We start from the raw sequence: 227698 nt of genomic DNA on the forward strand, positions 1-227698 counted from the left end.
CACGCGCTACGATAAGCGAGACGACAACTTCCTCGCCTCAGTCCAACTCGCTTCAATCCGCATCTGGTTGCGAAGTTATGAGTCGGTCACCTAGATTGACGAAGTCACCCGGCGGGTGGATCACGCCCTCCTCGTCCATCCAACGCAGCAGCACCTCGACACCGACAATTTCGTTCGAACGGAAATCGATCTTCGGTTGATAGGCGCAGCGGAGGCGTCGGTCTCGCACGGCCAGCCGAAGCCGCTGCTCGATCTTCGTCCGTTCGCTCGCGGCGTGATCAACGCCGGGGCTGAAGAACTGCACGCTGCCTTTGGTGGTGCCCTTGATCCGGTACATCGCTCGGTCGGCGTTGGAGCAGAGCGCGTCATAGGAGCGGCCGTCGGCAGGGTAGAGGCTGACGCCGACCGAAGCGGAGGTGAGGATCTCGCTGCCCTCGATGAAGTAGGGCTCCTTCAGCCTGGAGAGGAAATGCTCGACCCTGGCGGCGATCTCTTCCATCGGCCCGGAGGGCGAGAGCAGCAATACGAACTCGTCACCCCCCACACGCGCCATCAGATCGAAGGGGCGCAGTTCGCCGCTGAGGCGCTGGGCGACCTTGACCAGCAGCGCGTCGCCGACGGCGTGTCCGTAGTAGTCGTTGATATTCTTGAAGCCATCGAGATCGAGAAAGGCGAGGGCGAAGGTCTGTTCGGGATCCGATGCCGTCAGCGCTGCCACGCTGCGCTCAAGCAGGCTTCTGTTGGGTAAACCGGTGAGATCGTCGAAATAGGCACGCCGGAAGAGCTCGTCCTCGAGCGCGCGCTGTTCGGTGACGTCAAGGGAAAGCCGGACCTGATGTAGCACCCCACCGATGGACAGCGAGAATTGCTGCACATTGATGGTGCGACCGGTCAGCGCGGCATCCCGCTGGCCCGCCGGCAAGGCGGCATGAGCTAAGCCCTGGCGGTTCGCATAGATGGGTATGTTCTGGCTTGTGGCGGCAATTCCCACCGGAAGACCGTCAAGCACGTCCAGCAGCGTTTCGAAGTCGATCGATGTGGCCATCTGCAATCTGTCGCGGCTAGCGCTTGAGAATCTGCAGGCGTGCATCTTCCAGCAGCCGCGAGACGCCGGAGCCCGGCACTTCGCTGGAGCTGTTGGGTGCCGGAGCCTCCCGGACGGGGCCGGCACTTGCCTCCTCGTCCTTCACCGTGCCGCGCCACCGCGCAACGACCGTTGCAATGAACTCGCGCTGCGTCGCCACCTCGGCGTCACCGGCCGAAGGGGCGGTGGATTCGCTGCGCGGCACCGCCGCGTCGTCCAGCCGCCGAAAGGTCAGGCGGGCCGGCATCGGCATGCCCTCGCCGAAGCCGACCACCTCGCCGGTGCCGAGAGAGGGAACGAAATCGAGCAAGTTTGCTCCAGCATCGGCCACGGCCGAGCGGAGCAGCGCCTGATCGTGGTCGTTGGCCATGCGCATCGCCAACAGGGTGGAGCATTGCGAGATGATGGTGGGATCGAGCTCGGCCGGCCGCTGGGTGACGAGGCCGAGGAAGACCCCGTATTTGCGGCCCTCTTTGGCGATGCGGGCTAGGGCGCGGCGGGTTGGGCCAAACCCCAGGCTGTGATCGGCTGCGGCGTAGCGGTGTGCTTCCTCGCAGACGAAGAGCAGCGGCATTGCGCCATCGCTCCATAGACCGAAATCAAAGGCTAGCCGGCATAGCACGCAGACCACCGCGTCAACGACTTCCACCGGCAAGCCGGCGAGCTGCATGACGCTGATGGGCTTACCGTCGGGCTCGAGGCGGAAAAGATGAGTGAGCAGGCCAACCATGGTGTCGCCGCCGACGCTGGCATTCTCAAACATGAAGGCGTAGCGCGGATCGTTCTTGATGGTCTCGATGCGCGTCATCAAGCGATGATAATTCATGCGCGAGGATCGGTTCTCGAGCTTGCCCATGCGATCATCGATGAGCGCCAGCAGATCCTGCAGCAGATAGGGTACCGGCGTATCCACGGTATAGCCGGTACGCTTGGGATTGCTTTTCTTGAAGCCGAGCCGATCGGTGGCGGGCTTGTACTGGAGGTAGTTACTCTTGGCGATTGGGATCAGCTCGGAGAGGATTTCCAATTCCTCGGCCACGGCGGGACGGCCGCCATAGATGACGTCGGTCAGTTCCTCGAAGCTGAACAGCCAGAAAGGCAGCTTCAGATTGCGCGGGCTGATGACATTGGCCCGTTCGCCGAAACTACGGCCATACTCATTGTGACCATCGAGCAGGAAAATCCGCACATCCGGTCGTGCCTTGAGGATTTCCTGAAGGATGACGGTGACGCCGCTGGATTTACCCACGCCGGTGGAGCCCAAAATCGCGAAGTGCTTGGAGATCAGGCTATCGACGTCGATATGGGCCGAGATCGAACTGTCGTGGTTGAGATGACCGATATTGATCGTGCGTAGGCCTGCCGGGGTGTAGATCAATCGAAGATGCTCGCGACTGATGAGATGGGCCGCGTCGCCGATCGCGGGGTAGTCGGAAACACCGCGGCGAAAGGACTGCGATCCGTCGGCATTGCTGACGATTTCGCCCATCAGCGCGACCCGCGCCACCGCACGATGCGCGTTGGCGGCTTCGGGAGCGGAAGGCCGCATCGAAACCTCGGTGACCATGCCGATGAGGGACAGGGGACCGGCATCGATAGCCAGGAATCGGCCGACAGTCGCCCTCGCGCTTTTGTCGGGCCAGGGCGCAGGCAGGTCGATCTGAGCCTCGGAGCCGCGCACGGAAAGAACGTGGCCGACGGGACCGGCCGTCCTGGCGGACTCCGGGCCTCCATGGTGGTCGCCGAGCTGATTCAAGAGACGCCCCCGTCAGGCCGAAAACAGCCTGCACAGAAACTAAGCATGAAAGGGCTTACGAAGAGGTTGATCTGATCCTCGGAAACAAGACTGTTTAAAATTTGAGTTTCCGCGCCATTAAGCCCGCATCCCCTCGCTCGCTGTTCTTGCTGACTTTAGGTCATGCCCTCCTTCTGGGCGACGTCGCCGACGAACGGGCAACCAGCAGGGGCTTTCTCAAGGAATGCGAGAAGGCCTTCGTCGAGGAGAGCGGAGTGCATGGGCACGGTTGAGCGACATTGGTCTTCATCTGATGGTGTGCGGCGCGATCTGGTCAACGTATCGGCGATGGTGCCTGCTGAGCTTCGCGGATGGAGAACGCTCCTGCCGAGCTGCCTAGCCCGGTCACGGATGGCGACGCTGCGCCCTTCGACGGAAGCCAGCCGCCTCCGGAAATTCTCTCGGACCTGCCCTTCCCCGAGAAGCGCGGGCCAAACCGGCTTGTCCTCTCCTGCCGAAATCGGAACGGCCCTCGAGCGGGATCACTTTTCGCGCTCGCCAGTTCCCGGTCTTGGGGTCTTTCGACAGCACGACGAGATGCGAGGCCATGTGCGCCGCCCATTCGCAGGAAGGGGCGGCCCAAGGCCGAAACTCGCGTAACATCAACAATATTCGGGAAATCCAGTGGTCGGAGTGGCAGGATTTGAACCTGCGACCCCCTCGTCCCGAACGAGGTGCTCTACCAGGCTGAGCCACACTCCGATCAACTGGTGCCGGGCTTATAGCCAGCGTGGAGCGCGGGCGCAACAGCATCCGGGGCATTGTGACGCCGATTTCTGAAAAGAGATATTCTGCGGCGGCGCGAACGGTTGCACACGGCTGCGCCGCGTTCTAGAAGGCGCGGCACGTTGGGGCGTCGCCAAGTGGTAAGGCAGCGGTTTTTGGTACCGCCATTCGGAGGTTCGAATCCTCCCGCCCCAGCCAGTTCCCCGCAAAAACCTCCAAATCGGCCGCTGAAGTCAGACAGGCCGCTGTTCAGCGGCAGTTCCTGATTGTGCAGGGCGGTCCTGCGCCACATCAGCCGGCTGACGCGCGGAAAGTTCCAGTTTCGGCAGGGTGATCGTCACGCGCAGGCCGCCCTCGCGGCGATTCGCCAGCGCGATCTCCCCGCCATGGGAAGCGATGACGGCCCGCGCGATCGTCAGGCCCAGCCCCGAGCCACCGGTTTCGCGGCCGCGCGATTCCTCCAATCGGACGAAGGGCTGGAAGACGCGCTCCATCTGCGCCTCGGGAATGCCGGGGCCGTCATCCTCGACCGTGATTGCGAACTGCGTCGGCGTCTCCGCGATCGCGACGATGGCGCTGTCGCCATATTTCACCGCATTGCCGACGATGTTCCAGAACGCGCGCTTGAGGGCGAGCAAGCGGCCGAGCACGCGGCCATGGGCGCGTGCGTCGAGCGTGATCCGGCGGCCCTGATCGGCCTCGTCATCGACGATGGTTTCCAGCACCGAGACGATGTCGATCGGGCGAACAGCTTCGCTGGAGTCACCGCCGCGGAGGAATTCCAGCGTCGAATCGATCATCCCCTCCATCTCGGAGAGGTCGGCGTCGACGAGATCGCGCGTCGCCTCGTCCTCGAGCAATTCGGAGCGCAGGCGCAAACGCGTGATCGGGGTGCGCAGATCATGCGAGACGGCGGCGAGCGCCTGGGTGCGCTCGGCAACGAGACGCTGGATGCGCTCGCGCATGGTGTTGAAGGCGCGCGCGGCGCGGCGGACCTCGGCCGGGCCGGATTCATCGAGCGGCTGGGGTGTCTGGTCGAGGCTGAAGCGCTCGGCCGCGATGGCGAGATCGCGCAAGGGCCGCGTCGCCCAGCGCAGCAGCAGCACGGCGACGACGATGATGCCGATGCCGAGGCAGATCATGACGGTCATCAGCCCGTCATCGCCATGCTGCGGCGCGCCCGCCGTCGACGAGAAATTCACCCAGGAGCCATCCTCGAGCCGGACCGAGACCAGCATCATGTGGCGATAGGCATCGGCCTCGCCCGAGCGGAGCGCGCCGTCATCGGCGAAGCCGAGGCGGAAGGATTCGGCTGCCAGATCAGGCACGAGTTCCTTGAGCCGTGCTTCCATCGCCTTTGTGCGCTCGGTCGCCGGCGCCGTGCCCAGAACGAGGCTGACCTTGCTCCAATGCACCTCGAGGCTCGCACTCGACAGGTCATGGGCGACACGGTCGCGCTCGGGCTCCTGCGGAATGCTGGCAATGGCGCGCTTGATCGAAACGATGCGCTCGGCGAGGCCGCGAGCGCTCTGCTGCGTCGCGTGGCTCTCGACGCCGATATGGTAGGCCCAGTAGCCGGCGAGGTGGAAAGCCAGCAGCGCCACGACGAGGACCAGGATGGCCCGGCTCGCCACCGTGTCGGGCAGGCCCCGTTTCAGCGTGCTCCTCACGCCGGCTGCCCTTCGCGCGACCTGACATCGGGCGTGAAAATATAGCCCGCGCCCCTGACGGTCTTGATCAATTGGCCGCCCTGGGCGTCGGCTTCCAGCTTGCGGCGCAGCCGGCTGATCTGGACATCGATCGTTCGGTCGAAAGGATCGTCGCTGGTCCTGGCCTTGGCGTATTGCATCAGCGCCTCGCGCGACAGCACGCGGTTGGCATGCTCGACGAAGACGACGAGCAAGTCGAATTCGCCTGTGGAGAGATCGACCAGCGTGCCCGAAGGCGAGACCAGTTCGCGCCGGCGCAGATCGACGCTCCAGCCGTCGAAAGCCACGGACTGATTGACCTGGCCGGCATCCGCCTTGCGCGTCGCCCGGGCGCGCCGCAGCACGGCGCGTACCCGCGCCAGCAATTCGCGTGGGCTGAACGGCTTGGTGACGTAGTCGTCCGCGCCGACCTCCAGGCCGAGGATGCGGTCGCTCTCCTCGCTGCGGGCGGTCAGCATCACGATCGGCACCTGCGAGGTGGCGCGGATATCGCCGCATAATTCGATGCCGGAACGGCCCGGCAGCATCAGATCGAGGATGACAAGGTCGATCGCCGTATGCGCCAGGATCTCGAGCATCACGCGGCCATCCGGCGCGCCCGTCACCTGATAGCCGTGACGCTGCAGGAAGCGCGCGACCAGCAGGCGGATCTGCGGGTCGTCATCCACCACCAGGACATGGCCGTGGTCGTCGGCCGCTGCTGTGACGGGTGTCTGATCCAAATCCGGCTATCCCTGCCCTGGCGTCCGCTTCGCACGGTGTCTGCGGGAGCGAGGAGCCCCCAGCCTGATACGCAGGATAGCGCTACTCGGCCCGTCATGCGCGGCCGGCATCGCAACAATTTGTAACGGACACGGGCCGGCACCGGTTGCTACCCAGATGCCATCGACGCTCAGGACATGCCACCCCGCGATGCGCCCAGGACTGCTTCTCATTAGCTCACTCGGACTGGCGCTCGGCGCCTGCGCGGCGGCGCCTGTTCCGGGCTATCTGGCGCGACCGGCCGATCCCGACATCCGCGTTCCGGCATTGGCCTATCAGAGCATCAGTGCTGGCTCGGCCACCCTGCGCCCGGCAGAGCCCAAGGACTGGCGCGAGCTCAATCGCCAAGTCGGTCCGCGCCAGGTCGGCCCACGCCAAGACGGTCCGCGACCATGACGAGAACCGCATCATCCATCCATGCGAGCCGGATCTTCCGCCTCGCCTTACTGGCCGGCATCGCCGCCCTGCTCGGCGGCTGCGCCAGCTTCTCGGCCGATGGCGGCGTCGGCACGGCGCAAACGATCGCCTATTCCGAGTTGAACAAGGATGTCGTCAAGATCGGCGACGACGCCTCCGCCGGCACAGCCAAGGCGCGGGTCGACAAGCTGCTGAAGGCGCCATTGACGGCCGACAGCGCCGTCCAGATCGCGCTGCTCAATAATCGCGGCCTGCAAGCCGCCTTCAACGAACTCGGCATCGCCGAGGCGCAAATGGTCGCGGCCAGCCTGCCGCCCAATCCGCGCTTCGGCATCTCCAAGCTTTCGGGCCGGTTCGAGATCGAGATCGAGCGCCAGGTCGCGGCAAGCCTGCTCGCGCTTGCCACCTTGCCGGCACGGGCGGAGATCGCGCGCGATCGCTTTGGCGCGGCCCAATTGCGCGCGGCCGAGGCCGTGCTGAAGCTCGCAGCCGAGACGCGGCGGCAATATTATCGCACTGTGGCGGCCAATGCCCAGGCCACCTTCTTCCAGCAGGCCAAGGCGTCATCCGACGCGGCGTCCGAGCTGTTCAAGCGGCTCGGCGAATCCGGTGGTATCAACAAGCTCAACCAGGCGCGCGAATTCGCCTTCGACGCCGAACTCGGCGCGCAGCTCGCGCAAGCCAGGCTGCAGCAGCGCCAGGAGCGCGAGCGGCTGGTGCGCCAGCTCGGCCTCTGGGGCGACGACCTGAAGTTCAAGCTGCCCGGCACCTTGCCGCCCTTGCCGCCGCTGAAGACCGTCAAGGCTGTCGAGGCCGAGGCGCTGCGCAAGCGCATCGACGTACAGATTGCGCGCTCCGAGCTCGATCTCCTCGCCAAGTCGCTCGGCCTGACGCAGGCGACCCGTTTCGTGAACGACATCGATCTCCTGGGTCGACGCACCTATGATCGCGGCCGTACCATCCTCGCGGATGGCGATATCGAGCGCGAGGCCAAGCGCAGCCGCACGCTGGAGCTCGAAATCGAGATCCCGCTCTATGATTTTGGCCAGTCGCGCGTCGTCCAGGCCGAGCAGACCTATATGCAAGCCGCCAACAAGCTCGCCGAGAAGGCGGTCAATGTCCGCTCCGAGGCGCGCGAGGCCTATACCGCCTATCGCGGCTCCCACGAGATCGCCCGGCAGTACCAGAGCAACGTGCTGCCCTTGCGCAAGATCATCCAGGACGAGGCGCTGCTGCAGTATAACGGCATGCTGATCGACGTGACCCAGCTCATCGTCGATGCGCGCGGCCGCATCCTCTCCAATGTCGCCGCGATCAATGCCCGGCGCGATGTCTGGATCGCCCATACCGACTTCAAGCACGCGATCATCGGCGGCGGGGTCGGCGCAGGCGGTGGTGGAGCCGTCGTCGCTTCGGCCGGCGGCGGCGATGCGCCGGCTCATTGACCCCAGCGAGAGAACATCGACATGACCGCATTGTCACGCAGGGGGTTCATCGGCTCGTCGGGCCTCGTGCTCGCGGGCGCGGCCGCCGTCTCCGGCCGAACCGCCTTCGCCGCGCTGCCGGAAGCGCCGACCATGGCGGAGGCGACGACGCAGGCGCCGCTCGCGCCGACATCGGGGCCCGATTACCAGCCGGTCGCGACGCTGAACGGCTGGACCCTGCCCTGGCGGATGAAGGAGGGCTGGAAGGAGTTCCATCTCGTCGCCGAGCCGGTCGAGCGCGAGCTCGCGCCCGGCATGAAGGCCTTCCTCTGGGGCTATAACGGCCAGTCGCCGGGACCGACGATCGAGGCGGTCGAGGGCGACAAGGTCCGCATCTTCGTCACCAACAAGCTGCCGGAGAACACCACCGTCCATTGGCACGGCCAGCGCCTGCCCAATGGCATGGACGGCGTCGGCGGCTTGACGCAGCCGCATATCCCGCCCGGCAAGACCTTCGTCTACGAGTTCGAGCTCAGGCGCTCGGGCACCTATATGTACCATCCCCATTCCGACGAGATGGTGCAGATGGCGATGGGCATGATGGGCTTCTTCGTGGTGCATCCAAAGGACCCGGCCTTCCGCCGCGTCGACCGCGACTTCGTCTTCCTGCTCAACGCCTTCGACATCGAGCCCGGCTCCTATGTGCCGAAGGTCAACACCATGCTCGATTTCAACCTGTGGTGCTGGAACAGCCGGGTCTTCCCCGGCATCGACCCTTTCGTGGTCGGCCTCAACGACAAGGTCCGCATCCGTTTCGGCAACCTGACCATGACCAACCACCCGGTCCATATGCATGGCTACGAGTTCAAGGTCTCCTGCACCGATGGCGGCTGGGTCGACCCTGCCGCCGCCTGGCCGGAGGTTTCGGTCGATTGCGCGGTCGGCCAGATGCGGGCCTTTGATTTCGTTGCCGACGAGCCCGGCGACTGGGCCATCCATTGCCACAAATCGCATCATACGATGAACGCCATGGGCCATTCGGTGAAGACCTATATCGGCGTCGGCAAGAAGGACCTCGCCAAGCGGATCGCCAAGATCGCGCCCGGCTACATGCCGATGGGCTCGAACGGCATGGGCGAGATGGGTGGCATGGAGATGCCGCTGCCCGACAACACCCTGCCGATGATGACCGGCTTCGCCCAGTTCGGCCCGGTCGAGATGGGCGGCATGTTCTCGGTGGTGAAGGTGCGCGAGGGGCTGGCGAAGGGCGACTACAAGGATCCCGGCTCGTACAAGAATCCGCAAGGCACCGTCGCCTATGAATATAAGGGCGCAGGCCTGACCGAGGCACCGCGCGCGCAGCCGCTCAACGACAAGGCCGCACCCGGCGCCAAGCAAACACCTGGCGCCAAGCAAACACCTGGCGCCAAGATCGAGCCGACGGAATGGCGGGTCAAGGATCCGCGCAAGCCCAGGCTGGGGCCGGACGGCAAGCCGCTGCCCGCCGCCAAGAACCCGCATTCCAACCACTGACCCCCACCGGACAGGAGCGAACGCATGAAGCGGATGATGTCGATACCAAAACTGGCCGCTCTGGCCCTGCTGCTCTCGACCGGAGCAGCCTACGCCGCGCCGGGCGCGGCCGGCCACAGCCATGGCGACGAGACCGCCTATGGCAAGCCTGGCGACCCGAAGAAGCCGGCCCGCCTCATCCAGATCTCGATGGGCGAGCGCGACGGCAAGATGCAGTTCATTCCCGACAGGATCGAGGTGCGGCGCGGCGAGCAGGTCAAGTTCCAGCTGCGCAACAATGGCGAGCTCGACCATGAACTCGTGCTGGCGACGCTCGAGGAGAACCTGAAGCACGCCATCGAGATGCAGAAGAACCCCGACATGGAGCATGACGACCCCAACGCCAAGCGCCTCGCACCGAAGAAGACCGGCGAAATCGTCTGGCAGTTCACTAAGGCCGGCGAGTTCGATTTCTCCTGCCTGATCCCCGGCCACCGCGAGGCGGGCATGACCGGCAAGGTCGTCGTCAAGTGACGGCCCTTGTCCCCAAACCAACGATGGAGACCATGATGCGCAAACTTCTCACGATCGCCTTCGTCAGCCTCGGCCTTGCCGGAGCAGCCCTGGCGCAGGACGCTCCGCTGGTGAGCGCGACAGTCAAGAAAGTCGATGAGGCCCAGGGCAAGATCACCCTCGATCACGGCCCGATCAAGAACCTCGACATGGACGGCATGACGATGGTGTTCAAGGCCGCCGACCCCGCCATGCTCAAGGATGTGAAAGCCGGCCAGAAGGTGATGTTCACCGCCGACCGGGTCAATGGCCAGATCACGGTCACGAAGCTGCAAAAGGCGAAGTAAGACCCGCGGCTTTTGGCGGGGGCTCCGCCGTCATTCCGGGGCGATCCGAAGGATCGAAGAGGCGTCGCGGCTGTGGCGAAAGGCGCGGGGAACCCTTCTCCTGCATCGAAGTCGGGTCTACCCGACTTCGACACTCTGAGTGCCGAACTCGGGCAAGCCCGAGTTCAGTGAGAAGGGCAGGGATGAGGTGTCGGCCCCTGGACCAGGAGAGCGCAAAGCCAACCGCACGCGGCGGTGAGGCCGCGCCCCAGCGGATAGCGGCCTACACCTCACCCTGCCCTCTCCTTGCAGGAGAGTGTTCTCTGTCGAGGCTCCATCGCCATTCAAAATGGGAGAGGGGTTCCCCGCGCCCGGTCGAAACACCGCAGCGCACAGGCGCGCGCGGGCAAGGGCTCGCGGAGATTGCCGAACAGTCGCTAAGCAGGCAGCGCCGCATCCTCGTGGCAGGCGCAGTCGGCTTCCTGCCGCGCCTTGCGCTTGGGCTTGCCGGGCACTGGCGCGAGCGACGCGGCCGGGTCGGCGAGATCAGCCAGGATCGGGCAATCCGGGCGCCCATCGCCGTGGCAGGTCCGGGCGAGATGCGAGAGCGTGCGCGCCATCGCCTGGAGTTCCGAGATCTTGGTTTCGAGATCCTGGACATGCTTCATCGCGACGCTTTTCACATCGGCGCTGGCGCGGCTCTTGTCGCGCCAGAGCGCCAGCAGCTCGCGCACCTCCTCGACCGAGAAGCCCAGATTCCGCGCCCGCTTGACGAAGCGCAGCGCATGAACATCGTCATTGGCATAGACGCGGTAATTGGCCTGGGTGCGGATCGGCGCGGTGATCAGCCCGATGCTCTCGTAATAGCGGATCATCTTGGCGGTCACGTTCGAGGCCTTGGCGGCTTGTCCGATGTTCATGGCCCGTCTCCTTGAAATCGCTTCACTCGGCCGGTGCGAGCTTTGCTGCGGGGTTTTGCAGCGGCGCCGTGGCTGCGGCACCGCCGAAGCGCCTGAGCCGCAGCGCATTGGTCAATACGCTGACGCTCGACAGCGCCATGGCGAGGCCTGCAAACATCGGCGACATCAGGATGCCGAAGGCCGGATAGAGCGCACCTGCCGCGACCGGGATCAGCACGATGTTGTAGCCGAAGGCCCAGGCCAGATTCTGGCGGATATTGGCGATTGTCGCCTGCGACAGCGCGATCGCCTTGGCGACGCCGTTGAGATCGCCCGACATCAAGACGACATCGGCGCTCTCGATGGCGATGTCGGTGCCCGTGCCGATGGCGAGGCCGACATCGGCCTGGGCCAAGGCAGGCGCGTCATTGATGCCGTCACCGACGAAGGCGACCTTGACGCCGCCGGCCTGGAGGCTCTTGACGACCTCGGACTTGCCGGTCGGCAAAACCTCCGCCACGACCTCGTCGATGCCGAGCCGCGCGGCGATGGCGTTGGCCGTGCCCTTGTTGTCACCGGTGATCATCACGACGCGCAGGCCGAGCGCGTGCAGCGCGGCGATGGCCGCGGGCGTGGTCTCCTTGATCGGGTCGGCAACGGCGATGATCGCGGCGAGCTTGCCGTCGATCGCGGCATAGAGCGGCGTCTTGCCGGCGGCGGCCAAGCGCCCGGCCTGATCGGCGAAGGCTGCGAGATCCAGGCCCAGGCGGCGCATCAGGCGGTCGGCGCCGACCTCGATCGCCCGGCCCTCGACCTTGGCCTTGACGCCGAAGCCGGGTTCGGCGGCGAATTCCACCGGCTCCGCCAGCGCAAACCCGCGCAAGCGGGCGGCCGCGACGATCGCCTCGGCGACCGGATGCTCGGAGCGCGCCTCGACCGAGGCGACCAGACGCAGCACCTCGTCCTCCGCGAAGCCCGGCGCGGCCGAAAGGTCGGTCAATTCGGGCCGCCCCTTGGTCAGCGTGCCGGTCTTGTCCAGCGCCACGATCCTGGCGTCCTTCAGCGATTGCAGCGCCTCGCCCTGGCGCAACAGGATGCCGAGTTCGGCGCCCTTGCCGGTGCCGACCATGATCGAGGTCGGCGTCGCCAGCCCCATCGCGCAGGGACAGGCGATGATCAGAACCGCGACCGCGTTGACCAGCGCGAAGGCGAAGGCGGGGCTTGGACCGAAAACCAGCCAGGCGGCGAAGGTCAGCAGCGCCAATGCGATGACGGCGGGCACGAACCACATCGTCACCTTGTCGACGAGCGCCTGGATCGGCAGCTTCGAGCCCTGCGCGGCCTCGACCGTGCGCACGATCTGGGCGAGCAGCGTGTCGGCGCCGACCTTGCGCGCAGTGAAGCGGAACGCGCCGGTTCCGTTCACGGTGCCGCCGGTCACAGTCGCGCCCGGCTCCTTGCGGGCCGGGATCGGCTCGCCGGTGATCATCGCCTCATCGACATAGGAGAGGCCTTCGAGGACCTCGCCATCAACCGGGATACGCTCGCCGGGCCGCACGATGACGATGTCGCCGGGCACCACGGTCTCGATCGCGACATCGATCTCGGCGCCATCGCGCAGCACGCGGGCGGATTTCGCCTGCAGCGACATCAGGCGGCGAATGGCCTCGCTGGTCTGGCCCTTGGCGCGCGCCTCGAACCAGCGCCCGGTCAGGATCAGCGTGACGATGACCGCGCCTGCCTCGAAATAGGTGTAGTCCGTGCCGTCAGGCAGCCAGTCCGGCGCGAAGGTCGCCACGGTCGAGTAGAGATAGGCCGCGCTGGTGCCCAGCATCACCAGCGAATTCATGTCGGGCGCACCGCGCAGCAGCGCCGGCCAGCCCTTGCGCAGGAAGCGCAGGCCCGGGCCGAACTGCACGAAGCTCGCGAGCAGGAACGAGATCACCTTGATGTTGAACTCGCCGACCTTCCCCGCCAGAAAATGATGCAGCGTCTCCGAGAGATGCATCCCCATTTCAAAGACGAGCAATGGGACGGTGGCGATCGCCGCCGCAATGACGGCACGACGCAAGCCCGTCTGTTCGATCTCGCGCGCCTGGCGCTCGCGATCAGCCATATCGATGCCGGCCTGGATCGGCTCGGCGGCATAGCCGGCGGCCGTCGCCGCAGCCGCGAGCCGGGACGCGATGTCCGCTCCTCCCAGAACGCGCACCGAGGCCCGTTCGGTCGCCAGATTGACATTCGCCTCGAGAACGCCGGGCACCGCCTTCAGCGCCTTCTCGACCCGGCCGACGCAGGAGGCGCAGCTCATGCCGGCGACGCTCAGTTCGACCGTGCTCTCGGACGGCTCGTAGCCGGCCTTGCGAATGGCCGCGCCGATGGCCGCTGGATCGACCTTGGCCGAGGACAGGACGACATGGGCGCGTTCGGTCGCGAGATTGACCGCGACCGACTCCACACCCTCCACGGCCGCGACCGCGCGCTCGACCCGGCCGACGCAGGAGGCGCAGCTCATGCCGCCGACAGGAATGTCGAGCTGCGTGCTGCGCCCGGCCGTCGTTTTCAGAACCGTGTCAGTCGACATGACGTCACTCCAGACTCATCTGGCGAGAGATATGCTCCTTCCCATTATGGGAAGGTCAAGAGCCTCTCGCCAGTCTTGAGCAGGATGCCGCAGGTGAATGCGCGATCGTGGTTTCGCCACCTCAGGCGGCGCTGACGATCGGGAAGCCGCGGACCTGCTCGCCGACCTCGCTCTTGATGGTCAGGCGCGCATGTGTCGCGTCCTTGATCTTGCCGCCGGCGATCAGGGTCGAGGGCATTTCGCCCGGCTCGGTCGCGAGGTTGCGGATTTGGTAGTCCTCGGCGCGCGGGCCGATCGCCTGCACGACCACGCTCTCAGCCGGAGGCGGAGCGACCACGGCCCCGCCTTTCAGGAAGCTGATCTCCCAGCGCGTCTCGTCCAGGCGCTTGACCTCGGCCTCGAGCCCGCCGTCGAGCGCAACCAGCGCGCCTCCGCGCGAGCCAAGTTTCGGCGGCAGCGCTGCTGCGCCCGGCAGGAGCGACTCGCGGGTATGGAAATGCGTGCCATGAACGACGCGCATGCGGACGCGATAGGCGCCTTCGACTTGGCCGCTGGCGAGCACGGAGGAGACGTTTCCGCTGGCCGAGATGGCGAGGGGATGAATGCGGCCCTGGGTGTCGATTGCATCGACCTCGACCTCGTTCAGCGGCGGCGCCTTGTAATCGGGCACGCCGGCCTCGCTGAAGACGATTTCCCACTGCCCGGCATCGCGCGCGACGATGTCCACCATCTGACCGTGGCCCATATGGATCGATGCTGGCTGCGACATGTTCGGCCTCCGCTTCATTCGCGCCGGCAGGCCCATCCCGCCGGCTTGGCTATCGCTCCGCGCCTTGGGCGTCAGAGGAATTTGGGGCCTCGGAGGGATCCGGGGCGTCAGAGGAATTTCGTGACCGCCTTGAACTCCTTCAGGAGCTCACGCGCATCTGTGGGGATGTGGCCGGCCGCCTCTTCCAGGCAGTGGTCAATATGCTCCTGGATCAGGATCTTGCGCGCATTGGCGACGGCGTTTTCGACCGCCTGCAATTGCTGCGCGATCTCCAGGCATGAGCGCACATTCACCACCATCTCGATCGTCGAGCGCAGATGGCCCTCGGCCCGCTTCAACCGGGTGATGATCTCCGGATGGCGGTGATGGTGGATTTTTTCGTGCGGTTCGTTTTTCATGTTGATCCTATCCCCCTGGAGGGGTTATAGCCAATTGCGACGGCTGGCAAGTAGAAGCTGAATTCAAGCTCTCGCGAGCCTTAGCGGAAAGGCCAGCGTAGCTGGCATGGCTTGAGCTGGATTGATGTCGATGACCGATGCTCCTCATGGCTTGACGCTCGCGTTGCTGCCCGACGATTCCGGCGAGCAGCATAAGGCCGCGCGCCAGTTCTGCCTCGACGTGATCAAGGAATTCTATGGCTCCGATTATCGGGCCGATTGGCATGCCGACCTCGACTCGCTGACGCAGGGGCCGGAGCAATCCTGGTTCAGTGCGCGCAACCGTGGCGCATTCTGGACATTGAGCGCCCCGGACGGGTCGCTGGTTGCGGCGGCCGGCCTGTATTGCCTGACATGGAAGCCGAAGCTGGCGGCAGTTTTCGCCACACGCTATCCTGACCCGGAACAGGTCACGCAGCTCGTCCGCGTCTATATCCGCAAGGACCAGCGCGGCCGCCAGATCGGACGCTGGCTCAACGCCTACGCCGAAGCCGAAGCCAGGCGCCTGGGCTTTGCGACCCTCTATTTGCATGCCAACGCCGACACTGCGGCGACGATCGGCTTCTGGCGGGGACGCGGCTATGCCGAGATCGCCAGCGACGAGGCCACAACCCATTTCGACAAGAGCTTGTCGAACACACCAGCTTGATCGGGCAAGCGCCGGCACAAGTCCAGGCGCCTCCCCGGGATCGAGAAGACGAGGACTGGAGGCAAAGCGCCCTCGACCAGAGCCGGTTGGACCGGCCGGTGCGGCGGCTCAGCGTCATGTCCGGATCTGAGGAGCACTGTCGTGCCGTCATTCACCGAACTGCTGGCCCAGGGGGCCGGCAATGCCTGGCTGTTCATCCCGAGCGCGATCCTGCTCGGCGCGCTTCACGGCCTCGAGCCCGGTCATTCCAAGACGATGATGGCCGCCTTCATCGTCGCCGTGCGCGGCACCGTGTTCCAGGCCGTGCTGCTCGGGCTCGCCGCGACCTTCTCGCACACGCTCGTCGTCTGGGCGGTGGCTCTGGGAGGCATGTACATCTTCAAGGGCCTCGATCCCGAGACTACGGAGCCCTATTTCCAGCTCGCCTCGGCGGTCATCATCATCGGCATCGCCTCCTGGATGTTCTGGCGAACCTGGCAGGACCAGCAGCGCGCCAAGCAATATGCGCGCGAGGTCGAGGCCTATGAGAAGAACAAGGCCAAGACCGCGCTGTCGCATCGCGTCGATACCGGCCACGGCTTCATGTCGCTGGAGATTCCGCCGGAAAAGCCGGCGCATTTCCGCCTGACCGTCATCAGCGGCGACAAATGGGCTGGCGAATACGTCAAGATCACCACCGAGCGCCCTGACGGCACCAGCCAGGTCTTCAGCTTCCTCGACCGCGACGGCTACATGGAATCGGCCGAGACGATCGCCGAACCCTATGATTTCATGGTGCGGCTCAGCCTCGACCATGGCGACCACGAGCATGATTACGACGTCTCGTTCCTCCAGGGCATAGCGGGCACCGATTCCCTGCACAGCCAGGAGAAGGGCCTCGCCATCGCGACCGACGGCTATATGGACGCGCATGAGCTCTCCCATGCCAACGACATCCGCAAGCGGTTCACCAATCGCGAGGTGACAACCTGGCAAATCGTGATGTTCGGCCTGACCGGGGGCCTGATCCCCTGCCCGGCCGCGATCACGGTCCTGCTGCTCTGCGTCCAGATCAAGCAGTTCACGCTCGGCGCGGTTCTCGTGCTGTGCTTCTCGATCGGGCTCGCGATCACGCTGGTCACGGTTGGAGCGGTCGCCGCCATCAGCATCCGGCAGGCGACGAAGCGGGTGAGCTGGCTCTCGGCGGTGGCCGGACGCGCGCCGTATTTCTCCAGCGCGCTGATCGTCCTCGTCGGGCTCTATACCGGCTATCACGGCTGGACCGGGCTGCAGGCGCAGCATAACGCTCCGGCCGCGCAGAGCGCCCCGGCCACACAGCCAAAGGCAGGCTGAGCGACACGCCAGGTTGAGCGACATAACGCATCAGGGGGGCGTCCAAGACGCTCCCCCTGATGCGTTTTAGGGTGAGAGCGTTTTCGAGCGAAGTGGCACCGGGTCGCGTGAAGAAAACGCGTCAAAACAAAGAGCTAGAGCAATTCCCGGTCAGGAAGCGAACGCACCCTCGCGCTGTGCGATATGGCAGCGCACCAGGGACCCGTCCCCGAGCGGAGCCAGCTCCGGCGGCTGCGCATGGCACAGCGGCTCGGCCTGGGGGCAGCGCCCATGGAAGCGGCAGCCATGCGGCGGGTTGATCGGGCTCGGCGGCTCGCCACCCAAAGCGGCGGCGCCGTAAAGCCCGTTCTCCTCCAGCATCGAGGCCGCGATCAGGGCCTTGGTGTAGGGGTGGCGGGGCCGCTCGAAGAGCTCGTCGCGCGGCGCCATCTCGACGATCTGGCCGAGATACATCACCGCGATCCGGTCGCAGAGATAACGCACGACCCGCAGGTCATGCGAGATCATCAGCAGGGTCAGCGAGAAGCGTTTCCTGAGATCGAGCAGCAGGTTCAGGATCTGCGTCCGCATCGAGGCGTCGAGCGCCGAGGTCGGCTCGTCGCAGACCAGGAAGCGTGGTTTCAGGATCAGCGCGCGCGCGATCACGACGCGCTGGAGCTGCCCGCCGGAACACTCGCCGGGCACGCGGTCGTAGAAGCTCTCATCGAGCCCGACTTCGCGCAGCATCTCCAGCACCATGGCGCGGCGTTGGCCGCGATCGCCCATGCCATGCGCGCTCAGGGGGGCATCGAGGCTGAGACCGAGCCGCATGCGCGGATCAAGCGCGCCGAACGGATCCTGGAAGACGAGCTGCGCCAGCTTCCTGAAATCGAGCAGGTCATGGCCGCGCAGCTGCGACACATCCTTGCCGGCGATCCTGATCGAGCCGCTGTCGGCGCTGGTCATCCGGACCAGCAGCCGGGCGATCGTGCTCTTGCCGCAACCGGATTCGCCGACGAGGCCGAGCACCTCGCCCTCGGGAATCGACAGCGAGACATGATCAACCGAATTGACCACGCGCCGGCCGCCCGGCCCCCAGCCGGCGACGGGGTAGGTCTTCACGAGATCATCCACGACCACGAAGGGCGGCGGCTCCCGCCGCGGAACCTCGATCCCTTTCGGTGAGGTGGGGGCAAGCGATGTCGCAATCATGCGCTGTGCTCCACGGCGGGCATCGTCGGAGCGGCATTGACGCTCCAGCAGCGCGCCTTGTGCTGGCCGCTGCAGCATTCCAGGCTCGGCTCGGCACTGCAGCAGGCATGGGCGTGCTCGGACGTCGCCGCGACGCTGCAGCGCGGCTGGAAGCGGCAGCCGGCGGCAATGTCGCGCGCTGAAGCCGCGCCACCGGGAATCGAGATCAGCGCGCCGGTCTCGTCCCGCTGCAGCAGGGAGCAGCGGATCAACGCCTTGGTGTAAGGGTGGCGCGGGGCGTTCAGGACCTCACGTGTCGGTCCTTCCTCGACGAGGCGGCCGGCATACATCACCGCGACCCGCTCCGAGAGCGCAGCCACCACGGCAAGATCATGCGTGATCAGCAGCACCGCCATGTTGCGCTTCCGGCGCTGCTCGTCGAGCAGGCGCAGGATCTGGGCCTGGACGGTGACATCGAGCGCCGTCGTCGGCTCGTCGGCGATGAGCAGATCGGGATCGGCGCTGAGCGCGGCCGCGATCATCACGCGCTGCGCCATGCCGCCCGAGAGCTCATGCGCATAGCAGCGCAGCCGCGTCTCCGGCGCGGGAATGCCGACCTCGCGAAAGAGCGCGACGACCCGCTCCATCGCGGCCTCGCGACTAAGGCCACGATGGATACGCAGGCTTTCGGCGACCTGGTCGCCGACGCGGCAGGTCGGGTCGAGCATGGCGAGCGGTTGCTGGAAGATCATGCCGATGCGGCCGCCGCGCAGCGCATTGAGGGCGGCAGGCCGCATCGCGCCGACATCGTCGCCACCGAAGCAGACCGAGCCGCTCGTGATCGAAACCGAGGGCGGCAGCAGCCGCAGCACCGATAGGGCGGTGAGGCTCTTGCCCGAACCGGATTCGCCGACGAGGGCGACGACCTCACCGCGCCTGATCTCGAGGTCGAGGCCGTCGATGACCGGACGGGCCCCCGTTCCGATCCTGACCTTCAGCCCCTCGATCGCCAGCAACGGCTCCGCGCCGGGCGCAGCCACTGGCTGAAGGTTCACGGCTGGACGCATCTCGGTCCCGATGGCGGCTGGTGCGATCATGCCTGGTCTCCTGCCGTCTTGCGCTTGGTCTCCAGGCCCTGGCCGATCCAGGTCACGCTGAGCGCGGTCAGGAAGATCGCGAGGCCGGGGCAGATGACGAGCAGCGGAGCGCGTTCGAGATAGGGCTGGGAACTCGCCATCATCGCCGCCCAGTCGGCATGGGGCGGTTGGACGCCGAGCCCGATGAAGGACAGGCCGCCGACGGTGATGAGCTTGTGGCCGAAGCGCAGGAACCCCATCGCCGCCAAGGGCCGGATCGCGTTGGGGATGATGTGGCGCAGGATGATGAAGCGGCGCGAGCAGCCCAGGATCTCGGCGGCCCGGATATAGGATTTGGCATTGATCTCGATGGCGAGCCCGCGCGCCAGCCGGGCGAAGGGCGTCCAGCTCACCACCGTCAGCGCCACGATCAGCGTGCCATAGCCCGGCCCCATCAGCGCAATCAGGAAGATCGCCACAACGACGTCGGGAAAGGAGATCAGCAGATCGACGATCCGCATCGTGATCTCGTCGACCATGCCGCCCTGGCGCGCGCTGATCACCCCGATCACCGTGCCGATCACCGCCGACAGGACCAGGGTCACGGCTGCGATGATGATGGCGAAATGGCCGCCGACGAGGAGGCGGCTGAGCTGGTCGCGGCCGAGATGGTCGGTGCCCAGCCAATGCCGGCTGCTCGGCCCCTGCAAGCGCTGCAGCAGACTCTGCGAGGCAGGATCATAGGGCGTCAGCCAATGCGCGCAGCAGAGCAGCAGCAGGACAATGGCGAACATCACGACGCCGGCGGAGAAGACCCAGTGCCGCTGGCGCGCGAACGCCAGGGTGCGGCGCAGGATGGAGGGGCGCGAGGCAGCCCTGTTCGCGACATCGAAGAGCGGTGCGGCCATGGCGTCAGGCATGTGCATGGGCCATCCTCACCATCGGATTGAGCACCGCGTACAGAATGTCGGCAAGCGTATTGATCAGCACCGACAGGGCGACGATCGCGACGAAGCTCGCCTGCAGCACCGGAATATCCTTGTTGATCACCGCCTCGTAGATCAACCGGCCCATGCCGGGGATGGCGAAGATGACCTCGACTACGACCGAGCCGCCGAGCAGGCCGGCGAGCCAGAGCGCAAACAATGTGACCACGGGAATGGCGCCGTTGCGCACGCCATGGCGCAGCACCGTCTGCGTCATGCCCAGGCCACGGCTGCGCGCCGCGGTGATGTAGGGAGCCTGCAGCACGTCGATCATCGCCGCACGCGTCACCCTGGTGAAATAGGCCAAAGGCCGCAGCGCCAGCACCATCGCCGGAAGCACCAGCGACGACATGCCGTCCCAGCCGGCCGAAGGCAGCCAGCCGAGATAGAGCGCGAACACCAGGATGCCCATCGGCGCCATCCAGTATTCGGGGATCGCGACCAGCGTCTGGGTGATGAAGGTCGCGGCGGTGTCAATGGGGCCGCCCGGCCTTGTCGCCGCCGCCGTGCCCAGCGGCACCGCGATGACGATGGCGATGCCGAGCGCCGACATTGCGAGCGTGATCGAGACGAGCAGGGCCCGGCCGATCTGGTCGATCACCGGAGCGCGGCTGGTGTAGGAATAGCCGAAATCGCCGTGCAGCGCCGCGTTGAGCCAGCCGAGATATTGCGCGAGCAAGGAGCGATCGAGCCCAAGCTGCTGGCGCAGCGCCTCGACGGCAGCCTGATCGACCTGGAAATCGGCCACGCGGGAGCGCAGGACCAGCAGGGCCGGGTCACCGTCGCTGAGATAGGGGATCAGAAAGGCGAAGACCGACACCACCAGCAAGGTCAGCAGGAGAACGGCCAGTCGGCGGGTAACGAAGAGCCACATGGCAGGTTCCTCTCCGCAGCGATGCTAAAAGTTTGGAGCAGTGCTCTTGGCTTTGCAGTGGAGGCGTCCGCAGGAATCGCAGACGCCTCCGATGTTGGCGAAGCGACCGCTCACTCGAGCGCGAGTTCGGGCGTCAGCGTATATTGATACAGCGGATGGATCTTGTAGTTGCGGACTTTCGCACTGTAGGCGTCGTTGCCGGCCTCGTGGATGACGAAGATGTTGACCGCGTCATTTTGCAAATCCTGCGCCAGTTCCGAATAGACGGCGTAGCGCTTGGCGGGGTCGGCCTCGCCGGCGACCTTGGCGAGTTTCTCGTCGAATTTGGCGTTGCAGTAGTGCGACAGGTTGTATCCGCCGCCGCAACCATAGTCCGATTGCAGATATCCCGCGGGATCGGCGACATCGACCAAGTGGCTGCGCGAGAGCAGCGCCAGATCATATTTCCCCGCGATAATATCAGGCTCCAGCGCCTTGTATTCGGCGACGCGGATATTGGCCTTGACGCCGATCGCGTTGAACTGGTCCTGGAGGATCGCCGCGAGATCCTTGAACTCGATCTTCTCGACATAGGCGAAGAGATCGAGCGTCAGCGAACCCGGCTTGATGCCGGCCTCAGCCAGGAGGGCCTGCGCCTTCTTGGGATCATAGGCCGCGGGCTTGGCGCCCTTGGGAGCCCAGGGCTCAGCCGGCGCGAAGGGGCCGATAGCGGGCTGCACCGAGCCTTCATAGACGCTGGCCGCGATGCCCTGGAGATCGAGCGCCATCTGCAGGGCCTGGCGGACCTTGGGATTGTCGAGCGGCGCCTTCTTGGTGTTGATCAGCAAAGTGCTGGTGCGCGGCGTGGCGATGCTCTCGATCTTGAGGCCAGCGGTCGATTTCAGCGTGGCCAGCGTCGAGGCCGGGACCGCCGCGCCGACATGGGCCTCGCCGGTGCGCACCTGCGTGGCGCGGACATTGGCGTCGGGGATGAACTTGATCTCGACCTCCGCCAGCTTGACCGCCCCGCCCCAGTATTTGTCGTTGCGCTTCAGCGACATGCCCTGCTGGCCGTTGACGCGGGTGATGACGAAGGGGCCGGTGCAGGTGCCGACGGGGTCGATCTTGCCGTCCTTATAGGCAGCCGGCGACAGGATGCCGGTATTGGCCGCAGCCAAGCGCAGCGGCGTCAGCACGGAGGCGACGGGCGTGGTCACGCGCACCGTATCCTCATTGATCGCCTCGACCGACTTGATCAGCTTGGGCGAAAAGGCGCGCGCCGGCGCGGTGACCTTGAGCACCGCATTGAGCGCGGCAACGGCGTTTGCCGCCGTCAGCGCCTGGCCGTCCTGAAAGCTGACGCCCTTGCGCAAGGTGAAATCCCAGGCATCGGGCGCGGTTTGCGTCCATGAGGTCGCGAGTGCAGGTTTCAGCTTGCCGTCGAAATCGATGCGCGTCAGCATTTCGAGACAGCCCGCCTTGGACAGCACGTTGGCGTCGTCGGTTTCGAGCGCGAAGCCGGCGCGCGGCGGGAAATTCTCGGCGATGACGAATTTACCGCCCTGCGCGGAAGCCGCCCCCGCAACGCCGAGAGTGGAGAGGAAGGCTGCAACAAACCCTGCTCGCGTGATCATGCTGACGACTCCGTTGTTGTTCGCTGTTCCCGTCTCGCCGACTTGCTCCCGCGATATCGGCAAGGAGCGCCCGCGAAGGCGGCCCCGCCGAGTTCATGATGCCGTCGATCTGATATGTTATAACATTAGGCTACAATAGCTCTCCCGCATGCCTTGCCGGGCCGGCCCGCTCGTTTTTGTGGATGGCTCAGTCGTGGGAGCCATCCACCTTGTCGCAATTCGAAGCCCAGCCAGGGGCCCCGTATTGTATGGAATTTCTCGCCGACGCCCGAGATTCAGGCAGCATCTGGCGGATTTCAGGCAGAAGCGCCTGCCAGCAGCGGCGTATAGCCGGCCTTGGTCACGATCGCCTGGATCGCGGCGCTGTCGCTGGCGCCGGTGATGGTGACACGCTTGGAGGCCGGGTCGGCGGTGACGGAGGAACCCGGCAGCGCCTGCTCAATCGCGCCCTTGATCGTGCCGGCGCAGTGGCCGCAGGTCATGTCGTCGACGAGGAGGATCACCGCCTGATCCGGCGTCGCGCCGGTCTCTGTCGTGGTGGGGGCCGCATGTTGGCTGCATGAACACATGAGAAGCGTCCTTTGTGGTTTGGCTGATGGTGAGATCAGGCTGCGCCTTGCCCTGATGGGAAGGTCAAGCGTGTTCCGGCGAAAAATTTCGATTGGCGGGAGCAGTAGCCTGCGGGCTGTCCTCACCCTTGAAGAAACCCAGCAGCCTCAGCGCGTTGAGCGTGACCAGAACCGTCGCCCCCGTATCCGCCAGGACCGCGATCCAGAGCCCGGTCGCGCCGATGATCGTGGTGACGAGGAAGAGCAGCTTCAGCCCGAGCGCGATGACGATGTTCTGGCGGATATTGGCCATGGTGGCGCGCGACAGCCGGATCAGCCTGACGACATCGCCGACGCGGCTCTTCAGCAAGGCAGCGTCGGCGGCCTCGATGGCGACATCCGTGCCCGAACCCATGGCGATGCCGGCATCGGCCGCAGCGAGCGCCGGCGCATCGTTGATGCCGTCGCCGACCATCACGACATGACCCGCCTGCCGCAAGGCGCGCACCGCCTCGACCTTGGCCTCGGGCATCATCTCGGCCTTGACCTCGATGCCGAGCTGGCCGCCGATGGCCTCGCCGGTGCGGCGGTTGTCGCCCGTCAGCATGACCGCGCGCAGGCCGAGCGCCTTGAGCTCCGCGATCGCGGCGCGGGCGTCCGGGCGCGGCTCGTCGCGCAGGGCGATCACCCCGGCGACGATCTCGCCCTCGAGCACGACCACGACGGTCTTGCCCTGTGCCTCCAGCGCCGCGATCCGCTCATTCATCTCAGCCGGCAGCGCCGCCCGCTCAGCCGCGAAGCGCGGCGCGCCGATGAAGATCGGGGTTTCACCCAGGAGCGCTTCCATGCCCTTGCCTGGAATGGCGCGCGTGGCCGAGACCACGAGCTTGGCAGCCCGGTCGTCCTGCGCCCGCGCCACGATGGCCTCCGCCAGCGGGTGGCTGGATTCGCGCTCGACTGCGCCAGCCAGTGCCAGCAGGCGGCCGGCATTGGCAGCGCCTGGCACGATGTCGGTCACGACCGGCCGGCCCCAGGTCAAGGTGCCCGTCTTGTCGAAAGCGACGATCTGGGTGCGGGCCAGCATCTCGACCACCGCGCCGCCCTTGACCAGCAGGCCGCGCCTGGCCGCCATCGACAGGCTGGAGGCTATCGCAGCCGGCACCGAGATGACCAGCGCGCAGGGGCAGCCGATCAGCAGCAGCGTCAGGCCGCGATAGATCCAGACCGACCATTCCGCACCGGCAAACAGCGGCGGCAGCACCGCCACGAGCAGCGACAGGCCGACGATGCAAGGCATGTAGATGCGCGAGAAGCGATCGATGAAGCGCTCGGTCGGGGCCTTGGCGTCCTGCGCCTCCTCGACCAGCGCCACGATGCGGGCAATGGTGTTGTCCTCCGGCGCGCGCTCGACCTTGATGCGCAGCGCCGCTTCCTGGTTGATCGAGCCGGCGAAGATCGCAGCGCCCGGCTCCTTGCCCTTGGGCATGGATTCGCCGGTGATCGGCGATTCATCGACGCTGGAGAAACCGGCGACCACGCTGCCATCGGCCGGGACGCGATCACCCGGCCGCACCAGCGCGATCTGTCCGATCCGCAGCGAGGCGGCGGCGACTTCGCGCACGCTGCCACTCTCATCGAGCAAAGCCGTCTTGGGCACGAGCGCCGCAAGCGCGCGAATGCCGGAGCGCGCCTTGTTGGCGGCAACGCCTTCGAGCACCTCGCCGACGGCGAAGAGGAAGACGACGACGGCCGCCTCCTCGATCGCCCCGATGAAGAGCGCGCCGGCGGCAGCGATCGTCATCAGCATCTCGATGGTGAAGGGCGCACCTGCAAGCGCGGCCATCACGGCCCGTTTTGCGATCGGCGCGACGGCAATCACCGTCGCAAGCGCGAAGACCGCGAAGGAGGCCTGCGGGAACACCAGACCGACGGCATAGGCGGCGGCGAGAAGAAGACCGGCCGTGATCGCCACCCTGCCCTTCGACGTCGTCCACCAGCGGCGCGGCGCCTCGGGAGCCGCAACCGGGGCGGCCTCGCTCACGGTCGAGGGCATGGTGAGCAGCGTCGGCTTGTAGCCGAGCCGGCTGAGCTGAGTATCGATCGCTGCGACCCCGGCGCTGCCCGCGCCGAGGCGCAAGGACAAGGTCTCGTTGGTGATCGAGATCCTGAGATCGCTGACGCCGGGCATCTTCTCCAGAGCCGTCCGGATGGTCGCGGCGCAGCTGCCGCAATCAATGCCGGCGACTTTCCAGCTCAGAGCATCGGCCGCGACAACCTCGGCAGCCCGGTTTGCAGAGGAATGGGCATGGGCATTCGCGTGATCGTGACCGTGGTGATCATGGCCGTGATCATGCCCGCAAGCGGAATGGTCGTGCGCGTGCTGTTCGGCAGGCTTGGGAGCCGGCGCAGCATGGTCATGGCCGCAGCCGCACTCATCCACGGCAGCTTGCGCCGGCGCATGGGCATGAGCCTTGTGGTCATGAGCGTGGTGATCATGCCCGCAAGCGGAGTGGTCGTGCGCATGCTGTTCGGCAGGCTTGGGAGCCGGCGCAGCATGGTCATGGCCGCAGCCACATTCATCCGCGGCAGCTTGCACGGGCGCATGGTCATGAGCCTTGTGATCATGAGCGTCGTGGTCATGTCCACAAGCAGAGTGGTCATGCGCATGCTTTTCGGCCTGCTTCTGAACCGGCGCAGCGTGGTCATGAGCGTGATGGTCATGCCCGCAGGCCGAGTGGTCATGCTCGGCCCCGGCGCGCGCCACAGCCGCGTGGCCATGATGGTCGTGGCTGCGGGCCTCCGCCGGCTTTGCCTTGGCGGCCTGCAATGTCGGACCGAAGCCCAGCCGCTTCACGCGCGCCTCGATCGCGTCCGCAGTCGTGGTTCCCTCGGCCAAGGCCAGGCTCAGCGTCTCCTTGGTCACGGAAATCTTGATGTCGGAGACGCCCGGCAGCTTTTCGAGCGCGGTTCGGATGGTCGAGGCACAGCTGCCGCAATCCATGCCATCGACCTTCCAGGTGATGGATTTCGACTGCGATTCCAGTCCCTTGAGGGCTTCCGCGGGCAACGTCATCAGAAATCTCCTTGACCAGTGATGACGAGCTTAATTGCTCTAGTCACTAGAGGTTCAAGGGATATTTTGCAGGCTATGCGGGATTTTCTTCGATCGGCAGAAGGCGCGATCGCAGGCCCGATTCATGGCCAGCGATCGCAGCGTCCCGGAATTGGAGGTTGAGCCCGTTGGGAATTCCCTCAGCCCTCATCCTGAGGAGCCATTCCCTTGGGAATGGCGTCTCGAAGGATGCCTTCAGGAGGCTCCCGAACCATCTGGAGCATCCTTCGAGACGCCGCTTCGCGGCTCCTCAGGATGAGGGCTGGAGGTTCCAAACGGTGTCTCAGAACGCCAGCTGCACCTTCATCGCGCGCGAGCGGTCCGCGGCGAGTTCGAAGGCCTCGACCGCACGCTCGAACGGCAAGGTAGCGCTGACCAGCGGCTTCAGATCGACGAGGCCATTGCTCATCAGATCGACGGCAAGCTGGAATTCGGCATCGAAGCGGAAGGTGCCGTGCAGGCGCAGTTCCTTGGCGACGATGAGGTTCATGGGCAGTGTCATGTCGCCGCCGAGACCGACCTGCACGATGACGCCGCCAGGACGCATGGCATCGAGTGCGCCAGCCAATGCGCGGCCATTGCCCGAGGCTTCGAACAGGACATCGAAGGTGCCCTTGTCGGCGGTATAGGCCGCGAGCGCCTCAGGCTGCGTCGCGATGTTGACGATCTGCGTGGCGCCGAGAGCCCGGGCCGTCACTAGGGGCGCATCCGCGACATCGGTCGCGACGATCTGCGCCGCTCCGCCCAGGCGCGCGACCACGACGGAGAGCGCGCCGATCGGCCCGCAGCCGGTCACCAGCACGCGCTTGCCGAGCAGCGATCCAGCCTGCTTGCCGGCATGCAGGCAGACGGCGAAGGGCTCGGCCATCGCGGCTTCGCCCATGCTGACATCATCGCCGACCGGCACCGCCTGATAGGCATTGACGGTCAGGCTTTGCCGGAAGCCGCCCTGGGCATGGGGAAAGCGCATCGCGCTGCCGATGAACTGCATGTTGAGGCATTCATGGCGCATGCCTTCATGACAATAGCGGCAGGCATTGCAGGGCTGGCTCGGATTGACCGCGACGCGCATGCCGGGAACGAGGTGCGAGACGCCCTCGCCGATCTCCTCGATGACGCCGGCGATCTCGTGCCCGAGCGCCATGGGCTGCTTGATCCGCACCGTGCCGAAGCCGCCATGCTGGTAGTAATGCAGATCCGAGCCGCAGATGCCGCCGGCAGCGATGCGGATGCGCACCTGGCCGGCTTGGGGCGCAACGACGGCGATATCCTCGATCCTGAGATCGCGAGGGGCGTGAATGATGACGCCTTTCATCGGGATGGCCTCCTTCAAGCCGCCAGAGCGAGACCGGCGCGCAGCTGCTCGCCCGTGCTGCGGGAGAACAGCACCGCCTCGGAAAGGTCCGGCACGACCGAGACCGGATCGCCGGGTTTGAGCTCGCTATAGCCCTGGGTGGTGATCATGATCTCGCCCGCCACCGCGCCTTCCTCGTCATGGGCGGTCGCCGCATGGCTTAGCTTGACGGCGACGACCGATTCCGCGCCGACATGTTCGACGAGGCTGACGGTGCCGGCGAGCTGGCCCTGTCCGCCGGGCGCAGCGAGCGTCAGCGCGTTGGGCCGGATGCCGAGCAGGACCGGGGCACGCCCAGTGCTGCGACCGGCCGCCGCCAGCGCCTGCGGCAAAGCCAGGGTCGCCTCGCCGAACTTGATCATGCCGGCATCGATGCTGCCCTCGATCAGGTTCATCGGCGGGGTGCCGATGAAGCGCGCGACATAGGTGTTGGCGGGCGAGGTGTAGATCTCGCGCGGCGTGCCGAATTGCTGGACCACGCCATCGCGCATCAAGGCGATGCGCGTGCCCATGGTCATGGCCTCGACCTGGTCATGCGTCACATAGACGAAGGTGCCGCCGACGCGCTGGTGCAGGCGCGTGATTTCGGCGCGCATCGCAGTGCGCAGCTTGGCGTCGAGATTGGAGAGCGGCTCGTCCATCAGGAAGACCTCGGGCTTACGCACCATGGCGCGGCCGAGCGCGACGCGCTGGCGCTGTCCGCCCGACAAGGTGCGCGGGTAGCGGTCGAGCATCTCCGTCAGCGACAATGTCTTGGCGGTCTTCTCGACGAGGTCCGCCACCTCCGGCGAGCGCTCGATCCGGCGCTTGGCCCAGCCGCCGATGAGTGGAATATGGAACCACCATTTGAACTGCCGCATGATCAAGGGGAAGGCGATGTTCCGGCGCACGCTCATATGCGGATAGAGCGCATAGGACTGGAAGACGAAGGCCATGTCGCGCGCGCTCGGCGGCAACTGGTCGACGCGGCGATCGCCTAGATGGATCTCGCCGCTGCTGACGGTTTCGAGGCCCGCGAGCATCCGCAGCAAGGTCGACTTGCCGCAGCCGGAAGGGCCGAGCAGGACGAGGAATTCGCCATCGGTGACGTCGAGATCGACATCGGAGATCGCGACCTTGGTGCCGAAATGCTTGGCGACGTGGTTGAGCTTGATCGAAGCCATTTTTGTTCGCTTTCTCAGCCCTTGACGCTGCCGGCAGTCATGCCGGCCACGACATAGCGCTGGACCATGAGGTAGAAGAGGACGGCCGGCAGCGTGTACATCACGCCGATGGCCATGACGGTGTGGATCGGGGTGGAGAGCTCCCCGACGAAGCTGGCGAGGCCGACGGAGGCCGTGCGCAGATCCTGGCTCGAGACGAGGGTCTGGGCGAAGACGTACTCGTTCCAGCCATGGAAAAAGGCGATGACCGAGGCTGCCGCCAATGTCGGCGCGACGACCGGCACCACGACCTGGAGCACGATGCCGATCCGGCTGCAGCCATCGACGCGGGCCGCCTCCTCGATCTCCATCGGCACGCCGTCGATGGCGCCCTTGAGGATCCAGGTGATGACCGGGACGGTGAAGGCGGTGTTGGCGAGGATCAGCCCGCCCAGCGTGTCGAGCAAGGCGAGATTGGCGAAGATCGCATAGAGCGGCACCACCAGCATCGCCTCGGGCAGCATCTGCGTCGCGAAGAGCAGGAAGCCGAGCGCGCCCTTGCCGCGGAAGCGGAAGCGCGACAGCGCATAGGCCGGCAGGATCGCCAGCAGGATCGAGAGCACCATCGTGCCGATGGCGACGATCGCGCTGTTGCGCAGCCAGACCAGCACGCCGGTATGGCTGAAGGTGTCGGCGTAGTTGAAGGCCTGCGCCGGGTCGGGAAGCAGCTGTGGCGTGTCGGCGAAGAGGTTCGCCGAGGAGGTCAGCGAGGTGACGACCATCCAGTAGATCGGAAACACCGAGACGCTGAGCAGGATCAGGATCAGCGCCATGCGGATGGCCTGGGAGGTTGGGCTACGCATCAGCGGCGGCCCTCCGCCCGTTCGGCGCGCTGCGTCGCCCAGAAATAGACCACCGTGACCACGAGCGCGATCGAGAGCCCGACCATGCCGACGGCGGCGGCTTCGCCGAGCTCGCGCGCAACGAAGGCGCGGGTGTAGAGTTCGATGACGAGCGTCTTGGTCGCGCCGATCGGCCCGCCCTGCGTCATCACCCAGATCAGGTCGAAGCGGCGCAGCGACCAGATGGTGACGAAGAGCACGAGCAGAGCGACCGTCGGCCGGATCGTCGGCCAGACCGCGACCTTGAAGATGCTGAGCTTGTCGGCTCCATCGATCTGCGCGGCCTCGCGGACCTCTTCCGAGACCCCCTGGAGCGCGGCAAGCAGCACGACCGAGGAGAAGGGGAAGATCTGCCAGATCGTGGTGAAGAGGATCGCCGGCAATGCGAGCCTGGGATTGTCGAGCCAGCTCTCATAGCCGATCTCGAGATCCAGCAGCTTCAGCCAGTGATTGAAGATGCCGTATTGCGCATTGAGCATCCAGGCGAAGACCGTCGCGACCGCGACCGGTGGCGCCGCCCAGGGAATGGTGACGAGCGCACGCGCGATGCCGCGCCCCCGAAACGGCCGGTCGAGCAAGAGCGCAGCGCCCAGGCCCAGCGCAATCGCAAGCACGACGCAAATCGCGGTGTAGAGCGCCGTCACGCCGATCACGCGCCAGAAATCGGGCCGCGCGGCCAATTCGGCATAATTGCGCATGCCGACGAAATGCGAGGTCTGCGGCGTCAGCAGCGAGGTCTGCGTAAAGCTCAGCATGAGCTCGCGCAGCAGCGGATAACCCTGGAACAGCAGGAGATAGAGCACCACGGGTGCAGCGAAGAGATAGGGCGTCCACGGATTGCCGTCGAGCCGCGCGGTCCTTTCGGACCGCGCGATCGGTGAACGCGACAGCTGCGGCTGCCTCAGGGCGGCGTCCGTCATGTCAGCGCCGGAGAATGCGGCTGAGCGCCTGGGCCTGAGCGTCGGCCATCACCTGCTTGGGCGATTCTCCGCCGATCAGGCAGCGCAGCACGTTCTCGCAGACGACCTGCTGGAAATCGAGCGTCTTGCTCTCCAGCGAGCGCACCAGGAAGGGCTGGCCATTGGGCGTGTTCTGGTCGAAGGCCGTGACCCAGGGGTACTTCTTGAGTTCCTCCTCGGCGCGCGGGATCTGCGTCGCGACATTGGAAGCGCCCAGAAGGAGCTGGAGTTCGGCCTGCGGCTCGGGCTGCAGCATCCATTCGATGAAGGCGGCGGCTGCGGCCTTCTTCTTCGAATTGGCGTTGAAGGCCAGCATGGTCAGCGTGATGCCCTGCGTCTTGTTGGGGAACGGCGAGGGTGCAGCATCGAACTTGAAGTCCGGGGCCTGGGCCGAGAAGATGCCGCCGACGCCGCCATTGTCGACGTTCATCGCGATCTTGCCTTCCCAGAACATGCGCCGGTAGGTCGCGGCGTCCGCGCCCTTCGGGATCACGCCGAGATCGTAGACGCGCTTGTATTGGGTGATCGCCTCGATGACCTCGGGGCTGTTCAGCGTGGGCTCGCCATTGCCGCCCCACTGGCCGCCGAAGCCGTAGACATAGTTCGACAGGTCGAACCAGAAGCCGGCCCGCTCCGGCATGGTCGCGCGATAGGCATAGCCGAACTTGCCCTTGCCCGTCGCCTCCTTGGCGGCCGCGACGAAGGCGTCGAAATCCTTCGGCGGCGTGCCGTCCTTGAGCAAGGCCGGGTTGTAGAGCATCGCGTAGTTGGCGGTCTCGAAGGCGATGCCGATGCGCTTGCCGTCGACCTTCACGAATTTGTCGGCGGCCTGGAACTTGTACTTGGACAGGTCGAGCAGATCATCGACCGGGAAGAGGCGCCCGGCAGGCACCGCGGCGAAGAAATCGGTCTGGTCGAAGCGGATCAGGTCGGGGCCGCCGCCGCCGCCCATCTGCGTGAAGACGGTGTCGGCGAGCTTCGAGAACGAGATCGCCACGGGCTCGATGGCATAGCGATCCTGGCTCTTGTTGAACTTGTCGACCCAGGCGCGCGTCTTGTCGCCGCGTCCCGCCTCGGCGAAGAGACCGGCCGCAAAAGTCAGGGTCTCCTTGGTCTGCGCGAAGCTGCGCGTCACGTTCATGGCTGCGGCGCCCGATGCGGCCTGCAGCAATGTGCGTCTCGAAATCCCAGTCTTCGAAATCCCAGTCATGGCGTTCCTCCGATTATGCCCCGTGAGGCGAAAGCGCCCGGTTTTCCGGGTCGCCGATGGTTGAAGCGGCTCGCTCTGCCGCGGATTGTCGTGTCTTTCTCCACGTCAAACGGCTGGGACAGCGAGCGAAGCCGCAGCTCGCTCGATCCCTGAATTCCAGCCCGGATAACGGGCCGCATCTCTAGCTAGCGAAGGTGGGACGGAGCCCTCGCTCCGCTTCGGCAGCCCCGGATCATCTCCGGCGCCTGCCGCCTGACTTTCCTCCGCTGCGGAACTTCTTGAGCTCGGTTCCGTCACAAAAACGAGCATAGACATGTTGTGATATTTTACAAGACAGATCGCCTCGCCCGGCAATCAGCCCGACGCCGCCAGCCGTTTCGCCTCGTTCTGCTGCTCCAGCGCATCGATCAGGACGTTGCCCCAGCGGATATCCTCCTGGATCGCCGTCCGGGCAGCCTGCGCATCGCCTCGGCGCAGGGCCTCCAGGACATCGTGATGCAGATGCTCCTCGCCGGTCATCTGGCGCTTGGGGATATGGACGTGGAACAGCCGCAGGAACGGCCCCATCAGCACCCAGGCGTTCTCGACGATGCTTTCCAGGATCGGCAATTCGGCGACACGCAGCAGGGCGAAATGGAAGTCGCGGTTGCGGATGCTCGCCTCCGCCGGATCGACCGCCGCGGCCTTGAGGAAGCGCTGATGGATCGCGGTCAATTCGGCCAGTTGCTTGGCCGTGATCTTCTGTGCCGCCCGCTCGGCCGCCGCCCCTTCGAGCTCAAGGCGGATCAACTGCACCTCACGCAAGCGGGCCGGGTCGAGGCGCGGGACATGAACCGCCGTCGCCGCACGCATCTCGAGCGCATGCTCGCTGACGAGGCGGAAGATCGTCTCGCGAACCGGCGTGATGCTGGTGCCGAACTGCGTGGCGAGCGCCGCGATCGTCACGCGTTCGCCGGGCTCGAACTGACCTTCCATCAGGGCTCCACGCATCTGCGCATAGATCCTGGCAGACAGATTGTCCTTGCTGACCTGTTTGATCGGTGACCTCGTCTCGGGCATCGCTCTACTCCTCGGGAACTTCGACGAGCTCTATCAGGATGCCGTGAGGATCGCGCATGAAGAGACCACGCAATCCCTTGGCGATGCCTTCGGTGATTTCGCTGATCTCGCCCTGAAGCGCGCCGCCGGCGTCGAGGATCTCCTGCCGCAACGCCGCAAGCCGGGTCACGCGCAGGCAAATATGTGCGGCACCAGGCTGGTTGGCTGCCGGGCGGATCGCCTCGCCCTGCGGCGAGACGAATTCGATGAACTCGATATGCGCGCCATGACCGAAGAGATGGACGAGGCGCATATGCGCGCCGGGAACGCCGATGAAGCTCTGAAGCCAGGGCGCGCTGCGCTCGCCGATCGGATCGGCGCGGAAGCCCAGGACCTTCGTCCAGAAAGCGACGGAGCGCTCGATATCGGGCGTGATGAAGCCGGTATGGCCAAAGCTGATCGAACGCGGCGTCACGGCAGCGCCCTGCGGGGTGGCGGTCATGCTCATGCTCCCACCCGCTCGGTGCGCAGCGCAAAGCCCGCTGCGCGATCCCAGTCGAAGGCGATCGCCGCGCCAGGGGCCTCCGAGATCAGCAGATCGCCATCCTCGATGCGCGCCTCCTCGCTGAGCAGGCGGTCCATCGGGTCGGCGCCGACCTCGGGCAGGATCATCTCGACGCAGCGGATCGCCGGGAAGGCAGCCGCGAGCTGGCCATGCAGCGTCGGGAAGACATGGGGAATGACCTCGCGATCCATGATCGTCGCCAGATGCAGCGCCTCGATCGCGCCGGTGACGCCACCGCTGACGGAGGCGTCGATGCGCAGGATGCGGGCGGACTCGGCAAGATCGCGGAAGCCATAACGGTCGATGACATCCTCACCGACGGCGATCGGCACGCCGATCTGCGCCTGCAGATCGCCGACATTGCGCCATTGCTGCGGCAGGAAGGGATCCTCGATGAAGGCCGCGCCGAGATCCTGCGCCAGGAGGCAGGTCGGCAGCGCATCCTCGATCGTCTTCCAGGACCAGTGCGCGTCGATGCCGAAGGCGACATCGTCCGGCATCGCGCCGCGCACGGCTTCCAGCAAGACACGGTCGGCGGCCGTATCGGTGCCGTTGATCATGACCTTGATCGTGCGGAATCCTCGTCCCGCCAAATCGGCGCATTGGCCGGTCACCGCCTCGATCGAGGCGCCATAGCCGATAACGGGCATGACCGGGACGCGCATCCGCGCCCCGCCGAGCAATGCCCAGAGCGGCAGTTCGCGGGCGCGGCCGAGCGCATCCCACATGGCGATGTCGAGCAGGCTGATGCCGCGCATCAGCACGGCGCGTGCCGGCGGCGTCGCGGCCTCGGCCGCCTGGCGCGCGGCGGCGCGCATCTCCGGCGAGCGGCCGACATAGAAGGGCGCTACCCGCGTCACCAGATCGAGCAGCGGCATGCCGCGCTCGAAGCCGACAGCATAGCCGGTTCCGCCATCGGCGAGACGGATGCGGACCAGGACATAGTCGCGATGCGTCATATGCACCTTGCCGAGCTGGAGCGGGCTCGGAAAGGGAATGCGGCAATGCATCGCCTCGACCGCGGTCACGGCCGGCATTGCAGCCGTCCCGGCTGCAGCGGAGAGAGCGGGCGAGCCCGTCATGCCGCGAGCCCTAGATCGGTCACTTCCGGCTGGAACAGGGTCGCCGACATGCCGCCATCGACCATCAGCACATGGCCGGAGACGAAGCCCGCCGCAGCCGAGGCGAGGAAGACGGCAGGCCCGGCCAATTCGTCGGGCGAGGCCCAGCGCGCCAGCGGCGTGCGGTCAACGACCTGCTTGTGGAAGCGGCCATCGGCCAAGGTCGCCTTGTTGATCTCGGTCTCGATATAGCCGGGACCGATGGCGTTGACGGTGATGCCGTAGGCGCCGAGTTCGGCGGCCAGCGCGCGGGTGATGCCGACGACGCCATGCTTGGCGGCGACATAGGAGATCACGCCCGGCCGCGACGAGATGCCCATCAGCGAGGCGGTGTTGATGATGCGGCCATAGCCGGCCTTGCGCATATGCCGCGTCGCCTCGCGGGCAAGCGCATAAAGCGAGGTCAGGTTGATCGCGATGACCTTGTCCCAATCGGACATGTCATGCGTCTCGACCGGTTTGCGGATCAGGATGCCGGCATTGTTCATCAGGATGTCGAGCTTGCCATGACGCGCGACGATGGCGTCGATCGCAGCGGCACCCGCCGGATGGTCGGTGACGTCAAAAGCCTGCGGCTCGGCCTTGTAGCCATCCGCGCACAAGGCATCGCTGGCGGCTTGCGCTGCCGCCGGGTTGACGTCGTTGATGATGACCGTCGCGCCGGCCTCGGCGAAGCCGCGGGCAATAGAGAAGCCGATACCGCGTCCAGCCCCTGTGACGAGCGCGATGCGACCGTCGAGCGAGAAATCGGCGATGCGTTTTGTTGGCAGGGAAGGCGAGCTCATCAGGCGGCATCCTTCTTGACGCGAACGGCAGCCTTGGCAGGAGCGGCAGCCTCGACAGCCTCGATGGCCGCAACAAGGTCCTGAGCGGAGACCGGCCGCTCGAAATGCCTCATATGCGCTGCCTGCGCGGTCAATTCCGCGATCGTCGCGATCTCGGCTGCGCCACCTGTGAAACCGAGATCGGCAAGCGATAGCGGCAGGCCGACCTGCGCGAAAAAGCCCCGGATATCGGCGACGAAATCGGCCGCGCGCCCCTCCAAAGCGAGCTGGACAAGCAAGCCATAGGCAACCTGGTGGCCATGCAGCGCCGAGGCCGGCCCGGGCACGGCCGAGAGGCCGCGCGTCATGGCATGGCAGACCGACAAGCCCCCGCTCTCGAAGGCAAGCCCGCTCATCAGCACGCTCGCCTCGACCAGTCGCTCCAGCGCCTCGTCAGGCTCGCCGCGCCCGACCGCCGCCAGGGCTGCGACGGAATCGGCTCGCACCGTGTCGTAGCAGGCATGGGCCAGCGCCAGCGCCGTCAGCGGCGAGCGCCCACCGAAAACATTGTTGCCGCGCACGCCGACGCATTGCTCGACCTCGAAGCGCTTGACGATGGCGTCGCCGATGCCGGCCGACAGCAGCGCCGCCGGGGCCCTGGCGATGACCGCAGTGTCGACCAGCACGAGGTCGGGATTGCCGGCAAGCTTCTCGACGCCGGTGAGCTTATGGTTCTCGTCATAGACGACGATGATGTGGCTGGTCGGGGAATCGTTCGAGGCCACGGTCGGCATGGTCGCGAGCTTCGCCTTGATCTTGCCGGAGAGGAATTTGCCGGCATCGATGGTCTTGCCGCCACCGGCCGCGATCACGACCTCGGGCGGATTCGCGCCGCAGAGGCCCGCCATGCGCTCGACCTCTGCATGGGTGATCTCGCCGCCGAAGGTGATCGGCGTGAGCGCAATGCCGGCCGCCTCGCAGCTCGCCTGAGCCTTGGCGCCGACAAGACCGAGCACATGGGCGTCGGCAACCAGCACCGCCGTCTTGCCGAGCCTGGCGACCTCCTCGCCGAGCCGCGCGATCGCGTCGGGACCCTGAAGGTAGCGCCGTGGTGAGCCGAAGATGATCATAGGTCGAGGTCTCGTTCCGTTTGGTTCGATGGGTCAGGCGAGGCGAAGCGCAGGGCGCCGCGTGTCCTGCGCGACCGCGGCATCGCCGAGAAGGAAATCGATGAAAAGGTCGACCTGGGCGGCAAGCATGTGTTCGCCCTGATGGATCTGGGCGCCGCGCGTGAGCGCGCCGATCAGCAACGGCGTCATCGCCGGCTTCATGACGATGTCGGCGACCATGCTGCCGCGCTCGATCGTGGCGATGTCGACTGGAGTTGACGGGTCGCCATCAAGGCCGACGGAGGTGCCGTTGACGAGGAGATCGAATCCGGTCGCGTCGGCCGCACCTGTCGTGACCTTGCTGTCGGGGTTGAGCAGGCGTAGCCGGGCGGCGAGCGCCTCGCCGCGCGCGGCATTGCGGTTGGCGATGACGAGTTCGCAGACGCCGGCATCGAGCAGGGCCTGGGCGAGCGCGGTCGCCGCCCCGCCGGCACCGAGCAGCAATGTCCGGCGGCCTTTCGGCTCATAGCCATGCTGGCGCAGCCCGGCGACGAAGCCGAGCCCGTCATAGAGCCGCCCGGTCATCGTGCCGTCCACGTCGCGGCGCACGATATTGGCGACGCCGAGCTCGGCCGCCACGCCCTCCAGCTTGTCGCAATGGGTCGCCGCGGTCTCCTTATGGGGGATCGTGACGATAGCGCCGGCCAAGCTGCGCGCCGCGCGCAACGCAGCCCAGGTCGCGGCGAGATCGCCGGGCGCAACCTCCCAGGGCACGAGCACGGCATTGACGCCGCGCTCGACGCAGCGGGCGTTGAACAGCGCCGGCGTCCGCAGATGCGCGGACGGATAGGCGAGATGGACGATGACGCGGGTGCGTCCGTCGACAGTCATGTCCGCCTCCCTAAAAAGCGTCGCCGCGAGTTGTCGCCTTATCAGCTTGGCGCCTCGCCAGCCTTGTTATCATATATGATGCATGATACGAGACTGCCGTCAACCGGCGACGGATGGCGAGCCGGAAGCCCCCTGCGGGGCGCGCCGGCGCCCATTCTTCACGAAGAAAAGCTTCGCTTCAGGCTGGGCCCGCAGGTCCCGACCTCTCGCGAAGCCGGCTCGCCGGGGTGCGAACGAGGATTTCAGGGAAACGCCCAGCATGTCAGCCATCACCGCCACACAGAGACGGGCCGGCAATGATTACGAGCCGTCCGCCGCCGAAATCGCCCGCCTGCGGGAGAAAGCGCGCTTCGTGCGCCTGGAGACGATCCGGCTGATCGAGATCGCCAAGGTCGGCCACTATTCCTCGGTCTTCTCGGCCGCCGAGATCTTCTCCGCGCTGTATTACGACGTCATGGAACTGAAGCAGGGCGAGCCGGACTGGCCCGATCGCGACCGCTTCCTGATGGGCAAGGGCCACGCGGCTGTCGGCCTGTTCCCGATCCTGGCCGATCTCGGCTACATCGAGAAAGAGGTGCTCGACGGCTATACGCGGCTGGGCAACCCGCTCGGCGACCATCCCGACATGCGCAAGGTCCCGGGCATCGATTTCTCCTCCGGCTCCATCGGCCATGCGCTCTCGGCGGGCGCCGGCATGGCCTGGGGCGGCCGCGCCTCCAACCGCGACTTCAACGTCTTCGTCATGCTCGGCGATGGCGAGATGCAGGAGGGCCAAGTCTGGGAGGCTGCGCTCTTCGGCGCGCATCACAAGCTCTCGAAGCTGATCGCGATCGTCGACCGCAACGGCTTCCAGCTCGACGGCGCCGTCGACGACGTCATCGGCGTCGAGCCGCTCGACGCGAAATGGCGCGCCTTCGGCTGGGAGACCCATGTCGTCGACGGCCACAATCTCGCAGAGCTTACCTCGCTGCTGCGCCGGCTCAAGAGGGACGAGACCCGCACCACGCCCGCCTGCATCATCGCCAGGACGCTCAAGGGCAAGGGCGTCTCCTATATGGAGACCGAGGCCGGCTGGCATCTCGGCTATCTCGCGCCCGAGGATGCAGAGCGCGCCGTCGCCGAAATCATGAGCCGGGAGATCTGAGCATGAACGCCCACCAATCCCCGAACTCTCCCCAATCCCCGAACTCCTGGCAGTATCGCGCGCTGAACTCGGCCAATCCCGGGCTGAACTTCCTCTCCGACGCGCTGCTCGAGCTTGTCGCGGAAGGCCATCCCGTCCTCGCCGGCGCGGCCGATCTGCAATATTCCAACGGCCTCAACAAATTCGCCGCGCAGCATCCCGAGCGCTACATCCAGTTCGGCATCTCCGAACAGAACATGGTGACGGCGGCGGCCGGCCTCGCCACCACCGGCCACATGCCCTTCGTCGCGACCTTCGCCTCGTTCCTCGGCCTGCTCTGCTGCGAGCAGATCCGCATGGATGTCGCCTATTGCGCCCAGCCGGTCCGGCTGATCGGCCACCATACGGGCATCTCGCTGGGCTTCTACGGCACCTCGCATCACGCGACCGAGGACATCGCGACGATGCGCGCCATCGCCGACCTGACCGTAATCTCGCCCGCCGACGGCCCCCAGCTCGCCGCCGCGATCAAGGCCTCCGCGACCTGGCCGGAACCGATCTATTTCCGCATCGGCCGCGGCCGCGAGCCCGACGTCTATGCCCCCGATACGCCCTTCACCATCGGCAAGGCGATCGAGCACATGCAAGGCAATGAGCTCACCATCATCGCCTGCGGCCTGCCGGTTCACCCGGCGCTGGAGGCGGCCCGCAAGCTCAATGCGGAGGGGCGCTCAGTCGGCGTCATCGACATGGCGACGGTGAAGCCGCTCGACCGCGAGGCAGTGCTGCGCGCAGCTGGCCGCAGCAAGATCCTGATGACGGCAGAAGAGCACAATGTGCTCGGCGGCCTCGGCTCGGCGGTGGCGGAGGTGCTGGCCGACGAAGGCTGCGGCATCAAGCTTGTGCGCCACGGCATCCATGACGAATACAGCCTGATCGCTCCGCCGACGCATCTCTACGCGCACTACAAGCTCGATGCGGCGGGGATGGAAGAGGTGGCGCGGGGAGCGCTCGCCAGGATCTGAGCCCAGGCTCGAACCTTGGCCGTCATTGCGAGGAGCATAGCGACGAAGCAATCCAGGGGGCCGTGCCTCACGTCTCCCTGGATTGCTTCACGTCGTTCGCAATGACGGTCTACTTCGCTCGAAGACGCTCTAATGCGCGCCGGCGCTGACGAAATTGCGCAGTTCCGGCGTCTGCGGATCGGCGAACAACGTCTGCGACGGGCCGCTTTCCCAGATCTTGCCCTGGTGCATGAACACCGTCGTGCTCGCCACGGTGCGGGCGAAATTCATTTCATGCGTCACCAGCAGCATGGTCATGCCGCCCTTGGCGAGCTTCTCCATCACCAGCAGCACCTCGCCCGTCAGTTCCGGATCGAGCGCGGAGGTGACCTCGTCGAACAGCATCACCTTGGGACGCATCGCCAGCGAACGGGCGATGGCGACGCGCTGCTGCTGCCCCCCCGAGAGATTATCGGGATAGCTGTCGAATTTCTCGGAGAGGCCGACCTGCGCCAGCACGTCGCGCGCCAGCGTCATCGCCTCGGCCGTCGAGACGCCCTGGGTGATGCGCGGCGAGAGCATGATGTTCTGCCCGACAGTCAGATGCGGGAAGAGGTTGTAGCTCTGGAAGACGATGCCGACATCCTTGCGCAATTCGCGCAGGCGCTTGGGGTCCTGGTCGACGTTATGGCCGGCGACCTCGATGCGGCCGGCCTGGAAGACCTCGAGCCCGTTGATGCAGCGCAGCAGCGTGCTCTTGCCCGAGCCGGAGCGGCCGATGATCGCAACGACCTGACCTGTGTCGACGCTGAGCGAGACGCCTTTCAGGACCTCGAGCGCGCCGAATTTCTTGTAGACGTCGTCAATGACTACGGCTGGCATTCATCACCTTTTCGAGATGTCGGCTGAGCCTGGAAAGCGGGAAGCAGATGGCGAAATAGATCGCTCCCACCAGGGTGAAGATCTGGAAGGCTTGATAGGTCGCGTTGTTGACCAGCATGCCGGCGCGCATCAGGTCGACGAAGCCCACGACCTGGACGATCGAGGTGTTCTTCACGAGCTGGACGAGGAAGCCGACCGTCGGTGGCAGCGAGATGCGCGCGGCCTGCGGCAGGATGATGTAGCGGTATTGCTGGCCGCGCGTCAGCGCCAGCGAGGCCGAGGCCTCCCATTGCTGGCGCGGCACGGATTCGATCGAGCCGCGCCAGATCTCGGCGAGATAGGCCGAGACGTAGATCGCAAGCGAAGCGGAAGCCGCGAAGAAGGGCGGCAATTCGATGCCGACTGCCGAGAGCCCGTAATAGCTCATGAACAGCACCATGAGCACCGGAATGGACTGGATCACCAGGATGTAGCCGGCAGCAAAACGGCGCAGCAGCTTCACCCGCGACAGCCGCATGATGGCGAGAACGCCGCCGATGAGGCCGCCGATGACGAAGGCGATGGCGGTGAGCGCGATTGTCCAGCTCGCGGCGCGGAGAATGAAATAGGCCTCGGGCCAACCGAAGGTCTGCATCAGGCGGCCTCCCCATGCGCTTCGGTGACACGGGCGAGCCCGGAGACCTGGGGGAAGATCCTGCGGCCGAGCCAGTTCAGGAAGAGCTTCAGCGAGAGCGCCAGCACGAGATAGATCACGGTGACGATGATGTAGGTCTCGAAGCTGCGGAAGGTGTCCTGCTCGATGATCGCGGCCGTGCCCGAAAGCTCCTGCACCGAGACGAAGGAGCAGATGCTGGAGGCGAGCATCATCAGCACGAACTGGCTCGACAGCGCCGGCCAGACGCGGGCGAAGGCGGGCTGCAGCACGACATATTGGAAGACCTGGCGCCGGCTCATCGCCAGCGCCAACCCGGCCTCGATCTGCGATTTGTGGATCGAGTCGACGCCGGCGCGGATGATCTCGGTCGCGTAGGCGGCAAGATTGAGCGTCATCGCCAGCATGGAGGCCTCGAGGCCGTTCATGCGGATGCCGATCTGGGGCAAACCGAAGAAGATCATGAAGAGCTGCACCAGGAAGGGCGTGTTGCGCATCAATTCGACATAGGCGTCGACGATGTAGCCGGCCCAGCTGCCCGCGAGGCTGCGCAGCGCACTCATCAGCGTCGCCAGCACGAGGCCGAGCGCGATCGCGACGAAGGACAGCGCGATGGTGAGCATGACCCCGTTCAGGATCATGGGCCATTTGGAAATGACGTCTTGGAAGAGCAACCGCGCGCTCCTTCGGCAGCGATCACGCCGCAACCGGACAAAATTATCCGATGGCGACAAGCGTGACCGTCAGGAAAAACAGAGCATGGCCTGTGCGAAAACCGGTTTCCGCTTTTCGCGCCATGCTCCCGAGGTCGAAGATTGCCAGCGCGCTATACGAGGCAGCGCGCCGGCATTCGGATCGAGCGGATCAGAAGGTTGGGAGCGCCGGCAGCGGGCCGCCGACCCACTTCTGCGAGATCGCGTCGAGCTCGCCGTTCTGCTTGACGTAGTAGATGAAGTTGTTGAGCCACTGGCGCAGCTCATAGGCGTCCTTGCGCATGGTCATCGAGTTGGGCTGCATGCCGAAGACGAATTTGAGCTCGGTCTCGGTCTCGCCGCGCGCCTTCATGGCGGCATTGGCCTGGGCATCGGGGCCGGCAATCGCCTCGACCTGGCCGGAGAACAGCGCCTGCATGGTGGTGGCGTCGTCCTCGAAGCGCAGGATGGTGAGGTTCAGCTCCTTCTCGCGGCTGGTGAATTCCCGCTCGACGCTGGAGCCGCGATTGACGCCGACCTTCTTGCCCTTGAGATCGTCCCAGGTTTTGATGGCGACGTTCTTCTTGGCGTAGATGCCGGTCTGGAAGGCGCTATAGGGGATCGAGAACATCACCGCCTTGGCGCGCTCGGGCGTGGGCGCCAGCGTGGCGACGAGGAAGTCGACCTTGTTGGCTTCCAGCGCCGGAATGCGGGCCGGCGGGGTGAGCTGCACCATCTCGACCTTGACGCCGAGATATTTGCCGATCAGCGCGATGACATCGGCATCGTAGCCGACCGCATTGCCCTGCGAGTCGACGGAGCCATAGGGCGGGGCGCCGATCAGCACGCCGATCTTGACCGAGCCGCGCTTGATGATGTCGGTGATAGACTGGGCCGAGGCCTGGCTTGCGGCCAGCATGCCGGCGCCGAGCGCGAGCAGCGTCCCGGCGACCTTGAGATGTTTCATCAGGTTCATTGGTTGCGTTTCCTTGGGCTTCGCGGATGGGTTCGTTTTGGGCCCCGGCTTCGTTCGGCCGGTTGCTTGATCGTCAGGTCGCGGAACGTCCTTCTCTCACGACATTCTCGAGCGAAGAGCCGGAGAAGCACCGCTTGATGTTGTCGGCCATGGTCTGCTGGCGGCGGCGGATGGTTCCGCTGGTCCAACCGGACATGTGCGGCGTCATTAAAACGTTTGAAAGCTCGTGGAAAGGTTGTTTCGACGGCAAGGTTTCGGCCTGGTCCGGGCCTGGATACTGATACCATGTGTCGATGATCGCGCCGCCGATCCGGCCGGCCTTGAGCGCGTCGAACAGCGCCGTCTCATCGATGGTCGGGCCCCGCCCGACATTGACGACCACGGCGTCCGGCTTCATCGCGGCGAAGGCTGCGGCCCCGACGATGCCCTTGGTCTCCTCAGTCAACGGCACCGAGACGATGATGGCGTCGGCCGAGCCCCAGAACGCGTCGAGCCGGTCGAGCGTGAAGGCGCGATCGACGAGATCCGAGACCGGCACGGCGCTGCGATTGGCGACATGGACGTTCATCTCGAAAGCCTTGGCGCGCCTTGCGATCGCCTTGCCGATATGGCCGAAGCCGAGCAGGCCGATGGTCTTGCCCGCGATCTCGCCATGGACCCGCTCGGGAGAGCCGGCCCAATAGGCCCAGTCGCCCCGGCGCAGACGCTGGTCGGCATCCGCGAGCGGAATGCTCCGGGCAAGCAGCGCGCTCATCACATATTCGGCGATCGCCTGCTCATGGCCGAAGCAGTTGCAGACGCTCGCCGAGGCCGGGAGCAGGCCGAGATCGACCGCATCATAGCCGGCGCCAGGCACATGGAAGAGCTTCAGCCGCGACGGAACCGGCAGGCTGGCACCGAACTTCGTGCCGATGATGACATCGGCATCGGCATAAGCACGCTCATCGGCGCCGACGCCGAGGACATCCGGCAGGATGCGGATATCGGCCTGCGGGCCGACGAGATCGGCGAAACCGGCGCTGAAGGAGGCGGCGTTCTCGCCGTGGAAGATGATGCGCATGGGCGGTTAGGGCTTCTCGAGTTTCAGGGGCTTCTTGCGGTTCAGGCGCCGAGCAGGGGCTCGATGCTGCAATCCAGGAGAGAAGGGTCGATACGGCTCTCCATCTCGTCGAACATGCCGTCGACGAAGGCGATCAGCGCATCCGAGGCCGCGACCGCGCGGTCGACATGCTTGGTGGCGACGGCGTTGAGCACGGCAAGATGATGGTCGACCGTGCGGTCGAGATTCGTCTTCTCGGCCATATAGCTGTGATGGATGAAGCCGATGCGGCGGAAGATGGTGTGGAGCGGCCGCAGCGTGTGCTCCAGAAAGGGCTCGCCGGCGGCGGCCAGCACCATCTGGTCGATGCGGCGGTCGAGCGTGTTGAACTCGGCAAGTGTCAAGCCATCGCGCTTTTCGCGCAGCAAACGCTCCATATGCAGCATCTGGTTGCGATGCGAGGGTCCGGCGCGTTCGGCGGCGAGCCTGATGACGAAGCGCTCGATATCGCGGCGCAGATGTAAAAGCACGCGCTCGCGGGCGAGGTCGATCGGCGCGATCTGCAGGCCGTGACGCGGGCGGATGATGATCAGTGTGTCGGCGGCGAGACGGTTCACCGCATGATGGACCGGCGTCCGGCCGAAACCGGTCATGTCCTGGAGGTCCTGCATGGCGAGGAAGCGCCCTGGCGCGAGCTCACACTTCACCAGCAAGTCCTCGATGCGGTGATAGGCCAGCTCGAACAGATTGACGCGGTTGCGGCGCGGCGGGACACTCGCCTCACCCACTTCGATCAGGGCCGGCCGGCTCGCGCGCTTGGCCATACTCGCATCTCCTCCGCCGTGGAGCTCATTCGCGTGGCTCCATCTTGGCATCGACCATAAACATGTTGTGATATTTTACAAGCACTCCTATGGTCGCCCTGCTTTGACCTGATGCCTCCGCCTGGAGCTATGGTCGACACGACAATCAACCAAGGCGTTCCCCTGCGCAAGCCGGCGAAGAACGCCCGCCGCCATGGGAGGCAGGCCTTGAAGATCACCGCCATCGAAACGCTGCGGACGGAAGAGTTCGCCAATGTCCTGTGGGTGCGCGTACATACCGATGCCGGTGTGATCGGGCTCGGCGAGACCTTCTACGGCGCCGGCGCGGTCGAATCCCACCTGCACGACACGCTCGCCATGCGCTTGCTCGGCAAGAACCCGCTGCATATCGAGGCGCTGCACAAGGAGATGTCGAACCTGCCGATGGCGCAGGCCTCGACCGGCGTCGAATCCCGCGCGACCTCGGCCGTCGACATTGCGCTCTGGGATGTCTTCGGCAAGGTCTGCGGCCAGCCTGTGCACCAGATGCTCGGCGGCCTCTGCCGCGACAAGCAGCGCATCTACAACACCTGCGCCGGCTACAACTATGTCCGCTCGCACAACATCAAGCCGGTCTCGACCTGGAATCTCGGCGCAACGGAAGGTCCTTATGAGGATCTCGACGGTTTCATGAACCGGGCCGACGCGGTGGCCGAGAGCCTGCTCGAAAGCGGCATCACGGCGATGAAGATCTGGCCGTTCGACCCGCCCGCGATCGAGAACCAGGGCCTCTACATCACGCCCGCGCAGATGCGGAAGGCGGTCGAGCCCTTCGAGAAGATCCGCAAGGCCGTCGGCGACAAGATCGAGATCATGGTCGAGTTCCACTCGCTCTGGAACCTGCCGACCGCGATCAAGATCGCCCGCGAGCTCGAGCAATACAGCCCGACCTGGTACGAGGATCCCATCCGGATGAACTCGCCGCAGGCGCTGGCCGAATACGCCCGCTCGACCACGGTCTCAGTCTGCGCCAGCGAAACCCTGGGCTCGCGCTTCCCCTATAAGGACATGCTCGACCGCGACGCCATGCACATCGTCATGGCCGACCTGTGCTGGACCGGCGGCCTGACCGAAGGCCGCAAGATCGCGGCGATGGCGGAAACCTATCACCGCCCCTTCGCCCCGCATGACTGCATCGGCCCGGTCGGCTTCATCGCCGCCATCCACGCTTCCTTCAGCCAGCCCAACACGCTGATCCAGGAATCGGTGCGCGCCTTCTACACCGGCTGGTACAATGAGCTCGTCACCACCATGCCGGTGATCAAGGACGGCTATGTGCTGCCGATGGAAGGGCCGGGGCTGGGGGTCGAACTCCTGCCCGCCGTCTTCGAGCGCTCGGACCTCACCGTCCGTCGCTCGAGCCTTTGACAGGTGCAGGGATGAGCAACCCCCTCTTCGACCTCACCGGTAAGACCGCGCTCGTCACCGGCTCGTCGCGCGGGCTCGGCCGCGCCATGGCGGAAGGACTGGCCGTCGCCGGCGCCCGCATCCTGATCAACGGCACGGACCCGGCGCGTGTCGCCGAGACCGTGGCGGAATTCCGGGCCGCCGGCCATCAGGCCGAACCCGCCCCCTTCAATGTCACCGACGAGGCCGAGATCCTGCGCGCCTTTGAAGGCTTCGACACGGCGGGCATCGCGGTCGACATCCTGGTCAACAATGCCGGCATCCAGTTCCGCAAGCCGATGGTCGAGCTCGCCACGGCCGACTGGCAGCGCGTCATCGACACCAACCTGACCTCGGCCTTCATGATCGGGCGCGAGGCCGCCAAGCGCATGATCGCGCGCGGCCACGGCAAGGTCATCAATATCGGCTCGCTGACCAGCGAGCTCGCCCGCGCCACGGTCGCGCCCTACACGGTCGCCAAGGGCGGCATCAAGATGCTGACGCGGGCCATGGCGGCGGAATGGGCCGAGCACGGCATCCAGGCCAATGCGATCGGGCCCGGCTACATGATCACCGACATGAACCAGGCGCTGATCGACAATCCGAGCTTCGACGCCTGGGTCAAGGGCCGCACCCCGGCCAAGCGCTGGGGCAAGCCCGGAGAACTCGTCGGCACCGCCGTCTTCCTGGCTTCCGAAGCCTCGAACTACGTCAACGGCCAGATCATCTATGTCGATGGCGGGATGTCGTCGGTCCTTTAGGCTCGAACACCGGCCGTCATTGCGAGGAGCGTAGCGACGAAGCAATCCAGAGGGCTGCGCCCCACGTCTCCCTGGATTGCTTCACTTCGTTCGCAATGACGGGCCAGAGGAGGCGACCGACCGCCCTATGGCGCACCGAGCATCATTTGCCCCAGCGCGCGGGCGGTCGTGCTCTGCTCCTCCGCCGAGAGCGCGCTGAGCAATCGGCGCTCCGTCTCGGCATGATCGCGCATTGCCGGCTCGACCAGGCGGCGGCCAGCTTCGGTCAATTCGACGATGACGCCGCGCCCATCCGTCTCGTCGGCCATGCGGCGGATATGGCCGGCCTTCTCCAGCTTGCGCAGCAGGTTCGACAGGCCGCCCGAGGTCAGGATCAGCGAGTCGAGCAGGGCCTTGGGCGACATCCGGTAGGGCGCTCCCTCGACACGCAAGGTCGCGAGCACGGCGAAGGCAGGATATTTCAGGCGGTGCTTTGCCAGCGTGCGGTTGACCGCGGTCAGGAAGACCTCGTGCAGATGCAGCAGGCGACCGACCACGGCCTTGCCGGAACAGTCGATCCCGGGGAACTCGCGGCGCCAACGCTGCATGCCCGCGCCGACGCGATCGTTCTCCCAGAGCGCAACCGGCTCTTCGGTCTCGATGCGTCGCTGGGCGTCGTTGCGCATGCAATCCTCCTGATCCTGCCTCCTGATCCGCCCTTCCGACCATGATGCGCGCCGCGCCGCAAGGGCGATTGCAAGGGCTCGAGGCGCCCAAACTATCTTTTATTTATCTTTCTTGAAAGATAAATTGAGCCATGCCATGCTCCCCTGGAATGGCGGGCGAAAGGCCCTGCCCTTCGCGCCGAGAAGCCGCGGAACAGCGGTTGGCGCCACGCAACAGACGGGGACCAGCAACCATGCGCCACAAGCTCTGCTTCGCGACCGCCACCGCCATCCTCTGCGCCGGCTTCTCGCTCTCGGCCGGGGCCGAGGAGCTCGTCGTCGGCTCCTTCGGCGGCTCCTTCGCCGACAACGTCAAGGCCTGCCATGTCGCCGCCTTCGAGAAGGCGACGGGGGCCACCGTCTCGCTCAAGCTCGGCAACTCATCGCAATTCGCCGCCGCGATCCGCGCCACCGCCGGCAAGCCCGACATGGACATCGTCTATATCGACAACTCGCTGGCCGCCCAGACCCAGGGCGAGAAGCTCAACGAGATCATCGACCGCAAGAAGCTCAAGAACGCCGGCGACGTCATCGCCTCGGCCTGGGGCAAGGACGACGCCTATGTCGTCGCGATGGTGAGCGCGACCGCGCTCGTCTACAATCCAAAGCTGGTCAAGACGCCACCAACCTCCTGGCTCGACCTCGCCGACCCGGCTTACGCCGGCAAATACGCGATCGGCGACATCAGCGGGACCTCCGGCCTGCACTACCTGCTGGCGCTGAACAAGCTCAAGGGCGGCACGCTGGAGAACATCGACCCCGGCATCGAGGCGATCAAGCCGATCGCGAAGGGCTCGGCCGTGCTCTACACCCAGGCCGACCAGCTGCTCTCGCTGTTCGAGCGTGAGGAGATCGCGATCGCGCCCTGGTATCCCGACCGCGCCGGCGTCGCCATCGACAAGGGGCTGTCGCTCGCCGTCGCTTATCCCAAGGAGGGCGCCGTCGGCATCCTGCCGGCCGTGATCATCCCCAAGGGCACGGCCAAATCGGAGCTGGCGCATAAATTCCTCGACCAGATCCTCTCGGCCGAAGGCCAGGGCTGCTTCTCGGAACGGGCCTATATCGGCGCGGTCAACACCAAGGTGAAGCTCTCCGACAAGCTCCAGAAGATCGTCCCCAATGGCGAGAGCCTGGAGAAAGCCTGGTTCGTCGATCCCGAGATCATCGCCAAGAACAGCGCCAACTGGACGCGCCGCTGGCAGCGCGAGGTGGCGCGCTGAGCTTGGCGCGGACAGAGGAGAGCAGCCGGTGAGCGCGCTGAGCTTCGAGCGGCTGGGCAAGTCCTATGGCGAGGCCGAGGTCGTCAGGGAGGTCTCGCTGACGATCGCGGAAGGCGAGTTCGTCTCGCTGCTGGGACCTTCCGGCTGCGGCAAGACGACGATCCTGCGCATGGTCGCAGGGCTCGTCGCGCCGAGCCGCGGCCGCATCCTCATCGGCTCCGATGACGTCACCTCGCTGCCGCCCAACAAGCGCGGCCTCGGACTCGTCTTCCAGTCCTACGCGCTGTTTCCCCATCTCACCGTCTTCGAGAACGTCGCTTTCGGCCTGCGCCGGCGCAAGGTCTCCGGCGCGGAGCTCGACCTGAGGGTCAAGGAGGCGCTCGCTCGCGTCAGGCTGGACGCCTATGGCGAGCGTTTTCCGCGCCAGCTCTCGGGCGGCCAGCAGCAGCGCGTCGCGATCGCACGCGCCATCGCGCCGCAGCCGCGCGTGCTGCTCTTCGACGAGCCGCTCTCCAATCTCGACGCGCAGTTGCGCGACGAGATGCAGATCGAACTGAAGCGCCTGCAGCGCGGGCTCGGCATCACCACTCTCTTCGTCACCCACGACCAGGGCGAAGCGCTTTCCATGTCGGACCGCGTCTGCGTGATGGCCAAGGGCGTGATGCAGCAATTCGCGACGCCGGAGGACATCTACCACCGGCCCGCCACCGGCTTCGTCGCAAGCTTCATCGGCAGGCCGAACCGGCTTTCGGGTGTTGTCGCAACGCGCGACGGCCAGGGCGGCAGCCTGCGGCTCGGCTCCGGCCTTACCCTGCAGGCGGCCCATATCGACGCAGCCGCGGGCGCCAAGGTCGATGTGGTCATTCGCCAGGAGGCGATCCGGCTGAGACGCGGCCAGCCCGAGCCCGATGCGATTGCCGGCACGGTCGCGCTGCGCTCCTTCAGCGGCGCGCGCGTGCAATATGTCGTCAAGCTCACCGACGGCGTCGAGCTGATCGCCGAGACTCCATCCAGCGGTCCGGATTCGGCGCTCGACCCCGGCACTCCGGTGTCGCTTGTGATCGATGCGGGCTCCATCTTCGCGATGGCCTCAGAGGGAGCGGCCGCGTGATCGCGCCCCGGCACGGGCTGATGCTGCTGGCGCCGCTCGCGCTGGTGCTGGCGGGCTTCTTCCTGCTGCCCGTGCTGATGATGCTGCCGACGAGCTTCCGGGAATACGCGCCGGGAACAGGCATCGCGCCGGGCGTCTGGACGCTTGAGAATTACACCCGCATCGTCACCGATGATTACTATCGCGAGGTGATCTGGCGCACGCTGGGGCTCGGGCTCTTCGTCACGCTCGCTTGCCTGCTGCTCGGCTACCCCCTCGCCTTCCTGATCGCGCGTGGGCCGGAGCGCTGGCGCGTGCCGCTGATCCTGCTCGTGATCTTCCCGATGATGCTCAACCTCGTGGTGCGCTCCTTCGGCTGGATCGCGCTGCTGTCCAATCGAGGGCTCGTCAACAACCTGCTGATCCAGCTCGGGCTGATCGCCACGCCGTTGAAGCTAATGTTCAACCTGACCGGGTTGATGATCGGGCTGACCCATATCTACCTGCCCTTCATGGTGCTGATGCTGGTCGCGGCGATCCGCAACGTGCCCCGCGATGTCGAGGCCGCCGCCGCGACGCTGGGCTCAAGCCGCCTGCACGTCTTCGCCGCGGTGACGCTGCCGCTCTCGGCCCCGGGCATCCTCGCCGGCTCGATCCTGGTCTTCGTGCTGACGATCAGCGCCTTGGTGACGCCGCGCATGCTGGGCGGGCCGACCTACAAGGTCATGGCGACGCTGATCTATGACGAGTACATGCAGCTTCTCGACTGGCCGAGCGGCTCGGCGCTCTCCTTCGCGCTGACCGCGATGGCGATCGGCGTGATCTGGCTGTCGAGCCGGCTGACCAAGCGCTGGGCGGGCATGGCATGACGAGCGCGAGCGACAGCGACGATCGGCCGGGCTCGGGCGTGACCATGGCGGCCTTCGCCGTCATCGTCTTCCTGCAGATTCCGGTGATCGTCGTCGTGCTGGCCGCTTTCAGCACGACCTCCTATCTCACCATCCCGCCGCAAGGGCTGACGCTCGCCTGGTTCGGCAAGGTGCTGAGCGACCCGAGCTATCTCTCGGCGATCCGGATGAGCCTGATCCTGGCTTGCGGCTCCACGGTGATCTCGCTCCTGCTCGGGGTCGCTGCCGCCTATGCGCTGTTCCGCAAGGCGCTGCCGGGATCGGAGGCGATCACCTCCGTGCTGATGGCCCCGCTCGTCCTGCCGGCGGTCGTGATCGGCGTCGCGCTGCTGCAATATTACAGCCTGACCGGCCTGCGCGGCAGCCTGTTCGGCCTGCTGATGGCCCATGTCGTCATCACCGTGCCCTATATCGTGCGCTCGGCACTGGCGAGCCTTTCGGGCCTCGACCTCGCCGTCGAGGAGGCCGCGCGCGTGCTCGGCGCGAATGGCTTCGAGGCCTTCCGGCTCGTGACCTTGCCGCTGATCCTGCCCGGCCTCGTGGCCGGCGCGCTCTTCGCCTTCATCACCTCGCTCGACAATGTTCCGGTGACGATCTTCCTGATCAGCGCCAACCAGACGACGCTGCCGGTGCTGATCTTCTCCTCGGTCGAGATGGGGATCGATCCCAGTGTCGCCGCCGTCTCGACCCTGCTCATCGCCGCCACCGGCATCATCCTGCTCATCGCCGAGCGCCGCTTCGGCTTCCACCGCTTCGTCTGAACACGGGTTGAAAAGACCATGCCTCTCACCAGCAAGGGTTTCCCGCTCTTCCTGACCTTCGATCTCGATGCCGAGACGATGTGGACCGGGCGCGACCCGGCCTATGCCAGCCGCCCGATCCTGATGTCGCAGGGCGCCTATGGCTGGAAGGTCGGCACCGGCCGCGTGCTCGACCTGCTCGACCGCTACGGCGTCAAGGCGACCTTCTTCGTGCCCGGCCTGATCATCGATCAGCGTGAAGGGTTGATCGAGGAGATCCTGAAGCGCGGCCATGAGCTCGCCCATCACAGCTACAGCCACAAATGGATTTTGAGCCTCACGCCCGACGAAGAGCGCGAGGAGATGGAGAAGGCGTTCCAGTCGATCCTGCGCGTCAGCGGCAAGCCTCCGCGCGGCTGGCGCTCGCCGGCGGCCGAGATCAGCCCGATCACCATGCCGATGCTGGTCGAATACGGCTTCGACTACTCCTCCAACTTCTTCGACGACGACTCGCCCTATCTGCATGAGGTCGAGGGCCGGGAGACCAAGATCGTCGAACTGCCCTTCCGCTGGGTGCTCGATGACGCACCCTTCTTCCAGTACTCGATCGTGCTGCCCGGCCGCACCATGCAGGCCCCTTCCGCGCTGCTCGAAGCCTGGAAGAGCGAGTTCGACGTGCTCTACGCCGAGGACCGGATGATGATGATCGGCATGCATCCCGAGATGATCGGCCAGCCCTCGCGCATCAAGGTGCTGGAAGGGCTGATCGAACACGCGCTGAAGCACAGGGATGTCTGGATCGGGCGCTGCGACGAGATGGTCGACGATATGCGGCCCGGTCTCGAGACGGCGCGGGCGGAGGCCAGGCGATGAGCGGCGCGCTCACCGGCCGGCGCATCCTGATCACCGGCGCCGCCAAGGGCATCGGGCTTGCGACGACGGAGCGCTTCATCAAGGAGGGCGCGCGCATTGCGGCGCTCGACCGGGACGAGGCGGCACTCGTGGCTCTGGCCGGGCGCTTCGACCGCAGCCAGCTCCATCCTGCCAAGGCCGATGTCGCTGACCCGGCTTCCGTGGCGGCCGCCGTGGCTGAGAGCGCCGCTGCTCTCGGCGGGCTCGACGGCATCGTCAATGCCGCCGGCATCGATCTCGTCGCCGATATCCAGGCGATGGCGCTCGCCGACTGGGGCCGCGTGCTCGCCGTCAACCTGACCGGGCCGATGCTGGTGATGCAGGCGGCCTTCGCGCATCTCAAGGCGGCCGGCGGCGGCACCATCGTCAACGTCTCCTCGGGCGCCGGCCTCTCGCCATTGAAGCACCGCACCGCCTATTGCGCCTCGAAAGCCGGTCTGCAGATGGCATCCAAGGCACTCGCCATGGAGGCAGCGGAATTCGGCATCCGGGTCAACACGGTCTGCCCTGGCGCCGTCGAGACCGAACTCTTCCGCTCCGGCATCGATGCATCCCCCGATCCGCAGGCGGCCTATGAGGCCGTGCGCGCCCGCTACGCGCTCCAGCGCGTCGCTGCGCCCGAGGAGATCGCCGCCGCGATCCTGTGGCTGACCTCAGCCGAATCCTCCTACGTCACCGGCACCGCGATCGCCGTCGATGGCGGCCGCACGTTTCATTGAGGACCAGACCATGACCGCCAGCGCAGGTCGCTTTTCCGGCAAGGTCGTGGCGATCACCGGCGCCGCCCATGGCATCGGCGCGGCCACCGCCCGGCGCTTCCTTGTCGAAGGCGCGCGCGTCGCCGTGATCGACCGCGAAAGCGAGGGTTTCGCGGAGAGCTTCAAGGACGTCCCGGCCGAGCGGTTGCTGACGGTAGCGGGCGACTGCACCGATGCTGCCGTGCTAGCCGATTTCCATGCCCGCGCTGTCTCAGGCTTCGGTCCGGTCGACATCCTGTTCAACAATGTCGGCCAGAGCGGGCGCGAACGCGCGGCGCAATTCCATGAATCGGAGGAGGAGGTCTGGCGCTTCGTGCTGGAGGTCTCGCTTTTCACCGCGATGCGGATGTCCCGCCTCGTCGTGCCGGCGATGCGTGAGCGCGGCGGGCGCATCGTCAACATGTCGAGCGATGCGGCCTTCGTCGGCGATGCCGGCCTGACCGATTATGCCGCCGCCAAGATGGGCATCATCGGTTTCACCCGGGCCTTGGCGCGGGAACTCGCGGCCCATCGCGTCACCGTCAATGCGGTGGCGCCCGGCGCGATCCGCACCCGCGCGCATGACCGGCTGACTCCGGCCGTGATCGAAAAGATCAAGGCGACGACGCCGGCCGGCTTCATCGCCGAGCCCGAGGATGTCGCGGGCTGCGTTGCATTCCTCGCCAGCGAGGACGCCCGCTATGTCACCGGCCAGACGCTGCTGATCGATGGCGGGCGCTGGATGATCTAGGGGGAGAACGAGCATGACCGCCATCGCCGAACTGTCTGCCATCACGCTCGCCACCGCGATCCGTGCGCGCGAGGTGTCGCCCGTGGAGGCTGTCGATGCGGCGCTCGCCCGGATCGAGGAGCGCCGTGAGCTCAACGCCTTCATGGCTGTTTGTGCCGAGCGGGCACGCAGCGAGGCGAAGGCGGCCGAGGCCGCGATCATGAACGGCACGCCGCTCGGCGCGCTCCACGGCATTCCCTTCTCGGTCAAGGACCTGACCAATACGGAGGGCGTCGCCACCACGCAGGGCTCCGCGCTCTTCGCCGGCGCGCTGCCCGCCTCTGATGCCGTCGCGGTCGCCCGGGCGCGGGCTGCGGGCGCGATCCTGATCGGCAAGACGACGACGCCGGAATTCGGGCACAAGCCCTTCACCGAAGGACCGCTCTTCGGGCGCACGCTCAACCCCTGGAGCCATGCGCATAGCTGCGGCGGCTCTTCGGGCGGCGCAGCGGTTGCGGTTGCGGCCGGCATGGGGCCGCTGGCGCTCGGCTCCGATGGCGGCGGCTCGATCCGGATTCCTGCCGCCTGCTGCGGCGTCGTCGGCCTCAAGGCGACGCTCGGCGCGATCCCGAACCTGCAGGCGCCCGATCTGTTCGGGGCCAATTCCTATGTCGGGCCGATGGCACGCGACATCGCGGATACCCGGCTCATGTTCGAGGTGCTGGTCGGGCCCGACCGGCGCGATCCTTACGGCCAGGTCGAAGCCCTGCCGCGCCGCGTGCTGGGCGAGGCCGAGCGCCCGCGCATCGGCTTCCTGCTGCGCTGCGGCAATGTGCTCGATCCGGAGGTCGAGGCCTCCGTACTCGCTGCGATGAAGCAGGCCGAGGCGCTCGGCATGATCGTCGAGCCGATCGAGCTCGACCTCGTCTCGCTGGAGCCGCATTTCCTGGTGCTGCTGCGCTCGCTGCTGCTGGCGCGCCTGGGCGGCCATGCCGCGCGCTCACCCGAAAAGCTCGATCCGACGCTCATCGCCACGATCGAGGCCGGGCGCGCCTACAGCGCCGCCGATCTTTGCGAGGCGCAATTCGCTCGAACGAGCTGTTTCTCACAAATCCAGGAGATTCTTGCCCGCTTCGACCTCATCGCCTCACCGACGCTGTCGGCTCCGGCCTTGCCGGTCGGGCTCGATCCGCTCGGCCGCATCGCAATCGCGGGGCGCGACGCCGGCACAATCCGCGGCGCCTGGTATCCCTACACCTTCCCCTTCAACCTGACCGGACATCCAGCCCTGTCGATGCCCTGCGGACTATCTCGTGGTGGGCTTCCGATCGGGCTGCAACTCGTCGGGCGCTGGCATGACGACGGCTATCTGCTCGCTATCGCCGCGCGCCTGGAGGCGGCGCTCGGCTTCACAGCGCGCGCGCCCGGCTAGAGCAGGATGCGTAAAAGTGGGAGCCAGTCTTTCGCAAAAGCGATGCACCAGGGAGTGATTTTAGCCTGAACCACACCGTCATTGCGAGGAGCGAAGCGACGAAGCAATCCAGGGGCGGCAGAGCTCGACGTCCCCCTGGATTGCTTCGCTGCGCTCGCAATGACGGCCTGGATGGTATTGATACCAGCCTAAATCATCCCCTTGCCGGCATCCGAGCCGCGCCGCGCCTGGCGCGCCCGCAGGCTCAGGATCGTGGCGAGCGCCAGGCCGATCACCAGGAAAGAGACGCCGGTGGTGACGGTGCCGAGCGCATAGATCTCCGGCGTGGTCACGGTCGAGGTCAGCGCCTGGAGTTCAAGCGGCAGCGTGTTCTTCTCGCCGATCGCCTGCGAGGAGCGCGCGATCTCGTCCCAGGACAGGGTGAAGCCGAAGAGCCCGACGCCGATCAGCGAGGGCAGGATCACCGGCAGGATGACATGGCGGAAGGTCTGCCAGGGCGTCGCCCCCTGGTCGCGCGCCGCTTCCTCCAGCCGGCCGTCGAAGCGGTTGAAGATCGCGAACATGATCAAGAGGCCGAAAGGCAAGGCCCAGGTCAGATGCGCGCCGAGCCCTGAGGTGAAGATGCCCATGGCGGTGCTGTAGCTTTCGGCGATGAAGCCCGGCGCATAGGCCTTCACCACCTCGTCGAAGAGGCGGAATTGCAAGGCGATGCCGAGCGAGGTCACGATCGAGGGCACGATCAGGCTGGCGATGGTGACGTAGAACAGCAGGTTCTGACCCTTGAAGCGCTTGCGGAAGGCCAGCCCCGCTAGCACCGAGAAGACCATGGTGATCAGCATCACCGTCAAACCGAGCTGGAGCGAGCGCCAGAAGGCCGATTTGATGTCGACGATGCCACCGCCGCTCCAGAGCTTGCCGAACCAGTGCAGCGAGACCCCGTTCATCGGGAAGGTCATGCCGCCGGTCGGCCCCTGGAAGGACAGGACGAAGATTGCGATCATCGGGCCGTAGAGGAACAGCACGAACAACCCGAAGAAGGCGGCGAGCCAGTAGAAGGAAGCGGGACGGCCCTCGCGCATCAGGATTCACAGCTCCTTGCGGATGTCGACGAAGCGGTTCAGCGCCGTGATGATCAGGAGCGTGATCGCGAGCAGGATCACGGCATTGGCCGCCGCCGGCGGGAATTGCAGCGCATTCAATCGCGTCTCGATGATCTTGCCGGCCGAGGCGATCTGCTGGCCGCCCATCACGCCGACCGTGATGAAATCACCCATCACGATGGTGACGACGAAGATCGAGCCGATGACGATGCCGGGCTTGGCAAGCGGGATGACCACGTTCCAGAGCGTCTGCCAGCCGCTGGCGCCAGCGTCATAGGCAGCCTCGAGCAGGCGCTTGTCGATGCGCGCCATCGAATTGAAGATCGGGATCACCATGAAGAAGGTGAACAGGTGCACGAAGGCGAGCACCACGGAGAATTGCGAAAACAGGAGCCATTCGATGGGCTGATTGATCAGGCCGACATTGATCAGCGCGCTGTTGACCAGCCCGTTGCGGCCGAGCAGCGGCACCCAAGAAATCATCCGGATGACGTTCGAGGTCCAGAACGGAATCGTGCAGACGAGCGCGAGCGTCATCTGCATCGTCACGGACTGGACGTGGAAGGCGAGGAAATAGGCGATGGTGAAGCCGATCACCAGCGTGATCGCCCAGACGATCAGGCAGAACTTCACCGTCGAGAGATAGGTCTTCAGGATGGTGCAGAGTTCCGGCAGCTGGTCGTAGCAGCCCTCGAAGGTCTCGACATAGGAGCGCGTCGTGAAGCTCGGGATGATCGAATAGTCGTTGTAATCCCAGAACGAGACCATCACGACGAAGAGCAAGGGAATGACGAAGAACAGCGCGAAGACGCCGGCAAAGGGCAAGGCCTGGAGCCAGGCCGGCGGCGCGTAGGCGGTTTTCGTCGCTGGCATTTCGGTCCGTTTCGCCCTGGCTTTACAAGCCCTCATCCTGAGGAGCCGCGAAGCGGCGTCTCGAAGGATGTTCCAGTTTGCGGTGACAACGCCCTCTCGAGCATCCTTCGAGACGCAGGCTACGCCTGCTCCTCAGGATGAGGGCTGAGGAAGAGAGCGCCCCGCCAGATGCGGGGCGCAGCAGCGTTCACCTCACGCCGCGATGAACTCGTTCCATTTGCGGACCATGTAGTCGTTCTCGTCCATCACCGCGTTCCAGCAGGCGACATTGCCCATGCGGTCGTCATAGGAGCCGCCGTCGCGGCTCGAGCCGGCTTTCTCCAGCAATGAGCCATCGGGCGCCTTGATGTCCTTCTCGGCAGCCTTGCCCTCCATCCAATAGGCCCATTCATAGGGCTCCATATTGGCCTTGGCGGTGGAGAGGACAGCGGAATAATAGCCCTGCCGGTTGAGATAGGCGCCGGCCCAGCCCGACAGGAACCAGTTGACGAACTCATAGGCGAGCTCGGCCTTGCGGCCCGTGACCGATTTCGACAGGCAGAAGCCCGAGGCCCAGGAGCGATAGCCCTCCTTCAGCGGCTGGAAGGTGCAGGCGATGCCCTTGGTGCGCACCGCCGTGACGGCCGGCGACCACATCGACTGGATCACCGTCTCGCCCGAAGCCATCAGGTTGACGCTCTCGTTGAAGTCCTTCCAGAAGGCGCGGAACTGGCCGCTCTTCTTCGCCTCGGTCAGGACCTTCATGGTCAGGTCGATCTCGGCGCGGGTCATGTTGCCCTTGTCGGGATATTTGTAGAGCCCGGCCGCCTCGACCACCATCGCCGCATCCATGATGCCGATCGAGGGGATGTTGAGGATCGAGGCCTTGCCCTTGAATTCCGGGTTCAGGAGTTCCTTCCAGCTCTCGATCGGGCGCTTGATCAGGTCGGGGCGGATGCCGAGCGTATCGGCGTTGTAGACGGTCGGGATCAGCGTCACCCATTGCGTCACGCCAGAGGCGAACTTGGTCGAGTTCGCGCCCTCGACGAACATCACCTTCTTGGGCGCCGTGCCCTGATCGCCGATGACCTTGCCATTGGGCAACTGGCCCTTGGTGAAGACCGGCGTGATGTTGTCGAACTCCTTGATCTTGCGGGCATCCATGCCGAGGATGTTGCCGGACGGCACGAGCTTCTTCAGGCTGAAATACTCGGTGTCGAGCACGTCGAAGGAGTTCGGCTGGGTGATGACGCGCTTGGTCACGTCGTCGGTCGTCGCCGAGATGTATTCGATGGTGATCCCGGTGTCGGCCTTGACCTTCCTAGTGATGTCGTCGGCCTGGTTCACGGCCGTGCCGAGATAGCGCAGCACTTTGGGCTCCTGCGACCAGACGGCGGGGAAGCCGGTGATCGCGCCCGAACCGGCGGCCATACCTGCGGCAGCCCCGGCACCCTTCAGCAGCGTGCGCCGCGAGACGCCTTTCGTATCCTTCGTCGTCCTACCCATCACTCTCTCCTCCTCATCGATCTTGCTCATCGATCTTGCTCGTCGGTCTTGTTGTCAGGTGGCGGCGCCCAGCCGGTGAATGTCGGCCTCGTTCCAGCTCACGGCGACGGTGTCGCCGGGGTTGAATGGCTCGGCGTCGAAGGCGGCTTCGCTCAGATTGGCGGTCAGCTCGGCGGCAAAATCCGCCGCCAGGCCGATCTGGACATAGGAGCCCTGATATTCGACATCGCTGACCAACGCGGTACGGACTGCGCCGTTCACGGCCTTGGTCAGGCGCAGCTTGTCGGTGCGGACCGCGATCGCGCCTGATGCATCGGAGACGATGTTGTGGCCGCCGATGAAGCGGGCGATGAAGGCAGTTGCCGGCGCATTGAAGACCTCGCGCGGCGTGCCGGCCTGCTCGATCAGGCCCTGGTTCATCACCACCATCAGATCGGCCAGCGCCATCGCCTCGTCCTCGCCATGGGTGACGTGGATGAAGGTGATGCCGAGCTCCTTCTGCAGCTTCTTCAGTTCAGCACGCATCTTGATGCGCAGGAACGGATCGAGCGCCGAAAGCGGCTCGTCGAGCAGCAGGATCTGCGGCTTGGTGATCAGGGCGCGGGCCAGCGCGACGCGCTGCTGCTGGCCGCCAGAGAGCTGCGCCGGCAGGCGCTCGGCATAGCGTTCCATCGCGACGAGTTCGAGCAGGCGCATCGCCTCCGCCCGGCGCTCTGCCTTCGCAACGCCACGCATCTTCAGGGAGAAAGCGACATTGTCGACGCAGGAAAGATGCGGGAACAGCGCGTAGCTCTGGAACATCATCGCCGTGCCACGCCGGGCCGGCGGCAGATCGGTGACGTTGGTCGGGCCCAGGATGATGTCGCCTTCGCTCACCGCCTCATGGCCGGCGATCATCCGCAAGGTCGAGGATTTGCCGCAACCGGACGGGCCGAGCAGGCAGCAATAGGTGCCGGCCTTGACGCGCAGATTGATCGCGTCGACGGCAACCGTCGCGCCATAGCGCTTGGTGACCTGAACGAGTTCGAGATCGGAACCGCGCAATCCTGCCTCCTGGTTGGGCGCGGGCCCTACAAGGGGCGTGCCAAAGCCAGGCCGATGATAGGACGCGGTCCGAATTGTCCGCCGCTGCGCAAAAGCGACCTAAAATGCCCGCAAATTAGGCATTTGCCTATGAAATGGCGGGCCGCGTTTGATTCAGCCGAGCGGCCCGTCTGTTCAACCCGCTCGGCCGTCGCGGCGAGCCATCGTCGGCAGGATCAGGCGGCGGCCGCCGCCCCCAAGACCGTTTTCGGCTCAAGATAGCCTTCAAGGCCGAAGGCGCCGTGCTCGCGCCCGATCCCGGACTGCTTGAACCCACCAAATGGCGCCAGCGGTTCGTGGTGCAGGCCATTGATCAGGATACGCCCGGCCTGGAGCCGCGAGGCGACGGCACGCGCTCGCGCGACGTCGGCGGAGATGACGCAGGCCTGGAGTCCGTAAACCGTGTCGTTGGCGATCGCCACCGCCTCCTCCTCGTCGCGATAGGTGATGATCGAGAGCACAGGCCCGAAGATCTCCTCGCGTGCGATCGTCATGCCGTTATGGACGCCGCTGAACACGGTCGGTTTGACGAAATAGCCGGCCTCGAGCCCTTCGGGCTTGCCTTCGCCACCGATCAGCAGGCGCGCGCCCTCTTCCAACCCGATGCGGATATAGCGCTGCACCCGCTCCCATTGCCGCTGGCTCACCATCGGGCCGATCGCGGTCGCCGGGTCGCGCGGATCTCCGGCCTTGGTCGCGTCGACCGCCTTCCGGGCCAACGCCTCCACCTCCTGAAGCCTGGTTTGCGGCACGAGAATGCGCGTACCGGCGAGGCAGGCCTGCCCGCTATTGATGAAGCCTGCGGCGATCGCGAGCGGCACGGCGGTGGCAAGATCGGCATCGTCGAGGATCAGCGTCGGCGACTTCCCGCCGAGTTCCAGCGTCACGCGCTTCATCGTCTCGGCCCCGGCGCGCATGATCGCCTTGCCCACGGCGGTCGAGCCGGTGAAGGAGATCTTGGCGATATCGGGATGGGCGCTGAGTTCCGCGCCGACGACGTCGCCGCGCCCATTGACGATATTGAAGACGCCGGGCGGCAGTCCCGCCGCGTGCAGAGCCTCGCAAACGACCTGCGTCTGGATCGCGCTCATCTCGCTCGGTTTGATCACGGCGGTGCAGCCTGCGGCGATCGCGGTTGCGAGCTTGTTGCAGATGAAGCCCGCATTGGCGTTCCAGGGCGTGATCAATCCGACGACGCCGACGGGCTCCATCACCACCTCGGCTGTGCCGATCCGGCGGAGCAGCGAGATATCCTCCAGCGTGCTCGCGGCATCGAGAAAGGCCTGCGCGGCGTATTTCGCGCCCCAGGAGGCCCGCGCAACCGGCGCACCATATTCCTCGATCGTTGCCTGCGTGATCGCGTCGAGTCTGGCCATGACCGCCTCGTGCAGGCGCTTCAGCATGGCGATCCGCTCAGCCTTGCCGGTGCGGGACATCGCCGGAAAGGCTCGCCTGGCTGCGGCGATGGCGCGCTGCGTGTCCTCGACATCGCCAAGGCGGACGCGGCCGATGACCTTGCCGGTCGCGGGATTGAACAGGTCGAACAGCTCCTCGCCATGCGGAGCGACAAAGGCGCCGTCGATATAGACCGTGTCGATGATGCGCATGGAGCTCTCCAGGGTTCGGCGATGACCGCCTGGAGATAGGAGACTAGGATTGATCGGATAAGCCGCATAAACTTGCACGACATCATGAGAGAATCGAAACAATGTCGCGAAGCGCCCTCAGCGATTTCGAGGCCGTCATCGCCCTGGCGCGGCATGGCCGCTTTCGCGCCGCCGCAACCGAGCTCGGCATGTCGCCTTCCGCCCTCAGCCATGCCATCTCCGCGGTCGAGGCGCGCCTGGCCTTGCGGCTTTTCAACCGCACGACACGCAGCGTCTCGCTGACGGCGGCAGGCGAACAGCTGGTCAATCGGATCTCGCCCGCCTTGGCCGAGATCCGCGACGCCGTCGACGCCGCCAACAGCCATCGCGAGACGCCGATAGGCACGCTGCGCCTCAACAGCTCGGTCGGTGCGGCGCGCCAGATCATGCAGCCGATCGTGTTCGAGTATCTGCGCCGGTATCCGCAGATGAAGATCGACCTCGTCACCGAGGACAAGCTCATCGACATCGTGGTCGACGGCTTCGACGCCGGCATCCGCCTGGTCGAGACGCTGCCGCGGGACATGATCGCCGTGCCCTTGGGTCCGGAGCAGCGCATGGTCGTGGTCGCCTCGCCGGCCTATCTCGCTGAGAACCCGCCGCCGCGCTCGCCAGCCGATCTCCTCGCGCATCGCTGCATCCGCAGCCGCATGGGAAGCGGCGCAATCTGGCGCTGGGAGTTCGAACGTCGCGGCGAACGGGTCGTTGTCGACGTGCAGGGGCCGCTCACGCTCGATGAAACGGGCCTGATGCTGGAGGCAGCGCGCGCCGGATTCGGCCTGAGCTATCTCGGCGAGTGGAGCGTCGCCGCCGATCTCGCCTCCGGGCGGCTTCTGCGCGTGCTCGACGACTGGACGCCGCCCTTCCCCGGCCTGTGCCTGTATTATCCGGGGCGTCGCCATGTTCCGGCGGGGCTTCGTGCGCTGATCGATCTCATCAAGGAGAGGCGCGCACATCCTCCTGGTTGAAAAGCCGCAATGTGGCCGCGCGGCAGGAGCTGGCGACCATCTTCAGCCCCGGACTGGCCGCCATTTTGCTAAGCCGGCTGCAGCCGAGGTTTCGCCTCGCTTTGCAAAATGCCGCTTGATCATGACGGTCTTCCGGCGGACTAAAGCGGACGCTGCGGCGAGCAAGCCGTAAGCGACCGAATTATCTGGAAGAGGGGATCACCATGGTTTCGCGCAGGGATATCGCCACGGCCATCGGCGCCGCGGCTGTCGGGATAGCGGCTGCCGGCATCGTTTCGCCAGCTGCGGCCCAGGCGCCGGCAGCCGGAGGCGAGACCGCCTTCGAGCGCATCCGCCGGACCAAGAAGCTGCGCATCGGTGCGGTGGCGGGAGCGGCCCCCTATTACAACAAGGATATCGCGACCGGTCAGTGGGGCGGCTTCTATATCGACCTGTCGAAGGCGCTGGCCGAGGAGCTCGAAGTCGAGCTCGAGATCCTCGAGACGACCTGGGGCAATTCCGTCCTCGACCTGCAGGCGAACAAGATCGACATCTTCTTCGGCCTCAACCCGACGCCGAAGCGCGCCCTGGTGGTCGATTTCTCGGTGCCGGTGTTCAACAACGCCTTCACGATGATCACCAAGAAGGGCCTGGGCAAGAAGACCTGGGACGATTTCAACAACCCCGCCCTCAAGATCACCGTCGATGCCGGCTCCTCTCAGGACCAGGTCGCGACACGGCTGTGCTCAAAGGCGCAGATCTCGCGCTTCAAGAGCGTCGACGATGCCGCCGCCGCCATCATGACCGGCCGCGCCGACGCGCAATGCATCGTGATGATGCTCTCGCTCACCATGCTCAAGAAGAACCCGGCGCTCGGCGAGCTCGTGGTGCCGACTCCGGTCTTCGCCACGACCTCGAATGCAGGCTTCCGCCGCGAGGCCGACCAGACCTGGCCGAAATATGTCAACACCTGGCTCGAGTTCAATCGCGGGCTCGGCCTGATCCGCAGCGTGATCATCAAGAACATGGAGTCGGTCGGCGTCACCGAAGCCGACATGCCCGCCGGCGTCCAGCTCTGAGGGCCTAGCGCCCGCCAGCCAATGGCCCCGCCTGTCCCATGCGGACCGGCGGGGTTGCCCGGCATCGTTCCGTGGCGATCCTGCCCGGAGCAATGCGCTCGGGCCCTCTCTTGGATGCCTCACCATGTATCAATGGGATTTCGGCTCGCTCTGGAGCTATCGCTGGCTGTTCCTCAACGGCTTGTGGGTCACGGTCGGCTTCACCGTCGCCATCGTCGTGCTCGGGTTGCTCATCGGGCTTGTGGGAGCGCTTGCGAAACTCTCTCCCTTCGCCCCGCTGCGCTGGCTCGCGCTCGCCTATATCGAGGTCTTCCGCTGCACGCCCGTGCTGGTGCAATTGGTCTGGTTCTACTACGCCCTGCCGATCCTCAGCGGCATCGAGATCTCGCCTGTCACGGCATCGATCCTGGCGCTCTCGCTCTATGGCGGCTCGTTCTATGCCGAGATCATCCGGGGCGGCATCGTCTCGATCGATCCCGGCCAACCGGAGGCCGCGGCCGCGCTCGGCATGACCCCGTTCCAGTCGATGCGCCGGATCATCCTGCCACAGGCGCTGAAGCGCATGATCCCGCCGCTGATGAACCAGTCGATTATCCAGTTCAAGAACACCTCGCTGGTCTCGGTGCTGGCGGTGCCGGACCTGCTCTATCAGGGCCAGATCGCGGCGCATGACAGCTATCGGCCGCTGGAGGTCTACAGCGCCGTAGCGATCGCCTATTTCGTGCTTCTCTTCCCGCTCACGATCATCGTGCGGCAAGGCGAGAAGAAGCTGTCCACGAGCGATTGAGGCGAGGCGATGGACACAAAACCCAAAATCGAGGTCGCCGCGCTGCGCAAGCAATTCGGCGACCTCGTCGTCCTCAAGGACATCAACCTGAAGGTCGCGGCCGGGAGCGTGGTGGCGCTGATCGGCCCCTCCGGCTCCGGCAAATCGACCCTGCTGCGCTGCATCAACCTGCTGGTGACGCCCGATGGCGGACGCGTGCGGGTCGGAGAGGACAGCTTCGCCTTCGGTGCGGGCAGCAAGCCACCCAGGACCAAGGAACTCGCCCGCTTCCGCACCAATACCGGCATGGTGTTCCAGCACTTCAACCTGTTCCCGCATATGACGGCGCTCGGCAACGTCATGGAAGCGCCGATCACCGTTCGCGGGAAGCCCAAGGCGCAGGCGCGCGAGCAGGCGCTGGCGCTGCTCGCCAAGGTCGGCCTCGCCGACAAGGTCGATGAATATCCCAGCCGCCTGTCGGGCGGGCAGAAGCAGCGCGTCGCCATTGCCCGCGCGCTCGCCATGGAGCCGGAGGTGATGCTGTTCGACGAGGCGACCTCGGCGCTCGACCCCGAGCTCGTCGGCGAGGTTTTGGGCGTGATGCAGAAGCTGGCTTCGGAAGGCATGACGATGGTGATCGTCACCCATGAGATCGCCTTCGCACGCGAGGTCGCAGATCGCGTCATCTTCATGCGCGACGGCGTGGTCGTCGAGGAAGGGCCGGCGCGGCAAGTGATCGACGCGCCGCGCGAACCGGCGACGCAGGCCTTCCTCGGCCATTTCCATCGCGGCGGCGCGGCTCAAACCCCGGCCGAAAAGGCGCTGTGATGCCCAGCCTCGATCGTGTCTATCTCGTCACCGGTGCGGCGAGCGGAATCGGCCGGGCGACCGCGCAGCTGCTGGCCGGACCCGGTGTCGGCCTCATCATACATACCGGCACCAATCGCAGCGGGCTCGACGCAGTCGCCGAGACGGCTCGCACGGCCGGAGCCAAGGTCGAGACCATCCTTGGCGACATGGCTGCGAAGGCGACCTGCGACCAGATCGTGGCGCTCGCCACTGAGGGCTTCGGTAAGCTCGACGGCCTGATCGCGGTGGCTGGTCATGCCCGCAGAGCCGGTATCATGGATCTGCCCGAGAGCGAGATCGGGCAGGCAATGGACGAATCCGTCGCCGCCCTCATGCGGATGGCCCGCACAGCACGCCCGCTGCTGAAGGCCAGTGGCAGCGGCCGGATCGTCGCCACCTCGTCCTTCGTCGCCCACGCCCTGCGCACCGATCTCCAGCCCTTCGCCGCGACGGCTGTGAGCCGCGCCGCGCTGGAGACGGTGGTGAAGCTGATGGCGCATGAACTCGCCGCTGATGCCATCACCGTCAACGCCGTCGCGCCCGGGCTGATCCGCAAGGACGAAGGCAGGGGCAGCAAGCTCAGCCTCGAGGCGATCGCCCGCATGGAAGCGATCATTCCGCTCGGGCGGCGCGGCCTGCCCGAGGAGGTCGCGAGCATGATCGCCTTCCTTGCCTCGCCGGCTGCGTCCTACGTCACCGGCCAGATCATACACGTCAATGGAGGGCTCGCATGAGCGGAGCTGTCATCGAGCGCATCAGGCTCTTCTTCATCGAAAGCCCGATCAAGATGGCCCGGCTCCAGGGCGTCGGGAACGTCAAGGGCACGGTCAAGCGCGTCCTCGTCGAGTTGACCGCGAGCGACGGCGTGGTGGGCTGGGGCGAAGCCGCCCCCTGGGAGGTCTTCACGGGCACGGCGGAAGCCGCGCTGGCGGCGATCGACGTCTATCTGCGTCCGGTGCTGATGGGCCGCCCCGTCAAGCGCGTGCGCGAGACGATGGCCCTGCTCGACCGCGCGCTCGTCGGCCATGCCGAAGCCAAGGTCGCGATCGAGATGGCGCTGCTGGACATCGTCGGCAAGGCCTCCGGCCTTTCGGTCGCCGACCTGCTCGGCGGGCGGGTGCGCGACACGATCCCGCTCTCCTTCTCGATCGCCGATCCGGATTTCGCCGCCGATCTCGAGCGGATGCGCGCCATGGTCCCGGCCGGCAACGTAATCTACAAGGTCAAGACCGGCGTGAAGCCGCACAAGGAGGATCTCGCTCATCTCGAAGCGATGCGCTCCGAATTCGGCGACGCGATCGATCTCAGGCTCGACTATAATCAGGCGCTGCAGCCTTTCGGCGCGATCAAGATCCTGCGCGATGTCGACGCGTTCGCACCGACCTTCATCGAGCAGCCGGTTCCGCGCGACAATCTCGACGCGATGGCCGCCTTCGTGGCCGCGTTGGACACGCCGATCCTGGCCGATGAAAGCTGTTTCGACGCCCGCGATCTCAACGAAGTGATCCGCCTCAAGGCCGCGAACGCGATCTCGGTCAAGCTGATGAAGGCAGGCGGCCTCCTCAAGGCGCAGGCCATCATGGCGATCGCAGATCAGGCCGGGCTGCCGGGCTATGGCGGCACGCTCTGGGAGGGCGGCATCGGGCTTGCCGCCGGCACGCAGCTCATCGCCGCGACGCCGGGCATCTCGCTCGGCTGCGAATTCTACATGCCCCACCATGTCCTGACCGAGGACGTGCTGGAGGAGCGCGTCGCCAACCGCAACGGGCATGTCGTGGTGCCGGACGGGCCGGGGCTCGGCATCCGCGTCAGCGAGGCTTCAGTGCGGGCCAATGCGCGCATCCTGGCCGAGCGCTGAGAGCCCGTTTGGAAACTCCCTGAGCCCTCATCCTGAGGAGCCATGCCCTTGGGAATGGCGTCTCGAAGGATGAGGGCTCGAATTTCCAAAGGGGCTCTGAGCCCTTTCAATCCACGATGAAGAGCTTGGCGCCCTTCGTCGTGCGCGAGCGATGGGCTTCGGCGCCGTCGGCCACCTGATAGCTCATGCCCGGCGTCAAGATCGAGACGCGGCCATCCTCCAGCGTCGTCTCCAGCTCGCCTTCGAGGCAGAGGATGACATGGCCCTTGCTGCACCAATGGTCGGCGACATAACCCGGCGAATACTCGACGATGCGGACGCGGATCTGATTGTCCTGCGGCCCGAAGAAGCGCGTGCGCCAGGTCGCCTCGCCCTCCTCGCCGGCATGGCGGGTCGGCTCGACCTGCGACCAGTCGACCGTGGAAAAGGCGATCTCGGACATCTTCATGGGAGCAGCTCTCGATTTCAGGTTGGGTGCGGAGGCGGCAGGGCTCAGGCGACGCTGAGACCTTCGACGCCGTGCTTGCGGATGAGCTCGGCAATGAGGCCCGAGCTCCTGGCCGCCTCGACGAATTTGGTGAGATAGGCGACCGCATCGCTCTTCACCTTCGGGACGCCGATCGCCTGCTGAACCGCCATGAACCGGCCATCGAGGATGCGTGTACCGGGTGTCCGCGCCACATCGCTGTTGAGCCGCGGCCGCAGGCCTGCGAGCGCATCGAGCTTCTTGTCGCTGAAATCCGCCAACGCCTCGTCCATCGTCGTCGAGCGCACCAACTCGGCATGGGCGATATTGCGGTCGAGCCAGAGGCCATAGGCGGTGCGGCCGGTGACGGCGATCCGGACCCCTGCCGCATCGACCTCGGCCGGACTCTGGAAAGGCGATTCTGCAGGGACGAGATAGGTCGCCTCGATCGCGGCATAGGCCGGCGTGAAGCTGATCACCTCCGCGCGCTGCGGCTCGGCCCCGATCAGTCCGATATCCCATTCGTCGCGCCCGGCAGCATCCGCCAGCAGGCCCGGCGATTCATAGGTCACATAGCGCAACGCGACGCCAAGAGTATCGGCGATCGCACGAGCCATGTCGGGGGAGACGCCGGCAGGGCCGCCATCCGGCGTGCGGCTCGACACCAGCAGGAAATTCGACAGGTTGATGCCGGCGCGCAGCACGCCACCGGGCGCCAGGCGCTCGCGCAACTCTGCCGGCATCGTGCCGATATCGGGGCGAAATGACATGGCGGCGTCCTTCATCGTGACAGAGCCGTTCTTCATCGTGACAAAGCATTGCGCGAATGCCGCGCAGGATGCCGCACCGCCAGACAACGGACTACACGATATCCTGGGGCTCGCGCAGCTGCCTGGCGCGCATCCCGGCTATGAGCATCGCCTCAAAACGCCGCAATCAGCCGAAATGGCAAGCCAGCGCGCCTGCCGCCACATCGCGCAGGGGGGGCCGCTCGACCCGGCAGATATCGGCAGCCATGGCGCAGCGCGGATGGAAGGCGCAGCCGGGCGGCGGCGCGATCGGGCTCGGCACCTCGCCCGACATTGGCCGGCGCGCGCGATTGGGCTTCTCGACATCGGGAATCGTCTCGAGCAGCAACCGCGTATAGGGGTGGCGCGGATTGCCGAAGACCTCGTCTGCCGGCCCCGTCTCGACGAAGCGGCCGAGATACATGATCGCGAGCTGGTCCGACATGTGGCGCACGACCGAGAGGTTGTGGCTGATGAAGAGATAGGTCAGCCCGAACTCCTTCTGGAGCCGGACCATCAGGTTGAGGATCTGCGCCTGCACGGAGACGTCGAGCGCCGAGGTCGGCTCGTCGCAGACCAGGAAGTCGGCCTCGGTCGCGAGCGCACGCGCGATCGAGATGCGCTGGCGCTGGCCGCCGGAGAAGGCATGCGGATAGCGCGAGGCGTCGCTGCGCGACAGGCCGACGATCTCCAGGAGGTCGCCGACGCGTCGCGTGATCGCCGCCTCGTCCTGGCGCAGCTTCAATTCGCGGATCGGCTCGGCAATGATGTCGCCGACACGCCAGCGCGGGTTCAGCGAGGCGTAAGGATCCTGGAAGATCATCTGCACGCGCGGCGGGCCAATCGTGCCGTCGATGCGGGTGATGTCGGAGAAATGCAGCGCGCCTTCGGTCGGCCGCTGCAGGCCCACCACCATGCGCGCCAGCGTCGATTTTCCGCAGCCGGATTCGCCGACGATGCTGAAGGTCGTGCCGCGTTCGACGGTGAAGGAGACGGTCTCGACCGCGCGCAGGATACGGCGCGGCTCGCGCGTCAGCAGGCGCGACAAAGCCGGCGCCGAGACGTCGAAGCGGCAGGAGGCCGCCGATACGGTGAGGATGGGGCCGCTCTCACGCATGCGCCGGCTCCATCAGCGGGAAATGGCAGGCGGCGGCATGGGCCGAGACCGGCAGGCCGGGCTTGTGCTCGCGGCAGAACCCGGTTGCGAACCCGCAACGGGGATTGAAGGAACAGCCTTCCGGAATGGCGTTCAGGCGCGGCATCGCGCCGTCGATCTGGTTGAGGACGGCGTTGCGGGTGTGGACGCTCGGGATCGAGGCCATCAGACCGGCGGTATAGGGGTGATGCGGCCGGCGCGTGACCTCCGCAACCGGGCCGATCTCGACGATGCGCCCGGCATACATCACGGCGACCCGATCGGCCGTTTCGGCAATGACGCCCATATCATGCGTCACCAGCATGATCGCGGTGCCGTGCTCGCGACACAGGCGCTTCAGCAGCGTGGTGATCTGCGCCTGGATCGAGACGTCGAGCGCCGTGGTCGGCTCGTCGGCAATGATCAGCTTCGGCTCGGCGCAGAGCGCGAGTGCGATCACCACGCGCTGGCGCATGCCGCCGGAGAACTGGTGCGGATACTGGTCGATGCGCGTCTCTGCCGCCGGAATGCCGACCTCCTTCAGAAGGTCGAGCGCGCGCTTGCGCGCCTGCGCCTTGCCGACCGGCAGATGCGTCAGGATCGTCTCGACGAGCTGGTCGCCGACGGTCAGCAGCGGATGCAGCGAGGTCAGCGGATCCTGGAAGATCGCGCCGATCTGGCGGCCGCGCAGCTTGCGCATCGGCTCGGGCGAAAGATTGTCGATACGCCGCCCATCGAGATGGATCGATCCGCCGCTGATGCGCCCCGGCGGATCGAGCAGGCCGATCACCGCCGTTCCGGTCAGGGATTTGCCCGCGCCGGATTCGCCGACCACGCCAAGGATTTCGCCGGGCGCGATGTCGAAGGAGACGCCGTCGAGCGCCGTTAACGGGCCATGGCGGCCATCGAAGACGATGCGCAGGTCGCGCACCGAGAGCAGCGGCGAGGTGGCGGCGCTCATGTTGCCCCTCCCGCACGTTCGATCACATAGCTCGAGGAGAAGATCTCGCTGGCGGCTGGGTGACCATGGGTACGCTGCGGATAGCGCGCCATCACGCCCTCGAACTGCTTCTGAGCACGCAGCTTGTCCGCCGCCTCGTCGACGCCCGGGATCACGCGCTCCTCCATCACGAAGCGGCCGTCGATGATCACGGTCGCGAAATCGCGGCCATGACCGGCGAGCAGCATGGTCTGGATGGGGTCGATGACCTGGCCGAGATGCGGGCGGTCGAGATCGAAGACGGTGATGTCGGCGCGCGCGCCCGGCTGGAGCCGGCCGAGATCAGGGCGGCCCAGCGCCTCGGCCCCGCCAAGGGTCGCCACGTCGTAATAATCCTCGCTGCGTGCCGCATGGACGCTGCCGGCCATGGTGCGGGCCAGGATCATGCCGACCTGCAGGTTCATGATCATGTCGGGTGGGCTCGTATCCGTGCCCATGGCGAGCTTCAGCCCCATCTCGCGATAGCGGCCGAAATGGTCGATGGCATTGCCGTGCCGGCCTGAGACCAGCGGGCAATGCACGATCGTGGCGCCTGCATCGCGAATGATCTCGAGGTCGCGGCCGGGGCGTTCGACATGGCGGCTGCCCGAGACATAGGTGCCGTGCGGCAAGAGCGAACGCTGGTCGAGGAAGCCCAGGCTCTGCAGCCATTCCGGCGGACTCATGCCATGCTGGGCCAGGACGAGGTCGTATTCGATCTTCGACTGGCAGCAATGCAGGCGCACCGGTACCTTCAAGGCGCGCCCGGCGGCAGCCGTGCGACGCAGCAATTCGGCTGTCGACGTCTCGATCCGGTCGGGCGCCAGCATAGTGCGGATCAGCCCGCCGGCCGCGCCTTCGTTGCGCTCGCAGAATTCGATCGCGGCATCGAGTTCGGCCAGGCCGCGCGGCTCGTCGTAATGCGTGGTGATGCGGCCATCGGCCTCGACCAGTTGATTGCCGGTGCGATAGGCCGGACCGAGATAAGCGCGCAGGCCAAGCCCGGCGGCCGCTTCCGCCGCATCCTGGAACTCCTCGGGCGTCTCGCCCCAGGCGCGGTAGAACAAGGAGGCGATCGGCAGCGCGGTGGTGATGCCGTTGCGGATCAGCGTGGCGAAGGCGTGCTTCTTCTGGAAGGCCAGCTCCTCGCGCGAATACATTTCGTAGGGGCCGGCTTCGAGATAGGAGCGCGGCCAGACGCGGCCCTTCTTCCAGGCCGGCTGGTTGTCATAGGCCAGGATCGTGGTGTCGAGATCCGAGAGCGCATCGCAATCGACGAAGCCCGGCCCGATCAGCGCATTGCCGTAGTCGATACGGCGAGCGACCTCTCCGGGAAAACCATGGCCGGTGAAGACGACTTCGCCATCCTCGAAGACGATCTCACCGTTCTCATAGAGGCGATGCCGCCCTTGCGCGTGGCCGACGAGCCAGCGCGCGGTGAGCAGGATGCGCCCTTCCGGGCGTCTGGCGGCGCGCAAGCTCACGGCGCGGTCCTGATCGAGACGCCGTCGCGCGCGACGACCTTGCCGCGTTTGACGACGCGACGCTTGGGCGAGCGCGTCACGATCGCTTCAGCAAGGGTCTCGCCCGGCAGGATCACGACATCGGCAGTGCTGCCCTCAGTCAGCCCATAGCCTTCGATCTCCATCACCTTGGCGCCCTCGCTGGTGCAGACATCGAGCGCCATCCTGAGTTCGTCGTCGCGGCGGAAATTGTTGCGCAGGCCGACGAACATGGCGCGCTCCAGCATGTCGGCATTGCCATAGGGCCCCCAGGTGTCGCGGATGCCGTCATTGCCGGAGCAGACGCGCACACCGGCCTCAATCAGCTTGCGCACCGGCGGAGCCGGGCGGCTGGCGGGCGCCGTCGTCATGATCGCGATGTCGAGCTCGGCGAGCTGCGCGATCAGCGGATCGACCAGCGCGGCATCGACGCCGAGGCAGAAGGCGTGGCTGACCGTAACCTTGCCCTTCATGCCTAGCGCACGCGTCCGCTCGACGATCAGGTCGAAGGAGAACAGTCCCATTTCGCCGGGCTCATGCAGGTGGATATCGAGCGGCTTGCCGTATTTCTGGCAGAGCGCGAAAACGGCATCGAGATGGCCCTTGGGATCACGGTCGATGGCGCAAGGGTCGAGCCCGCCGACGATCTCGCAACCGGCCTTCATCGCCTGGTCCATCAGGTCCAGCGTGCCCGGCCGGCGCAGCAGGCCCGATTGCGGGAAAGCGACGAGCTCGATGTCGACGATGTCGCGATACTCATCGCGGGTGCGCATCACCCCTTCGACGCCCCACATCCCATGCTCGGTGTCGACATCGACATGGCTGCGGATATGGGTCGAGCCCATCAGCGAGGACTGGATGCTCTGCCGGGCCGACTGGCGATAGGGGTCGATGTTGAGGCGCTTCTTGTTCTCGCGCTCGTTGTCGATCTTGTCGAGGAGCCTGGGGCCGACCTCGTTCTTGTACCAGGGCAGGCCCCAGAGGCTCTTGTCGAGATGGGTATGCGCCTCAACGAGGCCGGGGATGACGATCTCGCCGCGGCCGTCCTCGACCGGCACGCCGGCAGGGGCCTCGATACCCTGCGCGATCCGGCTGATCTTGCCGTCCACGACCAGGATGTCGGTGGCGGCATTGCCATAAGGGCGAACGTTGCGAAGGAGTAGGGAAGCGGTCATTTCAGGCGTTTCCTCGTTGTTTTCTGAGCGCCACGGTCGAGCTTGCCGCCCCGTCATGCTCGCTCTTGTGGCGAGCATCCACGTCTTGGACACGCCCCTCGACCGAGGAAGACGTGGATGGCCGGGACAAGCCCGACCATGACGGGAAAGGGCATCGCCTCACCGTCATCACCGCAGCTTCGGGTTCAGCGCGTCGCGCAGCCAGTCGCCCAGCAAATTGACCGAGAGCACGATCAATCCGAGCTGGAGCGAGGGGAAGACGACCAGCCACCAGGAGCCGGAGAAGAGATACTGGTTGCCGATACGGATCAGCGTGCCCAGCGAAGGCTGGGTGATCGGCATGCCGACGCCCAGAAAGGAAAGCGTCGCCTCCGACAGGATGGCGAGGCCGAGATTCAGCGTTGCCGCCACCATAACGGGGGTAAGCGTGTTGGGCAGGATATGGCGGGCCATGATGCGTGTCGCCGCGACCTTGATGATGCGGGCGGCGAGCACATATTCCTTGTGACGCTCGACCATGGTCGAAGCGCGGACCGTGCGGGCATATTGCACCCAGTTGGTGAGCGAGATCGAGACGACGAGCACGACGGCGGCGAAGGGCTCGCGCAGCGCCGGCGGCAAAAGCTCGCGGAAGATCGCGCTGACCAGGATCGCCATCAGCAGCGTCGGGATCGAGAGCACGGTATCGCCGAGCCGCATCAGCAGATTGTCGATGCGCCCGCCATAATAGCCGGAGACCAGCCCGATGCTGACGCCCAGCGCCATCGAGACGATCACGGCGGCGATCCCGATGATCAGCGAGACGCGCGTGCCGTAGAGGATGGCGGAGAGCACGTCGCGCCCCTGCGGATCGGTGCCGAGCAGGAAGGGCCATTCGCCATCCCTGGCCCAGATCGGCGGGATCTCGGCCTTGTCGATGAAGATCTGCGAGAGGTCATACGGGTTCTGGACTGCGATCAACGGGGCCAGCAGCGCCGTGGCGATCAGCAGCACGAGCACGATCGCCGAGAGCCAGGCCGCCGGCGTGCGCCGGAAACTCCAGCCGATATCGCTGTCGAGGAAGCTGCGCAGACGGCCGGGCTTCCTGGTCTCCAGAGCCTTTGCAGATTCAGCGGGCATTGGCGGCTCCCGAGATCGCATCCTCGCGCAGGCGCGGGTCGACATAGGCGTAGAGCAGATCGACCAGCGTGTTCAGCGAGACGAAGATGAAGGAGACCACGATCAGATAGGCCGCCATCACCGGGATATCGACGAAGGTCACCGCCTGGACGAAGAGCAGGCCCATGCCCGGCCACTGGAACACCGTCTCCGTGACCAGCGCGAAGGCGATCAGATTGCCGATCTGCAGCCCCGTCACGGTGATTACCGGCATCAGGCAGTTGCGCAAAGCGTGGCGGAAGTGGACGGCGCGCAGCGTCAGCCCGCGCGCCCGGGCGAAGCGGATGAAATCGGTGCGCATCGTCTCCAGCATCTCGGCCCGGACCAACCGCATCACCAGCGTGATCTGGAAGAGCGACAACGTGATGCCCGGCAGGATCAGCGCCAACCGGCCAGACGGCGTGAGGAAGCCCGTGCTCCACCAGCCGAGCTGCACGACCTGGCCGCGTCCAAAGGCCGGCAACCATTGCAGCGTCACCGAAAACAGCAGGATGAACAGGATGCCGAGCGCGAAGCTCGGCAGCGAGACGCCGAGCACCGAGACGAATTGCAGGAATTTGGCCAGCCAGCTGTCGCGCTTGATGGCGGTGTAGACGCCCAGTGGAATCCCGACCGCGAGCGAGAGAAAAGTCGCCACCAGCACCAGCTCGAAGGTGGCGGGGAAGCGCTCGGAGATCAGCGTGAAGACCTCCTGCTGGTTGCGGTAGGAGATGCCGAAATCACCGTGCAGCGCATTGCCGACGAAGGTCGCGAACTGCAGGACGAAGCCCTTGTCGAGCCCGAGCCTGATCCGCAATTCGTCGCGCTGCGCCTGGCTCGCCTGCTCGTTCAGCATCAGTTCGACGGGATCGCCGACGAAGCGGAAGATCAGGAAGGCGAGGAACGCGACCGCAAGCATGACGCCGGCCGCGTTCAGGAGGCGCTTGAAGAGGAAGGCCGGCATCGGATGTTCCTGTTCTGCCGCCGTCATTCTCGGGCGTAGCCCTCGGGTCCGATCTTCGATCGGCCCAAGGATAAACTCCACGCAGACCCGAGAATCTCAGGACAAGAAAATGCTGGTTTTTGAGATGGTCGGGTCAAGCCCGACCATGACGTATCAAGACATCCTCGGGTTCGAGCCTGCGGCTCTCCCGCGGAATGACAGCGACCTCACTTCATCGTCGTCAGCCACAGCCTCGGCTTGTTGTCGGACGCCTGCACGGTCGCGGCCACGGTGTTGCGCATCGCCCAGGCCATCGGCTGCTGGTGCAGCGGGATGAAGAGGTGCTCGGCCTTGGCGATCTTCAGCGCCTCCATCATCATCGGAATGCGCTTGCCGTTGTCGAGTTCGACGCCGGCCTTGTCGATCAGGGCATCGATGCGCGGATCGCCCCAATTGCCCCAGTTGAACACGCCACCCGAACCGCTCTTCGAGCGCATCACCTGGATCAGGATCGAATAGGCGTCGATCATCGGCTCATTGGCCCAGCCGAAGGAGATCACGTCGAACTCGCCCTTGACGCGCTTGGGCGTCTGCTGGCTGCGCGGGCCGAGGCTCAGATTGGGCCGCAAGCCGGCGCGCGACCACATCGAGGCGACCGCCTGGCAGAACTCCTCCTCATTGACGAGGCCGTCGCTCTGGCAGTTCATCTGGAAGGAGAAGCCGTTGGGATAGCCCGCCGCCGCCAGCAGCTTCTTGGCGCCGTCGAGGTCGAAAGGCAGGCGCACATCCTGCGAGGGCTCATAGCCTGGAATGGCCGGAGCGATCAGGGCGCCGGTGTTGCGCGACAGGCCGCGCATGGCGCGCTTCTGGACGGCGTCGATGTCGATGGCGCGGTAGAGCGCCTCGCGAACGCGGATATCCTTGAGCGGGTTTTTATCCTTCACATCGCTCTCGAACAGCGTGTCCTTGAGATTGAGCGCGAAGATCACGGTGCGCAGTTCATTGGTCTGCAGCACCTTGACCTCGGGCGAGGCCGACAGGCGCGGCAGATCCTGCAAGGGCGCGGCATTGGTGAAGTCGATCTCGCCCGAGAGCAGCGCCGCGACACGGGTCGAGGCCGAGGCGATCGGCAGGAACTCGATCGTGTCGATGTTGTGCTGGGGCTTGTCCCACCAGTTCGGGTTCTTGACGTAGACGGTCTTGGCGTCGGCGCGGCGGCTCTCGACGACGAAGGGGCCGGTGCCGTTGGCGTTGTCGGTGGCGTAGCCCTTCACGCCCTTACCGGAATCGGTCGGCAGCAGCGAGTTGTTGGCGACGAGCCAGGCCTTGTTGAAGATGAAGATGTTGGTGAGGTCGTTGAGCAGCAGCGGATAAGGGCCGTTGACCTCGATCTCGACGGTGTAGTCGTCGATCTTTTTCGAGGATTTATAGGCCGGCAGATTGCCCTTGAGCGGCGAGGCATCGTTGGTGACGCGCTCCAGCGAAGCGACGACATCGTCGGCCGTGAACGGGTTGCCGTTGTGGAACTTCACGCCCTGGCGGAGCTTGAAGCGCCAGACCGTCGGCGAGACCGTCTCCCAGGACTCCGCCAGCGCCGGCTCGATCTTGAGATCGCCGGTGTAGCGCACCAGCCCCTCATAGACATGGTTCAGCACCGAAAGCGTGAAGGTGTCGCCATAGGAATAGGGGTCGAGCGAAGCGATCTCGCGCGCCGCGCCCCATTTCAGCGTCTTCGCCTCGGCCGCGCCGGTCAGCGCGAAGGCGGCAATGGCCGCCAGCATCCAAGCTCTCTTCATCGAAACTCTCCCTTTCGATGAGCCCGCTGCGCGTCTTTGGCGCTCGCCCGGCCCGCCACCCTCGTCGATGCCGCATTATCAGCCAGATTGGCGCTTTCCGCGGCAATTCGTGTGCGATTAATAATCAATCTTGCATACGATTATGATATCGTATTGTATGCGATTATTGAAGACAAGCGAAAAACTGGAGCGGAGCCGAATCCCGTGACATGGAGTGAGCCTCAGAGGGCTGAACCAGGACAGAAACGGGCTGCGATGACCGATTCCCGCCAACCCGGATTGCGCGCGCAATCGGTATACAGAGCGCTCCGGCGCGCCATCATCGAACAGGCGCTGAAGCCCGGCATGAAGCTGCCGGAGGATTCAATCGGCGAGCAGCTCGGGGTGAGCCGCACCCTGGTGCGCGAAGCTTTCGGCCGCTTGGCCGTCGAAGGCCTGGTCGAGCTCAAGCCCAATCGCGGCGCCTCCGTCGCCTATCCGACCCTGGAAGAGGCGCGCGACGTCTTCGACGTGCGCCGGGGGCTGGAGCGCCTCGTCGCCGAAAATCTCGCAGGGCGGCTCACCGCCGCGCAGGCGGCCGAGCTGGAGGACCATGTCCGGCAAGAGGACAAGGCGCATGGCCAGGACGGGCCGGAATCGATCCGGCTCGCCGGCGAGTTTCACATCAAGCTCGCCGAGATGACCGGCAACGCCCTGCTGCTGCGCTATGTCCAGGAAGTTTCCTCGCGCTGCTCGCTGATCCTGGCGATCTATGGCCGGCCGCATTCCTCGGAATGCGCGGTCTCGGAGCATCGCCAGTTGATCGAGGCCTTGCGGGCGGGCGATGGCGCGCGCGCCGCCCATCTCATGGATCATCACCTCCAGGCCGTGGTGACGCGGGCGCTGCTGACGCCGCGCGCCGAGCGCGACATCCGCGACCTGCTCGCCCCCTATGCCCTCAGCGAAGGATTGAACCCGCCGTGACCGACCTGTCGACAGAGCCGAAGCCGATCGAGGCGGCCCCGCCGGTCGTCACCTTCGATTTCGCGAAGCTTTCGCCGCGCGAGCGCTACAAGCTCCTGATCGGCGCGGTCGTGCCGCGCCCGATCGCGCTGGTGACGACGGTCGATGCGCAAGGCGTCGTCAACGCCGCGCCGTTCTCGTTCTTCAACTGCCTCTCGGCCGATCCGGCGATCCTGGCGCTCGGCGTCGAATACCGGCCGACCGGCGGGCAGAAGGACACCGGCCGCAATGTCCGCGAGACGCTGGCCTTCACCGTCAACATCGTCTCCGACGCGCTGGTCGAGGGCATGAATATCTGCGCCGTGCCGTTCGAGCCCGGCATCGACGAACTGGCTCGGGCCGGCCTCACCGCCATGCCCGGCGTCAAGGTGCCCTGCCCCTGGATCGGCCAGGCGCCGGCGGCGTTCGAATGCCGCCACCACACCACGCTCGGCATCGGCAATTCGCGCGAGATCATCCTGGGCGAGGTGGTCTATGCGCATTTCCGCGCGGATACGATCGATGCCGAGAAGCTCTATGTCGATCCCGCCGCGCTCGACGCCGTTGGCCGCATGGGCGGCCATGGCTATGCGACGACGCGCGACTATTTCGACCTGCCGACCATGTCCGCCGCGACCTGGCTTGCCGATCCCGCCGCAGCAAACCGGCGGCGTTAGTTCAGTCCTTCACGGCGAGGGGTAAACGGGGCTAAGTCAGGGCGGGCGGCGCAGGCTCGCGCCGCGCCATCACGCGAAGCGGCTCCGATTTGAACCTCAAATTTCTCGAAACCTTCGTCTGGGTCGCGCGGTTGCGGAATTTTTCAGTCGCGGCCGACAAGCTCTGCACCACCCAGGCCGCCGTCTCGAACCGGATCGCCACCCTGGAGCGCGAGCTCGGCGTGCGCCTGTTCGAGCGCGACCTGCGCACCGTCAGCCTGACCTCGCACGGCCAGCGCGCCTTGCCCCAGGCCGAGGCGATCGTGCGCATGGTCGGCGAATTGGAGCGGCTGATCGCCGATACCGGGCAGATGCGCGGCACGGTCATGATCGGGGCGATCGACTCGATCGTCTATGCCTGGCTGCCGCGGCTGATCGAGCGGGTGAAGGTGGCTTATCCCAATGTCATGATCGATTTGAACGTCGACACCAGCCTCAACCTCGCCCGCCAGATCCAGGACGGCCAGATCGATCTTGGCCTGATCATGGGCCCCGTGGTGGCGCCCCATGTCCGCAACATCGAACTCTGCGTCTTCGATTGCCTTTGGATCGGCTCGCCGCGCCTTGCCCTGAAACCGGGCCGGCTCGCCATCGCCGATTTCGCAGACTACCCGATCTTTGCCTATTCCAAGGGCTCGCAGCCGCATCAATCCGTGCTGCGTGCAATCGAGCTCGCGGGGCTGGATGCGGGGGCGGTGCGCGTTTTCAACTCCAACTCGCTCGCCACGATCACACGCCTGATCCGCGACGGCGTCGGCGTTGCCGTGCTGCCGCAGGTGGTGGTGCAGGAGTTCCTCGACAATGGCGAACTGCATGTGCTCGATGTCGACGCCAAGCTGCCGCCACTGCATTTCCATGCGGTCTTCGCCGACAATCCCGGTAATGCGCTGCCGGCGCTGATCGCCGACATGGCGGTCGGGATAGCAGCCGCGCAGCCGCCGGCCTGACGGCGCCAACCCTGCCCGCGAATGCGGCAGAGGCTGACCATGCCGGTCTCATAAGCAATTCTTGTCGAGGCGAACAAGAATTTCGCGTTTGCCGCGCTTCGCCAGGTTTGGTCTGCTGCAGGACGGCCACAACAGAGCATGATGTTGCCCGGCAACCGGGCTTCCTCGTCACGCGTCACGCTCAAGGCCTTTGCAGGGAGAACGCCGGTGAAAGTCTCGCTCGTCCAGATGAACTCGCAGGATGACAAATCCGCGAACCTCAAAATGGCCAAGGCGCTGATCGAGAAGGTCGTCGCCGAGGAGAATCCGGACCTCGTCGTGCTGCCGGAATATTACGCCTTCCTCGACGGCAGTCCGGAGGCGATGCGCGACAGCGCCGAGACCTTCCCCAATGGCGAGAGCTACCGCCTGATGTCGGGCCTGGCCGAGAAGCACGGCATCACGCTGCATGCCGGCAGCGTCTGCGAGCGCGACGGCGACGACTATTTCAACGCCACGATCGTGTTCGGGCCGGACGGAAAGCAGATTGCGCACTACCGCAAGATCCATCTGTTCGATGTCGATGCGCCCGGCGGCGTCAGCTACCGCGAATCCAACATGGTTTCGCGCGGCAAGGACATCGTCACCTACAAGGTTGACGACACCACCGTCGGCTGCGCCATCTGCTACGACATCCGCTTCCCCGAGCTCTTCCGCAAATTGCGCGACGCCGGCGCCGACATCATCGTCCTGCCCGCCGCCTTCACGCTGATGACCGGCAAGGACCATTGGGAGCTTTTGGCGAGGGCACGCGCCTGCGAGACGCAGACCTGGTTCCTGGCGACCGGCCAGACCGGCACGCACGCCCAGGGCAAGAACGCCTGCTACGGCCATTCCATGGTGATCAATCCCTGGGGCCATATCGCAGCGCAGGCCTCCGACGGCGTCGGCACGACCAGTGCAAGGCTCGATTTCGATTACACGGCCAAGGTCCGCGCGGCCGTGCCGGTCGCCAACCACCACGTCGTCGCCTGAGCGGAAAGCCCATCATGTTCATCGTCAATCCCATGCCGGCGCAGATCTCCGCCGACCTCGTCGCCCTGCTCGAGCAATGCGAAGTCGCGACCATCGGCCATGTGCTGCATTCCGGCTTCGTCGATCGTGAGATCCGGGCGGTCCTGCCGACCAAGCGCGTCGCCGGCACCGCCGTCACCATCCGCATCCCGCATGCGGACTCGACTGCCCTGCACTACCTGACCAAGATGGTGCGGCCGGGCGATGTCGTCGTCATCGACCGCTGCGGCGACACCAAGCATGCCTGCTGGGGCGGCGTCGTGACCCATTCCATGAAACTCGCAGGCGTGACGGCGGGCGTGATCGACGGCCCGGCGACCGACTTCTCCGAGATCGTCAAGACCGACATGCCGATGTGGTGCCGCGGCCCCTCGCCGATCACCACCAAGATCCTCGGCACGGAAGGCGCGATCAACGTGCCGGTCAGCGTCGGCGGCCAGACGATCGAGCCCGGCGACGCCGTGCTCTGCGACGAAAGCGGCGTGGTCGTGCTGAAAGCCGCCACCGCGGAAGGCTATGCCCGCCGCGCGATCGAGATGCAGCAGCAGGAACTCGTGCTGCTGGAGCGCCTGCGCAAGGGCGAGAAACTGCCCGACATCTCCGGCGCGACCGCCATGGTGGAGGGCAAGCTCGCCAAGGCCTGAGGACCGAACGAACCGATTGAGCCTGACGACGGGCGGATAACCGCCCGCGCATCACATAAGAGGGGATTTCGCATGCAGATTTCGACCAAATTCGCCATTGCCGCCGCCATTGCGGCGGGGCTTTCGTCCCATTCCGCCATGGCCCAGCAGACCGTGACGCTGATGGCCTATTCCGGCCTGTTCCAGGAGCGCTACACCAAGGCGGTGGTCGAGCCGTTCATGAAGGCCAATCCCGGCATCAAGATCGAATATTTCCCGATGCCGAACTCGGCCCAGATGCTGGGCAATCTGCGCGCCCAGAAGGCCGCGCCGCAGGCCGATGTCGCGATCATGGACGTCTCGGTCTCGAAGGCCGCGACCGACGAGAAGCTGCTGGTCAAGATCGACGAGAAGACCAGCCCCAACGTCGCCGACCTGTTCTCGGCCGCACGCATCGCCGATGTCGACGGCGTCGCAGTGACCTTCGACAACCTGGTGATGCTCTACAACTCCGACGTCGTGAAAGAGGCGCCCACGAGCTGGATGGATCTCGCCGACAAGAAATACGCCGGCAAGGTCGCGATCCCCGGCATGCCCGATATCCAGGGCCTCTCGCTCGTCCTGATCCTGGAGAAGGCGCGCGGCGGCTTCAACCATATCCGCAGCGTCGACAAGGGCATCGCGGCGATGGGCGAGATCGCTCCCAACGTCCAGACCTGGGAGCCCAAGCCGGAGGTCTATCCGGTGATCATCTCCGGACAGGCGGTTATCGGAGCCGGCTGGAACGCGCGTGCCCAAGTCAACGCCGACAGCTCCAACGGCAAGCTCAAGGCCGTGCTGCCGCAGGAAGGCAGCGTCTTCCAGATCAACACGATCAACCATGTCGCCGGCGGGCCGGGCAAGGACGCCACCGCCAAGTTCATCGACTACGCGCTGAGCCCCGAGGCGCAGAAGGCCTTCACCGAGAGCATGTTCTACGCTCCGACCAACGCCAAGGCGCTGATTTCGGAGGCGGCGATCGCCCGCACCGCCGTCAAGTCGATGGACAAGGTCATCCCGGTCGACTGGATCGCTCTCGCCAAGGTCCGCGAGCCGATCATGGACCAGTGGCGCCGCAAGGTGATCCCGCTGAGCCGCTGATCGAACCGAAGGAGCTGATCGAACCGAAGGGCTTGCACGATCATGACCGACCGCATCACCGCTCCGGCCAATGGCCAAGCCGGCGAGGGCTTCCTCTCGCTCAAGGGGCTGACCAAAAGCTATGGCGGCTTTGCGGCGGTCGACAATCTCGATCTCGAGGTTCCCAAGGGCGAGCTCGTCGCCTTCCTCGGCCCCTCCGGCTGCGGCAAGACGACCTCGCTCAGGATGATCGCCGGCCTGGTGCCGGCGACATCGGGCCGCATCGTGGTCGGCGGGCAGGACCTGACCGAGGTTCCGACGCATCGCCGCGACATGGGCCTGGTTTTCCAGAGCTACGCGCTGTTTCCGCATATGAGCGTGGCCAGGAACGTCGCCTTCGGGCTGGAGATGCGCAAGGTCGGCAAGGACGAGATCGCCCGGCGCGTGAAGGAGGCGATCGCGCTCGTGCATCTCTCCGGCAAGGAGGAGCACCGGCCGGGCCAGCTTTCGGGCGGCCAGCAGCAGCGCGTGGCGCTGGCGCGCGCGCTCGTCGTGCGCCCCTCGATCCTGCTGCTCGACGAGCCGCTCTCCAATCTCGACGCCAAATTGCGCGACGAGATGCGCAACGAGATCCGCGACATCCAGCAGCGGCTCGGCATCACCGCGATCTTCGTGACGCATGATCAGGTCGAGGCCTTGACCATGTGCGACAAGGTCGTGGTCATGAACCAGGGTCGGCTCGAACAGGTCGGCACGCCGGTCGATCTCTACGAGAGACCCAAGACCGCCTTCGTTGCCGGCTTCGTCGGCCGCAGCAACCGGTTGAAGGCGACGGCCCGGGACGGCGCGGCCGAATTCGCCGGCGAAAGCTTCGCCGCACCGACCGGCCTTTCCGGCCCCGTCGAGATCATGGTCCGCCCGCACCGCGTCGCGCTCTCGGCCGCGGGCGCGGTGGCAGCAGCCGGCGACCATCGCGTCTCCGGCGTCGTCGCACGCACCATCTTCGCTGGCGACATCCTGCAATATGACGTCGACGTCGCCGGGCAGATCGTCTCGGTCGAGCTCGCGACCCGCGGCGGCGAGACCGTGCTGCAGCCGGGCGCCGCCGTGACCCTGTCCTGGCGCCGGCAGGACGTCTTCGTCTACGGAGCAGCGGCGTGAGCGCGGCTGCCGCCATCGCGGCCCCGGCGCCGGTCTCGGAAGCGCGCAAGAGCGGCCTTGCGCTGGTCGTCCTGCTGATCGCGCCGATCGCGCTGATCAATGCGCTCGGCTTCCTCGTGCCGGTGCTGAATCTGGCGCGGATGTCGTTCTACCAGGTCGAACCGACCGGCGCGATGCGCGAGGTCTACACGCTCGCGACCTGGCTCACCGTCTTCCAGGACACGTTCTACGCCGAATTGATCCTGAACAGCATCACGGTCAGCCTCGGCATCACGCTGCTGACCCTGGTCTGCTCCTACCCGATCGCACTTTATCTGCACCGCTCCAGTGGAACCTGGCGGACCATCCTGCTTGTGCTGGTGATCTCGCCATTGCTGACCTCGGCGGTGGTGCGCACCTATGGCTGGATCGCGATCCTCTCCGATAGCGGGCTCGTCAACAACGCGCTCTCCGCCATCGGCATCGCGCCGCTGCGATTGATGTTCAACAAAACCGGCGTCGTCATCGGCCTCACCGAGATCCTGATGCCCTATATGATCCTGGCGCTGCTCGCCGGCTTCGGCCGGCTCGATCCGCGCGTCGAGGAAGCCGCCTCCACATTGGGCGCGCCGCCCTTCACGATCTTCCGCCGCATCATCCTGCCACTGACGCTGCCGGGCATCGCGCTCGGCTGCCTGCTCTGCTTCGTGCTCGCGGTCTCCTCCTTCATCACGCCGAAGCTGCTCGGCGGCGGCCGCGTCTTCCTGCTCGCCACCGAGATCTACGATCAGGCGATCGTGACGCTGAACTGGCCGCTGGCCGCCACGCTCTCGATCCTGGTGCTCGTCATCTTCGGCGGCGCGCTCGTGCTCTATACCCGCGCGCTGCGCGCGATCATGTGAGGGAGGTCGATCATGGATGAACGTCCCGTCTCGCTAGCGCTGAAGCTCATGGCGCTCACGATGTTCGTGTTCCTGCTGGCGCCACTGATCGTCGTCGTGCCGATCTCGTTTTCCGGCGACAGCTACATGATGTTCCCGCCCTCGAGCTGGAGCCTGAAATGGTATCCGGCGATCTTCGCCGACGGCAAGATGACCTCGGCCTTCTGGACGAGTCTGCTGCTCGCCTTCGTGGTGACGGCCTTGAGCCTGCTGATCGGCCTGCCGGCGGCCTATGCGCTGGTGCGGCTCAAGCCACGCGGCTCGGAAGCGCTGAGCGCCCTGTTCACCGCGCCGCTGCTGCTGCCCACCATCGTGCTCGGCCTCGCCATCCTGATCGTGTTCTCGCGCTATGGCCTGCTCGCGACCTTCCAGGGGCTGGTCGCGGCGCATCTCGTGGTGACGCTGCCCTATGCGATCCGGGTGCTGGCGACCGCGCTCGCGACCCTGCCGATCCCGATCGAGGAGGCGGCGGCGACGCTTGGCGCCTCGCCCTTCACCGTGTTCCGCCGCATCACCCTGCCGATGATGAAGTCGGGGCTGATCGGCACGACGGCGCTGTGCTTCCTGGTCTCCTTCGACGAGGTCGTGCTGTCGCTGTTCATGACCGGCCCGCGCATCTCGACGCTGCCGGTGGCGATGTATCACCATGTCGAGCAGCAGGCCGACCCGCTGGTCGCATCGCTCTCGGTCCTGCTCGTCATCCTCACCTTGCTCGTCGTGCTCGTGGTCGACCGGACGTCCGGCCTCGCCAAGACCTTCGTGAAGTGACGCGCAAATGAGTTTCAGACACATCGAAGCCGCGCGACCAGGGAGGCCAGATGGTCCCCATTTCCGCTGAGACGGGCCGCTAGAGCGGCTGAACCGAACGCCACTTCACAAGACATGACCTGCTCGCCCTGGCGAGCGGGAGCACCGGAGCTTTGCCTCATGCAGCAAGATATCCGCATCGCCGTCGACATCGGCGGGACCTTCACCGACATCGAAATCCTCGATGCGAGCTCCGGCGCGATCCATCAGATCAAGACGCCAAGCACGCCGGCCGATCCTTCGATCGGCCTGCTGACCGGCATCCGCCAGGCCTCCGAGCGCTTCGGCTTTCCGATGCAGGCGGTGCAGTACCTGCTGCACGGCACGACGATCGCGACCAATGCCGTGCTCGAACGCAAGCTGCCATTAGGCGCCATCGTCACCACCGCAGGCTTCGAGGACGTCATGCAGATCGGCCGGCATGGCCGCACCGACGTCTATGCGATCACCCTTGCCCAGCCCGAGCCGCTGGTCGCGCGCCGCTTCTGCTTTGGCGTGACCGAACGCGTCAACGCCGAGGGCAAGATCACGGTGCCACTCGACGAGGATGGCGTGCGCCGCATCGCGACCGAGCTTGCCAGGGCCGAGGTGAAGTCGGTCGCGGTCTGCCTGCTCCACGCCTATGCCAACCCAGCACATGAGCGCCGCATCGGCGCGCTTCTCACCGAGCTGCTGCCGAATGTGGCGATCACGCTCGCCTGCGACATCTCGCCCGAGATCCGCGAATATGAGCGCATGTCGACGACGGCGCTCAACGCCATGCTGGTGCCGATCGTGCAGCGTTACACCGACCGGCTCGCCGGGCGGCTCAGGGATGAGATCCCCCAGGCCCAGGTCTATCTCGTGCAGTCGAATGGCGGCGTCTCGGGTCTTGCCAAGGCGGGACGCGAGCCGGCGCGATTGCTGCTCTCGGGCCCGAGCGGCGGGGCGGCGGCGGCCAGGCGGCTCTCGCTCGAGCTCTGCGAGCCCAATCTCGTCGCCGTCGACATGGGCGGCACCTCCTTCGACGTCTCGGTCGTGCATGACGGCCAGATCTCGATGGTCAATGAAGGCGAGGTCGATGGCCTGCCGGTGCGCCTGCCGATGATCGAGATGCGCACCATCGGCGCCGGCGGCGGCTCGATCGCCTGGGTCGATGACGGCAATCGCCTGCGCATCGGCCCGCATTCGGCGGGCGCGGACCCCGGCCCGGCCTGCTACGGCCGGGGCGGCACCCGCCTGACCGTGACCGACGCCAACCTGTTGCTCGGCCGTCTCGACGGGGCGAGCTTCATGGGCGGAGCGATGCCGCTCAACCACGAGGCTGCGCGGAAGGCAGCGCAAGCGATCGCCGCCAAGCTCGATCTCTCGATCGATCAGGTCGCGGCCGGCGTCATCGACGTCGCCAATTCAGCGCTCGCGACCGCGACACGGCTCTCGCTCTTCGAGAAGGGCATGGACCCCGAGGATTTCGCGCTGCTCTCCTTTGGGGGCGCCGGCGGGGTGCATGCCTGCGAGGTCGCGGAAGAGCTCGGCATAAACCGCGTGATCTTCCCGGCGCATGCCTCGACGCTCTCGGCCTGGGGCATCCTCTGGTCCGACATCGCCCATGATCTGAGCGCCACGCAGATCGGGCTCTTCGCCGAGCTTGCGCCGTCGCTCAGTGACAAGGCGGAGCGCCTCATCGTCGAGGCGCAGGCTTTGCTGGCAGAGGACGGCGTCGCCCCCGAAGCGCAGCGCTTCGAATGGGCGGTCGACCTGCGCTATGCCGGCCAGGCCTTCGATCTGCGCGTGGCTTTGGATGGGGCGGATTTCTCGGCCATTGGCGTCGCCAAGGCGACCGCGGCATTCCACGATCTGCATCGCCAGCGCTTCTCCTATGATGAGCCACAGGTTGCAGTGGAGGTCGTGGCGCTCAGGCTGAAGGCTGTCGGCGGATTGGCGAAACCCGTGCCGGCGCGCGGCGGCGTTCATCAAACAGAGGCCTCGACCCGCAGCCGGCCCGTCCATGGTCGCCATGGCGCGGTCGCCACGCCGGTCTGGGATCGCGATGCGATCAGCAGCAGCCAGCCCCTCGCCGGCCCCGCCATCGTCGAGGAACCCTACACCTCGGTCTATCTGCCGGCCGGCTGGACGATCCTCACCCACGCGTCGGGCGCGCTCGTCGCCGACCGCAGCGCCAGCCATTGAGGTCTGAAACCATGAGCGATCTTCAATACGGCATCGACCCGATCCGCCTCGAAGTGATCCGCAACGCGCTCGTCGCGGCCTCCGAGGAGATGAGCATCACGATCTGGCGCACCAGCCGCTCGACCGTGGTGCGCGAGATCCTCGATTTCTCCACCGCCGTCTTCGATGCGCAGGGCAACAACATCGCCCAATCCGCGCGCATTCCGGTCCATCTCAACTCGATGTCGGACTGCCTGCGCACGATCCTCGACCGCTTCATTCCGCTCGAACACTGGAATGATGGCGACGTCATCGTCACCAACGATCCCTATTCCGGCGGCCAGCACCTGCCCGATATCCAGACCTTCCGGCCGGTCTTCGTCGACGGCAGGCGCGTCGCCATCGTCGGCACGCTCTGCCACCATGTCGATGTCGGCGGCGGCGCGGCCGGCAGCTATTATGCGGGCGCGACCGAAATCTTCCATGAAGGCATCCGCATCCCGCCGCTCAGGCTGGTCGAGAAGGGCGTGCTGAACAGCGGCGTCTTCGAGATGCTGCTGCACAATGTCCGCCAGCCCGACGAAACCCGCGGCGACCTCAACGCCCAGATCGCAGCGCTCGGCATCGGCGAGCGCGCGGTCGCTCGCATGGCGAAGAAATACGGCTCAGAGCCGCTCGCTGCGGCGATGGCGGCGATCCTCGACGGCTCGGAGCGGATGATGCGCGCCGCGCTGAAGGCATTGCCGGATGGCGAGGCCTGCTTCGTCGAACTGGTCGATGATGACGGCCAGTCGGACGAACCGATCCGGCTCCAGGTCAAGATCACCAAGACGGGCGAGACGATCGGGCTCGACTTCACAGGCTCCAGCCCCCAGGTGCGCGGCCCCGTCAACAACACGCCGGCGATGACCTGCTCGGCGGTCTACTACGCGCTGCTCGCGGCGCTCGGCGGCGATATTCCGGCCAATTCCGGCTGCTACCGCGCCGTGACGGTGACGCTGCCCGAAGGCAGCGTCGTCAACGCCGCCTTCCCCGCGCCGGTCGCGGGGCGCATGGTCATCAACCACCGCATCGCAACGGCCGTCTTCGGCGCGCTGGCCCAGATCGTGCCCGAGCGCATCCCGGCGGCCTATTATGCGATCTCCTATGTCTACGCGCTGCAGACGACCAACCCGGCCGGCAAGCGCCAGGTCTATTTCGACATCGAGGTCGGCGGCTGGGGCGGCCATGCCAGGGGCGACGGCGCCAGCGCCCTCTCCTGCGGCCTGCACAACAACACCAATGCGCCGATCGAGATGGTCGAGGCGAAATATCCGGTGACCTTCACGAAATATGGGCTGATCCCGGATTCGGGCGGCGCCGGCCAGTTCCGCGGCGGCCTGGGCCTGGTGCGCGAATGGCGGCTCGATGCGGCGGAAGGCTCGCTCTCGACCAATTTCGAGCGCTTCCGCCACGCACCTTATGGCATCCAGGGCGGCGAGCCCGGCTCGCTCAGCCGCACCACGGTGACTCGCGCTGACGGCTCACAGCTCTCGCTGCGCTCGAAGGTTTCCGGCATTCCGCTGACGGCCGGCGACATCGTCACCATCGAGACCTCCGGCGGCGGCGGCTTCGGCGACCCGCAGAAGCGCGACCCGCAGCGCCTCGCCAAGGATCTCGCCGACGGCATGGTCAGCCCGCAACAGGCGGCCTCGCTCTACGGCGCCGAGATCAAGAAGGGAGCCGCGGCATGAGCGCTCATCAGCCAGCGGACGGCGTTCCGCTCAGCCTCGCGCAGGTCGAAACGCTGACGCGACGCGCCTTGCTCGCCTGCGGCGTCGACCCGCGCAACGAAGCCGCGATCACCGCCTCCGTGGTCGCGGCCGAAGCCGAGGGCATCCATAGCCACGGCCTCGCCCGGCTGCCGACCTATTGCGAGCATGCCAGGGTCGGCAAGATCGACGGCCGGGCGCGGCCGGTGCTCGACAGCCCCAAGCCCGGCCTGGTGCGCGTCGACGCCAAGGGCGGCTTTGCCCATCCGGCGATCGATTTCGGCCTGCCGGCGCTGTGCGAGGCGGCGAAGGCCCAGGGCATCGCCGCGCTCGCGGTGACCAATTCCTATAATTGCGGCGTCGTCGGTTACCATGTCGAGCGCATCGCGCGGGAGGGCCTGCTGGCGCTTGGTTTCGTCAACGCGCCGGCCTCGATCGCGCCGATGGGCGGCACCAGGCCGGTCTTCGGCACCAATCCGATCGCCATCGCCATACCGCGCGCCAGCCGCGAGCCGCTCGTGCTCGACCAATCCTCGAGCGTCGTCGCCAAGAGCGAGATCGTCGTCCATCAGCAGCGCGGCGAGCCGATTCCGCTCGGCTGGGCGCTCGACAAGGACGGCAACCCGACGACCGATCCGAAGGCTGCGCTGGCGGGCGGCACCATGGTGCCGGCAGGCGGCTACAAGGGCGCGGGGCTTGCCCTCATCGTCGAGATCTTCGCCGCCTGGCTGACCGGTGCCAATCTCTCGATCGACGCCTCCTCCTTCGCCGACAATCTCGGCGGCTCGCCCCGCACGGGCCAATGCTTCATCGCGATCGATTTCGGGGCGCTGGCGGAGGATGGAGCATCGGACCGGCTGGAGCGCCTGTTCGGCGCGATCACCGGGCAGGAGGGCGCGCGGCTTCCCGGCGAGAGGCGCAATGGCGCGCGCCAGCGCACCGCGCGCGATGGCGTCGTGATCTCGCGCAAATTGTTCGTGACGATCGAGGCTTATGCGGGAGCGGCATGAACGCGCTCCAACTGCGTCATTCCTCTGCGCTGCTGCCCGCCTCAGTCGCCCTCGCCCGGCCCATAACCCGGCAGGCGCGAGACGACGCCGACGATCGGGCGCAGATGCTGCTCCAGCACCGCGCGCGCCTGCGCCTCGTCGCCCGCCTGCAAGGCCGCGAGCAAGGCGCGATGCTCGATCCGGATGCGATCGACCCGGTTGGGATCGACGCTCATCGCCGTCATCGCGACACGCTGCTGCCGCGAGCCGAGCGACTGATAGAGCTCGGACAACACCTCGTTGCCGAGCGCGCCGACCATGGTGAAATGGAAGCGCCGGTTGAGCTCGACGCGCGGGAAATGATCGCTGTTGGGAATCGCGTCCATCTGATCGAGGATCGTCGCCATCTCGGCGGGAACGGGGATCTTCTGCTGGCAGATCCGGGCGACGGCATAGCCCTCGATCATGCGCCTGGTCTCGTAGAGGTCGACGAGTTCCTGCGCCGTCACCTGCCGGACGAGCGCGCCGCGGCGCGGCAGCAGGTCGATGAAGCGCTCGGCCTCCAGCCGGTGGAAGGCCTCGCGGACGGGCGTGCGCGATACCTTCATCGCAGACGAGATCTGCTCCTCCTCGATGAAGGAGCCGCCGGCGAAATGTCCGCGCAGGATCTCTTCCCGGACATAGAGATAGACCCGCTCCCGGGCGGGCTTCGCGACCGATGGCTGCGCCTGGCGCGGCTTCATGTTTCCATCCGTTTGCAGCATGTGATCGCATTTCATAGCGAGCGGGGTCGTAGACATCAAAACATCCGCCACGTATACATGAGGCATCATGAAATTGCACGACGAGCGGAAAGACCGAATAGAGGCTTGCGCACAGCCTGGACTGGCGCAGGATGCGCGAGTTCAGGCCGCCGGGCGCACCGCACCATGATGGCGCTTTTCTTGCTCAGCGCGGCGACGCCCGAAACCGGCGCCGAATGCGGCCCGAAGCAAAGGATCAGCGCATGACGATCTCCCGCCGCACCGTCCTTGGAGCAGGCCTCGCAGCCCCGCTGCTGGCATCGCCTCTGCTCTCCCGGCCTGCGGCGGCGCAGCGCGCCAACGGCATTCTCCGCTTCGGCCTCTCGGCCTTTCCGCCCAACCTGCAGCCCTGGGTCTCGACCGGCGCATCGGCCGGTACGGTCAAGATGCTGACGCATCGCAGCCTGGTCACCTATGACAGCAAGGGCGAATTGCGCGGCGAGCTGGCGGAGTCCTGGGCGATCGATGGGAGCGGCGCCTGGGTCTTCAAGCTGCGCCAGGGCTGCCTGTTCCATAATGGCGAGCCGGTCACCGCCGAGGACGTGAAGTGGTCGATCGAGCAGATCGCCGGCGAGAAATCGACGGCCTATATGCGCTCCCAGTTCCAGGGCATCGAGCGGGTCGAAATCCCTGACCCGCGCAGCATCCGCATCATCACCAAGGAACCCCAGGCGACGCTGCCGACCTGGTTTGCCAACTACAACACCTTCATCATCTGGCGGAACTCCACGGCAAACGAGCCGATCGGCGCCGGCCCCTTCCGGCTCGCCGGACAGGAGCGCGGCAGCTCGCTCAGCCTGGTGGCCTTCGACAAGTTCTACAAGCCCGGCTTCCCCAAGCTGAAGGGCATCAAGTTCATCGTCTATGCCGACGAGAACCTGCGCAACGCCGCGCTGCAGTCCGGCGATGTCGACATGATCGAATATGTGCCGTGGCAGTCCATGGCCGCGGTCGAGGCCGATCAGCGCCTCAAGCTCGATACTGTCGAGGGGCCGTTCATGGACGTGCTCTTCAACGGCTCGAAGCCGCCTTTCAACGATGCGCGCGTGCGCCGCGCGGTCGCCCACGCGGTCAAGCGCGATGACATCGTCAAGGTCGCCTTCTTCGGCCGCGGCAAGCCGCTCGAAGGCCTGCCCATCGTCGAGGGCACGCCCTGGTACGACAAGGAGCTGGCGCATGGCTGGAACTACGACCCCGCCAGGGCCAAAGCGCTGCTGACCGAAGCGGGCTATGCCGGCGGCTTCCAGACGACGCTGCTCTCAACCGCGCAGTTCGGCATGCACAAGGACACCGCCGAGGTCGTGCAGCAGCATCTGGCGGCAATCGGCATCCAATGCGAGCTGCAACTGCCGGACTGGTCGACCCGCGTCAGCCGCGGTTCGCGCGGCCAGTACGACATGGCGATCCACGGCGTCTCCGCCGACAACAACGATCCCGACGGTTTGACCGTGGTGCTCGACACCTCGCTCTCACCGACCCATGGCCGCTCCTTCAAGGTCGACGTGCCCCGCACCGTCGCCGCCTTGGCGAAGGGCCGCGGCGAATTCGACCAGGCCAAGCGCGTCGAGATTTACAAGGAGATGCAGCGCGCGGCATTGGAGGAGGTGCCGCTCGTCGGTCTTGCCTGGCGTGAACAGGGTTATGGCATGGACAAGGGCGTCAAGGGCTTCACCAACCTGCCCGGCGCGCTGACGACGTCGTCCGGCGGCATGCTCGAAGAGACCTTCTTCGGATGAGCGCTGTCTGGTTCGCACACCGCATCCTGATCGCGCTGGTCCTGGCCTGGATCGTCGCCACGATCGTCTTCATGGCGCTGCACATGGTGCCGGGGGATCCTGCCGAGCTCCTGCTCTCGACCGGCGGCACCTCGCCCGACCCCGCGACCGTCGCGGAACTGCGCGAGAAGCTCGGGCTCAACCAGCCCATCCTGGTGCAATATGGCAGCTTTCTCGCCGGCTTGCTCCGGGGCGACCTCGGCACCTCGCTCGTCGACGATTATCCGGTGCTGAGCGAGATCGCGCTCAGGCTGCCGCGCACGCTGGAGCTGATCTTCGCGGGAACGCTGCTGGCGATCGCGATCGGCGTGCCAGCCGGCGTCTATGCGGCGCTGCATCGTGGCGGCCGGTTCGACCGGATCGCATCGGGCGTCACCGCCCTGCTGCTGGCGATACCGGTCTTCGTGGTCGGCACGCTGCTCGTGCTGCTGTTCGCGCAGACCCTGCGCTTGATGCCGGCGGGCGGATTCACGCCGCTGACGCAGGATCCTGTCCTGCATCTCAAGCTGCTGACCTTGCCGGCGATCGCCATCGGCAAGGGGCTGGCAGCCGTGCTGTTTCGGATGACGCGGGCCTCGATGCTCGACGCGCTGGCCAATGACTATGTCCGCACCGCACGCGCCAAGGGCCTCGCGCCCGGACGCGTGCTCTTCGTCCATGTGCTGCGCAACGCGCTGAACCCGGTCGTCACCGTGCTCGGCCTGCAGATGGGCACATTGCTGGGAGGCACCGTCCTGGTCGAATACGTCTTCAACTGGCCGGGCCTCTCGACGCCGCTGCTGCGCGCGGTCGAGGCGCGCGACTACCCGATGGTGGTCGGCATCGTCCTGACGATCTCGGTGCTGTTCCTGCTGATCAACCTGATCGTGGAGCTGATCCACGCCCTCCTCGATCCCCGGGTCAGCGCACCATGAAGCGGCTCTGGTTCCCCGGCGCCTTCGTCGCGCTGATCATCCTCATCGCCATCGCCGCGCCCGTGCTCGGCCTGCCCGACCCGGTGCGGCAGGACATCGCCCGGCGACTGGCCTCGCCGACCGCGACCTCCTGGCTCGGCCGCGACGAATTCGGCCGCGATGTGCTCTCGCGCCTGATCTGGGGCGCCCGCACCAGCCTGGGCGTCGCCTTCGCCTCGGCGCTGACGGCGGGCCTGATCGGCGTCGTCCTCGGCCTGATCGGCGGCTGGTCGCGCGGCACCGCCGCCTTCCTGTCGGTGCGCAGCATGGACATCATCCTGTGCTTCCCGCCCGTGCTGCTGGCGCTGCTCGTGGTGACTCTGCTCGGACCGGGCGCGGCAACGCTGATCCTCGTCCTCTCCGTGCTGTATCTGCCTGGCTTTGCGCGCGTGACCTATTCCGAGGTGCTCTCGGTGCGCGGGCGCGACTATGTCGAGGCGACGCGCGCACTCGGCGGGCGCACCTGGTACATCCTGCTGCGCACGGTGCTGCCCAACATCGCCGGCCCGATCCTGGTGCAGTTGTCGCTGGCGGTCGCCGCCGCCGTGGTGCTCGAGAGTGGCTTGTCCTTCCTGGGTCTCGGCGTCGTGCCGCCGGCTCCGTCCTGGGGCCTGATGATCCGGGGCGCGCGCGCCACCATGGAACAGGCGCCGCTGCTCCTGGTCTGGCCCTGCGCCGCACTGACGCTGACGATCCTCGCGATGAACCTGCTCTGCGACGCGCTGCGCGACGCCGTCGACCCACGCACGTCGGGACGCTGACCCGCCGCGACCCCTTTACCACCAGCCTCGACACAGGAACCTGACCCATGGCTGCAAAGACCGATCCGCTCGTCCATATGGGCACGATCTCCGGCGGAGAAGCCCGCGAGATCCTGAAGACGAATCCCGTGATCCTGCTGCCGATGGGCAGCCATGAGGATCAGGGCCCGCATGCGCCGATGGGCGATTATCTGCTGGCCGAGAAGATCGCCGAGCTCGCCGCCATCCGCGCCACCAAGGCCGGCACGCGCACGCTCGTCGCCCCCGTCCTGCCCTTCGGCGGCGCCGACTGGTTCGGCTCGATGACCGGCGGCATCGCGATCTCGCAGGCAACGCTGACCACCGTCATCGCCGAGATGGTCGACAGCCTGCATCGCAACGGCCTGACCCGCATCATCGTGATCAACGGCCATGGCGGCAATGTCGGCCCGATCGGCGAGGTCGCGCGCGAGCTCTATCTGCGCGAGCAGATCGTGCTGCCGAGCCTCTATCTCTGGCGCATCGGCTACGGCCTGCTGCCCTCGATCGTCGGCGCCGAGAAGGCCGCCGCCGTCTCCGGCCATGGCGCCGACCCGCTGACCTCGATCGGCCTGCATCTCTTCCCCGAACTGATCCGCAAGGACCTGATCCCGGAGGGCAAGCCGCTGAAGCGCGACCCCATCCTCGACCTGCCCTTCACCGGGCTTGGCACCGCAAGCTTCGAGGGCGCGGAAGTCGCGATGCCCAACGAATATGACGAGGTCTACAATCTCGGCGTCGCCAAGGGCGATCCCAAGCTTTGCTCGGCCGAGACCGGGGCTGCGCTGACCGAGAAGCTGACCGAGATCTGCGCCCGCTTCATCGCGCATTTCGCCAACAAGATCGAAGCCTGAGCTTCCGTTTCCGATGAGGACCGGCGGCGCATCGGCGCCGCCGGCCACCAATCCCTGCAGGAGGTGTCCCCATGCCGACACGGCGTCTCGTCATCCAGGCCGGCCTTGCCAGCATCGCCGCCCCCGCGATCGTCCGGGCACAGGGCCTCAGCGGCTCGATCACGCTGATGTCCTATAGCGGCATCTTCCAGGACAACTACACCAAGACCGTGATCGAGCCGTTCCAGCAGGCCTTTCCCGGCATCAAGGTGAACTTTGCGCCCGGCGGCACCTCGGCCCAGATGGTCGGCAGCGTGCGCGCCCAGAAGGCCGACCCGCAGATCGACGTCGCGATCATGGACGTGACGACCTCGAGCATCGGCAATAGCGAGGGCCTGTTCGAGAAGCTGACGCCGGCGGAATTCCCGGTGCTGAACGAGCTCCTGCGCGAGGCGCGGGCGGCCGGCGGCGAATACGGCCCGGCCGTCACCTTCGACCATCTCGTGCTGGTCTACGACACCCAGAACCTCAAGCCGCCGCTCGCGACGCTCGCCGACCTCTGGCGGCCCGACCTCAAGGGCCAGCTCGCGATCTCGGCCCCACCCAATATCCAGGGCCTGGCGCTGACCGCGATGGTCGAGAAGATGACCGGCGGCGACTATCGCAAATCGATCGATGGCGCGATCAGGAAGCTGCGCGAGCTCGCGCCGTCCGTGAACACTTTCGAGCCCAATCCCGACGGCTACTCGCTGATCCTCAACGGCGTGGTGAAAGTCGCCACCGGCTGGAATGCACGCTCGCAGCTCTATGCCGACCAGACCGGCGGCAAGATCGGCGCCTTGCTGCCGCCGGAGGGCTCGGTCTTCCAGATCAACACGATCAACCTGACCGCCGGCTCGAAGAACCGCGCGGCCGCGGCCGCCTTCGTCAACTACGCCTTGTCGCAGGCCGCGCAGAAGGCCTTCACCGAGCGCATGTTCTACGCGCCGACCAACGGCCAGGCCGCGATCGACCCCAAGGCCATCGCCCGTACCGCCGCCGCGCCGGAAAGCCGCGCCCGCATGATCGGGCTCGATTGGAACGACGTGCTCAAGGTGCGCGACCAGTGGAACAATCGCTGGCGGCGCGAGGTGATCGCGGCGGCACGGTGAGCAGAACCACCCAATGAGCTATCTCGAACTCTCCGGCCTGCAGAAGCGCTATCGCGATTCCGTCGCGGTCGATGACGTCTCGCTCTCCGTCGAGCAAGGCGAGGCCGTCGCGCTGCTCGGCCCCTCCGGCTGCGGCAAGACCACGACCTTGCGCATGCTGGCTGGGCTGGTCGATCCCGATCGCGGCGCGATCCGCCTCGACGGGACCGAGATCACGCGGCTGCCGGCGCATCGGCGCAATATGGGCTATGTCTTCCAGTCCTATGCACTGTTTCCGCATCTCTCCGTCGCGCGCAATGTCGGCTTCGGGCTGGAGGAGCGCGGCGTCAACAAGGCGGAGATCGCGCGGCAGGTCACGGAAGCGCTGGCCCTGGTACGATTGGCGGGCCTCGACGGGCGGCGGCCGCGCGAACTCTCGGGCGGGCAGCAGCAGCGCGTGGCGCTGGCGCGCGCATTGGTGATCCGGCCCGCCGTGCTCCTGCTCGACGAATCCCTCTCCAATCTCGACGCCAAGCTGCGCGACACGATGCGCCACGAGATCCGCTCGATTCAGCGATCGCTCGGGATCACCACCCTGTTCGTCACGCATGACCAGGTCGAGGCCTTGACGATGTGCGACCGGATTGCGGTGATGAATCGCGGGCGGATCGCGCAGATCGGCTCGCCCGAGGACATCTATGAGCGCCCGGCGACCCGCTTCGTCGCCGAGTTCGTCGGCCGCGCCAATGCGCTGCCGGCGACGCGCGACGGGGAAGGCAGCGCCGTGCTCTGGGGCCAGGCTCTGCCGGTCAAGGCCCCGGCAAATGGCGAGTTCGACCTGTTCGTCCGGCCGCAACGCATGCGGATCGTGCCTGTCTCCGAACCCGTTGCGGATGGCATGGCGCGCGTGACCGGCCGCGTGCTGCGCAGCGTCTTCGTCGGCGACCATGTCGAGGTTCTGCTCGAGGGAGCAGGCGGACAACTCACGATCGAAACGCAATCGGGCACGGCTGCCTTGCCGGAAGGCGCCGAGGTCGCGGTGATCTGGCAGGCGCGGGACACCTTGCCCTTCGCCCGCGAGACGCCATGACCGGCACGGCGCGCCTGAAGCTGCTGGTCCTGCCCGCGGCGCTGTTCGTGCTCGCGGTCTATGCTTGGCCGACGCTCGGCCTGTTTCGAAATGCCTTCCACGAAACCGGCCCGACAGGCGCGATGATCGAGGCCTGGTCGCTGAAGACCGCGCAGGAGGTCTTCAGCGACGGCTTCACCTTCGAATTGACGCTGAACTCGCTCTGCCTCTCGCTCAGCGCGACGCTGATCGCGCTGATGCTGTCCTACCCGGTGGCGCTGTTCCTGTTCCGCACCAATTCGCGCTTTCGCGGGCTGCTCGCCGTGATCGCGATCATGCCGATGCTGATCTCGGGCGTGGTGCGCGTCTTCGGCTGGCTCGCGATCCTGGGCGATCGCGGCCTCGTCAACACGCTGGCCCAGTCGCTCGGCCTGATCTCGACGCCGCTCAAGCTCGTCTTCAACTGGACCGGCGTCACCATCGGCCTGGCCGAGAGCATCATGCCTTATATGATCCTGGCGCTGCTCGCGGGCTTCGGCCAGCTCGACCGGACGCTGGAAGAGGCCTCGCGCAGCCTGGGAGCTTCGCCTGCGCGCACCTTCTGGCGCGTGACGCTGCCGCTCAGCCTGCCGGCGCTGGCGCTGGCGGCCGGGCTGGGCTTCGTGCTCTCGATGTCGGCCTATATCACGCCAAAGCTGCTCGGCGGCGGGCGCGTTTTCGTGCTGGCGACGGAGATCTTCGAGCAGGCGACGACCAATACGAATTGGCCGGTGGCCTCTGTGCTGGCGATCTACACGCTCGTGCTTCTGCTCCTGCTGCTTGTCGCCTCCAACATCGCCGCAAAAGGATTGCAGCGATGAACGGCGCCGGACGCGTACTCTCCAGCCTTGCCGCCATCGTCTATGTGCTGATCCTGGCGCCGATCGCGATCGTGGTGGCGCTTGCCTTCTCCGCCGATAATTTCATCCTGTTCCCGCCCTCCGGTTATTCGCTGCGCTGGTTCAACCAGCTCGCGCATAACGCGCCGCTGCTGAACGCGCTGTGGCTCAGCATACAGATCGCCTGCATGGTCACGCTGCTGTCGCTGGCGTTCGGCGTGCCCGCGGCGCTGGCGCTGAACAAGGGGCAGTTCCGCTGGCGCGGCGCATTGACCAATTTCTTCCTCGCGCCATTGCTGCTGCCGACCCTGATCACGGGCCTCGCGCTGCTGCTGTTCTTCACGCCCTTGCGCTTGACCGCGACCCTGCCCGGCCTCGTGCTCGGCCACATGACCGTGACCGTGCCCTTCGTGATCCGGATGATGACGACGGCCTTTTCGACCTTGCCCGACGATATCGAGGCCGCCGCCGCGACGCTCGGTGCAAAGCCCTGGCGCGTGGTCTGGCGGGTGACCCTGCCCTTGGCGACGCCGGGGTTGATCGCCTGCGCCTGCCTGTCCTTCCTCTTGTCCTTCGATGAAACGGTGATCTCGCTGTTCCTGTCGGGACCGCGCGCCGCGACCTTGCCGGTCGAGATGGTGCGCTATGTCGAGGGCCGCACCGACCCGCTGGTCGCAGCCCTGTCCGTCTTGCTGATCGTCGCGACGCTGATCGTCGTCGTCATCGTGGAACGTCTTGTCGGCGTCGCGCGCGCCGTTGGAAAATAGGAGAACACCATGCCCGATTACCGCATCGCCCCCATGCCCGAGCAGCTGCCGGCCGCGCTCGTCGAGAAGCTCCAGAAGGTCGAAACCGCGACCATCGGCCATTCCCAGCATTGGGGCTTCATGGATCGCGGCATCCAGCCGCTGCTGCGCGGCAAGCGCATCGCCGGTGCGGCGGTGACGCTCGCCATCCCCGGCCAGGATTCGACGCTGCTGCACCACACGCTCGGCCTGCTCAGGCCCGGCGACATCCTCGTCGTCGACCGGCTCGGCGACGACAAGCATGCCTGCTGGGGCGGCGGCGTCACGGTTGCGGCCAAGGCTGCAGGCGCGATCGGCGGCATCGTCGACGGGCCCTGCACGGACCTGGCCGAGATCGAGGACAGCGATTTCCCGATGTGGTGCCGGGGCATGTCGCCGATCACGACGCGGCTCTACAATCTCGGCGGCACGCTGAACCTGCCGATCTCCTGCGGCAATGTTCCGGTCAAGGCGGGCGACGTCATCCTGGCCGATGAATCGGGCGTGCTGGTGCTGCCGCGCGACGAGGCCGAGGCGATCGCCGACGCCGCACTCGCCCGGCAGGAGCGTGGCGAGCGCAGCCAGGACCGCGTCAAGGCCGGCGAAAAGCTCGGCGATCTCTCCGGCGCGACCAAGATGGTGCTCGACGCCATCGCCGCGGCGAAGGGCTGAGGCGACACCGTGACCTCCTCTCCCCCCGCCCCGCGCGTCGCGACCTTCGCCTGCGAGAAGAAGCCTGCCACCGGCTCGCGCGGCATGGTGGTGACGAACCACCCGCTGGCCTCGGCGGCGGGCTCGCAGATGCTGCTGGCCGGCGGCAATGCCGTCGATGCCGCCGTCGCCTCGCTCTTCGCCCTCACCGTCGTCGAGCCGATGATGGTGGGCATCCTCGGTGGCGGCGTCGCGCATATCCGCATGGCCGATGGCCGCCATGTCGTGCTCGACGGGCTCTCGACCGCGCCGCTCAAGGCGAGCGGCGAGATGTATGACTGCCTCTCCGACGAGGTCGGCCGGCAGCGCGACGTGCGCGACCGACTCAACGTCGTCGGGCCGAAGGCGGTCGCGGTTCCCGGCGCGCTCGCCGGCTGGTGCGAGGCCCTGGCGCGCTTCGGCACGCTCTCGCTCGAGGAGGTGCTGCAGCCGGCGATCGGACTGGCCGAGCGCGGCTTCGTCACGACGCCTTATCTCTCCAACTGCGTCAGCGACAATGTCGCTGACCTCGCGCGCGATCCCGGTCTTTCAGCGCTGCTGCTGGCGGGAGACAAGGCGATAGAGCCCGGCACGCGGCTCATTCAGGCCGACTACGCCAGGAGCCTGCGCCTGATCGCCAAGCAGGGGCCGGCTGCGCTCTATGACGGCCCGCTCGGCAAGGCGCTGACGGATTTCATGGCGGCGAATGGCGGCCTGATCGAGCAGGCCGACCTCGCCGCCTACAAGGTCGCGACGCGCGAGCCCGTGCGCGGCTCCTATCGCGGTTACGAGATCGTCGGGCCGCCCCCGCCCTCCTCTTCGGGCGTGCACATCGTGCAGATGCTCAACATCCTCGAGGGCTACGACATCGGCTCGCTCGGCTTCGGCTCGGCGGATTCAGTGCATCTGTTGGCCGAAGCGCTGAAGATCGCCTTCGCCGATCGGGCCGTGGCCACCGCCGACCCGGCTTTCATCAAGGTCCCGGTCGAGCGCCTGATCGACAAGGCCTATGCCAGCGAGCGGCGCGCGCTGATCGCGATGGACCAGGCCAAGAGCTGGAGCGCCGGTCTCTCGGGCGGCGAATCCGCTGACACCACCCATGTCACGGTCGCCGACGCCCAAGGCAATGTCGTCACCTCGACCCAGACGATCAACGGCCTCTTCGGCGCCTGCACGCAGATCCCCGGTACGGGGATGCTGACCAATAACTACATGTTCAATTTCGATCCGCATCCCGGCCGCGCCCTCTCGATCGCGCCAGGCAAGCGCGTCTTCACCTCGATGGCGCCGATGATGGTGCTGCGCGACGGCAATCTCGCCTTCGCGCTCGGCCTGCCCGGCGCGTTGCGCATCTTCCCCTCGGCCCTGCAGGCGATCGTCAACCTGATCGACCACGGCATGAGCCTGCAGGAGGCGGTCGAGGCGCCGCGCATCTGGACCGAGGGCGGCGCGCTGGAACTGGAGGCTGCGATCCCCGACAGCGTTGCCGACGCGCTCACGGCGCGCGGTCACAGGATCGTCCGCATGCCGCGCATCGCCGGTGGCATGAACGCCATCTCCTTCAACCCCGACCGCACGCTGACCGGCGCCGCCTGCTGGCGCGCCGACGGCACCCCCGTCGCGATCTCCGGCGGGCTCGCCCGCGCCGGCGTGCGCTTCACCATCTGACCCTTCTGCGACCGGATCCCTGACCATGCCCGAAACCATCGTTCTGCTCGACATGACCTCTCCCGACCGCGCCGAGAAGCTGCGCGCGCTGCTGCCGCCCGGTTTCGTGCTGACCCACGGCACGGCGCGCGGCGACGAGCACATGAAGGAGATCATCGCCGAGGCCGACTACGCCATCTCCGGCCAGGTCGGCGTTTCCGCCGATGTGCTGCGCGCCGCGAAGAAGCTGAAGCTGCTCCATAAATGGGGCGTCGGTGTCGACAATATCGACGTCGCCGCGGCGAAGGAGCTTGGCATCAAGGTCGCCCGCACCACCGGCAGCAATGCCGTACCGGTCGCCGAATTCACGCTCGGACTGATGCTCTCGGCGCTGCGCTATATCGGCTATGGCCATGCCGAGCTGAAGAAAGGGCATTGGGCCACCGGACATCTGCCGGGCGAGACCTTCATGCTCTCCGGCAAGACGGTCGGCATCGTCGGCTTTGGCGCCATCGGCAAGAATGTCGCCAGGCTGCTCAAGGGTTTTGGCTGCACCATCCTCTATTCCAAGCGCCAGCCGCTCAGCGCCAGCGAGGAAGCCGCGCTCGGCGTGAAGCACGCCACGATGGCCGAGCTTCTGGCCCAGTCCGACGTCGTCTCGCTGCATTGCCCGCTGACGCCGGAGACCACCAATCTGATCGACAAGGCCGCCTTGGCTGCGATGAAGAAGACCGCCGTGCTGATCAATGTCGCGCGCGGAGGCGTCGTCAACGAGGCCGATCTGGTGGTGGCGCTGCGCGCCAAGGACATCGCAGGCGCTGCGATGGATGTCTACTCGGTCGAACCGCTGCCGGCCGAGAGCGAATTGCTGACGCTCGACAACATCGTCGTGACGCCGCATCTCGCCGCCATGGCCGCCGATAATTTCGCGCCGACGGTGACGCGGATGTTCGCCAATATGGCCCATGTCTCGCGCGGCGAGCCGGTGCCGCCGCTCGATCTCGTCGTCTGAACGAAAAATCGCCGGAGCGTTTTTCGCTCCGGCGAATATGTCTTTCAAGAGCGTTTTCGAGCGAAGTGGACACCGGTTCGCGTGAAGAAAACGCATTAAAACAAAGAGCTCAAGCGCTTCCGATCCCATTGGATCGGAAGCGCTCGAGACTTTAGGCTGCTTCGGCCAGCCTCTCGGCCGGTGGGTGATCGACCTGCTTCAGCGGCTTATTGCCGGTCAGCTTGCGCATCAGCACGTAGAACACCGGCGTGAGGAAGATGCCGAAGGCGGTGACGCCGATCATGCCGGCGAAGACCGCAACGCCCATGGCGTGGCGCATCTCGGCGCCAGCCCCGGTCGACGTCACCAGCGGCACCACGCCCATGATGAAGGCAAGCGACGTCATCAGGATCGGCCGCAGGCGCAGGCGGCTCGCCTCGATCGCGGCCTGGACCGGCGTCCTGCCCTCGAACTCCAATTCGCGGGCGAATTCGACGATCAGGATCGCGTTCTTGGCGGATAGTCCCACCAGGACGACGAGGCCGATCTGGGTGAAGACGTTGTTGTCGCCGCCCGTGTACCAGACGCCGGTCATCGCCGCGAGCAGGCCCATCGGGATGATCATGATGATCGCGATCGGCAGGGTCAGGCTCTCATACTGGGCCGCCAGCACCAGGAAGACGAGCAGGATCGCCAGCGGGAAGACGAGCATGGCGGAGTTGCCAGCCAGGATCTCCTGATAGGTCAGCTCGGTCCATTCGAAGGCGAAGCCCTTGGGCAGCGTCTCCTTGGCGATGCGCTCGGCAGCGGCCTGGGCCTGCCCTGAGGAATAGCCCGGGGCGGCGCCGGCATTGATGTCGGCGCTGAGGAAGCCGTTATAGCGCATGGCGCGTTCCGGCCCGGTGTCGTTTCGCACGTTCAGCACGGCGTTGAGCGGCACCATCTCACCCGATTTCGAGCGGACCTTCAGCTTGCCGATATCCTCGGCATAGGCGCGGAAGGGCGCATCGGCCTGGACGCGCACGGTGTAGGTGCGGCCGAATTTGTTGAAGTCGTTGACATAGGACGAGCCGAGATAGATCTGCAGCGTCTCGAAGACATCCGTCACGGCGACGCCGAGCTGGCGCGCCTTGGTGCGGTCGATATCGGCATAGAGCTGCGGGACGTTGACCTGGAAGCTCGAGAACATGCCCGCGAGTTCAGGCGCCGTCGCGGCCTTGGCCATGAAGGCCTTGGTCGCCTCGTCCAACGCCTTGTAGCCCAGCCCGGCACGATCCTCGATCTGCAGCTTGAAGCCGCCGATGGTGCCGAGACCCTGGACGGGCGGCGGCGGGAACATGGCGATGAACGCCTCCTTGATGCCGGCGAACTCCTTGTTGAGCTGCATGGCGATGGCGGCGCCATTGAGATCGGGCGTCTTGCGCTGGTCGAAGGACTTCAGCCCGACGAAGACGATGCCGGCATTCGAGGAGTTGGTGAAGCCGTTGATCGAGAGGCCCGGAAAGGAGATCGCGTTCTCGACGCCTGGATGCTTCAGGGCGATCTCGTCCATGCGGCGGATGACGTCCTCCGTGCGGTCGAGCGTCGCGGCGTCAGGCAGCTGCGCGAAGCCGACGAGGTACTGCTTGTCCTGGCCGGGCACGAAGCCGCCCGGGATGGTGCGGAACAGGCCGATGGTCAGCGCGACCAGGCCGATATAGACCACCATCATCACCGTCTTGCGGCCGAGAATGCGCTTCACGCCGCCGCCATAGGCTTGCGAGGAGCGATTGAAGAAGCGGTTGAAGCCGCGGAAGAACCAGCCGAAGACGCCGTCCATGACGCGGGTCAGCAGGTCCTTGGGCGCATGGTGCGAGCGCAGCAGCAGTGCGGCCAGCGCCGGCGACAAGGTCAGCGAGTTCACCGCCGAGATCACCGTCGAGATCGCGATGGTGAGCGCGAACTGGCGGTAGAACTGGCCGGTCAGGCCGCTGATGAAGGCCAGCGGCACGAAGACCGCGACGAGCACCAATGCGATCGCGATGATCGGGCCGGAGACTTCGCGCATCGCCTTGTAGGTCGCCTCGCGCGGCTCCAGGCCCCCTTCGATGTTGCGCTCGACATTCTCGACCACGACGATGGCGTCGTCGACGACGATGCCGATCGCCAGCACCAGGCCGAACAGGCTCAGCGCATTGATCGAGAAGCCGAAGAGATACATCACCGCGAAGGTGCCGATGACCGAGATCGGCACGGCAACGAGCGGGATGATCGAGGCCCGCCAGGTCTGCAGGAAGACGATGACGACGAGCACGACGAGTGCGATCGCCTCCAGCAGCGTATGGACGACGGCCTCGATCGAGGCCCGCACGAACTGGGTGGTGTCGTAGACGATCGAGTAGTCCACGCCCTCCGGCATGTTCTGCTTGATCTCCTGCATCACCTCCCGGACACGGTCGGCGATGGCGATGGCGTTCGAGTTCGGGGCCTGGAAGATCGGGACCGCGACGGCCGATTTGCCGTTGAGCAGCGAGCGCAGCGCGTATTCGGCCGCACCGAGTTCGATGCGGGCGACGTCGCGCAGGCGGGTCACTGCGCCCGACGCGCTGGTCTTGATGATGATGTCGCCGAACTCCTCCTCGCTCTGGAGGCGGCCCTGCGCATTGACCGAAAGCTGCAGGTCGAGCCCCGGCGCATTCGGGGAGGAACCGATGACGCCGGCGGCGGCCTGGACGTTCTGGGCGCGGATCTCGTTGACGACGTCGCTCGGCGAAAGGCCATGCTCGGCCATCCTTTGCGGATCGAGCCAGACGCGCAGCGAGTAATCGCCCGAGCCGAAGAGCTGGACCTGGCCGACGCCATCGATCCGCGCCAGCCGGTCCTTGACGTTGAGGACGGCGTAGTTGCGCAGATAGGTCATGTCGTAGCGGCCGTTCGGCGAGGTGATGTGGACCACCATCGTCAGGTCGGGCGAGCTCTTGATCGTGGTGACGCCGAGGCGGCGAACCTCTTCCGGCAGCCGCGGCTCGGCCTGGCTGACGCGGTTCTGGACGAGCTGCTGGGCCTTGTCGGGGTCGGTGCCGAGCTTGAAGGTGACGTTCAGCGTCATCACGCCGTCGGTCGTCGCCTGGCTCGACATGTAGAGCATGCCTTCGACGCCGTTGATCTGCTCCTCGATCGGCGTGGCCACGGTCTCGGCGATGACGCGCGGGTTGGCGCCTGGATATTGCGCGCGCACCACGATGGTCGGTGGCACGACCTCGGGATATTCCGAGATCGGCAGGACCCGCAGCGAGAGCAAGCCTGCGACGAGGATCAGCACGGAGAGGACGCCGGCGAAGATCGGCCGGTCGATGAAGAATTTGGACAGGTTCATGGCACGCCCCCCTTTGGAGCGGATGTCTTTGAGACGAAACGCGTCGTCGTCCCGGGCGACCGAAGGGAGACCCGGGACGACGTGGCGTGTGTGTTCGCGGTCTAACGTTGCGCGAGTTCGGTCTTGGCCGCGCGCAGTTCGGACTTTTCGGCCATCGGCACGGATTCGGGCGCGACGGTGGCTCCCGGCCGGATGCGCTGCAGGCCGTTGACGATGATCCGCTCGCCGGCCTTCAGGCCGCTGGTGACGATACGCAGCCCGTCATTCGACGCGCCGAGCGTGACCTCGCGCCAGGCGGCCTTGCTGTCGGCGCCGACGACGAAGACGAACTTCTTGTTCTGGTCGGTGCCGACGGCGCGCTCATTGATGACCAGCGCCGGCTCGGAGCGGGCCTGCCCCATCTGAACCCGGACGAACTGGCCCGGCATCAGCTTGCCGCCGGGATTGTCGAGCACGGCGCGCACGCGCACCGTGCCGCTGGCGGCGTCGATGCCGTTGTCGACGAAGCGCAGCTTGCCGGTGAAGCTCGCGCCTTCGCTGGTCGCGGTCGTAAGCCTGACCGGGATCTGTTCGAGCGAGCGATTGCCCTCCGGCAGCGAGGCCAGAGCGTCGAGCACCGTCTTCTCGTCGGCATTGAAGGCGGCATAGATCGGATCGACAGAGAGCAGCGTCGTCATCAGCGGCGCGCTTGCGCCCGCCGCGACGAGATTGCCGATGGTGAGGTCGAGCCGGCCGATGCGCCCGCTGATCGGCGCGCGGATCTGGGTGTAGTCGAGGTTGAGCCGTGCGGTCTGCTGGGCGGCCTGGGCGGCGCGCAGATTGGCCTGCGCCTCGCGCAACGCGTTGAAGCGCGAGTCGAGATCCTTCTGAGAGACGTTGCGGCTCGCCATCAATTGCTGGCCGCGCTCATTCTCGCCGGCGGCCAGCGCAACCCGGGCCTCGGCCGCCAGCACCTGCGCCTGCGTCCGCTCGAATTCGGCAAGATAAGGCGCCTGGTCGATGCTGATCAGCAGGTCGCCCTGCTTGACGAGGCTGCCCTCGCGGAAATGCACGGCCTCGATCACGCCGGAGACGCGCGAGCGCACTTCGACGCGCTCGATCGCCTCCAGCCGGCCGGAGAACTCGGCCCAGGCGACGAGATCGCGCTGCTCCACGGTCGCGACCGAAGCCGGGGTCGCCGGCGGGGCGGCAGGCGGGGTGTCGCCCTGCGCGTGATTGGCGGTGGCGTTGACGATGATGACGGCCGCGAGCGAAACGCTGGCGGCAAGGCCGCCCAAAAGGCGACGACGGTTCGTTCCCTGAATCATGGGTCCATTCCTTCCAAGAGATAGCCGATGAAAATTGCTGCCGGGAGTGCGCCTAGGGAGGCGCGGTCAGGGCATAGAATTCAGTGACATGGTTGCATGCCTGACAGAGGCAGGAGCCTTCCTCGGGAGCGCCGGCATAGGCATCCGGCCATTGCGTCGGGCCAGTCTGCACATGGTGGCGCACCGTCACACCCGCTTCCTGTAACCGCGTTGCATAATGCGCGGCTTCGTCCCGCAGCGGATCGTCCTGCGACGAGATCAGGAGCGCAGGCGCGAGGCCCGCCAGCCGCGAGGCGTTGAGCGGGGCCGCGTAAGGGTGGGCCGCCTTGTCCGGCGTGCCGAGATAATCGGCCCAGCCATCGGCCCAGCGACAGCCGACCGGGCCAGCCTCGGCCGTCCGCAGCGAATAGGTGCCGAGGCAGGCATCAAGCATCGGCGAGAACAGGATCTGGCCGGCCAGCTCCGGACCGCGACGATCGCGCGCCATCAAGGCAAGCGCAGCGGCAAGGTTGCCGCCGGCCTCCTCACCCGCCACATAGAGCGGCGCATGTTTCGAGGCCCAGCGGGCACGGCCCTTGGCGAGCGTCTGGAGCGCGGCATAGGCGGTCTCGAGCGCCTCGGGAAAGCGGTGGCCAGGAGCCAGCGGATAGTCGATCGACATGACGATAGCCCCGGCCTCGGCCAGCGCCGTCGCGACCGCCTCGCCCTCGGCCAGCGAACCGCTGCTGAAGGAACCGCCATGGAGATGCATGACCAGCCCGGCCTCGGGCTCGATCTCGGCCGGGGCATAGAGCCGGGCGGCAAGCGAGTCCTGTCCAGCCGCAATCGTCTCCTGCCGCCAGAAGACGGCGCGCCGGGTACGAGATTGCGGAAGGAGCGAGACGGACATGGGGTCGCCGATTGGGGTCGCCGATTGGTGTTGCAGTGCAGCGTGATTTAAGTGATGCTCGTGGAGCAATAAATGGCATATTTGCTCATTCATTATTTCCACAGAGAAACAATGAATGAGCGCCGAGGAGGATGGGATGGACCAGCTCAACGCCATGCGTGCCTTCGTCCGGGTCGTCGAGGCCGGTACCTTCACGCGCGCCGCCGATCTGCTCGACATGCCAAAGCCCACCGTGACGAAACAGATCCAGCAGCTGGAGGCGCATCTGCGCGCCAAGCTGCTCAACCGCACGACCCGGCGCGTGACCGTGACGATGGACGGAGCCGCCTATTACGAGCGCGCCTTGCGCGTGCTGAGCGAGATCGACGAACTCGATTCCAGCATGGCGCTGTCGCAGGCCCGGCCGAGCGGGCGGTTGCGGGTGGATTGCAGCACCTCGCTGGCGATGGCGGTGCTGATACCCGCATTGCCCGGTTTCCATGCGCGCTATCCGGAGATCCAGCTCGATCTCGGCCTGAGCGACCGACCGGCAGACCTCGTCGCCGAAAATCTCGACTGCGCCATTCGCGCCGGCGAGATCCAGGATCAGAGCCTGATCGCACGGCGCATCGGGGAGATGTACCTGATCACCTGCGCCGCGCCCGACTACATCGCCCGCTACGGCACGCCACGCCATCCCAGCGAGCTCGAGGCCGACCATTACATCGTCGGCTACCGCGGCGCCGGCACCAGCCGCACCGTGCCGTTCACCTATGTCGATGCCAAGGAGAGCATCGAGGTCCGGGGGCGCTATATCGTTTCGCTGAACGAGGGCGCCGGCTATGTCGCCTCGGCGGTGGCGGGGCTCGGCGTCATCCAGGCGCCGAGCTTCATGGTGCAGGAGCATGTCACGGCGGGGCGGCTCGTTCCGCTGCTCTCGGGCTGGTGCTCGGCGCCGAAGCCGTTGCACATCGTCTATCCGCCGAACCGCCATCTCAGCAACAAGGTGCGCGTCTTCGTCGACTGGCTGGCCGAGCTTTTCGGCAAGAACGACCTGATCCAGCGCAAATCCAGCCTGCCGCAAGGTGAGGCCTACGCGGACGGTTAGAGCCCGTCTGGCCACTCCGCGAGCCCTCATCCTGAGGAGCGCTCCGCAGGATGAGGGCTCAGGACATCATCAAACAGCCTCTCAGAAGGTCTCGGCCCATGGCCTGAGATCGACCTCCATCGTCCAGGCGTTTCTCGGCTGACGCAGCACATCGAGATAGCTCTGCGCGATGGCGTCCGGGTCGAGCGTATTGTCGGAGGCGTCGGGCCGCTTGGCGCTGCGCACGCCGCCGTCGATGACGAAATGCGCGACATGGATGCCTTTCGGCCCAAGCTCGCGCGCCGCACTCTGGGCAAGGCCGCGCAGGGCGAACTTGCCCATGGCGAAGGGGGCCGAGCGGGCAAAGCCCTTGACGCCGGCCGTGGCGCCGGTGAGCAGGATCGCACCCCGCTCCCGCGGCAGCATCCGCCGCGCCGCCTGCTGCACCACCAGGAACGCGCCGAAGGCATTGACCGACAGCGATTGCGCCACCGTCGCCGGATCGAGCTCGGTGAGCGGCCCGCGCACGGCCATGCTGGCATTGTAGATCACGACATCGGGCTCGCCGAGCCCGGCCTCGACCTCGTCGAAAAGTCGCGCGACGCCGGCCGGATCCGAAGCATCGGCCGCGAAGACCGACGCGCCGGTCTCCGCCGCCAGTGGCGCGAGCTTCTCGGCATGACGCGCGACCAGCGCGACCTGCATGCCGCTGGCCGACAGCTTGCGGGCAAGCGAGGCGCTGATGCCGGGTCCGGCCCCGACGATCAGCGCGGTACGATAGGGAAGGCTCGTCATGAGCTGGCTCCTGCGACAGGTTCGGTGAAATCAGGCCGCGACGGGCTTCAGGCGCGGCATCGCCGTGCCACGCAACGTAACCACGAAGGCGGCCGCAAACAGGCAAAGCGCCCCGGCGATGAAGAAGGCTGGCAGATAGCTCTGATAGACCGTCCGGCTGAAGCCCGCGCCATAGGCGGCGAAGGCCGCGCCGATCTGGTGCCCGGCGAAAATCCAGCCGAAGACCAGATTGGACTTCTCGCCGAAGCGGTCGGCCGCGATCTTGATCGTCGGCGGCACGGTCGCGACCCAGTCCAGCCCGTAGAAGACGGCAAAGAGCGACAAACCGTAGAAGGAGAAATCGGTGAAGGGCAGATAGAGCAGCGAAAGCCCGCGCAGGCCGTAATACCAGAACAGCAGCCAGCGGCTGTCATAGCGGTCCGAGAGCCAGCCCGAACCGACCGTGCCGACGAAATCGAAGACGCCGATCATCGCGAGGACGCCGGCCGCCGTCACCGCCGCCATGCCGTAATCGCCGCATAGCGAGACGAAATGCGTCTGGACGAGACCGTTGGTGCTGGCCCCGCAGACGAAGAAGGTGCCGAAAAGAACCCAGAAGGTGTGCGTGCGCGAAGCGTCCCTGAGCGCAACCAGCGGCGACATCAGCATGGCGCCGAAACTCGCAGCCTGAGCCGGGGCCGGCACGATTGCATCAGCGCCATAAGGGGCGAGCCCGAGATCGGAGGGGCGATCGCGCATCAAGGCGAGCACGGCGACAACTGCGACGACCAGCATGGCCAGGACGAAGACGAGCGCGCTGCGCCAGCCGACCTGCTCGGTCAGGCTCGCCAGCAATGGCAGGAAGACGAGCTGGCCTGTCGCCGTGCTCGCCGTCAACAGGCCGAGCACGAGGCCCCGCCGATGCGAGAACCAGCGCGTCGCGACCGTCGCGCCCAGCACCATGGCGGTGAGCCCGGTGCCGAGGCCGACGACGATGCCCCAGAGCAGCACGAGGTGCCAAAGCTGCGTCATGAAGAAGGAGCCGAGGATGCCGCTGCCGATCAGCGTGAGCGCAACGGTTGCGACCCTGCGCACGCCGAAGCGGTTCATGAAGGCTGCCGCAAATGGGCCCATCAAGCCAAACAGCATCAGGCGGACCGCCAGGGCCGAGGAGATGTCGGAGGTCGCCCAGCCGAATTCGCGCTGCAGCGGGGTGATCAATACGCCGGGCGCGCCGACCGCGCCGGCCGTCACCAACATGGTCAGAAAGGTCACGGCGGCGACGACCCAGCCGTAATGGATTCCGCGTCGCGCCAGCAGCCGCGCGAGCGCCGAGGTCGGGGTCAAACTATCGGCGAAGGACGCCATGGCAGTCTCCTGTTGTGGGTATCTACCCGCAAATTGTCGAGAAAATCAGATCCGATTCAGGATCTCGCGTAGATCCTGCGTGGCCTTGACGCCCATTCGCGCTTGCAGGGCCGCTTGCGCCGCCTCCCAAAGCGGCGTGGCCTCCTGCAGAACCCGATGCCCCGCCTCGGCCAGCGTCACCGTCGCCTCGCGCCGATCCTTGCCGCTGCCGAGCTTCACCAAATCCATCCGCTCGAGCACGCGGACATTGCGCCCGATCGTCGAACGATCGAGCTCCATCCGCCGGCCGAGCTCGGTCAGGATGACCGGCTCCAGACGCGCGATCGAGCGCAGCAAGCTGAACTGGGCGATGTTGATGCCCAAGGGCGCCATCGCCTCGTCATAGAATGCCGCCATCCGCCGGGTGGCGGATCTCAGGACGGTGCAATAGCAATCAACGCTCATGATGCGGGTATATGCCCCAATCTTGAGCGGAGCAAGTCCACACGAAGCTGGAGCTGCCCTGCAGCACGCGCATATTGCGGCTGCGAGGGTCTCAGCTCAAAAGATGAATTCGTCCAGGGCGTCCGCGGACGCTGCAGCGACGGAGGCGGCGGCGACCTGATCCGGAATGCCGCATTCGGCCATCACCGCCTTATGGATCGCGCGCTCGGCAGCCATGGTGTAGCTCGGCCAGACATGCTGCTGGAACAGGTCGCGCAGGCAGGCCACCGCCCCCTGATCGAGCTCCTCGCCCGGCGCGGAACGGGCGAGTTCGTCGGCCGCGGAGGCAATCAGATCACTCATCGCCCCAGTGTTGGAGAAGGACAGCCTCGCCTCGGCAAGAACGGTGCAGAAGCCGCTGCCCTCCCGCGTCAACTGATCGAGCGTCGCGCCAAGACGATCGCCCGTCTGGCGCATGGCGGAAAGCGAACCGCGCATCGCTTGGTCGAGCGCGGCGAAATGAGCGGCATCGAGCCTGCCATCGCCTTTGAGGCCGGCGGCGGCGACCTGCATCTGCGCAAAGGTCGGCGCCAGGCGATCGGCGTCGCCGGCGACCTGATCGGCAGCGAGTTTCAGCTCCTGGGCGATGACGACGAGGCTGCGCCCGCCCGTGCCGACACGGGCTGCGCGCAGGCCCGCATTCATGCCGATGAGCACGATGCTGGTCACGGTATCGGCCAGATTGGCGACCGTCTGCTGGCAGGTATCGAGCACCGTCGCGAGGACCTCCGTGACACGGTCGATCCCGGACCGCGCCCGGTCGCATTTGCCGAGCAGATCAGAGGCCTGCGCCAGATCGGCTTCGAGATCGGTAAGGAAGGAGGCTGAGCTGGCACCGTCCCCCTGATACAGCGAGCGCACGAGGTCGAGGAGACCGACCGTGTCGCCGGCGAGCAGCGCCAGCGCCGCCTCGATCGCCTCGGCATCGCCGCCGAGCGTGGCCGCGCTCTCCTGGAGCTGAGCCGATTGCAGTCGGCGCAGCACCAGAATGCCCGCCTGTCTTTCGCCTTCGCTCAATCCCGCACCGGCGCCTGTCCCTTCCTTGAGGGTCCCGACCAGCCGCAGCCCCGCAAGCGCGTGCTCAAGCCGCTGCCTGATGCTGTCGCCCGATTGCAAGGCAATGATCGCGCCGCCGGCCGCGGCCGCGATCCTGCCGGAATGGGTCGCGGCATCCTGCGTCAGCGCGACGCTGCGCTGCTGGCGCTCCGCCACGACGGCAAGCGTCTGCTCCAGATTGGTCGCCAGGTCCGAGAGAGCGTGGCCGTAACGTCCGTCGAAATCGCGCTGCGCCGCAAGCGCCGAGCCGAGCAGGCCGCTCAGGCGCTCATAATCGCGGGCGCAAGCCTGGATGGTGCGCTGCGCCTGCGTCGTCAACGTCATGATCTCGCTGGTGAAGTCACCGAAATCGCGCCCCGCGGCCTGAATCGAAACGGCCTCGATCCGGGCGCTGCGGGCGAGGATGGTGATCAGGCGCATATGGTCGAGCAGGCGATCCAGCGCCTGGGAGGCCGCGTTGCCATGCGTCGCCAGCTCCCGCAGCGTCGCCGTCTCGCCCTGGAGACCATCATTGATCGCGCGCAACTCGCCGGCGAGCCCGGCCAGGGCCGCGCCAGCCTGGGCGATCTCGCTGCCGGCCAATTCGCTCGACAAGGTCGACAGCCGCTCCTTCAAGGTCTCGAACAGGCTGAGGCCCTCGCCGAGCTGCCGGCCAGCCGTGGCGAAGGTGAGATCGATCTCGCGCGCGCTCCCTTCCAGCGAATGGATCAGCATCGGCAGCACCGCATCCCCCTCAAGCATCACACCCCCACGCATCCCGATGCCGACCTCAAGTGCTTCGCGCATTCTCACGCTCCCGCCAAAGTCGCATGCGGCCAGGCCATGATCTCCTGGGGCACGCGTGCAAGCTTGACGATGCGCTCCGCCGCGCCGAGCTCGATCGCTTCCTTGGGCATGCCGAAGACGACGCAGCTCTCCTCATCCTGCGCCAAGGTCCTGGCGCCGGCCTTGCGCATCTCGAGCAGGCCGCGAGCGCCGTCATCACCCATGCCGGTCATGATCAGGCCGAGCGCGTTGGCGCCGGCATATTGCGCCGCCGAGCGGAACAGCACGTCGACGGAGGGACGGTGGCGCGAGACATGCGGCCCGTCCTTGATGGCGATGCGATATTGCGTGCCCGAGCGCTGCAGCAGCATGTGATGGTTGCCCGGCGCGATCAGGACACGGCCGGTGGAGAGCTCGTCGCCATCCTCGGCCTCCTTGATCTCCATCGCGCAGATGCCGTTCAGGCGCTTGGCGAAGGCGGCCGTGAACTTCTCGGGCATGTGCTGGACGATGGCGATGCCGGGGCAGAGGGCGGGCAGCGCCTGCAGCACCTCGCGCAAGGTCTCGGTGCCCCCGGTCGAGATGCCGATGCAGATGATGCGGTCGGTCGCGTGCCGGACGCGGCCCGGCACCGGCGGCGGCATGATGACATCCGCGGTCAGCTTCTTCTCGACGGGAACGCGCGCCTCGCGCAGCCGCACACGGGCCTGCGCCGCCGCCCGGACGGCATGGCGCAACCGGTCGGCGGTCTCCATCAAGGCGTTGCGGGTGTCGATGCGCGGCTTGGGCAAGACATCGACCGCACCGGCCTCAAGCGCATCGAACAGCGCCTTGGAACCGGCCTCGGTCAGTGTGGAGCAGATGATCACGGGGATCGGCCGCTGCGCCATGATCTTGCGCAGGAAGGTGAGCCCGTCCATGCCCGGCATCTCGATATCGAGGATCATGACGTCGGGCAGCTCGGTCTGCAGGCGGCGCGCGGCGGCGTAGGCGTCGGCCGCCGTGCCCATCACCTCGATGCCGGGGTCTTCGCTCAGGATCGTGCTGAGGACCTGGCGCACCGAGGCGGAATCATCGACGATGAGGACGCGGATGGGCTTGCGGTTCATGCCGCCGACCTTCCAAGCGCTTCAGGGAAGGCCTGATAGATGGTCGGCACGACCGATTTCAGTCCGGCGACACCGCTGCCAGCCATCGATTCCGAATGGCCCAGCATCAGATAGCCGCCCGGCCGCAGATGCGAGACCAGGCGCGCCAGCACGGCGGCCTGCGTCGGCTTGTCGAAATAGATCAGCACATTGCGACAGAGGATCACATCGACGTCGCGGTCGAACGGGTAGCTGTCGTCCATCAGGTTCAGGTGCTCGAAGCGGACCCGCCGGCGCAGTTCCGGCGCAACCCTGACCAGGTCCAGCTGCGCATCCTTCGAGCGCATCAGATAGCGCTGCTGCATGGGCGCTGGCACCGGCGCGGCGAAGGCGCGCGGATAGATCGCGGCCCGGGCCTCGCGCAGCACTTCGGTCGAGATGTCGGTTCCCAGGATCGAGAAGCGCAGCTCCTTGCCAGCCTTTGCCCGGCCGGCATTGACGAGGTCCTGCAGCACCATGGCGGCGGTATAGGCCTCGGCCCCGGACGAGCAGGCGGCGCTCCAGAGCTTGAGGTTCAATGGGCCGGGTCCCTGGCGCTGCGCGAGCTGAGGCACGGCGACATCGCGCAGAAACTCGAAATGACTCGGCTCGCGAAAGAAGTCGGTCTTGTTGGTGGTGACGCAATCGATCAGCTGGACAAGCTCGCCATCGAGGCCGCCATGCTCGAACAGATGCGCGCCATAGGCCGCCAGGCCCGAGAGCCCCAAGGCCCGCACGCGCTTGCGCAACCGCCCCTCAACCATGGTGCGCTTGGTCTGGGGCAGCTTGATGCCGACGCGCGTCTCGATGACCGCTACGATCGCCGCGAAATGCTTGTCGGTCAGGTGATCATAGGTTTCCGGCGTGGCGGGCCTCATCGTGTCAAGCCGCGCTCTCGATGGCCAGGCCGGCGAGGACCGGCAGGTCGTCGTCTGCTTCCATCAAGCGCTCGAGGTCGAACACGACGATAAAGGCCTCGCCCTTGCGGCCGATGCCGGCGATGTAGTTCGACTGCCAGCGGCCGCCGACATCGGGAGCCGCCTCGGTATGGTCGTCATCGAGCCCGGTAACCTCGAAGACGCGGTCGGCGACGAAGCCGACGCCCAGCGTGCGGCCCTTGACCGGCACGTCGAGGATGATGATCCGGGTGGCGTCGGTCGGCTCCATGCGAGGCAAACCGAGCTTCGTGCGCAGATCGACGATCGGATAGCCGGTGCCGCGGACATCGATCATGCCGAGCAGGAAATTCGGCGCATGCGGCAGCTTCGAGATCGGGCGCATGTCGAGGATTTCCCGGACATTGCGAATGTCGATGCCAAACAGCTCCTGATCGATGCCGAGCGTCAGATATTGGGCGGTGTCAGCCATGATGGCCTCGCGATGATGCAGGGGAAAGCAGCAGGCCAGACGACCTGACCGGGAGACCCGGCTCCGCCGGAGAGCGGAGCCGGGCCATCCGATCAGGTGCGGTGAAAGGCGGCGTCGTGCTGGTCCTCGCCGCCATCCATCTCGAAGGTGAAGCCGCCATTGGCGATCTTCCGGGATGGGCGAGCGGATACGGCCACGGCCCCGGCCTTCTTGGGCTTAAGCGCTGCCGCCATGGTCGAGGCCTTGCCGCGCAATTGCTTGACCGCCTTGTCGACGACGACCGGCTTGCCGGTCGCATCTCCCGCAAGCCTGAAGAAGGCGATCGTGGTCTGGAGCTGCTCGGCCTGGGCTGCGAGCTCCTCGGAGGTGGCCGAGACCTGCTCGGACGCCGCCGCGTTCTGCTGCGTGACCTTGTCGAGCTGCTGGATCGCCTGGTTGATCTGGGTCGAGCCGACATCCTGCTCGCGGCAAGCGGCGGTGATCTCCTCGACCAGCTCGGCGGTCTTCTTGATGTCGGGCACCAGCTTGGCCAGCATCGAGCCCGCCTCCTGCGCCACCTTCACCGTATCGGTCGAGAGCGTGCCGATCTCGGCAGCGGCCGCCTGGCTGCGCTCGGCCAGCTTGCGCACCTCCGAGGCCACCACCGCGAAGCCCTTGCCGTGCTCGCCGGCGCGCGCCGCCTCAACCGCCGCGTTCAGCGCCAAGAGATCGGTCTGGCGCGCGATCTCCTGCACGATCGTGATCTTGGCCGCGATCGTCTGCATCGCATCCACCGCACGGCCGACCGCCACACCGCTCGCCTCGGCGTCCTTGGCCGACTGCGCCGCGATCTTCTCCGTCGTCGAGGCGTTCTCGGCGTTCTGCTTCACATTCGCCGCCATCTCCTCCATCGAGGACGACGCCTCCTCCGTCGAAGACGCCTGCTCCGTCGAGCCTTGCGACAATTGCTCCGCGCTCGCAGACAGCTCCTGCGAACCAGAAGACATGTTCTCGGCGGCTCCGGTCACCTGGCCGACGACCTCGCGCAGCTTGACCACCATGTTCTCGAGCGCGATGCCGAGCGTGTCCTTCTCCGATAGCGGCTTGGCCTCAACCGTCAGATCGCCATTGGCGATCGCGTCCGCGACGGCGGCCGTCGCATTGAGATTGGCGGTCATGCTGTTGAGCGCGGCCACGAGATCGCCGATCTCATCCTTGCTCTTGACCGCGATGGTCTGGCTGAGATCGCCGATCGCCACGGCATTGGCCAAGCCGACCGCGCTCGACAGGCCGCGGCTGATGTTGAGCGCGATCCAGCTCGCGGCCGCGACCGCAATGACAAGCGAAGCAAGCACGATCGAGATCAGCAGGGTCTTGGCGAAGGCGGCAGCTTCCGCAGCGGCGACCGCAGCCGAATCCGCCGATTTCGCAACGAACGCGCCATAGCTGTCCAGCGCCGCGGTGAGCTCGGCCGCTGTGGCGGCGCCGACCGTTGTCGTCGAATTGGTGGCCTTGATCGTGCCGGCCTCGGCAGCGATCGCGACCGTACGCAGGGCCGATGTGATGCCCTTGTCGTAAGCCGCCAGCATGGGGCCGGTCGTCACGCCAAACCCAGCCAGATTATCGGCCGCCTTGGCAAGGCCCGCACGCACGCTCCGCGCCTGCTCCTCAACGTTCTTCTGCTGCTTTTCGACCTCGGCGACCGTCGGCAAATTGAATGTGAGAGCCGCCGAACGCGTCAGGCGCAGCCACTCGAGGCGCACGTCCTGGAAAGCCAGGACCGCCCGCAGCAGCTCCGGCGAGGCATCCGGCTTGGCCGCTTCCGCAATCGCCTGGCCAGTAGCCGCCGTAACCGCCTGAATCAACGGCATCGTCTCGGTTTGCCAGGCTTCAGTGGCGCGGTTGCTGGAATTCAGCTTGGCGTTCCTGAGCGTCTCATCCTGCACAGCCGCGAAACGATTGGCCTTGTCCGTGATCTGCGCGAGGTACTTCCTGCCCTCCTCGCTCGCGATACGGAAGAGTTCGTCCTTCTGCGTCATGGCTGCGTTGCGGCGTTCCACCGCCCTCGCGGCAGCGCTCTCGGTATCCTTGTCGGTCGCAGCGAGAACCGCATTCTTTTCGGCTCTGATCGAGACGTTGAAAGCATCCGAGATATTGCCGATCGCATCGATCCGCTTCGTCCAGCTGACGAGCGTGCTCTGCGTTTCGGTCATCTCGGAGAGTTTTTGGTAGGACAGTCCGCCAGCCGCCATCGAGAGGGCGATCACGACGCCGAAGGCCCCGGCTAGTTTGGTCTTGATGGTCATACGCATGGCGGAGCTCATGAAGAGAGGAAAATCGCGCAGGGGTTGCTAGCTGCTAGGCGACGGCGGTCGGCATCTGGACCGTGGCGCCCCGGCGGGACCGGAGCGCCGCGGGGAGGTCAGGACGCGCGGCGGAACTGAGCGTCCTGCGCATCCTCGGCATCGTCGAGGTCGAAGGCGAACCCGCCTCCGTTCGCATTCTTGCTCGAGCGGGCGGGGGTTGGCGTCGGCGCCGCCTTCTTGGGCGAACCTTTGGGCGAACCTTTGGGCGAGCCGGCGCGAGCCATCTGCGCCGCCTTGGCCTTGAGCTGCCCGACAGCGCGGTCGATCTCCTTGCCGCCTTGCTCGATGCGGAAGAAGGCGATCGTGGTCTGGAGCTGCTCGGCCTGGGCTGCGAGCTCCTCGGAGGTGGCCGAGACCTGCTCGGACGCCGCCGCGTTCTGCTGCGTGACCTTGTCGAGCTGCTGGATCGCCTGGTTGATCTGGGTCGAGCCGACATCCTGCTCGCGGCAGGCGGCGGTGATCTCCTCGACCAGCTCGGCGGTCTTCTTGATGTCGGGCACCAGCTTGGCCAGCATCGCGCCCGCCTCCTGCGCCACCTTCACCGTATCGGTCGAGAGCGTGCCGATCTCGGCAGCGGCCGCCTGGCTGCGCTCGGCCAGCTTGCGCACCTCGGAGGCCACCACCGCGAAGCCCTTGCCGTGCTCGCCGGCGCGCGCCGCCTCAACCGCCGCGTTCAGCGCCAAGAGATCGGTCTGGCGCGCGATCTCCTGCACGATCGTAATCTTGGCCGCGATCGTCTGCATCGCATCCACCGCACGGCCGACCGCCACACCGCTCGCCTCGGCGTCCTTGGCCGACTGCGCCGCGATCTTCTCCGTCGTCGAGGCGTTCTCGGCGTTCTGCTTCACATTCGCCGCCATCTCCTCCATCGAGGACGACGCCTCCTCCGTCGAAGACGCCTGCTCCGTCGAGCCTTGCGACAATTGCTCCGCGCTCGCAGACAGCTCCTGCGAACCTGAGGAGACATTCTCCGCAGCCTGGATCGCGTCGCTCACCACCTGCCTCAGCCGCTCGACCGTGCTGTTGAGTGCTTTCAGCAGATCGCCGACCTCGTCATCGGTCTTGACGTCGACGATACGCGTCAGATCGCCGTCCGCCACGGAATTCGCCAGGGAAACGGCGCCGGCGAGCCCACGGCTGATGCTGACCGCAATCCAGATCGCCGCGACGATGGCGATGAGCAGGGATGCGCCGACAATGGCGATCAGGAGCATCTTCGCGAAGGCTGCGGATGAGAGAGCGGCATTGCCGATCTCCGTCATCCGGCTCTCCGCGAAGTTGCCATAAGCGTCGAAGGCCGCAAGCGTATCCTGCAGGGCCTTGCGCCCATCCCCCTTGCTGAGCTCGACCGCCCGGATGTTGCCACCCTCACGGGCCGTATCGAGTGAACGCAGGCCGATAGCGACCAGTTGCTCGCTTCGCGCTTCGAGTGGCTGCGTCGAGAGACCCAGAGGCTTCACAACCGCCACGGCATTCGCCAGCGTGCGCTTCATCATGTCGATCTGGCTCAACGCGGCCCGGCGTCGCGTGTCGAGCTCCGTCATGGAGACGGCGGCCAGCGTCTCCACGACCAGCCGCAGGGAGCGCGCCGTTTCATAGCGGGCAGCCATTACAAGCCTGGCGGCGACGGCGTGCTCCAGGGACGCCGGCTGCTTGTCGAGCTCGGCGACAACCGCATCGAACGCGGCGTTCTGGCTCGCCACCGCGGGCAAGCCTTCGGTGCTCCAGATCTCGGCTGCGCGGTTGGCGGAATTGAGCCTGGCAGAGCGGATGGTTTCATCCTGGATCTCGTTCAGCGCCTTGGATTTGCCGAACGCCTGATCGAGCAGGCGCTTGCCCTGCTCGCTGGCCGCGGCATGCATCTCGGAGCTGATCCTGGCAACCTTGTCGCGCCGGGCCGTCAACTCCGAAGCCGCGGTCTCGATATCCTTGTCCGTATCGGAGAGAATGACGTTCTTCTCGGCGCGAATCTGAGCTTGAAGCTCATTCTGCAGATCCGCGAGCGCGCTGCCTCGCTTGCCCTGATCGATGATCGCGACCTCGGCCTGAGCAAGTTCCGAGAGCTGATAATAGGCAACGCCGCCGGCGAGCATCGATAGCGCGATGACGACGCCGAATGTCGAAGCCAGCTTCGCTTTGATCGTAAATCTCATCACAATACCCCCACCTAAAGTAAATATCAGTTCATTATCCGGGCTATTTCGGGAACGATCACGAACTCATCGTTCCACTTCGTAATCAAGCGAATGAATTCCGGCTTCCAATGCAGCCCCATTCGCGGTGTCTGCTGCGTATTACGGCTGGACACTTCCGTGACCTCGTAGACCTTGTCCGCGATGATACCCAGCGTGACCGGATCTCCGTCGATCTCGATCTCGATGACGACGATGCGCGTATCGGCGGTCGCCGCAGCGGCCGGCATGCCGAAGCGCAAGCGCAGATCGGCCAGCGGGATCACATTGCCGCGCACATTGATCAGCGCCGGCAGGAAGGCGCGGGCGCCGGCCACCCGCGTCACCGGGACGGGATCGATGATTTCGCGGACCATGTCGGTCTCGATCGCGAAGATCTCGTTTCCGAGCCCGACCATCAGCACCTGGAGCCGGGTTTCGGCCTCCGCCGACGCGGCGGCCGCAGCCTTGCGTTCCTGAACCTGTTGCATCACGCGGCCTCCGGCGTTCTGTCGCTCTCGGCGCGGTTTTGGCCGAGCGTCACGAGCTGGGCGACATCGAGGATAAGAGCGGCCGAGCCATCGCCGAGGATGGTGGCGCCGGAGAACATCGTGACGTCGGCATGGAGCTTGGAGAGCGACTTGATCACCGTCTGATGGCTGCCGATGATCTGATCGACGACGAAGCCGATGCGGATGTCGCCCATCATGGTGATGATGATCTTCTGGTGCGGATCGGCCTCGCCCTCAGCCTCGAAGAGATCGCGCAGGCGCAGGAAGGGCACGAGATCGCCGCGCACATTGAGGAAGCTGCGCCCCTTGGCACGGGCCTCGATCGCCGGCGTCAGCTCGACGCATTCCTCCACCGCCGAGAGCGGGATGATGTAGCGCCCCTCGCCGACGCGGATCAGCAGGCCCTCGATGATGGCCAGCGTCAGCGGCAGGCGCAGCGTCACGCTCGAGCCATGGCCGGGAATCGTGGTGAGGTCGATCGTACCGCGCATCGCCTCGATCGTGCGTTTGACCACATCCATGCCGACGCCGCGTCCCGACAGCGCCGAGATCGTCTTGGCCGTCGAAAACCCCGGATGAAACAGGAACTGGTGGATCTCGTGCTCGCTCAGCGGCGCGCCCGGCTGGATCAGCCCCTGCTCCTCCGCCTTGGCGCGGATGCGCGCGGTGTCAAGGCCCGCCCCGTCATCCTGTACAGTGACGAGCACCTGCGCGCCGACATAACGCGCGGCAAGCTCGATGCGCCCGGTCGGCGACTTGTTCGTGCCGGCACGCCGCTCGGCGCTCTCGATGCCGTGGTCGATCGCATTGCGAATGAGGTGGACGAGAGGATCGGCAAGACGCTCGATCATGGTCTTGTCGAGCTCGGTGTCCTCGCCGATCGTGACGAAATCCACCGGCTTGCCGAGATCACGCGAGAGGTCATGGACAAGGCGGCGGAAGCGGCCGAAAAGCGAGCCCATCGGCACCATGCGCACGCCCATGGTCGTGTCGCGCAGGCCCGACGCCAAGCGCTCGATTTCCTCGGCGATCGCCTTGATGGCGAGGTCCGTACCGGCATGGGCGAGCTGGCTGAGCCGTGCCTGGGCGATGACGAGTTCGCCGACGCGGTCCATCAATTCGTCGAGGCGCTCGGCCTGGACGCGGACCGTCGAGCCCTTGTCCTCGGCGCGACGATTGAACTCGATCTTCTCTTGAACCGGGCGCTCGACAGCGACCGGCGCCACTTCGCCGGTTGGCTCGCCCCCCACGGGTGCGACGGCGGCCGGCATCGACATGTCGAGCGGCGCCATCTCCGGCGCGGGCAGATCCAGCGCCGAGATCGTGAGCTTCATCTCGTCGCGCACGAACATGAAGACATCCTCGATCTCGTCCTTGCCGCAGGCACTGTGCAGCGTGACGGCCCAAGTGATCAGGCAGGCCTCGGGATCGAGCGCGGCCAGCTCGGGAACCGCATCGAGATTGGCCTGAACGCTGCAAGGACCAAGCGCGCGCAGATCATCGAGAAGAACGAGCGGATTGGTGCCGTTGCGTAGAATTTCGAGCTCGAAGGCGATCTCGATCAGCCAGCCGGCCGGCGCGGGCGCCGCTTCGCGCGCCGCATCGGTAGCCGGCTTATTGTCTGTTGCGACGGCAGGGCCGCCAATCAGGCGCTGCAATTCCTCGACGATCGCCTCGCCGATGATCGGGTCGGTCGAATCAGGATCGTCGATCAGAGTGCGGATATAATCCTTGGCCGAAAGCGAGACGGTGACGATGTCGCGGTCGGCGTCGATCTTGCCCTTGCGAATGAGATCGAAGGCCGTCTCGAAATCATGGGTGAAGGCCGCGACCTTGTCGAAGCCGAACATCGCACCCGACCCCTTGATCGTGTGCAGCGCCCGGAAGGCGGCGTCGATCAGATCGCGGTCCTGCGGCGTCTGGCCGAGATCGAGCAGCACGGTTTCCAGGCTGTCGAGCAACTCGGCCGCTTCCTGACGGAAGGTCTCGGTCGGATCGAGTTCCATCATGTGCGCACCAGCTTTGCGACGACGGCAAGCAACTGCTCGGGCTTGAACGGCTTGGTGATCCAGCCGGTCGCACCGGCGGCCTTGGCCTCCTGCTTGACCGCATCGTCGGATTCCGTGGTCAGGAAAACGATCGGCACGCCCATGAAGGAGGGCAGCGCGCGCAGGCCGCGGATCATCGCCATGCCGTTCATCACCGGCATGTTCAGATCGGTGATCACGAGATCGAAGCTCTGAGCCTTGGCCTTGGCCAGCCCTTCCGAGCCGTCGCCGGCCTCGACCACATTATGGCCGGCAGGACCAAGCACGAGCTTGATCATCTGCCTTACGCTGGGGGAATCATCGACGGTGAGAATCGTCGCCATGGCAATCAGACCTCGCTGATGAGAATGCGGTCGGCGGAAGGCGACAGGGCAAGGCCAGCCCGCGCCAGCGCAGTGCTCAGGGCCTCCGGCACACCCTCGAGCCGCAGGAGGCGTCCGGAATCGGCCGCCGTCTTGCTGGCCGAGACCAGGAGTTGGACGCCAGCGATGTCGCAAGCTGTGATCGCGGAGCAATCGATGACGAGATCGCCGCTCGACTTGAAGGCAGCGACGACTTCAACATGGCAAGGCCTGATCGAGCGCAAGGAGCAGTCGACTGGCATATTCACCGTTGGCATGAACACTCACTTTCCGTTGAGTCACATCGCCAGGAGACAAAGCGATATGCCCAACCACGCAACACTACTGACTTCCTCGGGCTTGCGCGCAGAGGACTGCAATCCGAGCGCCAAACTCCCGGGATTATTTGAAGCTCAACGACCAATTACCGCCGATTATTCTCGGTTAATCCTGATCGATGTATTAACCTCGAATCTTATCTTGCGTCGATCGTCACAACCCTGCGCTCAGCGAATCCAGCTTGCACTAGGCGTAAATCGACTGCATGATTCGTAATACTGACCGCGTGCTTCTTCGGACGTTTCGGTCAACGGAAGTGGGACATGGGGCATTCAGCATCGAGCTCGCCGGGATCCGGATCCGGCGGCGATTACGGCTACACTCACGCGCGGTCCAAGATTTGTGCGCGGTCCAAGACTTGCGTGCGATCCGAGATGCGCGCGCCATCCAAGACCGGTCGAGCGGAACCGCTTTCGTGGCTTGCTGCCTCTCTCATCCGTCTCGCGGAGCACGCCGATGCCGGCTGACTACCATAAGGGAACGGTTCATCCGGCTCGCACGCGGCATTTCGTGGCGCACGACATCGACGAGGCGATCGAGCATTTCGCAGCCTGCGGTTTCAAGCTCGCGCTTCAACCGCTGGGCGCCCGCTCCGGGCGGATCGAGTTCAACGCGATCAGCCGGGCCTGCGACGGCATGTCGTTTTTCCGCACGAGCTTCGAGGAGCCGGTGGAGATTCGGCACCACGAGATTTTCGACGGCTTTCAGATCGTGACGCCGCTGAGCGGCTCGACCACGATCACGCTTGGCGATGACAATATCGAATGCGCACGCACAGGCTCCATCCTGCTCGACATGCGCGAGGTGAAATCGGCGCGCCGCTCGGCCCGGTCGGAGAATTATTCAATCCAGATCGAGCAGCGCCTGCTGACGCATCGACTCTTCGAACTCACCGGCGCGCCGGTCTTGCGCAGGCTGCGCTTCACGCCACAGTTCGATGCGAAGGACCATGCGTCACAAGCCTTGCGCGCTTTCCTCTCCGCGCTCGATCGAACGATGCTGCTGCCCACGCTCGAGGAGGCGCCACACAGCGCCGGTAGGCTCTCGGCATTGCTGATCGACCTCATTCTCGAGATTCTTCCGCATAATTATCAAGACGCCTTGTCGCGCCACGCGAAGATCATCGTTCCCAAACATGTCAGGCGGGCGATCGACTATATCGAGCGCCATGCCGATGGTTCACTGTCGCTGGAAGAACTCGTCGCCGTCTCCGGTGTCAGCCTGCGGGCCCTGCAATATGGCTTCCAGAAATTCCTTGGCGTCTCGATCTCGGAATATGAGCGCTCGGTGCGCCTGGACCGCGCGCGCCGCGACATCGAGCGCAATCCAAGCGAGCGCGTCGCCGTGGTCGCCAAGCGCTGGAATTTCTCGAACTTCACGCGCTTCAACACGCAATTCGAGGCTGCTTTCGGGATCAGCGCCGTCGCCTTGCGCGCCAGCCGCAACCAGCATGCGGAGCAGCACGAAAGCGGCGAGTGAGGTGGTCGGGCCATCTTAACCCATCCAGCCCTTCAACAGGGCCTGCGCCCAATCCTCGCGGGCATTCTCCCGTGCGCGGCGGGCGGCTGCGTCCCAGTCATAGGCAATCGCCTGGAACGCGACCTCGACCTTGTCCGCCTCCACGGTCACAAGCGCGAAACGGGCATGGGGCGAGCCGCTTTCCGAGACATGGGCGGGCGCATCGGGATCGTCATAGGCCGGGCAGCCGACACTGCCGGGGTTGACGATGGTGGCGCCGCTCCCCAGCCGCAGCAAACGCGGCAGATGGCTGTGGGCGCATAGGATCAGTCGCGAGGCATTCCCTTCCAGCCTGCCTTCAACCTCCTCCAGGGATGCCGGCAGCAGGCGTCCCGCCACGACGCTCTCGAGCAGATAGGTGTTGTCGTCATGCGGGCTGGCATGAATGCAGAGCGCACCCGCAACGGACAGGCTGACGGGCAGCGCAAGCAGCCAATCGCGCGCCTCCTGGTCGAGCTGCGACCAGGCATAGGCGTCGGACAGGCCAAGTCCGGCGGGGCTGGGCGCGCCGAGCACCCGGTCGTGATTGCCACGGACATGGTGGAACCCGCTCTTGCGCAGCACCGCGACGGACTCGGCCGGCCAGAGCGGGCTCGACGCGCAATCGCCGAGATTGACGACTGCATCGAGCTCCAGCCCGGCGAGCCGCTCCATCACGGCCTCCAGGGCCGGGAGGTTGCCATGAACATCCGCGATGACGCCAAGCCGCATGTCGGGACCAGCCTTTCCCTATCGATGACCGCCCCGATTCGCCCGGGAGCCGTGACAGGCTAATACCTCTCGGGGGTTCCCGCACGAGCGATTCATCCAATCCCCGCGCGGGGCTCATGCTATAAGACCTCATTATGGAATGAGGCGGATGCGCGCACGGCAACTCGAAGTCTTTCGCATGGTGATGCGCTGCGGCACGCTGACCAGCGCGGCCGAGGCGCTCAACGTCTCGCAGCCGGCCTTGAGCCAGATCCTGCTGCACACCGAGGACGAGCTCGGCTTCAAGCTGTTCCTGCGGGTCAAGGGCCGATTGATCCCGACGCCGGAGGCGGAGGAACTCTACCCGGAAGTCGATCGGCTGTTCAACGATCTCGAAGGGCTGCGGCAGCGTGCCGGCGGCCTGCGCCAGGGCAAATCCGGCGTGGTGCGGCTCGCGGCTTCGGCGCCGCCTTCGCTGGCTCTGGTGCCGGAAGCGTTGCGCCATTTCCGGGCTGCCCATGCCGATATCCGTATCCTGTCCCATGTCGTGCCGGCCGAAGTGATCGTGGCGATGCTGGATCGCGGCCAGGCTGGCCTCGGCATCGCGATGACCGATCAATCGTTTCCCCTGATCGACACGGAGATCATCGGCCACACCCGGATCGTCTGCGTCCTGCCCTCGGCCCACCCTCTCGCCTCCCGCGACGCGATCGGCCCAGCCGATCTGCGTGGCGAGACGCTGATTTCCTATCGCGCCGAATCCCTTCCCGGGCAGTTGCTGCGTGCGGCGCTGGGGCGCGAGGGCGTCAGCTTCCAGCCGGAGATGGAGATCGACGTCTCGATCATCGCGCTCGCCTTCGTGCAGCAAGGGCTCGGCATTGCGATCGTCGACGGGCTTTTGCCCTGGCACAGCTTTCCGGGGCTCGTCACCCGCCCCTTCCGGCCGAGTGTCGCCTTGCCGCTTTGCCTGCTGACGAGTTCGCGCCGGCCGCTTTCGCGCAATCACGAATTGCTGCGGACCCATCTTCGCAACGCCTGCAAAAGCCTCGGCCTCGAACAGCACGAACCCTGATTCCATAAGCCAGGCTTATCCGCCTGTCGCATTTTGCTCTTTGACGGTGCCGCCCCCTGCCCTCAGATTGCCAACTGCATTCTCGCGAGCGGGCGGATTCATGAGCTGGCGTATCGGCGTCGACATCGGCGGCACCTTCATCGACTTCTGCGCAATGGAGACCGGCACCAACCGGTTCGAGACCATCAAGGTCCTGACCACGCCGAACGAGCCCGGCAAGGAGCTGCTCGACGGCTTGAGCCTCCTCCAGGAACGCCATGGCGTGGCGCCCGAGGAGGTCATCTCCTTCGTCCACGGCACCACGGTCGGCATCAATACCATCATCCAGCGCAAGGGCAGCCGGCTCGCCCTGATCACCACCGCCGGCTTCGAGGACGTGATCGAGCTCGCCCGGCTGCGCATGCCGGAGATGTATTCGCTGTTCTGCGCCAGGCCCGAGCAATTGATCCCGCGCGACCTGATCCATGGCGTCAGGCAGCGCCAGCTCGCCAATGGCGCGGTCGCCGAGGAGCTCGACCGCGCGGCGCTGGCCGATGTCATCGCGACAATCCGCAGCAAGGACGTGGACGGCGTCGTCATCTCCTTCCTGCACGCCTATCGCAATCCCGCTCATGAGGCGCAGGCCAAGGCGCTGATCGCAGAGCTTGCGCCGGAACTCTTCGTCTTCACCTCCAGCGAGGTCTGGCCGGTGATCCGCGAATATGAGCGCAGCACGACTGCGATCCTGAACGGCTATGTCCATCCGCGCGTCGCCGGCTATCTCGGCGCGCTTGAGGCTGCGCTCGCCTCACGCGGCGTCCCGGCCGGGCCGATGCTGACCAAATCCAATGGCGGGCTGATGAATGCGCAGACCGGCAAGCGCGCCTGCGTCAACATGCTGCTCTCGGGCACGGCGTCGGGCGTCATCGGCGCAGCCTATCTCGCCGAACAGGCCGGCATCGCCAATGTGCTGACGCTCGATATCGGCGGCACCAGCGCCGACCTCGCCCTGATCATCGATGGCAAGCCGCAATTCGGCACCGGCGAGACCGTCGGTGACTTCCCGCTCTTCGTGCCCAGCGTCTCCGTCACATCCATCGGCAGCGGCGGCGGCTCGATCGCCTGGGCCGACGCCTTCGGCGTGCTCAAGGTCGGGCCGGAAAGCGCCGGCTCGACGCCGGGCCCCGCCTGCTATGGCCGCGGCGGCACGCGCGCGACTGTCACCGATGCGATGGCGACTTGCGGTTTCCTCGGCCATACGCCGATCGCCTATGACCAGATCGGCATGCGCCGCGACCGCGCCGAGGCCGTCATCGGCGAGCTCGCCGGGCTCTTGGGCCTCGCCTCGCAAGCGACGGCGGAGGCGGTCATCGCGGTTGCGGTCTCGGAAATGTTCGTCGAGGTCAACAAGCTCGTCGCACGCTATGGCGTCGACCTGCGCGAGTTCACATTGATGCCGTTTGGCGGCGCCGGCCCGATGCTGGGCTGCTTCCTGGCGCGCGAGCTCGGCATTCCCCATGTGATGGTGCCGCAACGACCGGGCGTGGTCAGCGCGCTCGGCGGCCTGATCGCCGATGTGAAGGGCGACTTCATCCAGACGATCTTCGCACCCTCCGCCGCAGAATCCTTGCCGCGTCTCAGGGAAGCGCTTCTCCGGCTCAAGGCCGACGGCTCCGCCTGGATCAGGGACGAGCAGGGCTTCACCGGCCAGGTCATCGAGACCCTCTCGGCCGATATGCGCTATCACGGCCAGTCCTTCGAGATCGAGGTGCCGCTCTGCGAAACCTGGCTGGCGGAGGGCGACATTGCCGCGATCAATGCTGCCTTCCACCGCCAGCATCTGGCGATCTACGATTTCAACGACGAGGCCGGTGAAGTCCAGATCGTCAATCTGCGCCTCGTCGTCAGCGGCACGACCGAGCGGCCAGGCCTCGCCCCCGTACCGGAGGCCGCATCCGGGACCGTCGCAGCGGAGCGGTTGATCCCGGTCTGGCTCGACGGATCGAGCCAGGAGGTTGCGCTCTATCACCGCAACGCGCTGCGCCACGGCAACCGCTTTTCCGGCCCCGCCATCGTGGCGCAGGACGACACCACCATCTGCATTCCCGCCGGCTTCGAGGCTCATGTCGATGGCTGGCTGAACCTTCACCTTACCTTGCGGGAGGCTTGAGCATGGTCGACAAGGTGACATTGCAGGTTCTGGCGAACCATTGCCGGGCCGCGGCCGAGAACATGGCCTACACGCTCTACCGCACGGCGCACTCGACCTTCGTCAAGGAGACCGAGGACTTCACCGTGATGGTGATGGACCGGACCGGCCGCGTCGTCGCCGTGCCGATGGATCTGGGCGCGACCTGGTATCCAGGCATGAACTACAACCGCGCCATCGACCTCGTCGACGAATACCGGCCGGGCGACATCGCCTTCACCAACGACCCCTATAGCGGCTATCTCGCGACGCACGCCCCCGACACCCATCTCTGGAAGCCGATCTTCCATGAGGGCGAGATCGTCTGCTTCGTCGGCGGCCATGTCCACAACACCGATATGGGCGGCGCGGTGCCTGCCAGCCTGTCGCGCTCGCTGACCGAGATCCACCAGGAAGGCATCCGCTTCCCGCCGATGACTTTGATGCGCGATGGCGTCTTCGACGAGAAGGTGCTGCGCATCATGATGATGAATGTGCGCAAGCCCGACCTCAACATGGGCGACCTCAAGGCGCTGGCCGGCGCGCTCAACACCGGCGAGCGCAAGATCCAGGCGATGATCGCGAAGTTCGGCGCCAAGGGCTTCATGGAGGGGCTCGACGGGCTGATGGACTATGCCGAGCACCAGGCCCGCGAGATCCTGCGCTCGATCCCCGATGGCGAATATTTCTTCTCCGACTATGCCGATGAGGACAGCGTCGACGGCAATCCCTGCCGGCTCGCGCTGACGCTGACGATCAAGGGTGACGAGGCGGTGCTCGATTTCACCGGCTCCGACCCGCAGCTCGGCTCCTCGCTCAATGTTCCCACCGGCAGCGACCCGCGCCACACCTTGCTGCTCGTGGGCGTTTATTACGTGCTCTACACGCTCAACCCGCAGCTCCTGCTCAATTCCGGCCTGACGCGCCCCTTCACCTGCATCGCACCCGAGGGCACGGTGCTGAACCCGTCCTTCCCGGCGGCGGTGGGCATGCGCAGCCTGACCTGCGGGCGGGTGCGCAGCCTGATCTTCGGCGCTTTCAGCCTCGCCATCCCCGAGCGCATGCCGGCCGCGCCGGCCGGCTCGAGCTCGATCGTCAATGTGATGACGACCGACGAAAAGACGCATCGCAGCATCATCGCCGCGATCAATCCGGTGGTCGGCGGCGGCGGCGGCATGCCGCATCGCGACGGCCCCAACGGCTCGGGCGCCGACGCCGCCTATCTCAAGAACACGCCGATCGAGATCACCGAGACGGAGGTGCCGATCCAGTTCGTCCGCTATGGTCTGCTGCCCGATTCCGGCGGGGCCGGGCGCTGGCGCGGCGGGCTTGCGACCGTGATGGAGTTCAAGGTCTTCGCGCCCAACACCCGCATCACCGCGCGCAACCGCGACCGCTCGATCTTCCGGCCCTGGGGCACGCTGGGCGGGCTTTCGGCCGAGCCCTCGAACTTCATCATCAACCCCGGCGCCGCCAATGAACGCGTGCTCGGCAACACCGACATCGCCGTCACCGAGCCCGGCGACATCATCCATATCCATTCGCCGGGCGGCGGCGGCCGCGGCTCACCGCTGGAGCGCGAACCCGAGCGCGTGCTGCTCGACGTCGCGCGCGGCTATGTCAGCGTGGCGGCGGCGCGCGCCCGTTATGGCGTCGCTATCCGGGACGGAGCGGTCGATGCCGAGGCGACGGCAGCACTCAGGGCCGAGATGAAGCCGAACGCGCATGGCGGGCATTTCCATTTCGGCCCGGAGCGCGACGCTTTTGAACGCGTCTGGCACGACGGGAACTACGCGGCCCTGACGCGCCTGCTCGCGGCCCTGCCGGTGCATTGGCGCTTCTTCACCAAGACGAAGATCTTTGCGGCGATGCGCGAGGCCGGCTCGCAAGCCGACGTCACGAGCGCTTTCGACAGCGTCCGGCGCGACTATCCGCAGGTGCCGGAGATCGCGCTCGCGGCGGAGTAAGGCCGGGCTGGATGCTGCGCTCTACGATGGCTTCCGGGTCTGCGCTTCGCTTGCCCGGAATGACAGCATGAAGGCTCGCGCTGTTGCGTGCACTCAATAGCCCGCCGCCCAATGGGCGAGATCGACTGCGTTCTCCTCGCCCGCGAACATGCCCAGGATGCGCTCGCCGAGGAGCGGGCCGAACTTGAACATCTGGCCGTCGCAGTTCGTGACGACGAGGCCACGCCCGGTCTGCGCAACCTCGAAGCGCCTGGTGGCGTCGAGCACGTAATAGCCGACCTGGATGCGTGTCGGCCTGTAGGCCTCGAAGTCGCGGAAATAGGGCTTGAAGGCGCCGAGAATGGCGCGGCTCTCGTTCTCCAGATCGGAGCCGAAGCCTTCCTTTTCGGGACGCGCCAGGCGGCGATGTGCGGAATAGCCGATCTTGAGGCCGGCGCCGCGGCGATCGGGCAGCGTATAGCCGGTGTGGTCGCCAAGGGCCGCGATCGCGGGGGCGTCGCGCCAGGATTGCTCGTATTGCGCCGGCGGCTCGACATAGCAGAGACCCTGCCGATAGACCGAGGCCTCGCCATAGCGCTCAGGAAGCAGCGCCGGCAGCCAGGCCCCGGCCGCGACCAGCAACAGATCGCCAGCGACCTCCGAGCCGTCGGCGCGGACAGCGATGCCGGCATCGAGATCGACCCGCGCGACGCGGCAGTCATGTTCGATGATCCCGCCATGGTCGCGCACCCATTGCGCCAGCTCGGTCACGATGCGGCCGGCGAAGAGCGGCCCACCGGGAAATGAGACCACGCCCCAGGCATGCGTGGGCAAGCTCAGATGCGGACACAGCGCCTCGACGCCGTCGCGGGAAAGCACCTCATGGGGCAGCCCGACAGCCTTGAAGGTATCGAGGGTCTTCTGCGCGTAGTCGCCGGCCTCCAACGAAATCGCGATCGCGCCCGTATTCTCGAAATGCACCGTACCGAGATCCGACCAGAGTCGGTCCCAGGCCGAAAAAGCCTCGGTGACCATGCGCGTGTAGCCAGCGGCCGAACCATAGGGGTAGCGGATCATGCGGTGGTTGTCGAAGGAGGCCGCCTGCGGATTGGGCGCAGGCCCCTGCTCCAGGACGATGACGTCATGGCCGCGCTTGAGGGCTGCGCGAGCGACCGACAGACCGACGATGCCGGCCCCGATGATGACAATGCGGCTCATGATTTGCTGTCCTCGGGAACGTGGCGCCTTCAGGCGCTGGCAGGAGCAACCGTCACGGTGTCTCCGGGCTTGACCTCGCCGGGGACCAGGACGTCGCAGTAGATTCCGAAATTGCGGTTGTGACGCTTCACCACCGTGCGCAGCAGCTCGACATCGAGCGGGATGCCGTCCTGCGCGATGGTGATGAAGCCGCAGCGCCCACAAGGGATGCTGCCCTTCAGGACGACATCGCCGATGCGGATTTCGCGACCGAGCCAGCCATTCTCCGGAATCGGCTCCTGCCCGTCCGGCCAATCGACGACGATGTTGGGCCGGAAGCGGCGCTCGTCGACGATGCTGCCCGGCATCTCGCGCTCCAGGCTGCGCATCGCGGCCGTGCTCAGAAGATGGATCGGCGCATGCTCGTAGCGCGGCCGAAACCCCTCCTGCCCGCGCCGGACAAACGGCTTCAGCTGCGCCGGGAAGCCGAAGAGCGAGGACAGCTTCTCGACGACCTCCGCATCATCCGGCTTTGCCCAGGAGGTGCCGTCGGCCGAGATGGCAGCGCCATCCAGAGCCGTCCAGCGGGCATATCCGCGGGGAACTTCGATGAAATGCTTCTCGCGGCCGGGCGAGGCGATGCGCTCGCTGGACGCATCGACGACGCCCCAGAGCCGATCGCCGACGACGCCGGAGGCATCGAGCGGAGCGACCTCCAGCCGCTCGCCCGCCATCGAACTGACCGGATAGCGCCAAAGTGCCGCAACGCTGCCGCTCATGGCAGGTCGAGTCATGGCAGGTCGCGTCATGGCAGGTCGAGGCGCGGGTCCAGCGCATCGCGCAGGCCGTCGCCGACGAAGTTGAAGCTGGTCACGGCCAGCGTGATCGCGGCTCCCGGCAGGATCGCAAGCCAGGGCGCGCTGGTGAGGTAGCTCTGGGCACCCTCCAGCATGTTGCCCCAGCTCGGCGTCGGCGGCTGAATGCCGTAGCCGAGGAAGGAGATATAGCTCTCGGCCAGGATCGCATGGGCAACGTTCAGCGTCGCGGCCACGACGATCGGCGCGACCGCATTCGGTAGCAATTCGCGAAACATGATGCGCGCATTGCTGGAGCCCATAGAAACCGCCGCCACGGCGAAATCGCGCGTCCGCAGCGAGCGCATCTGCGCCTCGACGACGCGCGCCACCTCCATCCAGGAGGTCATCGCGATCAGCATCACGATCGAGGGAACCGAGGGCGAGATCAGCGCCGAGATGGCCAGCAGCAGGAAGATCGAGGGAAAGCACAGCATCGCATCGACGAAGCGCATCAGCGTGGCGCCGATCACGCCTTCATAGAAGCCCGCGACCATGCCGACGCAGATGCCGATCGCCATGCTGATCACCATCGCGGAGAAGCCTACCGCCAGCGAGATGCGTCCCGCCATCAGCAGGCGCGCGAGGATGTCGCGCCCCAGCGGGTCGGTACCCAGCACATGCGGCCCGGAGAAGGGCGGAGCAAAGCGCTGGCGGATGTCGATGAAGGTGTCGTTATAGGGCAGCAGCAGCGGCCCGACGATGCAGGCGAGCGTCATCAGGACGATCGCCGTCGCGCCGAAGACCGCGAGCTTGTGGCGGCGGAAACGGCGGAAGCCCGGGCTGTTCCAGAAGCTCGGCGGCGGGGCCAGGCTGGGCTCGGCGGTGCTGATCAGTTCGGTGCCGCTCATCAGCCATTCCTCGCAATACGGGGATCGGCAATGCCGTAGAGCAGATCCGCGATCAGGCTGCCGAGCAGGACGAGCACGGCGGTGAACATCAGGATGCCCATCACGACGGGATAGTCGCGATAGCTGATCGAATCGAGGAAGAGCCGGCCCATGCCGGGCCAGGTGAAGACGGTCTCCGTCACCAGCGCCCCGCTGAGCAGTGTCGGCACGTGCAGGCCGGTGATGGTAATCATCGGCAGGAGCGCGTTGCGGAAGGCGTGGCGCAGCAGGACGCTGCGTTCAGGCAATCCCTTGGCGCGGGCGGTGCGGATATAGTCCTGGTTGACCACCTCCAGCATGGAGGAGCGCATATAGCGGCTCCAGACCGCGGTCGAGACCAGGGCCAGCACGATGCACGGTCCGATCAGGTGGTGCAGCTGGTTGAGCAAGGAGCCGTCGCCGATGGTGTAGCGATTGCCTGAAGGCAGCCAGCCGAGCCCGACCGAGAAGACATAGATCACGACCAGGCCGAACCAGAAGGTCGGGATGGAGAGCGCGATCATCGCGCCGATCGTCGCCAGGCTATCGAACAGCGAATAGCGCTTGATCGCGCCCAGAATGCCGATCCAGGCGCCGAGCAGCATGGCGAGCAGCGTCGAGGTCAGCATCAATTCCAGCGTCGCCCCGATATGGGAGGCGATGATGTGGAGCACAGGCTGCTGGTCGCGATAGGACAGGCCCCAATCGCCGCGCAGCATGCGCCAGAGCCATTCGACATACTGCACCGGCAAAGGCCGGTTGAGGCCGAGCTGCTCGGCGATGCGGTCGAGATCGGCCTGGGTCATCTCGCCGCTCGCCGCGAATTGCGAGAGCGGCCCGCCCGGGGCCAGATGCAGGATGGCGAAGCCGATCATCGAGACGATGAGCAGCAGGACCAGCGCCTGCATCAGCCTTTGCACGAGAAATGTGCTCATGATGCATGGTTCCGGGCGGAGCGCGTCATGGTCTCAGCGCGCCCAGTACCAGCTGCCCATGTTCCAGGTGTTCTGGCGGGCATTGATGTTGGGCTCGTAGCCGACGAGACCTTCCTTGTAGCCCTCGATCGGAGCGTACTGGAAGATCGGCAGGATCGGCAGCTCCTCGCGGGCGATCTCCTGCAGCTTCCAGTAGATCTCCTTGCGCTTGGCCTGGTCGAAGGTCTCCTGGCCGGCCTTGAGCAGCTTGTCGACCTCGGCGTTCTGCCATTGCATCTGGTTGGCGCCGCTGCCGTTCTTGGCCGGGATCGCATCAGACGCGAAGCGTGAAGCCGGATCGGGATCGATCACGGTGCGGAAGGCGGTGCCCACGAGCAGCGACTGGAATTTCGAGCGGGTGTAGAAATCGCCCCAGATCACGGCCGCCGGCATGTTGCTGATCGTCATCTTGACGCCGACCTGCTGCCAGTCCTGCATCATCAATTGCTGGCACTGCTCGCGCAGTGCGGCGCCCGTCGTGGTCGAGACCGCAAATTCGAGCGGCACATTGTTCTTCATCCGCACGCCCGAGCCCGAGCGCTTCCAGCCGGCCTCGTCGAGAATCTTGTTGGCCTTGGCGAGATCGTATTGCTGCTTGGGCAGGTTGGGGTTGTAGGCCCAGGATTCCTGCGGCGCGAAGGACTCGGTCGGCTTGTGGGTGCCGTAGTAGATAATGTCGATGATCGCCTGCTTGTTGATCGAGGCGTAGAGCGCCTGGCGCACCGCCTTCTCGGCCAGGACCGGGTTCTCGAGGTTCGGCATCAGGATCTCGAGCGAGGCGTTCGGGATCATCACGACCTTGCGGCCCGGCAGCTTCTTGGCTTCCTCGTAGAAATTCGCGGGGATGCCGGTGCCGATGATCAGATCGACCTGGCCGGTGCGGAACTGGGCGTAGAGCGCGGTCTGGTCGGGCACGTATTTGAGGACGGCCTTCTCCAGATAAGGCCCCTTCCCATGGTACTTCTCATTGGCGACGAGGGTGATGTTGTCGCCCGGCTGGCGCGTGCCCCATTTGAACGGGCCGGTGCCGACAGGCGCGCCGTTGAAGGGGGCGGTGTTGGGGTCGCTCGCCTTCTCCAGCAAATGCTTGGGCACGATGAACGTGTTGGAGAGCAGCGCGAGATAAGGCGCATAGGCCTTCTCCATGCGCCAGGTGATCTCCAGGGGCCCGGTGACCTTGATGTCCTTGACCAGAGCGTGGCCGACGCGGGTGCGGCTCTTGAAACCCGGCGCGTTGATGAGTTCGAGCGTATACTTCACGTCCTCGGCGGTGAAGGGCGTGCCGTCATGCCAGGTGACGCCCGGGCGCAGCTTGACCTTCCAGACCAGACCGCCTTCCGAGATGCCGCCATTCGCCTCGCTGGGGATCTCGGCCGCAAGGTCGGGCATCAGATTGCCCTGCGGATCGGCCAGCCACATCGTGTTGAAGACCTGCATCCAGACGGTCTCGTCGACCTCGATGCCGGGCATCAGCGGGTTGAAGGCGGTCGGCTCCTGCGACAGGCCGACGACGACCTGGCCGGTCGGCTTGGCCGGCGGCGGTGGAGCGGCCTTGGTCTGGGCGCGGGCACTGAGACCGGAGGCGGCAAGGAGACCGCCTGCGCCGAGCGCGAGAACCTCGCGACGATGCAAGGCAGGCATCGGGAAGGTCGATTTGGTCGTCTCGTCGGAATGCTTGGTCATCGAGAAACCCCTCTGTTCTTTGTTTTGCGGAAGGCAATCCGAACCGGCGCGACGCGCGCCCCGGCCCGATCCAGCACTTGGCCAAGCGCTCCCGCTTCGCCTGGCGGGTCGCTCATGGCCGGTCGATCTTGCAACCTTCCCCCTAGGTTAGGCTTGCGGCGCCCTCATTCGGATACCGATCGCGGCCACAGGCCGGATAGAATCTGCCGATTCGACCGCCATTGACGGCATAGGCTTCTGCGCCGGCTCGGCTTCTCGCCGGAGCCATTCCCGGCACGGTCTCAAGCCCAGTACCAACTGCCGGCGTTCCAGGCGTTTGAGAGCGCGTTGACGTTGTTGGCGAAGCCGATGAGCCCGACCTTGGTTCCCTCGACCTGCACAGATTGGAAGATCGGCAGCATCGGCAGATCGTCGAGGATCAGCGCCTGTGCCTCCCGATAAATCTCGGCCCGCTGGGCCATGTCGGTCATGGCGATGCCTTTCGCCAGCAAGCCGTCGACCTTGGGGTTCTCGTACTGGCTGACATTGGAGCCCGTACCGGCTTTGAGCGGGATCGACTTGCCGCCGAAGCGGTGCATCACGTCGGGATCGGAGGCGACCGTATAGGTCGTATTGGTCATCAGGCTGTCGAACTGGGACTCCGCCCAGAACTTCGCCCAGAGCACCGCGGCCGGCAGATTCTTGATGGTCATCTCGGCGCCGATTTGGGCCCAGTCCTGCACCAGCAGCTGCTGGGCCTGCTCACGCGTCGGATTCCCGGTCGTGGTCGAGTTGGTGAAGGCGAGACGCACGCCGTCCTTCACGCGCACGCCGTCGGGGCCGGGCTTCCAGCCGGCCGCGTCGAGAATGGCCCTGGCCTTGGCCGGATCATGGACATGGCGCGCAAGCGCATCGTTAAAGGCCCAGCTCTGCGGCGGCATGAAGCTCGAAGCCGGAAGGGGCAGCCCGTAATAAAGCGCCTCGACGATCGCCTTCTTGTCCATGGCGAGATAGAGCGCCTGCCGGACCGCCTTCTCCTTCAGGGCGGGATGGGCGAGATTGAGCGTGAGGTTCTCGACGGAAGCCCGTGGGCAAAGATGCACGACGACGTTCTTGAGCGTCTTCGCCTCGGCGTAGTGGTTCGGCGGAATGCCCTGGAGGCCGATATAGTCGACCTCACCGGTACGGAACTGCGTGTACATCGCGTTGAGGTCGGGCACATAACGGAAAACCAGCCGTTCCAGATAAGGCCCTTCGCCGAAATAGGCCGTATTGGCCGCGAGCAGAACATGGCTGCCGGTCCTGCGCTCGACGAATTTGAACGGGCCCGTACCGACGGGGTTGGCCTGGAAGGGCGTCGCATTCGGATCGGCCGCACCATCGAGCAGATGCCTGGGCACGATGAAGGTCCAGGCAAGGAAGGACAGGAACGGCGCAAAGGGCTCCTTCATCCGCCAGCTGATCGTATTGCCTTCCGTCTTGACGTCCTCAAGGAGACTGAAGCCGGAGCGGCTGCGCGTACGGAACTGCGGATTCCGGATGAGATCGAAGGTGAACCGGACATCCTCGGCCGAGAAATCCCGGCCGTCATGCCATTTGACACCCTCGCGCAGGGTCACCCTCCAGACCAATCCGTCGGCGGAAATCCCACCATTGGCCACGGTCGGCACGTCCTTGGCCAATACGGGGACGAATTTGCCAGCCTGATCCAGCGCCCATAGCGGGCTGAACAGGTTCCACCAGACGCCCTGATCGACCTCGTTCGCCGGCATCAGCGGATGCAGGACAGTGATCTCCTGCGAATAGCCGATGACCGCCTGTCCCTTTGGCGCGGATGGCGGCCCCTTCGGCTTCGGCGCCGGCTGTGCCTGGAGTTGCGAGCCCCAGGGCGCGAGCGCCAGGACAGAGGCACCCCGCAACAGCGCGCGGCGGGAGACGGCCCCACCCCCGGTCGGCTCGGCTTCACGGCGATCTGTCATCGCATGGCCTCCTGTTGCTGCGGAAGGCAATCCGCGCATGGCCGAAATATTCATTTTATTGATTTTCGCGTCAAGCCAATTGCACGAACCGCAGATGTGGAGCGGGACGCCCGCTCCTGGCGGAAACCACCGCGCCAGTCAGCTTGAAGCATTTTGTGTATCAATACCGTTGAAAAAATGAGATTTTCGCGGCTTGAGGCGCTGCAGCCAATTGCATGGCTCAGCGCAATCCCATATGAATCTTATTCATTAAGATGGAAATATGAGCATCATGCCCGCAAATAATGCGCGCGACATCAAAGTGATCGAGGCGATGTCCCCCCCTGAGGGCGGCGCCAAGCAGATCGGCGAGAGGCTGCGCAACCTGCGCGGCGAGCGCAACCTCACCATTCTCGATCTCGCGGCCAAGGCCGGCGTCTCGGCCGGCATCATCAGCCAGATCGAACGCGGCAACTCCAACCCGTCGATGAAGACGCTGCAGCGCATAAGGGCAGCGCTCGGCGTGAATCTCTGGGAATTCCTGGAGCATCGCGAGCCGCAACCGACCGAAGACCCGCCCTTCGTGCGGCGGGGCGCACAGCGGCCGCGCATCGTCGTCGGCGAGACGCGGCTGGTGAAGGAACTGCTCTCGCCCCGCAATGACGAGAATCTGCGCTTCATGATCGTGACGCTGCCGCCGGGCGGAAACAGCGAGGACGTGCTCATCGGCACCGGGCAGAAGGGCGGCTATGTCATGTCGGGCAGCATCGAGCTGACCGTCGGCGAGCGCATGGCCAGGCTTGCCGAGGGTGACAGCTTCCAGTTCAAGAGCGATGCTCCGCACCATATCGCCAATCGCTCGGATGCGGACGCCAAACTGCTCTGGATCATGAGTGTCCTAGACACGCATCTTTAGAACCCGACCCTTCCCCCTAAATACGCCACGCCAAGGAAAGCCAGCCCATGTCGCCTCCGGTCACGCGCATTCGCAGCGATGAGACGCTGCCGAATTCAGCCGATGTCGTCGTGATCGGCGGCGGCATCGCCGGCATCACCACCGCCTATCATCTCGCTAGGAAAGGCCATTCCGTCGCGGTGGTCGAGAAGGGCTATGTCGCGGGCGAGCAATCGAGCCGGAACTGGGGCTGGTGCCGCCAGCAGAATCGCGACCTGCGCGAGTTGCCGCTGGCCCAGCGCGCCGTCGAAATGTGGAACGGGCTGAACGAAGAACTGGGCGCGGATACGGGCTTCCGGCGCACCGGGCTTGTCTATGTGACGACCAAACAATCCGATCTCGCCGCCTGGTCCAACTGGACCGACAAGGCCCGCGAGATGCAGATGCATAGCCGCGTGCTTTCCGCCGCCGAGGCCAAGGCGATGTCGCCGGGCTCGACCGAGAACTGGGTCGGCGGCATCCATTCGCCAACCGACGGCAAGGCCGAGCCGGCGCTCGCCACCCCGGCCTTCGCGGAAGCGGCCCGCAGGCTCGGCGTAACCATCCATCAGGATTGCGCGGCGCGCGGGCTCGAGACCTCGGCTGGCCGTGTCTCGGCGGTCGTCACCGAGAAGGGCACGATCCGGACCAGCACCGTGCTGGTGGCCGGCGGCGTCTGGACCTCGATGTTCTGCCGGCATCACGGCATCGCCATGCCATTGGCCGGCGTGCAGTCGACCTCGTTCTTCACCGCGCCGGCGCCCGAGGTCACCGTCGGTGGCATCTCGACGCCGGACGTCACCTTCAGGCGCCGGCTCGACGGCGGCTACACGATCGGCATCAGCGGGCGCGGGCTGCTTCGGCTCAGCCCGCAGGGGATGATGTATGCCAAGCCGTTCTGGCCCACCTTCAAGAAGCGCCACAGGCTGCTGACGATCCGCGCCGACAAGACCTTCTTTTCGGGTCCTGAGGCCCTGATGCGCTGGAACAATGACAGCATTTCGCCTTTCGAGAAGATGCGAACCTACGACCCGCCGCCGCAGGAAAAGCTGATCAGCTTCGCGCTGAAGCGCATCGGCGAGATCTACCCTCAGCTCGCCGATGTGAAGATCGCGCACAAATATGGCGGCCTGATCGACTTCACGGCCGACTGGGTGCCGGTGATCTCGGCCATCGACAAGCTGCCGGGCCTGCATGTCTCGGCCGGCTTCAGCGGCCATGGCTTCGGCGTCGGACCGGCGGCCGGCCGGCTTGCGGCCGACATCATCACGGGCGACGCGCCGATCGTCGATCCCCACCCCTATCGCTATAGCCGCCTGGTCGATGGCAGCGATCTCGGCGAACCCGGATTGATGTGAGCGGCGCCAACGGTCCCTTTTCCCCTTCGGCGCAGCTCCATCCGGACCGCGCCACAACTCGGATATCCCTCGACATGATAACCCGTCACGAGAAAAGCGCCCGGCTGAGCCGCGTCGTCGTCGCCAACGGCTTCGCCTTCCTCTCCGGCATCACGGCCAAGGATCGCAGCGGCGGCGCCAAGGAACAGACCGCCGACATCCTGGCGCAGATCGATCATTTCCTCGCGCTGGCCGGCACCAGCAAATCGAAGATCGTCACCGCCAATATCTGGCTGAAGGATATCGGCGCGTTCAATGAAATGAACGCGGCCTGGGACGAATGGGTCGATCCCGAGGCGCCTCCGGCGCGCGCCACCGTCGAGTCCCGGCTTGCGGCCGAGGCGATTCTCGTTGAAATCCAGGTTCAGGCCCTGGTCTGACGCAGATCGTGCTGCGGGTGCGGGCGAAGGAGATCGACGAGATGCGCACCCTGCAGGACACCGCCAAGGCACTGGCAAACGAGACGCTCACCGCCCGCGCCCTCGTGGAGGAATGCCTGGCGAAGATCGCCGATCCCGCTGGTGAGGGCGCACGCGCCTTCATCTGCGTCTCGGCGGACGCAGCCCGCAGCTCCGCCGACGCGCATGACGCGCTGCGGCGCGCCGGCCGCGCAGCCAGCCCCTTCGCCGGCATCCCCTTCGCGGTGAAGGATCTCTACCACGTCGCCGGCGAACGCAGCATGGCCGGCTCGCGCGCGCTCGCCGACAGCGCGCCGGCAAAAACCCACGCACCGACGATCGCGCGCATGCTGGCAGCCGGGTTCATCCCCATCGGCCGCGCGAACATGACCGAATTCGCCTATTCCGGCATCGGCGCAAACCCGCATTACGGCACGCCGCTCAGCCCCTGGGACCGCGCCTCGCGCCGCATTCCCGGCGGCAGTTCCTCCGGCTCGGCCGTGGCGGTTGCGGATGGGATGGCGACCGTCGCGCTCGGCAGCGACACTGGCGGCTCCTGCCGCATTCCAGCCGCGCTCTGCGGCATCGTCGGCTACAAGCCGACCGCGCGGCGGGTGCCGCTCGACGGCGTCATCCCGCTATCGGGCAGCCTGGATTCGCTCGGGCCGCTCGGCGCCAGCGTCGGCTGCTGCGCCATCGTCGACGGCGTGCTGGCGGGCGAGACGCCTGCCTTGCCCACAGTGCGGCCAGTATCGGGCCTGCGCCTGGCGATCCCGACCCAGATCGTGCGCGACGGCACGGATGCAGCGGTTTCCGCTGCCTTCGACAAGGCGATCGCGCGATTGAGCGGGCTCGGCGCACGCATCGTCGAAATCGATTTTGCGCCGCTCTCCGAAATCGGCCAGGCCATGGTCACGGCCAAGGGCGGTTTCGCGGCGCCCGAAGCCTTTGCCTGGCACCGTGAGTTGCTGGCGAGCAAGGGCGATCTCTATGATCCGCGCGTGAGCAGCCGGATCGCGACCGGCGCGCAGATGCTGGCCGCCGACTATGTCAATCTGGTTCAGGCCAGGCAGCGCATCATCGCCGCGATGGATGCGCAGACGGCCGAATACGACGCGCTGGTAATGCCGACCTGTCCGATCATCGCGCCGCGCCTCGACGAGTTAGTCGAGGATGCCGAGTATTTTCGGCTCAACACGCTGCTGCTGCGCAATCCCAGCCTCGGCAATTTCCTCGATCGCTGCTCGATCAGCCTGCCCTGCCACGAACCGGGACAAGCGCCGGTCGGACTGATGCTGACGGGCGAGACCGGTAGCGACCACGCCTTGTTTTCGATCGCAGCCGGGGTCGAGGCCGCCCTGCGGCATTGAGACCGACGCAGGCGCAAAGATGATCCAATGCCGGCAGCCGCTCGCGCGCTAACGTCGCGCCGAGACTGTCCCCCGGAGCCTTGGATTCATGTCACCGACGATCGAACGCATCGCCAGCGACGAGCGCCTGCCGACCGAGGTCGATGTCGTGGTCATCGGCGCCGGCATCGTCGGCAGCGCCGCAGCCTATTACCTGGCAAAGCGCGGCCATTCCGTCGCGCTACTGGAGAAGGGCGTCGTCGGCGCCGAACAATCGAGCCGCAACTGGGGCTGGTGCCGGCAGCAGAACCGCGATGCGCGCGAATTGCCGCTCGCCATGCGGGCCATGGAATTATGGGAGCGATTCAACGGCGAGATCGGCCGCGATATCGGCTTCCGCCGCACTGGGCTGGTCTATGCCAGCAACGATGCCGACCAGATCGCGCAATGGGAGAAATGGCGCGGAACGGCCCGGCAATTCGGCATCGACACGCGCATGCTGTCAGGTGCCGAGGCCAGCGCCATGACGAGCGGCACCGGCAAATCCTGGCTCGGCGGCGTGCATTCGGTCAGCGATGGCAAGGCCGAACCGGCCCTGGCTGCGCCGGTGCTCGCCCATGGTGCAAGGCTGAACGGCGCGACGATCCATCAGGATTGCGCGGCGCGCGGGCTCGACATCACCAATGGCGCCGTCACCGGCGTGATCACCGAGAAGGGATCGATCCGGACCCGCTCCGTCATCCTGTCCGGCGGCGCCTGGGCCTCGGCCTTCTGCCGCCGCCACGGCCTTCGCTTTCCCCAGGCGAGCGCCCGCCAGTCTATTCTGCGGACGGAGATCGCGCCGCAACTGCTCGATGCACTCTATACGCCCGATTGCGCGCTGACCCGCCGGCTCGACGGCAGCTATACGATCGCGATCAGCGGCAAGGCGACGCTCGATGTGACGCCGCAGGGCCTGCGCTATGCCCGCGACTTCATGCCGATGTTCGTCCGGCGCCTGAAGGCGTTGGAATTCGGAATCGGCCCCTCCTTCTTCAAGGGGCCCGAAGCCATGATGGGGAGCTGGGCCTTCGACAAGGAAACGCCGTTCGAACGCATGCGCGTGCTCGACCCCGCCCCCAGCCGCAGTGCCATCGCATTGACGATGGCGCGGGCTCGCGCGCTCTATCCCGCGCTCAAGGATGTCGGCGTCCGCGAGAGCTGGAGCGGTTATGTCGATTCGACGCCCGACGCCGTGCCGGTGATCTCGCCCGTCGCCGGGCTGAAGGGCTTTGTGCTCGCGGCCGGCTGCAGCGGACATGGCTTCGGACTCGGGCCCGGCATCGGCCATCTCGCCGCCGACCTCGCAGTCGGAGACACGCCGATCGTCGATCCCAGCCCCTTCCGGCATTCACGCTTGATCGACGGTTCCAAGGGCGAGATCGGCGAATTCTAGAGCCCGCCGTCTATGCTCGGTTCCGAGGCCGGGCAGTATTGCCTAGCCCGGCTCAACCACGCGCCAGGCCGTGGCCGTGTCATAGAAGAAGCGCTCCTCGGCGATGCGGTCGCCGCGCCAGCGCTGGATCGCGAGTTCCTCGAGCCGCCGGGTGACCCCGCTCTGGTCGGTCGCGTCGAACACCCAATTGATCACCACCCTGTCGCCATCGACGAGGACGGCGCGGGCGGGGTGGGTGTGCATTCGCTGCAATCGAGCCAAGGCCTTGGCCTCATGGGCCATCAGAACGTCTCGTCCCCGGCGCGGCTCGGTTGCGTTCTCCTGCATGGAAGCGTCCTCGCAGTAGAAATCCCGGATGGCGCCGACATGATCTCCGCTGACAACTGCGGCGACGAAGGCCTCGACACGCTTGCGATCAGGCATGCGCTGCTCCCTGCTGATGTTTTACCCAGCAGCCTTCTACTCCGATTTCGCCAGGCGGCATCGCTTGAAAGCGCGGGGTCGGTCAGGCAGCCAGCGTATCGGCAAGCCGTGAGATCATCGCCATCGCACCCGCGAGTTCGCCGTCGGTGATGTATTCCTCCGGCTTGTGGGCGCGGTTGACGTCGCCCGGCCCGCACACGATCGCAGCGATGCCCGCCGCCTGATAGAGCCCAGCCTCGGTGCCGAAGCTGACCGCCTGCTGGCGCGGCATCCCTGACGCCGCCTCGCTCAGCGCCACGAGAGGATCGGCCTCGTCGAGATCGAGCGGCGGGTAGTCGCTCATCGTCTCGAAGCCGAAGGCGACGCGATGGCCGGTCTGCTCGGCTAGCTCACGGATGCGCTCGGCCTCCCCCGGCAGGAAAGCCAGCAGGCTGGCCGGCTCCTGGCCGGCGATGGCGCGCGCCTCGATCTCGAAGACGCATTGCGCCGGTACGATATTGATCCCGGTGCCGCCATGGATGGTGCCGACCTGGATCGTCGAATAGGGCGGCGCAAAGGCGGGCGCGAACGGACCTGCCACGGCGTGCCGCAGCGCCTCGTCCTGCACGGCCGCGATCAATTGCGCTGCGTAATGGATCGCGTTGTCGCCGAGGTCGGGGCGGGAGGAGTGCCCGGCCTTGCCGTCGACCGTGACGCGCTGGGCGATCTTGCCCTTATGCCGCAACACCGGATGCAAGCCGCTCGGCTCGCCGACGATGCAGCCCACCGGCTGCGGGCAGAGCTCCGGCAGCCGCGCGATGAGATGACGCACGCCGACGCAGCCGACCTCCTCGTCATAGGACAAGGCGATATGGACCGGGCGCGCCAGCTTGCGCGAGACGAGATCAGGGACGCTCGCCAGCACGCAGGCGACGAAGCCCTTCATGTCCACGGCGCCGCGCCCGATCAAGCGCTCGCCATCGCGCCGCAGGCTGAAGGGATCGCCGAGCCAACCCTCGGGAGCCGCCGGCACGACGTCGAGATGCGCCGACAGGATGATGCCGCCGGGACCGCGCGGCCCGATCGTGGCGAAGAGGTTCGAGCGGTCTCCCTCCGGCCCGGGCAGGACCACGCTCTCGACGCCGTAGCCGGCAAGAAAACCGCGGACATGCTCGACGATCGCGCCGTTCGGCGTGCGGCAGATCGACGGAAAGGCCACGAGATCGGCCAGCACGGTTTCGACAGTCATTGGTATCCGCCATCAGGTCATATGCGCTCGGTCGAGCAGCGATGGCAGGAGCCTAACAGAGCCCGTCGGCTTGACCTCGCATCCTTTCGCCTGCTGCGGCAATCCATGCCGAAGCGGGCCATCTGATCGGCAGAATCTTCGTTGGGCCGGACGCAATTCCACCTCCATGCCTGCGCATGCGCCCTAGTCTTGGGTGCAACGTGGCGGATTGGGCCGTCGCGGCCACATCCGAAGACGAGAGACGCAATGAGCACCGCTCGGCCGAAATTCATCACCTTCGACTGCTACGGCACGCTGATCGATTTCCAGATGGGGCCGGCCGCGCGGCGGGTCTACAGCTCCAGGCTGACGCCCGAAGTGATGGACGGGTTCTACGAGAGTTTCCGAGGCTATCGTCTCGACGAGATCCTGGGCGCCTGGAAGCCGTTCGACGAAGTCGTCCACAATGCGGTCGAGCGCAGCTGCAAAGCCTGGAACGTGCCGTTCGACCCAGCCGATGCCCAGCGGATCTATGACGAGATTCCGAGCTGGATTCCGCATCCCGACGTGCCCGCGGGCCTCGCCAAGGTCGCCAAGGAAATCCCGCTCGTCGTCCTCTCGAATTCGATGACGGACCTTATCCCTTATTCCATGGCCAAGCTCGGCGCGCCCTTCCATGCCGCCTATACGGCGCAGGAGGCGCAAGCCTACAAGCCGCTGCAGCGGGCTTTCGAATACATGTTCGACATGCTGGGCTGCGGCCCGGCCGACGTCATGCATTGCTCGTCGAGCCTGCGCTACGACCTGATGACCGCCTATGACATGAAGATCGGCCAGCGGGTCTTCGTGAATCGCGGCCATGAGCCGGGCATCGATTTCTACGGCTATCGCGAGATCAAGAGCATCGAGCAGCTCCCCGGCCTGCTCGGGCTTTGACGCGCATGCGCGATTTCAATCCCGACAGCGTCGCCTTCGCCAGGGGCCATTTCATCGCCGGCGCCGTCGTCGATGAGCCCGGCGAGCGATTGACCGTCGCAAGACCGTCCGACGCGGCAGATTATGCGGAATTGCCGATCGCGTCGGTCGAGACGGTCGATCGCGCGGTCAAGGACGCGACCGAGGCGGTGAAGCGCAGCGGCTGGGCGACGCGGCCGCCGCGCGAGCGGGCGCGCGCCATGCAGCGCTGGGCCGAATTGATCGAGGCGAAGGCCGAGGAGTTGGGGCAGCTGGAGGCGCTGGGCTCGACCCGCCCGATCGCCCAGGCCGTGACCGGCGACGTGATGGGCACGGCGGAAGGCATCCGCTTCTTCTCCGAATATGCCGACAAGCTCGGCGGCGAGGTCGCGGCGACACGAACCGACCATTTCGGCATGATCGTTTCCGAGCCCTATGGCGTCGTCGGCGCGATCACGCCGTGGAATTTCCCGCTCAGCATGGCGTCCTGGAAGGTCGGCCCGGCACTCGCGGCGGGCAACGCGATCGTGCTGAAGCCCTCCGAGCTGACGCCGTTCTCGACCGTGCGGCTGGCGCAGCTCGCCATCGAGGCCGGTATTCCTCCCGGCATCTTCAATGTCGTGCAGGGCACGGGGGCGGTCACCGGTGATGCGCTGAGCCGCCATCCCGGCATCGCAAAACTCTCCTTCACCGGTTCGACCCGCACCGGCATCGCGATCATGAAGGCCGCGGCCGAAAGCGGCATCAAGCCGGTGACGCTGGAGCTTGGCGGCAAGAGCCCGCAACTGGTCTTCGCCGATGCCGATCTCGACAAGGCGGCCGACTGCATAGCCGGCTCATTGCTTGCCAATGCCGGACAGGCCTGCGTCGCCGGTTCGCGCCTGATCGTGCAACGGCAGGTCGCTGACGCGCTGGTGGCGGCGTTGAAAAGCCGGCTCGCCCGCGTGGCGCCCGGCCCGACCTGGAAATCCTCGACCGGCTACGCGCCGATCATCTCGGAATTGCAGGCGCGCCGGATCGACACCATCCTGGCGCGCAGCCGCGAGCAAGGCGCCGAGCTGCTGCTGGGCGGCAGCCGGATCGAGGGGCATGGCGGCGCGTTCTACCAGCCGACCCTGCTCGCGGGCGTCACGACCGAGAATGCCGCCGTGCGAGAGGAAATCTTCGGCCCGGTGCTCACCATCCAGAGCTTCGAGACGGAGGAAGAGGGTTTCGCGCTCGCCGACCATCCCGAATACGGGCTGGCGGCCGGCGTCTATACCGCCGATCTCGGCCGGGGCCTGCGGGCCGTGCGCCAGCTCAAGGCCGGCACGGTCTGGATCAACCGCTATAGCCGCACGCTCGACTTCATCCTGCCGACCGGCGGCTACAAAAGCTCCGGCATCGGCAAGGATCTCGGCCGACAGGCTGTCGAGGCCAATCTGCGGCACAAGACGGTGCTGATCGATATCGGGGTGTGAGGCTCCTGCCGGCGCCGCGCCTTCCCACATTCGACCCGGCTGCGCCCGAGAATGACGGGAGCGGGAGCCGCGCGGCCCTTTTCCCTTCTCCCCAATCAAAGTCGGCTGTTGCCGACTTTGACACTTTGGATTGCCCATCTCGGGCAAGCCCGAGATGGCTGGGAGAAGGCGGGCCGGCGAAGCCGGGTCGGATGAGGGCAGGAAACGCGCCGAAACAAGACTTCCCTCATCCGTCAGCGCTAAGCGCTGCCACCTTCTCCCCCGGAGGGGAGAAGGGGTCCCCGCGCCCTCTCCGTCAGGTCCAAGCATGACGGCGCAGGATCATGACATTGACCGGCTAATAGCTCGCCCGCAGCAGGCCCAGCGCGGGGTGAAGCGTGTCGATGGCCTCGATCTCGGCGCGCAACTCGGCGATGATCCAGTCGCGGATCTCTTTCACGATCGGCCGGGCCGGACGGTTGGGCGGCGTGACCAGCACGCAGACGCGGGCTCCCGCCGTCAGCCGGTCGGAAGCCGGCGTCAACGCGCCCGAGATCAGCGCATGCGAGACGACCGTGCTCCAGCCGAAGGCGATGCCCTGCCCGAGCAGCGCCGCCTGCACGACGACCGCATAATCGGAGAAGCTCAGCGTCTTGACCGGGCCGGAGCGACCGGTGGCGAAGGGTGGATATTGGCTCGGCCAGTCCAACGGGCTGTCGGTCAAGTGGATGATGGTGTTGCCGTCCTCGGCAGAGCCCGGCCCGGCCGGTTCCGGGCGGCAATAGCCCGGGCTGCAGACCGGCAGCATGACTTCCCGGATGACGAGCGACCCGGGCTGGACGACCTCGTCGGCTGCTGCGAAGCGCATGCCGAGATCGACATTCTCGACCGGGCCGCGCAACGACCCGGCGATCATCTGGAAACGCAGATCGGCGGCCGGAAAACGCCGCTGGAAGCGGTCCATGCGCGGCATCAGCCAATGCGTGGTGAAGGCCGAGGAGACCGAAAGGGTCACCGTCTCCTTGCCCGCGCGCAATTGCTCGATCTCGCGCAACCCCGCCTCGATGCTGCGGAAACCATCGGAAACGCGACGGTACAGCGTCTCCCCCTCCGGCGTCAGGACCGCGCCCTTGCCGCCGCGCTCGAACAGCCGGACGCCGAGATAACTTTCGAAGCGCGCGAGCATGCGGCTCACCGCCGGCTGGGTGACGTTCAACTCATCCGCCGCGCGCGTGAAGCTGCCGCCGCGGGCCGCCGCCTCGAACACGAAGAGCGCATTGCTCGACGACACCATGCGGCGCAGATCAGACATTACATGAGGTTATGGTTTTCCTGATTATTTGGCAATTGCTGTCTCCCGCCGAAAACCCTTTCATGAGCGGGTCGAATGCAGCTTGCGGCGACGGGTTCACAGAGGCCCGCGCCGCGTGACGGCATGCTCGGGACGGCACGGCCAGGTCATAAGCCCTCCTTATGGCGTAGCCTGAAATCGGTCCTTGTCCGCGCGCGCCGGCAGCCGCTGTATTCATGACGGGAGAGTTCGAAATGGCTGAGTTGGGCGGCGAGCGCGTCGAAATCCGGTCCGCAAGCAAGATCTACGGATCGGTGCGGGCGCTCGACGACGTGTCGCTCGATGTTGCGCCCCATGAATTCGTCTCGTTGCTGGGCCCTTCCGGCTCGGGCAAGACCACGCTGCTCGGCATCCTCGGCGGTTTCATCCAGCCTTCCGGCGGGTCGATCCATTTCGGCGGGCGCGACGTCACCTTCACCCCGCCGCACAAGCGCGACATCGGCATCGTCTTCCAGAACTACGCGCTGTTTCCGCATATGAGCGTCGGCGAGAACGTCGCCTTTCCCCTGCGGGCGCGGCGCTTGCCGAAATCGAGCTATGCCGAGCGCGTCAGGGGCGCACTCGCGATGGTCGATCTTGCCGGCTATGAGGAGCGCGGCATCGCCCAGCTCTCGGGCGGCCAGCGCCAGCGCGTCGCGCTTGCCCGGGCCATGATCTTCGAGCCGCGCCTGATCCTGATGGACGAGCCCTTGTCAGCCCTCGACAAGCAATTGCGCGAGACCATGCAGATCGAGCTGCGCCAGCTCCACAAGCGGCTCGGCGCCACCATCATCTATGTCACGCATGACCAGCGCGAGGCGCTGACGATGAGCGACCGCGTCGCCATCCTGAAGGACGGCAAGCTCGTCCAGATCGACGCGCCGGCCCGGCTGCACGACCACCCGGCCAACGCTTTCGTCGCGAGCTTCATCGGCGAGGCGACCTTGCTGCCGGTCACGCGGGTCGATGTTTCGAGCGTCACGCTCGCCGGCGCAGTGCTCAAGACCAGCCGGCCGATCGCGCCGACGGGCGATCTCGTGCTGGCGATCCAGACCGAGAAGCTTTTGATCGAGGACGGCACCGGCGCGCCCGAGCGCAACCGCTTCTCGGCTCGCGTGACCGATGTCGTCTTCCAGGGCGAGAGCCTGCGCGTCTTTCTCGCGCTTGATGACGGCGCCTCCTTAAGCCTGCGCCAACCCAGCCATTACGAGGCCGCCCGCCGCATCCCGCCGATCGGCGAGCGCCTCGCGGTCAGCCTGCATCCGCAAGACACGATCATCGTTCCGAAAACGGACGGCTGATCGAGTCCTTTATCCGTCCAACTGTCCAAATCCTTCCAACTGTCCAAATTCTTGCAACTGTCCAAGAGAAGTCGACGCCATGGCGCTCAGTGATTTCAAGGTTCTCACATTCGATGTCGTCGGCACGCTGATCGACTTCGAAAGCGGCGTTCTCAATTCCGTGCGCCGCATCGGCGGGCCAGCGGCGGCGAAGCTGAGCGACGACGAGATCTTCGCGCCCTATCTCAGGGGGCGCGAGCTCAATTACGAGCGCTCCAGCGAGGTGATGAAGCTGGTCTACATCCACCTTGCCAAGGAACTCGGCCTGCCTGCCGACGAGGCCTCCGCCGACTCCTTCCAATACGCCATTTTGCAGCATCCGGCCTTCCCGGATTCCGTCCAGGCGCTGGCGCGGCTGCGCAAGCACTACCGGCTGGTCGCGATGACCAATGCCGACCGCTCGACCTTCACCTTCTATTCGCACACGCTCGGCAACCCGTTCCACGACAGCGTCACCGCCGACGAGGCGATCCACCCCAAGCCCGATCCGCTGTTCTTCGCCTTCAACCGCGGCCGCCAATCGGCCTTCGGCTACAAGCAGGAGGAGATCCTGCACGTCGCCCAAAGCCAGTATCACGACATCGGCGTGGCGAAATCGCTCGGCTACAAGACCTGCTGGATCGAGCGGCGCCAGGGCCAGAAGGGTTTCGGCGGCACGCCGGCCGTGCCGCAATTGACCAAGCCCGACTACCACTTCCCGACCTTGGCGGCGCTCGCCGACGCGGTCGAGGCCGAAAAGGCGTAAGCGCCAGTGCCCGGCGAAGCGCCCTGGCAAGCCCTCGATCCCGCCCCGTCGCTCTGGCAGGCAACGGCCGCGCCATTGCACGACCTGCCGCCCCTTCAGGGCGACGCACAGGCCGATGTCGTCATCATCGGCGCGGGTTATACGGGGCTGTCGGCGGCGCATCATGTGGCGCAAAGCGGCCTTCGGCCGATCGTGCTGGAGGCCAACCGGCCGGGCTGGGGTGCAAGCGGGCGCAATGGCGGCGTCATCACCGCCAAATTCCGCATCTCCTTCCCCGCCATTGCTGCCGCTTATGGCCGGGACATGGCGCGGCGCATGTACGATATCGCGCTTGAGGCGACAGATATCGTCTCCGAGCTCGTCGAAGAATTCGGCATAGACAACGCGGCCCTGACGCGCTCGGGCCAGGTCAAGGCGGCGCATAACCACGAGACTCTGAACTACGCCATCACCGAGGCGCAATGGCTGAAGGCCGAGCTCGGCGACACCACCATGTCGGTGCTCAGCGCCGATCAGGTGCGCGAGGAGACCGGCTCGGACGGCTTCGTCGGCGGCGTGCTCAATGCCGGCTCCGGCGGCATCCACCCGCTGAACTACCTGCATGGCCTCGCCAGGGGCGTCGCCAAACGGGGCATCGCGATCCATGCGGAAACGCCGGCCTTGCGGCTGCGGCGCGAGGGCAGTGGCGTGCTGGTCGAGACGCCGAGTGGAATCGTCCGGGCGCGGCAGGCGATCATCGCCACCAACAGCTATTCCGACCTGACCCCGGCGACGGCCGCGTTCCGCACCACGCTGATCCCGTTCCGCAGCGCCATCATCGCAACCGAAAAACTCTCGCCCAATCTGGCAGCGAGCGTGATGCCGACCCGGCGGACCTATACCGAGACCAAGCGGATGATGCGCTGGTTCCGCATGGTCGACGACCGGGTGATCTTCGGCGGGCGCGGCGCCTTCGGGAAGAAGGATTCTCCCGCCGCCTTCCGCGCCTTGCACAAGGCGATGACCGGTATCTTCCCGCAGCTTTCGGAGGTGCCCCTGGCCTATCGCTGGTCCGGGCTGGTCGCGATGACGCTCGACTCGGTGCCCCATGTCGGGCGCCTCGACGACCGCGTGCTGTTCGCCATGGGCTATAATGGCGCGGGCGTCGCGATGTCGAGCCTGATGGGGCGCTACCTTGCTGCCTACGCACGTGGCGAGGCGCCCGATCTCGGGCTGCTCGATGCCGCCCGGATGCGGCGCGTGCCCTTCTACCCGCTTCGAGAACCGGCCGTCCGCATGGTCGCCGGCTGGTATCAGTTTCTAGACGCGATCGGACGGTAGCTCGAGGATCCGATCCAAAAACAGGGGACTAGACATGCTTAAGCACGATTTGGCCAAACGACGCCTGAACACCCGGCTTGCCTGCGCTACTGCAGGTCTCGCCATGGCGCTGATGAGCACGGTCCCGGCATTCGCCGCCGAGCAGATGCTCTTCGTCTCGCAGGGCGGCGCCTATCAGAAGGCGCAGACGATCGCGATCCTCGACCCCGCCGCCAAGAAGCTCGGCATCACCATCAACCAGGACAGCGTGCCCGACGCCTGGCCGATCATGCGTTCACAGGTCGCCACGGGTAAGCCGACCTGGGACGTCGTCGACGTCGCCACCAATTTCTGCCTGCGCGGCGGCGAGCAGGGCATCGTCGAGAAGCTCGACTTCAGCAAGATCCCGAACGCGGCAGCGATGCCGGCGGAGTATCGCAGCGATTATTCGGTCGCCTACGAATTCTATTCCAGCGTGATGGGCTACAGCCTGAAGAAATTCCCGGACGCGGCCACCGCGCCCAAGACCTGGGCCGATTTCTGGGATGTGAAGAAGTTCCCGGGCCGGCGCTCGCTGCGCAACCACCCGCTCGCCACGCTCGAAGCCGCACTGATGGCCGACGGCGTCGCGCCCGACCAGCTCTACCCGCTCGATGTCGACCGCGCCTTCAAGAAGCTCGAGGAGATCAAGCCCAATATCACCGTCTGGTGGACCTCGGGCGCACAGTCGGCCCAGCTCCTCAACGATGGCGAGGTCGACATGGTGATGGCCTGGAACGGCCGCATCAGCGCGCTGGTCAAGGAAGGCGCCAAGGTCACCTACACCTACAACCAGGGCATCCTGCAGAGCACCTCGCTCTGCGTGCTCAAGGGCGCGCCGAACCTGCCGACCGCGATCAAGTTCCTGAACGAGGCGGTCGATCCGGTGCACCAGGCCAATCTGCCGATGCAGATCGATTACGGCCCGGCCAACCCGAAAGCCTACGACACCGGCGTGATCCCGGCGGCGCGCGTCGCGGAACTGCCGAGCGCGCCGGCGAACGCCAAGGCCCAGGCGTTGATGTCCTATGCCTGGTGGACCTCGGCTGACGGCGAAGCGGCGGAAAAGCGCTGGCTCGCCTTCACCCAGAAGTGAGGAACGTCACTCTCGGGGCCGCGCCAGGCGCGGACCCGAGACCCTCTTGCAGGAGATGCTCGGGCCAAGCCCGAGCATGACGGGAAAGACGAGATGAGCGCCATCGACCCATCCCTCCGCTACCGGCGCCGCGAACAGGGGCTGATGCTCCTGCTCGCCTCGCCGGCCGTGATCGTGATCGTGGCGCTCGTCGTGCTGCCCGTGGGCTGGCTGATGGGCCAGTCCTTCTATGATGGCGGCTTCACGCTGGAGCACTACAAGCGCATCTTCAGCGAGGACATCTATTGGCGCAGCTTCCTGCTGACCTTCCGCATCGCGTTCACGGTCACGGTCCTGACGCTCATCCTCGGCTATCCCGTCGCCTATGCCGCCGCCCATGCCAGGCGGCCCTGGGACATGCTGATCCTGTCCTTCGTGATCCTGCCGTTCTGGACCAGCGTCCTGGTGCGCGCCTATGCCTGGCTCGTGCTGCTGCAACGCACGGGCGTGGCCAATCAGGTGCTCGAACGGTTCGGACTGATCAGCGACCCGCTGGCGCTGGTGCATAACGAGCTCGGCACGGTGATCGCGACCGTCCACATCCTGCTGCCCTTCATGGTGCTGCCGCTCTACTCGACCATGCAGAAGATCCCGCGCGACCTGATGCTGGCCGGTGCGAGCCTCGGCGGCGGGCCGCTCCATACCTTCCTGCGCGTGTTCCTGCCCTTGTCCCTGCCTGGCGTCGTCGCCGGGCTGACGCTGGTCTTCGTGCTGACGCTCGGCTTCTACATCACGCCGGAGCTGCTCGGCGGCGGTCGGACGATCATGATCTCGATGGTCGTGAGCCGGAATGTCGAGCTCTACAATCAATGGGGCGCGGCGAGCGCGATCGGCGTCGTTCTGCTCGTCTGTGTGCTGGCGATCTTCATGCTGGTCGGCCGCGTCATCCCGCTCGACAAGATGCTGGGGCAGAAATGAAACATCCCCTCTTACCCCGTCTCGCCTTCGGCCTCTTCGTCGGGCTGGTGCTGGCCTATCTGATCGTGCCGCTCGCGATCATCGTGCCGATGTCGTTCTCCGGCACGCGCTTCCTGACCTTCCCGCCGCCGTCCTTCTCACTGCGCTGGTATGAGGAGTATTTCGGCAACCCGGCCTGGATGCAGGCGACCAAGGTAAGCCTGACGATCGCGGCGCTGACGGTCGCGCTCGCGACGCCGCTCGGCGTGGCCGCCGCCTATGCCATCAGCAATTCGCAGAGCCGGCTGATGCGCTCGCTCCACATGGTGCTGATGCTGCCGCTGATCGTGCCGATCATCATCATCGCGATCGGCATCTTCTTCGTCTATGCGAAGGTCGGCCTGATCGCGACGCTGCCCGGGCTCGTTCTCGCCAATGTCATGCTCGGCCTGCCCTATGTCATCACCTCGGTGGTCGCCGGGCTGCAGAGCTTCGATCCGGCGCAGGAGATGGTGGCGCGCAGCCTCGGCATGAACCGCCTGCGCGCCTTCCTCACCGTGACCCTGCCGCAGATCAAGGCCAGCGTCTTCGCCGGCGGCATCTTCGCCTTCATCTCGGCGATCGACGAGACGATCATCTCGCTCTTCGTCTCGGGCGGGCAGTATCAGACGCTGACACGACGGATGTTCACCGCGCTGCGCGACGAGATCGACCCGACCATCGCCTCGATCTCGACCTTGCTGACGGCGGCCTCCTTCGTGCTCGTGCTGCTGGCGATGAGCGGGCAGAAGAAGGCGGCGTAACGAGCACGGGACGCTCTGCCCATAGAGGCTGTTCCGAAACTCGCTCCGGTGAGTCGGCTGGCGCGGATTTCGAGAATCGGAGCGCAGCGGACTTCTTGTCCGTGAGCACCGGAAACGCAGAAAGCTGCGTCAGACGGCCGCCGGAGTAGAGTTTCGGGGCAGGCTCAATGCCGCCAGTCCTGATAGCGATAATAGGCTCCCACGAAGGGCAGGAACCAGGGCGGGCCGAAATGACCGGGCACGGCCGGCCAGTCGAGCCCGGCCAGCGGGTTCGCCTTGGCGTCGCCGCCCATGACGCGCGCCATGATCTGCCCCATATGCACCGACATCTGCGTGCCATGGCCGCTATAGCCCAGCGCGTAGAACAGGCCGTCGCGCTCGCCGGCGCGCGGCAGGCGGTCCGAGGTCATGTCGACCAGCCCGCCCCAGCAATAATCGATGCGTGTGCCGGCGAGCTGGGGGAAGAGCTCCAGCATCCGCGCCTGCAGGATTGCGCCGCTCTTGGCGTCCGATTTCGGGCTCGACAGCGCAAAGCGCGCCCGCCCGCCGAAGATCAGCCGGTTGTCGGGCGTCAGGCGGAAGTAATTGCCGATATTCTTGGTCGTCGTCGCGGTGCGTCGCGTCGGCATGATCGAGGCCGCGAGATTATCCGAGAGCGGCTCGGTCGCGATGATGAAGCTGCCGACCGGAACGATGCGCCGCCGCAACCAGGCGAAGGGGCCCTGCCGGGAAGCGCCGGTCGCCAACAGAACCTGCCCGGCCTCGATCTCGCCGCGCGTCGTCACGACCCGATGCGCGCTGCCGTTCAAGCGATGAAGGCCGGTGACGCGGGCATTCTCGAAGATGCTGGCGCCGCGCCGCGCCGCCGCATTCGCCAGGCCAACGCCGAAGCGGCCCATATGCATATGGGCGCCGCGCGGGAAGACGAGGCCGCCATGGAAGCCGTCCGAGCCGATCTCGCTCCTGATCTCTTCCGGCCGCACGATGACGAGATCGGGCTCGACCGTGCGCTGCAGCAGTTCGGCGCTTTTTTCGAGCTTGGCAAAATGCTCGGGCTTGGCGGCAAGCTTGATCTTGCCGGTGCGGCGGAAATCGCAATCGATCGCCTCCTCCGCGACCAGCGCCTCGACCTGATCGACGGCGGCGTCAAAAGCGCGGTAGAGCGCACACGCAGGTTCGAGCCCGAGGCTCGCGGCCAGGCCACCAAGATCATGCGCCGTGCCGTTGTTGCAATGCCCGCCATTGCGGCCAGAAGCCTCGCCAATGACGCGGCCGGCCTCCAGAACAGCCACATTCGCCCCGGACTTCGCCAGGGCCAGCGCCGCCGACAGGCCGGTGAAACCGCCGCCGACTATGGCGACATCGACCTTGCCGGCCAGTGGTCCAGCTGCATCCGCATCAAAGCGCGGCGCCGAATCGAGCCAATAAGGTTCCAGTTTCATGAGCATACGGGTCCGCGCGTCGGCATGAGCTATCAGGGTCAGCGAAGCGTATCGAGCCGATCCGGGCAAATATCGACCCCGGATCAGTTCCAACCCCGCAGCCTCACCTTGCACCAAGTTAAGCCTCTGTATTGTATGAATTTTACTATTCTCGAATGCTCCCGACGGTCCTATACTTGCGTTCCATTTCGCACGAGGCCAGCAGCGGTGGTTTACAGAACGGCCAAGCGCAAACTCGACTACGACATCGAGATCCGGGCGATGACCGAAGCCGATCTGGTGCAGGCGCATCAGCTCTCGATCGGCGTCGGCTGGCCGCATCGCCCCGAGGATTGGCGGCTGGTGCTCGAGATCGGGCACGGCTTCGTCGCCTGCGACGCGATCGGACGCGCGCTCGGCTCGGCGATGTGGTGGCCTTTCGGTGAGCATTTCGCCACCTGCGGCATGGTCATCACCTCGCCCAGGCTGCAGGCGCAAGGTGCGGGACGGCGCCTGATGGACACGATCTTCGAGCAGTCCGGCGCGCGCGATCTGCGCCTCAATTCGACGCGGGCTGGCTATCGGCTCTATCGCTCGCTCGGCTTCGAGCCGGTCGGGCGCATCTTCCAGCACCAGGGCCGGCCCCAGCTTTCGGAGCCCCCGACCGGGGACGAGATTGCAGTGCGCGGCGTCGTCGCAGCCGATCGCGACGCCATCGCCCGCCTCGACGGCATGGCCTATGGTGCGGACCGGGCGCGGGTGATCGCGGCCTTGATGGCGCAATCGGCCGGGACGATCGTCGAGCGCAATGGCGAGGTCGTCGGCTTCGCTTTGTGCCGGCGCTTCGGCCGCGGCCATGTCGTCGGGCCGATCGTCGCCGAGGACGACGCGATGGCGATCGCGCTGACGAGGCCGCATGTGGCTGCGCATGAAGGCGCTTTCCTGCGCATCGACACCGCCCAGGAACAAGGCTTGTTCGGCGGCTTCCTCGAAACCTGCGGCATGACGATCTTCGACAGCGTGACGACGATGATCCGCGGCCGCAATCACGGCGCGCAGGGCGCTGCACGCACCTTCGGGTTGGTCAACCAGGCGCTGGGCTGACCTGGAGCAATGTCCGATCCGATTTCACGCGAACCGGTGTCCACTTCGCTCGAAAACGCTCTCGCGATCAGGTTTCGAACAGCACCGGCAGCGGATAGCCCGATTTCTGGATCGGCGTCTTGATGACGATGTAGCTGAAATATTTCGAGATGCCGAGATTACGGTCGAGCAGTGTCTCGATCAGCGACTGATAATGCGTCAGCCCGCGCGTCACGAACTTGACCAGATAGTCGTAGCCGCCGCTGACCAGATGGCATTCCACCACCTCGTCGACCCGCCGCAGCGCGGTCTCGAAGCGGATGAAATACTCCTTGGTATGATCGGCCAGCGTGATCTCGGTGAAGACCGTGATGGTCTCGCCAAGCTTCTGCAGGTTGATCGTCGCGCCATAGCCGGAAATGAAACCGGCCTGCTCCAGCCGCTTCACCCGCAGCAGGCAGGGGCTTGGCGACAAGCCCACCGCATCGGCCAGGGTGACATTGGTCATCCGGCCATTGTTCTGGAGCTCGACCAGAATCTTCATGTCGATGCGGTCGAGCCGCACGCCCGGTGTCACGACGAAAGCCTCACCATCTCGCTCCTCAAGCCGGACATTCCCGTCTCACCGGCCGGGAGAGCGTAGACGGTTCGGCTGGCCTCGGCAAAGCGAGGATCATGCCGGCATCGCCGCGCTCAGCGCAGCTCCGCCTTGACCTCGGGAATGGCGAGCATGTCGTCGAGCGTCTGGCGCAGGCGCGCGACGATCAGATCGATCTCGCTCTCGCTGCAGCAGAGCGGCGGAGCGAGCCCGATGATGTCGTCGGCGAAGGCCCGGAAGATCACGCCATTGGCGTAACCGCGCGCAAAGAGATGCTCCGGCAGCCTGGCCGCACGGGAGAATTTCTCCTTGCTCGCCTTGTCGGCGACGAGCTCGATGCCGGCGAGCAGGCCGCGCGCCCGGACCTCGCCGACGAGGGGATGGTCGGCAAGCGTTGCCAGCTTCTTTTCGAAATAAGCGCCGACGCGCTGGCCATTGGCGAGGATGCCGCCCTCGTCATAGAGCCGCAGCACCTCGAGCGCGACGGCGGCCGAAACAGGATGGCCGGAATAGGTCTGGCCATGGCCGACCGGCCCACCGTCGGGGGCATTGTCCTTGATGCCGTTATAGACCTTCTCGCCGATCGCGAGCGCGCCCAGCGGCGCATAGCCCGAGGTCAAGCCCTTGGCCATCGTCATCATGTCCGGCACCACGCCTTCCGCCTCGCAGGCGAACATCGGCCCGGTGCGGCCGAAACCTGTGATGACCTCGTCGGCCAGGAAGAGGATGTCGAGTTCGGCCGCTGTGTCGCGCATCGCCTTGAGCCAACCCTTCGGCGGCACGATGACGCCGCCGGAGCCTACGACCGGCTCGCAGAAGAAGGCCGCGACATTGTCCGCTCCGAGTTCCTCGACCTTGGCGCGAAGCGAGGCGACGCTGGCCGCGATCACCGCCGCATCGTCGGAACCGGTCGGGTTGCGATAGGCATAAGGAGCGGCAACGTAGTGCCGGACATGGGAGGGGAAGTCGAAATTCGCATGAAAGGCCGGCAACGCGGTGACGCCGGCGCCCGTCGAGCTCGAGCCGTGATAGCCGCGCTCCAGCGAGAGGATGGCCTTCTTCGTCGGCCGGCCGGTGACATTGTAGTAGAACTGGATGAGGCGCAGCGCAGTATCGATCGCATCCGAACCGCCTAGCGAGAAATAGATGTGGTTGAGGTCCCCGGGCGTGATCTCGGCGAGCTTGGCCGCGAGCAGGATCGTCGGCTCGCTGCCGAAGCTGAAATAGCCGGTCGCATAGGGCAGTTCACGCATCTGCGCGGCTGCCGCCTCGACGATGCTCTCATGGCCATAGCCGACATTGACGCACCAGAGGCCGGCGAAGCCGTCGATCAATTCATGTCCGTCCGCATCGGTGATGAAGGCGCCCTTGGCCGACTTCATGATGGTGACGCCGCGCTTCTCATGACCCGCCCAGTTCGCCACCGGGTGGACCCAATGCATGCGGTCGAGAGCTTCGAGCGAATTGACGGTCATGGGCACAGGCCTTGGTCAGTGTGTCTTCTGGAAAACGAAGGATCGGACGCGTCAGACCGCGACGGCCTGGACATAGCCGCCGCGCGCGGCCCGAGGCCTCTCGGGCTGCGCCAGGTCGCGCAGATAGCGCCCGGGCGTCACGCCGCAGATGCTCTTGAAATGGCGCGAGAGGTGGCTCTGGTCGAAGAAGCCGGCCTCGGATGCGGCCTGCGCCATCGGCACGCCCTCGCGCAGCAGCGCCTTGGCATGGCGAATGCGCCGGTGACAGATGAAGCGATGCGGCGTCAGGCCGACCTGCCGGCGAAACACCGTGACGAAGCGACAGACGCTCAGGCCCGCGAGAACGGCGAGGTCCTCGAGATAGACACTGTCGGTGAAATGCCGCTCGATATGGACAAGCGCACGCCGGATTCCGGGATTGATCCCGGGCGGGAGCTTTTCGCCGAAATCAAGAACGGGCTCTTGCATGGATCCGCTTTCCTCGCTCACGGCGCCGGCGCCGCTTCGTCACAAGGCTAGAGGCAAGCCGCCATGCTGTCGGCGCGGCGTGGCGGGCCGCGCCGACATCCCCTGCGCAATTGGCTCGCGGCGACAGCAGATCATGCTTCGAGCGCTCTCGATCGCTCCATGGGCAATAGACCTACCCAAGCAGAGGTGCCTCGGCATGCTGGCCATGCTAAAAGTGAGAGCAGGATGTCGTCTTCCGGCTAGATCATGCCGGCGATATGGCTGGTGATCAGCACGCGGGGATCGCTCCAGAGCGCATGGCCCTTGGGAAGCTGCGCCTCGGAGGAGACATCCAGCATGGCAGCCGAAACCTGGCCATCGTCGAGCGCAGCGAGCAGCGCATCCTGATCGAGATGATCGCGATCGCCCGCACTCAGCAGCCTCGCACCACGCGGCAATCTCGCGAAAAGCGCGGCATCGAGCCTGATGCGCGCCTCCCCGGCCGGCGGCGACAGGCACACCAGGATCTCGCTGCGGGCGAGAAATGCCGCCATCGCGTCGGGGCCGGCAGAACAGGCGACGCCGTCGATCTCGCACCGCGAACCGCTCCAGCCCGCGACCTGGAAGCCAAAGCCCGCGAGCTTGCGGCAAGCCGCCTGGCCCAGCGCGCCCAGCCCGAGAACACCGACATGGCGGCTCGAAGCGGGCAGGATTCGCATCTGCTGCCAGCCCTGGCTGCGCTGCATGGCGATATAGGGCACAAGGTCGCGATGCAGCGCCAGTACCGACATGGTGACATATTCCACCCTGCCATCGACGATGTCCAGCCGGTCGGATTTGGAAAGAAGCACCATCATATCCGCCTGTTCTGAGACTCAGCCGAGTGCCTGGTTGATCACCGCGTAGAGCTGCGCGGGCCCTGACGGAACCGGTTTTTCGCCGCGCACCATCGAGGTCACGGGGCCCGCAGGTTTCAGGCCATTCTGCATCAGCCAATCCTCCAGCCCGGTATCCAAGGGAATATCGATCCGCAGGAACTGGCCGCGTCGTTCATAGAGCCAATGCGCGATCAGAGCTTGCGCATCGCCGCCATTGGTAGCGACCACCGGGCCGATGACATGCCCCCGGCCGAAACGGCGCAGGATACTGAAGCCGGCAGCTTCGCCGTCTCGCTCCAGCACGATGCATTCGCCGCAAGCGAGGAGCACCTTGAGCGCCGGCTCGCGTGGCAGGCCCGTTGCCTGCGTATCGAACCGCTCCAACAGCGGCAGGTCATCGGGGCCGCCAAGACGCAGCATCTCGCCGGGTTGCAGCACCGGCGCGACGTCAGCACGCGATACGCCATGATACTGGAGCACGCCGCCCCAGGGCACGAAGCCGTTCCTGGCGTAAAGCGGCTCGCCCGCCACCGTGGCGTTGAGCAGCTGCGAGCGCCCCTGCGTCTGTTCGAGCAGCGCGCGTATCAAGTGCTTGCCGATGCCGCCGCCCTGCTGCGCGGGCGAGACGATGATCGAGCCGAGCGTGGCGTGCGTCTCGCCATAGGGCCACCAGAGCGCCGACGCCACGATCTCGTCGCCCAGCGTCGCCACGACGCCATGGCCGAGATCGATCAGCATCTCCCAATCCTCGACGCGATGCGGCCAGCCGACCGCGTGCGACAGCGTCTGGCAGGCGGCAGCATCGGCCAGCGCAACCTCGCGCAGGATCAGCGCCTCTTGAGGGGCAGTGTCGGACATGACGGACTCCAGAGCCGGGAACGCGGCGCGAGCGCTGACGCTCAGCCGGCGACCTCCTGCACGACATAGAACTTGGCGACGTGAACGCTGCTGTCCCAGGCGCAGGGCGCGCCATGGGCGACGAAGACGCTGTCGCCTTGATTGACGCGTGTCACGGTTCCATCCGGCCCGGTCAGATCAATGCTACCCGTCACCACATGCATCAGCTCGTTGAGGCGGTGCGGGCGCAAAATCCGGCGATAGGGCGTCGAATCCCAGGTGCCCGCCCGGAAGCGCGTAGCCTCGTCGGTGAAGGCGTTGAAGCTGCGGCATTGCGGCGTCGGCCCGACCAGCGCCTCGACCGGCGGCGCGGCGGAGGGCGAAAGCGGCGCGTCCGCCAGGATCTCCTGCAAGCCTGGCGCAGCCGAGAATGCGCCAGTCGCAGCGCAGAAAACAAGACGCGTGCCGGGTGCAGCCTCGGCCTTCACCACGGTTCCGCGCGCGATCACGGCGGCGCGGCCGGGTGAAAGCTCCAGGGCAGCCTTGCCGGGCTCGGCAAGACGCAGATGGCCCGAGACCACCACGACGAATTCGGTGTGCGGAAACGCTGCGCTCTCATAGGCACCGGCCAGATTCACCCGGCCCGCAGCCATGGCGTCAGGCCCCGTCCAGGCGATGTCGCGCCCGGCGCCGAAGGGGTCGTTCTCGCCGAGCGCGGCCGACCGGAAGGGCGTGGCGAGCGGCGCATCGCCGGCCCGGTTGAGAAGAAGGATTCCTGAGGACATCAGCCGCTGTTCCATCATTCGAGATGTTCCCGAGCTAACGCGAATGGCCCGGCCGTGATTGGACGGTTTTGTCGGCGCGCACCGGGACTGCTCTACGCGCGACCGATCCCGGTCAAAGCGTCCGGGTCACCTTGTTGAGATGCGGGGGATTGTCGGGATCGAGCCCGCGCGCGACCGCAAGCGCGGCAATGCCGCCATAGAAAGCCCGCGCCTGGACGAGCGGGGCGAGCGCGGCAGAGACGTCAGGCGGCATCGGCAGGGCCGCGCCGATATTCGAGCCATGTCCGGCATAGGCGATCTCAGCGCCAAAGCGCGCGAGCGCCGAAGCGACGGACAAGGTGCTGTCGCGCCCCTCATCGGCTGGATCGAGCACGATCGCCGGGAAGCCCGGACCGACCAGCGCCAAAGGTCCATGCAGCACTTCGGCGGCGCTGAAGGCTTCGGCGTGGATGCGGCAGGTCTCCTTGAACTTCAGCGCCATTTCCTGCGCGATGCCGAGACCGAGGCCACGGCCGATCACATAGAGGCTGGCGGCATCCTTCAGCCCTGCGAACATCGGCGACCAGTCGCAATCGCCCGCCTCGGCGAGCAACCGCGGCGCCTGCTCCAGCGCCGCGACGAGCGCCTCGTCCTGGCTCCAGGCCGCCGTGAGATGAAGGAAGGCGATGCAGGTGGCGAGGAAGCTCTTCGTCGCCGCGACGCTTTTCTCCGGCCCCGCCCGCAACGGAACCAGCACATCGACCAGACCCGCCAGCGGCGAAGCCTCGTCATTGACGAAGCCGACCACCAGCGCGCCGCCGCGCTTGGCGGCCTCGGTCAGGCGCAAGGCGTCGGGACTATGGCCGGATTGCGAGACGGCGATGAACAACGCCCCGGAGAGATCAAGCTTGCCGCCATAAACCGAGGCCAGGCTCGGGCCGAGCGACGCCACCGGCAAGCCCAGCGTCCGCTCGATCAGGTATTTGCCATAGGTCGCGGCATGGTCCGACGAGCCGCGCGCGCAGCTCGCGACGAAGGCTGGCCTTTGCCGGCGCAAGAGTTCGCCAAGCTCTGCCATGACCACGGCATTGCCCGTGATCTGCCTGTCGGCGACCAGGGCGGCTTCGGCGGCCTCGCTCGTCAGGAGCGCTTCAGGCATCGATGCGACCATGCTCCTCGAGCAGCGTCTTGCTGATATCGGCGACCCGGCCGCGAGCGAGCCGCATACCGGCGCCGCCCACCCCCTGGACCGACAGCGTCCCGCAGGCGATCCCCTCGGCAAGGGCCTGGCTCGGCGGACGGCCCGCGATCCAGGCCGCGATGAAACCGGCATTGAAGGCATCACCCGCGCCGGTGGTATCGAGAACCGGGCCGCCCTGTGGCGCGGGCAGGTTCAGGCTCTGCTCGCGCTGGAACAGGCGTGCACCGGCCGCACCATCCTTGATGACGACGACGGGGAAATGACGGGCGAGCCGGCGGCCCGCCTGGTCGAGATCCTCGCAACCGGCAATCGCCCGGGCCTCGGAGGCGTTGGGCAGGAAGATATCTGTGCCGGTCGAGCGCAGGACGAGATCGGGATCGTGGATCAGGGCGTCGTCCCAGCTCGGATCAAGCGAGACGGTGAGGCCTGCGAGCTTGGCGAGCGAGACCAGTTCCGGACTCTCGGCGAGCGTCGCGAATTCGGCGATGTGCAGATGGCGCGCCTCGGCATCTGCCAAGGCGGCTTCGAGAGTGGTGGGCCGCGCCTTGCCGGCCCGGCGCGACAGGAAGGCGCGTTCGCCTGCTTGCACCATCACCACGGTGGGTTGCGGCCCGGCATCGGGCGCCCGCTCGAGCCAGCGCAGATCGACACCGCTCTGCTGCAGGGCCGGTGCGATGACCTCCGACAACGGATCGGTTCCGATGCGCGCGAGCAGCGCCGCCCGCTCACCGAGCGACGCCAGATGGGCCGCCGTGATGAAGCCGCCGCCGCCCGGCACGACCGAGACATCCTTGGCGAAGCGCTCCTCGCCGAGCCTGGGCAGCGCTTCCAACCCCCGGAAGACGAGATCGCAATAGAGCCGGCCGATGCTGAGGACGAGATTGCGCCCGCCAGTCATAGCGCGCGCTCGCTTGCGGCATCGAACAGCGTCAGGCTGGCCACGGGCGCACCGAGCCGCACGGCCGCGCCGACAGCAGGCGGCGACTTGGCGGGAGCCGAGGCCAGGATCAGCCCGCCGCCGAACTCGACATGGACGAAGGTCTCGGAGCCGAGCGGCTCGATCACCGCCACGATGCCGGTCAGCACGAGATCGGCCGGCTCGTCGCCCGCCAGAACACGCAATTGCTGCGGCCTGACGCCGACGAGGACATCCGCGGGAATCCCCTCCGGGCTGCCCGGCAAGGCGACCGGTTTTTCGCCCAGTGTCAGCGTCGCAATCCCGGCCTGGATCGTTACGCAGCCAGGCAGGACATTCATGGTCGGCGAGCCGATGAAGCGGGCGGTGAAGACATCGGCGGGCTTCTCATAAAGCTCCATCGGTGCGCCGACCTGGAGGATGCGGCCATCGCGCATCACGACGATGCGGTCAGCCAGGGTCATCGCCTCGACCTGGTCATGCGTGACGAAGACGATGGTGGTGCCGAGCCGCTGGTGCAGGCGCTTGATCTCGAGCCGCATCTGCGCACGCAATTGCGCGTCGAGATTGGAGAGCGGCTCGTCAAAGAGGAAAACCGTGGGGTCGCGCACCATGGCGCGGCCGATGGCGACGCGCTGGCGCTGGCCGCCGGACAAGGCCGAGGGCCTGCGCTCCAGCAACGGCTCCAGCCCGAGAATGCCGGCGACCTGCTCGACCCGCTTGCGCTTCTCGGCCTTGTCGAGCTTGGCGGTATGGAGGCCGAAGCCGATATTCTCGGCGACGCTCATATGCGGATAGATCGCATAGTTCTGGAACACCATCGCGATGTTGCGATCCTTCGGCTCCAGCCGGTTCACGACCTTGCCGCCGATGCTGATCTCTCCACCGTCGATGTCCTCCAGCCCCGCGATCATGCGCAAGGTCGTCGACTTGCCGCAGCCTGAAGGGCCGACGAAGACGACGAACTCGCCATCGGCGACGGTGAGGTCGATGCCGTGGACGACCTGCGTCGCGCCATAGCGCTTGATCAGCCCTTGAAGTTCGATACCCGCCATTACGCCGTTTCCATCAGGGCGGCGAAGGCCGCGTCGAGTTCCTGCCGCGCCGCTTGTTCGCGCATGGCTATGTCGGCTGCAGCGCCATCGGCCGCATCGAGCCTGGCGCGATAACCCGCCAGCGCCTTGCCCAGCGCCTGCGGTCCCGGCCCGCCGAAGCGCTCGCGCACCGCGACGAAGTTTTCCGGCGACACCACGTCCGCGAAATCGCCTGCCATCAGCGCCGGCTCACGGCCGGTGTGATGGCGGAAGGCCTCGAGGAAGGGGGCATAGCCATCGCGCGGCAGATCGCCGTCGAGCGCGACGACGGCGCGCGCGACGCTGGCTGCAATCTCATGCGCGGCTCGGAAGGAGAGCCCCTCGCGGCGCACCAGCGTATCGGCGAGTTCGGTGATGGTGATGCAGGAGCGGCGGATGTTCTCGGCGACACGGCGGCCGTCGACGCTCATCGATGGCAGCAGCGCGGCGAGCAGATCGAGCACGCGCTCGCCCGTGGCGAAGGCCTGGTAGCCGGCCTCGTTGGTCTCGCCTTCCGCGTCGTTCATGTCGGTGAAGGGGGTGTTGTGGACGACGTCCCTGACCAAACGGGCGCGCGCCATCGCCTGCGAGGAGAGATGGCGCAGATGTTCGATCGGCACCGGATTGCGCTTCTGCGGCATGATCGAGGAGATCTGCACGAAGGCATTGGGCACATAGAGCTGGCCGACCTCGAAGGCGGTCCAGACCTGGAGGTCCTGGATCAGTCGGCCGAGATGCAGGAAGACCAGTTCGACCGCGCTATAGGTCGCGGTGACGTAGTCGATCGCGGCGATGCAGCCATAGGAATTCTCCAGCGGCGCGGCGAAACCCAGGAGATGCGCGACACGGGCTCGGTCGAGCGGGAATCCCGAGGTGGTGATCGCGGCCGCGCCCATCGGCGAAAGGTCGAGCAATGCGCGCGCCTGCAGCAATCGCTCATGGTCGCGCAGCATCACTTCGACGGCCGCTGCCAGGTAGTGCCCGAAGGTCGTCGGCTGGGCCGGCTGGCCATGGGTGTAGGCGACGATCAGCGTCGCCTTCTCGCGTTCGGCCAGGGCCAGTGTCGCGGCGATCAGCGCGCGCAGCTTGGCCGCGAGCCGGTCGAGGCGCGGCTTCAGCGCCAGCTTGAACAAGGTATGGTCGATATCGTTGCGCGAGCGGCCGGTGTGCAGACGGCCGGTGTCGTCGGGGCTGAGCCGCTTGCGCAGCTCCGCTTCGATCAGGAAGAAGAAATCCTCGACCTCGCCGGTATAGCTCAACGCGGCCGGATCGATCTCCGCATCGATCTCAGCGAGCGCCCTGGCGATACTGCCTGCGGTCTCGCGCGGCAGGATGCCGGTCTCGGCCAGCATGACGAGATGGGCGCGGTCGATGGCGCGGAAAGCCTCGACATGATGGGTCTTGGCCCCGTCGAAGAGCGGGCGCAGCACCGTTTCCTTGTATACCGGATCAGGGAAGACGGAGGCGTCGCTCAGGCGCGGATCTGCATATCTGCTCATCGGATCAACCCTTCAGACCGGCCATCACGACGCCGCGCACGATGTAGCGCTGCAGCACGAGGAAGACCGTCAGCGTCGGCAGCGTCGCGAGCGCCGCGCCCGTCATGATCAGCTCCCACTGGATCTGCGACTCCACGGCGAAGCTCGAGAGGCCGACGGGCAGCGTGTAAAGTTCCTTGCTGGTCGTCACGATCAGCGGCCAGATGAAGGCCGTCCAGTTGCTCAGGAAGGTGAAGATCGCGAGCGCCGAGAGCGCTGGCGTCACCAGCGGCATGGCGATGCGCCAGAAGATCGCGAATTCGTTGAGCCCATCGACGCGGGCGGCTTCGAGGAAATCGTCGGGCACCGTCTCGAAGAACTGCTTCATCAGGAAGGTGCCGAAGGCCGTCATCATGCCCGGGAACATGATGCCCCAATAGCTGTCGAGCCAGCCGAAATTCCGGGCCATGACGTACCAGGGAATGACCAGCATCTCGGTCGGGATCATCAGGGTCGAGAGGATCGCCAAGAAGACGAAGTAGCGCCCGCGGAACTGGAATTTCGCCAGGGTGTAGCCGACCAGGCTGTCGAAGAAGACGTTCGACAGCGTCACCGCCGTGGCGATGCCCAGCGAATTGCCGAACCAGCGCAGAAAGCGCCCGTCGGACAGCACCGTGACATAGTTGTCGAGCGTCGGATGGGCCGGCACCAATCTGAGATCATAGACCTCGGAGGCGTCCTTCAGCGAGGTCGAGAACATGAAGAGCAGCGGCGTGATCATCAGCACGCCGCCCGCAAGCAGCAACAGCCAGATGGCGATGCGGCCGGGTTTGAAACGGCCAGACTTGGCAAGAGCAGACTTGGCGAGAGCTGGCATGGTAAAGGACAGCGCGGCCATCAGCGGTCCCTCAGCAGGCGCAATTGCAGGAAGGAGACGGCGAGCAGGACGAGGAAGAGCACCACTGTCTGCGCCGCCGCATAGCCCATCTCGAAGGAGGAGAAGGCGGTCTGGTAGATCATCAGCACCAGCGGCTTGGTGGCGTTCAAAGGCCCGCCGGGATCGCCGCTCGTCATGTTGTAGACCTGGTCGAAGATGCGCAGGAAGCCGATTGAGGAGAACACGACGAGGAAGATGATCGTCGGCTTCAGCAGGGGAATCGTGATCCGGCGCAGGATCGTCAGATTGGAGACGCCGTCGATGCGCGCCGCCTCGTAATAGGTGTTGGGGATGGCGCGCAGGCCGGCGAGGAAGATCACCACCTGGAAGCCTAAGCCCGCCCAGATCGCCGGCGCCAGCACCGAAGGCAGAGCCTGGCTGGTCGAACGCAGGAAGGGCTGCTGCGGCAGGCCGAAGCCTGAGAGCAGATCGTTGATCATGCCGATCGGCACCGGCTGGTAGAACCAGCGCCAGACCCAGGCCATGGCCGCCGCCGTCGTGAGGAAGGGCAGGAAATAGAGCGCCCGGATGAAGCCGTGCAGGAAGCGGACGCGGTCGAGGTGATAGGCGATGGTGAAGGCCAGGATCAGGCTCACCGGCGTGCCGATGGCGAGATAGAGCACGGTGTTGCGGAAGACCTGCCAGAACACGACATCGGCCCAGAGCCGCTGGAAGTTCGCCAATCCGACGAAGCCGGGCTTGGAGAACAGGTTCCAATTGGTCGTCGACAGATAGAACGCCTCGACCGTCGGATAGAAGCGGATCAGCGCATAGAACAGGATCGGGACGGCCAGGAAGGCCCAGGCCCAGACGACCTGCTTCCGGCGCAGGGAGAGCCCGCCCCAAAAGCGGCCGCCGGAGGTCTCCTGTTGGATTGGCATGCTCATCGCGACGAGATCTGAACTCTACGGGAAAACTGTTTCTGGTCGCCCCGCCACGTCATTCCGGGCGGAGCGAAACGGAGACCCGGAATCCATCGGAGGGTTCCGGAGCTCCAGGATGGATTCCGGATCGGAGCGGCTTCGCCGCTTGTCCGGAATGACGATGCGGTTTCGAGGGAACCCGCCCCTACTTCTTGTAGAACTTGTCGAGGATCGCCTGTTCCGCCTTGGCCGCCTCAGCGAGCGAGGCCTTGGCGTCCTGGTTCTGGATCAGCACGCGGTTGATCATGTCGAGCGAGACCTGGCGCTGGCCCATCTCGTCGACGAAGACCGTGGCATGGGAATAGTTCAGCGCCTTGAGGAAGGGCCCATAGATCGGGTGGTTCAGGTTCTTCTCCGTCTCGGCCGCTGCCTTGCGGGCCGGCAGTTCGCCGACAGTCTCGAGCCAGAGCTGCATCGCCTCGGGCGAGGTGACGAAGGCCATGAACTTCTTGGCGGCTTCGAGCTTCTCGCCGGTCGGCTTGGCGGTGATGGCGTTGACCCAGTAGCTGGCGAAGTTCGCCTTCTTGCCGTCCGCGCCCGCCGGCAGTTCGGCGACGCCCCACTCGAAGGCCTTGATCGCCCCGAACCCGCCGAGCCGGAACGAGCCGTCGATGGTCATTGCGGCGCGGCCGGCGCGGAAGGCGGCCTGACCTTCATCCATGAAGCCGACCTGGCCGACCTTGTGGACACGCTGGAGATCGGCATACCAGTTCAGGGACTTGGCGCCGGCCTCGCTGTCATAGGTGACCTTCCTATTGTCGTCGCTATAGGGCGCGCCGCCATTCTGGCGCAGCAGCGTCTCACGCCACCAATGATAGTCCTGCCCGGGGAAATCGAGCGTGATGCCGGCCGAGAGCATGTTGCCGGCAGCGTCGCGCTTGGTCGTCTTCTTGGCCGCGTCGAGGAGTTCGTCGATCGTCGCGGGTGGCTTGGCGGGATCGAGACCCGCCTCCTGGAACAGCTTCTTGTTGTAGAACAGCGCCAGCGAGCGCACCGCGGTCGGCAGGCCGTAATACTCGCCATCGCGCTTCATCGCGGAGACGATCGGATAGAATTCCTTCTCGATCATCGCCGGCGGAAAGGCGTCGCGCGGCAGCGGCTGGATGAATTTGGCGGCGACGAAATTGTCGAGCCAGCCATAGAACAGCTGCACCACATCCGGCCCCTGGCCGGCGGGAACGGCGGCCGCGATCTTGGTCTGGTAGTCGGCATAGGGGAAGGTCGTGTGCTTGACCTTGATATTGGGATTGGCAGCCTCGAACCGCTTGATCAGCTCGTTCATCGCCTTGATGCGGGCGTCGAAGACATATTGCCAATATTCGATCTCGACCGTCTGAGCCGCCGCGCCGGTGACTGCACCGAACGAAACCAGCAGACCCAACAGCATTCCTCGAAAGCCGCGCATGATCCTCTCCCCTGTCGTGACGACGCCTGTGCCCTTGCCCTCAAATTCGGCATTCAAGACGTGCGACCGTCATGCTCGCTCCAGCCCCACCATCCTGTCAATCGATTAATTCACTTGAGTTGGATTAATCGAAAGCGCAGCCTGTCGATCTCAAGAAGCACTGGCCCATCATGCCTCACCGCCGCTCTTCCCCGTCCCGCAGCGTCGCCGTCGGCACCAATCCCGAGCGAACGCGCAGCCATAACCGCCGCGTGGTGCTGGAGACGGTGCGCCAGCACGGCCGGCTCGGCCGCTCCGACATCGCCGCCCTGACGCGGCTGACGGCGCAGGCGGTCTCGAACATCGTCGCGGAGCTGGTCGATGAAGGTTTCCTGATCGAGTTGGGCCGCCGGCGCACGGCGCGCGGCCAGCCGCCGATGGAGCTTGCGGTCAATGCCGATGGCGGCATGACAGCCGGCATGGAGATCGCCGCCGACCACATCACCACCGTCCTGGTCGATCTCGCCGGCGAAGTCCGGGCGCAGCGCATCGTGCCCCTGGGCAATTCCGGGCTCGAGGCCGTGCAGGCGCTCGCCGCTGCCGAACTCGCCCTTGCCCGCACCGGGGCGGGATTGCCACGCCGCCTGCTCGGCTGCGGCGTGGTGATGCCGGGCCCGTTCGAGATCGAGGGGATGAACTCGGTCGGCTCATCACCCCTGCCGGGCTGGGCCGGGCACGATGCCGGCCAGCTCCTGTCATTGGCACTGCAAACACCCGTCACGATCGAGAACGACGCGACGGCGGCCGCCGTCGGCGAGCATCTGCATGGGCTGGGGCGGAATCTGCGGCATTTCTGCCTGATCTATTTCGGCGCGGGCCTGGGGCTCGGCAGCATCATCGGCGGGCAGCCTTATCGCGGCGCCTTCGGCAATGCCGGCGAGATCGGCCATATCCCGGTGGTTCAGCACGGGCTCGCCTGCGCCTGCGGCGGCCAGGGCTGCCTCGAACGCTATGCTTCGACCCATGCGCTGAGCGAGGCCCTGCGCGCCGCCGGGATTGCCCATGCCGGCCCCGATGAGGTCGCGCGGCTGCATCTGGCCGGGCACCCCGCCGTGCTGGGCTGGATCACGGAAGCGGCCCGGCTGCTCGCGCCGATGCTGGTGATGCTGGAAAACCTGTTCGACCCGGAGACGATCATCCTAGGCGGCGGCTTGCCCGATGGCGTCATCGACGCCTTGATCGACGCGATGTCGCCTTTGGCCGTCTCGGTCTCGAACCGCTCCGGCCGCAGCGTGCCGCGCGTGCAGCGCGGCGCGACCGGCAGGCTCACGGCGGCTCTTGGCGCAGCGGCCTTGCCGCTACTCGACACGATGACGCCGAAACTCGACCGCACCGTCCTGCATGAGCAGGACGAGACCGCGGCGGCAGAAGAGCAGACCTCCTAAGGATCAGCCGGCGGTCGCTCTCGCGAAGAAATCGACCGGTCCCATCTGGCCGCCCTTCAGGACGATATCGAGATCGTCCAGGCGAGGATCGTCGCTATGGGTCCGGCAGAGCGGCGCGCCCGAAGCCAGCGGACCGCGATAGGACAGCCCCCAGATGTCGAGCGATTTGACGGCCAGGCTCGACGTGTCGCCGCCGGCGACGACGAGCCGGGACAGGCGCGCCTCGGCAATGATGCCGCGCAGCAGCAGGCCGGTTGCCGCCGCGACGCCGCCGGCATTCTCCGGAGCCTGAGACGGACGCTCGGTGATCAGCATGACATGGCCCTCCGTCAATCGCCGGAGCGCCTCCTGCCGCAGCGCCTCGGCATAGGCTGCGTCATCGAGAAGCCTGCGCGGCTCGATCGCCAGCTTGGCAAAGCCCGTCGCGACCTCGACCTGCGCCCGGGTCACCGGCGAAAGGCTGCCGACCAGCGCCAGTACGGGACCATCGCGCCGCGGCGGAACAGCCCTCGCTGCGGCTTCCTCCTGGGCACCCCACAGGCCAGCCAGCGCCTGGGCGACGGAGCTTGGACCGACGGCAAGCATCGGCTGCGCCTGCGCCCGCTGCGCGATCAGCTTGCCGATGACCAGGAGATCGGAAGCGCGGGCGACATCGAGCAGGACTGCGCCAGGCTCCGTGGCAAGACAGGCGGCGAGCGCAGCCTCCGCCCCGTCCTCCCAGCTGCGATAGTCGAGCAGGGCGATCCGCTCCAGCCCCTGCGCCGTGAGATGCCGGCGCAGATCCGCCTCCGCCATCGGCGTGACAGGGTGCACGCTCATCGTTGGATGGCGATCGATCCTGTGGACCACGCCGCCGATGCCGGCCGCGGCGAACAGGTTTCCGAACAGGCAGTAGCGGCCGAGATTGGGCTGGCCGCCGAGGATCGGCAGGAACGGATTCTGAAAATAGGGGCGCAGCGCCTTCACCGCCGCGCCGATGCTGCCGATAAGTGGCGCGCTGTCGAAGGTCGAGCAGCATTTATAGTGCAGCAGTGCGACGCCCTGCGCGGCGAAGAAGCGGCCGGCCTCGTCGAGCTCGGCTGCCATCGCGACCGGTTCCATCGAGCGGGTCGCCCCGGCGATGCCGATGGCGTCGAGCGGACCTGCAGCGCTCAGTTGCTCCGGCGTCGGAATCCGCAGGAACAGGAGCGCGCGCCTCCTCTGCTCCGCCAGCGCCGACAAGGTGTCGGTCGCGCCGGTGAAATCGTCGCCATACCAGCCATAGAGCGGCGATGGGTTTGCCATCAGGGCCTCAACCAGCAAGCTTGCCGAAGAAATCGAGCGCCTGCCGCAATTCGCCCTGCGTCCTGGCGGCCTCCTCCAGCGAAATGCCTGCCATCACGGCATCCCAGGCCTGCCGGATGCTGACCACGCCGGCCGCCGGCCCGCCGGGATGGGCGAGAATGCCGCCGCCAGCCATGAAGAGCAGGTCGGAATGGCCGATCGCATCCCAGGTCGGCTGGGCCGTGCCGGCCCATTGGCCCGAGGAGAAGGCCGGCATGACGCGGTCATCGATGCCCGCGGTCAAGGGCGTCACGCAATCCCTGGCGGAGGAGACGACCTCCTCGTCCTCCTGCGCGAATTTTCCCTGCAGGCCGTGGACATGCATGTGATCGACGCCGGCGAGCCGCCAGAGCGTCTGATAGGCCTGGAACGAGATACCGAGCATGGGATGGCGCGAGAGCGCGCCATAGCCGTTGCGATGGCCGTGCACGGCGAGATCGGTCGAGCGGCGCAGCGTCTCCATGGCCGAGAACCCGCACCAGTTCAGGCTCGTCATGACGCAGGTTCCGCCCTCGCGCGCCACCAGATCGGCATGGCGGCGCATCGCGTCGGTCTCGTCGGTGATGTTGAAGGCGACCATCACCGCCTTGCCGGTGCGATCCTGATGGCGGCGCACGGCAGCCATCACCGCCGGCACGCGTTGCGCCAGCGGCGCATGGACGGGATCGGCAGAGATCTCGTCATCCTTGATGAAATCGAGCCCCGCCTCGCAGAGCTTGGCGATGAGCGTCGCCGTCTCCTCCACGCTCAGCCCGACATTGGGCTTGATGATCGAGCCGACCAGCGGCCCCTTCTGGACGCCCGTCAGCCGGCGCGTCCCACTAATGCCCTGGCTCGGCAGCGGGAAGCGGGCCCGGAAGGAGGCAGGCAGCGTGATCGTATCGAGCCTGAGCCCCGTGACCTCGCCGAGATCATAGAGATTACCCGCGACGATCGCGGCCAGGGTCGCCAGATTGGCGCCGACATTGTCGACCGGGAACGAGATCGCGACACGGGCCCGCCGCCAGGGGCCGGAGACGCCTTTGCGGGCGAGCCAGGCATTGGGCAGGCTCGGCGTGGCGACCGTTTCAAGCTCCTCGACCTTGGTGACGACGGCGCTCGCCCGCTCGCGCAATTCGTCGGTCTCGCCGGCGACGCGGGTGAAGGTGCCGCTGGACTGCTCGCCCGCCATCACCTGCGCCACCTTCCTCGGATCAAGCGGTGTCTCGATCAGATAGCTCGCCTCGAAACGCTCACTGGTCATCTCGTCGATCCATCGTTGGGCCTGCCATTGTTCGGCCCGCCATCCTTCGGCCTGCCGTCATTACACGGAGGCACGGCCGAATAAGCAATCCGGGGAACCGCCTGCGAGACTCAGCATTGCTTCACCGCGCTCGCAATGACGGGGAAGGCGCCGCCTCGCCTTGCCGCTCTCAGAGCTTGCTGAGATCGGGGAATGGACGCACGGGATCCTTGCCGTCCCAGCCTTCCGAGGCCTCGCGGATAAGGCGGAACATCTCGCCCTTGGGGCCGGCGACCTCCGACAGCTCGATCACGGTGCCGGGATGGTAGTGCGTGTCGAAATAGATGAAGCGGCCGCGCTCGCCGACTTCGCCTGACATCACCGGCTTGAAGCCCTGCCCGACCAGGCGTTCGAGATCGGCGTCGTAGCTGTCGGTCCAGTAGGCGACATGCTGCAGACCGCTATGCCCGGCCTGGGTGAAGTCGCGATACATCGAGGGCACGTCGTTGCGGCATTGGATCAGTTCGATCTGGAGCGGCCCGGAATTGGCCAGCGCGACCGAATTATGCGGCTCGTAGCTCTCACCCTTGTAGCGGTAATTCCTGATCGGAACCTTCGGGTTGTAGAAGAACGGTCCGACGCCGAGGACACGACTCCAGTAGTCCATCGCCGCCTCGATATCGGGGACGACATAGCCAGCCTGGCGGATCTGGCCGAAGAAGCGGCTCATGGGATTGCCTCGCGTTCGAAGAGCGGTGAAGGGTCAGAATTTCAGGAAGCCGGTGGAGATCCACGGCACGGCGGCGACCACAACGAGGCCGATCAGCAGGGCCAGCATGTAGCCCCAGATGTATTTCAGGCCCTCGTCGGGATTGATCTTGCTGATCGCGCAGGCGCCGTAATAGCCAACGCCGAAGGGCGGCGCGAAGAGGCCGATGCCCATCGCGAAGATCACCACCATGGCGTAATGGACCTCATGCACGCCGACCTGCTTGGCGATCGGGAACAGGAGCGGTCCGAACAGCACGATCGCCGGAATGCCCTCCAGCACGCTACCGAGGATGATGAAGGCGACGATCGAGATCGCCAGGAAGCCCCAGGTTCCACCCGGCACAGCGGCCATGATCTTCGCCAGATCCTGCGAGAAGCCGGATTGGGTCAGGCCCCAGGCCATGGCCGTGGCGCAGCCGACGATGAAGATGATCGCGCCCGTCAGCGAGGCGGTGTCGACCAGCATGCGCGGCAGCCGGCGCCAGTCGAACTGGCGGTAGACCAGAAGCCCCATCACGACGGAATAGGCGATGCCGATGGTCGAGACCTCGGTCGCCGTCGCCACGCCCTCGACGACCGCGGCGCGAATGACGAAAGGCAGCGAGACGGCCGGCAGCGCGACCAGAGCGAGCTTGCCGATCTCGCGCTTCGAGTAGCGCGCGACATGGCTGAGATCCTCGCCGCGATAGCGCCACCAGATCACGAAGCAGAGCGCGGCGCCGAGCACGACACCAGGCAGCATGCCGCCGGTGAAGAGCGCCGCGATCGAGACGCCCGTCACCGAGCCGATGGTGATCAACACGATCGAGGGCGGGATCGTCTCGGTCTGCGCGCCTGTCGCCGAGAGCAGGGCGACGAGATCGCCGGGCTTGGCGCCGCGCTTCTGCATCTCCGGGAAGAGCACCGGCGCGATCGCGGCCATGTCGGCGATCTTCGAGCCCGAAATGCCGGAGACGAGATACATCGCCCCGACCAGCACATAGGACAGGCCGCCGCGGACATGGCCGAGCAGCGAGGCGAGGAACTGGATCATGGCGCGGGCCATGCCGGTCATCTCGATCAGCGCGCCCAGGAAGATGAACAGCGGCACGGCGAGCAGGATGAGATGGCTCATGCCCTCGTCGAGCCGCCCGACCATGACGATCAATGGCGTCGCGGTGGTGAGCGCGAGATAGCCGAAGGTGGCGAGCGCGAAGGAGAAGGCGATCGGCACGCCTGAGAAGACGTTGAGCGCCACCACCCCGACGAAGAAGACCACGAGGTTGAGCTTGCCCAGCGGCTTCAGCGCGGGGCCGGCAAGCCAGAACAGCAGAACGAGGGCAACTGTGAGGCCGAGCGCCAGCAATACGGGTTTGAGCGAACCGAAGCGCAGCAGGCGGAAACACGCCGCCAGCAGCATCAGCCCCATGCCGACGGGAATTGCCGCCGCGCGCCAGGCATTGGTGATCTCCAGCGCCGGGGTGACGATGAACCTCTCCTCCTCGGCATATTCCAGCGCGTGGGGCAGGATCATCAGCAGGAAGGCGATCGAGGCGGTGATCGCCAGCGCCTCCAGCAAAGCGCGCGTCTGCGGCCCGACACGGCTGACGAGGCCGGTCATGCGCATATGCTCGCCGCGCCGGAGCGCAACGACCGCGCCCAGCATCGAGAGCCAGAGGAACAGGATCGAGGCAAGTTCGTCCGACCAGATCAGGGGCTTGTGGAAGACATAGCGCGCCGTCACGCCCGCCCCGAGAATGACGATCTCGACCAGGACGAGCGCGGCCGCCACGGCCTCGACGAAGCCGCCGACCGCGCGGTCGAGCTTGCCGGCGAGATGGGCAATGCCCTTCTCGGGGACAGGCGCAGGCGACAGCACCGCATGTCCATGCATGACAGGGTTCTCCATCGGCTCGACCGCGCGGCGCGCCGGCCTCAAGCCAGCTTGCCGACAGCGCCTTCGAGCAGCCCCCAGGCCTCGTCGCCGAAGCGCGCCTGCCAATCCTTGTAGAAGCCGGCCTCGCGCAGCTTGGCGCGGAAGGAATCGGGATTGGTCTTGTTGAAGGCGAGGCCCTTGGACTGCAGATCGGCCTGGACCGTCTCGTTGAGGCCCTTGATGTCGGCGCGCTGCCTGACGCCGGCCTCGTTGATGGCGTCGCTGACGATCGTCTTGACGTCGGCCGGCAAGGCGTTCCAGGCGCGGCCATTGGCGATGAACCAGAAGCCGTCCCAGATATGGTTGCTGACGGCGCAGTTCTTCTGCACCTCATAGAGCTTGGCGACCTGGATGATCGGCAGCGGGTTTTCCTGCGCGTCGACGATCTTGGTCTGGAGCGAGGAATAGACCTCGCTGAACTGCAGGCTGGCGGGAGCGGCCTCCAGCGCCTTGAACATCGCAATCGAGAGCGGGCTCACCGGCACGCGGATCTTCAGGCCTGCCATGTCCTTGGCGGTCTCGATCGGCTTGCCTGACGTCGTCATCTGGCGGAAGCCGTTGTCCCACATCTTCTCGAAGGCGAAGAGGTTCACCTTGGCGATCGCGGCGCGGACATGGGCGCCGAGCGCGCCGTCCATCGCCTTCCAGACCTGGTCGTAATCGGCAAAGGCAAAGCCGACCGCATTGATCGCGGCGACGGGCACCAGCGTCGCGATCACCAGGGCGGACGGCGTGAAGAAGGTGATGCCGCCATTGCGGACCTGGCTCAGCATGTCGGTGTCGCCGCCAAGCTGGTTGTTGGGGAAGATCTTGATCTCGACCCGGCCGTTGGTCTTCGCCTTGATCTGTTCGGCAGCCTCGGCGGCGCGCACGTTCAAGGGATGGCTGAGCGGCAGGTTGTTGCCGTATTTCAATTCGATCTCGGCGGCGCGCGCGATATGCGGCATGCCGATGAGGGGAATGGCCGGCGCAGCCGCAAGCGTGCGCAGCACCGTGCGGCGGGTCAATGACGTCATCGTAACCTCCCTGGATCGCCTTGCGACCTGATTGTTCGTCGTCTTCTTGCCAAAACGATAGGAATTGCCGATGAGGTCCGTCAAACTCATTCTCTGATGGTTTTTGATTGGATTTGAATGCCCCTCTCTCAGAATGACAACGTTATGGACGAGGGCGCGGAGAGCCTGCCGCGCCGCCGCCTCATGGCGCGAATGGACGATGTGGCCCGGCTCGCCGGCGTCTCGAGCGCGACCGTCGACAGGGTCTTGAACCAGCGCCCCGGCGTGCGTGCGGTCACGGTGCAGCGCGTCCTGAAGGCGGCCGGCGAGCTCGGCTACGTCATGGATGGCGCCCTGCCGGCCAGCGCGCTCAAGCCCTTGCGTCTGGCTTTCCTGATCCCGGCCGGCACGAACCGCTTCCTCGGCATGCTCGGGCGCCTGATCGGCAGCTCCCAGGACCAGCTCGCCTCGTTCAACATGCGGGCGCGCGTCGATTATATCGAGAGCTTCAAGCCCGAATTGCTGGCCCAGCATCTGCGCCGCATCGGGCGCGACGTCGACGGCATCGCCTTCATGGCGCTGGAGCACCCGACTGTCCGCGAAGCGGTCGATTGGCTGGCCGAGCGCGGCGTGCCGACGGTGACGCTGATCTCCGACATCGCCAAGACACAGCGCGTCGCCTATGTCGGGCTCGACAACCGCTCGGCGGGCCGCTCGGCCGGATACCTCATCGCCCGCTTCATCGGGCCCAAACCCGCCAAGGTCGCGATGATCGCCGGCAGCCTGAGCTATCGCGCCCATGAAGAGCGCGAGATGGGCTTCCTGCATCTGTTCGAGGAGCTCTTCCCGGCAATCGAGGTCGTCGGCCTGCGCGAGGGCCATGACGACGAGGCCAGGAATTATCGCCAGACCAAGACCCTCCTGGCGCAGCACCCCGATCTCGCCGGCATCTACAATATCGGCGGCGGTCCCGAAGGCATCGCCAGGGCGCTGAAGGAGGCCGGCCGGCAGCATGAGGTCGTCTTCGTCGGCCATGGCCTGACGCCGGAGACGCGGGCCCTGCTCATCGAGGGCGCGATGGATGCGGTCATTACCCAGAACCCGCAGACGGCGCTGATGGATTGCGTCGCGATCTTCGCCAATCTGCGTGCTGGGCGGCCGGCCCTGCACGGCACGGCAAGCCCGCGCACCGAGATCATCCTGCGCGAGAACCTGCCGTGAGAGGCCGTGGCCTCAGGCCTTGAAGTGCATGCTGACCAGCACGGTGATCTCCGCCCCCGCGGGCAAGGACGCCGCGACACGCAGAAAATTGCCGAAATGGGCGACCCGCTGGAAGGTGACGGCGTTCTCCACCGCCGGCAGGTCGAATTCCGAACCTTCCGGGGCCCAATGCATGCCGTCGGCCGAGATCTCGATGCGCGCTTTGGGGAGTTTGCCCTTGGGCGGTTTCAGCGCCCGCACGAAGACGATCGCCTCCTTCGCCCAGCCGGCCTCATAGGGTTCGGTCGCGCTCATCCCCGTCCAGATCTCGTTGCGGGCGACGATGGCGGTGAGGTTCTCGGGCAGCATCAGAAATCTCCCGACAGGCAGACGGAATCGAGATAGGCGAAGGCGCGCTTGTCGGTGTCGGTCTCGGCGAAGAAGCCGATATTCAGCATGCACCAGAGGTTCTTCATCGCCGGGATGCGGATGCAGTCATAGGTCGACATGTCGAAGACGCGGTCATTCACCTGGAAGCGCGTCGCCTGCATCGTCGCGAGATCGAAGTCGAAGCGCAGATAGTGCCAGTTCACCTTGGTCGGGATCTCGTTGTAGCAGAGCCTCTGCTCGCCGCCGGGCAGGTCCTCCCAGTCGGTCGGGGCGAGATGGTAATGCGTGATCGTCTTGCCGGCCGTGCCGATCGGTTTGATCGGCGTCGTCTCGCGCTTGAACTGCCATTTCTGCAGATGCACGCCGTTCTCGGCGTTGAGGAAGCGCAGATGCGGCATCACCCGGTTGCCGCCCGCGCCATGCTGGTCGCCGACCTGGAGATCGTAGAGGAAGCCGAAGGAGCGGATGTCGGTCTCCGAAAGCTCGAGCTCGGTCGCCTCGGGCTTGAAGGTGAAATAGGTCTCGAGCCGGATCGGGCCGGCCTTGCGGAAGGTCAGCCGCTTGATCGCGACGTTCTGCGCGCCCGTCTTCGGCCGCGTCGCGATCTTCAGCGCATAGGAGCCGTCGACCCCGCCATGCGAGCCGAAATCCCAGTTCGGCAGGGTCGAGAGCATGGCATGGCTGTGCTGGGCGTAGCCCGGCAGCATCGCATCGAGCGAGTGCTCGTAATTGCCGACGAGCTGGGTCCAGCCGCACATGCCACGGTCGAAATCGTCGAGGCAGATGATGCGCGGCAGCGGGTCGAAGCGGCTCAGGCTGGGATCGGCCTCGCGGATGGCGCGGCGCATGTCGTCGAGCTGCGAATTGGGTGAGGTCATTGGTTTCTACCCCTTCACCGCGCCGGCAGTCAGGCCGGCGACGAGATGCTTCTGCATGAGGATGACGAAGGCGAGCACCGGCAGGAGCTGGACGGTCGAGGCGGCGAAGAGCACGCCCCATTCGACGCCCTCGACCGCGCCGATCATCTCCGAGATCACCAAAGGCGCGGTCTTGGCCTTGGTGGTGGTGAAGATGAAGGCGAAGAGGAACTCGTTCCAGGCATAGACGATGACGAAGACCGCGACCGCGAGCATGCCCTGGGCCGCCATCGGCAGGATGACGCGCCAGACGATCTGCATCTGCGAAGCGCCGTCGATCATCGCCGCCTCGTCGAGCTCGCGCGGGATCTGGTCGATGAAGGTGCGCATCACGATGGTGCCGAGCGAGACGAAGAAGGTGGCGTAGAGCACGATCAGGATCAGATGCGTATCGTTGAGCCCGAGCCAGTTCACCACCGGAAACAGCGGCAGCGTGATCACGATCGGCGGGATCAAGCGGATGAAGATCAGGAAGAAGGCGCTGGCCTGCAGACCCTTGGAGGCATGACGCGAATAGGCGAAGCCGGCGAGCAAGGAGACCAGGACGGCGAGCACGGTCGCCCCGACCGTGACGATGAAGCTGTTCCAGAGCCCGAAGAAGAAGTCGCCCCAGCGGCTCCAGAGCAGTTCGTAATTCGCCAATGTCGGCGCGAAGCTGAAACGCGAGGTCAGCGAGAAGATATCGCGGTCCGATTTGAACGAGGACATCGCGATCAGGGCGATCGGCAGAACCGACCAGGCGACGATGACGAGGACGCCGAGAAGCTTCAGGGCCGCGCGAAGGAGGGAGGGTGGTTTAGACATGCTTGCCGAACATCTCCCTGTAGAGCCGGCGCAGATAGAACAGCGCGAGCAGGAGCGAGGCGAGCACGAGCAGCCAGCCCGTGGCGGCAGCCGAGCCGAAGGCGTTGTAACGAAAGGCCTCGAGATAGAGATAGACCGCCAGCACCTCCGTGGTGCGCGCCGGCCCGCCGCCGGTCATCAGCCAGACCTCGGAGAACAGCCGGAAGGCGAAGATGTAGCGGAACAAAGCCGCGATCAGCAGGGCCGGCATGAGTAGCGGCAAGGTGATGCGGCGAAACGCCGTCCAGCTGCTGGCCCCGTCGATCGCGCCGGCCTCGTAGAGATCGCTAGGGATCGAGAGCCTGGCCGCGTAGATGATGATGAAGGAGAAGGGCAGGTGCAGCCAGATCGAGAGCAGCGAGACCATGAACAAGCCATGGCTCGGCTTCACCGCCCATTCGATCGGCGGCAGGCCGAAGAATAAGAGCATCTGGCTCATCATCCCGACATCGGGCTCGAACAGATAGCGCCACATCACCACGGCCGAGACCTCGCTGACCGCATAGGGCGCGAGCACGATGGCGAGCAGGATCGGCCGAAACGGCACGCCCGAGGCGAAGAACAGCGCCATCAAGAGGCCAAGCAGCAATTCGAGATGCACGACCACGGCGACGACGATCACCGTGTTGACGAGCGCGCGCCAGAAATAGGGGTCGCTCAGGACCTTGGCGTAGTTGGCGAGGCCGACGAAGCTTGCCGCCTGGCCGAAGGAGGACTGGTTCAGGCTGAGCCAGAACACATAGATCGCCGGCAGGAAGATGATGCCGCCGACCATGAGCTGAACGGGGCCGACCAGCGCGATGGCGGAAAGGGGCGTACGCGCGGTCATCAGGCGAGCCGGAAACGCTTGAGCGCGTCGCGATCGATCTCGATGCCGAGGCCCGGGCCCTGCGGCACGGCGAGCTTGCCGTCGGTGAGCTGAGAACCCTCGCCGACCACGGGATGCGTGAAGGCATCGCGCAGCGGGTTCTCGTAGACCATGCACTCGAAGGTGCGGAAGCTCTCGGCGGCGGCCGCGAGCTGGAGGCTGGCGGCGACGCAGATCGCGCCCGACCAGCCGACATGGGGGGCGTAGGCGGTGTTGAAGGCAGCGGCGAGTTCGGCGATGCGCCAGGTCTCGGTGATGCCGCCCGAGCGCGTCACATCGGGCTGGATCAGTCCCAACGAACGGTCCTGCAGCATGATCAGCGCCTCGGAGGCGACATAGTCGCTTTCGCCCGCCGCGAGCCTGATCGGCAGGTGCTGGGCGAGCCGACGATAGCCCTCGCGATCATGCGGCGCGATCGGTTCCTCGAAGAATCCATAGCCGAGATCGGCCAGCGCCCGGCCGACGATCAGCGCGTCATCGACATCATAGGCCCAGTTGGCGTCGACATAGAGGGCGATGTCGTCGCCCGCGAGCCTGCGAATGAAGCGCGCCCTGGCGATCGCATCCTTCAGCGGGTGGCCGAGCTTGACCTTGATCTCACGGAAACCGGCTTTCAGCGCGGCATTGACCTCCGCTTCCACCGTCGCATCGTCGAGCCAGTTGATCGAGGAGGCATAGGCCGCGACCTGCGTGCGCCCGATGCCGCCAAGCAGCTTGTGGATCGGCAGGCCGGCCTGTTTGCCGGCGATGTCCCAGAGCGCGATGTCGACGCCCGAAATCGCCTCGACCAATTGCCCGCCGGGCCTGCCAGAAAGCGCAGCACGCATCGCCTTCCAATGCGCGCGCCGGTCGGCCGGGTCCTTGCCGATCAGGCGGGGGCCGAGCACTTCGTCGACCAACCGCGCATAGCCGGCCGCGCCGCGCCGCGCCAGGGCCTCGCCGAACCCGACCACGCCGTCGCTGGTCACGACCTCGACGACGACAAGCTCGATGGCGGGATAGTCGCCCTGCGAGGTGCGCTGCACCTTGGGAAGCGTGGCGCGCAAGGGATGCGCGATGATCTGCGTGATGCGGCTTGCCGTCATGGCGGCGCTGTCCTCCCCAGGACATTCAACTTATCTGATAGGTTGATCAGTTGCAAAGATGAGCAGCATCTGTCAATCATCAATTCATGGAGACGATGATGAACGACGCCGCCCTTGCAGCCGCGATCGACAACGACCCGTTCGGCGGGTCCGATGTCGTGCCGACGCGGCTCGGCGACGCGCTGATCGCGCGTATCACCCAGGCGATCCATGACGGGCGCTTGAAGCCGGGTGACGCGCTCCCCTCGGAATCGCGGATCGCGGCCTCCTTCGGCGTCAGCAAGCCGATCGCGCGCGAGGCCATCCGCCAGCTCGCCGCAATGGGCGTCGTCCATATCCAGCAGGGCAAGGTCACGCGCGTGCAGGCGCTGAACGCAGCCCCGCTCGACCGCTTCTTCCGCTTCGCCGTCAGCGGCAGCAAGACCGGGCTGATCGAGGCGGTCGAATTGCGCCGCATCCTCGAGCCGCCGATCGCCGCCCATAGCGCCGAGCGCCGCAGCGACGCCGATCTCGAGCGCCTGCGAGAGATTCTGCAGCGCATGGAAGCCGCGCTCGGCGACGTGCCGCTCTGGATCGAGGCCGATCTCGATTTTCATGAGGCCATCGCCGCGTCAGCCGGCAACCGCCTGCTCGATTTCCAGATCAGGGGCCTGCGACCGGTGATCCGGCAGGTGATGGAGATCTTCAATTCGCGCGAGGCCCGCACGCAGGCCGATTGGCGCCAGACCTATGAGCGGCATGTCCGCGTCGTCGAGGCCATCGTCATCGGCGACGCCCCGGCGGCCCAGGCCGCCATGAACAAGCATTTCGAAGCGGCTGAAGCCGCCATCGCGGAAATCGCGGCATCCCGGGAGGAATATCATGACGGCAGGACAAGGGCTCGACCGTAGAGAACTGCTGGTTGGCATCGCAGGCCTGGGCATCGCAGGTCTGAGCTTCGCTGGGCCGATGGCTGCGCCCGCCCTCGCGCAGGCCGGTCCGCTCAACGTCTTCGCCCACCGCGTCATGCAGACGGTCGCGACCGGTGCGCAGGGCGGCGACATCACCAGAGACTGGAGCCAGAAGACCGGCGCCACGATCCAGTGGACGACCTTCGACACCGGGCCGCTGCAGGAGCGATTGTTCCGCGAGGCGAGCCTCGGCGAGACCTCCGTCGATGTCGGTTTCCTCCTGAACACCCAGGCGATCCCGCGCGCCGCCAATCTGTTCGAACCGCTCGACGACTATCTCAAGCGCGACCCGCTGGAGGATACAGCCGACATTTTTCCGGGCCTGATGGAAGGGATGAAGGTCGGCGGAAAGCAGCTCGCCATCCCCTTCCGCCATGCCTCCTCGGGCCTGCACTACAATGAGGAGCTTCTGGCCGAGAAGGGCTTCAGCAAGCCGCCGGCGACGATCGAGGAAATGATCGAGATCGCGCGCGCCTGCACCTATCGCCGCAGCGACGGCACGGCGGTGACGGGGCTGTGCATGCCAGGCGTGACCTATCCCAATGTGATCGACATCGCCCGCGCCTGGGACGGCGATTTCATTACGGCCGACTTCAAATGCGTCGCCGACCAGCCGGCCATGCTGAACGCGATCAAGCTCTTGCGCGCACTCTTCGAAAACGGGGCGTTTCCGCGCAATTTCGCGACGCTCTCGCCCGAGGACGTCAATGTCTGGATGCAGACCGGCCGCGCCGCGATGAGCCTGCAGAGCATGGGCCGCAACCGCATCTACAACGACCCGCAGAAGTCGAAATTCCCCGGCAAGATCAAGACGGTCGCGGTGCCGGCCTCGAAGACGCTGGCGGGAAAATACGATGCCGCGCCCGCCAAGGTCGAGTTCTGGGGTCTCGTCATCCCCAGGAACGCCAGGCGCAAGGAGCTCTCCTGGAGCTTCATCAAGGCTATGGTCTCGAAGGAAGCGACGCTGAAGGCCGCGCTCAACGGCAATGGCCCGGTGCGCGCCTCGACCTATGCCGATGCAGGCTTCGCCGGCACCGTGCCCTATGCGGCCGAGGAGCTGAAGGTGCTGAAGGTGGCGCGCGTACCGATGCCCGCCTTCGACGAAGCCGCACGTGCCGGCGACCTGTTCAAGGAAGAGGCGGAAGCCGCCGTGCTCGGACTGAAGACGCCGGAGGAGGCGATGGCCTCGCTGGTCAAGCGCGTGCAGCCGCTGCTGCCGGCCTGAGATCGAACACATCACAACGCGCGAGACAGCGCGAGCCAAACCTCGGAGGAAAAGCCATGACCAGATCCATCTCCCGCCGCGCATTCGGCCTGATCTCGGGCGGCGCCGCGGCCTCGCTTGCCTTGCCGCGCATCGCCTGCGCCCAGGCAAAAACCGTCACCGCACTCGGCCACCGCGTCCACCAAACCTCGGCCACGACCGGGCCGGGCGGCGACGCAACCGAGGCCTGGCGCAAGCAATCCGGCGCAACCGTCAACTGGGTCACCTTCGGCGACGTCAACGCCATCCATGAGCGGCTGCTGCGCGAGGCGACGCTGGGCGAGACCACGATCGACGTCGCCTATCTGCTCAACGGGCGGGCCGTGCCGCGCAATCTCAAGCTGTTCGAGCCGCTCGACGCCCTGCTGAAGGATTCGGCCATCGAGGCGATGGATGATTTCGCACCCGGCCTGATCGCGCCGATGAAGCTCGATGGCGCGCTGCACGGCATCCCCGTCCGCCACGCCACCAACGCGCTGATCTACAACGAGGCGATCCTGGAGGAGCGTGGCGTCAGCAAGCTGCCGGCGAGCTTCGAGGAATTGGCCGAGCTTGCCCGCAAGCTGACCTTCAAGCGCGACGACGGCACGCAGGTGAACGGCCTCGCCTTCACTGCCGTCTTCGCCTCGAATTTCCTGACGCTCGCGCGCTGTCTCGGCGGCGACTACATGACCCCCGACGGCAAGCTCGTCGCCAATGAGCCAGGCATGGTCAAGGCGCTGACGCTGCTGGCCGATTTCTACAAGGCCGGCGTGCTGCCGCGCAATTTCGCGACGGTGAACAATGAGGAGATCACGACCTGGATGCAGCAGGGCCGCGCCGCGATGACGATCAACCCCTTCGCCCGGCTCGTGACCTATAACGACCCGGCCAAGGGCAAATATGGCGGCCGTTTCAAATCGCTGCTGCCGCCGATGGCTTCGGACCTCGCAGGCAAGGTCGCTTACGCACCGACGACCGAATTCTGGTCACTGGTGATCCCGAAGAACGCGAAGCAGAAGCCGCTGAGCTGGGAGATGATCCGGGCGCTGTCGTCCAAGGCCGGGACCTTGGCCATGGCCCTGAACGGCAACGGCCCGACGCGGGTTTCGACCTATACCGACGAGAAGCTGAAAGCCGCGATGCCCTATGCCGCCGATGAGGCCGCCGCGCTCAAGGCCTCGCGTATCCATCTGCCCGCCTTCGACGAGCAGGCCCGCGCCCACGACATCTTCCTGGAGGAGACGCAGGCCGCCGTGCTCGGCATCAAGCCGGCGCAACAGGCGATGGACGACGCGGTGAAGCGCGTGAAGCCGCTGCTCGGCTGATGGGCGAGACGCTGTCAGGACGCGTCGCCCTCGTCACGGGCGGAGCGCGCGGAATCGGACTGGCAATCGCGACAGCGCTGGCGGAAGCCGGCGCCCATGCGATCCTGCATGATCGCGACCGGGAGGCGGCCCAGGCCGCGACAGCGGCGCTTCTCGGCAGCGGAGCCTCGGCCTCCAGCCTGATCGCCGATCTCGCCGAACCGCTGGCGCCCGCCGCCATGCTGACGGAACTTCGGGCGCGCGGATATGAGCCCGATATCCTCGTGCTCTGCGCCTCCGTGGAAATCCGCGAGAGCTGGGATGCGATCAGCGAGAAGGCCCTGCGGGTCCAGAGCGAGGTCAATCTGCACGCGACCGTACGGTTGATCAGGAGCTTCCTGCCCGGCATGGTCGCGCGCGGCTTCGGCAGGATCATCGCGATCGGCTCGGTGCAGGAGGCGCGCGCCAATGCCGACTGCCTCTACTACGCCGCGACCAAGGCGGCGCAGACCAGCATGATCCTCACCCTCGCCCGCACGCTGCGTGCGCCGGACGTGACCTGCAACATCATCCAGCCCGGCGCGATCCGCACGGAACGCAACCGCGCGGTCCTGGCCGAGCCCGGCCGCGAGGCGCTCGCGCTGGAGCGCATCCCGCTCGGACGGATCGGCGCGCCACAGGACTGCGCCGGCATCGCGCGGCTGCTGTGCTCGCCCGAGGGCGCCTATATCAACGGCGCCGAGATCGCCGTCGACGGCGGCATGCGCCTGTGACCGCGCTCAGAGCATGATGCCGAAAAGTGGGAACCGGTTTTCGGACGACATCATGCTCTAACTCTTCGATGAGAGACGGTTTTAGATTTCGGGCGGGATCACTTTTGGATCCCGTCTGAAACCATCCGGCTTTAAGCCGGCAGCCGCCGCCCCTCGGCAATATCACGGGCCTTGTCCTCCGCAGCGCGCTCCGATGGCGGGCCGTAGCCGCCAGCCCCCGGTGTGATGATCTCGACGATCTGCCCCGCTTCCAGCGCGCCGTCGCCCCTGACGAAGGGGCCGACGCCATCACTGAAGACAAAGGAGCCACCCTGCCCGGATTCGCCGCCGGCGATGCCCCAGGGACGCGAGTTCAGGCGGGAATTGTCGACATTGAGGCGGCAAGGAGCCTCGGCGCGGTAGACGCGGCGCAGGCCCATGCCGCCGCGATGGCGGCCCTGGCCGCCGGAACCGTCGACAAGTTCGTAGCGCAGCAGCGTCAGCGGATATTCGACCTCCAGCGCCTCAACCGGGAGGTTCGAGGTGTTGGTCATATGGACATGGACGCCGTCGAGACCATCTTTTGTCGCGCGCGCGCCGGAACCGCCGCCGATCGTCTCCAGATAGACCCAGAGCTGACCGGAGCCCGGCATCTCGCCTGCGAATGTCGCCGACGCCGCCGTGCCGCAGCAGGCGGCGATCACACGCTCTGGCACAGCCTGCGCGAGCGCCCCATGGATCAGGTCGACGACGCGCTGGCAGGCCGCGATGCGCCCGTTCACCGCCGCCGGGTGGACGCAGTTCAGCACCGTGCCCTCCTTCGCTGTGACGGTCAGCGGCCGGGCGAGGCCGGCATTGGGCGGGATCGTCGGGTCGGCCACGGTTTTGACCGCGTAATAGACCGTCGAGAGCAGCGCTGTGTAGACCATGTTGAAGCCGGCGCGCGCCTGCGGCGGGGATTCGAAAGCGAGCTTCATCTCCTCACCCGCGACCGTGATCGCGACCGAGAACGTCATCGGCTCGTCGATTTCGGGATTGTCGAAATAATCCTCGAAAAGATAGACCCCGTCGGGGATCGACTTGATCCCGGCGCGCATCTTGCGCTCGGCATAATCCTGCAGCGCCTTACCGGCAGAAAGCACGGTCGAGCGTCCATATTTGTCGCAGAGCGCCCGCACGCGCTCGACGCCGAGGCGGTTTGCCGCCATCTGGGCGCGCAGGTCCGAAAGCCGCTCGCGCGGCACCTGGCAGTTGAGCAGGATCAATTCCTGCACGTCCTTCATCAAAACGCCGCCGTCATAAAGCCGGATCGGCGGAATGCGCAGGCCTTCCTGGTAGATATGGGCGTGGCCGCGATCGGCGAAATCGGCATGGTGGGCGGTATTGACCGCCCAGGCGACCATCGCGCCGTCATGGAAGATCGGCTCGGCCAGGACGATATCGGGCAGATGGGTGCCGCCGCCCTCATAGGCGTCATTGCCGATGAAGACGTCGCCGGGCTTCATCTCGGCGACGGGATGGCGCTTCAGGATATGCGGAATGATGCCGATGAAGGAGCCGAGATGCATCGGGATATGCTCGGCCTGGCAGAGCGTGTCGCCGGCGATGTCGAAAAGCGCGGTCGAGCAGTCGCGGCGCTCCTTGATGTTGGTGGAATAGCTCGCCTTGACGAGCGCCTCGCCCATTTCCTCAGTGATCGAGGCGAAGGAGGAGCCGATGACCTCGACGGTGATCGGATCGACGGTGACGGTGGCGGTGGCGTTCATCACGGCGTCTCCAGGATCAGGTTGAGATAGGGTTCGACGGTCGCGATCATCCCCGGCAGCAGCACGGTGGTCGAATCCATCTGCTCGATGATCGCGGGCCCCGCAATGACGTTGCCGGATTTCAGCTTGTCGCGATCATAGATCTTGCACGCCACGAAGCCGCCGGCCTCGGGGAACCAGACCTCGCGGCTGCCGATGATCGCATGATCCGATTCCGGCCCGGCATCGGCTTGCGGCCGGAACTGCGCCTTGGGCACGAAGCCGATCGCCTCGACACGGTAGGTCACGAGCTGCACCGCCTCGCCTTCGGCGACGAAGCCGTAGAGCCGCCTATGCGCCTCGGCGAAGCCATCGGCCAGGGCCGCGATGGTCGCGCTCGAGATCGGGCCTTCCGGCACGTCGATCGACAATTCGTAATTCTGGCCCTGATAGCGCAAATCCGCCGTGCGCCGGAGCTTGCGGTCGCTGGGCGCAACCTTCTCCTCGGCGAACCAGTGCTCGCCCTGCGCGACCAGGCCGGCATAGGCCTCCGTCATCGCGCCGACCAGACCGTCACCCAATGTGGCGAGGCGGGTGGTGGCGAAATTGGCGCGCAGATCGGTCAGCAGCAGGCCGAGCGCGCAGCCGATGCCGGGATTGCGCGGCACGACGATGCGCTTCATCTCCAATTCGCGGGCGAGCCGCGCCGCATGCAGCGGACCGGCGCCGCCGAAGGCGACGAGCGCATAGTCGCGCGGATCGTGCCCGCGCTGGACCGAGACGACGCGGATCGCCTTGGCCATGTTGGCGGTGACGACCGAGATGATGCCCTGGGCGGTGGCCATGAGGTCGAGGCCGAGCTGGTCGGCGAGCCGGCCGATAGCCTGCTTCGAGAGATCCTGCCGGATCGGCATGCGGCCACCGAGCAGATGGGTCGGGTTCAGCGTCTGCAGCACGACATTGGCGTCGGTGACGGCGGGCTCGGTCGCACCGCGACCATAGCAGACCGGGCCGGGATCGGCGCCGGCACTGCGCGGGCCGACCTTGAGCAAACCGCCGGAATCGATCGCGGCGAGCGAGCCGCCGCCGGCCCCGACGGTGTGGATGTCGAGCATCGGCGCCTTGATCGGGTAACCGTGGACGATCGCGTCGCTGGCGAACTTCGCCTCGCCGCCGCGCAATAGCGCGACGTCCGAAGAGGTGCCGCCCATGTCGAAGGTGATCAGGTTTTCGATACCGGTCATCTGGCCGATCGCCTGCGCGGCGACGACGCCGGTGGACGGCCCCGACAGCACGGTGCGCACCGGCAGGCGGGCGGCCATGTCGAAGCCGATGACGCCGCCATTGGACTGCGTCAGATGCGGTGTCGTGGTGACGCCGAGCTCCATCAGCCGGTCGGCAAGGCGGTGGATATAGCCCTGCATGACCGGGCCGAGATAGGCGTTCACCACCGCAGTCGAGATGCGCTCATATTCGCGGAACTCGGGCGCGACCTCATGCGAGGCACAGATGAAAGCCTCCGGAAATTCCTCGGCGACGATGCGCTTGGCGGCCTGCTCATGGGCGGGGTTCACGAAGCCATAGAGGAAGCCGATCGCCACCGCCTTGACGCCGGCCGCTTTCAGCGCACGGGCGGCAACCCGCACGCCCTCTTCGTCGAGCGGAATCTCGACCGAACCGTCATGGCGCAGGCGTTCCGAGACACCAAAGCGCAGATCACGGGTCACCAGGGGCGGCGCCTTGTCGGCCTGGAGATCGTAGAGATCGGGGCGCTTCTGGCGGCCAATCTCGATCAGATCGCGGAAGCCCTCGGTGGTGATGAGACCGGTCTTGACGCCGCGATGCTGGATCAGGGCATTGGTGCCGACCGTGGTGCCATGGCCGAAATAGGCGACTTCGCTGGGCTTGGCGCCGACGCGTTCGGTGCCTTCCTGCGTGCCGCGCGCAATCGCGCGGGAGGGATCATCCGGCGTGGAGGGCACTTTCCAGACCGACACCTCGCCGGTCGCGTCGTCGAACAGACAGACGTCGGTAAAAGTTCCCCCGGAATCGATCCCGATCCGCCAAGCCATGAAGCCACTCCCGCCCTCAGTTCGATGTCATGCTCTAGAGCCGGATGATGTCAGATGGGCTCACGAAGTGATCCCATCTGACATCTGAATCCGTCTCTCATCTAAAAGTGAGAGCAGGATCAATGCGAAAAACCGGTGCCCACTTTTTCGCATCCTGCTCTCGCCGTGCAGGGCGGCATCGACCATGCCGCGCCGTGGCCGAAGCCGCCTTGATATCCGCAGACCATAGCGGCGTGATCGGCGCCGGCGGCAAGCGCCTCATCCAGACCCGCGCCATGCAGCAGGCGCAGGATGAAGGCGGCGATGAAGCCGTCTCCAGCGCCCAACGTATCGACGATGCGCGCTTCGCTGATGCCCTGCGCGTGGAAGGCGCCGTCCGACAAGGCCATTGAACCCTGCGCGCCCCGGGTCACGACCGCGATCCTTGCGCCTTGACCGACGCAGCGCTCCAGCAATGCGCGGCACTCCGCATCCGAGCTATTGGGAAAGGACAGGAAGGCGATGTCGAGCGCCGGCAGCGTCGCCGCCAGATTGGCGTCGGTCCAGCGCTCGGAGAAGTCATAGGACAGCAGGCGGGCGGCGCCTCGTATCGTCTCAAGCTCGGCCTCCAGCTCGCTATAGACGCTGGAATGGACGAGATCGAAGCCCGCTATATAAGCGAGGTCTTCAGCGCCGAAGCCACCCCATTGCCCGCGCACGCCGCGCTCCGAGCGCAGGAAGCGGCGGTCATTGCCGTCATGGCCGATGAAGGCGCGCGCATTGCCGCCGGGCAGAACGCGGCACTGCGCGGTATCGACGCCCTCCTGCCGCAAGGCATCGACCAACAGCATGCCAGCCACGTCCGTGCCGATGCAGCCGAGATAGCCGGCCTGCGCGCCAAGCCTGCGGGCGAGCACGGCGACATTGACGGCGTTGCCGCCGGGAAACTGCAGACCCCGATCGACATAGGTGTCGACCGTATTGTCGCCGAGGCCGAGCAGCCTGTGGGCCATCGCCGCGCTCCGCTCAGTAAGCCACTTTCCACATATAGCGGCGGGTCGTCAGCGGCTGGTTGTGCAGCACCGAGAGATGCACCGACAAGCGCTTCAGCGCCGATTGCAGGATATAGGGCGCCACGATCGGGCGGATTTCAGGCGCGATGCCTTTCATCGCGAAATCGCGGGAATCATATTTCATCACGCGCTCGGCATAGGTGTCGCAGAAGCTCGAGACGCGCTCCATCAGCGGGCGGCTCGGATCCTCGCCGGTGATCAGGATCAGCGGCGTCGAGCGGTCGACGATCTCGAAGGGGCCGTGGAAGAACTCGGCCGCCTCGATCGGGTAGCTGTGCAGCCAGAGCATCTCCATCAGGATGCAGACGCCGAAGACATAGGCCGTGGTGAAGCCCGGCCCCGAGGCGACGTGATAGAAATTCCGGTCCTTGGCGTAGAGCGCCGCATCGGCCGCGGCGCGCTCCTCGTTCTGCTCGGCCGCGTCGGCAATCGCGCGCGGCAAGGCGTCGAGCGAGGCGAGCAGCTTGTCGCCGAGCGGCCAGCCTTCCTTCTCCGTCATGATGCCACCGACCAGAGCCTGCATCAGCATGAACATGGCGATGAAGGATTCGCTGGTGTCACCGACGATGAAATGCTGCGGCACGGCCTGCGCCAGCGGCTTGTCGGCATATTGGCTGAAGGCCACGACCTGGCAGGGCTTGTCCTTCAGGAAGTGCGCGGCGGCGACCGTCTCCGGCGTCGTGCCCGATTTCGAGGCGAGCAGCACCACTGTACGGCCATCGAGCCGGGGCGGATCGATCGCCATGAACTCGGCCGGGAAGTAGCGGCGCACCTCGATGCCGGGCGAATAATGCTCGAGCCAGTATGCGATGCCGAGCATGGCGCGGTTGGCCGAGCCCGCGGCGACGAGATAGATCCTGTCGACGCCGGCGGCGAGCTTGCGGCCGAGCGCGAAAGCCTCGGGAACCGCAGCCTGCGTCTGCGCGAGGCCGTCCAGCACGCGGGCGCGGTCGTAAGCGATGGACATGAGAGCAAGCCACTTCCTGACGAGCGAGAATTGGTGTATACCAATCAGCTATACCAATTGCTGTCAAGCATAGTCCAATCAACCAGGATATGTCGTCACCTGGGTTGGTCTGGCGTGTTTTTCGGCTTCCAGTGATGGGAACCGGGCGCTACAGCATCGGACCGAATATCGTATTCGGTCCGATGCTGTAGCTCCTTGATTTTGCATCGGCTTCTTCCGAAAACCGGATTCCACTTTTCGGGCCGATGCTCTATCCCAGTTCAACGCGACGACGGGAATTCGAGAGACGCCAGCCATGCGCGAACCCGTGAAGCGGGCCAAGCCGATCTATGTCGAGGTGCAGGACTACCTGCTCGACCTCATCAACGGGCCCGATTACGGCCCGGGAGACCGGATTCCGTCCGAGCGCGTTCTGGCGGACACGCTGCGCATCAACCGCATGACCGTGCGCAAGGCTATCGACAAGCTGGTCGAGCGCAATGTGCTGGAGCGCAACGGCACCAGCGGCACGCGTGTCCCCCTGGTCCAGGTCACGCGCCCGATCGAGGTCAGCTCCTCGCTCGGCATCACCCGGATCATCCGCAACTCCGGCGGCAGTCCCGGCAACAAGCTGCTGCATTTCGGCGAGGAAGCGGCGACCGAGAGCATCGCCCGCCGGCTCGATCTCGCTGCTGGCGCCGACCTCATCATGTTCCGCCGGCTGCGCACGGTGAATGACGAACCGTTCTGCATCGAGACGAGCTATCTGCCGGCCGCGCGCTTCGCCGGGCTGGTCGCGGAGGATCTCGTCGCCGGGCAGTCGCTCTACGCGCTGCTGAAGGCCCGCTACGGCGTCGAGGCCAGCGCCCGCGATCGCGAGATCGGCGTCGGTACCGCGACCGACATGGAAGCCCGCCTGCTCTCGCTCAAGCCCGGCTCGCCCACCCTCGTGCTGAGGCTGGTGGCGCGCGACGGCGGCGGCGCGCCGATCGAGTACATGAAATCGGTGAACCACCCCCACCACGTCGTCTTCCGCAATTCCACGCCGACCCCGCAGGACTGACCATGCCGCCGCTGATGCCCCGCCCCCGCCGCGAAGCCGGCTCATTTCCTCCGGCCGGGGAGACCATCTGATGGGCATCACCATCGAGACGATCGACCCCGACGCCACATTGCCTACGAGCAGCGATGTCGTCGTCATCGGCGGCGGCATCATCGGCATCATGACGGCGATCTTCCTGGCCAAGGAGGGGGTTTCCGTCACCGTCTGCGAGAAGGGCGAGGTCGGCCACGAACAGTCCGGGCGCAACTGGGGCTGGGTCCGGATCATGGGCCGCGACGCCAGCGAAATCCCGCTCGGGCTGGAGAGCATGCGGCTCTGGTCGGAGATGGACAAGCTGGTCGGCGGCGATACCGGCTTCACGCGCTCCGGCATCGTCTATGTCGCCGATACGCCCGGCAAGCTCGCCGAGCACGAGGCCTGGCTCGACCATGCCAAGCAGTACCAGCTCGATTCACGCCTGCTGAGCTCGCGCGAGATCGAAAGCGTGCTGCCCGGCTGCAAGCGCGCTTTCGCAGGCGCCCTGTTCACGCCGAGCGATGCGCGCGCCGAGCCGCAAAAGGCTGTGCCGGCCATGGCGCGCGCGCTGCAGCGGCTTGGCGGGCAGGTTCTGACGCGCTGCGCCGTGCGCGGCATCGAGACCAAGGCCGGCCGGGTCAGCGCGGTGGTGACGGAGCGCGGCACGATCGCCTGCCAGCGCGTCGTGCTCGCCGGTGGCGCCTGGTCGCGGCTCTTCCTCGGCAATCTCGGCATCGACTTCCCGCAGCTCAAGGTGCTGGGCTCGGTCCTGCGCACCGAGCCCCTCGACGGCCCGCCGACCCATGCCGTCGGCGGCTCCGACTTCGCCTTCCGCAAGCGCCAGGACGGCGGCTACACCATCGCCCATCGCGGCGCGAGCGTGGCCGAGATCGTACCCGACAGTTTCCGCCTGATGACCGATTTCCTGCCCTCCCTCGTCAAGCAGCGGCACGAATTGAAGCTCCGGCTCGGCCAGCGCTTCCTGGAGGAGGCGAAGACGACGCGGCGCTGGGCGCTCGACGAGACGACGCCCTTTGAAAAAACCCGCGTGCTCGATCCGGCGCCTTACGACTCGATCCTGAGCGAGGCGCAGGCCAATCTCGTCGCGGCTTTCCCCGCCTTCAAGGGCATGAAGGTCGCGCAGGCCTGGGGCGGCTTCGTCGATGCGACGCCCGACGCCGTGCCGGTGATCGGCGAAGTGCCGCGCCTGCCCGGCTTCTTCATCGCCAGCGGTTTCTCCGGCCATGGCTTCGGCATCGGCCCGGGAGCGGGCCGGCTGATCGCCGATCTCGTCGCAGGCAAAACCTCGATGATCGACGCCAAGCCGTTCCGGCTGGAGCGTTTCGCGCGACTGGAGCGGACGACGCGGGCGGGGTGAGCAAAGCGCGTCATGCTCGGGCGTGACCCGAGCATCTCCTGCAAGAGATTCTCGGGTCGGCGCTTCGCGCCGCCCGAGAATGACGGTTGCAGCCTCAGGAGAACGAGGTCTCTTCCATCGAATAGGCTGAGAAGAAGTTCGTGCCGCCGGGCAGGCTCTTGAAGCCGGTCACGCCCTTGACCATGCCGTAGCCCTGCGAGCGCCAGGCGAGGCCGACCAGTGGCGCCTGCTGCTGTGCGACCCTTTCGAGCTCGGCATAGATCACCTTGCGCTTGGCGGGATCGAACTCCGAGCGGCCCTTGACGAAGAGGGCGTGGATTTCGGGCGTCGGCATCTGCCAGCTGCGCGCCATGTTCGCCGGCAGTTCGCCGTCGATCAAGGGCGCGAGGCCGTCGGGATCGTTGTTGTCGGCGGCCGTGCCCTGGATCATGAACTCGTAGCGGCCCTTGCCGGCGGCATCGACGCGCCCTGCCCAGTCCGGCAGGTTGAGCTTCACCTCGATGCCGATCTCGCCGAGATGGGCCTGCACGACCTCGGCGGTGGATTTGTGCATGCCGTACTGGGCCGTCGAGAGCAGGGTGCAGGAGAAGCCCTTGGCGAACCCGGCATCGGCCATCAGCTTCTTCGCCTTGTCGGGATTGTAGCTCCAGAACTCCGAGCGGGCCTTGTCGAAATAGGGGCTCGAGGGCGGGATCGGGATGCTCTCCAGCTTGCTGCCGCGGCCGAAGAAGGCCGCCTGGACGATCTCCTCACGGCGGATGGCATGGGCGACCGCCTGGCGCAGGCGCACATCCTTGAACGGCCCGCTGCCGCCATTGAAGTTCAGCCCCATGAAGGGGCCGTCGGCGGCAACCAGCGTCAGGCGCGGATCCTTCTCGATCACGCCCATATGCTGCCAGGGCACATATTCGATCAGGTCGATATCGCCGGCCTGCAGTGCCGCGACACGCAGGTTCTCGTCGGCATAGGCGACGAGCTTCACGCCGGCGAGCTTGGGCAGGCCGGGCTTGTAGTATTTGTCGAACTTCGCGACCTCGATCGAGACGCCGCGTTCCTGATCCTTCAGCATGAACGGCCCGGCGCCGACGCCCAGACCGGTCCGGCCCTCGATCGAGTCCTTGGCGATGATCGGCATATGCGGGCTCGCCAGCCAGATCGGCAATGTGGCGGTGGGCTCCTTCATGACGATGCGCACGGTGCGCTGATCGGGTGTCTCGATGCGCTCGACACCGCCGAACTCGGCTTTGAGGAAGGCCGTCGAGGTTGGCGCCGCGACCTGCTCCAGCGTCCACTTCACATCCTCGGCCGTGACCGGCTTGCCGTTGTGGAAGGTGGCCTGGCGCAATTTGAAGAGCCAGCCGGTCGGTCCGTCCTGCGTCCAGGATTCCGCGAGTTCGGGCCTGGCCTCGCCGTTCTCGTCGAAGCCGGTCAGGCCGCGGAAGATCAAGAGCTTGACCGTCAACGCGGCGGTGCCGGTATGGACCCAGGGCTGCATGCTCGGCGGAAAGCTCGACAGGCCGAAGCGCAGCACTTTCCCTGAGGCTTGCGCAAAGGCGGAGCCTCGGACCAGCGGCAAGCTAGCCCCGGCGGCAAGGAGGGCGCGGCGCGAAATCATCGTCATCGGAAATCCCCTTTTTTATCAGCCTGAAGCCAGCATGGATTGGTGTATACCAAACTGTCAATCGTGGCCCTCGGCTGGCGCAGCGCGCCCTGCATCGGGCGTGCCATTGCATCACGGCGATCGACCGGAGCCGACAACCACAGGCAGCCTATTCTTCTCCGTCATGGATGCCATCACGAAATAATCGGCCGAGCCAACCACGCCGCGGAGAAAGCTGTTTTCGAGCGGATCGGCCTCGCGCACCGCCAAACGCGGGCCGCTACGGGCAAAAACCGTCTCACCGAACACGGCTCGGCGCCGCCTGGCCTCGCGTTTGATCGTCTTGACAGCAGTGAAAGGCTTGAATGGTATACACCAAGCCGCTCTCTCGAGCCGGCCAACAGATCGCCGGCCGCATGACGAAACCCGTCGAGCCCGGCGCACCATGCCTGAAGGAGGCCTCCCGTGAGCGAGATCATCAAAGTCAAATCCGGCAGCAAATATGAGGATTTGAACAGCTACTCGCGGGTCGTCGTCGCCGGCGACATGATCTTCGTCTCCAACACCGCCGGCCGCAACTACAAGACCCGCGCCATCGCCAGCGATGCCAAGGGCCAGGCCGAGCAGGCCTTCAGCAATATCGAGGGCGCGCTCGCCGCCGTGAACGCCTCACTGAAGGACGTCGTCGCGATCAAGGTCTTCGTGCCCGATATCGCCGATATGGAAGAGGTCAACGAGGTCGTCGGGCGCAAGTTCAGGGGCATCGACCCCGCCAACACCACAACCTGCACGCCGCTCGGCCAGCCCGAGCTCAAGGTCGAGTTCGAGGTCACCGCCTATAAGCGCCGCAAGCCCGACGAGGCCGAAAAGCGCATCAGCGTCGACCTCTCCTGAGGTTTGGCCCGATGCCTGACGTCGTCATCGTCGGAGGAGGGATCAGCGGCGCGGCGGCGGCCTATGAGATCGCGCGCGCCGGCCATTCCGTGACGCTGTTCGAGGCGCGCAGCCTCGCGGCGATGGCGTCGGGCTGGACGCTCGGCGGCGTCAGGCAATCGGGCCGCGACCCGGCCGAATTGCCGCTGGCGAAGGCTGCGGTGGCGCGCTGGAGCGGGCTCGACGAGGAGCTCGAGGCCGCGACCGGCTACCGCCGGCGCGGCAATCTGCGCCTGGCGCGGACGGAAGCGGAAGTCGAGGTGATCCGCGAGCTCGTCGTCCAGCAGCGCGGGCATGGACTCGAGATCGAGTACCTACCGGACAATGCCGCGATCCGTGCGATCGCGCCGGCAATTGCGCCATCGATCCTCGCCGCATCCTTCTGTCCGGGCGATGGCCATGCCGACCCGATTCCGGCCGTGCGAGCCCTCGCCGCAGCGGCCGCACGCCATGGCGCGGTGATCCGCGACGGCGTCGGCGTGCGGGCGCTGATCCGCTCCGGCGATACGATCAGCGGCGTCGAGACGAATGATGGCGAGATCGTCTCCGCCGGGCGCGTCATCCTGGCGACAGGCATCCATGCGCCCGAACTGCTGCGGCCGCTCGGGCTCGACCTGCCCCTGCGGATCAGGCTGGTCTGCGTCCTGCAGAGCGTGCCGCTGCCGCCCTTGTTCGAGCAGGTTTTCGGCGTCGCCAATGCCGATGCAGCCGGCCGGCAAGAGGTCGACGGGCGCTTGCGCGTCACCACCGGCATCGGCGACTGGCCGCATGAGCCCGGCTCCTGGAGCCCCGACACTCTCGCACCGCGCGCAGCCGACATCGCCACCTTGATCGATCGGGTGACGCAGGTTCTACCAGTTATGGCGGATGCCGGAGTCTCGCGGATCTGGGGCGGGCTGATCGATCTCACGCCCGACGCGCTCCCGGCGATCGATGCTCATACCGGGATCGACGGCTTGGTCGTCGCAGCAGGTTTTTCCGGGCATGGCTTCGGCATCGGTCCGATCACCGGCGAAATCCTTGCCGATCTTGCGCTGATGCGGCAGCCGCGCTTCGATCTCAGCCCCTTCAGGCTAGGCCGCTTCGCCGGCTCCACCGCCCCAGACTCCGCGCTGACCCTGCACGGCTAGAGGACTGTCCGATGCTTGCCCCCACCGAACGCGTGATCCTGATCTCCGGCGCCAATCGCGGCATCGGCCGCGCGGTGGCGCAGGCGCTCTATGAGCAAGGCTATGCCTTGAGCCTGGGCGGGCGCGATCTCGCTTCGCTCAAGGCGATGAGCGCCGATTGGGACGAAACCCGCATCCATATCGCGCGCTATGATGCGCAGGACTGGGCGACGCACCGGGCCTGGACGGATGCAGCGGTTGCGCGCTTCGGCCGGATCGACGGGCTCGTCAACAATGCCGGCATGCACAGCGCCATCACCTTGCGCGCACCGGACGAGGCGGTACTCGACGCGATCTGGGCCGTGAACTGCAAGGGGCCGCTCAGCCTGATCCATTGCGCGCTGCCGCATCTGGAAGCGAGCGGGGCCGGGCGCATCATCAACATCGCCTCGATGTCGGGCAAGCGCGTGCGCAACGATGCCGTCGCCTACAACATGACCAAGCATGCGATGGTGGCGCTGACCCATGCGGCGCGCCGGATCTCCTGGGACAAGGGCGTGCGGGCAACCGCGCTCTGCCCCTCCTTCGTACCCACCGACATGACGGCCGCGAGCAATGCGATGAACCGCCAGGACATGACGCAACCGGGCGATCTCGCGCAATTGGTTGCTACTGTCCTCGCTCTGCCTAACAATGCATCAGTCGCGGAATTGCTGGTGAATTGCCGGCTGGAGGATACGCTTTAGACGGGCACGGCGCGAAGATCTTGGCCCGAAGATTGCGGGCAGGTGTCGGCGAAACCGCCGGCCGCATCGAATATCCAAGAAAATCGAATACCCAAGAAAAGCAGGGGAATAACGATGAAAAAAACCGGACTGGTGATCGCCGCCGCGCTCGCGGGGGCCTTGTTGGGCTCGCCCGCACTGGCTCAGAAGACGGTGCTGACCGTCGGCATGCAAAGCACCGATGCTGGCGTGCTCGATCCGCATCTGAACTCCGGCACGCCCGGCAAGGCGATGCTGCAATGGATGTTCAACGGCCTTGTCCGGATCAAGCCGGGCGAGCTCTCGCCGGAATTCATGGAGCCTGATCTGGCCGAAAGCTGGACCTCCTCGACCGACGGCAAGGAATGGACCTTCAAGCTGCGCCAGGGCGTGCAGTGCCATCACAACTATGGTGAGTTCACCGCGGAGGACGCGGTCTATTCGCTGGCCCGCGCCGCCAACAAGGAAACCTCGGCCTTCTCCTCCGACTACTCCGCCTTCGACAAGGTCGAGGCGCCCGACAAATACACGGTCAAGATCACGCTGAAGCAGGCCATTCCGAGCCTGCTCGGCATCGTCATGAATTACCATGGCGGCAACATGGTCTGTAAGAAGGCCGCCGAGGAGCTGGGCAAGGAAGGCTTCGCCAAGAAGCCTGTCGGCACCGGCCCGTTCATGTTCCAGGAATATGTGCCACAGCAATACGCCAAGCTCGTCGCCAACCCGAACTATTTCCGCGGCAAGCCGAAGCTGACCGAGATCCTCTACCGCTTCATCCCGTCCGATTCCTCGCGCGATCTCGCCTTCCAGTCCGGCGAGCTCGACATGATGCTCGGCCGGCAGGAGCAGGCCTGGGTCGACCGCATGAACGCGCTGCCAGGCGTCAAGGTCGTCGCCATGGGCCCGGCCGAGATGTCGATGCTGCATCTCAATATGAGCCAGCCGCCGCTCGACAACCTCAAGGTCCGCCAAGCCATCGCCTATGCGATCGACCGCAACGCGATCTGGCAGTTCCGCGGCAAGAACATCTCCCGGCCGGCGGTCTCGGTGGTGCCATCGGGCTATCTCGGCACCGACGAGAAGGCGCCGCTCTACCCGTTCGATCTCGCCAAGTCGAAGGCGCTGCTGGCCGAGGCCGGCTTCCCCAACGGCGTCACGGTCAAGGCGATCAACACGACGCTGCCCTCGATGCTGAGCTTCACCGAGGCGACACAGGCGCTGTTGAAGCGGGCCGGCATCACGCTGGAGATCCAGCCGGTGGAGCACGCGACCTTCCACCAGCAGATCCGACAGGACCTGTCGCAGGTGGTGCATTTCCAGGCGGCGCGCTTCCCCATTGCGGATGTCTATCTCTCGCAGTTCTTCCATTCGCGCGCGATCGTGAAGACGCCGACGGCGGTGACGAACTTCTCGCACTGCAAGGTCGCCGATGCCGAGATCGATGCGGCCCGCTCGGAAACCGACAAGGCCAAGCAGCTCGCGCTCTGGAAGACGGCGCAGGAGAAGATCATCAAGGAGGTCTGCGCGATCCCGGTCAACGAGATGATGCAGCTCTGGGCCTATAAGGACAGCCTCGACCTCGGCTACGACCTCAAGGCCTCGCTCAACCTGGGCCCGCCGGTGCTCGAGACGACGCGTTTCACCAAGTGAACCTTTGCGTCCGGGGTGCGGAAACACCGTCATCCCGGACGTAGCGAAGTGGAGATCCGGGATCCATCTTAGAGCGCCGGCATAGCCCTATGATGGATCCCGGATCGGCGCCGCTACGCGGCTTGTCCGGGATGACGCGCGGCGGAATACGATAGGATTTCGATAGACCGGGTGGCTCGCAACGGGCCGCCTTCTCCTCCAACATGGCGGCATCATGGGCGCCTTTCTCGTCAAACGGCTCGGCTTTGCGGTCGTCACGCTCTGGGCCGTGCTCTCCCTCGTCTTCGTCGTGGTGCGGATCGTGCCGGGCGATCCGGCGCAGGTCATCCTCGGCGACCAGGCCGACGCCACCGCGATCGCGGCGATGCGGACACGGCTCGGTCTCGACGCATCTCTCATCGAGCAATACTGGACCTTCCTCAGCGGTGCGATCCGGGGTGACTGGGGCGTCTCGCTCGTCACCGGCCGGCCGGTGATCCAGGAGATCCTCTCCGTCCTGCCCTGGACGCTGGAGCTGACGGTGGTCTCCATGCTGATCGGCGTCGCCATCGGCGTGCCGCTCGGCGTCTGGGCCGCGATCAACCGCAACCGCATGCCCGATTATGTGACGCGCATCGCCTCGCTGCTCGGCCTGTCCTTCCCGCCCTTCGTCTCGGCGATCATCCTGCTGATCCTGTTTGCGATCATGCTGCGCTGGTTCCCGGTGATCAGCGCCCGCTCCGGTTCGGCCTCCGCCTGGTTCCAGTCGATGGCGCTGCCGGCGCTCAATCTCGGATTGATCATGGCGGCCTACATCACCCGCGTGGCGCGCTCGGCGATGCTCGAGGTGATGCAGGAGGATTATGTGCGCAGCGCCCGGGCCAAGGGCGTGCCCTGGCATGTCGTCGTGTGGCGGCATGCGCTGCGCAACGCCTTGATCCCGGTCATCACCATCGTCGGCCTGTATCTCGGCATCCTGATCGGCAATTCGGTGCTGACCGAGATCGTCTTCAACCGGCCGGGCCTGGGCAAGCTCATCGTCGGCGCGCTGAACCAGCGCGACTACACCATGCTGCAGGGCATGATGGTGATCTACACGCTGATCGTCGTGCTGGTGAACATCGCCACCGACCTGACCTATGCCTTCGTCGATCCAAGGGTGAAGTTGTCATGAGCGCCTCGGTCCATGATGCCGGCCAGGCCGCCCCGCCGCGGCTGCGCTGGCTTGCCGCCACGATCGGCGCCTTCAACGCCAACAAGACCTCCTGGGTCGGCCTCGTCATCGTCGTCGCGGTGATCCTGGCCGCCGTGCTCGCGCCCATCATCGCCCCGCATGACCCGCTGGAGCAGAACATCCTGTCGCGGCTGCAGCCGCCGCATGACGACTACTATCTCGGCACCGATTATTTCGGCCGCGACATCCTCTCCCGCCTGCTCTACGGCGCGCGGATCTCGCTGGTCATCGGCGTCGCCTCAACCGTGATCGCGCTGGTGCTGGGGTCGCTGATCGGCATCCTGGCCGGCTGGTATGGCGGGAAGTTCGATGTCGTGGTGATGCAGACGATGGACATCCTGCTCGCCTTCCCCTCGCTCATCCTCGGCCTGATCCTGGTCGCCATGCTCGGCCCCTCGATGGAGAACATCACCATCGCGATCGCGCTGACCTCGATCCCCTCCTTCGCCCGCATTGCCCGCGCGCCGACGATCTCGGTGAAGGAGCGCGACTATATCGAGGCCGGAAGAGCGCTCGCCTTCTCCGACGTCCGGATCATGGCAGGCCATATCCTGCCCAACATCTTCCCGGAGATCCTGGTGATGGGCTCGCTCTGGCTCGCCAACGCGATCCGCACCGAGGCCTCGCTCGCCTTCATCGGGCTCGGCGTCAAGCCGCCGACCGCGACCTGGGGCGGCATGATCCGCGAGGGTTTCGAGAACATCCTCGACAGCTACTGGCTCGTGCTGGCGCCGAGCCTGGCCATCCTGATCATCGTCTTCGCCCTCAACATCCTCGGCGACGGTCTGCGCGACGCCATCGACCCCAAGCTGAAGGGCGAACGATGAGCCGGCCTGTCCTCTCCGTCCAAAATCTGCAGACGGCCTTTCGCGTCGGCGGGCAATGGCGCTGGGCAATCGAAGATCTGAGCTTCGATGTCGCGCCGGGCGAAACCGTCGCGATCGTCGGTGAATCCGGCTCGGGCAAATCGGTTACCGCGCTCTCGATCATGCGGCTCGTCTCTGCCGCGAATGGCCGCATCGAAGGCAAGATCGCGCTCGAAGGCCGCGACCTGCTGGCGCTCTCGGAAGAGGAGATGCGCAAGGTCCGCGGCAATGATGTCGCGATGATCTTCCAGGAGCCGATGACCAGCCTGAATCCCGTACTGACCGTCGGCTACCAGATCTGCGAGGCGCTGCGCTATCATCGCGGGCTCGACAAGGCGGCGGCCGAGGCCGAGGCGCTGCGCATGCTGGAGAAGGTGCGCATCCCCTCCGCCAAGACGCGCTTCGGCAACTATCCGCACCAGCTGTCCGGCGGCATGCGCCAGCGCGTGATGATTGCGACCGCGCTCGCCTGCAAGCCAAAACTCCTGATCGCCGACGAGCCGACGACCGCGCTCGACGTCACGATCCAGGCGCAGATCCTCGAACTGATCAAGACGCTGCAGGACGAGGAGGGCATGTCGGTGCTCTTCATCACCCATGACATGGGCGTCGTCGCCGAGATCGCCGACCGCGTCGTGGTGATGTGGAAGGGGCGCAAGCTCGAGGATGCGCCTGCTCCACAGGTCTTCAACACGCCGGTGCACGGCTACACCAAGGCGCTGCTCGCCGCCGTGCCCAGGCTGGGCGACATGGAGGGGCATGGCAGGCCGCTGCGCTTCCCCCATATCGATCCCGATAATGGCGAGGTGCGCGGCAAGCCTGTCGAGGCCGCCGACACGGTCAAGGCCGAAGAGGCGCCGCTGCTGGAGGTCTCCGGCCTGACGACACGCTTCGGCATTCGCGGCGGCCTGCTCGGGCGTTTGCGCGGCCGGGTCCATGCGGTCGAGAACGTCTCCTTCACGCTGCAGCGCGGCGAGACGCTGGCGCTGGTCGGCGAATCCGGCTGCGGCAAGTCGACGACTGGGCGCTCGATCCTGCGCTTGATCGAGCCCACGGCCGGCACGGTGCGTTTCGAGGGCCGCGACGTCACCGGTTTCGGCAAGGGCGACCTGCTCAATGTCCGCCGCGACATGCAGATGATCTTCCAGGATCCCTTCGCCAGCCTGAACCCGCGCAAGAGCGTGGGCGCGGCCATCGCCGAGCCGATCGTCGTCCATGCTCTCGCCAAGGGCGCCGAGGCCAGGGAGCGCGTGGCGGAGCTGATGCGCCGCGTCGGCCTGTCGCCCGCCATGGGCACGCGCTACCCGCATGAGTTCTCGGGCGGGCAGCGCCAGCGCCTCGCCATCGCGCGTGCGCTCGCGCTCTCGCCCAAGCTGGTCGTGGCGGATGAGGCGGTCTCGGCGCTCGACGTCTCCGTCAAGGCGCAGGTGCTCAACCTGATGCTCGACCTGCAGGCCGAATTCGGCCTCGCCTATCTCTTCATCTCGCATGACATGGCGGTGGTCGAACGGGTGAGCCATCGCGTTGCGGTGATGTATCTCGGCGAGATCGTCGAACTCGGCACGCGCGAGGCCGTCTTCGCCAATCCGCGCCACCCCTATACGCGCAAGCTGCTCTCGGCCGTGCCGGTGCCCGATCCGGCGCGGCGATCCCTGCGCCGCGAACTCGCGATCGACGAGATTCCGAGCCCGATCCGCACGCTCGACTGGCGCGCTCCGGCGCAGGCGCTGGTCGAGGTCGCGCCCGGCCATTTCGTCAGGCAGGCGGTGTAACGGAACCTATTGGACATGATCCCCAGATGAGGGGCCGCCGATGTGCGTTCCCCTCATCACAAGGCACCAATGCGGCGGCTATCTTGCTGCTTCTCCGATGGCATCAACCAATTGGCTCATCGGGAAACAGATATGCTCCGTGCAGCGTCCAGGCGTCCTCGCCCATCGCTATCCACCGTGCTGATTTGGATCAGCTTCACGATCCTGTTCTGGATTTCGCTCTGCGTGGCTGCCGGCCGCGCCATCTGGTTCTGGTGATCACGCATCGTCCTTCGTGCCGAGATAGGCTCCGAGGAGATAGCCGCTCTGAAGCGCGGCAAGATAGCCGATCAGGACGAAGATGCCGAACAGCGTGAGGCTGCCCAATATCAGCCATAGCAGCACCATGGCGACCGCCAACACGACGCTGGCCGCCAGAATCGCGATATAGCCGTACGATAGCCCAATCAATATGCCGACCAGGAACACTATCCCTGCAATTACCATAACTTATCGCCGGCCATACGCATCCACGGCGGACGCAAGGCAGCTTAAGTTGGCATATCCGCAAATATCAAGCCGGTCCTGTGGAAGTTATAGTTAGGTTTATTAAAACTATACGAAAATTTAATTCGTTATTTCGAATCGACGCTCACTTGATGACGGCACCAATAGACAAGGGACATCACTGGCGACGCGTTCACACGCCGCCGCCTGACCTGCCGGAGCGTTTCGCAGATGCGCGCTTGGACGATCGACGAAATCGACGCTCCACCCGTTTGCGGGCCGTTTCGGCTCAGCCGGCGCGGAAACGGCTTGCCGCAGCCGAAGCTCCAATCCGCTCATCTTCGGCGAAATGTTCGCCGATCACCGCCGCGCCGTCCTCGATCGCCTTGCGGATCAGCCTGACCGCCTTTTCGGTGTCGCGCCGGGCCAGCGCCTCCAGCAGCAGATCATGGTTGTGCGGCTCGCCCAGCCGGGTGGAATCGACCGGAAAGAGATAGTTCAGGCTCGGCCCGATCTTGAGCCAGAGCGATTCGATCACCGCATAGAGCGCCGGCATCGCCGCGCGCTCATAGAGCATCAAGCGGAATTCCTTGTTCTCATGCAGGGCCTCGCGTGCGGCGTTGCGGGCCCGGGCATCCTTGAAGCGCTCGTTGATGTCCCGCAGCATGACGAGATCCTGCTCGGTCAACAGCGGCGTTGCGCGCTCGACAGCCAAGCTCTCGACCACCATGCGGATGTCGATGATCTCGCGATAGCCCTCGAGCGAGAGCGCCGGCACGGTGAAGGACTGCGCCGGCGCCATCTCCAGCGCGCCGCTGGCGACGAGCTTCAGCAGCGCCTCGCGGACCGGGGTGGGGCTGGTACCGAGCCGTGCGGCAAGATCGCGCGCAACCAGCCTTTCGCCGGGCTTCAGGCTGCCTTCCATCAGCGCCTGCTTGAGCGTTCTTTCGACATGCCCGGTCAGGCCGCCCTTGGGCGCGATCGGCAATTGGTCAAGGCTCACGAAGCGGCTCCGTCGGCGCAAGCGCGGAAGATGTCGCGGCGCTGCGCGATTGGCAATGGGCGGCTGCAACGCCCGGTGGCACGGCGCGGAGCCCTCGTCACAGCCTTCCGGAACACGGCTAATCTGCCCATCAAACGTTCTCCCGCCTGCCGCAAATTCAGACGCAATATCTCTTGCGGTCGATGTTACAGAATATATTCTGCAGCGCGACGGAATTCTGGCACAGCCGACAAGGCCGCCATAAAAAAGGGGATTGCCATGCGACGGATCCTATCTGGAGTGCTGAGCCTGGGCCTGCTGGCGGCAGCCGCCGCATCGCCCGTCCTCGCTGCCCCCAACGAGCTCGTGATCGGGCGCGCCGCGTCCGCCGCGACGCTCGACCCCGGCTTCCTGCGTGAGGCGGGCACGCTGGTCGACAATGTCTTCGACACGCTGATCTTGCGCGACACGGAGATGAAGCTGATCCCGGGCCTTGCCCTGTCCTGGGCCGCGATCGACGACACGACCTGGGAGTTCAAGCTCCGGCCCGGCGTGAAATTCCACAATGGCGAGGCCTTCGACGCGACCGCCGTCAAATTCACCTTCGACCGCGTGATCGACCCCGACGCCAAATCGCCGACGATTTCCTATGTCCGTTCCGTGGTCGGCGTCGACGTGGTGGATCCGCTGACCGTGCGCGTGCGCACCAACGGCCCCGACCCGCTGCTGCCGACGCGGATGAGCCGCTACCCCGCCTATATCGTGCCGCCGAAATACATCGCCGAGGTCGGCAAGGACGTCTTCGCCCGCAAGCCGGTCGGCACCGGGCCCTACAAGGTCACCGAATTCGTCCAGGACGACCGCGTCGTCATGGTCGCCAATCCCGATTACTGGCGCGGCAAGCCGACGATCGGGCGCGTCGTCTGGAAGCCGATCCCCGAGGCGACGGCCCGCATCGCGGCGTTGGTCTCCGGCGAGGTGCAGTTGATCGAAGGCGTGCCGGCCGAGCTCGTCAGCCTCGTCAAGGCGAGCCCCGAGCTCAATCTCGAGCAGGTCCGCAATGGCGGGCTGACGATCTATCTCGGCCTGAAATCGACGGAGAAGCCGCTCTCCGACGTCAAGGTCCGGCGTGCGCTTTCGATGGCGATCGACCGCAAGACCATCGTCGCCGAGATCCTCAAGGGTCTGGGCACCGCGACCGGGAGCCAGACCAGCCCGGCCGATTTCGGCTACAAGGCAATCGAGCCGCCAGCCTTCGATCCGGCCAAGGCCAAGGCGCTGCTGGCGGAAGCCGGCTACCCCGACGGTTTCTCGATCAAGATGCAGGTGCCGCGCCGCTACATCTCCTCGGCCGAGGTCGGCCAGGCGATCGCGCAGCAATTCGCCGCCATCGGCGTCAAGGCCGAGCTCGAAGTGCCGGAATGGTCGGTCTATGCGCAGCAGGTTCCGGCCGGCAAGCAGGCGCCGATCTACATGCTGGCCTGGGGCTCGACCCAGACGCTCGACGCCGACGCCGCGCTCTTCGCCATCCTGCGCACGGGCGAGCCCTATTCGACCGTCTCGATGCCGGCGCTCGATACGCTGCTCGACCAGAGCCGCAAGATCGTCGACGCCGATAAGCGCAAGGCCGTGCTGCTGGAGATCCAGGACAAGATGGTCGAGGGTGTGCCGCTGCTGACGCTCTACCAGGAAGACTCGCTCTATGCGGCGCGCAAGGAGCTCGTCTTCAAGGGACGCCCCGATGCACGCCTGCCCTTGTTCGACCTGAAGTTCGGTCCGTGACACCGGAGCTGAGACGCTCTTTCGCCGGCATCGATGGCTGGGTCGGCGCAATACTCCTGATCGCCGTGCTGCTGCTGGCCGTGCTCGGCCCGCAGCTCTGGGCGCTCGACCCGATCAAGGGCGTGCTGACCGCGACCTTCAAGCCGCCCGGAACCATCGTCTCGGGACAATGGCACCCGCTCGGCACCGACCAGCTCGGCCGCGACCTGCTCGTGCGGATCATGGCCGGGACACAGCTTTCCCTCGGCATCGTCGTGATCGCGGGGCTGATCTCGGCGCTGATCGGCACCGGCCTCGGACTGCTGGCGGGTTATGCCGGCGGCTGGACCGACATCGTCATCATGCGGCTCGTCGACATCCAGCTCTCGATCCCGTTCATCCTGCTGGTGCTGCTGGTGATCGCGGTGCTGGGGCCCAGCATCGCCAATGTCGTGATCGTCCTCGGCGTCACCGGCTGGGCGATCTTCGCCCGCGTCGCCCGCGCCCGCACGCTGGAGGTGCGCGAGCTCGATTATGTCGAGGCGGCGCGCGCGCTCGGCGCCTCGCGCCTGCGCATCGTGCTGCGCTATATCCTGCCCAACATCATCACGCCGCAGATCGTGCTGCTGACGCTCGATCTTCCCCGCCTGATCGTGCTCGAAGCCTCGATTGGCTTCCTCGGCCTGGGCGTGCAGCCGCCCGTGCCGACGCTCGGCAACCTGATCGGCGAAGGGCGCTCCTATCTCCTGGTCGCCGACTGGCTGGTGATCTATCCCGGCCTCGTCATCGCGGCCCTGGTGATCGGCTTCAATTTCCTCGGCGACGGCCTCATCCGCCTGACGCAAGTGCGGGTCGACTGAGCCATGCTGCGTTTCCTCGGCAACCGCCTGCTGCAATCGGCCGTCGTCCTGCTCGGGGTCTCGGCGATCGTGTTCTTCTGCCTGTTCCTGGCGGGCGACCCGGCCGCACTGATGATGTCGCCCGACGCCAGCCGCGCCGAGATCGACGCCTTCCGCAAGGCGATGGGCTTCGACGATCCGGTCCTGATCCAGTATCTGCGCTATCTCGGCAAGGCCTTGACCGGCGATTTCGGCCTGTCGCTGCGCTTCCAGCGGCCGGTACTGGAGCTGGTGCTCGAGCGCCTGCCGGCGACCGCGCTGCTCGCAGTGGCGGCGCTGGCCTGGAGCACGACGCTCGGCTTCGTCTTCGGCGTGCTGGCCGCGATCAAGCCCGGCGGCCTCGTCGATTTCATGGTGCGAACCGTGGCGCTGGCCGGACAGGCCGTGCCGGTGTTCTGGCTCGGCCTGGTGCTGATCCTGTTCTTCGCGATGAAATGGCGGCTGCTGCCGACCGGGGGCTATGGCGAGGCGCGCCATCTCATTCTGCCGGCGCTGACGCTCGGCGCCTATTACACCAGCGCGGTGACGCGCCTCGTACGTGCGAGCCTGATCGATGTGATGGGCGAGGATTATATCCGCACCGCCCGCGCCAAGGGCCTTTCGCCGGGCCGCGTCATCATCGGCCATGCGCTGCGCAACGCGCTGATCCCGGTGCTCACGGTGCAGGCGATGTATTTCGCCGCCCTGCTCGGCGGCGCGCTCGTCACCGAGATCATCTTCGCCTGGCCCGGCATCGGTCGACTCGCAGTGCAGGCAATCCAGAACCGCGATTTCCCGCTGGTGCAGGCGGTGGTGCTGCTGGCCTCGACCGTGTTCGTGCTGGCGAACCTCATGGTCGATATCGCCTATGTGCTGCTGAATCCGAGGATCAGGCTGTGACCGGGCCGGATGTGATCGCAGGCTTGCGCACGCGCACGCTCGACCTGCTGGCGGAATGGACGCCGATCCGCTCCTTCGCCGGCAACGAGGCCGGGTTGAAGGTGATGGCGCAGACCCTCATTGCCCATCTGCGCGACGATCTCGGTGCGACCATCATCGCAGACGGCCTGAAGCTCGATCCGCCGGTCGTCCATGCCCGGATCGAGCGCGGGGCTCCCATCACCATCCTGCTCTACAATATGTATGACGTGATGCCGGCCACGGCGGAGGGCTGGAGCGTCGATCCCTTCATCGGCGGCGTGATCAAGGGGCCGATGGGGCCGCGTTATGTCGGGCGCGGGGCGGAGAACAATAAGGGCCCGATGGCGGCGATGCTGGTTGCGCTCGGCCATCTCATCGCGACCTCCGGCCTCGATGCCAATATCGAGATCCTGCTCGAAGGCCAGGAAGAGACCGGCAGCGGCACGCTCCGGCGTTACCTGACCGCTCCGGACACGCCGGTGCGGCGGGCTTCGACAGCGCTGTTCCCCTCCTTCTGCGAGTATGGCGGCGGGCCACCGCGAATCTATTTCGGCTTCAAGGGCCTGGCTCAGGGCAGGATATCGGTCGAAAGCGGTGACTGGGGCGGGCCGATGAAGCCTTGCCACGCTTCGAACTCGCCCTGGATCGCCAACCCGATCTGGGAGCTCGCCAAGGCGCTCGCCGGCCTCGATGGCGGCTCGCGCGGAGCCGTCGCCCTCCCCGCCCCACTCGCGCCCGTGCTCGACGAACTCGCGGCCGCGTTCGACCCGCAGGCCGAGCTCGCCTTCCGCGCGACCAGCCGCTTCTCCCGCGACGGCACGCCGCGCGAATTGCTGGAGCATGTGCTGACAGCCGCCCATCTCAATCTGGCCGAAGTCTCGTCGTCTCCTTTGGGCGGGCGCAGCGTCATCCCGACGGGCGCAAGCGCGCGCTTCGACATGCGCTTGCCGGCCGGGCTCGATCCGGCTGACGAGATCGCCCGCCTCGTCCGGGACAGCGCTCCAGCCGTGCTTTCGCTCGACGACGCCTATCCCGGCTGCTGGTTCGATCCCACCGCGCTCGGCTTCGCCGAACTCGCTTGGAGCTACCGGGCGCTCGGCGCAAGACCGCAATCCTGGCCCTGGGCCATTGGCGCAGCGCCGGCCTATGCCTTCGCGGGGGTCAGCGACGCCTTCATCATCGGCGGGCTCGGCCATGGCGGCAATGCCCATGGCCCCAATGAATTCGTCGAGCTTTCCGGCATCGACCGCTTCATCCAGTCGCTGCTGCTCTGGCTCCCTGCCATCGCGGCCAAGGGCCGATCATGAACCACACCATCACCATCCGGAGTATCTCGCGATGACACCCGACGATTTCCCGCGCGTCGAACTCGGCTTCTTCCCGACGCCTATCGACGAACTGCCCAATCTCTCGGCCGAGACCGGCATCACGCTCCGAATGAAGCGCGACGACTATTCCGGCTTCGGCGGCGGCGGCAACAAGGTGCGCAAGCTTGAGTTCCTGCTCGCCGACGCGCTGGCCAAGCAGGCCGGCGTGCTGATCACCACCGGCGGCCACCAGTCCAACCATGCCCGCATGGTCGCGGCCGCGGCGCGGCGTTTCGGCATGGAAGCCGTGCTGGTGCTGCGCGGCAACCCGCCGACCGAATACCAGGGCAATCTCCTGCTCGATCGCCTCCTCGGTGCGACGCTCGAATTCTTGGAGCCGACAGCCTATTTCACCCAGGTCGACCCGCGCATGGCCGCCCATGCGCAAGCCGCCGAAGCCAACGGCAAGACGGCTTACGTCATCCCGCTCGGCGGGGCGAACCCGCTCGGCGCGCTCGGCTATGTCCGCGCCGTCGAGGAGATGTCGCGCCAGCTCGATGCGGCCGGGCGCCAGCCGCCCGCCATCGTCGCTGCGCCCACCGGCTCCGGCGGCACGCTGGCGGGCCTTTATGTCGGCATCCGCCGCTACTGGCCGAAGACAAGGATCGTCGGCATCAGCGTCAGCCGCGACGCCGCCTGGTTCCAGGAGCGCATCGCCGGCATGGCCAATGATTGCGCGGCGCTGCTAGGCTGGCCTCAGGACTTCAAGCCGGCCGATATCTGGATCGAGGACGGCTTCGTCGGCTCGGCCTATGGCGTGCCGAGTCCGGGCGGCATCGCCACGATCAACCGTGTCGCCCAGAGCGACGGCGTGCTGCTCGACCCGGTCTATACCGGCAAGGCGATGGACGGCGTGCTCGCGCTGGCGGCCAGCGGCAAAATCCCCGCCGGCAGCGATGTGCTCTTCGTGCATTGCGGCGGCAGCCCGGCGCTCTACCCCTTCGCCAAGGTGCTGACCGAGGCGCCAGAAGCCTTGCCAGCATGAGTCTTGTCGGCATGCGCGTGCTCGATCGCGCCGCGGTGATCGCGGCCGGCGGCGCGGATTTCGGCCTCGCACTTGCCGATGTCCGCGACGCCTTCGCGCTGCTGCGCGCGGGCGAGGCCGAGATGCCGGCCGAGACCTCGGTTGCGCTCGGCATCCCCGATGTGCCCGGCCGGGCCTATGCCCTGCCCGCCTCGCTCGGCGGCCGCTTTCAGGCCGCAGGCGTGAAATGGACGGCGCATCGGCCGGCGCTCGACGACGGGCAGCCGATGATCACCTCCTCCACCATCGTCAATGATCGCCGGAGCGGGCTGCCGCTCGGCATCGTCGAGAGCGCGCTGCTGACCGCGATGCGCACCGCCGCCGTCTCGGCGCTGGCATTGGACAGCTTGATGCCGGTGCCGCTGCGCAGCGCGGCCGTGCTCGGCGCCGGCTTCCATGCCCGCACCCATCTCGAAATGCTGGCGGCGCTGCATCAGGGGCTGGAGCGCGTCTTGATCTGGAACCGGACGCGTTCCAGGGCCGAGGCGCTGGCGGCGCGGAATTGGCCCTTCCCTGTGAAGGTGGCGGAGAGCCCGGAGGAGGCTGCGCGCTGCGACGCCGTCCTGACCTGCACCAATGCCAAGGAGCCGATCCTCGACGCCGCCGCATTGGCACCCGGCCGGCTGGTCGTCCAGGTCGGCTATCACGAGGTTTCCTTCCAAGCGATCGACAAAGCCGACCATGTCGTGGTCGATCTCTGGGGCGAATTCCGGCTGAAGAGCGCCAAGAGCCTGTTCCAGATGCATCGCGCCGGCCGTTTCCCCGAGGAGCGCGTCGCCGCCGATCTCGGGACAGTGCTCGCCGGCGGCTTCACGCCGACGCCCGGCAGCCTCGTCTATCTCTCGAGCTTCGGGCTCAACATCTTTGACATCGCGCTCGCCGCCCGCGTCATCGCCACGGCAGGGGCCGCGAATTCAGCGCCAACCACGCATCAGGAGAGGAGCGACTGGCCATGGCTGTGACGATCGACGCCAAGGCGCTCCAAGTGCGGCTCGGCGAAGCCGGGCTCGTCCTCGTCGATGTGCGCGGCATCGAAGCCTGGCGCGAGGCCAGCCTGCCCGGTGCCATCCATCTCAATGTCTACGACTACTTCATCCCGCAAAGCGACGAAGCCGGCATCGCCTCGCTTGCTGCGGCAGCCGAGGCGGCGTTCGAGAGCCTGAAGCTGTTTGAAGCGAAGACCGTCGTCTTCTTCGAGGAGGACACCGGCATGATCTCGCCGCGCGGCCTCTGGTTCCACGAGTTTCTCGGCCTTGAAGGCGGTCTGATCCTCGATGGCGGCATCAAGGCCTGGCGCGCGGCGGGCTTCGCAGTCGAACCCGGCAAGGGTCCGGCTGCGATCATCGCCCCGGCAGAAGAAGGCGCTGAACCGAGCCGCCCGTTCCGGCGCGAGCTGATCGCCTCGATCGATGAAACCGGCCAATCCACGATGCTGCTCGATGTGCGCCGGCGCAGCGAGTTCACCGGCGAATTCGTCCATCCCTGCTGCGCTCGCGCCGGCCGCATCCCCGGTTGCAGTCACATCTTCTGGGAAGATCTGGTCGAGGGCGGGGCCTATCGCACACCGGTGGAGGTCGCCGCACTCGCCCTCAAGGCGGGCTTGCGCAAGGATCAGCCGATCGTGACCTATTGCCATCGCGGCGCGCGGGCGGCGACCGCGCTCTACGCGCTCAGGCAAGCGGGCTTCGCGGATGTCCGCGTCTTCGTCGGGTCCTGGCACGAATGGGCCGGGCGCAGCGACCTGCCGATAGCGAGCGGCGAATAAAGCCGCGCGCCTCGGCCTCAAAACGCTGGGAGCGAGGATTGCAGCAATCTCGGTGTCCGCGAAACCGGCGGTCGGCCACTGGGATGACGACCGCTGAATTGTCATGACGGCGGCGGGAATCGATCTGAGGCCGCATGACATGCGGAAGGCTCGCAAACCATGCCCAGCTCTCGGGGGGCACCTGTCGCCGCATAGCTTGCGCCCGTCAATTCCGGCGCTCTAGGATCAGCCGACATCGCGGCGACGCTCTATTCGCGACCATTCCATTTGCTCGAACGGAAGGTTCCAGGCATGAAGCGTCGTACTTTTCTTGGCGCCGCGGCTGGCGCTGCCGTATCGGCGCTCGCGAAGCCCAGCCTTGCGCAGCCTGCGAAGGTGCTGAAATTCGTGCCTGAATCGGATGTTGCGATCGTCGACCCGGTCTGGACGACGGCGACGGTGACGCGCAACCACGGCTACCTCGTCTTCGATACGCTCTACGGGCAGACCAGCGACTATAATTTCGAGCCGCAGATGGTGGCCGGCCATACGGTTGAGGATGACGGCAAGCTGTGGCGGCTGACTTTGCGCGAGGGCTTGCGTTTCCACGACGGCGAGCCGGTGCGTGCACAGGATGTCGTGCCAAGCGTGCGCCGCTTCGCCGCCCGCGACGCCTTCGGTCGCGCCTTGATGGATGCAACTGACGAGCTGTCGGTCGAATCCGACCGCGTCGTGAAATTCCGCCTGAAACGGCCTTTCCCGTTGCTGCCGGCAGCGCTCGGCAAGACCGGAACCTCGATGCCATGCATCATGCCGGAACGCTTCGCGGTCACCGATCCCAATAAGCAGGTGACGGAGATGGTCGGCAGCGGTCCGTTCCGCTTCAAGGCCAATGAGCGGGTTTCCGGCGCGCTGACGGTCTATGAGAAGTTCAGCGGCTATGTTCCGCGGTCGGGGGGCTCCGCCAGCTTTACCGCAGGTCCCAAGCACGTCTTCTTCGACCGCGTCGAATGGCGCATCATGCCCGACCCTTCGACGGCGGCCAATGCGCTCAGCGCCGGCGAGATCGATTGGTGGCAAAACCCGACGCCGGACCTGCTGGGCGTGCTGAAGCGCAAGGCTGGAATCAAGATCGAAGGGCTCGATCCCGCTGGCGGCATCGGCTGCCTGCGCTTCAACTGCCTGCATCCGCCTTTCGACAATCCGGCCATCCGGCGGGCCCTGCTCGGCGCCATCGACCAGACCGAATACATGACGGCCGTCGCCGGCGACGAACGCTCGATGTGGAAGGACCATGTCGGCGTCTTCAGCCCGGATACGCCGCTGGCGACGACGGCTGGAACCGAAATCCTGGTCGGCAAGCGGGATTTCGAGAAGGTCAAACGCGAGTTGGCGGCAGCCGGCTACAAGGGCGAGCGCGTGGTGATGCTCGACCCGACCGATTATCCCTCGACCCACGCGTTGGCGATGGTGGCGGCCGATGCGCTGCAGAAATGCGGCATGAACGTGGATCTGGTTTCGAGCGACTGGGGCACCGTGGTCCAGCGCCGCGCCAGCCGGCAGCCCACCGACAAGGGCGGCTGGAATATCTTCTTCACCTATCTGAACGGCACTAATAATTTCGATCCGGCCAGTCAGCTCGGCATCCGCGGCAATGGCGACCAGGCCTGGTTCGGCTGGCCGAAGTCGCAGCGCCTGGAAGATCTGCGCGCCGAGTGGTTCGTCGCCAAGGATCTTGCGGCCCAGAAGGCGATCTGCGCCGAGATCCAGAAACAGTTCTTCACCGACGTGCCCTATATCCCGCTGGGCGCCTACTACGAGAAGACTGCCTATCGCGGGCTGACCGGCATGCGCAACGGTTTCGCCCAGTTCTACGACGTGAAGCCGGCGTGAGGCAGCTCCCTATGCGTATCGCAGTCCTGCAATTCGCCCATGAGACCGTCACCTTCCTCCCCAACGACACGACGCGGGAGGATTTCATCTATCCAGGTTCGCCGGCCGGCGGCGAAGCGCTGCTCGCCACCGACCCGAAGGGCTATATGGGCGGCTTCGTGCAGGTCGCGCGCGAATATGGCGATGTCGAGCTGATCGGCATCACCTCCCCGCTCTGGCCGCGCACCGGCACGGGGTCGGGCTGGATCACCCAAGACGCCTACGAGCATTTCCTGCGCATCATGATCGCGGAACTGAAGGCGCAGCAGGGGCTCGACGGCGTCTATCTGGCGCTTCACGGCGCATTGGCAGTGCGGGGCGTGCCGCGCCCCGAAGCCGATATCGCGCGGCGGGTTCGCGAGGTGGTCGGCCGGCACGTCTTCATCTCCGCGACCTTCGATCCCCATGGCAATGAGGACGAGGCGTTTCTGGAGCAGGCCGACATGGCCTTCACCGTCAAATACTTCCCCCATTACGACATGCATCTGCAGGGCGAGCGCGCGGCGCGCATGCTGGTCAGGGCGATCCGCGGCAGCTTCAAACCGCTGCATCGCACGGTCCGGATTCCGATCATCGCTCCGACCGTCGTGATGTGGACCGGCGCCTCGCCCTGGTCCGACCTCATCCAGCGGGCGCTGATCTGGGAGGCGCGGGAGCCCGATGTCTTCGTCAATGTGTTCTTTGGCTTTCCCTGGTCGGACGTGCCCGATGCCGGCATGGGGCTCCAGGTCCTGACCAACAACGACCCGGCCCTTGCCGACCGCGTCATCCGCGACATGGCGGAATGGACCTGGCGGCGGCGCGAGGCGCTGCTCAATACCGTCAAGATCCATGCGATGAAGCAGGGCGTCGCACTGGCCCGCGAGGCCGTGACATCAGGCAAAGCCCCGGTCGTGCTCGCCGACTACAGCGACCGCTCGGGCTACGCGACCTGGCTGCTGCAGGAGATCATCGAGCAGAGGCTTGAACGCACCCTGATCGCCACGATCGCCTCGCCCGACATCATTCGTTCGGTGCTGGCAACTGGGGCCAAGCCGGGCGATGCGTTCGATGCGGAGATCGGCGGCCTGTTCGATGAATCGGCCGGCGAGTCCGTCCGCATCTGCGGGACCATACGCTATCTCAGCCACGCCACGACGGCACGGGGCACTGGCAACGAATGGATCTGCGTCAGCTTCGGCAAGGGGAATGTGCTGGTGCTGAGCCCCTATCTCGTCCAGATCATGGAGCCGTCGGAACTCTGGCAGCTCGGCTTCAAGCCTGATGAATTCGATGTGATCGCGATCAAGTCGCGCGCGCATTTCCGCCGCGGCTTCGACGATAGCGGTTTTGCCCCGACGATCCTCCTGGTCGAACCGCCGCAACCGTTCATGGGCACGGTGCATCTCCAGGCGCTGCCCTACGAAAATCTCAGGCTGATGGACTATTATCCCTACGGCGACCCAAGCTTTCCGCCGGCGGATTGGAACTAGTCCGAAAAGTGGGAACCGCCCTTCGGGGCAAGCCGATGCATCATCAAAGCTCCAGAGCGTGATGACTTGATCCGGACACAGCCTCGACGCGGGAAGGGTTCCCCGCGCCCTTCGTCGCTGCATACCCGAACCTCGCCGCAGAACCCTCTCCTGTAAGGAGAGGGCAGGGTGAGGTGTAGGCCGTTATCCGGAGGGGACGAGCCCTCGCCGCCACATGCGGTCGGCTCAGCGTTTCGCTGGTCAAGGGGCCGACACCTCATCCCTGCCCTTCTCCTTACAGGAGAAGGGTTCCCCGCGCTTTTCGCCACAGCCGCGACGCCTCTCCCCGTCTCCCGGCTGACATCATGAGTGTCCAGCTGCCTGGTCCCCGAACCTCGGCCGGCATAAAGAACATTTTTCTGCGGCATGTTGAAAATTGGAAGCGCCATTGCGCCTGACGCCATGGACTTCGCGTGCATCGAAATCGTAAAACCTCACAGCTGTTCTTTTTTAAGAACGATCTGGAGTCGCTTTCATGCCGATATCGTTCGCTCGTATCAGCACTGCCTTTCGGTCCCTGGCCGTGGTCGCCGCGCTGGGGCTTGCCAGCCCGTCGCTTGCGGCCGGGCAGATCACGGTCGGCGTCGGCGACAATATCCTCGGTCTCGACCCGACCGATCTCAATGACTCGGTCTCGCTCTCGGCCAGCCGGCTTTTCTTCCAGGGGCTCTATGGCTTCGACCGCGAGCTGAAGCTTGTTCCGGTGCTGGCCGAGAGCACCGAGGTCAACGGCGACTCGACCCAGTACACCGTCCACCTGCGGCGCGGCGTCAAATTCCATGACGGTACGTCCTTCGATGCCGCCGCAGTCAAGCTGAACTACGACCGGCTGCGCGACCCGGCCAACCATCTCAAGCGCCAGAGCCTGCTGGAGGCCGTCGACAAGGTCGAGGTGGTCGACGAATTCACCATCCGTCTCGTCCTCAAGGCGCCGTCAGGCGTGCTGCTCAACTATCTCGCCCATACCGGGGCCTCCATCCTGAGTCCCAAGGCCATCGCCCAATATGGCGCAGAGATTTCGCGCCACCCGGTCGGCACCGGTCCCTTTGTCTTCACCAGCTGGACGCCCGACACCCTCAAGGCCGCGCGCAACCCGCAATACTGGCGCCAGGGCCTGCCGCGGCTCGACGGCGTCACGATCCGGAGCGTGCCCGAAAGCGGCGCAAGGCTGGCCCTGCTGCGTTCGGGCGAAGCGCAGTTCGTGTTTCCGCTGCCGCCCGAGACGGTGCAGCTCATCGAACGCGACGAGCGCCTCGCCATCGACAAGACGCCGTCGATCGTGATCCAGTATGTCGCCCTCAACACCCGCAAGAAGCCGTTCGACGATCCGCGCGTCAGGCAGGCCCTGAACTACGCGATCGACAAGACCGCTTTCATCAAGGTCGTCTACAACGGCTTCGGCATTCCCATGGATGCGCCGGTGGCGCCGGGCATCGCCTTCTACAGCAAGCAGGGCGTCTGGCCCTATGATCCCGCCAAGGCCAAGCAGCTGCTGGCGGAAGCGGGCTATCCGAACGGCTTCGAGACCGAAATCTGGAACTTCAGCAACACGCTGAACAACCGGGCGTCGCAGTTCCTGCAGCAGCAACTCGCCCTCGTCGGCGTGAAGGTTGCGGTCAACCCGCTCGAGGCCGGCGTCGCGACCACGCGGCTCTGGGGCGCCAAGACCCCGGAGGACGCCGAAGTGCGCATGTTCTTCGGCAGCTGGGCCCCTTCGACCGGTGACGCCGACTGGGCGCTGCGGCCGCTGCTGTCGAGCCGCAGCTATCCGCCGGCGCTCTACAACCTGGCCTATTTCAAGAACGACGCAGTCGATGCGGCGCTTCTGAAGGGGCTGTCCACGGCCGATCCCGCGGAGCGCAAGACCGCTTATGACGCCGTCCAGAAAGCAGTCTGGCAAGAGGCGCCCTGGATCTTCCTCTCGGTCAACACGCTGGTGGCCGGCCGCGACAAGCGCCTGACGGGTCTCACCCAGCAGCCCGATACGGCCCTGACCTATGAGGAAGCAGACCTGAAATAGGTGCTGCTTCCCATGGGCGAGCCGGAACTGCTCGACGTCCAGGATCTCTCTGTCAGCTTTCCCGCCGACAGAGGCCGGACAACCGTGGTTCGCGGCCTTGGGCTGACGGTCAGGCCGGGCGAGACCGTGGCGCTGGTGGGTGAATCAGGCTCCGGCAAATCCGTCGCCTCGCTGGCGATCACCCGGCTTCTCGACTATGGGCCCGGCCGGATCGATACCGGCCGCATCCTCTATCGCGACAATGGCGGCAAGGTCCGCGATCTCGTGCAGGAAGATGCGGAGACGATGCGGGGATTGCGTGGCCCCGAGATCGCCATGGTGTTCCAGCAGCCGATGAGTTCGCTCAACCCGGTCATGCGGATCGGCGACCAGATCGCCGAGGCCATCGTGCAGCACCGCCAGCTCGACTGGACGGCAGCTCTCGCCGAGGCGCAGCGCCTGCTCGAGCGAGTCCGCATCCCCGATGCAAACCGGCACTTGCGCTCCTATCCGTTCGAGATCTCGGGCGGCATGCGCCAGCGCGCGATGATCGCCATCGCGCTGGCGAGCCAGCCGCGGCTTCTCATCGCCGACGAGCCGACGACGGCTCTCGACGTGACTGTCCAGGCGCAGGTGCTGCGCCTGCTGCGCGAACTCCAGCGCGATCTCGGCACCGGCCTGCTGTTCATCACCCATGACATGGGCGTCGTCGCCGAACTCGCCGACCGCGTCGTGGTGATGCGTGCCGGCGAACGTCTCGAAGAAGGCGAGGTCGGTGCGCTCTTCGCCACGCCATCCCACCCCTATACGCGCAGCCTGCTCGCCGCCGTGCCGGTGCTCGGCAGCCTCAACGACGAGACCCTGCCGGTGCCGTTCCCGGAACCGCCCGCGCCGACCGGGCCGCAGGATACCGTGGCAGCGGCAGCGCCGGTGCTGGAGCTGCGCGATCTCGTCACGCGGTTCGACATCAGGGGCATGCTTGGCCGCGTCCGGGCCCGGATCCACGCCGTCGAGCAGGTGAGCCTCGATATCCGCCCCGGCGAGACGCTCGCGCTGGTCGGCGAGAGCGGCTGCGGCAAGAGCACGCTCGGACGCAGCATCGTGCGTCTCGAAGAGCCGTCCTCGGGGCGCATCCTGTTCCAGGGCCAGGATGTTCTCACCGTGGCTGCGAACAGCGCCGCAGACAGCGCTTTGCGGCGCGGCATCCAATATGTCTTCCAGGATCCGTTCAGCGCGCTGGACCCGCGGCTCACGGTCGGCTTCTCCGTGGCGGAGCCGATACGCACCCATGGCCTCCTCGAGGGCACGGCCGTCATCCGCCGCGTCGAAGAGCTGCTCGAACGCGTCGGTCTCCCGCGCGCATTCGTCTCGCGCTATCCTCACGAGCTCTCGGGCGGCCAGTGCCAGCGTGTCGGAATCGCGCGTGCGCTGGCCTCGGAGCCGCGATTGATCATCGCCGACGAGGCGGTCGCGGCGCTCGACGTGTCGATCCGCGCACAGATCGTCAACCTGCTGATGGATTTGCAGCGAAAGCTCGGCCTCGCCTGCCTGTTCATCTCCCACGACATGGCGGTGGTCGAGCGGATAAGCCACCGCGTCGCGGTGATGTATCTTGGGCAGATCGTCGAAATCGGGCCGCGTCAGGCCGTGCTCTCCTCACCGCAGCACGCTTATACGCGCCGGCTGCTCAGCGCTGTCCCGGTTCCAGATCCTGCGCGACGCCGCGAGGAGGTCGCGATCGACGACAGCGAAGTGCCAAGCCCGCTGCGGGCATTGGACGACGTGCCGGAGGTCGCCCCGCTGGTTCAGGTCGGGCCCGACCATTATGTCGCTCGGCACCGCGTGGGAGGTCTCTATTGAGGACAATGCGATGCGCGCTGTGCTGAACGCCCAGCTGAAGGTCCAGGCAAGGAAGGAGAGCCGATGCCCGTCTTCTTCCTGAAGCGGCTTATCGGCGCAGTGCCGGTGCTGTTTGCCGTGTCGCTGTTCGTCTTCGGCTTCGTCCGGCTGCTGCCGGGCGATCCGGCGCGGCTGGTGGCGGGTGCGGATGCGACGGAACAGGAGGTGGCATCCGCGCGCGAAGCGCTCGGGCTCGACCGGCCGATCTGGGAGCAGTACCTGCGTTACGCTGGCGCGACCCTTCATGGCGATTTCGGCATCTCCAGCCGCACGCATGAACCGGTGATCGCGGTTATCGGGGCGCGCTTCCTGCCGACCCTGTGGCTCACTCTGGCGGCGATGGGGTGGGCAACCCTGACGGGGGGCCTGCTCGGCGTTTGGGCCGGGGTCAAGCGCGGGCGATGGCAGGATCAGGCGGCCATGCTGGTGGCGATCGGCGGCCTGTCCTTTCCCGGCTTTTGGCTCGGGCTGCTGCTGATCGATCTGTTTTCGGTGCATCTCGGCTGGCTGCCGACCGGCGGCTATGACGGATGGCGTTCGCTGCTCATGCCCTCCTTCACGCTCGGCGTCGGGGTGGCTGCGGTGCTTGCCCGCTTCACGCGCTCGGCCTTCGTCGATGTCGCCGGCGAGGATTTCGTCCGCACGGCGCGCAGCAAGGGCCTGACCGAACGCCGCGTGATCTGGCGCCACGCGGCGCGCAACGCCTTGATCCCGGTCGTCACCCTGACGGGGCTGGAGTTCGGAACGCTGCTGGGCGGCGCGATCGTGGTCGAGACGGTGTTCGCCTGGCCGGGCCTGGGCCGCCTGCTCGTCGACAGCATCTCCTTCCGCGACTACCCCGTGATCCAGGCGCTGATCCTGCTCCTGTCCGCCGAGTTCGTGCTGATAAACCTCGTGGTCGATGTCCTCTACGGCGTGCTGAACCCGGCAATCCGGTTGCGATCATGACAGCGCCCGCCATCCGCTCGCCCGCTCGGGAATTCTGGCGGCGTTTTCGCCGCAGGCACACAGCGCTTCTGGCCGCCGCCATCATCGCTCTCATCGTCTTTGCAGCGGCGTTCGCGCCGTATATCGCGCCTTACGATCCGGCAGCCGCTGACTACGATGCGCTCCTGCAAGCGCCGACATGGGCCCATCTTGCCGGCACCGATTCCTATGGCCGCGACATCCTGAGCCGGATCATCTGGGGCGGCCGCGTCTCCCTCGCCGTGGGCCTGATCTCGGCCTTTGTCGGCGGCTTCATCGGCACGATCATGGGGCTTGTCAGCGGTTGGAGCGGCGGCTGGGTCGACACGCTGCTGATGCGGCTATGCGATGTGCTGTTCGCCTTTCCCGGCCTCCTCCTGGCCATCGCCGTGGTGGCGCTGCTGGGGCCGGGAGTGGGAAATGTCATCTGGGCGGTGGCGGTGTTCAGCGTGCCGGTTTTTGCCCGGCTCGTCCGCGGCAGCACCTTGGTGCTGAAGCAGACCCAATATGTTCAGGCGGCCCGCAGCATCGGCGTGTCCAGGTTCAGGCTGATCCTTCACCATATCCTGCCCGGAGCCCTGCCGGCGGTGATCGTCTATATGAGCCTGCGCATCGGCTCGGCGATCCTTGTCGGTGCGGCGCTGTCCTTCATCGGGCTAGGGGCGCAACCGCCAAGCTCGGAATGGGGCGCCATGTTGGCGGATGGGCGCAGCTATCTCGGCGTCGCCGATCACCTGACCCTGTTTCCGGGTCTCGCCATTTTCGTCGTCGTGCTCTGCTTCAACATCCTCGGCGACGGCCTGCGCGATGCCCTGAACCAGAAGCTGCAATGAAGCGCGATCGTCAGATCGACGGTTGAGGGTGGCCTTTACCGTTTAGGCTCCGCCCAGAGCTAAACCACCTCGCAGCTGTCGGAGGCTGTCCCCGAAACTGCGAGGCGAGGAGGTCCCTCTACCGGTTTTCATGCAGCTGTTTTGCGGAAAGCGGCGGTCAGGCCGCCTTCTTGGCCGCATCGAACGGGATCTCGACATCGACGGCGAGCGTCGAATATTGCGCGCCGCGCTCCATCTTCACGGTGACCTTGTCGTGATCGATCTGCATGTGCATCGAGATGGCGCGCAGGATTTCGTCCCGCAGCTTGGAGACCAGGTCGGAATCACCGACCGCCGCGCGCTCATGGGCGAGGAGAACCTTCAAGCGCTCGCGGGCGGCCGGGGCCGACTGGGTGCGGGAGAACAGGCGACGCAAATTCATGCCGCTTTCCTTCCGAAGATCTTGCCGAAGAAGCCGCGCTTTTCGCCCGGAATCATGATCGGCAGGTTTTCGCCCTTGAGCCGGCGGGCCGCCTCGAAATAGGCGATCGACGGTGCGCTGCGATCATCGGCCAGGGTCACGGGAGAGCCGAGATTGGACGCGCGCAGTACATCCATGCTTTCCGGGATGATGCCGAGCAGCGGGATCGACAGGATTTCGAGGACGTCATCCACCTTCAGCATGTCGCCGCGTTCGGCGCGGGCCGAGTCGTAGCGAGTGAGCAGCAGATGCTTCTCCATATGCTCGCCATTCTCGGCCCTGAGCGTCTTGGAATCGAGCAGGCCGATGATGCGGTCGGAATCGCGAACCGAGGAGACCTCCGGATTGGTCACGACGATGGCCACGTCGGCATGGCGCATGGCCAGCGTCGCACCGCGCTCGATACCGGCCGGGCTGTCGCAGATGACCCAGTCGAAGACGCTCTTCAGGGCACTGACGACCTTCTCGACCCCCTCCGGCGTGAGGTTGTCCTTGTCGCGCGTCTGCGAAGCCGGCAGCAGGTAGAGCGTCTCGACCCGCTTGTCGCGGATGAGCGCCTGCGTCAGCTTGGCCTCGCCCTGGATCACGTTGACGAGGTCGTAGACCACCCGTCTTTCCGCGCCCATGACGAGATCGAGATTGCGCAAGCCGACATCGAAATCCACGACCACGACCTTGTCGCCGCTTTTTGCAAGAGCAGCTCCCAGCGCCGCGGAAGACGTCGTTTTGCCGACGCCGCCTTTGCCGGATGTGACCACGATGACTTTGCCCATAGACCTCTCCTGTTTGTAGTGATGCGCCGTGAGCGATTCTAAAAATTGAGAGCATTGCTCATGCGAAAAGCCGGTACCCACTTTCGCGCAATGCTCTAGGCGAGCGATCCGACCTTGAACGTTTCGCCCTCGAGCCAGATCTGGACGGCCTTGCCGCGCGTTTCGGGTTCCATGTCCTCGGCCGTCTTGTAGAAGCCGTCGATGGCGAGGAGTTCCGCTTCGAGCTTGCTGCAGAAGATGCGCGCGGACGCGTTGCCCATCGTGCCGGCCAGCGCTCGTCCCCGAAGCGTGCCGTAGATGTGGATGGAACCGCCCGCGACGACTTCGGCGCCGGATGCGACCGACCCGATGACGGTCACGTCGCCCTCGGGAAAGAACAGCGACTGGCCGGAGCGCACGGGCTGCGTCACGATGATCGAAGGCGTGGTCTTGATCGGCAGCGGGTCGGAGCGAATGATGCTCTCGGACACGACTGCCTCCTTGATCGGCTCGGCCACCGGCGCTTCGATGTCCGATGTCGAGCGCCCGCCGGAGATCGCGGGCGGCAGATCCGCGCCGAGCAATGAGGTGCGGGCGCCTTCAATGCCCATGATTCGCACATTGCGCGTGCACAGCTCGCCGACGAGCTCGCGGAGCTGCGAGCGGTCGAGCTCAAGGCCCTCGACATCGAGCACCACCGGCCGCCTCAGGAAGAATCCGGCGGACAGCGCAGCCAGCTCATCGAGCCGCACCAGCCAGTCCTCGATGGGCAGCTCGGGGGTCAGTGTGAGCGCAAGGTAGGAGCGCCCCTTGAGGCGGATCGGCCTGGGTTTCGTTAACACGGCGGTCATCTTGGTAAACTTTCGGTAGCCCCGGTGTATCGGGCGAATGGTTAACAGATGGTAAATCGGCGGGGCGCGCGGACGCCAGCGCGCCGCCCTTGACATCGGATGAGGCACGGCAAGCGGCGAAAATTTTCAACCAATCCGGCGTCAAAAACCGCGGGCATTGAAGGCATCCGCGGGTCGCCGAAAACGCTCCTCGCAGGGCCCGAAACCGTTCGCGGCAGCGTTTGCCCGGGCGGCGATGCGAGGCATCGCTGCCCAACGGCATCGGCCGTGCGAAGGCGAATGCGACCGCATCCGCCTCGACGTTCTCCCCGCAAACCCGGACGATCGAAGCCGGAGTTTTCCACTTGTTTTCCGGTTATCGGGGCGTGGAGAGTTCGATGAAGTTGTCGAAGGTCATCGCGCCCCAGATCGGTCAGAAGCAGGCCGAGAACAGGCGCTGGTTGCGCAGATGTGCCGGAGGACCGGAATCCGGGCCGTGGCGTTCTGCAACCGGCGCAAGACGCATGGCGGGCCTGTTCTGATCTACCCCAACCCTGGCGACGCCTGTCGTCGCCGCGTCATGGAGCTGGAAGGCCTTCTCGACGATCCCGATAGGCGAGGCGGCGCTGGGACCTTACGGGATCCGGCGCGGATTCTGCGGCTAGCGTCCGGAACGACAAAACCCCGCCTGCTGAGCAGACGGGGTTTTGCTTGTCTTTGGTTGCGGGGGCTGGATTTGAACCAACGACCTTCAGGTTATGAGCCTGACGAGCTACCGGGCTGCTCCACCCCGCGATAAGGCGTGTTTGGA

203 protein-coding genes, 3 tRNA genes and 1 pseudogene are annotated in these 227698 nt (G+C 66.0%); 95 read left to right on the forward strand and 112 right to left on the reverse strand.

The window, feature by feature from the left end; translation table 11 throughout:
- Positions 1-52 precede the first annotated feature (52 nt).
- The 3 genes from J2Y55_RS24445 to J2Y55_RS24455 all read right to left on the reverse strand — a co-directional run bounded on the left by J2Y55_RS24445 (position 53) and on the right by J2Y55_RS24455 (position 3581).
- Positions 53-1045 (reverse strand): diguanylate cyclase domain-containing protein, encoded by a 993-nt coding sequence (locus J2Y55_RS24445; protein ID WP_310158698.1) that lies wholly within the window; start codon positions 1043-1045, stop codon positions 53-55.
- Between the two features lie 16 nt (positions 1046-1061).
- Complete coding sequence (locus tag J2Y55_RS24450; RefSeq protein ID WP_310158700.1) at positions 1062-2840, reverse strand: ATP-binding protein; 1779 nt, start codon at positions 2838-2840, stop codon at positions 1062-1064.
- Between the two features lie 664 nt (positions 2841-3504).
- A tRNA-Pro gene (locus tag J2Y55_RS24455) sits at positions 3505-3581 on the reverse strand.
- A gap of 147 nt (positions 3582-3728) precedes the next feature.
- Here J2Y55_RS24455 and J2Y55_RS24460 point away from each other — a divergent pair.
- Positions 3729-3803: transfer RNA gene (locus J2Y55_RS24460), tRNA-Gln, on the forward strand.
- 35 nt (positions 3804-3838) lie between these two features.
- On the opposite strand, the gene J2Y55_RS24465 is transcribed toward J2Y55_RS24460, so the two are convergent.
- Entirely contained in the window at positions 3839-5275 is a 1437-nt protein-coding gene (locus J2Y55_RS24465) for an ATP-binding protein (RefSeq protein ID WP_310158702.1), read from the reverse strand.
- Complete coding sequence (locus tag J2Y55_RS24470; RefSeq protein WP_310158704.1) at positions 5272-6036, reverse strand: response regulator; 765 nt, start codon at positions 6034-6036, stop codon at positions 5272-5274. The genes J2Y55_RS24465 and J2Y55_RS24470 overlap by 4 nt, the downstream gene beginning before the upstream one ends.
- A 432-nt stretch (positions 6037-6468) precedes the next feature.
- On the opposite strand from J2Y55_RS24470, the gene J2Y55_RS24475 reads away from it, so the two are divergent.
- From J2Y55_RS24475 to J2Y55_RS24490, 4 genes are read left to right on the forward strand one after another with little or no spacing between them, the layout of a single operon-like run.
- Positions 6469-7938: a TolC family protein gene (locus J2Y55_RS24475; RefSeq protein ID WP_310158706.1), complete on the forward strand. Its 1470-nt coding sequence runs from the start codon at positions 6469-6471 to the stop codon at positions 7936-7938.
- A gap of 21 nt (positions 7939-7959) precedes the next feature.
- Positions 7960-9450 carry a multicopper oxidase family protein gene (locus J2Y55_RS24480; protein WP_310158708.1) on the forward strand — a complete coding sequence of 497 codons (1491 nt, stop codon included), beginning with the start codon at positions 7960-7962 and terminating at the stop codon, positions 9448-9450.
- A gap of 33 nt (positions 9451-9483) precedes the next feature.
- Positions 9484-9963 (forward strand): cupredoxin domain-containing protein, encoded by a 480-nt coding sequence (locus tag J2Y55_RS24485; RefSeq protein ID WP_404979032.1) that lies wholly within the window; start codon positions 9484-9486, stop codon positions 9961-9963.
- Positions 9964-9995: 32 nt separating this feature from the next.
- On the forward strand, positions 9996-10289 hold the full coding sequence (locus J2Y55_RS24490) for a copper-binding protein (RefSeq protein WP_310158712.1): 294 nt from the start codon (positions 9996-9998) through the stop codon (positions 10287-10289).
- Positions 10290-10705: 416 nt separating this feature from the next.
- On the opposite strand, the gene cueR is transcribed toward J2Y55_RS24490, so the two are convergent.
- From cueR to J2Y55_RS24510, 4 genes are all read right to left on the reverse strand, one after another.
- On the reverse strand, positions 10706-11188 hold the full coding sequence (cueR, locus tag J2Y55_RS24495) for a Cu(I)-responsive transcriptional regulator (protein WP_310158714.1): 483 nt from the start codon (positions 11186-11188) through the stop codon (positions 10706-10708).
- A 22-nt stretch (positions 11189-11210) separates the two neighbouring features.
- On the reverse strand, positions 11211-13751 hold the full coding sequence (locus J2Y55_RS24500; RefSeq protein WP_310158716.1) for a heavy metal translocating P-type ATPase: 2541 nt from the start codon (positions 13749-13751) through the stop codon (positions 11211-11213).
- 121 nt (positions 13752-13872) lie between these two features.
- Positions 13873-14520 (reverse strand): hypothetical protein, encoded by a 648-nt coding sequence (locus tag J2Y55_RS24505; protein ID WP_310158718.1) that lies wholly within the window; start codon positions 14518-14520, stop codon positions 13873-13875.
- Positions 14521-14627: 107 nt separating this feature from the next.
- Entirely contained in the window at positions 14628-14918 is a 291-nt protein-coding gene (locus tag J2Y55_RS24510) for a metal-sensing transcriptional repressor (protein WP_069689517.1), read from the reverse strand.
- A gap of 130 nt (positions 14919-15048) precedes the next feature.
- Between J2Y55_RS24510 and J2Y55_RS24515 the strand changes: the two genes are divergently transcribed.
- Together J2Y55_RS24515 and J2Y55_RS24520 are read left to right on the forward strand one after the other, a co-directional pair.
- Positions 15049-15606, forward strand: a complete 558-nt coding sequence (locus J2Y55_RS24515; RefSeq protein WP_310158724.1) for a GNAT family N-acetyltransferase — start codon at positions 15049-15051, stop codon at positions 15604-15606.
- 141 nt (positions 15607-15747) lie between these two features.
- Positions 15748-16938, forward strand: coding sequence for a nickel/cobalt efflux protein RcnA (locus J2Y55_RS24520; RefSeq protein WP_310158727.1), 1191 nt, complete (start codon positions 15748-15750; stop codon positions 16936-16938).
- A 150-nt stretch (positions 16939-17088) separates the two neighbouring features.
- Here the strand turns inward: J2Y55_RS24520 and J2Y55_RS24525 are convergent, their stop codons facing one another.
- The 19 genes and pseudogenes from J2Y55_RS24525 to J2Y55_RS24615 form a co-directional block, all read right to left on the reverse strand.
- A complete protein-coding gene (locus J2Y55_RS24525; RefSeq protein ID WP_404979028.1) occupies positions 17089-18129 on the reverse strand; it encodes an ABC transporter ATP-binding protein in 1041 nt (346 codons plus the stop codon).
- Positions 18126-19175, reverse strand: coding sequence for an ABC transporter ATP-binding protein (locus tag J2Y55_RS24530; RefSeq protein ID WP_310159051.1), 1050 nt, complete (start codon positions 19173-19175; stop codon positions 18126-18128). The genes J2Y55_RS24525 and J2Y55_RS24530 overlap by 4 nt, the downstream gene beginning before the upstream one ends.
- A 26-nt stretch (positions 19176-19201) precedes the next feature.
- Positions 19202-20104, reverse strand: a complete 903-nt coding sequence (locus J2Y55_RS24535) for an ABC transporter permease (protein ID WP_310158730.1) — start codon at positions 20102-20104, stop codon at positions 19202-19204.
- Positions 20097-21044 (reverse strand): ABC transporter permease, encoded by a 948-nt coding sequence (locus J2Y55_RS24540; protein WP_310158733.1) that lies wholly within the window; start codon positions 21042-21044, stop codon positions 20097-20099. The genes J2Y55_RS24535 and J2Y55_RS24540 overlap by 8 nt, the downstream gene beginning before the upstream one ends.
- A gap of 110 nt (positions 21045-21154) precedes the next feature.
- A complete protein-coding gene (locus J2Y55_RS24545) occupies positions 21155-22657 on the reverse strand; it encodes an ABC transporter substrate-binding protein (protein ID WP_310158736.1) in 1503 nt (500 codons plus the stop codon).
- Positions 22658-22953: 296 nt separating this feature from the next.
- Entirely contained in the window at positions 22954-23226 is a 273-nt protein-coding gene (locus J2Y55_RS24550) for a heavy-metal-associated domain-containing protein (RefSeq protein WP_310158740.1), read from the reverse strand.
- A gap of 64 nt (positions 23227-23290) precedes the next feature.
- A complete protein-coding gene (locus J2Y55_RS24555) occupies positions 23291-25462 on the reverse strand; it encodes a heavy metal translocating P-type ATPase (RefSeq protein WP_310159052.1) in 2172 nt (723 codons plus the stop codon).
- Positions 25463-26101: 639 nt separating this feature from the next.
- Positions 26102-26278, reverse strand: a pseudogene (locus J2Y55_RS30160) (heavy-metal-associated domain-containing protein); the annotation flags it as partial.
- 322 nt (positions 26279-26600) lie between these two features.
- Positions 26601-27632, reverse strand: coding sequence for an L-idonate 5-dehydrogenase (locus tag J2Y55_RS24565; protein WP_310158744.1), 1032 nt, complete (start codon positions 27630-27632; stop codon positions 26601-26603).
- 14 nt (positions 27633-27646) lie between these two features.
- The gene (locus J2Y55_RS24570; protein ID WP_310158747.1) at positions 27647-28834 is read right to left on the reverse strand and encodes an ABC transporter ATP-binding protein; all 1188 of its coding nucleotides are present in this window, start codon (positions 28832-28834) and stop codon (positions 27647-27649) included.
- A 14-nt stretch (positions 28835-28848) separates the two neighbouring features.
- On the reverse strand, positions 28849-29676 hold the full coding sequence (locus tag J2Y55_RS24575) for a carbohydrate ABC transporter permease (RefSeq protein WP_310158750.1): 828 nt from the start codon (positions 29674-29676) through the stop codon (positions 28849-28851).
- Positions 29676-30635 carry a carbohydrate ABC transporter permease gene (locus J2Y55_RS24580; protein ID WP_310158753.1) on the reverse strand — a complete coding sequence of 320 codons (960 nt, stop codon included), beginning with the start codon at positions 30633-30635 and terminating at the stop codon, positions 29676-29678. The genes J2Y55_RS24575 and J2Y55_RS24580 overlap by 1 nt, the downstream gene beginning before the upstream one ends.
- Before the next feature lies 1 nt (position 30636).
- Positions 30637-31884 carry an ABC transporter substrate-binding protein gene (locus tag J2Y55_RS24585; protein WP_310158755.1) on the reverse strand — a complete coding sequence of 416 codons (1248 nt, stop codon included), beginning with the start codon at positions 31882-31884 and terminating at the stop codon, positions 30637-30639.
- Between the two features lie 354 nt (positions 31885-32238).
- Positions 32239-32943 carry a GntR family transcriptional regulator gene (locus tag J2Y55_RS24590; RefSeq protein ID WP_310158758.1) on the reverse strand — a complete coding sequence of 235 codons (705 nt, stop codon included), beginning with the start codon at positions 32941-32943 and terminating at the stop codon, positions 32239-32241.
- 4 nt (positions 32944-32947) lie between these two features.
- Positions 32948-33424 carry a VOC family protein gene (locus J2Y55_RS24595; protein WP_310158761.1) on the reverse strand — a complete coding sequence of 159 codons (477 nt, stop codon included), beginning with the start codon at positions 33422-33424 and terminating at the stop codon, positions 32948-32950.
- 2 nt (positions 33425-33426) lie between these two features.
- Entirely contained in the window at positions 33427-34524 is a 1098-nt protein-coding gene (locus J2Y55_RS24600) for a mandelate racemase/muconate lactonizing enzyme family protein (protein ID WP_310158764.1), read from the reverse strand.
- Positions 34525-34565: 41 nt separating this feature from the next.
- Complete coding sequence (locus tag J2Y55_RS24605) at positions 34566-35393, reverse strand: SDR family NAD(P)-dependent oxidoreductase (protein ID WP_310158767.1); 828 nt, start codon at positions 35391-35393, stop codon at positions 34566-34568.
- The gene (locus J2Y55_RS24610; RefSeq protein WP_310158770.1) at positions 35393-36502 is read right to left on the reverse strand and encodes a glycerol dehydrogenase; all 1110 of its coding nucleotides are present in this window, start codon (positions 36500-36502) and stop codon (positions 35393-35395) included. Before J2Y55_RS24610 ends, J2Y55_RS24605 begins: the two co-directional genes overlap by 1 nt.
- Positions 36503-36535: 33 nt before the next feature.
- A complete protein-coding gene (locus tag J2Y55_RS24615; protein ID WP_310158773.1) occupies positions 36536-37372 on the reverse strand; it encodes a shikimate dehydrogenase family protein in 837 nt (278 codons plus the stop codon).
- A 259-nt stretch (positions 37373-37631) separates the two neighbouring features.
- Between J2Y55_RS24615 and J2Y55_RS24620 the strand changes: the two genes are divergently transcribed.
- Both J2Y55_RS24620 and J2Y55_RS24625 read left to right on the forward strand, forming a co-directional pair.
- Complete coding sequence (locus J2Y55_RS24620; RefSeq protein ID WP_310158775.1) at positions 37632-38516, forward strand: transketolase; 885 nt, start codon at positions 37632-37634, stop codon at positions 38514-38516.
- A 2-nt stretch (positions 38517-38518) separates the two neighbouring features.
- On the forward strand, positions 38519-39520 hold the full coding sequence (locus tag J2Y55_RS24625; RefSeq protein ID WP_310158777.1) for a transketolase family protein: 1002 nt from the start codon (positions 38519-38521) through the stop codon (positions 39518-39520).
- A 129-nt stretch (positions 39521-39649) separates the two neighbouring features.
- Here J2Y55_RS24625 and J2Y55_RS24630 read toward each other — a convergent pair whose 3' ends face one another.
- The 6 genes from J2Y55_RS24630 to J2Y55_RS24655 form a co-directional block, all read right to left on the reverse strand.
- Positions 39650-40381 (reverse strand): amino acid ABC transporter ATP-binding protein, encoded by a 732-nt coding sequence (locus tag J2Y55_RS24630; RefSeq protein ID WP_310158781.1) that lies wholly within the window; start codon positions 40379-40381, stop codon positions 39650-39652.
- Positions 40362-41015, reverse strand: coding sequence for an amino acid ABC transporter permease (locus J2Y55_RS24635; protein WP_310158784.1), 654 nt, complete (start codon positions 41013-41015; stop codon positions 40362-40364). The genes J2Y55_RS24630 and J2Y55_RS24635 overlap by 20 nt, the downstream gene beginning before the upstream one ends.
- Positions 41015-41674 (reverse strand): amino acid ABC transporter permease, encoded by a 660-nt coding sequence (locus tag J2Y55_RS24640; protein WP_069693448.1) that lies wholly within the window; start codon positions 41672-41674, stop codon positions 41015-41017. Before J2Y55_RS24640 ends, J2Y55_RS24635 begins: the two co-directional genes overlap by 1 nt.
- Positions 41675-41897: 223 nt before the next feature.
- Positions 41898-42701, reverse strand: a complete 804-nt coding sequence (locus J2Y55_RS24645; protein ID WP_310158787.1) for a transporter substrate-binding domain-containing protein — start codon at positions 42699-42701, stop codon at positions 41898-41900.
- Positions 42702-42774: 73 nt separating this feature from the next.
- Complete coding sequence (locus J2Y55_RS24650; protein WP_310158789.1) at positions 42775-43761, reverse strand: 2-hydroxyacid dehydrogenase; 987 nt, start codon at positions 43759-43761, stop codon at positions 42775-42777.
- 41 nt (positions 43762-43802) lie between these two features.
- Positions 43803-44564, reverse strand: a complete 762-nt coding sequence (locus J2Y55_RS24655; RefSeq protein ID WP_310158791.1) for a GntR family transcriptional regulator — start codon at positions 44562-44564, stop codon at positions 43803-43805.
- A 207-nt stretch (positions 44565-44771) separates the two neighbouring features.
- Between J2Y55_RS24655 and J2Y55_RS24660 the strand changes: the two genes are divergently transcribed.
- Both J2Y55_RS24660 and J2Y55_RS24665 read left to right on the forward strand, forming a co-directional pair.
- Complete coding sequence (locus J2Y55_RS24660; protein WP_310158793.1) at positions 44772-45971, forward strand: mandelate racemase/muconate lactonizing enzyme family protein; 1200 nt, start codon at positions 44772-44774, stop codon at positions 45969-45971.
- A gap of 11 nt (positions 45972-45982) precedes the next feature.
- Positions 45983-46750 carry an SDR family oxidoreductase gene (locus J2Y55_RS24665; protein ID WP_310158795.1) on the forward strand — a complete coding sequence of 256 codons (768 nt, stop codon included), beginning with the start codon at positions 45983-45985 and terminating at the stop codon, positions 46748-46750.
- Positions 46751-46875: 125 nt separating this feature from the next.
- On the opposite strand, the gene J2Y55_RS24670 is transcribed toward J2Y55_RS24665, so the two are convergent.
- On the reverse strand, positions 46876-47415 hold the full coding sequence (locus tag J2Y55_RS24670; protein ID WP_310158797.1) for a MarR family winged helix-turn-helix transcriptional regulator: 540 nt from the start codon (positions 47413-47415) through the stop codon (positions 46876-46878).
- A 233-nt stretch (positions 47416-47648) separates the two neighbouring features.
- On the opposite strand from J2Y55_RS24670, the gene J2Y55_RS24675 reads away from it, so the two are divergent.
- From J2Y55_RS24675 to J2Y55_RS24710, 8 genes are read left to right on the forward strand one after another with little or no spacing between them, the layout of a single operon-like run.
- Entirely contained in the window at positions 47649-48674 is a 1026-nt protein-coding gene (locus tag J2Y55_RS24675) for an ABC transporter substrate-binding protein (protein ID WP_310158799.1), read from the forward strand.
- Between the two features lie 28 nt (positions 48675-48702).
- Positions 48703-49785 carry an ABC transporter ATP-binding protein gene (locus J2Y55_RS24680; protein WP_310158801.1) on the forward strand — a complete coding sequence of 361 codons (1083 nt, stop codon included), beginning with the start codon at positions 48703-48705 and terminating at the stop codon, positions 49783-49785.
- Positions 49782-50633 carry an ABC transporter permease gene (locus tag J2Y55_RS24685; protein WP_310158803.1) on the forward strand — a complete coding sequence of 284 codons (852 nt, stop codon included), beginning with the start codon at positions 49782-49784 and terminating at the stop codon, positions 50631-50633. Before J2Y55_RS24680 ends, J2Y55_RS24685 begins: the two co-directional genes overlap by 4 nt.
- On the forward strand, positions 50630-51433 hold the full coding sequence (locus tag J2Y55_RS24690) for an ABC transporter permease (RefSeq protein WP_310158806.1): 804 nt from the start codon (positions 50630-50632) through the stop codon (positions 51431-51433). Before J2Y55_RS24685 ends, J2Y55_RS24690 begins: the two co-directional genes overlap by 4 nt.
- Before the next feature lie 18 nt (positions 51434-51451).
- Positions 51452-52285 carry a polysaccharide deacetylase family protein gene (locus tag J2Y55_RS24695; protein WP_310158808.1) on the forward strand — a complete coding sequence of 278 codons (834 nt, stop codon included), beginning with the start codon at positions 51452-51454 and terminating at the stop codon, positions 52283-52285.
- A complete protein-coding gene (locus tag J2Y55_RS24700; protein WP_310158810.1) occupies positions 52282-53043 on the forward strand; it encodes an SDR family NAD(P)-dependent oxidoreductase in 762 nt (253 codons plus the stop codon). The genes J2Y55_RS24695 and J2Y55_RS24700 overlap by 4 nt, the downstream gene beginning before the upstream one ends.
- A 10-nt stretch (positions 53044-53053) precedes the next feature.
- A complete protein-coding gene (locus J2Y55_RS24705; RefSeq protein WP_310158812.1) occupies positions 53054-53812 on the forward strand; it encodes an SDR family NAD(P)-dependent oxidoreductase in 759 nt (252 codons plus the stop codon).
- 13 nt (positions 53813-53825) lie between these two features.
- Positions 53826-55223, forward strand: coding sequence for an amidase (locus tag J2Y55_RS24710; protein WP_310158815.1), 1398 nt, complete (start codon positions 53826-53828; stop codon positions 55221-55223).
- A gap of 188 nt (positions 55224-55411) precedes the next feature.
- On the opposite strand, the gene J2Y55_RS24715 is transcribed toward J2Y55_RS24710, so the two are convergent.
- The 5 genes from J2Y55_RS24715 to J2Y55_RS24735 form a co-directional block, all read right to left on the reverse strand.
- Positions 55412-56302 (reverse strand): ABC transporter permease, encoded by an 891-nt coding sequence (locus tag J2Y55_RS24715; protein WP_310158817.1) that lies wholly within the window; start codon positions 56300-56302, stop codon positions 55412-55414.
- Positions 56303-56308: 6 nt separating this feature from the next.
- Positions 56309-57196, reverse strand: a complete 888-nt coding sequence (locus J2Y55_RS24720) for an ABC transporter permease (RefSeq protein WP_310158819.1) — start codon at positions 57194-57196, stop codon at positions 56309-56311.
- Positions 57197-57388: 192 nt separating this feature from the next.
- On the reverse strand, positions 57389-58681 hold the full coding sequence (locus J2Y55_RS24725; RefSeq protein ID WP_310159053.1) for an ABC transporter substrate-binding protein: 1293 nt from the start codon (positions 58679-58681) through the stop codon (positions 57389-57391).
- A gap of 54 nt (positions 58682-58735) precedes the next feature.
- On the reverse strand, positions 58736-59725 hold the full coding sequence (locus J2Y55_RS24730; RefSeq protein WP_310158822.1) for an ABC transporter ATP-binding protein: 990 nt from the start codon (positions 59723-59725) through the stop codon (positions 58736-58738).
- Positions 59726-59940: 215 nt separating this feature from the next.
- A complete protein-coding gene (locus J2Y55_RS24735; protein WP_310158824.1) occupies positions 59941-61371 on the reverse strand; it encodes an aldehyde dehydrogenase family protein in 1431 nt (476 codons plus the stop codon).
- Positions 61372-61472: 101 nt separating this feature from the next.
- Between J2Y55_RS24735 and J2Y55_RS24740 the strand changes: the two genes are divergently transcribed.
- The 6 genes from J2Y55_RS24740 (at position 61473) to J2Y55_RS24765 (ending at position 66909) form a co-directional block, all read left to right on the forward strand.
- Positions 61473-62378 (forward strand): LysR family transcriptional regulator, encoded by a 906-nt coding sequence (locus tag J2Y55_RS24740; protein ID WP_310158826.1) that lies wholly within the window; start codon positions 61473-61475, stop codon positions 62376-62378.
- A 203-nt stretch (positions 62379-62581) separates the two neighbouring features.
- On the forward strand, positions 62582-63436 hold the full coding sequence (locus tag J2Y55_RS24745) for a transporter substrate-binding domain-containing protein (protein ID WP_310158829.1): 855 nt from the start codon (positions 62582-62584) through the stop codon (positions 63434-63436).
- A gap of 124 nt (positions 63437-63560) precedes the next feature.
- Complete coding sequence (locus tag J2Y55_RS24750; protein WP_310158831.1) at positions 63561-64223, forward strand: amino acid ABC transporter permease; 663 nt, start codon at positions 63561-63563, stop codon at positions 64221-64223.
- 9 nt (positions 64224-64232) lie between these two features.
- Entirely contained in the window at positions 64233-65030 is a 798-nt protein-coding gene (locus J2Y55_RS24755; protein ID WP_310158833.1) for an amino acid ABC transporter ATP-binding protein, read from the forward strand.
- Positions 65030-65785: an SDR family NAD(P)-dependent oxidoreductase gene (locus tag J2Y55_RS24760; protein WP_310158836.1), complete on the forward strand. Its 756-nt coding sequence runs from the start codon at positions 65030-65032 to the stop codon at positions 65783-65785. The genes J2Y55_RS24755 and J2Y55_RS24760 overlap by 1 nt, the downstream gene beginning before the upstream one ends.
- The gene (locus tag J2Y55_RS24765; RefSeq protein ID WP_310158838.1) at positions 65782-66909 is read left to right on the forward strand and encodes an enolase C-terminal domain-like protein; all 1128 of its coding nucleotides are present in this window, start codon (positions 65782-65784) and stop codon (positions 66907-66909) included. The genes J2Y55_RS24760 and J2Y55_RS24765 overlap by 4 nt, the downstream gene beginning before the upstream one ends.
- Before the next feature lie 106 nt (positions 66910-67015).
- Here J2Y55_RS24765 and J2Y55_RS24770 read toward each other — a convergent pair whose 3' ends face one another.
- The 9 genes from J2Y55_RS24770 to J2Y55_RS24810 all read right to left on the reverse strand — a co-directional run bounded on the left by J2Y55_RS24770 (position 67016) and on the right by J2Y55_RS24810 (position 76830).
- Complete coding sequence (locus J2Y55_RS24770) at positions 67016-67357, reverse strand: DHCW motif cupin fold protein (protein ID WP_310158840.1); 342 nt, start codon at positions 67355-67357, stop codon at positions 67016-67018.
- A gap of 44 nt (positions 67358-67401) precedes the next feature.
- Positions 67402-68145, reverse strand: coding sequence for a transporter substrate-binding domain-containing protein (locus tag J2Y55_RS24775; RefSeq protein WP_310158842.1), 744 nt, complete (start codon positions 68143-68145; stop codon positions 67402-67404).
- Between the two features lie 166 nt (positions 68146-68311).
- Positions 68312-69280, reverse strand: coding sequence for an ABC transporter ATP-binding protein (locus J2Y55_RS24780; RefSeq protein WP_310158844.1), 969 nt, complete (start codon positions 69278-69280; stop codon positions 68312-68314).
- Positions 69273-70259, reverse strand: coding sequence for an ABC transporter ATP-binding protein (locus J2Y55_RS24785; RefSeq protein WP_310158847.1), 987 nt, complete (start codon positions 70257-70259; stop codon positions 69273-69275). The genes J2Y55_RS24780 and J2Y55_RS24785 overlap by 8 nt, the downstream gene beginning before the upstream one ends.
- Positions 70256-71761 carry an amidohydrolase family protein gene (locus tag J2Y55_RS24790; protein ID WP_310158849.1) on the reverse strand — a complete coding sequence of 502 codons (1506 nt, stop codon included), beginning with the start codon at positions 71759-71761 and terminating at the stop codon, positions 70256-70258. The genes J2Y55_RS24785 and J2Y55_RS24790 overlap by 4 nt, the downstream gene beginning before the upstream one ends.
- Positions 71758-72954 (reverse strand): amidohydrolase family protein, encoded by a 1197-nt coding sequence (locus J2Y55_RS24795; RefSeq protein ID WP_310158851.1) that lies wholly within the window; start codon positions 72952-72954, stop codon positions 71758-71760. Before J2Y55_RS24795 ends, J2Y55_RS24790 begins: the two co-directional genes overlap by 4 nt.
- A gap of 168 nt (positions 72955-73122) precedes the next feature.
- The gene (locus tag J2Y55_RS24800) at positions 73123-74073 is read right to left on the reverse strand and encodes an ABC transporter permease (protein ID WP_310158853.1); all 951 of its coding nucleotides are present in this window, start codon (positions 74071-74073) and stop codon (positions 73123-73125) included.
- On the reverse strand, positions 74063-75055 hold the full coding sequence (locus J2Y55_RS24805) for an ABC transporter permease (RefSeq protein WP_310158855.1): 993 nt from the start codon (positions 75053-75055) through the stop codon (positions 74063-74065). Before J2Y55_RS24805 ends, J2Y55_RS24800 begins: the two co-directional genes overlap by 11 nt.
- Positions 75056-75261: 206 nt before the next feature.
- Positions 75262-76830 carry an ABC transporter substrate-binding protein gene (locus J2Y55_RS24810; protein ID WP_310158858.1) on the reverse strand — a complete coding sequence of 523 codons (1569 nt, stop codon included), beginning with the start codon at positions 76828-76830 and terminating at the stop codon, positions 75262-75264.
- Positions 76831-77085: 255 nt separating this feature from the next.
- On the opposite strand from J2Y55_RS24810, the gene J2Y55_RS24815 reads away from it, so the two are divergent.
- The 12 genes from J2Y55_RS24815 (at position 77086) to J2Y55_RS24870 (ending at position 90066) form a co-directional block, all read left to right on the forward strand.
- Positions 77086-77793 carry a GntR family transcriptional regulator gene (locus J2Y55_RS24815; RefSeq protein WP_069689475.1) on the forward strand — a complete coding sequence of 236 codons (708 nt, stop codon included), beginning with the start codon at positions 77086-77088 and terminating at the stop codon, positions 77791-77793.
- Entirely contained in the window at positions 77790-78488 is a 699-nt protein-coding gene (locus J2Y55_RS24820) for a flavin reductase family protein (RefSeq protein ID WP_310158862.1), read from the forward strand. Before J2Y55_RS24815 ends, J2Y55_RS24820 begins: the two co-directional genes overlap by 4 nt.
- Before the next feature lie 89 nt (positions 78489-78577).
- Positions 78578-79474, forward strand: coding sequence for a LysR family transcriptional regulator (locus tag J2Y55_RS24825; protein ID WP_310158864.1), 897 nt, complete (start codon positions 78578-78580; stop codon positions 79472-79474).
- A gap of 207 nt (positions 79475-79681) precedes the next feature.
- Positions 79682-80488 carry a carbon-nitrogen hydrolase family protein gene (locus J2Y55_RS24830; protein ID WP_310158866.1) on the forward strand — a complete coding sequence of 269 codons (807 nt, stop codon included), beginning with the start codon at positions 79682-79684 and terminating at the stop codon, positions 80486-80488.
- 14 nt (positions 80489-80502) lie between these two features.
- Positions 80503-81171, forward strand: a complete 669-nt coding sequence (locus J2Y55_RS24835; RefSeq protein ID WP_310158868.1) for an RraA family protein — start codon at positions 80503-80505, stop codon at positions 81169-81171.
- Positions 81172-81243: 72 nt separating this feature from the next.
- Complete coding sequence (locus J2Y55_RS24840; protein WP_310158870.1) at positions 81244-82290, forward strand: ABC transporter substrate-binding protein; 1047 nt, start codon at positions 81244-81246, stop codon at positions 82288-82290.
- Positions 82291-82332: 42 nt separating this feature from the next.
- Positions 82333-83430 carry an ABC transporter ATP-binding protein gene (locus J2Y55_RS24845; protein ID WP_310158873.1) on the forward strand — a complete coding sequence of 366 codons (1098 nt, stop codon included), beginning with the start codon at positions 82333-82335 and terminating at the stop codon, positions 83428-83430.
- Positions 83427-84311 carry an ABC transporter permease gene (locus J2Y55_RS24850; protein ID WP_404979029.1) on the forward strand — a complete coding sequence of 295 codons (885 nt, stop codon included), beginning with the start codon at positions 83427-83429 and terminating at the stop codon, positions 84309-84311. Before J2Y55_RS24845 ends, J2Y55_RS24850 begins: the two co-directional genes overlap by 4 nt.
- A 12-nt stretch (positions 84312-84323) precedes the next feature.
- Entirely contained in the window at positions 84324-85118 is a 795-nt protein-coding gene (locus J2Y55_RS24855) for an ABC transporter permease (RefSeq protein WP_310158875.1), read from the forward strand.
- A gap of 159 nt (positions 85119-85277) precedes the next feature.
- On the forward strand, positions 85278-87326 hold the full coding sequence (locus J2Y55_RS24860) for a hydantoinase/oxoprolinase family protein (protein WP_310158877.1): 2049 nt from the start codon (positions 85278-85280) through the stop codon (positions 87324-87326).
- Positions 87327-87337: 11 nt separating this feature from the next.
- Positions 87338-89038, forward strand: coding sequence for a hydantoinase B/oxoprolinase family protein (locus J2Y55_RS24865; protein ID WP_310158879.1), 1701 nt, complete (start codon positions 87338-87340; stop codon positions 89036-89038).
- Positions 89035-90066, forward strand: a complete 1032-nt coding sequence (locus tag J2Y55_RS24870) for an Ldh family oxidoreductase (protein ID WP_310158881.1) — start codon at positions 89035-89037, stop codon at positions 90064-90066. The genes J2Y55_RS24865 and J2Y55_RS24870 overlap by 4 nt, the downstream gene beginning before the upstream one ends.
- Before the next feature lie 41 nt (positions 90067-90107).
- Here J2Y55_RS24870 and J2Y55_RS24875 read toward each other — a convergent pair whose 3' ends face one another.
- The gene (locus J2Y55_RS24875; RefSeq protein WP_310158883.1) at positions 90108-90788 is read right to left on the reverse strand and encodes a GntR family transcriptional regulator; all 681 of its coding nucleotides are present in this window, start codon (positions 90786-90788) and stop codon (positions 90108-90110) included.
- 263 nt (positions 90789-91051) lie between these two features.
- Between J2Y55_RS24875 and J2Y55_RS24880 the strand changes: the two genes are divergently transcribed.
- From J2Y55_RS24880 to J2Y55_RS24930, 11 genes are all read left to right on the forward strand, one after another.
- Positions 91052-92584 carry an ABC transporter substrate-binding protein gene (locus J2Y55_RS24880; RefSeq protein ID WP_310158886.1) on the forward strand — a complete coding sequence of 511 codons (1533 nt, stop codon included), beginning with the start codon at positions 91052-91054 and terminating at the stop codon, positions 92582-92584.
- Positions 92581-93537 carry an ABC transporter permease gene (locus J2Y55_RS24885; protein WP_310158889.1) on the forward strand — a complete coding sequence of 319 codons (957 nt, stop codon included), beginning with the start codon at positions 92581-92583 and terminating at the stop codon, positions 93535-93537. The genes J2Y55_RS24880 and J2Y55_RS24885 overlap by 4 nt, the downstream gene beginning before the upstream one ends.
- Entirely contained in the window at positions 93534-94337 is an 804-nt protein-coding gene (locus J2Y55_RS24890) for an ABC transporter permease (RefSeq protein ID WP_310158891.1), read from the forward strand. The genes J2Y55_RS24885 and J2Y55_RS24890 overlap by 4 nt, the downstream gene beginning before the upstream one ends.
- Positions 94338-94384: 47 nt before the next feature.
- Positions 94385-95209, forward strand: coding sequence for a creatininase family protein (locus J2Y55_RS24895; protein ID WP_310158893.1), 825 nt, complete (start codon positions 94385-94387; stop codon positions 95207-95209).
- A gap of 71 nt (positions 95210-95280) precedes the next feature.
- Entirely contained in the window at positions 95281-96339 is a 1059-nt protein-coding gene (locus J2Y55_RS24900; protein WP_310158894.1) for an extracellular solute-binding protein, read from the forward strand.
- A gap of 13 nt (positions 96340-96352) precedes the next feature.
- Complete coding sequence (locus tag J2Y55_RS24905) at positions 96353-97408, forward strand: ABC transporter ATP-binding protein (protein ID WP_310158897.1); 1056 nt, start codon at positions 96353-96355, stop codon at positions 97406-97408.
- The gene (locus J2Y55_RS24910; protein WP_310158898.1) at positions 97405-98247 is read left to right on the forward strand and encodes an ABC transporter permease; all 843 of its coding nucleotides are present in this window, start codon (positions 97405-97407) and stop codon (positions 98245-98247) included. The genes J2Y55_RS24905 and J2Y55_RS24910 overlap by 4 nt, the downstream gene beginning before the upstream one ends.
- Positions 98244-99032 (forward strand): ABC transporter permease, encoded by a 789-nt coding sequence (locus J2Y55_RS24915; protein ID WP_310158900.1) that lies wholly within the window; start codon positions 98244-98246, stop codon positions 99030-99032. The genes J2Y55_RS24910 and J2Y55_RS24915 overlap by 4 nt, the downstream gene beginning before the upstream one ends.
- Positions 99033-99041: 9 nt before the next feature.
- A complete protein-coding gene (locus J2Y55_RS24920) occupies positions 99042-99722 on the forward strand; it encodes an RraA family protein (RefSeq protein WP_310158902.1) in 681 nt (226 codons plus the stop codon).
- An 84-nt stretch (positions 99723-99806) separates the two neighbouring features.
- Positions 99807-101408: a gamma-glutamyltransferase gene (ggt, locus tag J2Y55_RS24925; protein WP_310159057.1), complete on the forward strand. Its 1602-nt coding sequence runs from the start codon at positions 99807-99809 to the stop codon at positions 101406-101408.
- 25 nt (positions 101409-101433) lie between these two features.
- Positions 101434-102399 (forward strand): 2-hydroxyacid dehydrogenase, encoded by a 966-nt coding sequence (locus J2Y55_RS24930; RefSeq protein ID WP_310158904.1) that lies wholly within the window; start codon positions 101434-101436, stop codon positions 102397-102399.
- A gap of 151 nt (positions 102400-102550) precedes the next feature.
- On the opposite strand, the gene J2Y55_RS24935 is transcribed toward J2Y55_RS24930, so the two are convergent.
- From J2Y55_RS24935 to J2Y55_RS24945, 3 genes are all read right to left on the reverse strand, one after another.
- Positions 102551-105733 (reverse strand): efflux RND transporter permease subunit, encoded by a 3183-nt coding sequence (locus J2Y55_RS24935; protein WP_310158906.1) that lies wholly within the window; start codon positions 105731-105733, stop codon positions 102551-102553.
- Between the two features lie 101 nt (positions 105734-105834).
- Positions 105835-107040, reverse strand: coding sequence for an efflux RND transporter periplasmic adaptor subunit (locus J2Y55_RS24940; RefSeq protein ID WP_310158908.1), 1206 nt, complete (start codon positions 107038-107040; stop codon positions 105835-105837).
- A 52-nt stretch (positions 107041-107092) separates the two neighbouring features.
- Positions 107093-107929, reverse strand: a complete 837-nt coding sequence (locus tag J2Y55_RS24945) for an alpha/beta hydrolase (protein ID WP_310158910.1) — start codon at positions 107927-107929, stop codon at positions 107093-107095.
- A gap of 136 nt (positions 107930-108065) precedes the next feature.
- Here J2Y55_RS24945 and J2Y55_RS24950 point away from each other — a divergent pair, with 136 nt between their 5' ends.
- Complete coding sequence (locus J2Y55_RS24950) at positions 108066-109016, forward strand: LysR family transcriptional regulator (protein WP_310159059.1); 951 nt, start codon at positions 108066-108068, stop codon at positions 109014-109016.
- 81 nt (positions 109017-109097) lie between these two features.
- Here J2Y55_RS24950 and J2Y55_RS24955 read toward each other — a convergent pair whose 3' ends face one another.
- From J2Y55_RS24955 to J2Y55_RS25015, 13 genes are all read right to left on the reverse strand, one after another.
- Positions 109098-109790, reverse strand: coding sequence for an SDR family NAD(P)-dependent oxidoreductase (locus J2Y55_RS24955; protein ID WP_310158911.1), 693 nt, complete (start codon positions 109788-109790; stop codon positions 109098-109100).
- A gap of 30 nt (positions 109791-109820) precedes the next feature.
- Positions 109821-111137: an MFS transporter gene (locus tag J2Y55_RS24960; RefSeq protein WP_310158912.1), complete on the reverse strand. Its 1317-nt coding sequence runs from the start codon at positions 111135-111137 to the stop codon at positions 109821-109823.
- A 45-nt stretch (positions 111138-111182) separates the two neighbouring features.
- Complete coding sequence (locus J2Y55_RS24965) at positions 111183-111581, reverse strand: MarR family winged helix-turn-helix transcriptional regulator (protein WP_310158913.1); 399 nt, start codon at positions 111579-111581, stop codon at positions 111183-111185.
- A gap of 96 nt (positions 111582-111677) precedes the next feature.
- Positions 111678-113462, reverse strand: coding sequence for a hypothetical protein (locus J2Y55_RS24970; protein WP_310158914.1), 1785 nt, complete (start codon positions 113460-113462; stop codon positions 111678-111680).
- Between the two features lie 2 nt (positions 113463-113464).
- Positions 113465-114550 (reverse strand): protein-glutamate methylesterase/protein-glutamine glutaminase, encoded by a 1086-nt coding sequence (locus J2Y55_RS24975; protein ID WP_310158916.1) that lies wholly within the window; start codon positions 114548-114550, stop codon positions 113465-113467.
- On the reverse strand, positions 114547-115446 hold the full coding sequence (locus tag J2Y55_RS24980; protein ID WP_310158917.1) for a CheR family methyltransferase: 900 nt from the start codon (positions 115444-115446) through the stop codon (positions 114547-114549). Before J2Y55_RS24980 ends, J2Y55_RS24975 begins: the two co-directional genes overlap by 4 nt.
- A gap of 4 nt (positions 115447-115450) precedes the next feature.
- Positions 115451-115936 (reverse strand): chemotaxis protein CheW, encoded by a 486-nt coding sequence (locus tag J2Y55_RS24985; protein ID WP_310158920.1) that lies wholly within the window; start codon positions 115934-115936, stop codon positions 115451-115453.
- Positions 115937-116028: 92 nt separating this feature from the next.
- Entirely contained in the window at positions 116029-118227 is a 2199-nt protein-coding gene (locus J2Y55_RS24990; RefSeq protein ID WP_310158922.1) for a HAMP domain-containing methyl-accepting chemotaxis protein, read from the reverse strand.
- Between the two features lie 110 nt (positions 118228-118337).
- On the reverse strand, positions 118338-120434 hold the full coding sequence (locus J2Y55_RS24995; RefSeq protein WP_310158924.1) for a HAMP domain-containing methyl-accepting chemotaxis protein: 2097 nt from the start codon (positions 120432-120434) through the stop codon (positions 118338-118340).
- A 26-nt stretch (positions 120435-120460) separates the two neighbouring features.
- On the reverse strand, positions 120461-120943 hold the full coding sequence (locus J2Y55_RS25000) for a chemotaxis protein CheW (protein WP_310158927.1): 483 nt from the start codon (positions 120941-120943) through the stop codon (positions 120461-120463).
- Positions 120943-122973: a chemotaxis protein CheA gene (locus J2Y55_RS25005; protein ID WP_310158931.1), complete on the reverse strand. Its 2031-nt coding sequence runs from the start codon at positions 122971-122973 to the stop codon at positions 120943-120945. The genes J2Y55_RS25000 and J2Y55_RS25005 overlap by 1 nt, the downstream gene beginning before the upstream one ends.
- Positions 122970-123335, reverse strand: a complete 366-nt coding sequence (locus J2Y55_RS25010) for a response regulator (RefSeq protein ID WP_310158935.1) — start codon at positions 123333-123335, stop codon at positions 122970-122972. Before J2Y55_RS25010 ends, J2Y55_RS25005 begins: the two co-directional genes overlap by 4 nt.
- 5 nt (positions 123336-123340) lie before the next feature.
- Positions 123341-123631 (reverse strand): STAS domain-containing protein, encoded by a 291-nt coding sequence (locus tag J2Y55_RS25015; protein WP_310158937.1) that lies wholly within the window; start codon positions 123629-123631, stop codon positions 123341-123343.
- 517 nt (positions 123632-124148) lie between these two features.
- On the opposite strand from J2Y55_RS25015, the gene J2Y55_RS25020 reads away from it, so the two are divergent.
- Positions 124149-125171, forward strand: a complete 1023-nt coding sequence (locus tag J2Y55_RS25020; RefSeq protein WP_310158939.1) for an AraC family transcriptional regulator — start codon at positions 124149-124151, stop codon at positions 125169-125171.
- A 15-nt stretch (positions 125172-125186) separates the two neighbouring features.
- Here the strand turns inward: J2Y55_RS25020 and J2Y55_RS25025 are convergent, their stop codons facing one another.
- Positions 125187-125921 (reverse strand): metallophosphoesterase family protein, encoded by a 735-nt coding sequence (locus tag J2Y55_RS25025; RefSeq protein ID WP_310158941.1) that lies wholly within the window; start codon positions 125919-125921, stop codon positions 125187-125189.
- A gap of 148 nt (positions 125922-126069) precedes the next feature.
- Here J2Y55_RS25025 and J2Y55_RS25030 point away from each other — a divergent pair, with 148 nt between their 5' ends.
- The 3 genes from J2Y55_RS25030 (at position 126070) to J2Y55_RS25040 (ending at position 131106) form a co-directional block, all read left to right on the forward strand.
- Positions 126070-126972: a LysR family transcriptional regulator gene (locus J2Y55_RS25030; protein WP_310158943.1), complete on the forward strand. Its 903-nt coding sequence runs from the start codon at positions 126070-126072 to the stop codon at positions 126970-126972.
- 100 nt (positions 126973-127072) lie between these two features.
- Positions 127073-129121 carry a hydantoinase/oxoprolinase family protein gene (locus J2Y55_RS25035; RefSeq protein ID WP_310158945.1) on the forward strand — a complete coding sequence of 683 codons (2049 nt, stop codon included), beginning with the start codon at positions 127073-127075 and terminating at the stop codon, positions 129119-129121.
- A 2-nt stretch (positions 129122-129123) separates the two neighbouring features.
- Positions 129124-131106 carry a hydantoinase B/oxoprolinase family protein gene (locus tag J2Y55_RS25040; protein ID WP_310158948.1) on the forward strand — a complete coding sequence of 661 codons (1983 nt, stop codon included), beginning with the start codon at positions 129124-129126 and terminating at the stop codon, positions 131104-131106.
- A 93-nt stretch (positions 131107-131199) separates the two neighbouring features.
- On the opposite strand, the gene J2Y55_RS25045 is transcribed toward J2Y55_RS25040, so the two are convergent.
- From J2Y55_RS25045 to J2Y55_RS25070, 6 genes are all read right to left on the reverse strand, one after another.
- Positions 131200-132303 carry an NAD(P)/FAD-dependent oxidoreductase gene (locus J2Y55_RS25045; protein WP_310158949.1) on the reverse strand — a complete coding sequence of 368 codons (1104 nt, stop codon included), beginning with the start codon at positions 132301-132303 and terminating at the stop codon, positions 131200-131202.
- Positions 132304-132332: 29 nt separating this feature from the next.
- Positions 132333-133076 carry an MOSC domain-containing protein gene (locus J2Y55_RS25050; RefSeq protein WP_310158952.1) on the reverse strand — a complete coding sequence of 248 codons (744 nt, stop codon included), beginning with the start codon at positions 133074-133076 and terminating at the stop codon, positions 132333-132335.
- Between the two features lie 11 nt (positions 133077-133087).
- Positions 133088-133987, reverse strand: coding sequence for an ABC transporter permease (locus J2Y55_RS25055; protein ID WP_310158955.1), 900 nt, complete (start codon positions 133985-133987; stop codon positions 133088-133090).
- Positions 133987-134940, reverse strand: a complete 954-nt coding sequence (locus J2Y55_RS25060; protein ID WP_310158957.1) for an ABC transporter permease — start codon at positions 134938-134940, stop codon at positions 133987-133989. Before J2Y55_RS25060 ends, J2Y55_RS25055 begins: the two co-directional genes overlap by 1 nt.
- A gap of 33 nt (positions 134941-134973) precedes the next feature.
- On the reverse strand, positions 134974-136662 hold the full coding sequence (locus J2Y55_RS25065; protein ID WP_310158959.1) for a peptide ABC transporter substrate-binding protein: 1689 nt from the start codon (positions 136660-136662) through the stop codon (positions 134974-134976).
- Between the two features lie 281 nt (positions 136663-136943).
- Positions 136944-138620 carry a peptide ABC transporter substrate-binding protein gene (locus tag J2Y55_RS25070; protein WP_310158960.1) on the reverse strand — a complete coding sequence of 559 codons (1677 nt, stop codon included), beginning with the start codon at positions 138618-138620 and terminating at the stop codon, positions 136944-136946.
- A gap of 262 nt (positions 138621-138882) precedes the next feature.
- On the opposite strand from J2Y55_RS25070, the gene J2Y55_RS25075 reads away from it, so the two are divergent.
- The 5 genes from J2Y55_RS25075 to J2Y55_RS25095 all read left to right on the forward strand — a co-directional run bounded on the left by J2Y55_RS25075 (position 138883) and on the right by J2Y55_RS25095 (position 144112).
- Positions 138883-139515 (forward strand): helix-turn-helix domain-containing protein, encoded by a 633-nt coding sequence (locus J2Y55_RS25075; RefSeq protein WP_310158961.1) that lies wholly within the window; start codon positions 138883-138885, stop codon positions 139513-139515.
- Positions 139516-139562: 47 nt separating this feature from the next.
- Positions 139563-140891: an NAD(P)/FAD-dependent oxidoreductase gene (locus tag J2Y55_RS25080; RefSeq protein ID WP_310158964.1), complete on the forward strand. Its 1329-nt coding sequence runs from the start codon at positions 139563-139565 to the stop codon at positions 140889-140891.
- Positions 140892-140965: 74 nt separating this feature from the next.
- Positions 140966-141310: a RidA family protein gene (locus J2Y55_RS25085; RefSeq protein ID WP_069689438.1), complete on the forward strand. Its 345-nt coding sequence runs from the start codon at positions 140966-140968 to the stop codon at positions 141308-141310.
- Between the two features lie 32 nt (positions 141311-141342).
- A complete protein-coding gene (locus J2Y55_RS25090; RefSeq protein ID WP_404979033.1) occupies positions 141343-142698 on the forward strand; it encodes an amidase in 1356 nt (451 codons plus the stop codon).
- An 88-nt stretch (positions 142699-142786) separates the two neighbouring features.
- Positions 142787-144112: an NAD(P)/FAD-dependent oxidoreductase gene (locus J2Y55_RS25095; RefSeq protein WP_310158968.1), complete on the forward strand. Its 1326-nt coding sequence runs from the start codon at positions 142787-142789 to the stop codon at positions 144110-144112.
- A gap of 42 nt (positions 144113-144154) precedes the next feature.
- Here the strand turns inward: J2Y55_RS25095 and J2Y55_RS25100 are convergent, their stop codons facing one another.
- The gene (locus tag J2Y55_RS25100; RefSeq protein WP_092174342.1) at positions 144155-144535 is read right to left on the reverse strand and encodes a nuclear transport factor 2 family protein; all 381 of its coding nucleotides are present in this window, start codon (positions 144533-144535) and stop codon (positions 144155-144157) included.
- Positions 144536-144617: 82 nt separating this feature from the next.
- On the reverse strand, positions 144618-145763 hold the full coding sequence (gene argE / locus J2Y55_RS25105) for an acetylornithine deacetylase (RefSeq protein ID WP_310158969.1): 1146 nt from the start codon (positions 145761-145763) through the stop codon (positions 144618-144620).
- A 246-nt stretch (positions 145764-146009) separates the two neighbouring features.
- Between argE and J2Y55_RS25110 the strand changes: the two genes are divergently transcribed.
- Both J2Y55_RS25110 and J2Y55_RS25115 read left to right on the forward strand, forming a co-directional pair.
- Positions 146010-146678, forward strand: a complete 669-nt coding sequence (locus tag J2Y55_RS25110) for a haloacid dehalogenase type II (protein ID WP_310158971.1) — start codon at positions 146010-146012, stop codon at positions 146676-146678.
- Between the two features lie 5 nt (positions 146679-146683).
- Entirely contained in the window at positions 146684-148156 is a 1473-nt protein-coding gene (locus tag J2Y55_RS25115; protein ID WP_310158972.1) for an aldehyde dehydrogenase family protein, read from the forward strand.
- A 337-nt stretch (positions 148157-148493) separates the two neighbouring features.
- Here the strand turns inward: J2Y55_RS25115 and J2Y55_RS25120 are convergent, their stop codons facing one another.
- Positions 148494-149447, reverse strand: a complete 954-nt coding sequence (locus J2Y55_RS25120; protein ID WP_310158973.1) for a LysR family transcriptional regulator — start codon at positions 149445-149447, stop codon at positions 148494-148496.
- Positions 149448-149680: 233 nt separating this feature from the next.
- Here J2Y55_RS25120 and J2Y55_RS25125 point away from each other — a divergent pair, with 233 nt between their 5' ends.
- The 6 genes from J2Y55_RS25125 to J2Y55_RS25150 all read left to right on the forward strand — a co-directional run bounded on the left by J2Y55_RS25125 (position 149681) and on the right by J2Y55_RS25150 (position 155723).
- Positions 149681-150766, forward strand: a complete 1086-nt coding sequence (locus tag J2Y55_RS25125) for an ABC transporter ATP-binding protein (RefSeq protein WP_310158974.1) — start codon at positions 149681-149683, stop codon at positions 150764-150766.
- Between the two features lie 79 nt (positions 150767-150845).
- Positions 150846-151550, forward strand: a complete 705-nt coding sequence (locus J2Y55_RS25130) for an HAD-IA family hydrolase (RefSeq protein WP_310158975.1) — start codon at positions 150846-150848, stop codon at positions 151548-151550.
- A 6-nt stretch (positions 151551-151556) separates the two neighbouring features.
- Complete coding sequence (locus J2Y55_RS25135) at positions 151557-152870, forward strand: NAD(P)/FAD-dependent oxidoreductase (protein ID WP_310158977.1); 1314 nt, start codon at positions 151557-151559, stop codon at positions 152868-152870.
- A 103-nt stretch (positions 152871-152973) separates the two neighbouring features.
- A complete protein-coding gene (locus tag J2Y55_RS25140) occupies positions 152974-153984 on the forward strand; it encodes an ABC transporter substrate-binding protein (RefSeq protein WP_310159061.1) in 1011 nt (336 codons plus the stop codon).
- Between the two features lie 93 nt (positions 153985-154077).
- Positions 154078-154941 (forward strand): ABC transporter permease, encoded by an 864-nt coding sequence (locus J2Y55_RS25145; protein ID WP_310158978.1) that lies wholly within the window; start codon positions 154078-154080, stop codon positions 154939-154941.
- Positions 154938-155723 carry an ABC transporter permease gene (locus J2Y55_RS25150; protein WP_310158979.1) on the forward strand — a complete coding sequence of 262 codons (786 nt, stop codon included), beginning with the start codon at positions 154938-154940 and terminating at the stop codon, positions 155721-155723. The genes J2Y55_RS25145 and J2Y55_RS25150 overlap by 4 nt, the downstream gene beginning before the upstream one ends.
- Positions 155724-155887: 164 nt before the next feature.
- On the opposite strand, the gene J2Y55_RS25155 is transcribed toward J2Y55_RS25150, so the two are convergent.
- On the reverse strand, positions 155888-157165 hold the full coding sequence (locus tag J2Y55_RS25155) for an NAD(P)/FAD-dependent oxidoreductase (RefSeq protein ID WP_310158980.1): 1278 nt from the start codon (positions 157163-157165) through the stop codon (positions 155888-155890).
- Between the two features lie 261 nt (positions 157166-157426).
- On the opposite strand from J2Y55_RS25155, the gene J2Y55_RS25160 reads away from it, so the two are divergent.
- Positions 157427-158248, forward strand: a complete 822-nt coding sequence (locus tag J2Y55_RS25160; protein WP_404979034.1) for a GNAT family N-acetyltransferase — start codon at positions 157427-157429, stop codon at positions 158246-158248.
- Between the two features lie 67 nt (positions 158249-158315).
- Here the strand turns inward: J2Y55_RS25160 and J2Y55_RS25165 are convergent, their stop codons facing one another.
- From J2Y55_RS25165 to J2Y55_RS25225, 13 genes are all read right to left on the reverse strand, one after another.
- Positions 158316-158792 carry an Lrp/AsnC family transcriptional regulator gene (locus tag J2Y55_RS25165; RefSeq protein WP_310159064.1) on the reverse strand — a complete coding sequence of 159 codons (477 nt, stop codon included), beginning with the start codon at positions 158790-158792 and terminating at the stop codon, positions 158316-158318.
- Between the two features lie 128 nt (positions 158793-158920).
- On the reverse strand, positions 158921-160300 hold the full coding sequence (locus J2Y55_RS25170) for an aminotransferase class III-fold pyridoxal phosphate-dependent enzyme (RefSeq protein ID WP_310158984.1): 1380 nt from the start codon (positions 160298-160300) through the stop codon (positions 158921-158923).
- Positions 160301-160351: 51 nt separating this feature from the next.
- The gene (locus tag J2Y55_RS25175; protein ID WP_310158985.1) at positions 160352-160768 is read right to left on the reverse strand and encodes a helix-turn-helix transcriptional regulator; all 417 of its coding nucleotides are present in this window, start codon (positions 160766-160768) and stop codon (positions 160352-160354) included.
- Positions 160769-161007: 239 nt separating this feature from the next.
- A complete protein-coding gene (locus J2Y55_RS25180) occupies positions 161008-161601 on the reverse strand; it encodes an NAD(P)-dependent oxidoreductase (protein ID WP_310158986.1) in 594 nt (197 codons plus the stop codon).
- A gap of 21 nt (positions 161602-161622) precedes the next feature.
- Positions 161623-162483, reverse strand: a complete 861-nt coding sequence (locus J2Y55_RS25185; protein ID WP_310158987.1) for a GNAT family N-acetyltransferase — start codon at positions 162481-162483, stop codon at positions 161623-161625.
- A gap of 41 nt (positions 162484-162524) precedes the next feature.
- Complete coding sequence (locus J2Y55_RS25190; RefSeq protein WP_310158988.1) at positions 162525-163247, reverse strand: cupin domain-containing protein; 723 nt, start codon at positions 163245-163247, stop codon at positions 162525-162527.
- 112 nt (positions 163248-163359) lie between these two features.
- Positions 163360-164385, reverse strand: coding sequence for an SIS domain-containing protein (locus tag J2Y55_RS25195; RefSeq protein WP_310158989.1), 1026 nt, complete (start codon positions 164383-164385; stop codon positions 163360-163362).
- A complete protein-coding gene (locus J2Y55_RS25200) occupies positions 164378-165325 on the reverse strand; it encodes a carbohydrate kinase family protein (RefSeq protein WP_310158990.1) in 948 nt (315 codons plus the stop codon). The genes J2Y55_RS25195 and J2Y55_RS25200 overlap by 8 nt, the downstream gene beginning before the upstream one ends.
- A complete protein-coding gene (locus tag J2Y55_RS25205; RefSeq protein ID WP_310158991.1) occupies positions 165322-166398 on the reverse strand; it encodes an ABC transporter ATP-binding protein in 1077 nt (358 codons plus the stop codon). Before J2Y55_RS25205 ends, J2Y55_RS25200 begins: the two co-directional genes overlap by 4 nt.
- Positions 166398-167915, reverse strand: coding sequence for an argininosuccinate lyase (gene argH, locus J2Y55_RS25210; RefSeq protein WP_310158992.1), 1518 nt, complete (start codon positions 167913-167915; stop codon positions 166398-166400). Before argH ends, J2Y55_RS25205 begins: the two co-directional genes overlap by 1 nt.
- Positions 167916-167919: 4 nt before the next feature.
- Positions 167920-168771 carry a carbohydrate ABC transporter permease gene (locus J2Y55_RS25215; protein ID WP_310159067.1) on the reverse strand — a complete coding sequence of 284 codons (852 nt, stop codon included), beginning with the start codon at positions 168769-168771 and terminating at the stop codon, positions 167920-167922.
- 20 nt (positions 168772-168791) lie between these two features.
- On the reverse strand, positions 168792-169712 hold the full coding sequence (locus tag J2Y55_RS25220; RefSeq protein ID WP_404979036.1) for a carbohydrate ABC transporter permease: 921 nt from the start codon (positions 169710-169712) through the stop codon (positions 168792-168794).
- A gap of 187 nt (positions 169713-169899) precedes the next feature.
- Complete coding sequence (locus tag J2Y55_RS25225) at positions 169900-171159, reverse strand: extracellular solute-binding protein (protein ID WP_404979030.1); 1260 nt, start codon at positions 171157-171159, stop codon at positions 169900-169902.
- Between the two features lie 170 nt (positions 171160-171329).
- On the opposite strand from J2Y55_RS25225, the gene J2Y55_RS25230 reads away from it, so the two are divergent.
- Positions 171330-172583 carry an ROK family protein gene (locus tag J2Y55_RS25230; RefSeq protein ID WP_310158994.1) on the forward strand — a complete coding sequence of 418 codons (1254 nt, stop codon included), beginning with the start codon at positions 171330-171332 and terminating at the stop codon, positions 172581-172583.
- 3 nt (positions 172584-172586) lie between these two features.
- Here the strand turns inward: J2Y55_RS25230 and J2Y55_RS25235 are convergent, their stop codons facing one another.
- The 5 genes from J2Y55_RS25235 to J2Y55_RS25255 all read right to left on the reverse strand — a co-directional run bounded on the left by J2Y55_RS25235 (position 172587) and on the right by J2Y55_RS25255 (position 178830).
- Positions 172587-173867, reverse strand: coding sequence for a four-carbon acid sugar kinase family protein (locus J2Y55_RS25235; RefSeq protein WP_310158995.1), 1281 nt, complete (start codon positions 173865-173867; stop codon positions 172587-172589).
- Between the two features lie 7 nt (positions 173868-173874).
- A complete protein-coding gene (locus J2Y55_RS25240; RefSeq protein ID WP_310158998.1) occupies positions 173875-175149 on the reverse strand; it encodes a ribulose-bisphosphate carboxylase large subunit family protein in 1275 nt (424 codons plus the stop codon).
- A gap of 169 nt (positions 175150-175318) precedes the next feature.
- Entirely contained in the window at positions 175319-175858 is a 540-nt protein-coding gene (locus tag J2Y55_RS25245; RefSeq protein WP_310159000.1) for a VOC family protein, read from the reverse strand.
- Positions 175859-175891: 33 nt separating this feature from the next.
- On the reverse strand, positions 175892-177772 hold the full coding sequence (locus J2Y55_RS25250) for a TRAP transporter large permease (RefSeq protein WP_310159002.1): 1881 nt from the start codon (positions 177770-177772) through the stop codon (positions 175892-175894).
- A gap of 41 nt (positions 177773-177813) precedes the next feature.
- Positions 177814-178830, reverse strand: coding sequence for a TRAP transporter substrate-binding protein (locus tag J2Y55_RS25255; protein ID WP_310159003.1), 1017 nt, complete (start codon positions 178828-178830; stop codon positions 177814-177816).
- Between the two features lie 144 nt (positions 178831-178974).
- Between J2Y55_RS25255 and J2Y55_RS25260 the strand changes: the two genes are divergently transcribed.
- Positions 178975-180030 (forward strand): LacI family DNA-binding transcriptional regulator, encoded by a 1056-nt coding sequence (locus J2Y55_RS25260; protein WP_310159004.1) that lies wholly within the window; start codon positions 178975-178977, stop codon positions 180028-180030.
- A gap of 12 nt (positions 180031-180042) precedes the next feature.
- On the opposite strand, the gene J2Y55_RS25265 is transcribed toward J2Y55_RS25260, so the two are convergent.
- The 5 genes from J2Y55_RS25265 to J2Y55_RS25285 are packed head-to-tail and all read right to left on the reverse strand — an operon-like array spanning position 180043 to position 184112.
- Positions 180043-180378, reverse strand: coding sequence for a hypothetical protein (locus J2Y55_RS25265; RefSeq protein WP_310159005.1), 336 nt, complete (start codon positions 180376-180378; stop codon positions 180043-180045).
- Positions 180378-181277, reverse strand: a complete 900-nt coding sequence (locus tag J2Y55_RS25270) for a DUF6772 family protein (RefSeq protein WP_404979031.1) — start codon at positions 181275-181277, stop codon at positions 180378-180380. Before J2Y55_RS25270 ends, J2Y55_RS25265 begins: the two co-directional genes overlap by 1 nt.
- Before the next feature lie 6 nt (positions 181278-181283).
- Complete coding sequence (locus J2Y55_RS25275) at positions 181284-182120, reverse strand: carbohydrate ABC transporter permease (protein ID WP_069689408.1); 837 nt, start codon at positions 182118-182120, stop codon at positions 181284-181286.
- Positions 182113-182988 carry a carbohydrate ABC transporter permease gene (locus tag J2Y55_RS25280; RefSeq protein WP_310159006.1) on the reverse strand — a complete coding sequence of 292 codons (876 nt, stop codon included), beginning with the start codon at positions 182986-182988 and terminating at the stop codon, positions 182113-182115. Before J2Y55_RS25280 ends, J2Y55_RS25275 begins: the two co-directional genes overlap by 8 nt.
- Entirely contained in the window at positions 182988-184112 is a 1125-nt protein-coding gene (locus J2Y55_RS25285) for a mandelate racemase/muconate lactonizing enzyme family protein (protein ID WP_310159007.1), read from the reverse strand. The genes J2Y55_RS25280 and J2Y55_RS25285 overlap by 1 nt, the downstream gene beginning before the upstream one ends.
- 98 nt (positions 184113-184210) lie before the next feature.
- Here J2Y55_RS25285 and J2Y55_RS25290 point away from each other — a divergent pair, with 98 nt between their 5' ends.
- From J2Y55_RS25290 to J2Y55_RS25305, 4 genes are read left to right on the forward strand one after another with little or no spacing between them, the layout of a single operon-like run.
- Positions 184211-185002 (forward strand): FadR/GntR family transcriptional regulator, encoded by a 792-nt coding sequence (locus J2Y55_RS25290; protein WP_310159008.1) that lies wholly within the window; start codon positions 184211-184213, stop codon positions 185000-185002.
- Positions 184974-186287: an ABC transporter substrate-binding protein gene (locus J2Y55_RS25295; RefSeq protein ID WP_310159011.1), complete on the forward strand. Its 1314-nt coding sequence runs from the start codon at positions 184974-184976 to the stop codon at positions 186285-186287. The genes J2Y55_RS25290 and J2Y55_RS25295 overlap by 29 nt, the downstream gene beginning before the upstream one ends.
- A gap of 56 nt (positions 186288-186343) precedes the next feature.
- Positions 186344-187633 (forward strand): ABC transporter substrate-binding protein, encoded by a 1290-nt coding sequence (locus J2Y55_RS25300; protein WP_310159012.1) that lies wholly within the window; start codon positions 186344-186346, stop codon positions 187631-187633.
- Positions 187633-188385 carry an SDR family NAD(P)-dependent oxidoreductase gene (locus tag J2Y55_RS25305; protein ID WP_310159013.1) on the forward strand — a complete coding sequence of 251 codons (753 nt, stop codon included), beginning with the start codon at positions 187633-187635 and terminating at the stop codon, positions 188383-188385. Before J2Y55_RS25300 ends, J2Y55_RS25305 begins: the two co-directional genes overlap by 1 nt.
- A gap of 131 nt (positions 188386-188516) precedes the next feature.
- On the opposite strand, the gene J2Y55_RS25310 is transcribed toward J2Y55_RS25305, so the two are convergent.
- The 4 genes from J2Y55_RS25310 to J2Y55_RS25325 form a co-directional block, all read right to left on the reverse strand.
- Positions 188517-190130, reverse strand: coding sequence for a hydantoinase B/oxoprolinase family protein (locus J2Y55_RS25310; RefSeq protein WP_310159014.1), 1614 nt, complete (start codon positions 190128-190130; stop codon positions 188517-188519).
- On the reverse strand, positions 190130-192181 hold the full coding sequence (locus tag J2Y55_RS25315) for a hydantoinase/oxoprolinase family protein (protein ID WP_310159015.1): 2052 nt from the start codon (positions 192179-192181) through the stop codon (positions 190130-190132). The genes J2Y55_RS25310 and J2Y55_RS25315 overlap by 1 nt, the downstream gene beginning before the upstream one ends.
- A 119-nt stretch (positions 192182-192300) precedes the next feature.
- Entirely contained in the window at positions 192301-193173 is an 873-nt protein-coding gene (locus J2Y55_RS25320) for a PfkB family carbohydrate kinase (protein ID WP_310159016.1), read from the reverse strand.
- A 13-nt stretch (positions 193174-193186) separates the two neighbouring features.
- Positions 193187-194200, reverse strand: a complete 1014-nt coding sequence (locus tag J2Y55_RS25325) for an SIS domain-containing protein (RefSeq protein WP_310159017.1) — start codon at positions 194198-194200, stop codon at positions 193187-193189.
- A 295-nt stretch (positions 194201-194495) separates the two neighbouring features.
- Between J2Y55_RS25325 and J2Y55_RS25330 the strand changes: the two genes are divergently transcribed.
- Together J2Y55_RS25330 and J2Y55_RS25335 are read left to right on the forward strand one after the other, a co-directional pair.
- Positions 194496-195242 (forward strand): GntR family transcriptional regulator, encoded by a 747-nt coding sequence (locus J2Y55_RS25330; protein WP_310159018.1) that lies wholly within the window; start codon positions 194496-194498, stop codon positions 195240-195242.
- A gap of 67 nt (positions 195243-195309) precedes the next feature.
- Entirely contained in the window at positions 195310-196635 is a 1326-nt protein-coding gene (locus J2Y55_RS25335; protein WP_404979037.1) for an NAD(P)/FAD-dependent oxidoreductase, read from the forward strand.
- Between the two features lie 94 nt (positions 196636-196729).
- On the opposite strand, the gene J2Y55_RS25340 is transcribed toward J2Y55_RS25335, so the two are convergent.
- Positions 196730-198256: an ABC transporter substrate-binding protein gene (locus tag J2Y55_RS25340; protein WP_310159020.1), complete on the reverse strand. Its 1527-nt coding sequence runs from the start codon at positions 198254-198256 to the stop codon at positions 196730-196732.
- Positions 198257-198367: 111 nt separating this feature from the next.
- On the reverse strand, positions 198368-198544 hold the full coding sequence (locus J2Y55_RS25345; RefSeq protein ID WP_310159021.1) for a hypothetical protein: 177 nt from the start codon (positions 198542-198544) through the stop codon (positions 198368-198370).
- A 156-nt stretch (positions 198545-198700) separates the two neighbouring features.
- Here J2Y55_RS25345 and J2Y55_RS25350 point away from each other — a divergent pair, with 156 nt between their 5' ends.
- From J2Y55_RS25350 to J2Y55_RS25380, 7 genes are all read left to right on the forward strand, one after another.
- Complete coding sequence (locus tag J2Y55_RS25350; RefSeq protein ID WP_310159022.1) at positions 198701-199129, forward strand: RidA family protein; 429 nt, start codon at positions 198701-198703, stop codon at positions 199127-199129.
- Positions 199130-199140: 11 nt separating this feature from the next.
- Entirely contained in the window at positions 199141-200298 is a 1158-nt protein-coding gene (locus tag J2Y55_RS25355) for an NAD(P)/FAD-dependent oxidoreductase (protein ID WP_310159023.1), read from the forward strand.
- Between the two features lie 11 nt (positions 200299-200309).
- Positions 200310-201023 carry an SDR family NAD(P)-dependent oxidoreductase gene (locus tag J2Y55_RS25360; RefSeq protein ID WP_310159024.1) on the forward strand — a complete coding sequence of 238 codons (714 nt, stop codon included), beginning with the start codon at positions 200310-200312 and terminating at the stop codon, positions 201021-201023.
- 114 nt (positions 201024-201137) lie between these two features.
- Positions 201138-202691, forward strand: coding sequence for an ABC transporter substrate-binding protein (locus J2Y55_RS25365; RefSeq protein WP_310159025.1), 1554 nt, complete (start codon positions 201138-201140; stop codon positions 202689-202691).
- A 214-nt stretch (positions 202692-202905) separates the two neighbouring features.
- Complete coding sequence (locus tag J2Y55_RS25370; RefSeq protein ID WP_310159026.1) at positions 202906-203844, forward strand: ABC transporter permease; 939 nt, start codon at positions 202906-202908, stop codon at positions 203842-203844.
- Positions 203841-204731: an ABC transporter permease gene (locus J2Y55_RS25375; RefSeq protein ID WP_310159027.1), complete on the forward strand. Its 891-nt coding sequence runs from the start codon at positions 203841-203843 to the stop codon at positions 204729-204731. The genes J2Y55_RS25370 and J2Y55_RS25375 overlap by 4 nt, the downstream gene beginning before the upstream one ends.
- Positions 204728-206542 (forward strand): ABC transporter ATP-binding protein, encoded by a 1815-nt coding sequence (locus J2Y55_RS25380; protein ID WP_310159029.1) that lies wholly within the window; start codon positions 204728-204730, stop codon positions 206540-206542. The genes J2Y55_RS25375 and J2Y55_RS25380 overlap by 4 nt, the downstream gene beginning before the upstream one ends.
- A 258-nt stretch (positions 206543-206800) precedes the next feature.
- Here J2Y55_RS25380 and J2Y55_RS25385 read toward each other — a convergent pair whose 3' ends face one another.
- Both J2Y55_RS25385 and J2Y55_RS25390 read right to left on the reverse strand, forming a co-directional pair.
- The gene (locus J2Y55_RS25385) at positions 206801-206992 is read right to left on the reverse strand and encodes a hypothetical protein (RefSeq protein ID WP_310159030.1); all 192 of its coding nucleotides are present in this window, start codon (positions 206990-206992) and stop codon (positions 206801-206803) included.
- Between the two features lie 325 nt (positions 206993-207317).
- Positions 207318-208031 (reverse strand): FCD domain-containing protein, encoded by a 714-nt coding sequence (locus tag J2Y55_RS25390; protein ID WP_310159031.1) that lies wholly within the window; start codon positions 208029-208031, stop codon positions 207318-207320.
- Between the two features lie 258 nt (positions 208032-208289).
- Here J2Y55_RS25390 and J2Y55_RS25395 point away from each other — a divergent pair, with 258 nt between their 5' ends.
- From J2Y55_RS25395 to J2Y55_RS25455, 13 genes are all read left to right on the forward strand, one after another.
- Entirely contained in the window at positions 208290-209792 is a 1503-nt protein-coding gene (locus J2Y55_RS25395) for an ABC transporter substrate-binding protein (protein ID WP_310159032.1), read from the forward strand.
- Entirely contained in the window at positions 209789-210631 is an 843-nt protein-coding gene (locus J2Y55_RS25400) for an ABC transporter permease (protein ID WP_310159033.1), read from the forward strand. The genes J2Y55_RS25395 and J2Y55_RS25400 overlap by 4 nt, the downstream gene beginning before the upstream one ends.
- Positions 210632-210634: 3 nt before the next feature.
- On the forward strand, positions 210635-211549 hold the full coding sequence (locus J2Y55_RS25405) for an ABC transporter permease (protein WP_310159034.1): 915 nt from the start codon (positions 210635-210637) through the stop codon (positions 211547-211549).
- Positions 211546-212877 (forward strand): M20 family metallopeptidase, encoded by a 1332-nt coding sequence (locus tag J2Y55_RS25410; protein WP_310159035.1) that lies wholly within the window; start codon positions 211546-211548, stop codon positions 212875-212877. The genes J2Y55_RS25405 and J2Y55_RS25410 overlap by 4 nt, the downstream gene beginning before the upstream one ends.
- A gap of 31 nt (positions 212878-212908) precedes the next feature.
- Positions 212909-213922: a 1-aminocyclopropane-1-carboxylate deaminase/D-cysteine desulfhydrase gene (locus tag J2Y55_RS25415; RefSeq protein WP_310159037.1), complete on the forward strand. Its 1014-nt coding sequence runs from the start codon at positions 212909-212911 to the stop codon at positions 213920-213922.
- Complete coding sequence (locus J2Y55_RS25420) at positions 213919-214923, forward strand: ornithine cyclodeaminase family protein (protein WP_310159038.1); 1005 nt, start codon at positions 213919-213921, stop codon at positions 214921-214923. The genes J2Y55_RS25415 and J2Y55_RS25420 overlap by 4 nt, the downstream gene beginning before the upstream one ends.
- A complete protein-coding gene (locus J2Y55_RS25425; protein WP_310159040.1) occupies positions 214914-215726 on the forward strand; it encodes a sulfurtransferase in 813 nt (270 codons plus the stop codon). Before J2Y55_RS25420 ends, J2Y55_RS25425 begins: the two co-directional genes overlap by 10 nt.
- A gap of 291 nt (positions 215727-216017) precedes the next feature.
- Positions 216018-217598, forward strand: a complete 1581-nt coding sequence (locus J2Y55_RS25430; RefSeq protein ID WP_310159041.1) for an ABC transporter substrate-binding protein — start codon at positions 216018-216020, stop codon at positions 217596-217598.
- Positions 217599-217609: 11 nt separating this feature from the next.
- Positions 217610-219109: a M81 family metallopeptidase gene (locus tag J2Y55_RS25435; protein ID WP_310159043.1), complete on the forward strand. Its 1500-nt coding sequence runs from the start codon at positions 217610-217612 to the stop codon at positions 219107-219109.
- 514 nt (positions 219110-219623) lie between these two features.
- Positions 219624-221168, forward strand: a complete 1545-nt coding sequence (locus J2Y55_RS25440; RefSeq protein ID WP_310159044.1) for a glutathione ABC transporter substrate-binding protein — start codon at positions 219624-219626, stop codon at positions 221166-221168.
- Positions 221169-221180: 12 nt separating this feature from the next.
- Positions 221181-223007: an ABC transporter ATP-binding protein gene (locus J2Y55_RS25445; RefSeq protein WP_404979038.1), complete on the forward strand. Its 1827-nt coding sequence runs from the start codon at positions 221181-221183 to the stop codon at positions 223005-223007.
- A gap of 63 nt (positions 223008-223070) precedes the next feature.
- Positions 223071-223994, forward strand: a complete 924-nt coding sequence (locus J2Y55_RS25450; RefSeq protein ID WP_310159046.1) for an ABC transporter permease subunit — start codon at positions 223071-223073, stop codon at positions 223992-223994.
- Positions 223991-224845 (forward strand): ABC transporter permease, encoded by an 855-nt coding sequence (locus J2Y55_RS25455; protein ID WP_310159047.1) that lies wholly within the window; start codon positions 223991-223993, stop codon positions 224843-224845. Before J2Y55_RS25450 ends, J2Y55_RS25455 begins: the two co-directional genes overlap by 4 nt.
- Positions 224846-225002: 157 nt before the next feature.
- Here J2Y55_RS25455 and minE read toward each other — a convergent pair whose 3' ends face one another.
- From minE to J2Y55_RS25475, 4 genes are all read right to left on the reverse strand, one after another.
- Positions 225003-225266: a cell division topological specificity factor MinE gene (gene minE, locus J2Y55_RS25460; RefSeq protein WP_069689375.1), complete on the reverse strand. Its 264-nt coding sequence runs from the start codon at positions 225264-225266 to the stop codon at positions 225003-225005.
- Positions 225263-226078, reverse strand: a complete 816-nt coding sequence (gene minD / locus J2Y55_RS25465; protein WP_310159049.1) for a septum site-determining protein MinD — start codon at positions 226076-226078, stop codon at positions 225263-225265. Before minD ends, minE begins: the two co-directional genes overlap by 4 nt.
- Positions 226079-226173: 95 nt before the next feature.
- The gene (gene minC / locus J2Y55_RS25470) at positions 226174-226908 is read right to left on the reverse strand and encodes a septum site-determining protein MinC (protein WP_310159074.1); all 735 of its coding nucleotides are present in this window, start codon (positions 226906-226908) and stop codon (positions 226174-226176) included.
- 697 nt (positions 226909-227605) lie between these two features.
- Positions 227606-227682: transfer RNA gene (locus tag J2Y55_RS25475), tRNA-Met, on the reverse strand.
- Positions 227683-227698 lie beyond the last annotated feature (16 nt).

The sequence above is a fragment of the Allobosea sp. BE125 genome (assembly GCF_031456075.1).
GTDB lineage: Bacteria > Pseudomonadota > Alphaproteobacteria > Rhizobiales > Beijerinckiaceae > Allobosea.

Coding starts and splice junctions, on each gene's coding strand:
- J2Y55_RS24445 (WP_310158698.1), bottom strand. CDS start 1,045: ATGGCCACATCGATCGACTTCGAAACGCTGCTGGACGTGCTTGACGGT.
- J2Y55_RS24475 (WP_310158706.1), top strand. CDS start 6,469: ATGACGAGAACCGCATCATCCATCCATGCGAGCCGGATCTTCCGCCTC.
- J2Y55_RS24480 (WP_310158708.1), top strand. CDS start 7,960: ATGACCGCATTGTCACGCAGGGGGTTCATCGGCTCGTCGGGCCTCGTG.
- J2Y55_RS24485 (WP_404979032.1), top strand. CDS start 9,484: ATGATGTCGATACCAAAACTGGCCGCTCTGGCCCTGCTGCTCTCGACC.
- J2Y55_RS24490 (WP_310158712.1), top strand. CDS start 9,996: ATGATGCGCAAACTTCTCACGATCGCCTTCGTCAGCCTCGGCCTTGCC.
- cueR (WP_310158714.1), bottom strand. CDS start 11,188: ATGAACATCGGACAAGCCGCCAAGGCCTCGAACGTGACCGCCAAGATG.
- J2Y55_RS24500 (WP_310158716.1), bottom strand. CDS start 13,751: ATGTCGACTGACACGGTTCTGAAAACGACGGCCGGGCGCAGCACGCAG.
- J2Y55_RS24505 (WP_310158718.1), bottom strand. CDS start 14,520: ATGTCGCAGCCAGCATCGATCCATATGGGCCACGGTCAGATGGTGGAC.
- J2Y55_RS24510 (WP_069689517.1), bottom strand. CDS start 14,918: ATGAAAAACGAACCGCACGAAAAAATCCACCATCACCGCCATCCGGAG.
- J2Y55_RS24515 (WP_310158724.1), top strand. CDS start 15,049: ATGACCGATGCTCCTCATGGCTTGACGCTCGCGTTGCTGCCCGACGAT.
- J2Y55_RS24525 (WP_404979028.1), bottom strand. CDS start 18,129: ATGATTGCGACATCGCTTGCCCCCACCTCACCGAAAGGGATCGAGGTT.
- J2Y55_RS24530 (WP_310159051.1), bottom strand. CDS start 19,175: ATGCGTCCAGCCGTGAACCTTCAGCCAGTGGCTGCGCCCGGCGCGGAG.
- J2Y55_RS24535 (WP_310158730.1), bottom strand. CDS start 20,104: ATGCCTGACGCCATGGCCGCACCGCTCTTCGATGTCGCGAACAGGGCT.
- J2Y55_RS24540 (WP_310158733.1), bottom strand. CDS start 21,044: ATGTGGCTCTTCGTTACCCGCCGACTGGCCGTTCTCCTGCTGACCTTG.
- J2Y55_RS24545 (WP_310158736.1), bottom strand. CDS start 22,657: ATGATCACGCGAGCAGGGTTTGTTGCAGCCTTCCTCTCCACTCTCGGC.
- J2Y55_RS24550 (WP_310158740.1), bottom strand. CDS start 23,226: ATGTGTTCATGCAGCCAACATGCGGCCCCCACCACGACAGAGACCGGC.
- J2Y55_RS24565 (WP_310158744.1), bottom strand. CDS start 27,632: ATGAAAGGCGTCATCATTCACGCCCCTCGCGATCTCAGGATCGAGGAT.
- J2Y55_RS24570 (WP_310158747.1), bottom strand. CDS start 28,834: ATGGCTTCGATCAAGCTCAACCACGTCGCCAAGCATTTCGGCACCAAG.
- J2Y55_RS24575 (WP_310158750.1), bottom strand. CDS start 29,676: ATGCGTAGCCCAACCTCCCAGGCCATCCGCATGGCGCTGATCCTGATC.
- J2Y55_RS24580 (WP_310158753.1), bottom strand. CDS start 30,635: ATGACGGACGCCGCCCTGAGGCAGCCGCAGCTGTCGCGTTCACCGATC.
- J2Y55_RS24585 (WP_310158755.1), bottom strand. CDS start 31,884: ATGACTGGGATTTCGAAGACTGGGATTTCGAGACGCACATTGCTGCAG.
- J2Y55_RS24590 (WP_310158758.1), bottom strand. CDS start 32,943: ATGCCCGAGACGAGGTCACCGATCAAACAGGTCAGCAAGGACAATCTG.
- J2Y55_RS24595 (WP_310158761.1), bottom strand. CDS start 33,424: ATGACCGCCACCCCGCAGGGCGCTGCCGTGACGCCGCGTTCGATCAGC.
- J2Y55_RS24600 (WP_310158764.1), bottom strand. CDS start 34,524: ATGCCGGCCGTGACCGCGGTCGAGGCGATGCATTGCCGCATTCCCTTT.
- J2Y55_RS24605 (WP_310158767.1), bottom strand. CDS start 35,393: ATGAGCTCGCCTTCCCTGCCAACAAAACGCATCGCCGATTTCTCGCTC.
- J2Y55_RS24610 (WP_310158770.1), bottom strand. CDS start 36,502: ATGATCATCTTCGGCTCACCACGGCGCTACCTTCAGGGTCCCGACGCG.
- J2Y55_RS24615 (WP_310158773.1), bottom strand. CDS start 37,372: ATGACTGTCGACGGACGCACCCGCGTCATCGTCCATCTCGCCTATCCG.
- J2Y55_RS24620 (WP_310158775.1), top strand. CDS start 37,632: ATGTCAGCCATCACCGCCACACAGAGACGGGCCGGCAATGATTACGAG.
- J2Y55_RS24625 (WP_310158777.1), top strand. CDS start 38,519: ATGAACGCCCACCAATCCCCGAACTCTCCCCAATCCCCGAACTCCTGG.
- J2Y55_RS24630 (WP_310158781.1), bottom strand. CDS start 40,381: ATGCCAGCCGTAGTCATTGACGACGTCTACAAGAAATTCGGCGCGCTC.
- J2Y55_RS24635 (WP_310158784.1), bottom strand. CDS start 41,015: ATGCAGACCTTCGGTTGGCCCGAGGCCTATTTCATTCTCCGCGCCGCG.
- J2Y55_RS24640 (WP_069693448.1), bottom strand. CDS start 41,674: ATGATCCTGAACGGGGTCATGCTCACCATCGCGCTGTCCTTCGTCGCG.
- J2Y55_RS24645 (WP_310158787.1), bottom strand. CDS start 42,701: ATGAACCTGATGAAACATCTCAAGGTCGCCGGGACGCTGCTCGCGCTC.
- J2Y55_RS24650 (WP_310158789.1), bottom strand. CDS start 43,761: ATGCGCATCATCTTCCACGGCGAGAACGCCGCCTCCTTCAGCGCCGGT.
- J2Y55_RS24655 (WP_310158791.1), bottom strand. CDS start 44,564: ATGGCCAAGCGCGCGAGCCGGCCGGCCCTGATCGAAGTGGGTGAGGCG.
- J2Y55_RS24665 (WP_310158795.1), top strand. CDS start 45,983: ATGAGCAACCCCCTCTTCGACCTCACCGGTAAGACCGCGCTCGTCACC.
- J2Y55_RS24670 (WP_310158797.1), bottom strand. CDS start 47,415: ATGCGCAACGACGCCCAGCGACGCATCGAGACCGAAGAGCCGGTTGCG.
- J2Y55_RS24675 (WP_310158799.1), top strand. CDS start 47,649: ATGCGCCACAAGCTCTGCTTCGCGACCGCCACCGCCATCCTCTGCGCC.
- J2Y55_RS24690 (WP_310158806.1), top strand. CDS start 50,630: ATGACGAGCGCGAGCGACAGCGACGATCGGCCGGGCTCGGGCGTGACC.
- J2Y55_RS24695 (WP_310158808.1), top strand. CDS start 51,452: ATGCCTCTCACCAGCAAGGGTTTCCCGCTCTTCCTGACCTTCGATCTC.
- J2Y55_RS24700 (WP_310158810.1), top strand. CDS start 52,282: ATGAGCGGCGCGCTCACCGGCCGGCGCATCCTGATCACCGGCGCCGCC.
- J2Y55_RS24705 (WP_310158812.1), top strand. CDS start 53,054: ATGACCGCCAGCGCAGGTCGCTTTTCCGGCAAGGTCGTGGCGATCACC.
- J2Y55_RS24710 (WP_310158815.1), top strand. CDS start 53,826: ATGACCGCCATCGCCGAACTGTCTGCCATCACGCTCGCCACCGCGATC.
- J2Y55_RS24715 (WP_310158817.1), bottom strand. CDS start 56,302: ATGCGCGAGGGCCGTCCCGCTTCCTTCTACTGGCTCGCCGCCTTCTTC.
- J2Y55_RS24720 (WP_310158819.1), bottom strand. CDS start 57,196: ATGCCAGCGACGAAAACCGCCTACGCGCCGCCGGCCTGGCTCCAGGCC.
- J2Y55_RS24725 (WP_310159053.1), bottom strand. CDS start 58,681: ATGGGTAGGACGACGAAGGATACGAAAGGCGTCTCGCGGCGCACGCTG.
- J2Y55_RS24735 (WP_310158824.1), bottom strand. CDS start 61,371: ATGCGCATCATCGACACGGTCTATATCGACGGCGCCTTTGTCGCTCCG.
- J2Y55_RS24740 (WP_310158826.1), top strand. CDS start 61,473: ATGTCGCGAAGCGCCCTCAGCGATTTCGAGGCCGTCATCGCCCTGGCG.
- J2Y55_RS24745 (WP_310158829.1), top strand. CDS start 62,582: ATGGTTTCGCGCAGGGATATCGCCACGGCCATCGGCGCCGCGGCTGTC.
- J2Y55_RS24750 (WP_310158831.1), top strand. CDS start 63,561: ATGTATCAATGGGATTTCGGCTCGCTCTGGAGCTATCGCTGGCTGTTC.
- J2Y55_RS24755 (WP_310158833.1), top strand. CDS start 64,233: ATGGACACAAAACCCAAAATCGAGGTCGCCGCGCTGCGCAAGCAATTC.
- J2Y55_RS24760 (WP_310158836.1), top strand. CDS start 65,030: ATGCCCAGCCTCGATCGTGTCTATCTCGTCACCGGTGCGGCGAGCGGA.
- J2Y55_RS24765 (WP_310158838.1), top strand. CDS start 65,782: ATGAGCGGAGCTGTCATCGAGCGCATCAGGCTCTTCTTCATCGAAAGC.
- J2Y55_RS24770 (WP_310158840.1), bottom strand. CDS start 67,357: ATGAAGATGTCCGAGATCGCCTTTTCCACGGTCGACTGGTCGCAGGTC.
- J2Y55_RS24775 (WP_310158842.1), bottom strand. CDS start 68,145: ATGTCATTTCGCCCCGATATCGGCACGATGCCGGCAGAGTTGCGCGAG.
- J2Y55_RS24780 (WP_310158844.1), bottom strand. CDS start 69,280: ATGCGTGAGAGCGGCCCCATCCTCACCGTATCGGCGGCCTCCTGCCGC.
- J2Y55_RS24785 (WP_310158847.1), bottom strand. CDS start 70,259: ATGAGCGCCGCCACCTCGCCGCTGCTCTCGGTGCGCGACCTGCGCATC.
- J2Y55_RS24795 (WP_310158851.1), bottom strand. CDS start 72,954: ATGACCGCTTCCCTACTCCTTCGCAACGTTCGCCCTTATGGCAATGCC.
- J2Y55_RS24800 (WP_310158853.1), bottom strand. CDS start 74,073: ATGCCCGCTGAATCTGCAAAGGCTCTGGAGACCAGGAAGCCCGGCCGT.
- J2Y55_RS24805 (WP_310158855.1), bottom strand. CDS start 75,055: ATGCCGGCCTTCCTCTTCAAGCGCCTCCTGAACGCGGCCGGCGTCATG.
- J2Y55_RS24810 (WP_310158858.1), bottom strand. CDS start 76,830: ATGAAGAGAGCTTGGATGCTGGCGGCCATTGCCGCCTTCGCGCTGACC.
- J2Y55_RS24815 (WP_069689475.1), top strand. CDS start 77,086: ATGACCGATTCCCGCCAACCCGGATTGCGCGCGCAATCGGTATACAGA.
- J2Y55_RS24835 (WP_310158868.1), top strand. CDS start 80,503: ATGTTCATCGTCAATCCCATGCCGGCGCAGATCTCCGCCGACCTCGTC.
- J2Y55_RS24840 (WP_310158870.1), top strand. CDS start 81,244: ATGCAGATTTCGACCAAATTCGCCATTGCCGCCGCCATTGCGGCGGGG.
- J2Y55_RS24845 (WP_310158873.1), top strand. CDS start 82,333: ATGACCGACCGCATCACCGCTCCGGCCAATGGCCAAGCCGGCGAGGGC.
- J2Y55_RS24855 (WP_310158875.1), top strand. CDS start 84,324: ATGGATGAACGTCCCGTCTCGCTAGCGCTGAAGCTCATGGCGCTCACG.
- J2Y55_RS24860 (WP_310158877.1), top strand. CDS start 85,278: ATGCAGCAAGATATCCGCATCGCCGTCGACATCGGCGGGACCTTCACC.
- J2Y55_RS24865 (WP_310158879.1), top strand. CDS start 87,338: ATGAGCGATCTTCAATACGGCATCGACCCGATCCGCCTCGAAGTGATC.
- J2Y55_RS24870 (WP_310158881.1), top strand. CDS start 89,035: ATGAGCGCTCATCAGCCAGCGGACGGCGTTCCGCTCAGCCTCGCGCAG.
- J2Y55_RS24875 (WP_310158883.1), bottom strand. CDS start 90,788: ATGAAGCCGCGCCAGGCGCAGCCATCGGTCGCGAAGCCCGCCCGGGAG.
- J2Y55_RS24880 (WP_310158886.1), top strand. CDS start 91,052: ATGACGATCTCCCGCCGCACCGTCCTTGGAGCAGGCCTCGCAGCCCCG.
- J2Y55_RS24885 (WP_310158889.1), top strand. CDS start 92,581: ATGAGCGCTGTCTGGTTCGCACACCGCATCCTGATCGCGCTGGTCCTG.
- J2Y55_RS24890 (WP_310158891.1), top strand. CDS start 93,534: ATGAAGCGGCTCTGGTTCCCCGGCGCCTTCGTCGCGCTGATCATCCTC.
- J2Y55_RS24895 (WP_310158893.1), top strand. CDS start 94,385: ATGGCTGCAAAGACCGATCCGCTCGTCCATATGGGCACGATCTCCGGC.
- J2Y55_RS24900 (WP_310158894.1), top strand. CDS start 95,281: ATGCCGACACGGCGTCTCGTCATCCAGGCCGGCCTTGCCAGCATCGCC.
- J2Y55_RS24905 (WP_310158897.1), top strand. CDS start 96,353: ATGAGCTATCTCGAACTCTCCGGCCTGCAGAAGCGCTATCGCGATTCC.
- J2Y55_RS24910 (WP_310158898.1), top strand. CDS start 97,405: ATGACCGGCACGGCGCGCCTGAAGCTGCTGGTCCTGCCCGCGGCGCTG.
- J2Y55_RS24915 (WP_310158900.1), top strand. CDS start 98,244: ATGAACGGCGCCGGACGCGTACTCTCCAGCCTTGCCGCCATCGTCTAT.
- J2Y55_RS24920 (WP_310158902.1), top strand. CDS start 99,042: ATGCCCGATTACCGCATCGCCCCCATGCCCGAGCAGCTGCCGGCCGCG.
- ggt (WP_310159057.1), top strand. CDS start 99,807: ATGGTGGTGACGAACCACCCGCTGGCCTCGGCGGCGGGCTCGCAGATG.
- J2Y55_RS24930 (WP_310158904.1), top strand. CDS start 101,434: ATGCCCGAAACCATCGTTCTGCTCGACATGACCTCTCCCGACCGCGCC.
- J2Y55_RS24935 (WP_310158906.1), bottom strand. CDS start 105,733: ATGAACCTGTCCAAATTCTTCATCGACCGGCCGATCTTCGCCGGCGTC.
- J2Y55_RS24940 (WP_310158908.1), bottom strand. CDS start 107,040: ATGATTCAGGGAACGAACCGTCGTCGCCTTTTGGGCGGCCTTGCCGCC.
- J2Y55_RS24945 (WP_310158910.1), bottom strand. CDS start 107,929: ATGTCCGTCTCGCTCCTTCCGCAATCTCGTACCCGGCGCGCCGTCTTC.
- J2Y55_RS24950 (WP_310159059.1), top strand. CDS start 108,066: ATGGACCAGCTCAACGCCATGCGTGCCTTCGTCCGGGTCGTCGAGGCC.
- J2Y55_RS24955 (WP_310158911.1), bottom strand. CDS start 109,790: ATGACGAGCCTTCCCTATCGTACCGCGCTGATCGTCGGGGCCGGACCC.
- J2Y55_RS24960 (WP_310158912.1), bottom strand. CDS start 111,137: ATGGCGTCCTTCGCCGATAGTTTGACCCCGACCTCGGCGCTCGCGCGG.
- J2Y55_RS24965 (WP_310158913.1), bottom strand. CDS start 111,581: ATGAGCGTTGATTGCTATTGCACCGTCCTGAGATCCGCCACCCGGCGG.
- J2Y55_RS24970 (WP_310158914.1), bottom strand. CDS start 113,462: ATGCGCGAAGCACTTGAGGTCGGCATCGGGATGCGTGGGGGTGTGATG.
- J2Y55_RS24975 (WP_310158916.1), bottom strand. CDS start 114,550: ATGAACCGCAAGCCCATCCGCGTCCTCATCGTCGATGATTCCGCCTCG.
- J2Y55_RS24980 (WP_310158917.1), bottom strand. CDS start 115,446: ATGAGGCCCGCCACGCCGGAAACCTATGATCACCTGACCGACAAGCAT.
- J2Y55_RS24985 (WP_310158920.1), bottom strand. CDS start 115,936: ATGGCTGACACCGCCCAATATCTGACGCTCGGCATCGATCAGGAGCTG.
- J2Y55_RS24990 (WP_310158922.1), bottom strand. CDS start 118,227: ATGCGTATGACCATCAAGACCAAACTAGCCGGGGCCTTCGGCGTCGTG.
- J2Y55_RS24995 (WP_310158924.1), bottom strand. CDS start 120,434: ATGAGATTTACGATCAAAGCGAAGCTGGCTTCGACATTCGGCGTCGTC.
- J2Y55_RS25000 (WP_310158927.1), bottom strand. CDS start 120,943: ATGCAACAGGTTCAGGAACGCAAGGCTGCGGCCGCCGCGTCGGCGGAG.
- J2Y55_RS25005 (WP_310158931.1), bottom strand. CDS start 122,973: ATGATGGAACTCGATCCGACCGAGACCTTCCGTCAGGAAGCGGCCGAG.
- J2Y55_RS25010 (WP_310158935.1), bottom strand. CDS start 123,335: ATGGCGACGATTCTCACCGTCGATGATTCCCCCAGCGTAAGGCAGATG.
- J2Y55_RS25015 (WP_310158937.1), bottom strand. CDS start 123,631: ATGCCAACGGTGAATATGCCAGTCGACTGCTCCTTGCGCTCGATCAGG.
- J2Y55_RS25020 (WP_310158939.1), top strand. CDS start 124,149: ATGCCGGCTGACTACCATAAGGGAACGGTTCATCCGGCTCGCACGCGG.
- J2Y55_RS25025 (WP_310158941.1), bottom strand. CDS start 125,921: ATGCGGCTTGGCGTCATCGCGGATGTTCATGGCAACCTCCCGGCCCTG.
- J2Y55_RS25030 (WP_310158943.1), top strand. CDS start 126,070: ATGCGCGCACGGCAACTCGAAGTCTTTCGCATGGTGATGCGCTGCGGC.
- J2Y55_RS25035 (WP_310158945.1), top strand. CDS start 127,073: ATGAGCTGGCGTATCGGCGTCGACATCGGCGGCACCTTCATCGACTTC.
- J2Y55_RS25040 (WP_310158948.1), top strand. CDS start 129,124: ATGGTCGACAAGGTGACATTGCAGGTTCTGGCGAACCATTGCCGGGCC.
- J2Y55_RS25045 (WP_310158949.1), bottom strand. CDS start 132,303: ATGAGCCGCATTGTCATCATCGGGGCCGGCATCGTCGGTCTGTCGGTC.
- J2Y55_RS25050 (WP_310158952.1), bottom strand. CDS start 133,076: ATGACTCGACCTGCCATGAGCGGCAGCGTTGCGGCACTTTGGCGCTAT.
- J2Y55_RS25055 (WP_310158955.1), bottom strand. CDS start 133,987: ATGAGCGGCACCGAACTGATCAGCACCGCCGAGCCCAGCCTGGCCCCG.
- J2Y55_RS25060 (WP_310158957.1), bottom strand. CDS start 134,940: ATGAGCACATTTCTCGTGCAAAGGCTGATGCAGGCGCTGGTCCTGCTG.
- J2Y55_RS25065 (WP_310158959.1), bottom strand. CDS start 136,662: ATGACCAAGCATTCCGACGAGACGACCAAATCGACCTTCCCGATGCCT.
- J2Y55_RS25070 (WP_310158960.1), bottom strand. CDS start 138,620: ATGACAGATCGCCGTGAAGCCGAGCCGACCGGGGGTGGGGCCGTCTCC.
- J2Y55_RS25075 (WP_310158961.1), top strand. CDS start 138,883: ATGAGCATCATGCCCGCAAATAATGCGCGCGACATCAAAGTGATCGAG.
- J2Y55_RS25080 (WP_310158964.1), top strand. CDS start 139,563: ATGTCGCCTCCGGTCACGCGCATTCGCAGCGATGAGACGCTGCCGAAT.
- J2Y55_RS25085 (WP_069689438.1), top strand. CDS start 140,966: ATGATAACCCGTCACGAGAAAAGCGCCCGGCTGAGCCGCGTCGTCGTC.
- J2Y55_RS25095 (WP_310158968.1), top strand. CDS start 142,787: ATGTCACCGACGATCGAACGCATCGCCAGCGACGAGCGCCTGCCGACC.
- J2Y55_RS25100 (WP_092174342.1), bottom strand. CDS start 144,535: ATGCCTGATCGCAAGCGTGTCGAGGCCTTCGTCGCCGCAGTTGTCAGC.
- argE (WP_310158969.1), bottom strand. CDS start 145,763: ATGACTGTCGAAACCGTGCTGGCCGATCTCGTGGCCTTTCCGTCGATC.
- J2Y55_RS25110 (WP_310158971.1), top strand. CDS start 146,010: ATGAGCACCGCTCGGCCGAAATTCATCACCTTCGACTGCTACGGCACG.
- J2Y55_RS25115 (WP_310158972.1), top strand. CDS start 146,684: ATGCGCGATTTCAATCCCGACAGCGTCGCCTTCGCCAGGGGCCATTTC.
- J2Y55_RS25120 (WP_310158973.1), bottom strand. CDS start 149,447: ATGTCTGATCTGCGCCGCATGGTGTCGTCGAGCAATGCGCTCTTCGTG.
- J2Y55_RS25125 (WP_310158974.1), top strand. CDS start 149,681: ATGGCTGAGTTGGGCGGCGAGCGCGTCGAAATCCGGTCCGCAAGCAAG.
- J2Y55_RS25130 (WP_310158975.1), top strand. CDS start 150,846: ATGGCGCTCAGTGATTTCAAGGTTCTCACATTCGATGTCGTCGGCACG.
- J2Y55_RS25140 (WP_310159061.1), top strand. CDS start 152,974: ATGGCGCTGATGAGCACGGTCCCGGCATTCGCCGCCGAGCAGATGCTC.
- J2Y55_RS25145 (WP_310158978.1), top strand. CDS start 154,078: ATGAGCGCCATCGACCCATCCCTCCGCTACCGGCGCCGCGAACAGGGG.
- J2Y55_RS25150 (WP_310158979.1), top strand. CDS start 154,938: ATGAAACATCCCCTCTTACCCCGTCTCGCCTTCGGCCTCTTCGTCGGG.
- J2Y55_RS25155 (WP_310158980.1), bottom strand. CDS start 157,165: ATGAAACTGGAACCTTATTGGCTCGATTCGGCGCCGCGCTTTGATGCG.
- J2Y55_RS25160 (WP_404979034.1), top strand. CDS start 157,427: ATGACCGAAGCCGATCTGGTGCAGGCGCATCAGCTCTCGATCGGCGTC.
- J2Y55_RS25170 (WP_310158984.1), bottom strand. CDS start 160,300: ATGACCGTCAATTCGCTCGAAGCTCTCGACCGCATGCATTGGGTCCAC.
- J2Y55_RS25175 (WP_310158985.1), bottom strand. CDS start 160,768: ATGCAAGAGCCCGTTCTTGATTTCGGCGAAAAGCTCCCGCCCGGGATC.
- J2Y55_RS25180 (WP_310158986.1), bottom strand. CDS start 161,601: ATGGTGCTTCTTTCCAAATCCGACCGGCTGGACATCGTCGATGGCAGG.
- J2Y55_RS25185 (WP_310158987.1), bottom strand. CDS start 162,483: ATGTCCGACACTGCCCCTCAAGAGGCGCTGATCCTGCGCGAGGTTGCG.
- J2Y55_RS25190 (WP_310158988.1), bottom strand. CDS start 163,247: ATGTCCTCAGGAATCCTTCTTCTCAACCGGGCCGGCGATGCGCCGCTC.
- J2Y55_RS25195 (WP_310158989.1), bottom strand. CDS start 164,385: ATGCCTGAAGCGCTCCTGACGAGCGAGGCCGCCGAAGCCGCCCTGGTC.
- J2Y55_RS25200 (WP_310158990.1), bottom strand. CDS start 165,325: ATGACTGGCGGGCGCAATCTCGTCCTCAGCATCGGCCGGCTCTATTGC.
- J2Y55_RS25205 (WP_310158991.1), bottom strand. CDS start 166,398: ATGGCGGGTATCGAACTTCAAGGGCTGATCAAGCGCTATGGCGCGACG.
- argH (WP_310158992.1), bottom strand. CDS start 167,915: ATGAGCAGATATGCAGATCCGCGCCTGAGCGACGCCTCCGTCTTCCCT.
- J2Y55_RS25215 (WP_310159067.1), bottom strand. CDS start 168,771: ATGCCAGCTCTCGCCAAGTCTGCTCTTGCCAAGTCTGGCCGTTTCAAA.
- J2Y55_RS25220 (WP_404979036.1), bottom strand. CDS start 169,712: ATGCCAATCCAACAGGAGACCTCCGGCGGCCGCTTTTGGGGCGGGCTC.
- J2Y55_RS25225 (WP_404979030.1), bottom strand. CDS start 171,159: ATGCGCGGCTTTCGAGGAATGCTGTTGGGTCTGCTGGTTTCGTTCGGT.
- J2Y55_RS25230 (WP_310158994.1), top strand. CDS start 171,330: ATGCCTCACCGCCGCTCTTCCCCGTCCCGCAGCGTCGCCGTCGGCACC.
- J2Y55_RS25235 (WP_310158995.1), bottom strand. CDS start 173,867: ATGGCAAACCCATCGCCGCTCTATGGCTGGTATGGCGACGATTTCACC.
- J2Y55_RS25240 (WP_310158998.1), bottom strand. CDS start 175,149: ATGACCAGTGAGCGTTTCGAGGCGAGCTATCTGATCGAGACACCGCTT.
- J2Y55_RS25245 (WP_310159000.1), bottom strand. CDS start 175,858: ATGAGCCGCTTCTTCGGCCAGATCCGCCAGGCTGGCTATGTCGTCCCC.
- J2Y55_RS25250 (WP_310159002.1), bottom strand. CDS start 177,772: ATGCATGGACATGCGGTGCTGTCGCCTGCGCCTGTCCCCGAGAAGGGC.
- J2Y55_RS25255 (WP_310159003.1), bottom strand. CDS start 178,830: ATGACGTCATTGACCCGCCGCACGGTGCTGCGCACGCTTGCGGCTGCG.
- J2Y55_RS25260 (WP_310159004.1), top strand. CDS start 178,975: ATGGACGAGGGCGCGGAGAGCCTGCCGCGCCGCCGCCTCATGGCGCGA.
- J2Y55_RS25265 (WP_310159005.1), bottom strand. CDS start 180,378: ATGCTGCCCGAGAACCTCACCGCCATCGTCGCCCGCAACGAGATCTGG.
- J2Y55_RS25270 (WP_404979031.1), bottom strand. CDS start 181,277: ATGACCTCACCCAATTCGCAGCTCGACGACATGCGCCGCGCCATCCGC.
- J2Y55_RS25275 (WP_069689408.1), bottom strand. CDS start 182,120: ATGTCTAAACCACCCTCCCTCCTTCGCGCGGCCCTGAAGCTTCTCGGC.
- J2Y55_RS25280 (WP_310159006.1), bottom strand. CDS start 182,988: ATGACCGCGCGTACGCCCCTTTCCGCCATCGCGCTGGTCGGCCCCGTT.
- J2Y55_RS25285 (WP_310159007.1), bottom strand. CDS start 184,112: ATGACGGCAAGCCGCATCACGCAGATCATCGCGCATCCCTTGCGCGCC.
- J2Y55_RS25290 (WP_310159008.1), top strand. CDS start 184,211: ATGAACGACGCCGCCCTTGCAGCCGCGATCGACAACGACCCGTTCGGC.
- J2Y55_RS25295 (WP_310159011.1), top strand. CDS start 184,974: ATGACGGCAGGACAAGGGCTCGACCGTAGAGAACTGCTGGTTGGCATC.
- J2Y55_RS25300 (WP_310159012.1), top strand. CDS start 186,344: ATGACCAGATCCATCTCCCGCCGCGCATTCGGCCTGATCTCGGGCGGC.
- J2Y55_RS25305 (WP_310159013.1), top strand. CDS start 187,633: ATGGGCGAGACGCTGTCAGGACGCGTCGCCCTCGTCACGGGCGGAGCG.
- J2Y55_RS25310 (WP_310159014.1), bottom strand. CDS start 190,130: ATGAACGCCACCGCCACCGTCACCGTCGATCCGATCACCGTCGAGGTC.
- J2Y55_RS25315 (WP_310159015.1), bottom strand. CDS start 192,181: ATGGCTTGGCGGATCGGGATCGATTCCGGGGGAACTTTTACCGACGTC.
- J2Y55_RS25320 (WP_310159016.1), bottom strand. CDS start 193,173: ATGGCCCACAGGCTGCTCGGCCTCGGCGACAATACGGTCGACACCTAT.
- J2Y55_RS25325 (WP_310159017.1), bottom strand. CDS start 194,200: ATGTCCATCGCTTACGACCGCGCCCGCGTGCTGGACGGCCTCGCGCAG.
- J2Y55_RS25330 (WP_310159018.1), top strand. CDS start 194,496: ATGCGCGAACCCGTGAAGCGGGCCAAGCCGATCTATGTCGAGGTGCAG.
- J2Y55_RS25340 (WP_310159020.1), bottom strand. CDS start 198,256: ATGACGATGATTTCGCGCCGCGCCCTCCTTGCCGCCGGGGCTAGCTTG.
- J2Y55_RS25355 (WP_310159023.1), top strand. CDS start 199,141: ATGCCTGACGTCGTCATCGTCGGAGGAGGGATCAGCGGCGCGGCGGCG.
- J2Y55_RS25360 (WP_310159024.1), top strand. CDS start 200,310: ATGCTTGCCCCCACCGAACGCGTGATCCTGATCTCCGGCGCCAATCGC.
- J2Y55_RS25365 (WP_310159025.1), top strand. CDS start 201,138: ATGAAAAAAACCGGACTGGTGATCGCCGCCGCGCTCGCGGGGGCCTTG.
- J2Y55_RS25370 (WP_310159026.1), top strand. CDS start 202,906: ATGGGCGCCTTTCTCGTCAAACGGCTCGGCTTTGCGGTCGTCACGCTC.
- J2Y55_RS25375 (WP_310159027.1), top strand. CDS start 203,841: ATGAGCGCCTCGGTCCATGATGCCGGCCAGGCCGCCCCGCCGCGGCTG.
- J2Y55_RS25380 (WP_310159029.1), top strand. CDS start 204,728: ATGAGCCGGCCTGTCCTCTCCGTCCAAAATCTGCAGACGGCCTTTCGC.
- J2Y55_RS25395 (WP_310159032.1), top strand. CDS start 208,290: ATGCGACGGATCCTATCTGGAGTGCTGAGCCTGGGCCTGCTGGCGGCA.
- J2Y55_RS25405 (WP_310159034.1), top strand. CDS start 210,635: ATGCTGCGTTTCCTCGGCAACCGCCTGCTGCAATCGGCCGTCGTCCTG.
- J2Y55_RS25415 (WP_310159037.1), top strand. CDS start 212,909: ATGACACCCGACGATTTCCCGCGCGTCGAACTCGGCTTCTTCCCGACG.
- J2Y55_RS25420 (WP_310159038.1), top strand. CDS start 213,919: ATGAGTCTTGTCGGCATGCGCGTGCTCGATCGCGCCGCGGTGATCGCG.
- J2Y55_RS25425 (WP_310159040.1), top strand. CDS start 214,914: ATGGCTGTGACGATCGACGCCAAGGCGCTCCAAGTGCGGCTCGGCGAA.
- J2Y55_RS25430 (WP_310159041.1), top strand. CDS start 216,018: ATGAAGCGTCGTACTTTTCTTGGCGCCGCGGCTGGCGCTGCCGTATCG.
- J2Y55_RS25435 (WP_310159043.1), top strand. CDS start 217,610: ATGCGTATCGCAGTCCTGCAATTCGCCCATGAGACCGTCACCTTCCTC.
- J2Y55_RS25440 (WP_310159044.1), top strand. CDS start 219,624: ATGCCGATATCGTTCGCTCGTATCAGCACTGCCTTTCGGTCCCTGGCC.
- J2Y55_RS25445 (WP_404979038.1), top strand. CDS start 221,181: ATGGGCGAGCCGGAACTGCTCGACGTCCAGGATCTCTCTGTCAGCTTT.
- J2Y55_RS25450 (WP_310159046.1), top strand. CDS start 223,071: ATGCCCGTCTTCTTCCTGAAGCGGCTTATCGGCGCAGTGCCGGTGCTG.
- J2Y55_RS25455 (WP_310159047.1), top strand. CDS start 223,991: ATGACAGCGCCCGCCATCCGCTCGCCCGCTCGGGAATTCTGGCGGCGT.
- minE (WP_069689375.1), bottom strand. CDS start 225,266: ATGAATTTGCGTCGCCTGTTCTCCCGCACCCAGTCGGCCCCGGCCGCC.
- minD (WP_310159049.1), bottom strand. CDS start 226,078: ATGGGCAAAGTCATCGTGGTCACATCCGGCAAAGGCGGCGTCGGCAAA.
- minC (WP_310159074.1), bottom strand. CDS start 226,908: ATGACCGCCGTGTTAACGAAACCCAGGCCGATCCGCCTCAAGGGGCGC.